This is a genomic window from Pseudanabaena sp. PCC 6802 (assembly GCF_000332175.1).
Classification (GTDB): Bacteria; Cyanobacteriota; Cyanobacteriia; order Pseudanabaenales; family Pseudanabaenaceae; genus PCC-6802.
The window spans coordinates 1,162,378-1,393,063 of the sequence record NZ_KB235914.1; the positions used below are offsets into that span (position 1 = coordinate 1,162,378).

207 protein-coding genes, 3 tRNA genes and 5 pseudogenes (2 of these 215 running past the window's edge) are annotated in these 230,686 nt (G+C 47.9%); 97 read left to right on the plus strand and 118 right to left on the minus strand.

Going from position 1 to position 230,686, the window contains the following annotated elements; translation table 11 throughout:
* A protein-coding gene (locus PSE6802_RS0110680; RefSeq protein ID WP_019500058.1) for a cysteine desulfurase family protein crosses the window boundary here: on the minus strand, window positions 1–934 show its 5' portion. Its footprint begins 227 nt before the window's first position; 934 of the gene's 1,161 nt are visible here — the first part of the coding sequence; the start codon lies at window positions 932–934; its stop codon lies beyond the left edge, outside the window.
* Between the two features lie 283 nt (window positions 935–1,217).
* Here PSE6802_RS0110680 and PSE6802_RS0110690 point away from each other — a divergent pair, with 283 nt between their 5' ends.
* From PSE6802_RS0110690 to menB, 3 genes are all read left to right on the plus strand, one after another.
* Entirely contained in the window at window positions 1,218–1,541 is a 324-nt protein-coding gene (locus PSE6802_RS0110690; protein ID WP_019500060.1) for a DUF2605 domain-containing protein, read from the plus strand.
* Between the two features lie 130 nt (window positions 1,542–1,671).
* The gene (locus tag PSE6802_RS0110695; protein WP_019500061.1) at window positions 1,672–1,965 is read left to right on the plus strand and encodes a DUF2973 domain-containing protein; all 294 of its coding nucleotides are present in this window, start codon (window positions 1,672–1,674) and stop codon (window positions 1,963–1,965) included.
* A gap of 102 nt (window positions 1,966–2,067) precedes the next feature.
* On the plus strand, window positions 2,068–2,898 hold the full coding sequence (menB, locus tag PSE6802_RS0110700) for a 1,4-dihydroxy-2-naphthoyl-CoA synthase (protein ID WP_019500062.1): 831 nt from the start codon (window positions 2,068–2,070) through the stop codon (window positions 2,896–2,898).
* A 221-nt stretch (window positions 2,899–3,119) separates the two neighbouring features.
* Here the strand turns inward: menB and PSE6802_RS28545 are convergent, their stop codons facing one another.
* The 9 genes from PSE6802_RS28545 to PSE6802_RS0110750 form a co-directional block, all read right to left on the minus strand.
* Window positions 3,120–3,758, minus strand: a complete 639-nt coding sequence (locus PSE6802_RS28545; RefSeq protein ID WP_019500063.1) for a calcium-binding protein — start codon at window positions 3,756–3,758, stop codon at window positions 3,120–3,122.
* A 216-nt stretch (window positions 3,759–3,974) separates the two neighbouring features.
* Window positions 3,975–5,018 (minus strand): methyltransferase, encoded by a 1,044-nt coding sequence (locus tag PSE6802_RS0110710; protein ID WP_202950699.1) that lies wholly within the window; start codon window positions 5,016–5,018, stop codon window positions 3,975–3,977.
* Window positions 5,019–5,344: 326 nt separating this feature from the next.
* A complete protein-coding gene (locus PSE6802_RS0110720) occupies window positions 5,345–5,599 on the minus strand; it encodes a hypothetical protein (protein ID WP_019500065.1) in 255 nt (84 codons plus the stop codon).
* Window positions 5,596–6,366, minus strand: coding sequence for a methyltransferase domain-containing protein (locus tag PSE6802_RS0110725; RefSeq protein ID WP_019500066.1), 771 nt, complete (start codon window positions 6,364–6,366; stop codon window positions 5,596–5,598). Before PSE6802_RS0110725 ends, PSE6802_RS0110720 begins: the two co-directional genes overlap by 4 nt.
* Window positions 6,367–6,461: 95 nt before the next feature.
* On the minus strand, window positions 6,462–7,373 hold the full coding sequence (locus PSE6802_RS0110730; RefSeq protein ID WP_019500067.1) for an AraC family transcriptional regulator: 912 nt from the start codon (window positions 7,371–7,373) through the stop codon (window positions 6,462–6,464).
* Window positions 7,374–7,540: 167 nt separating this feature from the next.
* On the minus strand, window positions 7,541–8,245 hold the full coding sequence (locus tag PSE6802_RS0110735; RefSeq protein ID WP_156815487.1) for a hypothetical protein: 705 nt from the start codon (window positions 8,243–8,245) through the stop codon (window positions 7,541–7,543).
* A gap of 154 nt (window positions 8,246–8,399) precedes the next feature.
* Window positions 8,400–10,136, minus strand: a complete 1,737-nt coding sequence (locus PSE6802_RS0110740; protein ID WP_019500069.1) for a putative bifunctional diguanylate cyclase/phosphodiesterase — start codon at window positions 10,134–10,136, stop codon at window positions 8,400–8,402.
* A 21-nt stretch (window positions 10,137–10,157) separates the two neighbouring features.
* Complete coding sequence (locus tag PSE6802_RS28550; protein ID WP_019500070.1) at window positions 10,158–12,965, minus strand: sensor histidine kinase; 2,808 nt, start codon at window positions 12,963–12,965, stop codon at window positions 10,158–10,160.
* A 24-nt stretch (window positions 12,966–12,989) separates the two neighbouring features.
* Entirely contained in the window at window positions 12,990–14,315 is a 1,326-nt protein-coding gene (locus PSE6802_RS0110750; protein WP_019500071.1) for a TldD/PmbA family protein, read from the minus strand.
* Between the two features lie 169 nt (window positions 14,316–14,484).
* Between PSE6802_RS0110750 and chlP the strand changes: the two genes are divergently transcribed.
* Both chlP and PSE6802_RS0110760 read left to right on the plus strand, forming a co-directional pair.
* Complete coding sequence (gene chlP, locus PSE6802_RS0110755) at window positions 14,485–15,705, plus strand: geranylgeranyl reductase (RefSeq protein ID WP_019500072.1); 1,221 nt, start codon at window positions 14,485–14,487, stop codon at window positions 15,703–15,705.
* Window positions 15,706–15,884: 179 nt separating this feature from the next.
* A complete protein-coding gene (locus PSE6802_RS0110760) occupies window positions 15,885–16,724 on the plus strand; it encodes an IS5 family transposase (RefSeq protein WP_019498088.1) in 840 nt (279 codons plus the stop codon).
* Between the two features lie 16 nt (window positions 16,725–16,740).
* Here PSE6802_RS0110760 and PSE6802_RS0110765 read toward each other — a convergent pair whose 3' ends face one another.
* The 3 genes from PSE6802_RS0110765 to PSE6802_RS0110775 all read right to left on the minus strand — a co-directional run bounded on the left by PSE6802_RS0110765 (window position 16,741) and on the right by PSE6802_RS0110775 (window position 18,863).
* Window positions 16,741–17,529, minus strand: coding sequence for a Uma2 family endonuclease (locus tag PSE6802_RS0110765; protein WP_019500073.1), 789 nt, complete (start codon window positions 17,527–17,529; stop codon window positions 16,741–16,743).
* A 147-nt stretch (window positions 17,530–17,676) separates the two neighbouring features.
* On the minus strand, window positions 17,677–17,793 hold the full coding sequence (gene psbM / locus PSE6802_RS0110770) for a photosystem II reaction center protein PsbM (RefSeq protein WP_019500074.1): 117 nt from the start codon (window positions 17,791–17,793) through the stop codon (window positions 17,677–17,679).
* Between the two features lie 80 nt (window positions 17,794–17,873).
* Window positions 17,874–18,863 (minus strand): recombinase family protein, encoded by a 990-nt coding sequence (locus tag PSE6802_RS0110775; RefSeq protein WP_019500075.1) that lies wholly within the window; start codon window positions 18,861–18,863, stop codon window positions 17,874–17,876.
* Between PSE6802_RS0110775 and PSE6802_RS35310 the strand changes: the two genes are divergently transcribed.
* On the plus strand, window positions 18,856–18,978 hold the full coding sequence (locus PSE6802_RS35310; RefSeq protein WP_263970340.1) for a hypothetical protein: 123 nt from the start codon (window positions 18,856–18,858) through the stop codon (window positions 18,976–18,978). The genes PSE6802_RS0110775 and PSE6802_RS35310 overlap by 8 nt on opposite strands.
* On the opposite strand, the gene petD is transcribed toward PSE6802_RS35310, so the two are convergent.
* The 3 genes from petD to PSE6802_RS0110790 all read right to left on the minus strand — a co-directional run bounded on the left by petD (window position 18,967) and on the right by PSE6802_RS0110790 (window position 21,101).
* The gene (gene petD / locus PSE6802_RS0110780; RefSeq protein ID WP_019500076.1) at window positions 18,967–19,449 is read right to left on the minus strand and encodes a cytochrome b6-f complex subunit IV; all 483 of its coding nucleotides are present in this window, start codon (window positions 19,447–19,449) and stop codon (window positions 18,967–18,969) included. The two genes, PSE6802_RS35310 and petD, sit on opposite strands and share 12 nt — an antisense overlap.
* A 175-nt stretch (window positions 19,450–19,624) precedes the next feature.
* Complete coding sequence (petB, locus tag PSE6802_RS0110785; protein ID WP_019500077.1) at window positions 19,625–20,272, minus strand: cytochrome b6; 648 nt, start codon at window positions 20,270–20,272, stop codon at window positions 19,625–19,627.
* A gap of 265 nt (window positions 20,273–20,537) precedes the next feature.
* Complete coding sequence (locus PSE6802_RS0110790) at window positions 20,538–21,101, minus strand: hypothetical protein (protein ID WP_156815488.1); 564 nt, start codon at window positions 21,099–21,101, stop codon at window positions 20,538–20,540.
* Between the two features lie 29 nt (window positions 21,102–21,130).
* Here PSE6802_RS0110790 and PSE6802_RS0110795 point away from each other — a divergent pair, with 29 nt between their 5' ends.
* Window positions 21,131–23,830, plus strand: coding sequence for a DEAD/DEAH box helicase (locus PSE6802_RS0110795; protein ID WP_019500079.1), 2,700 nt, complete (start codon window positions 21,131–21,133; stop codon window positions 23,828–23,830).
* 53 nt (window positions 23,831–23,883) lie between these two features.
* Complete coding sequence (locus PSE6802_RS0110800) at window positions 23,884–26,505, plus strand: family 10 glycosylhydrolase (RefSeq protein WP_019500080.1); 2,622 nt, start codon at window positions 23,884–23,886, stop codon at window positions 26,503–26,505.
* Here PSE6802_RS0110800 and PSE6802_RS0110805 read toward each other — a convergent pair.
* The 3 genes from PSE6802_RS0110805 to PSE6802_RS0110815 are packed head-to-tail and all read right to left on the minus strand — an operon-like array spanning window position 26,502 to window position 29,070.
* Window positions 26,502–27,101 (minus strand): CPBP family intramembrane glutamic endopeptidase, encoded by a 600-nt coding sequence (locus PSE6802_RS0110805; RefSeq protein ID WP_019500081.1) that lies wholly within the window; start codon window positions 27,099–27,101, stop codon window positions 26,502–26,504. The two genes, PSE6802_RS0110800 and PSE6802_RS0110805, sit on opposite strands and share 4 nt — an antisense overlap.
* 26 nt (window positions 27,102–27,127) lie before the next feature.
* A complete protein-coding gene (locus tag PSE6802_RS0110810; RefSeq protein WP_019500082.1) occupies window positions 27,128–28,282 on the minus strand; it encodes an aminotransferase class V-fold PLP-dependent enzyme in 1,155 nt (384 codons plus the stop codon).
* Window positions 28,283–28,296: 14 nt separating this feature from the next.
* Window positions 28,297–29,070 carry an ABC transporter permease gene (locus tag PSE6802_RS0110815; protein WP_019500083.1) on the minus strand — a complete coding sequence of 258 codons (774 nt, stop codon included), beginning with the start codon at window positions 29,068–29,070 and terminating at the stop codon, window positions 28,297–28,299.
* Window positions 29,071–29,386: 316 nt separating this feature from the next.
* On the opposite strand from PSE6802_RS0110815, the gene PSE6802_RS0110820 reads away from it, so the two are divergent.
* Together PSE6802_RS0110820 and PSE6802_RS0110825 are read left to right on the plus strand one after the other, a co-directional pair.
* Window positions 29,387–32,923 carry a chemotaxis protein CheB gene (locus PSE6802_RS0110820; RefSeq protein WP_083901687.1) on the plus strand — a complete coding sequence of 1,179 codons (3,537 nt, stop codon included), beginning with the start codon at window positions 29,387–29,389 and terminating at the stop codon, window positions 32,921–32,923.
* Window positions 32,924–33,049: 126 nt separating this feature from the next.
* On the plus strand, window positions 33,050–33,577 hold the full coding sequence (locus PSE6802_RS0110825; RefSeq protein WP_019500085.1) for a class I SAM-dependent methyltransferase: 528 nt from the start codon (window positions 33,050–33,052) through the stop codon (window positions 33,575–33,577).
* Between the two features lie 145 nt (window positions 33,578–33,722).
* Here the strand turns inward: PSE6802_RS0110825 and lepA are convergent, their stop codons facing one another.
* A complete protein-coding gene (gene lepA, locus PSE6802_RS0110830; protein WP_019500086.1) occupies window positions 33,723–35,537 on the minus strand; it encodes a translation elongation factor 4 in 1,815 nt (604 codons plus the stop codon).
* Between the two features lie 320 nt (window positions 35,538–35,857).
* Here lepA and infB point away from each other — a divergent pair, with 320 nt between their 5' ends.
* The 10 genes from infB (at window position 35,858) to groL (ending at window position 49,641) form a co-directional block, all read left to right on the plus strand.
* Window positions 35,858–39,160: a translation initiation factor IF-2 gene (infB, locus tag PSE6802_RS0110835; RefSeq protein ID WP_019500087.1), complete on the plus strand. Its 3,303-nt coding sequence runs from the start codon at window positions 35,858–35,860 to the stop codon at window positions 39,158–39,160.
* 92 nt (window positions 39,161–39,252) lie between these two features.
* Window positions 39,253–39,444 carry a hypothetical protein gene (locus PSE6802_RS0110840; RefSeq protein ID WP_019500088.1) on the plus strand — a complete coding sequence of 64 codons (192 nt, stop codon included), beginning with the start codon at window positions 39,253–39,255 and terminating at the stop codon, window positions 39,442–39,444.
* 212 nt (window positions 39,445–39,656) lie between these two features.
* A complete protein-coding gene (locus PSE6802_RS28555; protein WP_019500089.1) occupies window positions 39,657–41,162 on the plus strand; it encodes a tetratricopeptide repeat protein in 1,506 nt (501 codons plus the stop codon).
* A gap of 138 nt (window positions 41,163–41,300) precedes the next feature.
* A complete protein-coding gene (locus PSE6802_RS0110850) occupies window positions 41,301–42,212 on the plus strand; it encodes a methylenetetrahydrofolate reductase (protein WP_019500090.1) in 912 nt (303 codons plus the stop codon).
* 230 nt (window positions 42,213–42,442) lie between these two features.
* Window positions 42,443–42,880, plus strand: a complete 438-nt coding sequence (locus PSE6802_RS0110855; protein ID WP_019500091.1) for an Hsp20/alpha crystallin family protein — start codon at window positions 42,443–42,445, stop codon at window positions 42,878–42,880.
* A 121-nt stretch (window positions 42,881–43,001) separates the two neighbouring features.
* Entirely contained in the window at window positions 43,002–43,628 is a 627-nt protein-coding gene (locus tag PSE6802_RS0110860; RefSeq protein WP_019500092.1) for a 7-carboxy-7-deazaguanine synthase QueE, read from the plus strand.
* Window positions 43,625–44,047 (plus strand): 6-carboxytetrahydropterin synthase QueD, encoded by a 423-nt coding sequence (gene queD / locus PSE6802_RS0110865; protein ID WP_019500093.1) that lies wholly within the window; start codon window positions 43,625–43,627, stop codon window positions 44,045–44,047. Before PSE6802_RS0110860 ends, queD begins: the two co-directional genes overlap by 4 nt.
* Before the next feature lie 236 nt (window positions 44,048–44,283).
* Window positions 44,284–47,025, plus strand: coding sequence for a phycobilisome rod-core linker polypeptide (locus tag PSE6802_RS0110870; protein WP_019500094.1), 2,742 nt, complete (start codon window positions 44,284–44,286; stop codon window positions 47,023–47,025).
* Between the two features lie 445 nt (window positions 47,026–47,470).
* Window positions 47,471–47,782, plus strand: a complete 312-nt coding sequence (gene groES, locus PSE6802_RS0110875; protein WP_026103227.1) for a co-chaperone GroES — start codon at window positions 47,471–47,473, stop codon at window positions 47,780–47,782.
* 197 nt (window positions 47,783–47,979) lie between these two features.
* Complete coding sequence (gene groL, locus PSE6802_RS0110880) at window positions 47,980–49,641, plus strand: chaperonin GroEL (RefSeq protein ID WP_019500096.1); 1,662 nt, start codon at window positions 47,980–47,982, stop codon at window positions 49,639–49,641.
* Window positions 49,642–49,776: 135 nt separating this feature from the next.
* On the opposite strand, the gene PSE6802_RS0110885 is transcribed toward groL, so the two are convergent.
* Window positions 49,777–50,454 carry a polysaccharide deacetylase family protein gene (locus PSE6802_RS0110885; RefSeq protein ID WP_019500097.1) on the minus strand — a complete coding sequence of 226 codons (678 nt, stop codon included), beginning with the start codon at window positions 50,452–50,454 and terminating at the stop codon, window positions 49,777–49,779.
* A gap of 116 nt (window positions 50,455–50,570) precedes the next feature.
* Here PSE6802_RS0110885 and PSE6802_RS0110890 point away from each other — a divergent pair, with 116 nt between their 5' ends.
* Complete coding sequence (locus PSE6802_RS0110890; RefSeq protein ID WP_019500098.1) at window positions 50,571–51,125, plus strand: hypothetical protein; 555 nt, start codon at window positions 50,571–50,573, stop codon at window positions 51,123–51,125.
* Between the two features lie 91 nt (window positions 51,126–51,216).
* Here the strand turns inward: PSE6802_RS0110890 and PSE6802_RS28560 are convergent, their stop codons facing one another.
* Complete coding sequence (locus PSE6802_RS28560; protein ID WP_036945617.1) at window positions 51,217–51,801, minus strand: L,D-transpeptidase; 585 nt, start codon at window positions 51,799–51,801, stop codon at window positions 51,217–51,219.
* A gap of 234 nt (window positions 51,802–52,035) precedes the next feature.
* Between PSE6802_RS28560 and PSE6802_RS0110905 the strand changes: the two genes are divergently transcribed.
* The gene (locus PSE6802_RS0110905) at window positions 52,036–52,986 is read left to right on the plus strand and encodes a tetratricopeptide repeat protein (protein ID WP_019500101.1); all 951 of its coding nucleotides are present in this window, start codon (window positions 52,036–52,038) and stop codon (window positions 52,984–52,986) included.
* 244 nt (window positions 52,987–53,230) lie between these two features.
* Window positions 53,231–54,322: a calcium/proton exchanger gene (cax, locus tag PSE6802_RS0110910; RefSeq protein ID WP_019500102.1), complete on the plus strand. Its 1,092-nt coding sequence runs from the start codon at window positions 53,231–53,233 to the stop codon at window positions 54,320–54,322.
* A 21-nt stretch (window positions 54,323–54,343) separates the two neighbouring features.
* On the opposite strand, the gene PSE6802_RS0110915 is transcribed toward cax, so the two are convergent.
* Window positions 54,344–55,087, minus strand: coding sequence for a GvpL/GvpF family gas vesicle protein (locus PSE6802_RS0110915; protein ID WP_019500103.1), 744 nt, complete (start codon window positions 55,085–55,087; stop codon window positions 54,344–54,346).
* Between the two features lie 201 nt (window positions 55,088–55,288).
* Between PSE6802_RS0110915 and PSE6802_RS0110920 the strand changes: the two genes are divergently transcribed.
* Complete coding sequence (locus PSE6802_RS0110920) at window positions 55,289–56,227, plus strand: DMT family transporter (protein ID WP_019500104.1); 939 nt, start codon at window positions 55,289–55,291, stop codon at window positions 56,225–56,227.
* A 129-nt stretch (window positions 56,228–56,356) separates the two neighbouring features.
* Window positions 56,357–56,428 (plus strand) — tRNA-Asn (locus PSE6802_RS0110925).
* A 12-nt stretch (window positions 56,429–56,440) separates the two neighbouring features.
* Here PSE6802_RS0110925 and PSE6802_RS0110930 read toward each other — a convergent pair.
* Window positions 56,441–59,236: an NACHT domain-containing protein gene (locus tag PSE6802_RS0110930; protein WP_019500105.1), complete on the minus strand. Its 2,796-nt coding sequence runs from the start codon at window positions 59,234–59,236 to the stop codon at window positions 56,441–56,443.
* Window positions 59,237–59,315: 79 nt separating this feature from the next.
* Here PSE6802_RS0110930 and PSE6802_RS0110935 point away from each other — a divergent pair, with 79 nt between their 5' ends.
* Together PSE6802_RS0110935 and petJ are read left to right on the plus strand one after the other, a co-directional pair.
* Window positions 59,316–59,522, plus strand: coding sequence for a hypothetical protein (locus PSE6802_RS0110935; RefSeq protein WP_019500106.1), 207 nt, complete (start codon window positions 59,316–59,318; stop codon window positions 59,520–59,522).
* Window positions 59,519–59,869, plus strand: a complete 351-nt coding sequence (petJ, locus tag PSE6802_RS0110940; protein WP_019500107.1) for a cytochrome c6 PetJ — start codon at window positions 59,519–59,521, stop codon at window positions 59,867–59,869. Before PSE6802_RS0110935 ends, petJ begins: the two co-directional genes overlap by 4 nt.
* 68 nt (window positions 59,870–59,937) lie before the next feature.
* On the opposite strand, the gene PSE6802_RS0110945 is transcribed toward petJ, so the two are convergent.
* From PSE6802_RS0110945 to PSE6802_RS0110970, 6 genes are all read right to left on the minus strand, one after another.
* Window positions 59,938–60,663 (minus strand): hypothetical protein, encoded by a 726-nt coding sequence (locus tag PSE6802_RS0110945; protein ID WP_019500108.1) that lies wholly within the window; start codon window positions 60,661–60,663, stop codon window positions 59,938–59,940.
* A complete protein-coding gene (locus PSE6802_RS34025) occupies window positions 60,641–60,778 on the minus strand; it encodes a hypothetical protein (RefSeq protein ID WP_019500109.1) in 138 nt (45 codons plus the stop codon). Before PSE6802_RS34025 ends, PSE6802_RS0110945 begins: the two co-directional genes overlap by 23 nt.
* Before the next feature lie 226 nt (window positions 60,779–61,004).
* Window positions 61,005–63,083 carry a CHAT domain-containing protein gene (locus tag PSE6802_RS28565; RefSeq protein WP_156815489.1) on the minus strand — a complete coding sequence of 693 codons (2,079 nt, stop codon included), beginning with the start codon at window positions 63,081–63,083 and terminating at the stop codon, window positions 61,005–61,007.
* A gap of 86 nt (window positions 63,084–63,169) precedes the next feature.
* A complete protein-coding gene (locus tag PSE6802_RS0110960) occupies window positions 63,170–64,471 on the minus strand; it encodes an NF041680 family putative transposase (protein ID WP_019498766.1) in 1,302 nt (433 codons plus the stop codon).
* A gap of 48 nt (window positions 64,472–64,519) precedes the next feature.
* Entirely contained in the window at window positions 64,520–65,683 is a 1,164-nt protein-coding gene (locus tag PSE6802_RS0110965) for a two-partner secretion domain-containing protein (RefSeq protein WP_019500111.1), read from the minus strand.
* A 145-nt stretch (window positions 65,684–65,828) separates the two neighbouring features.
* Window positions 65,829–66,620, minus strand: coding sequence for a DUF928 domain-containing protein (locus PSE6802_RS0110970; protein WP_019500112.1), 792 nt, complete (start codon window positions 66,618–66,620; stop codon window positions 65,829–65,831).
* 535 nt (window positions 66,621–67,155) lie between these two features.
* On the opposite strand from PSE6802_RS0110970, the gene cobQ reads away from it, so the two are divergent.
* The 3 genes from cobQ to PSE6802_RS0110985 all read left to right on the plus strand — a co-directional run bounded on the left by cobQ (window position 67,156) and on the right by PSE6802_RS0110985 (window position 70,705).
* Window positions 67,156–68,622 carry a cobyric acid synthase CobQ gene (gene cobQ, locus PSE6802_RS0110975; protein ID WP_019500113.1) on the plus strand — a complete coding sequence of 489 codons (1,467 nt, stop codon included), beginning with the start codon at window positions 67,156–67,158 and terminating at the stop codon, window positions 68,620–68,622.
* Between the two features lie 103 nt (window positions 68,623–68,725).
* The gene (locus PSE6802_RS0110980) at window positions 68,726–70,000 is read left to right on the plus strand and encodes an AAA family ATPase (RefSeq protein ID WP_019500114.1); all 1,275 of its coding nucleotides are present in this window, start codon (window positions 68,726–68,728) and stop codon (window positions 69,998–70,000) included.
* A 9-nt stretch (window positions 70,001–70,009) separates the two neighbouring features.
* Window positions 70,010–70,705 (plus strand): HNH endonuclease, encoded by a 696-nt coding sequence (locus PSE6802_RS0110985; RefSeq protein ID WP_019500115.1) that lies wholly within the window; start codon window positions 70,010–70,012, stop codon window positions 70,703–70,705.
* 180 nt (window positions 70,706–70,885) lie between these two features.
* On the opposite strand, the gene PSE6802_RS34260 is transcribed toward PSE6802_RS0110985, so the two are convergent.
* The 6 genes from PSE6802_RS34260 to ffh form a co-directional block, all read right to left on the minus strand.
* Window positions 70,886–71,026 carry a hypothetical protein gene (locus PSE6802_RS34260; protein ID WP_193372405.1) on the minus strand — a complete coding sequence of 47 codons (141 nt, stop codon included), beginning with the start codon at window positions 71,024–71,026 and terminating at the stop codon, window positions 70,886–70,888.
* A 35-nt stretch (window positions 71,027–71,061) separates the two neighbouring features.
* A complete protein-coding gene (locus tag PSE6802_RS0110990) occupies window positions 71,062–72,321 on the minus strand; it encodes a competence/damage-inducible protein A (RefSeq protein ID WP_019500116.1) in 1,260 nt (419 codons plus the stop codon).
* Between the two features lie 5 nt (window positions 72,322–72,326).
* Entirely contained in the window at window positions 72,327–72,509 is a 183-nt protein-coding gene (gene rpsU / locus PSE6802_RS31900; protein ID WP_071592280.1) for a 30S ribosomal protein S21, read from the minus strand.
* Complete coding sequence (locus PSE6802_RS0110995; RefSeq protein ID WP_019500117.1) at window positions 72,472–72,798, minus strand: KH domain-containing protein; 327 nt, start codon at window positions 72,796–72,798, stop codon at window positions 72,472–72,474. Before PSE6802_RS0110995 ends, rpsU begins: the two co-directional genes overlap by 38 nt.
* Window positions 72,791–73,039 carry a 30S ribosomal protein S16 gene (gene rpsP, locus PSE6802_RS0111000; RefSeq protein WP_019500118.1) on the minus strand — a complete coding sequence of 83 codons (249 nt, stop codon included), beginning with the start codon at window positions 73,037–73,039 and terminating at the stop codon, window positions 72,791–72,793. The genes PSE6802_RS0110995 and rpsP overlap by 8 nt, the downstream gene beginning before the upstream one ends.
* An 86-nt stretch (window positions 73,040–73,125) precedes the next feature.
* On the minus strand, window positions 73,126–74,550 hold the full coding sequence (gene ffh / locus PSE6802_RS0111005; RefSeq protein WP_019500119.1) for a signal recognition particle protein: 1,425 nt from the start codon (window positions 74,548–74,550) through the stop codon (window positions 73,126–73,128).
* Between the two features lie 101 nt (window positions 74,551–74,651).
* On the opposite strand from ffh, the gene PSE6802_RS0111010 reads away from it, so the two are divergent.
* Entirely contained in the window at window positions 74,652–76,742 is a 2,091-nt protein-coding gene (locus PSE6802_RS0111010) for a tetratricopeptide repeat protein (RefSeq protein WP_019500120.1), read from the plus strand.
* A 22-nt stretch (window positions 76,743–76,764) separates the two neighbouring features.
* Window positions 76,765–78,762, plus strand: a complete 1,998-nt coding sequence (locus PSE6802_RS0111015; protein WP_019500121.1) for a tetratricopeptide repeat protein — start codon at window positions 76,765–76,767, stop codon at window positions 78,760–78,762.
* Window positions 78,763–78,816: 54 nt separating this feature from the next.
* On the opposite strand, the gene PSE6802_RS0111020 is transcribed toward PSE6802_RS0111015, so the two are convergent.
* The 3 genes from PSE6802_RS0111020 to PSE6802_RS0111030 all read right to left on the minus strand — a co-directional run bounded on the left by PSE6802_RS0111020 (window position 78,817) and on the right by PSE6802_RS0111030 (window position 84,198).
* Window positions 78,817–79,428 carry a Uma2 family endonuclease gene (locus PSE6802_RS0111020; protein ID WP_019500122.1) on the minus strand — a complete coding sequence of 204 codons (612 nt, stop codon included), beginning with the start codon at window positions 79,426–79,428 and terminating at the stop codon, window positions 78,817–78,819.
* A gap of 257 nt (window positions 79,429–79,685) precedes the next feature.
* On the minus strand, window positions 79,686–82,844 hold the full coding sequence (locus PSE6802_RS32575) for a tetratricopeptide repeat protein (RefSeq protein ID WP_162139220.1): 3,159 nt from the start codon (window positions 82,842–82,844) through the stop codon (window positions 79,686–79,688).
* Between the two features lie 13 nt (window positions 82,845–82,857).
* On the minus strand, window positions 82,858–84,198 hold the full coding sequence (locus PSE6802_RS0111030; protein WP_019500124.1) for an ATP-binding protein: 1,341 nt from the start codon (window positions 84,196–84,198) through the stop codon (window positions 82,858–82,860).
* 194 nt (window positions 84,199–84,392) lie between these two features.
* Here PSE6802_RS0111030 and bchD point away from each other — a divergent pair, with 194 nt between their 5' ends.
* The 5 genes from bchD to PSE6802_RS28575 all read left to right on the plus strand — a co-directional run bounded on the left by bchD (window position 84,393) and on the right by PSE6802_RS28575 (window position 89,772).
* Entirely contained in the window at window positions 84,393–86,423 is a 2,031-nt protein-coding gene (gene bchD / locus PSE6802_RS0111035; RefSeq protein ID WP_019500125.1) for a magnesium chelatase ATPase subunit D, read from the plus strand.
* 82 nt (window positions 86,424–86,505) lie between these two features.
* Complete coding sequence (locus PSE6802_RS0111040) at window positions 86,506–86,847, plus strand: hypothetical protein (RefSeq protein WP_026103230.1); 342 nt, start codon at window positions 86,506–86,508, stop codon at window positions 86,845–86,847.
* Window positions 86,847–87,038 carry a hypothetical protein gene (locus PSE6802_RS0111045; protein ID WP_019500127.1) on the plus strand — a complete coding sequence of 64 codons (192 nt, stop codon included), beginning with the start codon at window positions 86,847–86,849 and terminating at the stop codon, window positions 87,036–87,038. The genes PSE6802_RS0111040 and PSE6802_RS0111045 overlap by 1 nt, the downstream gene beginning before the upstream one ends.
* A 54-nt stretch (window positions 87,039–87,092) precedes the next feature.
* On the plus strand, window positions 87,093–88,619 hold the full coding sequence (locus PSE6802_RS0111050; RefSeq protein WP_156815490.1) for an SMEK domain-containing protein: 1,527 nt from the start codon (window positions 87,093–87,095) through the stop codon (window positions 88,617–88,619).
* Window positions 88,600–89,772 (plus strand): argonaute/piwi family protein, encoded by a 1,173-nt coding sequence (locus PSE6802_RS28575; protein WP_051050569.1) that lies wholly within the window; start codon window positions 88,600–88,602, stop codon window positions 89,770–89,772. The genes PSE6802_RS0111050 and PSE6802_RS28575 overlap by 20 nt, the downstream gene beginning before the upstream one ends.
* Here the strand turns inward: PSE6802_RS28575 and PSE6802_RS34755 are convergent.
* The gene (locus PSE6802_RS34755) at window positions 89,769–90,161 is read right to left on the minus strand and encodes an IS5/IS1182 family transposase (protein WP_019500129.1); all 393 of its coding nucleotides are present in this window, start codon (window positions 90,159–90,161) and stop codon (window positions 89,769–89,771) included. The genes PSE6802_RS28575 and PSE6802_RS34755 overlap by 4 nt on opposite strands.
* Window positions 90,140–90,559: an IS5 family transposase gene (locus PSE6802_RS34760; protein ID WP_083901689.1), complete on the minus strand. Its 420-nt coding sequence runs from the start codon at window positions 90,557–90,559 to the stop codon at window positions 90,140–90,142. Before PSE6802_RS34760 ends, PSE6802_RS34755 begins: the two co-directional genes overlap by 22 nt.
* Window positions 90,560–90,634: 75 nt before the next feature.
* Between PSE6802_RS34760 and PSE6802_RS35795 the strand changes: the two are divergent.
* A pseudogene (locus PSE6802_RS35795) lies at window positions 90,635–90,901 on the plus strand (hypothetical protein); the annotation flags it as partial.
* A 118-nt stretch (window positions 90,902–91,019) separates the two neighbouring features.
* Here the strand turns inward: PSE6802_RS35795 and PSE6802_RS0111065 are convergent.
* Window positions 91,020–92,319, minus strand: a pseudogene (locus PSE6802_RS0111065) (NF041680 family putative transposase).
* 297 nt (window positions 92,320–92,616) lie between these two features.
* On the opposite strand from PSE6802_RS0111065, the gene PSE6802_RS0111070 reads away from it, so the two are divergent.
* Both PSE6802_RS0111070 and PSE6802_RS30995 read left to right on the plus strand, forming a co-directional pair.
* The gene (locus tag PSE6802_RS0111070) at window positions 92,617–93,219 is read left to right on the plus strand and encodes a Uma2 family endonuclease (RefSeq protein ID WP_019500130.1); all 603 of its coding nucleotides are present in this window, start codon (window positions 92,617–92,619) and stop codon (window positions 93,217–93,219) included.
* Between the two features lie 46 nt (window positions 93,220–93,265).
* Window positions 93,266–95,581 (plus strand): pentapeptide repeat-containing protein, encoded by a 2,316-nt coding sequence (locus PSE6802_RS30995; RefSeq protein ID WP_019500131.1) that lies wholly within the window; start codon window positions 93,266–93,268, stop codon window positions 95,579–95,581.
* 26 nt (window positions 95,582–95,607) lie between these two features.
* Here PSE6802_RS30995 and PSE6802_RS0111080 read toward each other — a convergent pair whose 3' ends face one another.
* From PSE6802_RS0111080 to PSE6802_RS0111090, 3 genes are all read right to left on the minus strand, one after another.
* On the minus strand, window positions 95,608–98,319 hold the full coding sequence (locus tag PSE6802_RS0111080) for a DUF3536 domain-containing protein (protein WP_019500132.1): 2,712 nt from the start codon (window positions 98,317–98,319) through the stop codon (window positions 95,608–95,610).
* 353 nt (window positions 98,320–98,672) lie between these two features.
* Window positions 98,673–98,966, minus strand: coding sequence for a TIGR03792 family protein (locus PSE6802_RS0111085; protein ID WP_019500133.1), 294 nt, complete (start codon window positions 98,964–98,966; stop codon window positions 98,673–98,675).
* Window positions 98,967–99,246: 280 nt separating this feature from the next.
* A complete protein-coding gene (locus tag PSE6802_RS0111090; RefSeq protein ID WP_019500134.1) occupies window positions 99,247–99,546 on the minus strand; it encodes a 30S ribosomal protein PSRP-3 in 300 nt (99 codons plus the stop codon).
* A 54-nt stretch (window positions 99,547–99,600) separates the two neighbouring features.
* Between PSE6802_RS0111090 and PSE6802_RS0111095 the strand changes: the two genes are divergently transcribed.
* Both PSE6802_RS0111095 and PSE6802_RS0111100 read left to right on the plus strand, forming a co-directional pair.
* On the plus strand, window positions 99,601–100,392 hold the full coding sequence (locus PSE6802_RS0111095; RefSeq protein WP_019500135.1) for a TIGR01548 family HAD-type hydrolase: 792 nt from the start codon (window positions 99,601–99,603) through the stop codon (window positions 100,390–100,392).
* The gene (locus PSE6802_RS0111100) at window positions 100,373–100,969 is read left to right on the plus strand and encodes a hypothetical protein (protein WP_019500136.1); all 597 of its coding nucleotides are present in this window, start codon (window positions 100,373–100,375) and stop codon (window positions 100,967–100,969) included. Before PSE6802_RS0111095 ends, PSE6802_RS0111100 begins: the two co-directional genes overlap by 20 nt.
* Window positions 100,970–100,988: 19 nt before the next feature.
* On the opposite strand, the gene PSE6802_RS0111105 is transcribed toward PSE6802_RS0111100, so the two are convergent.
* The 3 genes from PSE6802_RS0111105 to PSE6802_RS31000 form a co-directional block, all read right to left on the minus strand.
* The gene (locus PSE6802_RS0111105; protein ID WP_156815491.1) at window positions 100,989–101,717 is read right to left on the minus strand and encodes a M15 family metallopeptidase; all 729 of its coding nucleotides are present in this window, start codon (window positions 101,715–101,717) and stop codon (window positions 100,989–100,991) included.
* 12 nt (window positions 101,718–101,729) lie between these two features.
* The gene (locus PSE6802_RS0111110) at window positions 101,730–102,458 is read right to left on the minus strand and encodes a Uma2 family endonuclease (protein WP_019500138.1); all 729 of its coding nucleotides are present in this window, start codon (window positions 102,456–102,458) and stop codon (window positions 101,730–101,732) included.
* Between the two features lie 66 nt (window positions 102,459–102,524).
* Window positions 102,525–104,258: a protein kinase domain-containing protein gene (locus PSE6802_RS31000; RefSeq protein WP_019500139.1), complete on the minus strand. Its 1,734-nt coding sequence runs from the start codon at window positions 104,256–104,258 to the stop codon at window positions 102,525–102,527.
* A 76-nt stretch (window positions 104,259–104,334) separates the two neighbouring features.
* On the opposite strand from PSE6802_RS31000, the gene PSE6802_RS0111120 reads away from it, so the two are divergent.
* From PSE6802_RS0111120 to menH, 3 genes are read left to right on the plus strand one after another with little or no spacing between them, the layout of a single operon-like run.
* The gene (locus PSE6802_RS0111120; protein WP_019500140.1) at window positions 104,335–104,895 is read left to right on the plus strand and encodes a restriction endonuclease; all 561 of its coding nucleotides are present in this window, start codon (window positions 104,335–104,337) and stop codon (window positions 104,893–104,895) included.
* Complete coding sequence (locus PSE6802_RS0111125; protein WP_019500141.1) at window positions 104,892–105,434, plus strand: hypothetical protein; 543 nt, start codon at window positions 104,892–104,894, stop codon at window positions 105,432–105,434. The genes PSE6802_RS0111120 and PSE6802_RS0111125 overlap by 4 nt, the downstream gene beginning before the upstream one ends.
* A gap of 10 nt (window positions 105,435–105,444) precedes the next feature.
* Window positions 105,445–106,245 (plus strand): 2-succinyl-6-hydroxy-2,4-cyclohexadiene-1-carboxylate synthase, encoded by an 801-nt coding sequence (gene menH / locus PSE6802_RS0111130; protein ID WP_019500142.1) that lies wholly within the window; start codon window positions 105,445–105,447, stop codon window positions 106,243–106,245.
* A 137-nt stretch (window positions 106,246–106,382) separates the two neighbouring features.
* On the opposite strand, the gene PSE6802_RS0111135 is transcribed toward menH, so the two are convergent.
* The gene (locus PSE6802_RS0111135; protein WP_019500143.1) at window positions 106,383–107,321 is read right to left on the minus strand and encodes an AAA family ATPase; all 939 of its coding nucleotides are present in this window, start codon (window positions 107,319–107,321) and stop codon (window positions 106,383–106,385) included.
* A 100-nt stretch (window positions 107,322–107,421) separates the two neighbouring features.
* Window positions 107,422–107,895 carry a MarR family winged helix-turn-helix transcriptional regulator gene (locus tag PSE6802_RS0111140; protein WP_036945622.1) on the minus strand — a complete coding sequence of 158 codons (474 nt, stop codon included), beginning with the start codon at window positions 107,893–107,895 and terminating at the stop codon, window positions 107,422–107,424.
* Between the two features lie 106 nt (window positions 107,896–108,001).
* Between PSE6802_RS0111140 and PSE6802_RS0111145 the strand changes: the two genes are divergently transcribed.
* Both PSE6802_RS0111145 and PSE6802_RS0111150 read left to right on the plus strand, forming a co-directional pair.
* Window positions 108,002–108,655 (plus strand): class I SAM-dependent methyltransferase, encoded by a 654-nt coding sequence (locus PSE6802_RS0111145; RefSeq protein ID WP_019500145.1) that lies wholly within the window; start codon window positions 108,002–108,004, stop codon window positions 108,653–108,655.
* A 156-nt stretch (window positions 108,656–108,811) separates the two neighbouring features.
* Entirely contained in the window at window positions 108,812–109,246 is a 435-nt protein-coding gene (locus PSE6802_RS0111150; RefSeq protein WP_019500146.1) for a DUF3531 family protein, read from the plus strand.
* A 15-nt stretch (window positions 109,247–109,261) separates the two neighbouring features.
* Here the strand turns inward: PSE6802_RS0111150 and PSE6802_RS0111155 are convergent, their stop codons facing one another.
* Window positions 109,262–110,236: an MBL fold metallo-hydrolase gene (locus tag PSE6802_RS0111155; RefSeq protein WP_019500147.1), complete on the minus strand. Its 975-nt coding sequence runs from the start codon at window positions 110,234–110,236 to the stop codon at window positions 109,262–109,264.
* Window positions 110,237–110,390: 154 nt separating this feature from the next.
* On the opposite strand from PSE6802_RS0111155, the gene PSE6802_RS0111160 reads away from it, so the two are divergent.
* Window positions 110,391–112,343 carry a bifunctional serine/threonine-protein kinase/formylglycine-generating enzyme family protein gene (locus PSE6802_RS0111160; RefSeq protein ID WP_019500148.1) on the plus strand — a complete coding sequence of 651 codons (1,953 nt, stop codon included), beginning with the start codon at window positions 110,391–110,393 and terminating at the stop codon, window positions 112,341–112,343.
* Between the two features lie 102 nt (window positions 112,344–112,445).
* Here the strand turns inward: PSE6802_RS0111160 and PSE6802_RS0111165 are convergent, their stop codons facing one another.
* Window positions 112,446–114,212, minus strand: coding sequence for an ABC transporter ATP-binding protein (locus PSE6802_RS0111165; protein WP_019500149.1), 1,767 nt, complete (start codon window positions 114,210–114,212; stop codon window positions 112,446–112,448).
* Between the two features lie 170 nt (window positions 114,213–114,382).
* On the opposite strand from PSE6802_RS0111165, the gene PSE6802_RS35800 reads away from it, so the two are divergent.
* Together PSE6802_RS35800 and PSE6802_RS0111170 are read left to right on the plus strand one after the other, a co-directional pair.
* Complete coding sequence (locus PSE6802_RS35800) at window positions 114,383–114,760, plus strand: GNAT family N-acetyltransferase (RefSeq protein WP_412973433.1); 378 nt, start codon at window positions 114,383–114,385, stop codon at window positions 114,758–114,760.
* 265 nt (window positions 114,761–115,025) lie between these two features.
* Entirely contained in the window at window positions 115,026–115,244 is a 219-nt protein-coding gene (locus PSE6802_RS0111170) for a hypothetical protein (RefSeq protein ID WP_019500150.1), read from the plus strand.
* 37 nt (window positions 115,245–115,281) lie between these two features.
* Here PSE6802_RS0111170 and PSE6802_RS0111175 read toward each other — a convergent pair.
* Both PSE6802_RS0111175 and PSE6802_RS28595 read right to left on the minus strand, forming a co-directional pair.
* Window positions 115,282–115,353: transfer RNA gene (locus tag PSE6802_RS0111175), tRNA-Thr, on the minus strand.
* Between the two features lie 61 nt (window positions 115,354–115,414).
* Window positions 115,415–116,023, minus strand: a pseudogene (locus PSE6802_RS28595) (pseudouridine synthase).
* 122 nt (window positions 116,024–116,145) lie between these two features.
* Here PSE6802_RS28595 and ccsB point away from each other — a divergent pair.
* Both ccsB and PSE6802_RS0111190 read left to right on the plus strand, forming a co-directional pair.
* Window positions 116,146–117,201, plus strand: a complete 1,056-nt coding sequence (gene ccsB / locus PSE6802_RS0111185; protein WP_019500152.1) for a c-type cytochrome biogenesis protein CcsB — start codon at window positions 116,146–116,148, stop codon at window positions 117,199–117,201.
* A gap of 6 nt (window positions 117,202–117,207) precedes the next feature.
* Window positions 117,208–118,839 carry a dipeptide ABC transporter ATP-binding protein gene (locus PSE6802_RS0111190; RefSeq protein WP_019500153.1) on the plus strand — a complete coding sequence of 544 codons (1,632 nt, stop codon included), beginning with the start codon at window positions 117,208–117,210 and terminating at the stop codon, window positions 118,837–118,839.
* Here the strand turns inward: PSE6802_RS0111190 and PSE6802_RS0111195 are convergent, their stop codons facing one another.
* Window positions 118,840–119,316, minus strand: coding sequence for a universal stress protein (locus PSE6802_RS0111195; protein ID WP_019500154.1), 477 nt, complete (start codon window positions 119,314–119,316; stop codon window positions 118,840–118,842). It lies immediately after the preceding gene.
* Between the two features lie 326 nt (window positions 119,317–119,642).
* A complete protein-coding gene (locus PSE6802_RS0111200; RefSeq protein ID WP_019500155.1) occupies window positions 119,643–120,044 on the minus strand; it encodes a hypothetical protein in 402 nt (133 codons plus the stop codon).
* A gap of 289 nt (window positions 120,045–120,333) precedes the next feature.
* Here PSE6802_RS0111200 and PSE6802_RS0111205 point away from each other — a divergent pair, with 289 nt between their 5' ends.
* The 4 genes from PSE6802_RS0111205 to PSE6802_RS0111220 all read left to right on the plus strand — a co-directional run bounded on the left by PSE6802_RS0111205 (window position 120,334) and on the right by PSE6802_RS0111220 (window position 123,215).
* Window positions 120,334–120,714 carry a response regulator gene (locus PSE6802_RS0111205; protein WP_019500156.1) on the plus strand — a complete coding sequence of 127 codons (381 nt, stop codon included), beginning with the start codon at window positions 120,334–120,336 and terminating at the stop codon, window positions 120,712–120,714.
* 205 nt (window positions 120,715–120,919) lie between these two features.
* Window positions 120,920–121,603 carry a class I SAM-dependent methyltransferase gene (locus PSE6802_RS0111210; RefSeq protein ID WP_019500157.1) on the plus strand — a complete coding sequence of 228 codons (684 nt, stop codon included), beginning with the start codon at window positions 120,920–120,922 and terminating at the stop codon, window positions 121,601–121,603.
* 183 nt (window positions 121,604–121,786) lie between these two features.
* Window positions 121,787–122,065, plus strand: coding sequence for a small RNA NsiR4-regulated ssr1528 family protein (locus PSE6802_RS0111215; RefSeq protein WP_019500158.1), 279 nt, complete (start codon window positions 121,787–121,789; stop codon window positions 122,063–122,065).
* A 79-nt stretch (window positions 122,066–122,144) separates the two neighbouring features.
* Window positions 122,145–123,215 carry a metallophosphoesterase family protein gene (locus PSE6802_RS0111220; protein ID WP_019500159.1) on the plus strand — a complete coding sequence of 357 codons (1,071 nt, stop codon included), beginning with the start codon at window positions 122,145–122,147 and terminating at the stop codon, window positions 123,213–123,215.
* Between the two features lie 388 nt (window positions 123,216–123,603).
* Here the strand turns inward: PSE6802_RS0111220 and PSE6802_RS0111225 are convergent, their stop codons facing one another.
* From PSE6802_RS0111225 to dpsA, 4 genes are all read right to left on the minus strand, one after another.
* Window positions 123,604–124,404, minus strand: a complete 801-nt coding sequence (locus PSE6802_RS0111225; protein WP_019500160.1) for a prohibitin family protein — start codon at window positions 124,402–124,404, stop codon at window positions 123,604–123,606.
* 3 nt (window positions 124,405–124,407) lie between these two features.
* Complete coding sequence (locus tag PSE6802_RS0111230) at window positions 124,408–125,424, minus strand: sulfate/molybdate ABC transporter ATP-binding protein (protein ID WP_019500161.1); 1,017 nt, start codon at window positions 125,422–125,424, stop codon at window positions 124,408–124,410.
* A 161-nt stretch (window positions 125,425–125,585) separates the two neighbouring features.
* Entirely contained in the window at window positions 125,586–126,851 is a 1,266-nt protein-coding gene (gene cbiE, locus PSE6802_RS0111235; RefSeq protein ID WP_019500162.1) for a precorrin-6y C5,15-methyltransferase (decarboxylating) subunit CbiE, read from the minus strand.
* Between the two features lie 25 nt (window positions 126,852–126,876).
* On the minus strand, window positions 126,877–127,422 hold the full coding sequence (gene dpsA / locus PSE6802_RS0111240; RefSeq protein WP_019500163.1) for a DNA starvation/stress protection protein DpsA: 546 nt from the start codon (window positions 127,420–127,422) through the stop codon (window positions 126,877–126,879).
* Window positions 127,423–128,183: 761 nt separating this feature from the next.
* Here dpsA and PSE6802_RS0111245 point away from each other — a divergent pair.
* Both PSE6802_RS0111245 and PSE6802_RS0111250 read left to right on the plus strand, forming a co-directional pair.
* On the plus strand, window positions 128,184–128,411 hold the full coding sequence (locus PSE6802_RS0111245; protein WP_019500164.1) for an Asr1405/Asl0597 family protein: 228 nt from the start codon (window positions 128,184–128,186) through the stop codon (window positions 128,409–128,411).
* A 123-nt stretch (window positions 128,412–128,534) separates the two neighbouring features.
* Window positions 128,535–129,191: a (2Fe-2S) ferredoxin domain-containing protein gene (locus PSE6802_RS0111250; RefSeq protein WP_019500165.1), complete on the plus strand. Its 657-nt coding sequence runs from the start codon at window positions 128,535–128,537 to the stop codon at window positions 129,189–129,191.
* A gap of 128 nt (window positions 129,192–129,319) precedes the next feature.
* On the opposite strand, the gene PSE6802_RS31925 is transcribed toward PSE6802_RS0111250, so the two are convergent.
* Both PSE6802_RS31925 and PSE6802_RS0111255 read right to left on the minus strand, forming a co-directional pair.
* Window positions 129,320–129,613 carry a hypothetical protein gene (locus PSE6802_RS31925; protein WP_071592282.1) on the minus strand — a complete coding sequence of 98 codons (294 nt, stop codon included), beginning with the start codon at window positions 129,611–129,613 and terminating at the stop codon, window positions 129,320–129,322.
* Window positions 129,614–129,622: 9 nt separating this feature from the next.
* The gene (locus tag PSE6802_RS0111255; protein ID WP_019500166.1) at window positions 129,623–130,990 is read right to left on the minus strand and encodes a DUF3084 domain-containing protein; all 1,368 of its coding nucleotides are present in this window, start codon (window positions 130,988–130,990) and stop codon (window positions 129,623–129,625) included.
* Window positions 130,991–131,245: 255 nt separating this feature from the next.
* Between PSE6802_RS0111255 and gatB the strand changes: the two genes are divergently transcribed.
* On the plus strand, window positions 131,246–132,718 hold the full coding sequence (gene gatB, locus PSE6802_RS0111260) for an Asp-tRNA(Asn)/Glu-tRNA(Gln) amidotransferase subunit GatB (protein ID WP_026103235.1): 1,473 nt from the start codon (window positions 131,246–131,248) through the stop codon (window positions 132,716–132,718).
* Window positions 132,711–133,622 carry a TIGR04168 family protein gene (locus PSE6802_RS0111265; RefSeq protein ID WP_019500168.1) on the plus strand — a complete coding sequence of 304 codons (912 nt, stop codon included), beginning with the start codon at window positions 132,711–132,713 and terminating at the stop codon, window positions 133,620–133,622. The genes gatB and PSE6802_RS0111265 overlap by 8 nt, the downstream gene beginning before the upstream one ends.
* Here PSE6802_RS0111265 and PSE6802_RS33350 read toward each other — a convergent pair.
* From PSE6802_RS33350 to PSE6802_RS0111275, 3 genes are all read right to left on the minus strand, one after another.
* Window positions 133,596–133,766: a hypothetical protein gene (locus tag PSE6802_RS33350; protein ID WP_019500169.1), complete on the minus strand. Its 171-nt coding sequence runs from the start codon at window positions 133,764–133,766 to the stop codon at window positions 133,596–133,598. The genes PSE6802_RS0111265 and PSE6802_RS33350 overlap by 27 nt on opposite strands.
* Before the next feature lie 71 nt (window positions 133,767–133,837).
* Window positions 133,838–134,503: a hypothetical protein gene (locus tag PSE6802_RS0111270; protein WP_019500170.1), complete on the minus strand. Its 666-nt coding sequence runs from the start codon at window positions 134,501–134,503 to the stop codon at window positions 133,838–133,840.
* Between the two features lie 80 nt (window positions 134,504–134,583).
* On the minus strand, window positions 134,584–136,932 hold the full coding sequence (locus PSE6802_RS0111275; RefSeq protein WP_026103236.1) for a glycosyltransferase: 2,349 nt from the start codon (window positions 136,930–136,932) through the stop codon (window positions 134,584–134,586).
* A gap of 552 nt (window positions 136,933–137,484) precedes the next feature.
* On the opposite strand from PSE6802_RS0111275, the gene PSE6802_RS0111280 reads away from it, so the two are divergent.
* A complete protein-coding gene (locus tag PSE6802_RS0111280; protein WP_019500172.1) occupies window positions 137,485–139,005 on the plus strand; it encodes a calcium-binding protein in 1,521 nt (506 codons plus the stop codon).
* Between the two features lie 73 nt (window positions 139,006–139,078).
* Here PSE6802_RS0111280 and PSE6802_RS0111285 read toward each other — a convergent pair whose 3' ends face one another.
* Together PSE6802_RS0111285 and PSE6802_RS0111290 are read right to left on the minus strand one after the other, a co-directional pair.
* Window positions 139,079–139,492 (minus strand): ArsI/CadI family heavy metal resistance metalloenzyme, encoded by a 414-nt coding sequence (locus PSE6802_RS0111285; protein ID WP_019500173.1) that lies wholly within the window; start codon window positions 139,490–139,492, stop codon window positions 139,079–139,081.
* Window positions 139,493–139,760: 268 nt separating this feature from the next.
* On the minus strand, window positions 139,761–141,062 hold the full coding sequence (locus PSE6802_RS0111290; protein WP_019498766.1) for an NF041680 family putative transposase: 1,302 nt from the start codon (window positions 141,060–141,062) through the stop codon (window positions 139,761–139,763).
* Window positions 141,063–141,306: 244 nt separating this feature from the next.
* On the opposite strand from PSE6802_RS0111290, the gene PSE6802_RS0111295 reads away from it, so the two are divergent.
* Window positions 141,307–141,939 (plus strand): hypothetical protein, encoded by a 633-nt coding sequence (locus PSE6802_RS0111295; protein WP_019500174.1) that lies wholly within the window; start codon window positions 141,307–141,309, stop codon window positions 141,937–141,939.
* 240 nt (window positions 141,940–142,179) lie between these two features.
* Here PSE6802_RS0111295 and PSE6802_RS0111300 read toward each other — a convergent pair.
* The 4 genes and pseudogenes from PSE6802_RS0111300 to PSE6802_RS0111315 form a co-directional block, all read right to left on the minus strand.
* Window positions 142,180–142,572: pseudogene (locus PSE6802_RS0111300) on the minus strand (PIN domain-containing protein); the annotation flags it as partial.
* Window positions 142,573–142,697: 125 nt separating this feature from the next.
* Entirely contained in the window at window positions 142,698–142,898 is a 201-nt protein-coding gene (locus tag PSE6802_RS0111305; RefSeq protein WP_019500176.1) for a type II toxin-antitoxin system VapB family antitoxin, read from the minus strand.
* 120 nt (window positions 142,899–143,018) lie between these two features.
* Complete coding sequence (locus tag PSE6802_RS0111310) at window positions 143,019–143,204, minus strand: hypothetical protein (RefSeq protein WP_019500177.1); 186 nt, start codon at window positions 143,202–143,204, stop codon at window positions 143,019–143,021.
* Window positions 143,197–143,772, minus strand: a complete 576-nt coding sequence (locus tag PSE6802_RS0111315) for a zeta toxin family protein (protein WP_019500178.1) — start codon at window positions 143,770–143,772, stop codon at window positions 143,197–143,199. Before PSE6802_RS0111315 ends, PSE6802_RS0111310 begins: the two co-directional genes overlap by 8 nt.
* Before the next feature lie 21 nt (window positions 143,773–143,793).
* On the opposite strand from PSE6802_RS0111315, the gene PSE6802_RS33355 reads away from it, so the two are divergent.
* Complete coding sequence (locus PSE6802_RS33355) at window positions 143,794–143,964, plus strand: hypothetical protein (protein ID WP_156815493.1); 171 nt, start codon at window positions 143,794–143,796, stop codon at window positions 143,962–143,964.
* A 30-nt stretch (window positions 143,965–143,994) separates the two neighbouring features.
* On the opposite strand, the gene PSE6802_RS35315 is transcribed toward PSE6802_RS33355, so the two are convergent.
* The gene (locus tag PSE6802_RS35315) at window positions 143,995–144,123 is read right to left on the minus strand and encodes a hypothetical protein (protein ID WP_263970341.1); all 129 of its coding nucleotides are present in this window, start codon (window positions 144,121–144,123) and stop codon (window positions 143,995–143,997) included.
* 179 nt (window positions 144,124–144,302) lie between these two features.
* Window positions 144,303–144,425 (minus strand): annotated as a pseudogene (locus tag PSE6802_RS35805) (type II toxin-antitoxin system VapC family toxin); the annotation flags it as partial.
* Window positions 144,426–144,484: 59 nt separating this feature from the next.
* Between PSE6802_RS35805 and PSE6802_RS0111320 the strand changes: the two are divergent.
* Window positions 144,485–145,738 (plus strand): IS256 family transposase, encoded by a 1,254-nt coding sequence (locus PSE6802_RS0111320; RefSeq protein ID WP_019498360.1) that lies wholly within the window; start codon window positions 144,485–144,487, stop codon window positions 145,736–145,738.
* On the opposite strand, the gene PSE6802_RS28600 is transcribed toward PSE6802_RS0111320, so the two are convergent.
* Both PSE6802_RS28600 and PSE6802_RS0111330 read right to left on the minus strand, forming a co-directional pair.
* Window positions 145,727–146,062 (minus strand): type II toxin-antitoxin system VapC family toxin, encoded by a 336-nt coding sequence (locus tag PSE6802_RS28600; protein WP_019500179.1) that lies wholly within the window; start codon window positions 146,060–146,062, stop codon window positions 145,727–145,729. The two genes, PSE6802_RS0111320 and PSE6802_RS28600, sit on opposite strands and share 12 nt — an antisense overlap.
* Complete coding sequence (locus PSE6802_RS0111330; protein ID WP_019500180.1) at window positions 146,050–146,271, minus strand: hypothetical protein; 222 nt, start codon at window positions 146,269–146,271, stop codon at window positions 146,050–146,052. Before PSE6802_RS0111330 ends, PSE6802_RS28600 begins: the two co-directional genes overlap by 13 nt.
* A 112-nt stretch (window positions 146,272–146,383) precedes the next feature.
* Between PSE6802_RS0111330 and PSE6802_RS33360 the strand changes: the two genes are divergently transcribed.
* Genes PSE6802_RS33360 through PSE6802_RS35320 form a run of 4 tightly spaced genes read left to right on the plus strand, consistent with a single transcriptional unit; the run spans window position 146,384 to window position 147,154 of the window.
* Window positions 146,384–146,539 carry a hypothetical protein gene (locus PSE6802_RS33360; protein ID WP_156815494.1) on the plus strand — a complete coding sequence of 52 codons (156 nt, stop codon included), beginning with the start codon at window positions 146,384–146,386 and terminating at the stop codon, window positions 146,537–146,539.
* A 54-nt stretch (window positions 146,540–146,593) separates the two neighbouring features.
* Window positions 146,594–146,803: a type II toxin-antitoxin system HicA family toxin gene (locus PSE6802_RS0111335; protein ID WP_019500181.1), complete on the plus strand. Its 210-nt coding sequence runs from the start codon at window positions 146,594–146,596 to the stop codon at window positions 146,801–146,803.
* The gene (locus PSE6802_RS0111340; protein ID WP_019500182.1) at window positions 146,800–147,021 is read left to right on the plus strand and encodes a type II toxin-antitoxin system HicB family antitoxin; all 222 of its coding nucleotides are present in this window, start codon (window positions 146,800–146,802) and stop codon (window positions 147,019–147,021) included. Before PSE6802_RS0111335 ends, PSE6802_RS0111340 begins: the two co-directional genes overlap by 4 nt.
* A gap of 4 nt (window positions 147,022–147,025) precedes the next feature.
* Window positions 147,026–147,154, plus strand: coding sequence for a hypothetical protein (locus PSE6802_RS35320; RefSeq protein ID WP_263970342.1), 129 nt, complete (start codon window positions 147,026–147,028; stop codon window positions 147,152–147,154).
* Window positions 147,155–147,199: 45 nt separating this feature from the next.
* Here PSE6802_RS35320 and PSE6802_RS0111345 read toward each other — a convergent pair whose 3' ends face one another.
* The 8 genes from PSE6802_RS0111345 to PSE6802_RS28605 form a co-directional block, all read right to left on the minus strand.
* Window positions 147,200–147,385, minus strand: a complete 186-nt coding sequence (locus PSE6802_RS0111345) for a hypothetical protein (RefSeq protein ID WP_019500177.1) — start codon at window positions 147,383–147,385, stop codon at window positions 147,200–147,202.
* Window positions 147,378–147,959 (minus strand): zeta toxin family protein, encoded by a 582-nt coding sequence (locus tag PSE6802_RS0111350; protein WP_019500183.1) that lies wholly within the window; start codon window positions 147,957–147,959, stop codon window positions 147,378–147,380. The genes PSE6802_RS0111345 and PSE6802_RS0111350 overlap by 8 nt, the downstream gene beginning before the upstream one ends.
* Window positions 147,956–148,387, minus strand: coding sequence for a type II toxin-antitoxin system VapC family toxin (locus PSE6802_RS0111355; protein WP_019500184.1), 432 nt, complete (start codon window positions 148,385–148,387; stop codon window positions 147,956–147,958). Before PSE6802_RS0111355 ends, PSE6802_RS0111350 begins: the two co-directional genes overlap by 4 nt.
* Entirely contained in the window at window positions 148,365–148,637 is a 273-nt protein-coding gene (locus PSE6802_RS0111360) for a hypothetical protein (RefSeq protein ID WP_019500185.1), read from the minus strand. Before PSE6802_RS0111360 ends, PSE6802_RS0111355 begins: the two co-directional genes overlap by 23 nt.
* A 545-nt stretch (window positions 148,638–149,182) precedes the next feature.
* A complete protein-coding gene (locus PSE6802_RS0111365; RefSeq protein WP_019500186.1) occupies window positions 149,183–150,487 on the minus strand; it encodes an alpha-amylase C-terminal beta-sheet domain-containing protein in 1,305 nt (434 codons plus the stop codon).
* Window positions 150,488–150,524: 37 nt separating this feature from the next.
* Window positions 150,525–151,154, minus strand: coding sequence for a hypothetical protein (locus PSE6802_RS0111370; protein ID WP_019500187.1), 630 nt, complete (start codon window positions 151,152–151,154; stop codon window positions 150,525–150,527).
* 238 nt (window positions 151,155–151,392) lie between these two features.
* Window positions 151,393–152,094: a hypothetical protein gene (locus PSE6802_RS0111375; RefSeq protein WP_156815495.1), complete on the minus strand. Its 702-nt coding sequence runs from the start codon at window positions 152,092–152,094 to the stop codon at window positions 151,393–151,395.
* A 147-nt stretch (window positions 152,095–152,241) separates the two neighbouring features.
* Window positions 152,242–152,637, minus strand: a complete 396-nt coding sequence (locus PSE6802_RS28605; RefSeq protein ID WP_019500189.1) for a hypothetical protein — start codon at window positions 152,635–152,637, stop codon at window positions 152,242–152,244.
* A gap of 362 nt (window positions 152,638–152,999) precedes the next feature.
* Between PSE6802_RS28605 and PSE6802_RS0111385 the strand changes: the two genes are divergently transcribed.
* Together PSE6802_RS0111385 and PSE6802_RS0111390 are read left to right on the plus strand one after the other, a co-directional pair.
* Window positions 153,000–154,928, plus strand: coding sequence for a CHASE2 domain-containing protein (locus tag PSE6802_RS0111385; protein WP_019500190.1), 1,929 nt, complete (start codon window positions 153,000–153,002; stop codon window positions 154,926–154,928).
* Window positions 154,929–155,041: 113 nt separating this feature from the next.
* Window positions 155,042–155,704, plus strand: coding sequence for a helix-turn-helix domain-containing protein (locus tag PSE6802_RS0111390; RefSeq protein WP_019500191.1), 663 nt, complete (start codon window positions 155,042–155,044; stop codon window positions 155,702–155,704).
* Here PSE6802_RS0111390 and PSE6802_RS33365 read toward each other — a convergent pair.
* Window positions 155,690–155,863 (minus strand): hypothetical protein, encoded by a 174-nt coding sequence (locus PSE6802_RS33365; protein WP_019500192.1) that lies wholly within the window; start codon window positions 155,861–155,863, stop codon window positions 155,690–155,692. The two genes, PSE6802_RS0111390 and PSE6802_RS33365, sit on opposite strands and share 15 nt — an antisense overlap.
* 70 nt (window positions 155,864–155,933) lie before the next feature.
* Between PSE6802_RS33365 and PSE6802_RS0111400 the strand changes: the two genes are divergently transcribed.
* Entirely contained in the window at window positions 155,934–156,863 is a 930-nt protein-coding gene (locus tag PSE6802_RS0111400; protein ID WP_019500193.1) for a class I SAM-dependent methyltransferase, read from the plus strand.
* 175 nt (window positions 156,864–157,038) lie between these two features.
* Window positions 157,039–157,995, plus strand: coding sequence for a M48 family metallopeptidase (locus PSE6802_RS0111405; protein ID WP_019500194.1), 957 nt, complete (start codon window positions 157,039–157,041; stop codon window positions 157,993–157,995).
* Between the two features lie 143 nt (window positions 157,996–158,138).
* Here PSE6802_RS0111405 and PSE6802_RS33370 read toward each other — a convergent pair whose 3' ends face one another.
* Together PSE6802_RS33370 and PSE6802_RS0111410 are read right to left on the minus strand one after the other, a co-directional pair.
* Complete coding sequence (locus PSE6802_RS33370) at window positions 158,139–158,303, minus strand: hypothetical protein (RefSeq protein WP_156815496.1); 165 nt, start codon at window positions 158,301–158,303, stop codon at window positions 158,139–158,141.
* A gap of 188 nt (window positions 158,304–158,491) precedes the next feature.
* Entirely contained in the window at window positions 158,492–159,634 is a 1,143-nt protein-coding gene (locus tag PSE6802_RS0111410; RefSeq protein ID WP_019500195.1) for a cob(I)yrinic acid a,c-diamide adenosyltransferase, read from the minus strand.
* 327 nt (window positions 159,635–159,961) lie between these two features.
* Between PSE6802_RS0111410 and PSE6802_RS0111415 the strand changes: the two genes are divergently transcribed.
* The 5 genes from PSE6802_RS0111415 (at window position 159,962) to PSE6802_RS0111435 (ending at window position 164,306) form a co-directional block, all read left to right on the plus strand.
* Complete coding sequence (locus PSE6802_RS0111415) at window positions 159,962–160,870, plus strand: Rpn family recombination-promoting nuclease/putative transposase (RefSeq protein ID WP_019500196.1); 909 nt, start codon at window positions 159,962–159,964, stop codon at window positions 160,868–160,870.
* A 75-nt stretch (window positions 160,871–160,945) separates the two neighbouring features.
* On the plus strand, window positions 160,946–161,233 hold the full coding sequence (locus PSE6802_RS0111420; RefSeq protein WP_019500197.1) for a YlxR family protein: 288 nt from the start codon (window positions 160,946–160,948) through the stop codon (window positions 161,231–161,233).
* Window positions 161,234–161,339: 106 nt separating this feature from the next.
* Window positions 161,340–161,411 (plus strand) — tRNA-Cys (locus PSE6802_RS0111425).
* A 285-nt stretch (window positions 161,412–161,696) separates the two neighbouring features.
* Entirely contained in the window at window positions 161,697–163,580 is a 1,884-nt protein-coding gene (gene ftsH, locus PSE6802_RS0111430) for an ATP-dependent zinc metalloprotease FtsH (RefSeq protein ID WP_019500198.1), read from the plus strand.
* Between the two features lie 48 nt (window positions 163,581–163,628).
* On the plus strand, window positions 163,629–164,306 hold the full coding sequence (locus PSE6802_RS0111435) for a hypothetical protein (protein ID WP_019500199.1): 678 nt from the start codon (window positions 163,629–163,631) through the stop codon (window positions 164,304–164,306).
* A gap of 67 nt (window positions 164,307–164,373) precedes the next feature.
* Here the strand turns inward: PSE6802_RS0111435 and PSE6802_RS0111440 are convergent, their stop codons facing one another.
* Window positions 164,374–164,688, minus strand: a complete 315-nt coding sequence (locus PSE6802_RS0111440; RefSeq protein WP_019500200.1) for a DUF3082 domain-containing protein — start codon at window positions 164,686–164,688, stop codon at window positions 164,374–164,376.
* 798 nt (window positions 164,689–165,486) lie between these two features.
* Here PSE6802_RS0111440 and PSE6802_RS0111450 point away from each other — a divergent pair.
* The 4 genes from PSE6802_RS0111450 to PSE6802_RS0111465 all read left to right on the plus strand — a co-directional run bounded on the left by PSE6802_RS0111450 (window position 165,487) and on the right by PSE6802_RS0111465 (window position 167,663).
* Window positions 165,487–165,888, plus strand: coding sequence for an AbrB family transcriptional regulator (locus PSE6802_RS0111450; protein ID WP_026103239.1), 402 nt, complete (start codon window positions 165,487–165,489; stop codon window positions 165,886–165,888).
* A 96-nt stretch (window positions 165,889–165,984) separates the two neighbouring features.
* Window positions 165,985–166,332: a photosystem II reaction center protein Psb28 gene (gene psb28 / locus PSE6802_RS0111455; protein WP_019500202.1), complete on the plus strand. Its 348-nt coding sequence runs from the start codon at window positions 165,985–165,987 to the stop codon at window positions 166,330–166,332.
* A complete protein-coding gene (locus tag PSE6802_RS0111460; RefSeq protein WP_019500203.1) occupies window positions 166,329–166,841 on the plus strand; it encodes a MogA/MoaB family molybdenum cofactor biosynthesis protein in 513 nt (170 codons plus the stop codon). The genes psb28 and PSE6802_RS0111460 overlap by 4 nt, the downstream gene beginning before the upstream one ends.
* 33 nt (window positions 166,842–166,874) lie before the next feature.
* Window positions 166,875–167,663: a WecB/TagA/CpsF family glycosyltransferase gene (locus tag PSE6802_RS0111465; protein ID WP_019500204.1), complete on the plus strand. Its 789-nt coding sequence runs from the start codon at window positions 166,875–166,877 to the stop codon at window positions 167,661–167,663.
* Window positions 167,664–167,829: 166 nt separating this feature from the next.
* Here PSE6802_RS0111465 and PSE6802_RS0111470 read toward each other — a convergent pair whose 3' ends face one another.
* The 6 genes from PSE6802_RS0111470 to PSE6802_RS0111495 all read right to left on the minus strand — a co-directional run bounded on the left by PSE6802_RS0111470 (window position 167,830) and on the right by PSE6802_RS0111495 (window position 174,569).
* Entirely contained in the window at window positions 167,830–168,753 is a 924-nt protein-coding gene (locus tag PSE6802_RS0111470; RefSeq protein WP_019500205.1) for a S1 family peptidase, read from the minus strand.
* Window positions 168,754–168,771: 18 nt separating this feature from the next.
* Window positions 168,772–169,620 carry a S1 family peptidase gene (locus PSE6802_RS28610; RefSeq protein ID WP_019500206.1) on the minus strand — a complete coding sequence of 283 codons (849 nt, stop codon included), beginning with the start codon at window positions 169,618–169,620 and terminating at the stop codon, window positions 168,772–168,774.
* Between the two features lie 119 nt (window positions 169,621–169,739).
* Complete coding sequence (locus tag PSE6802_RS28615; RefSeq protein WP_019500207.1) at window positions 169,740–170,387, minus strand: COP23 domain-containing protein; 648 nt, start codon at window positions 170,385–170,387, stop codon at window positions 169,740–169,742.
* A 233-nt stretch (window positions 170,388–170,620) separates the two neighbouring features.
* On the minus strand, window positions 170,621–171,703 hold the full coding sequence (gene gcvT, locus PSE6802_RS0111485; RefSeq protein WP_026103240.1) for a glycine cleavage system aminomethyltransferase GcvT: 1,083 nt from the start codon (window positions 171,701–171,703) through the stop codon (window positions 170,621–170,623).
* Window positions 171,704–171,963: 260 nt separating this feature from the next.
* On the minus strand, window positions 171,964–173,265 hold the full coding sequence (locus tag PSE6802_RS0111490; RefSeq protein WP_019498766.1) for an NF041680 family putative transposase: 1,302 nt from the start codon (window positions 173,263–173,265) through the stop codon (window positions 171,964–171,966).
* Between the two features lie 263 nt (window positions 173,266–173,528).
* Window positions 173,529–174,569 (minus strand): IS630 family transposase, encoded by a 1,041-nt coding sequence (locus PSE6802_RS0111495; protein ID WP_019499944.1) that lies wholly within the window; start codon window positions 174,567–174,569, stop codon window positions 173,529–173,531.
* A gap of 63 nt (window positions 174,570–174,632) precedes the next feature.
* Between PSE6802_RS0111495 and PSE6802_RS0111500 the strand changes: the two genes are divergently transcribed.
* A complete protein-coding gene (locus PSE6802_RS0111500) occupies window positions 174,633–176,702 on the plus strand; it encodes an FAD-dependent oxidoreductase (protein ID WP_019500209.1) in 2,070 nt (689 codons plus the stop codon).
* 170 nt (window positions 176,703–176,872) lie between these two features.
* Window positions 176,873–177,661 (plus strand): acetolactate decarboxylase, encoded by a 789-nt coding sequence (budA, locus tag PSE6802_RS0111505; protein ID WP_019500210.1) that lies wholly within the window; start codon window positions 176,873–176,875, stop codon window positions 177,659–177,661.
* 14 nt (window positions 177,662–177,675) lie between these two features.
* Here budA and PSE6802_RS0111510 read toward each other — a convergent pair whose 3' ends face one another.
* Window positions 177,676–179,130: a tetratricopeptide repeat protein gene (locus tag PSE6802_RS0111510; RefSeq protein ID WP_019500211.1), complete on the minus strand. Its 1,455-nt coding sequence runs from the start codon at window positions 179,128–179,130 to the stop codon at window positions 177,676–177,678.
* A 235-nt stretch (window positions 179,131–179,365) separates the two neighbouring features.
* Here PSE6802_RS0111510 and PSE6802_RS28620 point away from each other — a divergent pair, with 235 nt between their 5' ends.
* The 6 genes from PSE6802_RS28620 to PSE6802_RS0111540 all read left to right on the plus strand — a co-directional run bounded on the left by PSE6802_RS28620 (window position 179,366) and on the right by PSE6802_RS0111540 (window position 183,259).
* The gene (locus PSE6802_RS28620; RefSeq protein ID WP_019500212.1) at window positions 179,366–179,515 is read left to right on the plus strand and encodes a chlorophyll a/b-binding protein; all 150 of its coding nucleotides are present in this window, start codon (window positions 179,366–179,368) and stop codon (window positions 179,513–179,515) included.
* A 662-nt stretch (window positions 179,516–180,177) separates the two neighbouring features.
* Window positions 180,178–180,606 (plus strand): hypothetical protein, encoded by a 429-nt coding sequence (locus PSE6802_RS0111520; RefSeq protein WP_019500213.1) that lies wholly within the window; start codon window positions 180,178–180,180, stop codon window positions 180,604–180,606.
* Between the two features lie 175 nt (window positions 180,607–180,781).
* Window positions 180,782–181,420 (plus strand): hypothetical protein, encoded by a 639-nt coding sequence (locus PSE6802_RS0111525; protein WP_019500214.1) that lies wholly within the window; start codon window positions 180,782–180,784, stop codon window positions 181,418–181,420.
* 351 nt (window positions 181,421–181,771) lie between these two features.
* Entirely contained in the window at window positions 181,772–182,161 is a 390-nt protein-coding gene (locus PSE6802_RS0111530; protein ID WP_019500215.1) for a hypothetical protein, read from the plus strand.
* 327 nt (window positions 182,162–182,488) lie between these two features.
* Complete coding sequence (locus PSE6802_RS0111535) at window positions 182,489–182,809, plus strand: hypothetical protein (protein WP_019500216.1); 321 nt, start codon at window positions 182,489–182,491, stop codon at window positions 182,807–182,809.
* A gap of 36 nt (window positions 182,810–182,845) precedes the next feature.
* Window positions 182,846–183,259 (plus strand): hypothetical protein, encoded by a 414-nt coding sequence (locus tag PSE6802_RS0111540; protein WP_019500217.1) that lies wholly within the window; start codon window positions 182,846–182,848, stop codon window positions 183,257–183,259.
* A 379-nt stretch (window positions 183,260–183,638) separates the two neighbouring features.
* Here PSE6802_RS0111540 and PSE6802_RS0111545 read toward each other — a convergent pair whose 3' ends face one another.
* From PSE6802_RS0111545 to PSE6802_RS0111560, 4 genes are all read right to left on the minus strand, one after another.
* On the minus strand, window positions 183,639–183,824 hold the full coding sequence (locus tag PSE6802_RS0111545) for a hypothetical protein (RefSeq protein WP_019500218.1): 186 nt from the start codon (window positions 183,822–183,824) through the stop codon (window positions 183,639–183,641).
* Window positions 183,825–184,273: 449 nt separating this feature from the next.
* Entirely contained in the window at window positions 184,274–185,008 is a 735-nt protein-coding gene (locus tag PSE6802_RS0111550) for a calcium-binding protein (RefSeq protein ID WP_019500219.1), read from the minus strand.
* 22 nt (window positions 185,009–185,030) lie between these two features.
* Complete coding sequence (locus tag PSE6802_RS0111555; protein WP_019500220.1) at window positions 185,031–185,696, minus strand: DUF4214 domain-containing protein; 666 nt, start codon at window positions 185,694–185,696, stop codon at window positions 185,031–185,033.
* Between the two features lie 143 nt (window positions 185,697–185,839).
* On the minus strand, window positions 185,840–186,337 hold the full coding sequence (locus PSE6802_RS0111560) for a hypothetical protein (RefSeq protein WP_026103241.1): 498 nt from the start codon (window positions 186,335–186,337) through the stop codon (window positions 185,840–185,842).
* A gap of 71 nt (window positions 186,338–186,408) precedes the next feature.
* On the opposite strand from PSE6802_RS0111560, the gene PSE6802_RS0111565 reads away from it, so the two are divergent.
* Window positions 186,409–189,141: a valine--tRNA ligase gene (locus PSE6802_RS0111565; RefSeq protein WP_019500222.1), complete on the plus strand. Its 2,733-nt coding sequence runs from the start codon at window positions 186,409–186,411 to the stop codon at window positions 189,139–189,141.
* Window positions 189,142–189,450: 309 nt separating this feature from the next.
* Here PSE6802_RS0111565 and PSE6802_RS35635 read toward each other — a convergent pair whose 3' ends face one another.
* Complete coding sequence (locus PSE6802_RS35635; protein WP_019500223.1) at window positions 189,451–190,077, minus strand: calcium-binding protein; 627 nt, start codon at window positions 190,075–190,077, stop codon at window positions 189,451–189,453.
* Window positions 190,078–190,292: 215 nt separating this feature from the next.
* Entirely contained in the window at window positions 190,293–190,586 is a 294-nt protein-coding gene (locus PSE6802_RS0111575; RefSeq protein ID WP_019500224.1) for a hypothetical protein, read from the minus strand.
* A 48-nt stretch (window positions 190,587–190,634) separates the two neighbouring features.
* Between PSE6802_RS0111575 and PSE6802_RS0111580 the strand changes: the two genes are divergently transcribed.
* Complete coding sequence (locus tag PSE6802_RS0111580; RefSeq protein ID WP_019500225.1) at window positions 190,635–191,870, plus strand: acyltransferase family protein; 1,236 nt, start codon at window positions 190,635–190,637, stop codon at window positions 191,868–191,870.
* A gap of 110 nt (window positions 191,871–191,980) precedes the next feature.
* Window positions 191,981–193,264, plus strand: a complete 1,284-nt coding sequence (locus PSE6802_RS0111585) for a thioredoxin domain-containing protein (RefSeq protein WP_019500226.1) — start codon at window positions 191,981–191,983, stop codon at window positions 193,262–193,264.
* Between the two features lie 5 nt (window positions 193,265–193,269).
* Here PSE6802_RS0111585 and PSE6802_RS0111590 read toward each other — a convergent pair whose 3' ends face one another.
* The 4 genes from PSE6802_RS0111590 to PSE6802_RS0111605 form a co-directional block, all read right to left on the minus strand.
* Window positions 193,270–193,959: an ABC transporter ATP-binding protein gene (locus PSE6802_RS0111590; RefSeq protein ID WP_019500227.1), complete on the minus strand. Its 690-nt coding sequence runs from the start codon at window positions 193,957–193,959 to the stop codon at window positions 193,270–193,272.
* Window positions 193,960–194,159: 200 nt separating this feature from the next.
* Window positions 194,160–195,005, minus strand: coding sequence for a DNA adenine methylase (locus PSE6802_RS0111595; RefSeq protein WP_019500228.1), 846 nt, complete (start codon window positions 195,003–195,005; stop codon window positions 194,160–194,162).
* 40 nt (window positions 195,006–195,045) lie between these two features.
* A protein-coding gene (locus PSE6802_RS28630; protein WP_156815411.1) for an IS5 family transposase occupies window positions 195,046–195,884 on the minus strand; the annotation gives its coding sequence in 2 pieces (ribosomal slippage) (window positions 195,046–195,536 and window positions 195,536–195,884; 840 coding nt in all).
* Window positions 195,885–196,347: 463 nt separating this feature from the next.
* A complete protein-coding gene (locus PSE6802_RS0111605) occupies window positions 196,348–197,172 on the minus strand; it encodes a Uma2 family endonuclease (RefSeq protein ID WP_019500229.1) in 825 nt (274 codons plus the stop codon).
* Between the two features lie 497 nt (window positions 197,173–197,669).
* On the opposite strand from PSE6802_RS0111605, the gene PSE6802_RS28635 reads away from it, so the two are divergent.
* The 4 genes from PSE6802_RS28635 to dnaK all read left to right on the plus strand — a co-directional run bounded on the left by PSE6802_RS28635 (window position 197,670) and on the right by dnaK (window position 204,186).
* The gene (locus tag PSE6802_RS28635; protein ID WP_036945624.1) at window positions 197,670–198,698 is read left to right on the plus strand and encodes a TIGR00341 family protein; all 1,029 of its coding nucleotides are present in this window, start codon (window positions 197,670–197,672) and stop codon (window positions 198,696–198,698) included.
* Window positions 198,699–198,873: 175 nt separating this feature from the next.
* Entirely contained in the window at window positions 198,874–199,842 is a 969-nt protein-coding gene (nadA, locus tag PSE6802_RS0111615) for a quinolinate synthase NadA (protein ID WP_019500231.1), read from the plus strand.
* Window positions 199,843–200,007: 165 nt separating this feature from the next.
* Window positions 200,008–202,104, plus strand: coding sequence for a protein kinase domain-containing protein (locus tag PSE6802_RS31010; RefSeq protein WP_019500232.1), 2,097 nt, complete (start codon window positions 200,008–200,010; stop codon window positions 202,102–202,104).
* 168 nt (window positions 202,105–202,272) lie between these two features.
* Window positions 202,273–204,186: a molecular chaperone DnaK gene (gene dnaK, locus PSE6802_RS0111625; protein WP_019500233.1), complete on the plus strand. Its 1,914-nt coding sequence runs from the start codon at window positions 202,273–202,275 to the stop codon at window positions 204,184–204,186.
* A 358-nt stretch (window positions 204,187–204,544) separates the two neighbouring features.
* Here dnaK and PSE6802_RS28645 read toward each other — a convergent pair whose 3' ends face one another.
* The gene (locus PSE6802_RS28645) at window positions 204,545–205,030 is read right to left on the minus strand and encodes a DUF4214 domain-containing protein (RefSeq protein WP_051050570.1); all 486 of its coding nucleotides are present in this window, start codon (window positions 205,028–205,030) and stop codon (window positions 204,545–204,547) included.
* A 328-nt stretch (window positions 205,031–205,358) separates the two neighbouring features.
* Between PSE6802_RS28645 and PSE6802_RS0111635 the strand changes: the two genes are divergently transcribed.
* Window positions 205,359–205,634: a hypothetical protein gene (locus PSE6802_RS0111635; protein ID WP_019500234.1), complete on the plus strand. Its 276-nt coding sequence runs from the start codon at window positions 205,359–205,361 to the stop codon at window positions 205,632–205,634.
* Between the two features lie 60 nt (window positions 205,635–205,694).
* Here the strand turns inward: PSE6802_RS0111635 and PSE6802_RS0111640 are convergent, their stop codons facing one another.
* From PSE6802_RS0111640 to PSE6802_RS28660, 13 genes are all read right to left on the minus strand, one after another.
* Complete coding sequence (locus tag PSE6802_RS0111640; protein ID WP_019500235.1) at window positions 205,695–208,166, minus strand: acyl-CoA dehydrogenase; 2,472 nt, start codon at window positions 208,164–208,166, stop codon at window positions 205,695–205,697.
* 137 nt (window positions 208,167–208,303) lie between these two features.
* Window positions 208,304–209,485: a thiolase family protein gene (locus PSE6802_RS0111645; RefSeq protein ID WP_019500236.1), complete on the minus strand. Its 1,182-nt coding sequence runs from the start codon at window positions 209,483–209,485 to the stop codon at window positions 208,304–208,306.
* 80 nt (window positions 209,486–209,565) lie between these two features.
* Entirely contained in the window at window positions 209,566–211,923 is a 2,358-nt protein-coding gene (locus PSE6802_RS0111650; RefSeq protein WP_019500237.1) for a 3-hydroxyacyl-CoA dehydrogenase/enoyl-CoA hydratase family protein, read from the minus strand.
* Window positions 211,916–214,174, minus strand: coding sequence for an AMP-dependent synthetase/ligase (locus tag PSE6802_RS0111655; RefSeq protein ID WP_019500238.1), 2,259 nt, complete (start codon window positions 214,172–214,174; stop codon window positions 211,916–211,918). Before PSE6802_RS0111655 ends, PSE6802_RS0111650 begins: the two co-directional genes overlap by 8 nt.
* Before the next feature lie 706 nt (window positions 214,175–214,880).
* Window positions 214,881–215,777, minus strand: a complete 897-nt coding sequence (locus PSE6802_RS0111660) for an alpha/beta hydrolase (protein ID WP_019500239.1) — start codon at window positions 215,775–215,777, stop codon at window positions 214,881–214,883.
* Between the two features lie 92 nt (window positions 215,778–215,869).
* The gene (locus tag PSE6802_RS0111665) at window positions 215,870–216,715 is read right to left on the minus strand and encodes an Rpn family recombination-promoting nuclease/putative transposase (protein ID WP_019500240.1); all 846 of its coding nucleotides are present in this window, start codon (window positions 216,713–216,715) and stop codon (window positions 215,870–215,872) included.
* 11 nt (window positions 216,716–216,726) lie between these two features.
* Entirely contained in the window at window positions 216,727–219,459 is a 2,733-nt protein-coding gene (locus tag PSE6802_RS28650) for a CHAT domain-containing protein (RefSeq protein WP_051050571.1), read from the minus strand.
* Window positions 219,460–219,539: 80 nt separating this feature from the next.
* Window positions 219,540–220,274 (minus strand): Rpn family recombination-promoting nuclease/putative transposase, encoded by a 735-nt coding sequence (locus PSE6802_RS0111675; protein WP_019500242.1) that lies wholly within the window; start codon window positions 220,272–220,274, stop codon window positions 219,540–219,542.
* Window positions 220,258–220,506: a hypothetical protein gene (locus PSE6802_RS0111680; protein ID WP_036945625.1), complete on the minus strand. Its 249-nt coding sequence runs from the start codon at window positions 220,504–220,506 to the stop codon at window positions 220,258–220,260. Before PSE6802_RS0111680 ends, PSE6802_RS0111675 begins: the two co-directional genes overlap by 17 nt.
* Before the next feature lie 63 nt (window positions 220,507–220,569).
* Window positions 220,570–222,405 (minus strand): N-acetylmuramoyl-L-alanine amidase, encoded by a 1,836-nt coding sequence (locus PSE6802_RS0111685; RefSeq protein WP_026103244.1) that lies wholly within the window; start codon window positions 222,403–222,405, stop codon window positions 220,570–220,572.
* Window positions 222,406–222,595: 190 nt separating this feature from the next.
* On the minus strand, window positions 222,596–222,739 hold the full coding sequence (locus PSE6802_RS33375; protein WP_156815499.1) for a hypothetical protein: 144 nt from the start codon (window positions 222,737–222,739) through the stop codon (window positions 222,596–222,598).
* A 120-nt stretch (window positions 222,740–222,859) separates the two neighbouring features.
* Window positions 222,860–227,230 (minus strand): PAS domain S-box protein, encoded by a 4,371-nt coding sequence (locus PSE6802_RS31015; RefSeq protein ID WP_071592283.1) that lies wholly within the window; start codon window positions 227,228–227,230, stop codon window positions 222,860–222,862.
* An 80-nt stretch (window positions 227,231–227,310) separates the two neighbouring features.
* Window positions 227,311–230,686 carry the 3' portion of a PAS domain S-box protein gene (locus tag PSE6802_RS28660; RefSeq protein WP_019500246.1) on the minus strand. It continues 3,479 nt past the right edge of the window, so only the last 3,376 of its 6,855 coding nucleotides appear in the window; its start codon lies beyond the right edge, outside the window; its stop codon occupies window positions 227,311–227,313.

Consider the following 230,686-nt stretch of genomic DNA (forward strand, 5'->3'; position numbering starts at 1 on the left):
TCATAGCTCTGACTATCTGCCGCCCGTTTATACCGCTATGACAAAAGCTGGCATGGTGCGGCAATCTATCGCTCTGTTTGGAGCCAGTTGGGATTAGATCGGGAATATCTGACAGTTGCTCGAACAGGCGATCGCGCAACCCTGCCAATCGCAACGATTCCGTCGCTAATTCCTGTTGAGCTAATTGTGCGGCTACACCAAATCCGGCGATCGCTGCCACGGGTTGGGTGCCGGAGCGCAAGCCCCCTTCTTGGCCGCCACCGCTCAATAACGGTCGCAAACGCACCTCGGGACGCACGTAGAGAGCCCCCACTCCCTGCGGGCCGTAAATTTTGTGGCTGGAAATTGACAGTAAATCAACTGGTAAAGTCTGGACATTGATGGGCATATGCCCCGCTGCTTGCACCGCGTCAGTGTGAAACCATACGGCAGCATCGCGACAAATCTGCGCCAACTTTTCAATGGGCTGAATCGCACCCACTTCGTTTTGACCGTAGATTACCGATACCAAAACCGTATTGGGCTGCAAAGCCGCAACTAGCGATCGCGGGTCAACTCTACCAGTATTATCGACAGGTAGTCTGGTAACCTGCCAGCCGATTTGTTCGAGCCACTCCGCAGGGCGGGCGATCGCTGAGTGTTCTACCGACGAGATAATCAGGTGCTGCGGTTGGCAATATTGCCTGGCAATCCCGAATAAAGCCAGGTTATCCGCTTCCGTACCGCCGGAGGTAAAGATAATATGCTCGGCCTCAGCATTAATTAAATCGGCAACCATCTGGCGCGCTCTTTCCATTACCATAGCGGCACGCTCTCCCCAGGCATGGAGGCTGGATGGGTTACCCCACTGTGCTGACATCACCTCCTGCATTTTAGCGATCGCCTCTGGCCTGGTTGGTGTAGTCGCACCGTGGTCGAGATATATCTGCTGCATAGGTTTCACTAAGGCTACAACAGGATTTTAGCAATGCAAGCGTATTATGTTCCTTAAGGTCAGCTTAACCAGCAGCGTCGTTAGTGCGGATTTTGCTTTGCCAAATCTAAAATTTTTGTTAAATATTAAGAAAGGTAACAAAGCCCTGTCATTTTTGGATACACTGTTTACAGAGCAAAGTTCTACTTATATTTAGGTTCCCACGCTTTGCTTGCAGATCTTTATCGATACGATTTGCGTCAGATTAACTTTTACTTAATTTTTGACATTAGCCAAGTATTGAATGCGCATGAGCAACCCTCCATCTCCAGAGTCCGAGTTATTACAAGAACTTCTAGACCCATTGCTAGAAGACTTTCGTTACTGGTTTGGGCGATCGCGTGATCTGTTGGAGTTGCAAAAGTTAAGTTTTCTTTCCGATGCCGAACAGTCTAGCTTACTTTCTAGAGTAAAAGACGCATTAAAAGAAGTAGAAACAGCTACTGTCCTTTTCAACGCAACTGGCAAGCAGGTAGGCATAGACATAGCTGCAATGAAACCCTGGCACGGTCTTTTGATGGAATGCCAATCAGTCGGAATACGTTACCATCAAAGTAAAACAACCTAGAAGTAGAGCTTATTTTAACGATTAATTTTTTATTTCACGAGCCATAAGATAATTGTTTTAAGCTAGAGATTTAAATTCAAATATTTCAACTATTTCCACAAAACTTGTAAGGTAAAGCAAAATATAAGCCATGTTGGAGATTCTATATATCGTTGCATTCACTGCCCTTTCGCTATTTGCCGTAGTCAACCTGATTCGGAGCATGATCTCCTTGGCTCAAAATGAGGGCAGAAGCCAGTACCGCTATTCCAATGGCCGCAAATTAAATAAAACCAGGGGCGATCGCCTGATTCACCCGGAGATGCTAGACAACAATGGCAACTTGATCGACGAGCCGTTGCTAGTAATTCGAGCGATGGGAGTCGAAGATGCCCGTTCCCGTCTTGATGAACTGTACGAATCCTCGCCAGGTTTTGATAACTAGTCGGTGTAGCGTTAGCAGTCAGCAGTTAGCAGTCAGATTTTAGCTAGAAAATCTTACGATCGGGAATAATATAACAACAAATAATTAACTATTGGCTGAAAAATGACTGATTGGCAGCTAGTTGCCGGGTTTGAGGATATTCTCTATCACAAGGCCGATGGCATGGCTAAGGTGACGATTAATCGTCCCCATGTGCGCAACGCCTTTCGCCCACAAACAATCTCAGAAATGATTCGGGCTTTTACAGATGCCCGCGAGGATACCGACATTGGTGTGGTTTTACTCACTGGAGCCGGGCCTGCCTCTGACGGTAAGTATGCTTTTTGCGCTGGTGGCGATCAGAAAGTGCGAGGAGAAAGTGGCTACATCTCGGAAAATGGCGTACCGCGCCTCAACGTTTTAGATTTGCAAAGACTAATTCGGACGATGCCCCAGCCCGTGATTGCTTTAGTGGCTGGCTACGCGATTGGTGGGGGGCACGTTCTTCATGTAGTATGCGATTTAACGATCGCTGCCGATAATGCTATTTTTGGGCAAACTGGCCCGATGGTGGGCAGCTTCGATGGCGGGTTCGGTGCTTCCTATCTTGCCCGCATTGTAGGGCAGAAAAAGGCGCGGGAAATTTGGTATTTGTGCCGTCAATATAATGCCCAAGAGGCCTTAGAAATGGGCTTAGTCAATAAAGTCGTACCCGTCGAGCAGCTTGAAACCGAAGGAATTGCTTGGGCACAGGAAATATTAGAGAAAAGCCCCCTTGCCATTCGCTGCCTCAAGGCTGCTATGAATGCTGACTGCGACGGTCAGGCAGGCATTCAAGAATTGGCAGGCAATGCCACGTTACTTTTTTACATGACTGCTGAAGCCCAGGAGGGCAAGCAAGCTTTCCTAGAGAAGCGCAAGCCCAATTTCCGCCAATACCCGAATTTGCCTTAACCTGAATAATTCGGTAATGTATGTCTCAGCTTTGTGGCCAGACATGACGAAATTAATGAAGGCAGAGCTTGCAAAACAACAGTAACCACAGATTCAGTGTACTACCACAGTGTTGGAGATTCACTTGCCCTGATGCGATCGCTTTAGAATGGGACAGGGCAGGCTTTGGAATCTGCCCATTATGCGGGATAAATTACTTTAACAAGAGTGATTTATTACTGTTACGCGCTGATAAAATGTCCCGCAATTTTCTCTGGAGATACGCCATCAACTACACCCAGATATTCTCCCGAGACACCTAATCTGATTAGAGTATTGTCTCCGTCAGCCACTAATGACAAATCTCCTTCACTTACACCACCAGTAAGTCCGATCTCGTCAGTGTCTGGGTTAAAGTCAAAGATCTCAGCGGCGGATGATGGGTCGGCAAAAGTATTATTGCCTCTTAGAATAAATACATCGTTGCCGTGACTGGCCCCACCTATTAATAAATCGCGAACTCCCAAACCACCGTCAAGAGTGTCGTTACCACCTCCACCATCAACATTATCCGTTCCTCTACCACCATGAAGAATATCGTCTCCAGTACCGCCAAAGAGAAAATCGTTGCCCGACCCGCCAAAAAGAGTGATGCTATCGTTAAGGCTTGTCAAAGTGTCATCGCCAGCACCACCGCTGAGCGTATCCATACCTCCACCGCCAATAATGTCGTCGTTGCCGTCATTACCTTGAATATTCTCTGCATCCTCCGAGCCAAAGATGGTGTCATTACCGGCGAGACCGCGCACGACCGCCCCATTCGCTTGGCCTGGCTCGAGAACGAAAGAGTCATTGCCATTAGTTAAATCTAAGAAATTCATGGTATTAATCTCCAATCCTTGAGTGAATTAGTTGAATGAGATATAGCGGTTTTCAGATCGGAAAGAGTAGGGGGTTTGGGGGCGTTGCCCCCAAGAAGGGGAGGCAGGGCGGTCTTGGGGGTTCCCCGCTAGAGCCACTGCCGTGTGGAACCCCTTCACCCCAAAAATAAAACCCGTTCTCAAGTGAAAACTGCTATAGATTTGCACTCGCGATTATTAATGCGGCTTAGTCGCTAATATCAGTGGCGAAGGTCCCGGAATTTCTACAGTTCGGATGTCGATAAATCCTTTGTCGCTCAACCAACCGCTAATCTCTTCTGTAGAGAAGGTATCGCCCCGATCGGTATGGACGAGCATATTCACGGCGAAAATCAGGGCATTTAACGGCCCCGTGCGATCGCTATTCGTCAGCCATTCGGAGATCGCGATCGTACCGCTTGGCGCAAGTGCGGCAAAAACCTTCTCCAGCAAAAGGCGGCTTCGCACTTCCCCTTCGCTATGCAGGATTTGTCCCAAGATAACAACCTGGTAGCCGAAGCCGAAGTCCACTTCCAATAGATCGCCTGCAAGATATTGAAAGCGATCGCCGACCCCATGCTGCTCGGCAATTCTCTGCGTGACAGGAATCACGTCTGCCCAGTCAACTGCTGTCACTCTCACTTGAGGAGAGGCTTGTGCCAGAGCAATACCCCAAACACCAGAGCCTGCCGCTAAATCTAATACTGATATCGGCTGTTCGACATGACCCAAGCCCAACGTGTTTGCCAGCACTTTCGCAGACGGATATGCTGCGGGGAAAAGTGCGGGGACGAATGCTTCAAAGTAAGGCGCGCCGATTGTCTCTCGATTCACAGCAATAGTAGGTTTACCCGTCTGCACGACTTCGGATAACTGCATCCATTGGGGCAAAAGTCCCCTAACTGTGTGATGCAGTAGCCCGCCGAGAAAGCTGGGTTGTGTACTGACGAGAAAAGCGCTGCTCTCTGGGGTCAGGCTGTAGCGTTGCTCCTCATCTTTAGATAGCAGAGCCAGTCCGACCAGGGCATTCATGATAGCACGCAGTCCGCGCGCGGATGCTCCGGTTTCTTCACTTACCAGTTCGATAGTCTTAGAAGTATTATTTAGCACGTCAAAGACACGATGATGGAGGGCAACTTCGAGAATGAGGGAAGGCGCATAGCCAAAAACAAACTGCATAATGTGCTCGGGAGTAACTTGAGTTTGCAGGTTGGATTCCATTGTTTTACCTTGTATAGGCATAGTATTTCTCCTTTAGATTATCGATTTAAAATATTGGAATTGGAACTTCCAGATAGCGAATCAATGCCTGACTGCTGGCAACTTCGATCGAGTTGGTAGTACGGCAAGCGAATCTGTTGAAATGATTCGTTTGGGTTGAGCCTGCCTTTGGTCTGAAGACCTCAAATGTTGCCCACACGCTGAAAAAACTCCTGCATGTTTGTATTGAAAACCGAGGTCTCGGGTTGTATAGCTATAGCCAATAGGCTTAGGACGGGGTGCAGGGGTGGAACCCCTGCGTGGGGGCGCAGCCCCCACACCCCCTGTCCTAACAGATCTGTCTACGGCTATATCTCCTCTCGATAGCGAGTGCGGGTGTAAAAGAAGATGCGCAGGGTTGTCATTTTCACCTCCTTCCCTGAGTTACTATCAGCATAGGAGAGCGTGTAGTATTCATCTTTCCGATTCTCGCAATTTTTTATCGATTCTTGCTCTGTTCGCGAATCATTTTGGGTGTAACGCCGAGCAACCGTTTGATATAAACGTTCAAATGCACCCGATTGGCAAAACTTACCTTCTGAGCTATTTTTGCGATCGCTCAACGGTAAGCAATAACGAACAACCTGCGAAAGGGGAATAAAATGCGTCCGTCTTTCTGGCATGGATATGCTTTTGTATATCCTTCCAGGATAAGTTGCTCGAAACGCAGCTTTTCCGCTTCGCTCTCTAACGCTGCTAAAAAAGGACGCAAGCCACTGCCGCGACACCAATTGACGATAGCTTTCGGGCTGTCCATAACGTGATAGTACTCCGTCTCCCAAATATCGATCCGCGACGCGATCGGTTGCAGCACGTCGTAATAAAATGAGGGCTTTTCTCTCGTCTGCGCTTGTCGCGCTTTATCCATCCTCCGATCCCACTGCGGATCGCTTGCCACTTCCAATATCACTTGACGCAAGGGAGACAGATCTCTGGCGGGGATTTGAACCGCAAACGCCCCATCGGGCGCAACTTGTGCGAGTAAATGCGGAAACAACCACGCGTGGTCTGGCAACCAATGCAACGTTGCATTGGAGAATGCAATGTCAAATGGGGTATCCGCAGTCCAGGTGGAAATATCTGCCAGGAGCCAACGTGCAGATGGATAAGTTTTGGACGCAGCAGCGATCATTTCTGCAGAGCGATCGAGACCAATCGCTTCCGCATTCGGCCAACGCTGCCGCAGAATGGCAGTACTGTTACCCGGCCCACACCCCAAGTCAACGATCCGAGTTGGGTTCGCCACTTGAATGCGTCCGACCAAATCGATTGATGGTTGCGTTCTTTCGGTGGCAAATTGTAGGTAAAGATCGGGGTTCCAGGTTGACATGGGCTTGAAGCTCAACTGTAGAAAATCGAAAACATTTTGGAATAAAATGACTAGAGGTATAGCCTCGGCCTGAATCTTTTAAGTTATCGCACCTTTTACCAATTCTTACCTTGCGAGCGGATCGTTTTGGGTGTTACGCCGAGCAAACGCTTGACATGAACGCTAAGATGTGCTTGATTGGCAAATCCCACTTGTTGGGCAATATCGGCAATCGTATCTTTTCCATTTAATAGCAAGGTTTTCGCCCGTTCTATTCGACAGCGCAATACGAACTGATGTGGGGTTAATCCCATCGATCGCTTGAACAATCGCGCGAAGTAGTGGGGACTCAGGTGTGCGATCGCTGCCAGTTCTGCTAAACCCAAGTCGCGATCGAGATTCGCTTGGATATAGTCAGCCACTTGACGCAAAGCGAATTGAGGTAATCCATCTGTATAGTCTTTGAATTCTGGCTTTCGTCGTCCGTAGTATTGAAGTAAATGCACTGCCAGCATTGTCGCAGTTGTTTCTGCATATAATCGACTGCCAATCGGGGTTTGTTCGAAAACAGTTTTAAGTGATAAACCAACTTGATATGTTAAAGGATCTGGCGTTGCAAACTGAGGCACTAGTTCTGTTGCAGTACTAACTGTTGCATCATCAAGCAAATGGGCAAATAGAGAAGGCTCTAGTCCGATTGCAATTATTTCCAAATTATCTTTCCAACAACGTCTATGAGATAGATTCGCAGGAATAATGGCGATGTTTCCAGGAGCGACTGATTCCTTCATAGTGATGCCATCTATAGTGCGCTCTGCTGAATGAGGATTCGTATAGATAAGAATGTTATGTATCGTAGTGCAAACTTCCGGCATTTCATATGCCGGCTGACGCATATAAGCCATTTTAATGTTTTGCCAGGGCGTTGAGTAGCTCGTTAAAAGCGGTGAATGTGGAAATAGATCCACCAACTCTTGAGGCGTGTAAACCCTTGGAGATTTGTCAGACTGCATTGTCACTTTTACCATTCATGTCTATTCCAATTATAGACTGCCTGCTATAGCGGTTTTCAGATGAAAACGAGAAGGGGGTGAAGGGGCAACACCCCCAAGAAGGGGTTCTACCCCTTCACCCCATAAACTAACCCCTTTCTCAATTGCAAAACGCTATAGAACGAGTAACTCTCATCACCTACTTAATTATGATGCCCGAGAATTCTCCCAAAAGCGATGGGAGTTTTTTCTTCACGCTTAGATTCGCCTCCCCTCCAGTGGTAAGCAATAGGCTCGCCCTTGCTGTTAACGATCAATCCGATTACACCTGAACCCAAACCAGTTTGACCCTTACGGCGGCTGTCCCGTGCATGAGGAGAAGTGGTGGAATCTATTACCGATACGAGGAATTCATCTGACTGTTTGGGATTGACGATTGGCTGAGCTTTCACTACCATCACGTGACCGGTATTGGTACTATCGCTCTCAGGTGGGCGCAACCACGCCACAATATCACCCGCCTGGATGAGATCTACTTTGCGAACGCGCTCCCAATTGGTAGACCTTTTAGCAAAGCGCGCGAACATTGCATGAAAATCCTGAGCAAGTGGGCGCTTAGAACTTCTTTTAGAAATGGGTAACTCGGCATAGGCTGCTGGCAATACTCTCTGTAGCGTGTAATCTAAGAAGCCGGAACAATCGTAGTTAAATCGCCCAGTTGTATCATCTATATCAGTGCGATGTTGATAGTGCGAAGTACGCATCAATGACAGTTGTCGCTCTGCTTCCTGTAACAGTAGAGGAGAGCCTGGAGCATTAGGCTTTGGTTGTGCGATAACGGTAGGTGCGATCGCGATCGCTAAAGCGATTAATGCAATCGAAATTAGACTGAAGACTCTCTTTTTCATGACATAAAATTTCAAAGGTGAGATACTACCCAATTTTTTTGTAGTATAGGAAGCTTTGCTTAATATATCTTTTAGATTACTGCTACTTTTTATCGATTCTTGCGCTGTTCGAGAATCTTCTGGACACAATACCTAGCGATCGCAACCAAACCACCTAAACCCCTTCGAAGAAACATTTATCCTCTAGTAGCATCCGCTCCAGTTGTTCGGCAGGGACAGCATGACTAAATAGAACTCCCTGAATTCGATCGCACTGATTTTGCTTGAGGAAATCAAGTTGACCTTGAGTTTCTACACCTTCTGCGACCGTGGTAAGCGAGAGAGTGTGGGCTAAATCGATAATCGCCATCGCGATCGCGGCATCATGTTTATCTGTGGTAATGTCTCGTACAAAGCAGCGATCGATTTTGATTGTATCTACGGGAAAATTTCTGAGATAGCTGAGCGATGAGAAGCCCGTGCCAAAGTCATCGATCGCGATGCGCAAACCCATGTGTCTCAATTCTGAAAGCACTGGCAGCGTCACATCTGCATCTTTAGTGATTACCCGCTCTGTAATCTCTAATTCCAAGCTTTGAGGCTGAAAGTTGTACTTGCCGAGCATTTCTTTCAACAGATCGATGAGATTTCCCTGGCGGTAATGCTGGCCTGAAATATTGATGGCAAGGCGGTTGAGCTTTACCCCAGATGCCTCCCATGCCGCATACTGAGCGCAAGCAGTATGCACTACCCATTCGCTCAGCCGCAGAATTAAGCCCGAGTTTTCAGCTAAATGGATAAACTTACTAGGTGCGATTATGCCTAATTCTGGGTGTTGCCAGCGCAATAATGCCTCGGCACCAACTATCTTACCTGTAGCTAGAGAGAACTGGGGTTGATAAAATAGACGAAATTCTTGGCGATCGAGTGCGCGGCGCAAACTATTTTCCAGAGCCATCACCTCGGCTGTCTTGGCGTTCAACTCTGACGTGTAGAACTTGTAGCTATTTCTGCCCGCCTCCTTAGCATAGTACATCGCCGTATCAGCATTTTTAATCAGGCCATCTACTTCCAAGCTATCGTTGGGATATACAGTAAGACCTAAGCTAGCAGTAGTAAATATTTCGTGGCCGTAGATTTTATAGGGAAGTGACACAAAATCAAGGATATTCTGTGCCATATTTTTAAGTTCCGCTTCTTCAGGATTAACTAAGTTAACCAAGATGATGGCAAACACGTCACCCCTCAAGCGTGCCACTAGATGAGGAGGAGGCAGCTTGTCTTGCAAGCGCCGAGCTAGGGCTTGCAGCAGCAGATCGCCAATATCGTGACCCAAGGTGTTGTTAATGATATGGAACTGATCGATATCCAGGAACCCCAACACAAGGTTCTGCCTTTGTGTCGCAGCCTGGGCAACTGCCTGTTGCAGCAGGTCGTGGAACAGCAAGCGATTTGGCAGGTTAGTGAGGTCATCATGTTGAGCCAGATATGTCATCCTGGACTCAGTTTGTTTGAGCTCCCGCTCGACTCGTTCTTGTAGGGTTGCCTGTTTCTTTAAGCGAGCCGCGATCGCGCTCAGCAGTTCCTCGATCGTGAATGGTTTGGTTAAATAATCATCTGCCCCCAATTCCATCCCTTGTCTCATATCCGCTTTATCAGCTTTAGCAGTAAGGAAAATAAATGGGATAGTAGCTGTTGAGGGTTCTCGGCGGAGAGTGGCGAGCGTCTCGTAGCCATCTAGCTCTGGCATCATCACGTCGCAGACAATCAAATTAGGTAGATGCTCTAGCGCTAATCTCACCCCCACAACTCCATTTTCCGCCCCAATGACATCAAAACCTTCATAGGAGAGTGCCTCGATCATCTCCTCGCGGAGCGATTCCATATCTTCAATAACTAGAATCTTAGTCATATCGATTGTGTAATGATGGCGCTAGGAAATCTGCATATTAGCTATTTTATTCGGGATCCTGACTGTAAAAGTAGTGCCGACATTAACTTCACTTTCAACAGTTAGACTGCCACCGTGTAGCTCTACGGAGGCTTTGGCAATGGTTAGCCCCAGACCCGTTCCCGAAATATTACCAACGTTTCCCGATCTATAAAAAGAATCAAAGATTTGGTTAATGTCTTCTGGAGGTATGCCGATCCCGCGATCGCTAATTTTAATAATAGTTTGCTCGGGCCGACAAACCAGATGCAAACCGACCTCACCTCCCTGGGGCGAATATTTAATCGCATTAGAAATTAAGTTATCAATAATCTGGCGGAGCAATTTAGCATCCACCACGGCGTTATAACATTCCCCTTCACTAGAGAAATCGATCTGGTGCTTGGTGCCGAGCGAATGATAGGCATCGTCGATAATATTGTGGCAAAATTCCCTCAAATCGACGGATGTGGGATGTAGCTCTAGCTTCCCAGCCTCGGCCTTACCAATAATTAAGACCTCCTCTAACAAAGATGTCATATTCTTCACTTCTGCCTGAATTTTATCAAGTCGCTCTATGCGCTTTTGTTCTGTCATTTTATGACTGTAATGTTTGAGCAAGTCGCTAGCCGCTTGAATTGTAGCTAACGGCGTGCGAAACTCATGGGAGGCGATCGAGACAAAGCGCGATTTTAACTCGCCCAATTCCTTTTCTTTCTCTAAAGATTGTCGTAGTTCTTGTTGCTGCATTTCCAATTGTGCCGTTCGTTCCGCCACCTGCCTTTCTAAATCCGCATTGAGTACCTGTAGCTCCGTATTGAGAACTTGTCTTTCTTGATAGAGTTCTGCCTGTTGAATGGCGATCGCAACGTGGTTGGCAATTTGCTTGAGCAACTCCACCTCAAACTTCTGCCACGATCGCGGCTCGTGGCATTGGTGCGCTACTAATAATCCCCATAGCCTTTCACCAAAAACAATCGGAACTACGAGATTAGCTCTGATTTTAAATTGCTCTAACATTTGGCGATAGCAATCGCTGATATTGGCAGTCAGAGCGTCGTCTATGGTGCTGGTGCGTCCCTGTCGATAGTTTTCGATGTATTCCTGATTGAAAACGGGTTCGCTAATGGAGACACCTAAGATGGAATCGGCAATGGAGAGCACTGATTCTACCACCACCCCACCACCCCAATCCGGTCGAAATTGATAGATCACCACCCGATCTGAATGCAGTAGTTTTCGTACTTCCGCCACTGTAGTCGTGAGAATTTTTTCCAGGTTTAACTCGCGCCGAATTTCCAGGGTAATGGCGTTAAGCAAATGTTCGCGCTCTCTTTGGTGACGGAGTTTCTCTTCGTTGCGCTTGCGCTCGGTAATATCGTGATACGCGCTCAAAAACATCTTCTGACCTTTGTAGGATACGACTGAAGTGGAAACTAAGACGTTTTTGCGCTCGCCGCTCTTGGTGCAAATAGTGGTTTCCACTTCACTGGTAGCACCTGGGCGATCGAAGAGGGCAAGGCGTTCCAGGGCTACATGGCGATCGTGGGGGTCGGGATATAGCAGGCTGGTAAAATCACCGCAGGTATTGGCTTCTTGCATGGTGTAGCCGGTGATGTTTTCCATCTCAGGATTGAACACCTCAAAATGTCCCCATTCATTGCTAAAGGTGATCCCTTCTTTGACCGTTGTCAGAATCGTGCTGAGGCGAGCCGCGCTCTCGTATAGCTCCAACTCCGTTTTTACTCTCTCGGTAATATCATTTTGCACGCCAACATAGTTAGTCAATTCCCCGTACTCGTTGAATACAGGTGATATGTACAGATCGTTCCAGAATTGCGAGCCATCCTTGCGATAGTTGGAAAGAACTACATGACATTCCCGTTGCTCGCGAATGCAATTGCGCAGTTCCGTTAAGCCCAGTTGGTTGTGTTCCTGTCCTTGCAAAAATCGACAATTGCGACCGAGTACTTCAGCCGCACTATAACCAGTAATGCGCTCGAAACCAGGGTTAGCATAGATAATTGGGTTGTCGCTCTGTCTGGTATCGGTGATGATAATGCCGTTACTACTGGCAGCGATCGCCCTTTCGCGTAATTTGAGCGACTCTTCAGCTTGTTTGCGTTCGGTAATATCTCGCAATGAAGCAACGATATAGGCAATTTCCCCCTCCCCCTTTGTCTCGACTACTCGCATTTCCGCTGCGGCTGGCTCCCCTCCCTTACGAATAATGTCAACATCGGTGCGTTCGCCAGAAATCACGGGGAGACCAAATATTTCGCCGACCAATTCGGAGACGGGACGGTTAAAGAGGGTTTCCGCCGCCTGATTGACATACTGCACCTTACCTTCGCGATCCACCACAATAACCGCGTCGCTGGTTTTCTCGATCAGGTGGGCAAACCGCTCTGCCTGGATCTGTCTGTGCCAGTCCTGCACGTCTTGTTTATTTACATGCTGATGTAAATCCTGACAAATGCCGATGATTTGATAGACGTGCCCCTCGGCATCAAGTACGGGTGAAAGCGTTGTGGCGATTGTATAAAATGTGCCGTCCCGTTCCAAGAATTCTGTATAGCTAACTGGTTGGTTGCGCGATTGACATTGTTGGGTATGGGTAAGCAGCGATCGCCCAAATTCCGATTGCTCCAATTGCGGTGGTAGTTTATCTAGATCTCGTCCCTCTAGATCCTGCGACGGCATGGCAAGCATCTGACTGAAGGCGGAATTAACTTTCAGCAAGTTGAGTTTCTCTCCCTCTACGGCGATTTGAATAATGCCACAGGCAATACGATCTAAAATCTGCTCCATGGGGAGTTTCTCACCTCCTAAAACCTAACCCCTAGCTGCTACACCAAGTCGAGCGAAGAGAATGGCTGGCATGAGGGCGCTACCACCTACCCACTCGGTCTCGCTACTGAGATCCACCATATTTTGGAAAGCCTCGAAAATACTGCCAGCTACCATAGTATTTTTGACGCGCCCGACAATTTCACCTTTTTCGACTTTAAACCCTAAGTCGAGATTAACAGAAAATTCCCCTGCCAATTGATTTGATTGTCCGGCACCCAAAACCTGATCGACAATTATGCCCTCCTCTATACCAGCAATCAGATCGGCATAGCTGGTCTGACCGGGGGCAAAGCACAGGTTAATTGTATTGGGAGATGGGCGCGATATGCCTCCTCTAAAGCCGTTGCCAGTGGATTGTCGCCCAGATCGCGCCGCCCAGCGCCGATCCCAGTAGAATCCTTCCACTCGACCGCGATCGATAAACGTTTTAGTTTGCGTCGGCGTACCCTCATCATCAAAACTGCAAGCCGAAACGCCTATGGTTGGATCTTCTAGAATGCTCAGACGCGGATCGAATAGGGTTTCACCGACGCGGTCTGCAAGGGGAGAGGCTTTCTGGGTTACTGCTTGACCGGACAGGACAGTGTCAAACAGACCGCCGATGGTGCTGGTGACGGCGCGGGGCGTAAATAAAACTGGTAAGTTACCGCTGCTAATCTCTGCCGATCGCTCCGCATGGCGATATTTCTGTAATACCTGCGCCAAGATGCGATCGTAATCTGGTTCGCCACCGGAGACGACATCGTAGCTATAGGCCTGGAGAAAGTCCTCGCCCTTAACTAAATTACCGCCCAGGGTGGCGCTGCTCGTTTGCTTGCGACTGGTTGCCAGCACCCCGCTACTGGTGGCGATCGCGATCCGACGCGATCGCAAGTGAAACTCTACGCTCACGAGAATATCGGAATTATAGGCCAGTACCTGGGAAATTAAGCGATTCCCCACATCGACAAGGCGATCCGTACTCGGCATGTTTTTGGCAGTATCGCCTTCCTGCACTCGCAGATCCGAGGCAAATTCAAAATCGGCAACTTCGCCAATTGCAGCAGTTTGCACCGCTGCGGCAACTAACTCGTCCAGGCGCGATAGATCGGTGGAGCTAGCAAAACCAATTTTGCCGTTGGCGATTACGCGCAAAGCGACACCTTGCTGCGATTTAGCCTGTACGCTTTTGAGGCGATTGTTTTCAAACTCAATTGGCGTATCGTCGCTACTGATGTAATAGGCTTCGGCAGACTCAGTATGCGATTTAGTTTTAGCTAATACTTCTTCTAATACTTGCTCGGGGGCAACCTTAACCGCTAATGTCACAGTTTTTCTATCGCTCTAAACTCTATCCCTAATATAACTTAGCTACTATTAGCTGCTTGTGGGGCAGTTTGTTAACATTCATCACTAGATCGTGAGTCCTGCGCATGGGCAGTGATAACATTTCTAAAACAACTTTAACGATACTTAATTAGGTTTAGGAGCAAATCTTTTGACATTACGTGTTGCTGTTGTAGGTGGTGGACCTGCTGGTTCTTGTGCGGCTGAAACCTTAGTTAAGGCTGGTATTGAAACTTACTTATTCGAGCGCAAGTTAGATAATGCCAAGCCCTGCGGTGGAGCTATTCCTTTATGCATGGTAGATGAGTTCCAATTACCTGCTGAAATTATCGATCGCCGCGTCCGTAGGATGAAAATGATATCGCCTAGCAATGTAGAGGTAGATATTGCCATTGAGAACCCGAATGAATATATCGGCATGTGTCGCCGCGAAATTTTAGATAGCTTTCTACGCAATCGCGCAGCAGCTCTGGGCGCAAAGCTAATCAACGGTCGCGTGCTGGATATCAAAATTAACAATAATGGCAACCAACCCTATGTAATTACCTACGCCGATATGTCCGGAGGTGGGCCAGAAGGTGTCATGCGATCGCAAGAAGTAGATCTGATCGTTGGTGCCGATGGGTTTAACTCGGTCGTAGCCAAAGCGATCGACGCAGGCGACTATAACTATGCGATCGCCTTCCAGGAACGCATCAGGATCCCGCCTGACAAGATGAAATATTACGAGGATCTGGCTGAGATGTACGTCGGTAACGACGTTTCCACTGACTTCTATGCCTGGGTATTTCCCAAATACGATCACGTTGCCGTTGGCACTGGCACCATGAAGGTGCATCAGCGCGATATTAAGAAACTGCAAGAAGGTATTCGCAACCGCGCCCACAACCGCATTGAGGGTGGTGAAGTGATCAAAATTGAAGCGCATCCAATCCCCGAGCATCCCAGACCTCGGCGGGTTGTGGGTAGAGTTGCCCTCGTTGGCGATGCGGCGGGCTACGTCACCAAGTCCAGCGGTGAAGGCATTTACTTTGCTGCGAAGTCGGGTCGCATGTGTGCCGAAGCGATCGTGGAGTTTTCACAAAACAACACGCGCATTCCCACCGAGGCAGATCTCAAGGTATATCTCAAGCGCTGGGACAAGAAATATGGCATGACCTACAAGGTCCTGGATATTCTGCAAAAGGTTTTCTATAGCTCTGACGCGACGCGGGAAGCCTTTGTGGAGATGTGTGCCGATAAAGATGTACAGAAGATGACCTTTGACAGCTATCTCTATAAGACAGTTGTACCGGCGAATCCTTTTGTGCAGTTGAAGATTACCGCTAAAACGATCGGTAGTCTACTCCGTGGTAATGCTCTCGCACCTTAGGGCTGCTGAAGCAATACCAAAATTTGTTACGTGAAGATTGTTAGCCTCGGTCATCGCCTTAAAACGATGACCGATTTTTTACATTAGACCTCTTGCAGATTAGGTTGAGGTTGAGTTGCCAAAGAACCCCAAGATAGGAAAATATCAGGACATAGCAATAACGAAAAAGCGTCCTGATGATGAACTATATAATAGCGCAAACCCTACCTGCTGCACACTTTAAGCGTCGATTTGGTATCGAGACTAATACGTTCAAAGCAATTGTGAAAGTGCTTAAACCAGAGTGGCGAGCAACGCCAACACCTGGAGCCAAGCCTAAACTCGGACTAGAAGACCGCATATTGGTTGCCTTCGAGTATTGGCGGGAATATCGCACCTACTTTCACATCGCCACTAGTTGGGGCATCAGCGAGTCTACAGTTTGTCGAATAGTGCATTGGGTAGAGGAGACTTTAATCCGCTCACGTCGCTTTCGACTACCTGGGAAGCGCCAGTTGGTGCGGGGCTTTGGGATACCTACAGTCGCGATCGTTGATGTGACTGAAACTCGCATTGAGCGTCCTAAGCGGCACCAACGTGCCTTTTATAGCGGCAAACAGAAAGGGCACACGCTCAAATGTCAACTCATAATTGACGCTCTTACTGGGCAGATTATCTGTACGTTTTTCGGCAAGGGGCGACGGCATGATTTCAAGCTGTTCAAAGCTTCTGGCATCCATTTCCATCCTCAAACCGAGAGTTTGCAGGACAAGGGTTATCAAGGCATCCAGAAACTGCATCTCTACTGCCGCTTACCCCACAAGAAACCGAAAGGTGGTCAGCTTACGCCTGAGCAGAAAGCGTTCAACCGCCAACTTGCGCGCCAACGGGTTGGCATTGAGCATGTTAATCGCCGCTTGAAGATCTTCCGCATCTTATCTGGACGCTATCGCAATCGTCGTCACCGCTTTGGTTTGCGTTGCAATCTAATTGCTGGTCTCTACAATTTTGAACGCTCTCAAGGCTCCTCAGTTGGCTAATTTGCAAGAGGTCTATTCACTCGATGCCAGCCTCGCGCAAGCGCTGGCGAAGTTCTGCTACCTCGGCTTCAGCTTGTTCGGCGCGTTGGCGCTCTTGCTCGGCACGTTGGTATTCCCTTTCGGCGCGTTGGTATTCCTGTTCGGCACGTTGGCGCTCCTCTTCGACCAACTCCGATCGCCACAGCAACAGGTTGCTTTCTTCGTCCCACCAGCGCAACCAGTAACCCGTGCGGCTATCTCGCGTTCCTTGCCAAACTCCCAGAAACAGTTTTAGAGATTCGATCTGGAATCGTCCGTTTTCAGCAGCGGTTTGCAGGCGGTAGCGACCTGACTCGTCCAGGCGATACACCTCTAATATTCCATTGCTGGGATTGAAAATGACATAGTAGGGAACTTGCAAGATCTCTTCGTAGAAAAACCACTTACCAGGGGGGTAGGTGGGTTTGGTGGAATACTCGCTGCCATCTGCATCTGACAGAAATTCCATCACAATGGCTGGCATATCGCCTTGTAAATTAGGCGTATAACTGCGATCTATTTCCTGCCGCGAGACGCGAATTTCTGGGATAAACGCCCAGTCAGGTGCTTTGGCAACATACTGACCGTCCAGTGTGGCACAGATGGCGTAGTTGGTTGGTGTTAGGGTCGTTTCAGATAGCCTGCCAGCTATAGCTAAGCTGTCGGTGAGAGCGCTGGCCAAGAGCGGTTGGTTAATGTTATCCACGGGGTTGTCGGGCAAGACAAAATCGTCGGGAAGTTTTTCCCAGGCGATCTTAGGACTGGCAGCTAGGTCGATCGCGAGCATAGGAGGTAAATGCTGAGGATTACTGGTTATTGTAGCCCGAGCGCAGCGATCGCATGAGAGTTACAGAGCATCGTTTTACAAACAGAGAAGTTCCCTTGAGCTATGCTTAGGGAACTTCTCGATCGCGGAATGAATTTCTATTTCTAATTACTTGCCACCAGCTTCTTGACGGCTTGCGGTTTGAATATAAAGAATGAGTAAAAATACGGTGGGTACAAATACTGCTAGTGCGGTAGCAATCAGCCCTAATGAATTAACTTCCATAAATATTTGGCTCTCCTAAAACTTCTGTCAAAAATAGCTTTTAAAAATCATTATAGAGATTATTAGGTTCCAGACTTCCTTCAAAATACAAAAACTAAGTGCAGGTTCCAATCTGGGCTTTTAGGATCGAGGGCGATCGCCCGAATGAATTCGCGAAAATAAAAACGCCGCTCTGACTCCGAGAGATCCCACCAGAACTGCGGGATAGAAATTGTTTGCGCGATCGCTGCTAGGTTTGTGGGCGGTAGTTGTGCCAGTCGATCTTCGATCGTCGCGATTTCCGTGCGTAAATTATATATACGCAGATCGGCGGTTTCTCGATCGAGAATGCCAGAAAGCACGAGCGCGGGGATCTGGTCGATTACGCTGGTCTTTTTGGCGATCGCTGCTTCGAGTTGCTCTTTAAGCGTACCCAACCCTGACATCCCCACGCCGCTAACGGCGCTAGGTAAATCCTGGCAAATTTTGTCAATCGCTCGTTCTAAGACCCGTTCGTAGTCGAGTGCTTTGCATTTTGGTACTTCAGGACAGTCGTGACAGCGCAAATAAAGATATGACTTTTGTTTAGCTTTGCTCTTGCCCAAAGCCCGCGAGGTCGTGGAAGTAACTGTCATTTTGCCATTACAGCGATCGCAGATCGCTAAACCAGCTAGCGATCGCTTCGCACTGGCAGTACGGCTTGGCAACGACCGATTTCGCCTCAGTAAGCGATCTATTTGTGCGGCCTCGTCTCGCGAGAGTAAAGACTTATGCGTATTGCGGATGACCTGGGGCGGATCGACTGCCTGGTAGGCCAGGTCACCGCGATAGACCGGATTGGTGAGCCAGGCTTTGCCGGTGGAAACGGCAATTACTTTATTAAACCTTTGAGCGATATGCCTAACCGCACCGCGCAGGGAACCATACAACAGGAAATGTTCGAAGAAATCGCGCACGATTGGGGCATTGGTGCGATCGATGACATACCGATCCTTGCCGCGTTTGTAACCAAACGGCGCGTTACCCGGTGGTGGTAGTGCCCGTATCCGATTTTGGGCGTGTCCCTGGCGGATGCGATCGCTTATGTTCATTCTAAAAGTCACGATCCTGTCGATCGATCCCAATCATACGCCCAAACTTAAAGCCATCGGCATAGCCGATGGCTTTAAAGAAAAAATTGAAATGTCTACTCAATTACAGACCTAAGGTTAAGGATTTGGCGATGGGTAATGTTGCGCCAATACCTAGGTAGATGGTGAAGAAGGTACCGAATAGGAAAATTGCAGTTGCCACCGGACGGCGGAAAGGATTCTGGAACTTATTCACATTCTCAATGAACGGTACGAGAATGACACCTAAAGGCACGGAAGCCATCAGCACAACGCCCAACAGTTTATTGGGGACGACACGCAAAATCTGGAATACTGGATACAAATACCACTCAGGCAAAATTTCTAGCGGCGTAGCAAACGGGTTAGCAGGCTCGCCAATCATGGCGGGATCGAGTACCGCAAGACCTACACATAAAGCGATCGAACCCAAGATTACTACGGGAAAAATGTATAGTAAGTCATTTGGCCAAGCTGGCTCGCCGTAGTAGTTGTGACCCATATTTTTCTCTAGCTTGGCGCGGAGAACTGGATCGTTAAGATCTGGTAACTTTTCAATTTTGGACATATGGGGTAGCGATCTCCTTCTCTTAAAGTTGCTAGTTTAAATGGCTAGTTATCGAGCTATTTATCGTACTAAGAATTGCCAGTGTAGAACCAGCAACTCCAAAATTCTAACAGCCTGCCAAAACTCTAACAGTTTGACAGCGCGCGAATCTGCGGCGCGGACTCACAGCTAGAACTTACAAGGGGCCAGAAATACCTTGCTTGCGAATCATTAGGAAGTGAGCCAACATGAATACGGCAATTAACCAGGGCAATACAAAGGTATGCAGGCTGTAATAACGAGTGAGCGTACCTTGACCGACGCTAACGCCCCCGCGTAGTAATTCAGTGATCGTACCGCCAACAATGGGGATTGCTTCTGGTACGCCGGATACAATTTTTACCGCCCAATAGCCAACTTGATCCCAAGGTAGAGAGTAGCCAGTCACGCCAAAGGAAACAGTAATGACGGCTAGAATTACGCCTGTGACCCAGGTTAGTTCGCGAGGCTTCTTGAATCCACCCGTAAGGTAAACGCGAAATACGTGCAGGATCATCATCAGTACCATCATGCTGGCCGACCAGCGGTGAATCGAACGAATCAGCCAACCAAAGTTAACTTCGGTCATGAGGTAGCGGATAGAATCAAATGCCTCAGCTACAGTGGGTTTGTAGTAGAAAGTCATGGCAAATCCAGTAGCAAACTGGATTAAAAAGCAGGTGAGGGTGATCCCGCCCAAGCAATAAAAGATGTTGACGTGGGGAGGTACGTATTTGCTGGTTACATCCTCTGCGATCGCACCGATCTCCAGGCGCTCATCAAACCATTCGTAAACTTTGCTCATGAATTTTGGAACCTAAAAATTGCTCAACGGGAAAAAATTTTGTCGTTAACGTATTGTAATACTTCCTAGGGATTACATAAAAGAGTTTTTGGGTGATGGGGTTTGGGTAATGGGTAATGGGGGTTGGGCGATGCCGCAGGGGTTTAGCATTTGTCATGAATTCTTTGGTTTGATGCAAAGATTATCGAACAAATGCCAAACCCGTACCGAGGGGTGATGGTTGGGTGTTGGGGGTTGGGCGATGCCGCAGGGGTTTGGGGGGCGATCAATGTCGATCGCAATAGTCGCGCAACCAGGTGCGGACGGCATTGGCGATCGCGCCATCGCTCACATCTTGGGGCGGGGCATTGCCAATGCGCGTAAATACCATAGCCAGACTCCAGCCTCGCCGCGTATTCGTCAAAAACAACCAGTAGGCTTTTTTAGTAGTTTCTAATTTGCCAGCGGGTCGTTCTAGTAGCGATATAAACATTTGCTTCGGATCGGCCTCTGTGGCAGCAGGATCGTTTGCGCTTTTGCTTGAGGCGCTCGGGCGATCGCTCTCGACTGTTGGCAATGGCTCGATTTCAGGCAAACCTACTGCCACTACCTGTGACTTAAACCCAAGCCGCGTATAGGTGCGGGTCAGGTAGCCTTGCAAATCTTTGGCGATCGCGGTCGATAGCTCGGGAAATGTAGCTGGGCAAACCCGCTTATTTATATAGGTTGGTTGGCGTTCCGATGTTTCGGCTCTGGCTACAGGCATCAATACCCCACTCAGTTGGAGGCATAGACCGAGACACAAACTGGAAAAAAGACCGAAAGGCAAGCCAGTACCGATATGCAGCACTATAAAAATGTCGATCCGCTGAGCTTTTCATGCTTAAGGTTATCATAGATAAGCCGAAACCTTCATTGCGACGCATTCACGTGAATTCTTTACCCCTCAACCAGCTATTCCCTTTCCCGTTAGATCCATTTCAAGAAGATGCGATCGCAGCACTGGAAGCGGGTAAGTCTGTAGTGGTCTGCGCTCCTACTGGTTCTGGTAAAACTCTGGTGGGGGAATATGCCATCTATCGTGCTTTAGCTCGCAATCGTCGCGTATTTTATACCACGCCGCTCAAAGCTCTCTCCAACCAAAAATTTCGAGATTTTCGCGATCGCTTTGGCACTCAACAAGTCGGACTCCTGACGGGTGATATCTCGATCGATCGCGATGCCCCAATTTTGGTGATGACAACGGAGATCTTTCGCAACATGCTCTACGGCACGCTGATTGGTGAAGTAGGCACATCCTTGCAAGGCGTAGAAACAGTGGTTTTAGACGAATGCCACTATATGAACGACTACCAGCGGGGCACGGTATGGGAGGAGTCAATTATCTACTGTCCTCCAGAGATTCAACTAGTGGCACTATCTGCCACGGTCGAAAATAGCGCTCAGCTCACTGACTGGATCGAGCGCGTCCATGGTGCGACGCAGTTGATCTACTCCGATTTTCGTCCCGTACCCCTACAGTTCTACTTCTGCAATCCTAAAGGACTGTTTCCCCTACTAGATGAAACTCAAAAAAAGCTGCACCCCAAGCTAAGGCAGCAAAATCTGCGTTTCAAGAAAATGGCGAATACTCAGACAGATGGTAAGCGCAGATCCATGCGGCAGGAAGCGCCTGGCTTGCTCTTCGTGCTCTCGCAACTCCAACAAAGAGATATGCTGCCTGCTATTTACTTTATTTTTAGTCGGCGCGGGTGCGATCGCGCCGTTGCCGATTTAGGCGATCTCTCTTTAGTAAACGAGCAGGAAGCGCGCCAGCTCAAACAACAGATCGATGCTTTTTTAGAGGCAAATCCAGAAGCAGGGCGCACTGGTCAAGTGGAAGCACTTTACCGAGGAGTTGCCGCCCACCATGCTGGTATTTTGCCAGCTTGGAAAGGTTTGGTAGAAGAATTGTTTCAACAGGGGTTAATTAAGGTTGTATTTGCAACGGAAACCCTGGCGGCTGGGATTAATATGCCAGCTCGCACCACCGCGATCGCCAGTCTCTCCAAGCGTACCGATCGCGGGCATCGCCTGCTTACCGCCTCGGAATTTCTGCAAATGGCCGGACGTGCCGGTCGGCGCGGCATGGATGAAATTGGTTATGTGGTGACGATGCAAACCCCATTTGAGGGAGCAAAAGAAGCTGCCTATCTCTCCACTGCCACCCCCGATCCGCTCGTGAGTCAATTTACTCCCAGCTATGGCATGGTGCTGAACTTGCTGCAAACCCATACCATCGAACAGGCGAGGGAATTAATCGAGCGCAGCTTTGGGCAATACCTTGCCGATATCGTATTGCTGCCGCAACAGCAAAACCTGGATGCTGTGAGACTGGAAATAGAGCGGTTAGAACAGGAACTAGCTGGTATAGAGATCGGCCTCTTGGATGACTATGAAAAACTGCGCGAACACCTGCGAGAAGAGCGACGATTGCTCAAAACCCTTGCTCATCAAGCAGAAGAGGTAAGGCTCCACGAACTAGCAACGCACGTACCGTTTATGCTTACGGGCACCACTGTAACAATCAGGTCTCCCAAGGGTACTCTAGTTCCAGCAGTCTTAGCTGCCAAGTTGCCCGGTTCGGGTAAATTTCCCTGGCTGGTTTGCCTCGGGCAAGATAATCGCTGGTATGCGATTACTTACAAAGAAGTCGTCCTTATAGGAGGTGCATGGCTCGACACGGAAATTACGTTCCCGCCTGACCTGGTCGTCAAACCCGGTCAAGTTAGCAGTGGGGACGAATTCAGCGCCGAAATTGCCGCACGCATGCCTGCGCTGGAGATGCCGCCGGACGCACCCGAGGTGCAGCGCCAGAGCGATCGAGTACTGGTTCTAGAAACAAGGCTAGCGAGCCATCCTGTAGAAACATGGGAAAATCGCAGCCATACGATCAAAAAGATCCGCAGGCTAGAGCAACTCAAGCGCGAGATCGAGTTCAAACGTAACGTGCTCGATCAGAGGCGACAAAAGTACTGGCAGGAGTTTATGAGCTTGGTGCAGGTGTTGCAGAGCTTTGGCTACCTGAATGGTGTGGAACCTACTGAGTCCGGTAAGGTTGCCGCATCGCTCAGAGGGGATAACGAACTATGGCTGGCTCTATCTTTGTTATCCGGCGAACTAGATGAATTAGCCCCGCATCATTTGGCAACGGTTTGCGCTGCGATCGTGACGGAAAACAGCCGCCCCGATACCTGGACAAACTTGGGCATCTCGCCTGTAGTTGAAGAAGTTTTGGGAAATCTGCACGATATTAAGCGACAGTTAATTCAAAGACAACGCCGCCACTCCTTACTGATTCCCGTGTGGTTGGAATACGAACTGGTTGGAGTTGTCGAGCAGTGGGCGCTGGGGATGGAGTGGGTAGATCTATGCAGTCGTACTAATCTAGATGAGGGCGATCTCGTGAGAATATTGCGACGGACATTGGATATACTCTGTCAAATTCCCTATGTTCCGCATTTGTCAAATCAACTGATTCAAAATGCCAAACGCGCCATTCAGTTGATCGATCGCTTCCCTGTTAATGAGATAATTTAGCGAGTCTAGTTTATACCCCCAACCCCCATAATCCAATCAAAGCGAGGTCTTCAATGCGACAAAGTTTTTTTTGCCAACTTGCATTTCTAAGTACGGTACTGGCATCCGGTATGTATTCCCTACCTGCAACTGCTGAGATTCAACCAACAGAAATTAACGATCGGCAAATAGAAGTCGCATCCCCGCAACTAGAAGTAGCCCAAACATCTCTTCCTGCAATTAATCCAATTACCAAGCCGCTTACCAATTCAACTACCAATTTCACTAGGCGATCGCCACTCCCAGTCCAGTCTCAAATTGTGACCGTAGTGCGAGATAGTACGGTGGAGTGGACTAATATCGCTACAACCCTACAGGGAACTAATTACAAAGTCCTATCTCTAGAGAATCTCAACAAGCAAGCACTTAGCGATGTGGGATTTCTACTGCTACCCAACCTGGAAACTATTTCCAGCGCTCAAGTGGAGGTCTTAAAAGAATGGGTTGCCAGTGGCGGCAAGTTAATCGTTACTGGCTCGCTCGGACGTAAATCTACACCTGACGTTCAGGCTAAACTGCGCAGTCTCTTGGGGGGATATTGGAGCAGCCATTTGGGCGAACCGACGAATCTGGTGGTGCGATCGCAAGCAGACAACAGATGGGCGCTCTCAATCCCCAAGGTCAGTACGACCATTGTTGATAGTGGGGGCACGCTGGTGGCAACAGACCGCAATAGCGTAGCTGTTGCTTCCTGGAGCGGTAATTCAGCGGCAGTTTTAGCTAATCAGAACATCTTATTTCTCGGGTGGCAGTGGGGCACGGCAAAGGAACGCCAGGTTTACGATCGCAGTTGGTTAGCTGCTGCCGTTAACCGTTTCACCGCAGTTAACTCTACTCAGTCCAATCCCGATATACCTGCGATCGCGACGCCAGAACCTCGCATTAGTACAAACGAAGCAACCTACATGCGTCAGGATTTACAGGAGGCGATCGGTCGGATTGAAAGTGGAATTGCCAGCGCCCAAATCGCAAATCTCAATTCGCAGAGTAGATCTACGGTTGCATCCTTCAGTAAGCCTGGTTCGCTGCCATCGATCGTCGCTGCCAAACAGTTTATTAATGATATGCCAGACTCGATCCGCGATGGTAAATATGGCGAAGTTAGAATGCAGTGGCAACAAATCAGACAAAACCTTGCCAAAGATTATCCGATGAATCCGCTAACCGCCTTACCAGAGGTGAGAGCCATCTGGCTAGATCGCGGTACGATTGTGTCAGCGCGATCGGAGCGTCAACTGGCATTAGTGTTCGATCGCATGGCAGCGGCTGGCGTTAATACGGTTTTTCTGGAAACTGTCAATGCTGGCTATCCCATTTATCCCAGTAGTGTCGCTCCCCAACAAAACCCCCTTATACGCGGCTGGGATCCTCTTGCCACTGCTGTAAAGTTAGCCCACGAGCGCAAGATGGAACTACATGCTTGGGTATGGGTATTTAGCGCTGGCAATCGCCGTCATAACCTGTTGATTGGCAAACCATCCGACTATATTGGCCCAGTTTTAGAAGTTCATCCCGACTGGGCAAATCGCAGTCAAAATGGTGAGATATTTACACCGGAAGGGAAACCATTCCTCGATCCGGCGAATCCCCAGGTGCAAGACTATTTATTGAGACTCTATCGAGAGATTGTCACTCGCTATAAAGTCGATGGTATCCATCTTGACTATATTCGCTATCCCCGTCAAGAGTTCGGAGCGGATTTTGGGTTTAGCGTTGCCAGTCGCAGCCAGTTTCAAGCTTTGACTGGTGTCGATCCAGTCAGCATTACCGTAAATCATCCCTCATTGTGGCGGATGTGGACGGAGTTCCGCGCCCAACAAGTCAATCAATTTGTAGCGCGCGTATCGAAAGAGATGAAACAACTCAAACCCGATCTGACGATCTCCGCAGCCGTATTTCCCTGGCGCAATGCGGAAAGAATGAATACAATCCAGCAAGATTGGGAAGTATGGATAGCGAAAGGGGATGTGGATCTGATCGTGCCGATGACCTATGCATCCGATACCAGCAGTTTCCTCCGCCAGCAGGTGCAACCTACTCTAGCTAGCATTACTCAGTCACCCGTGCTCTTTTTGCCAGGAGTACTGCTAAGAGATATCCAGGACACCGAGTTGTTAGATCGAATCCAGGCAGTGCGAGATCTCCCATCGGGCGGCTATTCTCTGTTTGCTGCCGAGCATTTGCACCCCAGTTTTGAGCGTTTGTTTAAATACACTAAGACGGGGCAAGATTCGCAGATTCTGCCACACCGGAAGCCATTCGCTGCTGCCATGTCGCGCTATGCCATGCTCAAACAGGAGTGGGATGCTTTAGTCAAAATGGATAGCATCCTGGTAAAAGGAGAGAATCTACAAATATGGCAAGCCCAGTCCGAGACTTTATCGCAGGCACTGTCAACCTTGAACCAACAACCCAGTCAAGCGAATCTCAAAACGGCAATGTCGGCGCTGACAAAAATGTCTTCTGGTTTACCTACCTGGATGCGGGATGAGAAAACCGAGCGCCCCTATCGCATTGCTGCCTGGTCAAATCGTCTCTCTGCGATCGCTGCTTTACTGCGTTACGGCGATCGCCGCTCTATGTTTCAAAGCACCCCTACCGCCGCCATAACTCGCACTTCCAATGCATCCAACTAATCAACTTTGATATTTCCCTTTTTCAGTTTTAATTTCCAAATCAAGCCAGACACGGAATTAGTCAGGACATGGGCAACAATTGCGGGGAAAAGACTCCCAGTAAGTAAAGTCATAGTACCCAGACAAACTCCGATCGCCATTGCCCAGAGCGCATAACGCCATTGTTGCAGGTTAAACATGTGCAGGCTGCCGAAGACAATACTGCTAATCGCCACGGCGATCGCATTCATACCCAGACCTGGCAGAGCAACACCTCGAAATAATAATTCCTCGCTAATCCCAGGTAACAAGCCCAACCAGATCAGATCGGGCATCTCTAAAGGTTTGAGTACCATTTCTAGATAGACATCTGCTGACTTGCGATATTCCGCCCAGAATTCATAAATCAAACTGCTCGTGAGCGTAATCGCAGCACCTATTCCAACTCCTAATAGCAAATTTGGGAACGAAAGGTTCAGAGGCACAATTGATACAGATAGCGCGTACATCCAAATTTTGGCAATTATCAAAAGGACGATTGCCGTTACCGCCATAGCAAATAGAATTTGCGATCGCGTCATTGTTGGTGTTTCTGGTGAGTTATCCATGTTGTCCATGTCCGGCTGTGCCTTTAACTGAATATTTAAAGCTCATTTTTTAGCACTGATACTAACCGATCTATGTCATCTTCGGTAGTGAGATAGTGAACTGAGGCTCTCAGACATTCTGGATCTGGTATGGAACGAATCAGAATTCGTTGCTCGAATTCCAATTTGTGCATAACCCGTGCAGGAGAGCGATCCTCAACTGTGAATGCTACCAGGCCTGCTACTGGAGGTGTATCTCGCAAACACCTGACTTGCGGAATAGCCATCAACTCTTGCCATAGCAAGCGGCTGAGTTGGCAGATGCGCGCATAACGTTCGCTGCGATCGCCCCAGGCGTTGGCATGGGCGATTGCTACCCTTAAAGCCCCGTACAGGGGATAGGCCGAACTCGCCACCTCAAATTTCTGCCCGTCAGGCTGCCATTGCACGTTTGGCGTGCCGCTGACCGTGCTGCGCCAGCCAATGAATGTTGGTAGAGACTGCTGGAATACTTCTGGACGCACGTACAAACCGCCTACGCCCAAGGGGCCGCACCACCACTTATGTCCCGTGAATGCATAAAAATCCGCTTCTAGATCTGCTAGGTCTAGAGGTAAAACCCCAACGGACTGAGCGGCATCGACAGCGACTAAAATTCCATGAGTATGACAGGCTTGACAGATTTGTTTGAGCGGGACGACCTGACCCGTATTCCAGCAAATATGACTTACTACCACCATGCGGGTGCGCGGGTGGAGATGTTGTACGAGTGCTTCTACAGCATCGGCATCGCTGCGGTTCAGGGTTTGTCGCAGTGGGAAGTAGCTCAACTCGATGCCAAATCTCGATCTTAATTGCGTGGCGATCGCGATGATGCCGGGATGTTCGCAATCGGATAGCAATAGGCGATCGCCCTCCTGCCAATCTACGCTCCAAAGAGCGATGTTACAGCCGACAGTGGTATCTTCGGTCAGCGAGATGGTTTTGGCATCAACTTGCAACTCAGCGGCGATCGCCTCCCGCAGTAACTTTGCCTCCTCCATATCCCAGTTATTAGCAGCGATGGAAAATGCGCCCAGAGTTTCAATCTTCTGATAATTTTGGGCAATTCGCTCGATCGCCGCTTGGCACATCGGCCCCTGTCCGCCGTAGTTGAAGTAGGTACGATTTTGGAGAGCAGGATAGTGAGATCGGTGCGTCAGGATATTCATTGCGCCTCAGGAGCTTAAAACTGCCGATTGGAGAACACCAGAATGGCGATCGCCAGTACCAGCAAAGCATAGCTCAAAGTGTAAATGCCATTGTTAAACAAGTCACCAACGGCTGGCAAAATACCATAGACAGCTTCATTTTTCAGATTGGAGCGCGACAGATCCGGTAGCACTAAATACATAGCGCGGGTAAACGCTTGGAAACCCTCGCTTTTGGAAATTTCGCCCAGCGCTAATAGATCTCGGCTGAAATTGCCCACCAAATAGGTGGCGAGCGTCATCATCGATGCTAGCAAAGAGCTGGTGAACGTGCCAAATAAAATGGCAAAGGCGCTCAATAGCATCAGTTGCCAAAAGGCGAAAAAGCTGGACACGGCGATCGCATGGGGTGCAACTGGAATATTTCTAATCGCGGTAAACCCTAGAAAAATGGCTGACATGATCGCTACTAATACAGCGATCACCGCTGATATGCCCAGATGTTTGCCCAAGATAAACTCAGAACGCCTGATCGGCTTCGCTACCAGGATAAAAACCGTGCGTTTATCGATTTCGCGATTAACTAAATTGCTACCCACAAATGCTGCGACGATTAGCCCAAATAGCTCGATCGCCGCCATGCCAAAATCAGCCGTGAATTTGTCTTCACCTCCCGCTGCTAAATGCGGTAGCAGAGTAACTGCTGCCACTAAGACAATCGTAAACAGCACGACTAGATAAAGTACCTGTTCGCGCACGGTTTCGCGAAACACGTTACTGGCAATGGCGATAACCCGACCGAAATTCATATGTCTTTGCTATCCTACTAAGCTGCGGCAATTGGTTAGGCAGCGATCGACCTCAACCTACGTTAAGCATATAGCCTCTCGATCGCACTGGTCGAATTAAGCATACTTATGTATCATCTTACGTTTATGTATCTCAGACTTTAGCCAATAGCCAATGCGAAGTTATCTAAGAAAATAGTTATTTGAAGAAATCTTGAATCTTGCAGCAATTAGTATGGCTATTGGTAGCATAAAGATGGAATCAGCAGTAATATAGCTGCTTACCAGCGTCAGAGCATAGCTCGCTTCCCGTTTTGAATAGTTCGAGGCTCCTGTGATGGCTACTTCAATGCCTACAGAAGATGATGTTGCGCTAGTTGTTGGGATTGGTGCGTCTGCGGGTGGGCTAGATGCCTTTTCGGAACTGCTCAGCCATCTGCCAACGGATACAGGCATGGTGTTTGTCCTGGTGCAGCATCTCTCGCCCGGACAGGAAAGCCTGTTAAGCGAGTTATTGGGGCGTACGACTCGAATGCCAGTTGCAACCGCAGAACAGGGCATGGTGGTACAGCCCAATCACGTATATGTGATTCCCCCCAATGTCCAGATGACGATCGCCCAGGGGCAGTTACAGTTGGCGGTTTGCGACCAGGCTCAGGGGCGGGTCAAGACCATCGATCTGTTTTTCCAGTCGTTAGCGGCGGATCGAAAAAATAAAGCGATCGCGATCGTCCTATCGGGTAGCAATAACGACGGAGCCTTGGGAATTCAGGCGATCCGGGAAGAGGGAGGCATTGTCTTTGCCCAGGATCTTAGCAGCGATCCCCCCTTTTCCGATATTGACCTGCTGAGTTGCCGCAATGTCTTAATTTACTTTAAGCAGTCGCTGCAAAAGCGAGTTCTATCGTTCTTCCACTACAGTCTCAAACCCACAGGTTTTTTAATTTTGGGCAATTCCGAGAGTCTGGGAGACACGATCGATATGTTTGATGTGTTTGATGCGCCAGCGAAGATCTATACTCGCCGTGCGGTGCCCTCTCATCTCAACTTCGATTTCATCGCCAGCTACTATCCCAGAGAAACAGATATGGAAGCGCGGCAGGGCTTTTCCGCCACCCGGAATCGCACCAATCTCCAGCAATGGGCCGACCAGATCGTCCTCAGCCGCTTCGGTCCGGCGGGTGCGATCGTGAACGAGCAGCTAGAAATTCTGCAATTTCGCGGCGACACCAGCCCCTATCTCAGAATCCCGGCAGGCGAACCCAGCTATAACCTGTTGAAGATGCTGCGTCCCAGTTTATCGATCGACGTGCGGATGGCCATTGAAGAAGCCAAGCAGCAGGGAACGGCGACCCGACGGCGGGGGTTAAAGCTCCAGGACTTAACCGAAACCGATCTGTCTGTGGAGGTAATTCCCTTCCACACCTCGACCGCCCCCGATCGCTGTTATCTGATCGTGTTCGAGCGCGAGTCGCCCGAACCCACTGCAATCGTCTCCGACCTGGCAGCAGAAACGGAAGCGGAACTGTTTGAGACCAACCCTGAGATCCTGCGACTGCGCCAGGAACTGGCTGCCAGCCGTCAGGAGTTGCTCGATGCCCAAACGCTGTTGCATCTCACCATTGAAGAGAAAGAAGCCACCAATCAACAACTGCTCGCAGCCAATGAAGAAATCCTGTCCAGCAACGAAGAACTGAAAAGCACCAACGAAGAACTGCAAACTGCGAAGGAAGAAATTCAATCTGCCAACGAAGAACTGAAAACCACCAATGAGGAACTGCAAAATCGCAACATCGAAGCCCGTCGGGCGAACGATGACTTAATGAACCTGATCGATAATGTCAATATCCCTATCTTGATGTTGTCGGACGATCTTCGCATCCGCCGCTTTACTCCATCCGCCCAGGCCATATTTAACCTGATTCCAACGGATGTCGGACGACCAATCGGCGATCTGCGGTTTGATATTATCGCCCCCGACTTGGAAGTGCTAGTGTCCAATACGATCGCCATTCTGAATCCGATCGAACGCGAGGTGCAGGATCGGCAAGGACATTGGTACGTGTTGCGGATTCGCCCTTACCGCACCGTTGAGAATCAAATTCTGGGGGCGATTGTTGCCCTGGTGGACATTGACAATCTCAAGCAAACGGAACAAAGCCTGCGCCTGACTCAGGCACAATTGGAAACCGAACTCGATGCCATCAATCAGGTGCAGGAGCTGAGTTTGCAATTATTCTCTTCCCTGGATCTCGATCTCATCCTGAATCAAGTCCTGGATGCCGCCATGGGCTTGCTCCATGCTGATATGGGCAATATCCAACTCCTCGACCGCCAGCGGGGCGTACTGGAGATTGTCTCCCATCAAGGCTTTGGTTCTGAGTTTCTCGACTATTTCCGCGAAGTGGGGGCTGATGATGGCACGGCTTGCAGTCGAGCATTGAAGTCCGGTCAACGGGCGATTGTTGAGGACGTACAGACTGACACTGAGTATGCGCCCCACCTTCAGATTGCAGCGGCGGCTGGCTATCGAGCCGTACAGTCAACGCCGCTAATCGGTCGCCAGGGGGAATTACTGGGGGTGCTTTCGACCCATTTCCGGCAGCCCCACCGTCCCGCAGAGCGGGAGTTGCGGATGCTGGATCTTTACGGGCGGATGGTCGCGACCGCGATCTCCCTGATTCAGATCGAGCAAGAGAAACAAGCCCTGGTGGAGCGAGAGCAAAGATCCTTGAGCGAACAAGTCCAGGTCGCTCAGGCGGCGAATGCCAGTAAGGATGAGTTTCTCGCCATGCTTTCCCACGAGCTACGCACCCCCTTAACCAGCATCATGAGTTGGGTTCAGATGATGGCGCGGGGGCTATTGAACGCAGACCAGCAGCAGCAGGCGATCGCTGCGATTCGCGACAGTGCCTTGACCCAAACCAACCTGATCGAAGACCTGCTGGATGTTTCCCGCATTGTGCAGCAGCGCTTTCAGATTACCCCCCAACCCTGCGACCTGATGCAACTCTTGCAGCAGGCGATCGCCCAGGTACAGCCCCAGATAGAGGAAAAGGGATTACACCTGGAGGTTGACCTCCAGCCTTGTCCAGAACGGCTGAATCTCGATCCAAGCCGCATCAGTCAGGCTTTCTCGAATTTACTGTCAAACGCCATTAAATTTACGCCTAGTGGCGGCAGCATCGCCGTGCGGTCGATCGACGCGATCGCTCAGGTGCAGGTGCGGGTAAGCGACACCGGACGGGGCATTGCTCCCGATCTGTTACCCCACATTTTTGAGCGGTTTCGTCAAGCGGATTCCTCTAACACTCGGCGGGAAGGCGGCTTGGGGCTGGGACTTTTCCTGGCGCGATCGTTTATCGAAGCCCACGGGGGAACGATTGTCGCCAACAGTTCCGGGGAAGGACAGGGTGCAACCTTCACCCTTAACCTACCCAAGGCGATCGCTCAAGCGGTACCATCCTCTCCGCCACCGCCAGCAACGGAGATCGACCTGAATGGCATCAGCATTTTGCTGATCGATGACGATGAAATGACCTCGATCGCAATTTCCTTTACCCTGGAACGATTTGGCGCAACCGTGACCGCCGCACGTTCTGCTCCAGAGGCATTGGAAAGGCTCACCCAAATACTACCGGACTTGATCGTCAGTGACATTGGCTTACCCGATGTCAATGGTTATGACCTGATGCGACAAATCAGAGCCTTGCCACCCGAGCAAGGCGGACAACTGCCAGCGATCGCCCTCTCAGGCTATGCCGATCGGCAAACTGCGATCGCGGCGCTGGAGGCAGGCTTTCAAACTCACCTGAGCAAGCCAGTCGATATAGACGAACTGATAGCCTGTGTATCAAATCTTGTCCGACGCTAACATTTGCAATGCAAGCTGACACACTAGTTCTATACTCAGAAGTGATGCCCCAAAAGAAAAAGATTTATTGGGCGATCGCCCAGAAGAATAAATAGACTTCTCGCCAACCAGGATTAGAGGGAGCAAATGGCACCATTAAAGCTGCATATTGGCGGTAAGCGATCGCACCCGGAATGGAAAATCCTCGATATCGAAGCACGTCCAGAGGTTGACTATGTCTGCGATGCCTCAAACCTGAGTTTATTTGCGGATGAATCCGTAGATTCAATTTATGCCAGCCACATACTCGAACATTTTCACTACGGGTTGAATGATGAACTGGTAAAAACCCTACAGGAATGGCATCGCGTGCTTCAACCCGGCGGTAAGCTGATGATTAGCGTTCCCGATCTTGAGGTTTTATGCAAGCTCTTTCTTTACCCAGCCGTCGATCCCAGTACGCGATTTTATTTAATGAGAATCATGTTTGGCGGTCAGAGCAATCCACATGATATCCATAGGGTGGGATTTGACTTCACAATTCTAACAAGTTACCTAACTCAAGTTGGATTTCGAGATTGTCAGCGCGTAGAGGAATTCAATTTGTTTCAGGACTGTAGCAGTATGCGCGTATTGGGAAATCTCATCAGCCTTAATGCGATCGCTACTAAGTAATACCGCTACCTTCCAAATCCCTCTTGGGAGATTTCTCAAAGAAACCATAGCCATGCTGTAGGGGCAGATTTTACCGTCAATCTACAACCAGAACCATTGGATTTTGACAAAACCTTACGGGGATTTTACGTGCACATAACCGGACTTAACTGTTCTGGTTGAGTTGCAAAATAGCCATAAAGGCTTCCTGTGGCACATCAACGGTGCCGATCGCTTTCATGCGTTTTTTCCCTTCCTTTTGTTTCTCCAAAAGCTTGCGTTTGCGCGAAATGTCGCCGCCATAGCATTTGCTCAGCACGTTCTTGCGCATAGCGGGAATGTTCTCCCTCGATAAAATTTTAGAGCCGATTGCTGCTTGGATCGGAATTTGGAACTGATGTCGGGGGATCAGTTCTTTCAGCTTAGACACCAAAGCCCGACCGACATTGTAGGCTTTATCTCGATGGACTATGCAGGCCAGCGAATCTACCGGATCGTCATTGACGAGAATATCTAACTTCACCAGATCGTTAACACGATAGCCAATGAGATGGTATTCCATGCTGGCGTAGCCTTTGGTGCGAGATTTCATCTGATCGAAGAAATCGGTCACGATTTCCGCCAGCGGTACTTCATAAATTAGAGTGGTGCGCTCCTTGGTGATATATTTCATGTCCTTGTAAATGCCGCGTCGCGCCTCGCACAGCTCCATCAACGTCCCAATATAGGTTTGGGGTGTCATGATCTCTAGCTTGATGTACGGCTCCTCGATCTGCTCCCGTTCTTGTGGAGGGGGCAGTTCGCCAGGGTTATCTATATAAACCACCTCACCCTTGACTTTGGTAACTCGGTAGATCACGGAAGGGGCAGTAATAATTAAATCCAGGTTATATTCCCGCTCCAGCCGTTCCTGCACGATTTCCATGTGCAGCAACCCCAAAAAACCGCATCGAAAGCCAAAACCCATCGCGTTAGAAGTCTCTGGTTCGTAGCTCAGCGCTGCATCGTTTAACTTGAGCTTGACTAATGCTTCCCGCAAGTCCTCAAACTGGTCGGCATCGGTGGGAAACAATCCGCAAAATACCATTGGCTTTGCTTCCTCATAGCCGGGTAGAGGGGCGGCGGCAGGGGTCAGCGCCAGTGTAATCGTATCGCCGACGCGGGCATGTTCGACCGTCTTGATCGCAGCGGCCAGGTAGCCCACTTCACCAGCATGCAGTTCGTTTACCTGTACCTGATTGGGTGCCAGTACCCCCAACTCGTCGATCTCATACTCCTGGCCTGATGCCATAAATTTAATGCGATCGCCTTTACGGACATTGCCATCCATGACGCGAAAATAAACAATTACCCCCCTGTAAGCATCGTAATAGCTGTCAAAAATTAGAGCGCGTAAGGGATCGCTCGTCGTGTCGCATGGCGGTGGCACGAGCTGCACCACCGACTCTAAAATCTCAGGAATACCGATGCCTTCTTTCGCAGAGGCTCTCACTGCTGCCGAGCAATCTAGCCCGATGAGCTGCTCGATCTCGGTGGCGATTCTCTCTGGCTCTGCCCCAGGTAGATCGATTTTATTTAATACCGGAATAATTTCCAGGTTATTTTCCAGCGCTAAATAAACATTAGCCAGGGTTTGCGCCTCAACGCCCTGCGAAGCGTCCACCACCAGCAGCGCCCCTTCGCAGGCAGCTAGCGATCGCGATACCTCATAGGAAAAATCCACATGTCCCGGCGTGTCAATTAAATTGAGGACGTAATTTTGCCCGTCTTGCGCTTGGTAATTCATCCGCGCTGCTTGCAGCTTGATCGTGATCCCCCGCTCGCGCTCCAACTCCATATTGTCGAGAAACTGTTCTTTCATTTCTCGATCGGCCACAGTGCCCGTAAACTGCAATAGTCTATCTGCTAAGGTAGACTTGCCATGATCGATATGTGCGATGATGGAGAAGTTGCGGATTCTAGAGACGGGTACGTCAGTCATAAACTACAAAAATATTTGTTTAGATCCTAACCCACCTAATGTAACTATATGTAAATAACTCACAGTTTATATGTAATTTAAGGGTTAGCAATTAAGCAGTTAGGAACTAAGTGTAAGGATAATGTAAGGGCGATCGACACAGATCCCTTATTATTTTGATGGTTTCATAGGTCATAATGGTTAACAGTTATAGGATTGTCCATCTAGCCTACATAACTTTAATCTATCTAATCGGTAATACCGCTCCTTAAACGTTAAATCTAGCAATACAGGCAGCAGTTTTTATGTAAATCAATCGTTAAACAGGGCAGAAGAGTTAAATGAGCATCGGCGGTAAAGTCAGAGTTTACGAGTTAACACGGGAACTAAATTTGGAGACAAAAGATATTTTGGCAATTTGCGAACAGTTAAATATTGCCGTTAAAAGCCACAGCAGTACGATAACAGAGTCTGAAGCAAATCTCATTCGCGCCGCCGCTCCCGAACGGAGATCGGTTGCCTCCACCCCTGCGCCCAAACATCGGGAAGCAGCCAGGGAGACTGCAAAAGAACCAGTAGATAAAGATCTTCGCCCTGCCAAACAGCAAATCGTAACTGTAAGCAAGCCTGCTGCCAATCTTGCTGCCCCTCCTGTTGCGATGCCGGTACGTCCCCATAAGCCATCAGCACCAATCGAGCTGCAAGTAACCGCAGAAGAGCAGCCCGAGTTTGTCTCAGTGCCTGCTGATAAAACCACCGATCTCGAAGATGCTGCTACTCTACAGATCGCACAGCCACCAGCTCGACATGCTGGCGCTGCCAACGTCAGTTCGCCTGAGGATGTTAAAGCTGGGGTCGAATTAGTTTCCGAAACAGCCGCCGGAGCTTCTGAAAACACTGATGTAGTGGTAGAAGATGTAGTTGCAAAGGTCGATGCTCCCCCTAAAACTCCTTTGGTACAGAAACCTGCGCCTGCACGAGAGGCCGCCTTGCCACCAGAACCACTTAAGCCAATTGCTTCTAGCGACTCTAAGCGCGCCCCTAAGTCTCCGCAGGCAAGTGCAAGCGCCAGCAAGCCCATGCTTACTAAGGCTCCCACAAGACAGCACAAACCCCAAGAGATACTTGCCGAAGCAGCATCCACCAGGTCTGAGGTCAAGTCCGAGGCCAACTCTGAAGCTAGGTTTGAGGAAAAATCCTCAGATAAACCACCTGCTAAAGGTGTAGCTAAGCCGATATCGGAAAGACCAAAGCCAGTTGTGCGCAGCCATGGCGCTCCTCCCAAAGACATACAGACACCCAGACGACCTCAGGTTAACCGTCCAACCCCGGTGAAGGATGCAGTACTGATCGAACGTGGCATAACCGCACCCAACGATCCCCCCAGGCAGCTCCGAGCCCCGATCGCCCCACAGCGCCCCGAGCGCCCCGAGCGTCCGGAAAAGTCAGACCGCCCGGAAAGGCCAACCCTTGTTTCTCCCGTGCGTGGGGATAAACCCGGCATCGGTGCTCCAGCGCTCGCGATCGGCGAGCCCGGTAGCGATCGCGGGCTCAGTCGTCCTGGTAAGCGTAACAAGTCTAAAAAAGACGATGACGATCAAGAAATGCTGGAGCTTAGAGAAAAGGCAGCTCGCCTGAATAAGCCCAAGCGCTATCTGCAAGCGATCGAGGACGACGATATTATTGAGGAACTCGAAGAAGACGTGCCTCAGATTAGCCTGTCGCTAGCCAGACCAACAGCGCGTCCTAAGCAAAGGATGGCAAAGCCAGCCGCAGCTACAAGTATTGCCAAGCCTGGAGCCGACAAGTCAACTCGCAAGTCGCGCGATCGTCGCTCCCTACAAGAAGTTGTGGTAGAGAAACCAACTAAGTTAATCCTGCAAAGCAGCATTACCGTCCAGGAGTTAGCTAACCAGCTCATGCTGCCCGAGACTGATATTATTCGCACGCTCTTTATAAAGGGAGTGATGGTAAATATCAACCAAACCCTCGACATTCCCACTGCGAGTATGGTAGCGATCGAGTTAGGTTTTGAAGTCGAAGAATCCGAGGCCGATGCCCCAGCGCGTAAGGTAACTGAGATGATTGAGGTGCAGGATCTAGAAAGCCTGCAAAAACGTCCGCCCGTCGTCACGATTATGGGACATGTCGATCACGGCAAGACCACGTTGCTGGATTCCATTCGCAAGAGTAAAGTGGCTCAAGGTGAAGCGGGCGGTATTACCCAACACATCGGTGCCTATCATGTTGATGTAGAGCATAATGGCACTAAAGAGCAAATAGTCTTTCTCGATACACCAGGTCACGAGGCATTTACCGCTATGCGGGCGCGCGGCGCGCGGGTTACTGATGTAGCGGTACTTGTAGTGGCGGCGGACGATGGCGTACAGCCGCAAACCATTGAAGCAATCAGTCACGCCCGTGCGGCCAAGGTGCCAATCATCGTTGCCATCAACAAAGTTGATAAACTAGAAGCTCAGCCCGATCGCATTCGTCAAGAGCTAACCGAACATGGCCTGGTAGATGAAGAATGGGGCGGCGAGACCATTATGGTACCAGTGAGCGCGATCAAGGGTGAAAACCTCGATACTTTGCTGGAAATGATTTTATTGGTAGCAGAAGTTGAGGATCTGCGAGCTAATCCCAACCGCACGGCTCGCGGTACGGTAATCGAAGCTAATTTGGATAAAGCGCGCGGACCAGTGGCAACGCTACTAGTCCAGAACGGTACGCTGCGAATTGGCGACGTGCTGCTGGCAGGGGCATCCTTTGGCAAGGTGCGCGCCATGATCGACGACCAGGGTAAGCGCGTTGAAGAGGCATCGCCATCATTTGCCGTTGAGGTACTTGGTCTAAGCGATGTCCCTGCGGCTGGAGATGAGTTTGAGGTATTTACCGACGAGAAGCTGGCAAGGGCAACCGCTAGCGATCGCGCCTCACAGCAGCGTCAGTCTCGCTTGCAACAGTCGATGGCATCGCGGCGGGTAACCCTGGGCACCGTTTCCGCTCAAGCCCAGGAAGGGGAGCTGAAGGAATTAAACCTCATCCTCAAAGCCGACGTTCAAGGTTCGGTGGAGGCTATTCTCAACGCGCTCGAACAATTACCCCAACAGGAAGTACAGCTTCGCGTGCTACTCGCGGGTGCGGGTGAGATCACCGAAAATGATGTGGACTTAGCAGCAGCTAGTTCTGCCGTGATTATTGGATTTAATACAACCATGGCAACTGGCGCGCGACAAGCAGCCGATGAATTAGGCGTTGATGTCCGCGACTACAACATTATCTACAAGCTCTTGGAAGATATTCAGGGAGCGATGGAAGGTTTGTTAGAGCCGGAGTTGGTTGAAGAGCACCTCGGTATAGCCGAAGTCCGCGCCATTTTCCCAATTGGCAAAGGTGTGGTGGCTGGTTGCTACGTCCAGTCCGGCAAGCTCATTCGCAACTGTAAGGTCAGGGTGAACCGCAACGGTAACCCGATCCACGAGGCACCACTTGACTCGCTCAAACGCATGAAAGATGATGTTAAGGAAGTAGCAGCCGGGTTTGAGTGCGGTGTTTCCTTGCCAAAGTTCAACGATTGGCAAGAGGGCGATCGGATCGAAGCTTTCCGTCTTGTTACCAAGCGTCGTACGCTTTCTACTTAGGGAATTGCGTGAAAATAAGATCCCCACGATGTGTTACGGCTAACGTCTAACACATCGTGCGGTTGGCACATTTGTTTACACTAATTGGAGCCATGACACCTACATCTATCAAAGACAAAGTTGCAGCGATCGCATCAAAGCGTAGCTCTTTAGTACAACTCTCCCTACGCAGCGATCTTGGCAACCTACGCATAGACGTAACTCAAGCCCTTGAAGAAATTGACGATCTGCTGCAAGAATTTAAAAACACTTTTCCCGATTGTCCGATTGACGATCTGGTATAGCTATATAGCGCTTTGCAATTGAGAACGGGTTTTATTTTTGGGGTGAAGGGGTGGAACCCCTTCTTGGGGGCAACGCCCCCAAACCCCCTACCTCTTACGATCTGAAAACCGCTATAGCTAACAGGCTCGGTACGGGGGGTGGGGGTAGAGCTATTTACGAGAAACCTTCCTAAAAGCCTGTTATATTTGCTGCGCGCGTACCAAATACATTTATGTCTTCCGACGATCCAGACTTGCTAATTGCCCGTTGCAATCGGGCGATCGAAGTCGATGCCGAAGCCTATGAAGCTTGGTATACGCGCGGCACGGCATTATTTGAATTAGGCCGTTATGATGAGGCGATCGCCAGTTGGTGTAAGACTCTAGCAATTCAGCCCGCGCATTATCAAGCTTGGTATCGTTATGGCACGACCCTCGATCGCTTAGGTCAATACGAGAGTGCCATTACCAACTTGGAGCGGGCAATTGCTCTGGAGCCAGGTTTTGCGCCAGCTTATAACGCGAAGGGAATGGCTCTCGATCGTTTGGAAAAATATCACGAGTCCGTTACTTGTTACGCTAAAGCGATCGCTCTCAATCCCAAATTCTACGAAGCCCATAACAATCTGGGACTGGCTTTATGCGGCTTGGGGCAGTTAGAAAAAGCGATTGTGAATTTCGATCGGGCGATCGCCCTCAAGCCCGACTATCACGAAGCTTTTAATAACCGAGGTGTTGCCTATTTCGATTTAGGTCAAATTTCCGCTGCCATCTCGGACTACGATACCGCCCTGAAGATTTTGCCTGCCTATGCGGTTGCATTCCAGAATAAAGGCTTGGCAATTATGGAAACGGGCAAATATGGGGAAGCGATCGCCATATTTGAGCAAGTCTTGACGCTAGATCCAGATTTTTACGAGGCATGGCACTATCGCGGCGTAGCACTTTCATCTCTGGGTTACTACAACAAGGCAGTGGATAGCTATGCCAAAGCAGTGGCAATGGAACCGATGTTTCACGATGCCTGGTACAGCATGGGCTGCACTTTAGGCAATATGGGCAAATATGCAGAAGCCTTAGCTAGCTTCGATCGCGCCGTGACGACAAAGTTAGATGATAGCAAATCCTGGTGCGCTCGCGGCAAAACCCTGGCCAGTTTGGGGAAATACGAGGAGGCGATCGCCAATTACAAACGCGGGTTACAGTGCAACCCCAACGATGCTGAAGCTTTGTACCATCAAGGGAGTGCGTGCGCGCATCTCGGACGATATCCCGAAGCGATCGCCGCCTACGATCTGGCCTCGATCGCGAATCCCAGCCTATACGAAGCTCACTATAATCGCGGTACCGTCCTGGCACGCTTAGGTAAACATGCAGAAGCAATCGCAGCTTATGACCTGGCAATTGCACTGAACGATAGCGATCCGGAAATCTGGAACAATCGCGGCATCGCTTTATATAGCACCGAGCAATTTGAAGAAGCGATCGCTGCCTACGACCGCGCCTTAGAGTTGCAGCCAGATCTTTACCAAGCCTGGAATAATCGCGGACATGCCCTGGATACGCTGGGACGAGATCGCGAAGCCATCGTTAGTTACAACAAAGCCTTAGCGATCGCCCCGAACTACAAAACTGCTAGAGACAATCGCAGTTACTTGTATTGGCAGTTGCGACGGCAGAGGTTCGATCGCTTTTGTCGCGAGATTGGGCGGAGATTGGGATTTGGGGCTGGGGTTTAGCATTTGTGAAGGATGCTTGTATTTGATGCGAAGATTATCGAACAAATGCTAAACCCTTACCGAGGGATGGGTGATGGGTGATGGATGATGGGTGATGGGGCAGTTACTTGCCCGCACATAATAGGGCAAAATAAACGAATGCCTCAATCTGATTTTGCTATGTTTAGCCACGCGATCGCTCGCCATGAATTCTTGCTGACTGCGGAAATTTCGCCACCTAAGGGTGCGGACGTGCAGAATATGGTAGAGAAGGCACAGTTACTTAAGGGTCGCGTCCATGCGATTAATATCACGGATTCTAGTCGGGCAGTTCTGGGCATGAGTCCGTTGGCAGCGACGGTAATTTTGCAGCAACGGGTGGGAGTAGAGACGATTTGTCAGATGGCTTGTCGCGATCGCAATCGTATTGCCATACAGGGAGATTTGTTGGGGGCGGAGGCGCTGGGGATTAGAAATATTCTGGCTCTGACGGGCGATCCGGTCAAAGCGGGAGATCATCCCAATGCCAGGGCGGTATTCGATCTAGAGGCTGTGCGTTTATTGCAATCGATCGCTAAACTCAACCAGGGTTTGGACGCTAACGATAAGCCCCTGCCACAGGGGGGGACGAATTTATTTGCTGGAGCCGCTGTCGATCCGCAATCGCCAAGCTGGTCGGGCTTGCAGCGGCGGTTTGAACGCAAACTGGCGGCGGGGGCGCAGTTCTTTCAGAGTCAACTGATTACGGATTTCGATCGCCTGGCTAAATTTATGGACTCGATCGGGAATCAGGGGAATAAACCGATCTTGGCAGGTGTTTTCCTGCTGAAATCTGCGAAAAATGCCATGTTTATTAATAAATACGTGCCTGGTGTCAATATCCCCGACTCCATCATCGATCGCCTTGCCAAAGCCAAAGTACCTTTACAAGAAGGAATTGCGATCGCTGCCGAGCAGGTAAAGGCAGCCAAAGAAATATGCCAGGGCGTGCATCTGATGGCGGTGAAGGCAGAACATTTAATTCCGCAAATTCTCGATCTAGCGGGCATACCGCCAATTACGAACATATAGCCATAGACAGATCTGTTAGGAAAGGGGGTGTGGGGGTGCAGCCCCCACGCGCACCCCATCCTAAGCCTGTTGGCAGCTATAAGTGGCGATTCCTAGTTGGAAGTGCGGTAACCCCAAAAGCCAAGGTACACAGAACCGAACCAAGTACATGAGATATCTGTGATAGCTTACAAATGAAGAGAAATCTTCAAGTTAAGTAAACCAAATCTTCCTTAATCAGGAGGTCAAGTATGTCGCTCATTCGTTGGGAACCGTTTAGGGAAATTGATAGCCTTCAGAGGGAAATGAACCGCTTGTTCGATACCATGCTTCCGACTACAGGTAGAGAACTGGGAACTTTTATCCCGCCGGTGGAATTAAAAGAAACTCCTGAAGCTTTCCAACTCAAGCTAGAGGTACCTGGCATCGAAGCCAAGGATCTAGACATTGAGGTAACAGCGGATAGCATATCCATTAGCGGCGAACGCAAATCCGAAACAGAAACAGAAGAAAAAGGATACAAGCGTACTGAGTTTCGCTACGGTCAATTCCGTCGGGTCATTCCTCTGACCGCACACGTTCAGAACGATAAGGTAGAAGCAGAATACAAAGATGGTATTCTCAACCTCAGCTTACCAAAAGCTGAACCGGAAAAGACAAAAGTCGTGAAGGTCAATGTAGCTAGCTAACCTGGATAGGGGCGGGATGTATAGGGTTGAGTATTTAGCACGGTAAGTGAAAAAATTTAATTGTGCTAGGATCTAGCCCCAGGAGGTCGATCGCTCTTATCCCGTCCCGCACCAATCGGCTATGCCATTTGCAGAATTAGAATTTCCCATCCACGAAACCTTTCAAAGTACCGTTCAAGGTGAAGGTTTCTGGGTGGGCTCGTTAGTTGATTTCATTCGTCTAGCTGGCTGTCCGGTTGGCTGCCCCTGGTGCGACACCGGGTACAGTGATGGTGGCAAACATACACCGAGAGAAATGCGATCGCTCTCGGAATTACTCAAAGAGATCGAATCCCCCCGAGTTGTAATTAGCGGCGGCGAACCATTTATCCACAGGCATCTGCCGGATCTGGTAAGGGCAATCTTAGATCTGGGCAAGCAAGTTAGCATCGAAACCTCTGGTGCATTTTGGCAAGACGTGGCACCGGAAACCTGGATTACACTTTCACCCAAACAACATGTCAATGCCAATTTCCCCGTGCAGGTAGCATTTTGGGAGCGAGCCAATGAAATCAAGTTGGTGATTAGTACGGGCAAGGAATTAGACTATTACCAGGATTACTTAAATATTGCGTCCGATCGCCCCATCTTTCTCCAACCGGAATGGCACGAGCGCGATCGCACCATTCCTATAATCGCGAACATGCTGCGCCAAAAACACTCCTACCGACTTTCACTTCAGACCCATAAGTATATAGGTGTGGCATGAGCGATCGCTGGATAATTGGTAAAGAATTTCGATTTGAAGCCGCCCACGAACTGCCCCACCATGACGGCAAATGCGCCCGCTTGCACGGGCATAGCTGGCGCGGCGTAGTTTATGTCAGCGGTACCATTCTTAATGATGGCGCAAAATCCGGCATGGTAATGGACTACGGCGACATTAAGCAATTCCTGCAACCACTGCTAGACGAATATTTAGACCATCATTTCCTTAATAAGACCACTGGACTCGAAAGTCCAACCAGCGAGGAAATAGCACGATGGATTTTCGAGCAACTAGAACAACGGGGCTTGCCTGGACTCGTAGCGGTCAAGATTGATGAAACTTGCACCTCAACCTGCTTGTACGCTCGTTCGGATCGCTTGCTATGGCAAATTCTGAGAGAAGACGCAGTAGTCTTTTAATTGTTCATAGACTACACTTTACAAAACTTATCTTCATAATTAAGTTTTTCTTGGCTGAAAAGGGTCGATTTTCTGGTCTGATAGATTAAGCAGCCTTTTATACTTGTGCGATATAGGTTGAATTATTGACGGCTTGCCCAGCAACTTGTCTGGTTGTTTGTGAAATTGTCATAATTCAAGCGAATGCCGCGCCTCATAAATTCATGTTTTTTATATATAAACGAAAAGGTAAATAAATGAGTGTTACAGCATCAAGCGGAGCCGTAAACGCCCGTCCTAAGTTATATCAAACAGCCGTAACGTCCGCAATCTCGCAGGTAGAGCAACAGGATCGGTTCCCTGGGCGTTCTGAGCTGGAAGACCTGAATGCCTACTTCCAGTCCGGCATAAAGCGTCTTGAGATTGCTGCGATCCTGACACAAAACTCTGACACTATTGTTTCTCGCGCTGCTGGCAGGATCTTTACAGGCGGCTCGGCCATGTCTTTCCTAGAAAAGCCCAAGCAGGCCGAACCCGTGCAATTAGGTCAAGATGGCCTGCCAGTCGATACCAAGCGCGGTATGTCGCTCGGCACGGTAACCTATGCGGAAGCAGGCGGAGGCTTCTTGGGTTCGATCAAGTCTTTCTTCAGTACTGTGGCTTCGGTCGATACTCCCCCCAATTTCCGCCCCATCAATATTGCTCGCTACGGACCGGAGCGCATGAAGAAGTCCATGCGGGACATAAGCTGGTTCTTACGCTATACCACCTACGCAATTGTGGCAGGCGATCCCAACATCCTCGCCATGAATACCAGGGGTTTGCGCGAAGTGATCGAAGCAGCTTGTTCTGCTGATGCCGTTGTAGTAGCGCTGCAGGAAATGAAGCAGGTCGCGATCGGCTACGTCAGGAACGATGCAGAAGCAGTAGCGATCGTTTCGCAGTACCTGGATGTGGCGATCGCTGAATTCAAAGCAGCCACCCCATCACCCAAAGTACGTCAGCGCAGTTCCACCGATTTGCAAGGTATGTCACTGCCTCAAATCTATTTCAATACCGCCGAGCGCCGCCAGAAATTTGTGATGAAGCCCGGTCTATCAGCCCTTGAGAAGAATGAGGCAGTCAAGGCGGCTTACCGCCAAATCTTCGAGCGCGATATTACCCGTGCTTACAGCCTTGGCATCTCTGAGCTAGAGTCCAAGGTGAAAAATAACGAAATCTCCATGCGCGAGTTCGTGCGGCGCTTGGGTAACTCGCCCCTGTATCGCGATCAGTTCTTCCTGCCGTTTGTCAACTCCCGCGCTTTAGAGCTGGCGTTTAAGCATTTTCTCGGGCGATCGCCAGAAAGCCGCGAAGAAGTGCGAAAATACTTTGCGATCGTTTCTGAGGGTGGCTTATCAGCTTTAGTTGATGCTCTGGTTAACTCCACCGAGTACAGCGACTACTTTGGCGAAGAAACCGTCCCCTATCAGCGCGGCTTGGGTCAAGAAGCGCAAACTTGCCGTAACTGGGGCGCGCAGTTCGATCTCTATAGATATTCTGCCCCATTCCGCAAAACACCTCAATTCATTACCCTATTTGCTTCCTACGAACACCCATTGCCGGATCAACACGTCTATGGTTCGGGCAACGATCCGTTGGAAATTCAATTTGGTGCCATTTTCCCCAAAGAAACTAGAAACCCCACTGCCACCCCCGCTCCATTTGGCAAGGATACACACCGTATTTTGATTCGCAATGGTCCTGGCATTCAAAATGAACTGGGCAATCCGAAGGCATCTGGCGAGGCTCCTGGTACGTTAGGTCCCAAGGTATTCAAGCTCGATCAATTACCAGCCTTTAAAGGCAGAAAATATGACAAGAATGTCAGTATCAAGTTTGCGGAAACCTCTACTCAAGCTGTAATTAAGGCAATTTATCTCCAGGCGATCGGGTTCGTTCCCTATGCCGGACAGCGGCTAACTGTGGAAGAGATCAGGCTGGAAAACGGCGATATCACCGTACGCGAATTCGTGCGTCGGTTGGCGAAGTCGAGTACGTTCCGCGATCGCTACTGGACGAAACTATACGTCTGTAAGGCAATCGAGTACATTCACCGCCGCCTCCTGGGTCGCCCCACCTACGGTCGCGATGAAATGAATGCCTACTTTGACATCTCTGCCAAGAAGGGCTTCTACGCTCTGGTTGATGCCATTCTCGATACCAAAGAATACGAACAAGCCTTTGGTGAAGATACAGTGCCCTACGAACGCTATCTCACTCCATCTGGGGTAGCGCTGCGCACCCGTGCGGCTTCGATCGCTTATAAGGGCAAGGGTTCCTCCAGTCAACCAGCTAAAGGCACACCTCGGTTTATTGAGTTGGGTCAAGTGTCAGAAATACGCTCTGAAGTTGCTATCCAAAGCCGGATCAAGCAAGGTGTCAGTGACAAGCGGGTACAAACCAAGGTCTTCAAGCTAACCAATCTCGATCCTGTAACAGTGCAGAATTTGGCACGTGCCGCCTATCGTCAGGTATTCGAGCGCGACATGGATGCCTACGTTGCAGACGACCAGTTTAGTGTCTTTGTGACTAAGCTGGCTAATGGTGATATTTCCGTCAAGGAATTTATCCTGGCTTTAGGTACCTCCGATCTGTACATCAAGGAGTTCTATACGCCATTCCCCAACACTAAGGTGATCGAGCTTGGCACCAAGCACTTCCTCGGACGTGCTCCCCTAGATCAAGCCGAGATTCGCAAATACAACATAACCTTGGCAAACAAAGGTGTTAAAGCCTTTGTCTCCGAGCTGGTCAATAGTCGCGAATACCTTGATGCTTTTGGTGAGGATGTGGTGCCGTACAACCGCTATGAAGCCTTCCCGGCAGCCAACTACCCCAATACCATGGAACTGTACAACCGCCTTACCAAGCAAGACAAGTCGCTCGTCGTGCCTAGCTTTAAACCAGTAAGATCTAAAGCGGTGGGCACCTATATTGGTAGCATCAGCGTTGATTAGAACAGCACGGTTCCTAAGTCCTAAAGTGATTTAGCATCGCTATAGCGGTTTTCAGATGAAAACGAGAAGGGGGTTTGGGGGCGTTGCCCCCAAGAAGGGGTGGAACCCCTTCACCCCATAAACTAACCCCTTTCTCAATTGCAAAGCGCTATAGCGCTACGAAGTCCTGTTAGGGAGAGGTGAAGCGGTTCCCACGCTCTTGCGCAGCTCTCACACCTTCCTCTAAAACCAGGTGGCTTGGGGCTGTATGTTTAGAGGGCACATCGTAAGATGTGCCCTCTTTTTAGTTTTTCCTCGATCGCAGGTACGGGAACCCGAATCGCTTGGGTGCAAAATTTGCAGTATATTAGCACTCGATACAGGTAGAGTGCTAAGTCGCGTAACGCAGTAGTTGCACGCGCGCAAAGCCATTACAAAGTCTCAAAATTTCAGGGAGGTCTATACTGTGGCATCGTTAACGCTGCAAGGAAGTAAGCTGCAACCATTGGGCGATCGCCTGCTGGTTAAAGTAGTTGCCAAAGAAGAGAAAACTGCTGGTGGCATTTTCTTGCCAGATACTGCAAAGGAAAAATCACAGGTGGGTGAGGTTGCGGCTGTTGGCCCCGGAGCGCTCAGCGATAAGGGCGATCGCGTGGCCTTGGAAGTAAAAGTAGGCGATCGGGTGATGTACTCCAAGTATGCGGGTACCGAACTCAAGGTTGACAATGTCGATTACCTGCTCCTCAGTGAAAAAGATATCCTGGCGATTGTGGAATAGAGACTCGTTTAGTTAGCTACTCCTAGTTATAGCCGACAGATCTGTTATGACAGGGGGTGTGGGGGCGCAGCCCCCACGCAGGGGTGAAACTCCTGCACCCCGTCCTAAGCCTACTGGCTATAGCTATAACTAACCTCAGGAGCTAGCAATCAATGACAGCAAACTAAAGAACTAATAACCAAATTCAAAGAAATATCATGGCTAAAAAAGTTGTATTTGATGAAGAGTCCAGACGCGCCCTCGAACGAGGCGTTAACTCCCTGGCTGATGCTGTGCGAGTCACGCTCGGGCCTAAGGGTCGTAATGTCGTGCTTGAGAAAAAGTACGGCGCTCCCCAAATTGTCAACGACGGCGTCACGATCGCCAAGGAAATTGAGTTAGAAGATCCTCTGGAAAATACTGGCGCTCAACTAATCCGCGAAGTAGCCGCCAAGACCAACGATGTTGCAGGTGACGGTACTACAAGCGCTACAGTTTTAGCCCAGGCAATAATTCGCGAAGGTTTGCGCAACGTTGCGGCTGGTACTAACCCTATAAATATTCGCCGTGGCATGGAGAAAGTGGTAGCTAGCTTGGTAGAGAAAATTGCCAGCCATGCTAAACCCGTTGAAGGTGATGCGATCGCTCAAGTAGCAACCATCTCTGCTGGTAACGACACTGAAGTGGGGGACATGGTTGCCCATGCCATGGATAAGGTGAGCAAAGATGGCGTGATCACGGTTGAAGAGTCTAAATCCCTAGCTACAGAACTTGAAGTTGTAGAAGGCATGCAATTCGATCGCGGCTACATTTCGCCCTACTTCGTCACCGATTCAGAGCGCATGGTGACCGAGTTCGAAAATGCCAAATTGCTGATCACTGACAAGAAAATTAACGTGATCCAGGAACTCATTCCTGTTTTGGAAAAGGTAGCGCGCAGCGGTTCGCCCCTGGTTGTAATTGCCGAGGATGTCGAAGGGGAAGCCCTGGCAACCCTGGTAGTCAATAAGCTCAGAGGTTCGCTGAACATTGCTGCAATTAAGGCTCCTGGATTTGGCGATCGCCGCAAAGCCATGCTACAGGATATTGCCGTCCTCACTGGCGGCCAAATGATCTCCGAGGAAATGGGGCTGAATCTAGAAACTGCGACTCTGGATATGTTAGGGACAGCGCGTAAGGTCACGATTACTAAAGACAAGACCACAATTGTGGCTGACTCTGGTAACAAGAGCGATATTGACAAGCGCATCGCTCAGATTCGTCGCGAACTAGAGGAAACCGATTCTGAGTACGACACCGAAAAACTGCAAGAGCGTTTAGCTCGCCTAGCCGGTGGCGTAGCCGTGATTAAAGTTGGTGCCGCGACCGAAACCGAACTCAAAGATCGCAAGCTCCGCATTGAAGACGCGCTCAATGCTACCCGTGCAGCGGTTGAAGAAGGCATCGTACCCGGTGGTGGGGCTACCCTGGTTCATTTAGTTAAATACGTCCGGGAGCTAAAAGCCAGTCTTACTGATGAGGAAGCAGTGGGGGCAGACATTATTGCATCGGCTTTAGAAGCTCCCCTGCGTCAGATTGCTGACAACGCCGGTTTAGAAGGCACCGTCATTGTAGAGAATGTTAAGGAAAGAGACTTTAACATCGGCTTTGACGCGCTCAAGTCTGAATACGTTGATATGATTGCCAGCGGCATCATCGACCCTGCTAAGGTCGTCCGCTCGGCCATTCAAAACGCTGCTTCTGTAGCAGGTATGGTGCTGACTACCGAAGCTTTGGTAGTTGATAAGCCTGAGAAGAAGTCTGCCGCTGGCGATCCTGGCATGGGCGGCATGGGTGGCATGGGCGGTATGGGTGGCATGGGCGGCATGGGCATGATGTAATACCAAATCCGCACGAATTGTCCCTCTATATTGCCTGGCGACTAGAAGTCGCGGCTATACAAATAAAGTCTGCGTAGGCAGACTGCGAGCAAAGGGGTAACAGATCGAGGTTTAGTATCGCCTAAATTATTGACACTATGGGGATGCATGACATCCCCATAGTGTTTTTATAGTGACAAATTTGTAATCGCGTTCCAGCAATCGCGGCACGAGTTGTGCAGTGGTCTCTGCCACATCCTGACCGCCATGCATGCCATCGTGTAAAACAATAATCGAGCCATTTTGCACCTGCCGCATGACTCGTTGCACCACAGTCCTGACCCCTGGTCTCGTCCAGTCCTCGGGTACTACGCTCCACATTACGGGGCGATATTGCCACTGATGTAATAGTTTCAGCGTTTTTGGTGTAAATACACCGTTGGGGGGTCTGACATCTCGTATTTGTGTGGAGTCAAGATCGCAGGCTCTGGCGATCGCTATCCGAGTTTTTGTTAAGTTTTGTTGCAATATTTCGGGTTGTAATAGCGGGAAATTGCTGTGATCGTATCCGTGCAATCCCAGCCAATGCCCTTGCTGGGAAACGGATCTAGCTACTTCTGGGGCGCGATCGACGCATGCACCTAACCAAAAAAAGTTACCCACTATACCATATTTTTCTAATACCTGAAGCAAAGCAGGCGTATGACTGGGATGTGGGCCATCGTCGAAGGTCAGAGCGATCGCCTTACTATTGCGATCGCCCGACCAAAGGCAATTAGGAAATAACGGCTGTAAAACGCGGTATATCAAGGGGTAGAGCGGCGCAAACTGCATTAATATTGCCCAATTGCTGCTAATTATCGCTTCGGAGCGGGATTATGGTAATCTTTATAGTAAGTGCTTAAATACCAACACAACTGGTGTAAGTAGATATTGAGGAGTTAAGCAAGATGATTAAAAGATTTACACTATCAATTTTAGCTAGCATCGCTGCTCTAGCAGCCGCGCCAGCTTTCGCTGCCCCCGAACCCGAGTATATCGACAGCAGCTCAATGCAGGTAATCGAAAAAATTGACGGTAACATTGTTACCTTCAAAGATAGCCAGGGGACATCCAGAGATTATTATGTACCCACCTGGATGTTTAGTAAATACGATCTTAAAGTTGGTACCTCTGCCACTCTTTACAACAAAAATGTCATCCAAGGTATCTATAGCGGGGGCGCTGTTGAGGTGACTAAACCTGGCGTACCCGAAACACCAGATGTTTTTGCCGTTCACGATACCCGCAAGTGGTGCACGTCCATAGAAAGCCCTGCCAGCGTCGGCCTTAAGTCCGGTTCGCGGGTTTGGTACAAGCCCGAGTGCTGCCTGTCTACGATTCCTGTAGTCGGTGCGATGTCCTTCTATGTGAAGAAGGAAATTGTAGTTGAGAAATCGGAGCCACCTGTCATTCCTCCCGCACCCGCCGCGCCCGCGCCCGCACCCGTACCTCGTACCTGGTAATTGCAGGCTGCGTTTGGCTAATCGCATTAATTCAATCTCTAAAGATATCCCCAGGGAAGCTAGTTAAAAGTTTCCTTGGGGATATTTGCAATCAATGCTCGACCAGTACCTCAGTACCTTCTGCGACCATGTCGTACATGGCGCGGATATCGGCATTGCGCATCCTGATGCAGCCGTGAGACACAGCTTGCCCGATTACCGACTCATTGGGCGTACCGTGAAATGCGGCGTAGTTGCGCCCATCGGTATAAAAGTCGATCGCCCGTTCCCCCATCGGATTATTACGACCTGGTGGAATCACATCCCCCGTCCAAGGATTTTTCCAGGCAGGATTTTTTTCCATGCGCAGGATTTTAAACTTGCCCCTGGGGGTTTCCCAACCTGCTCTACCCACCGCTACTGGATAGCTTACCTTCACCTCATCACCTTGGTAGACGTAGACCCGTCGCTCGCCCAAGCGGACTACCAACCGAGTATCCGCTGCTGCTAGCATGGCGCTAGCATCGAGTGGGGGCAATTCTGGTTTAAAAGTAGATGGCTCTGGTAATAAAGCGACGCTACTCGACGGTGTTTTTGCCCCTGTGTTAGCGCTACTGGGAAGTTGTGTGGAACAGAGTGCTGCAGATACAGCTAGGCAAATCAAAGTAGATCGCCTCAGCGAAGATTTCCCTGTCATTGCTAGAATATTCCATTAAATTTTTAACCTTGCAGATCTAGGGTAGCATTAAGAATTCTAGGAAAATGCATATCGCCAGACCCAAATTTGGTTGTTTGTCTAATTTCATTAAGCTATTATTTGGGGCACGCTATCCTAATATTAGGGGTCGGTAACGATCGCTCCCAAAAAGCACTATCCTTGGCTACTTGCTTTAGACTGTATTTGATTCTGGACTATTGCCCAAGCAGGACTATGATTTTAGATAAATTAACCAAAGTTGTGGGGATTAATATTGTGCGACATCGCTCTTACTTCGCTGCTATTTTAGTTGCCCTAGGCTGTGGCGTGGCACCTGTGGGTGTTGCGGCAGTCAATGCCCAAGCTCTAGTACCCCATGCCATAAAATTGAATTTTGGCAATTTAGAGGAACAGGGTATAGCTCTGGCTAGAGATGCCGCGCAACTGGCGCAATTCGAGCAATACGATCTCGCACTCCCCCGCGCTCGCTTGGCCGTACAACTAGCGCCCCAAGCCTATCAAACCCAAGCTGTCCTGGGCAGTCTGTATCTGCGTAAAGAGGACTATGCCAAAGCGATCGCTTCTCTAAGTACGGCGCATAACCTCAAGAAAGATAACCCCGCAATTTTGTTTAGCCTCGGCTCTGCCCATCTCCGCAAGGGTGACTATCCTAAGGCTATTGAAAAGATCAAGCAAGGTTTGGTAATTGCCCCCAAAGAACCAACTGCAATCTTCGATCTAGGAAATGCCTATTACATGTCTAAACGCTACGATGAAGCAGTGGTCGAGTTTGCGCGCGTTTACGAAATAGAGAAAAAATTCTGGGCAGCCACCAACAATATTGGTCTGGTGGAATACGAACGCGGCAATCCCGATAAAGCTGTTAAACAATGGGAAAAGGCGATCGAACAGGCTGCTGTTGCTGAAGATAAAGCCGCCGAACCCAAACTCGCTCTTGCGGTCGCTTTTTACACCAAAGGCGATCGCGACAAAGGTATAAAAGCAGCCATAGAGGCACTCAAGATCGATCCTCGCTATGGCAAAGAAGATTTTCTCAAGGAAAATCTCTGGCAAGATAAACTGATGGCCGATACCCGAAGCATGTTTCAGAATCCAGCCCTCAAGGATTCTTTGAACCAGAGCGAGCTTTCGACAAAGCGCGCGCCAACCAGGCAATCGCCGTAGGTATGTTTTTTTAGCGTTCAGCTTTCAGTTGTTTGAAAATCAGAACTTATGCAACTCAGATCCTCCCTCCCCCTTTAAAGGGGGCTTTATTTAGAATTCCCGCCTTTTGAAGGGGGCTAAGGGGGATCGATCTTACTCTCAGCACGCAAATGTGAAGTCCTGCAAAACATACTGATGCCCGCTGTATGGCTGGTGTTTTATTGCGAAGAATAGCTGTCAGATCGAGGCATCAATTTTAGAGTTTATGAATATCAAAAATCTTATTTCCTACGGTTTGCTTGTTTTCGTCCCCATCTCGATCGCCGCTCACTTCCTGGGCTGGGGTTCTTTAATAGTATTCATGACTTCGGCATTGGCAATTGTGCCCTTAGCGAGTTGGCTCAGCACGGCAACGGAGGAAATAGCTGTAGTACTGGGGCCGTCCTGGGGCGGTTTGCTGAACGCCACGTTTGGTAATGCCACAGAACTAATTATTGCTATAGTCGCGCTAAATGCCGGACTGGTCAGCGTGGTGAAAGCCAGCATTACGGGGTCGATTATTGGCAACTTGCTGCTGGTGATGGGGTTGTCGATGTTCCTGGGCGGTCTGTACTATAAGGAGCAAGAATTTCAACCGCTATTTGCCAGAGTGAACGCCTCGATTATGAACCTGGCAGTGGTGTCGATTTTGCTGCCGACGGCTGTGAATTTTACGTCAAGCGGGATTCCTGAATCGACTTTGCAAAGCTTGTCTGTAGCCGTTGCAGTCGTGTTAATTCTGGTATATGTCTCGACTTTGTTCTTTTCTATGAAGACGCACAGCTATCTCTATGACGTGGGCGTAGCGGAAATTTCTGAGGCTGAAGGCACGTGCGAACATCCCGAACAGAAGGTCAATCTATGGTTATGGGTAGGGGTGCTCCTGGTGGTGACGGTTCTGGTGGCGATCGAGTCCGAACTATTAGTAGATACGCTTGAGGAAGCAACTTCGCGCTTGGGGCTAACCGCGTTATTTACGGGCGTAATTCTCTTGCCGATTATCGGTAATGCTGCCGAACATACCACTGCTGTGACCGTAGCGATGAAAAACAAGATGGAGTTATCCGTATCCGTCGCCGTCGGCTCCAGCATGCAAATCGCTCTATTTGTGGGGCCAGTCTTAGTCTTAGCGGGATGGCTGATGGGACAGCCGATGGATCTGAATTTCAATCCATTTGAACTGGTGGCGGTGGCAGTGGCGGTATTGATTGCCAACTCGATTAGTTCTGATGGGCGATCGAACTGGCTGGAGGGTATGTTACTGCTCGCCACCTACGTTATTTTGGGTTTAGCTTTTTACTTCCATCCAGTTGCATGAGCAACAACTAAAGTTCAAGAGCTACTCATCCATCTTGACGAAATTAAATGGGGCGGTAAAGTTGTTGTAACGGATGCGCAGGCGGTTGTCGAACTTGGCATCGAGAGCGTCGATCGCTTTGGCAAATTCCGGTTCGCGCTCCCAGTCTATTAGGAAGGCGGCATTGTAGAGCATGTTGGCGGTTAGTAGCTCTCCCTCTACGTATTCGTGGCTGAGGGGTTGCAGGACGCTGAGAAAGGAGTCGATCGTTTCTTGCTTATGGTCTTCCAGGGCTTCTTCTAGTTCTCTACCAATGGAGATCGCCTCGTCCATACTGAGCATCTTTCCTGCCATTGCTTCGCGCTTTTCCTTGAGATCGGCATTGGCTTCCAAAACGAGATTTAATTCCTTAAGTTCGTCCCAGAATAATTTGATGCCGACTTCGCGCTTGCCAATTAGCTTCTGGAGCAAAGCTTGCAACTTATCTTGATGTCCGGCAATTAGATCGCGATCGACCTGTTCCCAGTCTTCTACTACCAGGCCAAACTGTAAGGGCAGGGGGACGGCTTTCTTGACACCTACGGCTTCCATCACTGCTTCGATCGCTTTTTCATGGGCGAGCAGGTTAGCGCGGCTGGCGAGGTAGCGTTCCTGTTGGGCTTCGCTGTAGAACACGACAAAAGGTGATAGCACTTTAGACTCTATGGGCTGACTATCTATCCCCTTTGTGGCGATCGCTGGAGGTAGATCCTTTTCATGCAGGATGGCATAGAGATATAAGCCCATTAAACTCACCCAAATTAGTTTCAGTACAAGATTAGATTAGCATTGGTATTTGTTTAATGTGCTGGTAGGACGTTAACCTTATATTTGCGATCGCGGCTTATCGTAAATTTTATCTGGCGGCTGGAAGTCGCGGCTCAACAAACAAAGTCTGCTTGCGCGGACTTTGGGAAAAGGCAAATTCAACTATGAGGGAAAGTTATAATGCCATTGCATCGTAGTTCTGGACGATGGCAGCTTGGTTTGGTGCTGGCACTTTTAACCGTTGTTCTCTGGGGAGTGCTGGCTGTTGCCCTCAAAATAATCCTGGGTGTCCTGGATGCCTATACGCTTACCTGGTTTCGCTTTCTGGTTTCTTTTATCCTTCTGGGAGCGTATTTGACCGCTACGCGGCAATTGCCTAACCTCAAGCAATTAAAGGCGGCATTGGGTTTGCTGGCGATCGCTACGCTCGGTCTGGCAAGCAACTACATCTTATTTGTCTCGGGGTTGAACTTGACCACGCCGAATAATTCGCAGGTGTTGATCCAACTGGCGGGACTGATGTTTGGCGTGGGATCGCTGGTGGTGTTTAGGGAGCGCTACACCAAACTGCAATGGGTGGGGGTGGGCGTGATGGTGACGGGTTTGTCGATGTTTTTTAACGAGCAGTTGAAAATTTTACTGACGGCTGCTTCGGCTACCTATTTAATGGGGAGTGCGTTGCTGGTGGTGGCGGCGATTACCTGGGCAATCTATGCGATCGCCCAGAAGCAGCTTTTGCAACACCTGTCTTCTGCGGCAATTATGCTGTGCATTTATGGCAGTTCGGTATTGTTGTTTAGCCCGATGGCAACCCCCGCTAAAATTCTGGCGGTAGCGGTCAATCCTTGGCAAATGGGGCTACTGGCATTTTGTGCGCTCAACACGTTGCTTGCCTACGGCGCGTTTGCGGAGTCTCTGGAGCATTGGGAAGCTTCGCGGGTGAGTGCGGTGTTGAGCCTGACACCTTTGGTAACTTTATGCTCGACCTCAATTTTGCCGCTACTCTGGCACAATTCTCCGCTTGTCGATCCGCTCACCCCCCTGGGTTGGCTCGGTGCGGTATTTGTCGTGACGGGTTCCCTAACGGTTTCGCTGGGTGGCAGGCATAAGAGTCGGTAGGATCGCGATGGAGTTTGGGGGAGGCACGAGGCGCTGCCCCTACAAGCTGGCAATTCCCATCGCATTGCCAAAAAATATTTTGTAATAATTACCGCCCATTGGTGTATCATCAGAAAAGTCTGAAATTAATCCTCAGTAGCTCAGTGGTAGAGCGATCGACTGTTAATCGATTGGTCGCAAGTTCGAATCTTGCCTGGGGAGTTGCTTCTAGCCTTATATTCCTAACTGCCTCTTTAGCTCTTCAGGCACATTTTTGGCTGTCTCAAGTCCCCGCGCATCTTCCCAATTTGTCTCTCTTTCCGAAATATCATCATTACCCCAACTAATATTTTCTAGGTCTGCGCCACTGAGGTCTGCGCCACGGAGGTCTGCGCCACGGAGGTCTGCGCCACGGAGGTCTGCGCCACGGAGGTCTGCGCCACTGAGGTCTGCGCCAATGAGGTCTGCGCCAATGAGGTCTGCGCCAATGAGGTCTGCGCCACTGAGGTCTGCGCCACTGAGGAATTTACCGACTGTCTCACCAAATGCTTTCCTCCCAATGCAATAGCTGTAGCCGATAATTTTTAACAAGCGATCTGCCTCAAACCCCTCTTTACTGTTCTCTCCACAGGGATAAAAAGCAATTTTATCTTTCAGTTCGTCTTTATCTTTGGCATAGCGATTCAACTCCAAAAGTAAGATCGTGACATTCAAGCCTGTAAAAATATCTACCTGTCGCAAGCCCAACGATCCATCTCGATCTTTAAGTTGTTCCTTCAATAACCGCATTTTCTTTTGCGGTAGATTCTCATCGGGTGGTGCGTCTATAAATTCTCCATTGCACCAGCGCAGATAAAATCCCTCTAGTCGCTTGAAAAGGCTAACAGGAGCAAAATCATCACTTTTTATTAATAATGCCATCAGATATTCCACGATCTCTGGAGTCAAATCACCATAACCCAATAGATCGTAAATCTGCGAATCCATATCCTTCGTATCCAGGTTAAATTCTTTGCCCTTTCTACCTGGAACTGTCCATTCTTCAATACTCTCTTTTAATCGTTCCGCGCATAAAAACTCACCAAAGCTCTTGTGAACGAATTCTACCGAGCCTTCTTTACCACTCGCGGGTTGCAAATAAAATGTTGCCAAAGCATTCTTGATGGCATCATCTCCTTGCTTTTTGCGAGCATCTTCAAGTTTCGTTCCTGCCTCTGTATCTTTCAGTCGCTCTGCAATTGTAGCTATTGGTGCAGATTCACCACCTGCCTGCACCACGCACAACCCTGCCTCCATCAAAATTCGTCTGAGGGTTGCAGTCTCCATATCAGTGATTTCTTTGTTGACATCTTGCCCAGATGGATCGCAGCGTTGTTTGGTTAATATCCAATCAATAGCTTTTTCGTAGATGAGGACTTTGGCATTAACTGCGCTGATCCCTGCAAATGTCTCGGTTGCGATCTCGCCATCTCGATGCATACCTGCAAGCAGGTATATTAATAGCGGTTCTCTAGCTAATTCTTTGACTCGTTCGGGACAATTATCACTTTCTAAGAAAGACTGAAATGCAGATGCCGTGCGTTCTCCCTCCAGCACTGCCCACTTACCTAACCAACGATGTTGAAGGTCTGCATCCATTGGTTGTATCTCTACTCGCTCGAAGTTTTGGGGTAGCAAGCGCTCAATACCGTGTAAAGCTAGTTGTCTCCCGGTAACCAGGAAGCGATGCTGCATGTCCTTGCTCTGAGCGCACTCACGCTGAAACGCTCCTGCCTGCTTGAGAAATTGCTCTAAGCCACCACTGGTTCTACCCTCCATCAATAGTTCATCAAAGCCATCCAGCAAAAATAAGAAGCGCGTATTGCGATCGGTCAGCCAGCCATCATCATTCTTCGCAAAATCTGCTGACACAGCTTCTCGTAACGTGTTTTCAAAGCTCTGTTGCAGGTTCGGGATATCTCGCAGGCGAATCAAAATAGGAGTCCAGAGGGGATGCAAATTTTCTCGCACCCAATTGGCAAATATTTTGCAAAACGCACTTTTCCCTCGCCCTGGCCCTCCCTGAATAAACATCACTCGATCCGATCTCTGTACGTCCAAAAGTAACTCTTCAGCCCAATTCGCTAGATCGAAGGGGCTTTGCTCGATTTCGTTGCCACTATTATCTTCAACACTTCTGACCAGATTGCCATTCTTATCTACCTTCAATGCCTTCATCGGCACGTAGATATCCTGGAGCGCAAATTTACCATCAATGACCTTCCACCTGTTCTGAAGTATGGCGGTAGTAGGATGGGGCGATATATATTCGGTCAGATAATCCTCAAGGCTCTGCTGGTTTTCCAGCATTTCCTTACCGCCATTGCGATATAGCTCGGCCAGCGGTTTAATGGCATCGCCTTTACTTACCTCTGCCAAAACCTGATTGACATACCAATGCGCATTCCATGCCACTCTTTCTGCCAGACTTTTTGCCCTATCGACATAAATGCCTGCTTTCTGAATATTTTCCGTCAGGTACTCGTTAAATTTGGTTGCCAGTTTTGATTCATGAAAGCAGGTGATTGCTTTTTGAGCTTCCCCCTCACTAAGCTCGATCGCCTCCAATTGCTTACCAACTTTCACCTGGCTCAGCCTTTCGTATAATTCTTTCTGCTCAGGAGCTTTTATGATGGTGGCATAGCTTTTCCAGTAAGCTATCATGCTGACGATTACAACACTATCAGCGAGCGTTGGTTCTTCTTTTGTTTTTTCGGCATAGAATTTCGTCAGAGCGATCGCTATATTCGCAAATGGCACCAATCCACCTAGCAATTTAGCTTCCGGCGAAGTCAATATTTCCAGCAGGGAAGCCGTATTTTCTTGCTCTAGGAAAGGTTTCAACCACTCTACCTTTTTACCTTCTTCATCTACAGTCCCCGCAAGCTCAATTAGCTCTTTCCCAGTGTCTAAGCCCTTTTCTGTTACTTCTGCTGGCTTTACAAGTTCCCGTATGTCAGTTGTCAAAAACTGCCAAAGTTTTGTTACCATCCCAGTTCGATCCTAATTCCCAGTTATTTTTAGCTACACTAGCAATACGATCAGCCTACAGAATTAATCCTATCGCTTTATGCCTGAAGTTATTGAGATCCCCATCGAACTAACCCAGTTCCAGCTACCCCAAGCAGTTCAAGCACGACTTCAATCCTTGCTAGATTACCAAGATGCGGGCAATGTCCTGTCCTCAGCAGAACGTCAGGAAGCAGAAGGACTGGTCGAGTTATCAGAATTCCTGTCCTTACTGCATCTGCGCGCTCAACGAGTTACCAATCCATGATAAAGACGATCGCCAGACTACTTTCTATCCTATTCCTCACCATAGCCGCGCTAAATCTAACCTGCACTTCGCCCGCGATCGCGGCAGATTTGGCTCGTGGTGCTGAGATATTCAACGCCAATTGCGCTGGCTGTCACGCCAACGGTGGCAATATCGTGCGGCGCAATAAGACACTCAAACTTAAAGCGCTCTCAAAATTTGGAATGGATTCTGTCGCCGCGATCGCCGAAATCGTTGCCAAGGGCAAAAACAACATGTCAGCCTACAAAGAACGCCTGAGCGATCGGGAGATCGAAGACGTGGCTACCTATGTCCTGACCCAAGCCGAATCTGGCTGGCGAAATTAATTGGGTTACTAGAGAGAGGTGAGAGTCAGGAGGGCGATCGCTTTGGACTTATCCTATCAGTGTTGCAATTACTTCATCGAAGCGAGCGACAGCGTGTAGACACCCATCTGATTGGGCACTCTATCCCAGCGATCTTCAATCTTGCCCTTAGATAAACTCTTGGTCACGCGATCCTTGGCGATTTTCAGTTGATTCCCTGACAAGGAACCGTATAGTGTATCGACCACGCTGTCAGCGCTCACGGGTTTGCCCTTATTAGACTCCAGGACTGAGCCGATCGCATCGAGCATGGTGAGACTGCCATAGGGAGCTTTCATAGTGAGTTTGCCGTTTCTACCACCTTTCCCCTTTGGCACTGCTGCCACAGCTTTTGCTGCTACCTTGGTTGCTTTTCCCTTCGGAGGAGCGACAGAAATAATCTCAGCCCGTTTTGACTTAGCTGGTGCTTTGGTAATCGCTGCTGCTGCCGCCTTAGGAGCTTTAGTTAAGGCTTGAGGAGCAGCTTTTGCTGGTTTCGGAGCTTTTGCAGGCTTAGCTGGCGCTGGTTCCACCGATTCCGGCACCTTGACTGCTGTTGCTTTTGGCTGTGCGGGCACGCTAACCGTCTCCAAAGCGAAGCTTTTTGGAGTTACGGGAACGCTTTGGAGCAGGGCATCGATATGCTTCAGTTGCGAACGCGCATTGGAGGCCAAGCTTTCGTATTCTGCTGCCAGATTATTATAGTGAACGCGCAATGTATCCAGCGCAAAACTTGCAGCTTTGGAGGAGAGACTAGGTAAAGTTCCAGATTTCATAGACATAATCCATAGAAGTAACAACAAAAATTTTGCGAGCTAGCACGTGGAATAATCCCTGTTGACCTGTAAGCATCTTCATACCTAAGTGTCGCAGAGACAAAGCGCCAAACATAGTTCTGTCTCCTTCTGCTTGAAGGAGAGATGCTTACTGCTCAGAAAAAAGGGGATCGAAGGCTTCCACGTAACATGAGTTGATCCGAAGAGTTTGAGAAAAATCCAGTTTTTTGTACTTTACTCCGATCGGTATAGCAGAGATTCTATCACGAAGAAACTCTAAATCAATAGATTTTCAGTTTTTGTGAGAAGGAAAGATCGCAAAGAGGCGAATCCCCTAAACATCAGAGTCCATTCCCAATCATAATGAATGGTGCCCAGTAGTAAGGATGATCTAAATATTCAGTCACGGTCACTGGCAATCGGTCGGCTATATTTTTAGCAATCCGCTCGCCTTCAGTGCCAAGCACGCCATAGTTACCTGTAATTAGAGCGATTTGGGCTTGACGCAACGCTTCTGCTTTTGTCATATTCGGTCGCTTCAGTATTGTATAAAAAATATCCATTAATGCTTGGGTGCCGCCATCATCCACTGCCCATAGAGAAGCGATCGCTGCTCTTGCTCCTCCTTGCTGCATCAGATAGCCAAAGCCCAAAATTTCTTCTCCGTTGCCTAAGGTTTCGCCCTGGGCGGTATCGCAGGCACTAAGAACGACCAGATCGACATTCTTGAGCGACCAGTTGCGCACATCGGCAAGGGTGAGGCGCTCGCCATTGCCAAACAAAATGAACGAATCCTCGGGTTTACCTGGCATAAATACGGCGTGGGTTGCCATGTGAACCAGTGAGTGATTGCGCAATTGCCGTTGTGTAGATTCTGGACTGAAATCCGCATCCAGTAGCTGCACGCTATCAGGAATGATTTGGGTTAGAGCCTCTACTTCACGCCGTGCGAAGGGCAGTCCAGAGAAACTAAAGGGGCGATCGCCTATCTTGAAACTCAAGCGTTGCGTCGCCGCACCCGCCAGGATGCTACGGCTTGTGGGAGTCTGTAAACTAAAGTCTTGCAGGCTCGCTGCCGTAATATTATTGATGCGATATTTTTGAACCAGCCATTCCCTGCCATTATGGAGTGCTGCTAGTGGCACATAACGCAGTTGACCATAGGGGGCATATAAGATGGTCTTGGCGTTGACTCTGTCCAGCTCGTCAGCGATCGGCTGGATTAACCAGTTGTAGAGTTTTTGCCCCGATCTTTTAGCATCGATTGAGGGATCGTAAACAGTCTCTAAGGCATTGCGGAATTCCTTAATCGCTTGACTCAGTTCTGCCCGGCTCACCCTGGCGGTGCGCCGAATTGGTTCGGCATCGGACGTAACTAAAATCAACTCCAGGCGATCGTCCTGAATGAGGGGGTACAATAGCACGGCATTGCGATCCTGAGCGCGCAGGTCAGATTGCAGCTTTTTGAGGGATGCTTCGCTTACAGCTTTAGCTAAACTCGCTACGTTGGGACTGTTAATGAACTGCTTGAATTCCTTGCTATCTTCTATCTGTTGCGCTTGCAGTTTATTAATTCGCTCTACCTGCTCGGCACTGCGTTGACTTTCTGGTGTGCGACGCAGTGCATTCAACTCAGTCTGAATTTGCGCCGATCGCTCTTCCATCTGGTTGTACTTAACGTAAAGCTGCTGCTGTTCTGCCGTCAAACTGGCGATTGTTTCCGTTCCCACCTTTGGTGCCGTGACATTACCCAAATATCCGTCCAGTTCTTTGACAATTGCCAAGTCCAGAGTTTGTCTGGCCTCCAGGATCCTGCCTTCACGTAAAAGCAGATCGACCGCACTACTAAGTGAAGCCGTCCCCGTCAGCGAGTTGGGGTTGGAAACGCTAGACAAACTGGAAAGGTTACTCAGTCCCGCCTGAATTGCTACTTCTGAAGCTGTTTTGAGATCGACACCGGGATTGGGCGACGCTGCTGCTGTGGTGGTACTGTTTTGAGGTTGGCTGGGGTTCTGAGGATTGCCACCGTTTTGATGTGAGGTTTCACTCCCATTACCAGTAGGGGACGGATTCAGAGACACGCCGCTATCATTTCCGCTTTTAACATCTGTTTTAACAACATCAGCCGCACGACTGTCCACTGCGAGGATATTGCGGTGGTCTCTAATGTTGGCTTGAATGCTTTCCAGTGATGGGTTCGGATCGAATCTTACTGCTTGCCTGGGATCTACTCGAAAGGCGATCGCGCTGAAGAAATTACTGGCTCTGTCGTTGAGGTTCAGAGCAAATAGCTGGCTATTATCAAAAAAGGCATCCGCCAGGATATTACCATCACTTCTGAGAATGGTAGCGCCGCCGCTTTGAATTGGTTGTTGGGGGTTGTTGAGTGCCAGGATATCTATTCCCTGCGCCCCTTCCAACAACTGGAGTTTAGACTAAAAGGCAACAAGAAGCATCTCGCTAGATAGAAACTAGCGAGAGAGAGGATAAAAGGGAAGAAGTTGAGCTAAGCAGTTGCAGCGGAAGCTTTTTTGAGGGGCTTGGCATAGCGTTTTTTGACAGTAGGATAACGAATCCGTTGGGTTCGTTTTTTCCCAAGAGGCCAACCTGGAGACTTACCGCGAGGTTTAGGGTCAGGGGAAGGAGAGCCAATCCTGACCAAAACTAAAGCAAAAGCATTTGCAACTCGACCAGGAGACAATTTAGTCATCGGTTTCTGCCAAGGCAGAGGAGAGTCTTGGACAAGTTCACGAGCGAGCCACAATTGCCAAGTAAGTAAAGGCATCAAGTCCGACCAAGTCTCCATCTGAGCAGGGGTAGAAAGCTGAGGGATTGTCCAATGGAGACGTTGACGCACCAAGCGATACCAATGCTCAATGGCAAATCTGCGCAGATATTTTTGCCATACCTCACTCAAGATTGGCTCGTCTTTAGCGACCCAAATCAACCACAGGGGTTTCGATTCAGGCATATCAAGACGTTCGACCAGAATGAGTGTAAAGGGATGGTCTGCGGCTTGCTTTAAGTGCAGGTTTGGCCATCGACGAATTTGCAATCGTCCCAGTTTAGGCTCTGCAATTGTGATGTCTGCTTGGGGAATAGACCAAGTGTCAGAGTCTTTGAGGCTAAATTTCTCTCCATGCTTATGGGGTCGCCCATGCCCCTCGTAATCCTTTGGGGCATGATACAGAACCCGGTTGGGGCGTAGCCTGAGCAGCTTGATACACGGGATGTCTGCTGTTTGCTGCAAAAATGGTGCGCACCCATACTCGCCATCCCCCAGGAAAAGCACAGTCCCAGGAATTTCCGCACAAACCAAGCGTAACTGACTAGCGGCTTTCTGAATCGGGTTCTCGAAACTGGTGATCCGCTCATGCCGCAACGGTAAGGCAAAACTCCCTTCTGACTCTGGAATCCAGGCAATTGTGCTGTATCCTTGCCCCACCGTAACAGGTTTGCTTCCTACTCCCGGTTGAGGTTGATGTTCGTAGGTGCGTTCTTGTAATGTCACCGCATAGGGACGCGACCAGGCTGTATGGTCGCCCGCCAATATCGTCACCTCTGCTGCCGGCATTTGCTGTATGTATTGCTTCATCAAGTCTTCACGTGGAGGATGACTATCTTGCAGTGCTTCATAGATACTCGACCACTCCCTCCGAAATAATGGGCTTAACGAAAGTTCCACAAACGATGAAACACTCCGACTCGTCAGTACCGCATCCATCAAGTCGAACAGCGCATCTCTCCCGTTCCCTATAATTTCGTACGTGTACTTGCGAAATTGCTCAAGTTTATCCAAACTAATCATGATGAAGCTGTTGATTTTATAGTCTTTTCAGCTTCCATCATCAAGCGGTCAGTCTGCAATGGCTGGCTGCTTTTTACCACTTTTTAGTCTAAACTCCAGCAACAAGAGAGTGCCGCCCGCTCTAACTACAGCAGGTGCATTCAAGCTATCTCTTACATTTACGTTTTGTCCTGCCTTCAGAGTTAAATTATTCTGCACTTGTACGTTTGGCACGAGCAAATTGATATTACCCTGCGCGATCGCCTGGGCATTCCCTGTTGTCAAAGATTTAATCGCGACATCACCGGGGTTAACTCTGACCCTACCTGTAGTTTCAAATTGCCCCGTGGGAGAAAGAATCGTCGCCAGCCCCGTACTGGCAGAATTAGGTATTAACTGCAGCGAACCATTGGGATTCAATACCACCTGTCCCGCCTCCGACACGTTCGAGTTGCCTGTCAGCAGGCTAGCTAACTGCGGCAGTTCTGTAATATTGCCCGTCCATTGTCGTCCCAATGTCCCAGAGCCTATAGTGAAACCCGTCACCAAACCCGGCGATCGCAAAACTACGGTATTATTCCCAGCGATCGCCCCCAGATCGACGGAGCCATTGGGAGCAGTCAAACTGCCAGTGCTAACTACGCTACCAGCCATGAGGCTGATATTTTCTCCCGATCTCACAGACAAGTTGCCCTGGTTGATAATTGCAGCCGGTCGCTCGACCGCAAACTGCATGTTAATCGGGTCTGTATTTGGGAATGTAGAATTGCGAGGATCGCTGGAAAAGATTTCTCCGCCAGAAAAACCAATATTTGGTGCGGTGGTCGCATAAAACGATTTACCCACATCGAGACTGGCATTAGGACCAAACACGATGCCGTTGGGATTGATCAAGAAGAAATTAGCATTGGGGAAATCGCGACTGCTTTGAATTCTACCAAGGATTGCGGAAGGACTGTCCCCTGAAACCCGATTAATAATATTGCGAATGCTCAACCCATCAACGCGGGAATTTCCCACACCAAACGTCACGCCTGATTCCGGAACGTTGAATCTTTCAAAACTATGAAAGAGATTATTGCCCCTAACCGTACCTCTCCCATTGGGGACAACCAGTCTCCCATCGATCGCCAACGAGCTAGTACTACCATCGGTCTTGATGTTCTGAGCTTGAGCGGCGGACTCAATCCCTAAAACTATCGAGCATAAAACTAGCAACCAACAGAAACGCATATTAATTCCACCCGTAAATTTTTTTCAGATCTCTACCCAATATCTAGCAAAAAGCTCCTCAAACCTAAGATCTGTAATAGGGAGGAGCAGTAAATGTGAAATAATTTTAATTTCGGCAAAGTCTTATTTCAGAATCGAGCGAGGCTTAGCGAGGCAAGACGTTAGACTTGGTTTTACTAGCGACAATTTGCTCTAGCGAATAGCTAATACTTGCTTCTTTGGGTAACTCTCTAGGCTCTTTGGCTTTTTCGACCTTAGCTAAACCAGAAATGAGGTCTAACATGGCAGGTTTCAAGCTGGGGCTGCGATCGTAGTTGAGGGCAATATCCAGCGCGTCGTACCACAATCCTGCCTCAGCATAGAGATTAATTTTCTGAGATGGAGCATTAACATTCGCAAGTTTTTGCTGCAAGCTAGCAGACAGCTCGGTTAGCTGAATTGGATTGCGAATCCAGCGATTTTTAGAATTACTCTGCAGGTCGCATGTCAGAACCACCTGCCAAGCATAGGTTTTGCCCTTGACCAACCCCGCTTTATCTTTAGGCAATTTAAACGAATTAATTCCTCCAGAATTAACTAATTTCTCCTGCACTAGCGGTTCGGCCTTAAAGCTATTTTGCTGCGGATCGTACTCGTATAGTGAAAACTGCACGGGTACGGGCGTTGCATCGTAGGCGTACCAGGCGAACGTTGGATGGCTAGATGCGGTTTTGCCCATATAGCTGACAGGTGCGAGAGCAATCATCCCTGTATAATCGCGCGTGGCATTAGCACTGAGAGTGCTGCAAGGTGCCCTGCGACCAGCCGTACTTCCCCTAGTGCGTGGGGGAACCTGATCGGAAGGGGGGATATAGGCAGCTAGAGCAACCGCAGGCATCATCAGGGCAAGACAGGATGCCATTCCGGCTGCGATTCGATTGCTGAGGTACTTAAACATATTAAACATCCTCAAATCTTAGGCATCTAACGGGCATCTAACGGGTATCTATCTCTAGGATATCTAATATACCCATATACCTGCCACTATCATACAGGCTTATTCAAGAAATATAAAAAAGAAGCCCAACGATGCTGAGCCTCTGGAAGAAGACCATATAGGGTGGCAAGGTCTTTAATACTTATATTCTCTCAGGCTGAAAAGCAAATCGCATTCACTATTTGCGCTAATTTCCATACCAATGTAAGAAGAATTTCATGCGGCAAGTTGTTGTTTTATATTCAGAAAACTGCACGTACTCCTTAAGGCCGATCCGCATAGTAACTTATGTTACGTGGAACTGTTACGTGGAACTATAATCTCTCCTGACCCGCGTGTAACCCTATAATAAGGGGTCGCAGGGGCGCAGCCCCCGTTCTGGTTCTGTTCCCCCTCTCCCTGAGGGAGAAGGGCTAGGGGTGAGGGTTTCATTATCTTCTACGTAAGGCCATTAGTAATTAGAAGCGAACAATCTAAATTTAGTATCGCAATATTTATGCCAGCAATTATGGTAGTGGGAACTGCATCCAATGCCGGTAAGTCATTGATTTGTGCAGCACTCTGTCGCATCTTCGCTCAGCGTGGGTTGCGAGTTAGTCCTTTCAAGGGACAAAACATGGCGCTTAACTCCTATGTCACCCACGATGGTGGCGAAATTGGTTATGCCCAAGCAGTACAAGCTTGGGCTGCACGGGTGGAACCATCTGTAGAAATGAACCCCATTTTGTTGAAACCACAGGGTGACATGACTTCTCAAGTCATTTTCCTAGGGCAAGCAGTTGGAGCGACCAGAGCAGATGAATATTATCAAAATTACTTCGATCCAGGCTGGCAATGTATTACGAGATCGTTACAAAAACTAGAAACAAGTTTCGATCTGATCGTTTGCGAAGGGGCGGGCAGTCCCGCTGAGGTGAATCTGAAGCATCGCGATTTGACTAATATGCGCGTAGCGCAGCATCTCAACGCTACGACACTGCTAGTTGTAAATATCGATCTTGGTGGTGCCTTTGCCCATGTCGTCGGAACGTTGCAGCTACTCACTGCTGATGAGCGATCGCTAATTAAAGGCATTATTATCAACAAGTTTCGGGGACAGCGATCGCTGCTGCAATCTGGTATTGATTGGCTGGAGGAGTATACGGGCATTCCCGTAATTGGCGTAATTCCCTATCTGGATATTGCTTTTCCAGCGGAAGATTCCGTCAGTTTATTCGAGCGTCGCAGTCGTTTAGTTCCCGCTGAGATTGAGATTGCGGTTTTGCGATTGCCACGCATTTCTAATTTCACCGATTTCGATCCGCTGATCGCCGAACCAACTGTGGATGTGCGATATGTGATGCCACCGGAGAGTCTAGGGCAACCCGATGCCGTAATTCTACCAGGTTCAAAAACGACGATCGCCGATCTATTAGTTTTACAGGAAACCGGAACGATCGATCGCTTGCGCGATTACGTGCGCTCGGGAGGTACCATTATGGGAATTTGCGGCGGGATGCAAATGTTAGGGGAAGCGATCGCCGATCCCGATGGGAAAGAAGGGCAATCGGGAATCTATGCTGGTTTGGGAATGCTACCAATTAATACAACTATTTCTGCACGCAAAATTCTGAGGCAGCGCCAAGCGCGATCGCTTTATCCGTGCGAAGCGATCGTATCTGGTTACGAGATTCATCAGGGGATATCGGATTTTAGCAGTGACTCCCTCACGACTTCGCCTCTATTCGACGATCCGGATTTGGGAATGGTGTCAGCTAATCAAAAGGTTTTGGGAACATATCTACACGGTATATTCGACAACGGCAAATGGCGTCGCAGTTGGCTCAATCTCCTGCGCGATCGCAAAGGCTTAGCACCATTACCCATAGAAATTAGCGATTACCACATCCAGAGAGATCTGATCTTTGAACGATTGGCCGAAGCGATCGCTCCCCATCTCAACTTAGAGATATTAAAGCTCTAGAGACAGCCGATCCCCGATCGAAATATGGTGTTACTGCGCAGTGAAGTAAATTGAAGCGTTAAGATCTTGAAGAGGAAGCTTTTCTAGATTCAGCAAGGTAGCTATGAAAATCCACCAGCTAGAAGTTAAAAATTTCCGAGGTTTTGAGCGCGAAACGTTTCGTTTCTCCGATCGGTTTAATTTGCTAATTGGCGATAATGGCTCAGGTAAAACTGCTGTATTAGATGCATTAGCGATCGCAGCAGGCACTTTTTCTGAAAGATTTGTTGGACTCCGACATAATATTTATGATGATAAGTCCAGAATCCGGGATACTGACATTCGTCAAGTAAACCTTAAAAACGGACAAAATTTGAGTAGGGAGTACCAGTATCCAGTTGAAGTTTCTTGCCAAGCCGTAATTAATGATCGGGAAATTAGTTGGACAAAATCAGTTGTCTATAACGTTCGTTCCATTACACACGAAATTTCAATAGCCTTGCAACAAATTCAAGCAAAGGTTCAAGCTGGCGAGCACATTACCTTGCCATTAATTGTCTACTATGGAACAGGTCGTCTTTGGCAGAAGAAAAAGCGCAATGAAATAGAATTACCCAATTCGATTCCCCGTACATTTGTATACGAAGATTGCCTCGATCCCAGATCTAACCTAATTTTAGACTGGTTTAAAGTAGTTGATATTCCTTTCCTTCAGGAGCAAAATGCTTTTGTTTTACTAAATGTCGTAGAAGAAGCACTATCAATCTGTGACGTTGAAGGTTGGCAAAGTTTTACCTACAATAAACGAGAAGATAATCTTATTGCTACTGCTAAAGATAGCCGCACCTTTCCTTTTGACATGCTAAGTGATGGCATCCGAAATATGCTAGGGATGGTAGCTGATATCGCTTTTCGTGCAGCAGTTTTAAATCCTCACTTAGGATCGGAAGCAGCAAGGAAAACCCCAGGTATTGTACTAATCGATGAAATCGATCTGCATTTACACCCAAAATGGCAGCGACGAGTTGTCGAGGATTTAAAGCGAACTTTTCCTGAAATTCAATTTTTTGCTACTACTCATTCGCCATTTATGATTCAATCTCTTCGTCTTGGGGAACTCATTAATCTAGATCGAAGACCTGGAGAGTATTACAACAAAAGCATTGAGGACATTGCCGAAGATGTCATGGGCGTAGAGCTACCCCAGCATAGTGAGCGATGGCAAGATATGATGAAAGCGGCTGAGGAATATTATCGCGTACTGCAAGCATCTCAGGAAGCTAGTCCAGAGGAAGTTGAGAGACTAAAGGTAAAACTTGATGAATTGTCAATGCCCTACAGCGACGATCCTGCTTATCATGCTTTCCTGAAAATGGAAAGAACTGCTGCGGGTCTGTGATCGAGAATTATGAGACCAATTGAGCGTGGTAATACTCCAACAGATAACGCGGGCAGCCCAAGACGATTTCAAGAATACCAGAATGCGCGGGGAGACTTAATTGATAGGCTGGGAGAATATTGCTCCTACTGTGAAATGCACCTTGATGCCTCTTTAGCAGTCGAGCACGTACAACCAAAATCCTTAAATGTTGACCTAGAATTAGAGTGGAATAATTTTCTGTTAGGATGCTCCAATTGCAACTCCACGAAAAAGGATAAGTCGATTAACTTGGATGATTACTACTGGCCCGATCGCGATAATACCTATCGTGCATTTGAGTACAGCAAGGGTGGATTTGTAAGTGTAAGTTCGAGTTTGACAGAACCTGAAAGACAACGCGCTCGGGCAACAATTGAGTTAACAGGCTTGGACAAAATATCCCTAAATAATTTGCACAGGAGCGATCGCAGGCAAATTAACCGACGTGAGGCATGGGATATTGCTGAAAGGTCTCTCAAAAATTTAAATCAACGCGATAGTCTGGAAATGCGGGAGCAAATTGTGGAGACAGCCATAGCAAAAGGATTTTGGTCTATTTGGATGACCGTTTTTCGGGACGATCCAGATATGCTCGATCGATTTATTAATGCTTTCCCTGGCACATGCAAAAATTGTTTCGATCTCCAGGGTAAGCCTACATCCCGACCCGGAGGAATGCTTTAATTCATATTGCTTTAGTATCCAGCGTGCGATCGTAGCCTGAAATGAAACGCGGTGTCGCAGGGATGTTATTAACGCAGCGCAATAATTGAAAAGGTCAGCACTACATCAATCTGTAAGCTCGCATTAACAAAGAGCTAGCTGGTTTAGCTAGCCAAACTGGAATCTTTTTCCCTTGAGGGTTTAGTATCTGCTGCGGCGATCGCCACTTCTAACAGGGATAGGAACCAGTTCTGGCTCAGGCTGTCTTTGTCCCACTAAGGTTTCGAGTACGCGCTTGAATACTTCACCCAAATTTCTCAAAACTCTTTTGATAGATTTCACTATTAGTAGTCCCCTATCATATCTGGCTAATTTTATTAACCTATCATAACAAAACTTTTTCTTAAATGGTTAAGTGCGGAGTAAACGCTCATCCTTCTGACCCAATTTCTACCTCTAGACGGACTAAACTGATGCTTAATTGCCCGTACTTCACCATCAGGATTGGCAATGCCAATATAAACCAAGCCAACTGGCTTGGTTTCAGAGCCACCATCTGGCCCTGCAATTCCTGTAATGCTTATGCCCCAATCACTCTGCAATTTTTGCTTTACACCCCGAGCCATCTGGATCGCGACGGTCTCGCTTACAGCTCCTTGCTCGGCTAAGTCTGCGGCTGATACCCCTAATTGCTCGATTTTGACAGAATTACTGTAGCTGATGATGCCGCCCAGGAAGTAATCGGAACTACCTGGTATTTCCGTAAGCATCTCTCCTAGCCAACCGCCAGTGCATGACTCAGCTACAGCCAGGGTTTGGTTGTGCTGCCTTAGATATTGCCCTGCCACGCTCGCCAGCGTGTCGTCATCTTTGCCAAAGCAATGCTCGCCAGTCAGTTGCAAAATTTCAGCTTCAATGGGGGCGATTAACTCTAGCGCCTCTGCGATCGTGCTGGCGCGGGCAGTTATCCGCAAGCGTGCTTGTCCGTAACTAGCATAGGGGGCAACCGTCGGGTTAGACAGATTAAACAGGTGGTTGACGCGTTCTGAGAGGGCAGATTCGCTAATTCCAAAATATAATAGCTCTCGGGAATGAAAAATTGCTTCCAGCCAGCCTCGCGATCGCAATAGATCGGGCACTGTTGCTTCCCACATGGCATGTAGCTCGAACGGTACGCCGGGGAAAGTCAGGATTAATAATGTCGGTCTGGGCTGCCAAATCATGCCAGGGGCAGAACCAACCGGATTTGGTAATGTGTCGGCTCCCTCCGGTAAGAGTGCCTGCTTGCGATTGTTCTCGGTAATTTTTTGACCAGTATAGGCAAATTTTCGCTGAATATCTGCCCATAACTCCGGACGTTCCACTAAGGGTGTAGCAAAAAAGTCGGCGATCGCTGCTGTGGTCAGATCGTCTGGTGTGGGGCCAAGCCCACCCGTAGTGATAATCAGGTTACTGCGTCCGGCAGCGATCGCCAGTACTTTTTGCAAGCGTTCGGAGTTATCCCCGACCACGGTTTGATAGAAATGAGGTATGCCAAGCTGCGCTAGCTGTTGCGCTAGGTATTGCGCATTGCTATTCAGGATTTCTCCCAGCAATAACTCCGTACCGACGCAAATAATTTCAGCGCTGATATTCATGACAGTTATATGTAAGTGCGGCGACGTTTCCGTGCAGCTTCTTCCTTACGTTTGCGGCTGAGACTGGGCTTTTCATAGCGCTCCCGCCGTCTTACCTCAGCTAAGATGCCAGCTTTCAGGATCTTTTTTTTGAACCGTCTTAGTGCAGATTCAATTGACTCGTTTTCGCCTAGGCGAACTTCGGCCATGACTGTGCTTCACCTCCTTATCTGCATGTTTATCTCCAGGATTAGGATCGTATACATCAAGGTGCACGACCTGATTGGCAGATTGTGCTGCGGTATTCACCACCGTGCGAATAGCTTGGAGAGTGCGCCCGTTACGCCCCACAACCCTGCCTCTGTCAGCAGGATCGAAAGCGACTCGCACTCGCAGGCGATCGCCTTTAGAATTTGTTTCACAGTCGAGCCTGAGAGCATCTTGGCTATCTAGCAAAGGCTCGATCAGAAACTTAACCAGGGCAAGATAATCAGGCACGCACTAAATCAAAAACTTTGGCCTTATCTAAAATGCGACGAACAGTATCGGTTGGCTGGGCCCCTTGCTGCAGTCTCGTGACGATCGCGGGAACGTCCAGGCGCGTTTCGTGGGTACGCGGATTGTAGACACCCAGTTCTTCTAGGGGACGGGCATCGCGCCGCGTGGTGCTTTGAATAGCAACGATGCGATAGCTTGGCTCGCGCTTTTTGCCGAAGCGCTTTAATCTCAACTTGACCATGTATTTAGAGTTTGTTTGAATTAGTCCGCAATGTTAGATTAAGTTGCGATCTCTTAGTCTAGCAGATTAATTTTGAATTCTTAAGCCTACAGTTCGCCAAAGCCTTTCTTTTTCTTTTTTTTCTTGCCGTAGTTGATCCCAGGTGGACTGTTGGGGGTTGGCATTCCGGGACCCGGCATACCAGGGAAACTGGGCATGCCAGGCAAATTGGGCATTTTGCCTTGTCCCATTTGTTGCATCATGGCACGCATGCGCTGAAAGTCAGCCACCAGCTTAGTAACATCTTGAGTCTTGTAGCCCGAACCTTTGGCAATCCGTTGCTTGCGACTGGGGCTTTTGGCAATTAGGTCTGGATCTTGACGCTCCTCTTTGGTCATGGAGCCGATCATGGCTTCGCAGCGCTTGAGTTGCTTTTCCGCTTCCTGAAGCTGGCTATCATTCACCTTCATGCCAGGGATCATTTTGATCAAGCTACCAAACGAACCCATGCTTTTCATCATGCGGGTATTTTTGAGGAAGTCGTTAAAGTCAAACCTCGCAGCCAGAATTTTTTCCTGTAACTTAGCGGCATCGGCAAGATCGATTTCTTCCGTTGCTTTTTCAACTAGAGTAACAACATCGCCCATACCTAAAATGCGCGATGCCATCCGCTCGGGGTAGAACGGCTGCAACGCTTCCACCTTTTCACCCACACCAACAAATTTAATCGGCTGCCCGGAAATCTCCCGTACCGACAGAGCCGCACCACCACGGGTGTCGCCATCGAGCTTCGTGAGAATCGCGCCCGTAATACCTATTTGCTCGTGAAAAGTGCGGGTGAGGTTAGCGGCTTCCTGGCCAGTCATGGCATCCACCACCAGCAGTACTTCATGGGGATTAATGGCCTGCTTAATTCTGGATAGTTCTGCCATCATATCCCGGTCGATTTGCAGGCGACCGGCGGTATCGACGATGACGGTATCTATACCTTGTTCTTTAGCTTTAGCAACACCTTGCTTGGCAATTTCAACCGGATCGGAGTCCGTTCCCATTTCAAACACTGGGACATTAATTTGTTTACCCAAGGTTATTAATTGATCGATCGCCGCCGGTCGGTACACGTCCGTCGCCACCAGCATAGTACTGCGATCTTGCTTGCGCAGGTGCAGCGCCAGTTTAGCAGTTGCCGTAGTTTTCCCCGTACCCTGCAAGCCTGCCATTAAAACAACCGTGGGCGGCGTATTCGCTTCAGCGAGGGGATGGTTGGACTCACCCATAAGTTGTACCAGCTCATCGTAGACGATCTTGATAAACTGCTGCGCTGGGCTAACTCCCGCCACTACTTCGGCACCTAGAGCTTCCTCGCTGATGCGCTCGACCACCGCCTTGACCACGCTGAGATTCACATCAGCTTCTAATAAAGCCCGACGCACCTCCCGAATTGCACTTTGAATATTAGCCTCGCTAATTTTGTCTTGACCGCGCAGCTTGCGCCAGGCAGCCTCAAACTTTTCGGTGATTTCATCGAACATATATTTTTATTCTTTGCCCTAGGATTGACTGGTGGGTTGAGATCTCTTACAAATATGCCTTAAATAGCCTTTACTTTGATTCTAGATGTTTTGCGATCGCCATGAATAAACAAGCCCTAGAAAACGCCAAATTAGCCAGCAACTATCACCAACAGGGGCAACTACAAGCGGCGATCGCCCACTATCAAAAAGCGATCGCGTTTCAGCATGACTTTGTGGCGGCGCACTGGAATTTAGGTAGCATTTTGCAGGAACAGGGCGATCCCGAAGCGGGTTTGAGCCACCAACTGCAAGCTTTAGAAATAAAGCCGGACTTACTCAATCCTCAGCAACATTACCAAATGGGCAGAGGGTTTATGCAAAGTGGCAAACTGGATGCCGCGATCGCCTGCTACCAGAGGGCATTACGGCAGAAACCGGATTACATTGAAGTACTTGCCGCTCTCGGCACTATATATGGCAGGCAGGGGAATTTAGATTTATCGGTGCAATATTGGCAACAACTGATCGCCATAAATCCGGCGCTCGCCGAAGCGCACTATAACCTGGGCATTACATTTTGCCGTCAAGAACGCTTTGAAGCCGCGATCGCTGCTTTTCAGAGAGCGATTCATCTGCAACCTGACCTGGATGCCGCCCACTTTAGTTTGGGCGATGTTTTTTTGCAAATTGGTAATCTCGACGTAGCGATCGCTCACTTGGAAACCACAATCGATTTGCAACCCAACTGCGCTCAGGCATATAACAGCTTGGGATTGGCACTTAGTAGAAAATTGCAGGTAGAGCAGGCGGTGGCGATGTACGAACGCGCGATCGCGATCGCGCCCGATCTAGCGCAAGCGCATTGCAATCTTGCGGATGTTTTGCTCCAGCAGGAAAAACTGGATGAAGCGATCGCGGCTTGCCGTCAAGCGATTGCCCTGAAGCCAGATCTGGCAGCAGCATATTCCAATCTTGGCGTTGCTCTGATGCGTCAGGGGCAGTTAGAGGAGGCGATCGCTGCTTGCTCCGAAGCAATTAAGCTGCAGCCTAATTTGGCAGCCGCTCATAGCAATCTCGGTGAGGTTTTATTTAAACAGGACAGGTTAGATGAGGCGATTGCTGCCTACGAAAAAGCAATTGCACTCGACCCCAACTTAGGCGATGCCCATTGCAATTTGGGTGTAGCGCTGTGCGAACTAAATCGCATTGACGCAGCCCTGAAGCATTTACACAAAGCAGTGAGCTTGCAGCCCGATGATGCCATTTCCCATGTCAATCTGGGCATGACCCAAATCCTGATCGGTGATTTCGCCAATGGTTTAGTTGAGTACGAATGGCGCTGGCAACAAAAGGATGTGCCATCCCCCAAGTTTACGCAGCCACTATGGGATGGTTCGGAATTAGCGGGAAAAACTATCTTACTTTGGGCAGAACAGGGATTGGGCGACACTTTGCAATTCATTCGTTATGCGCCATCGATCGCCCAAAAGGGAGGTAGGGTAATCGCGAGTTGTCCAGTGACTTTGGTACGCTTAGTAGCGAGCGTGCCAGGTGTAGAGATGGCGATCGCGGAAGGCGAACCGCTACCAGCATTTGACGTTCACGCCCAAATGCTGAGCTTGCCCAGGCTGCTCGATACAACCGTCTCGAACATTCCTAGTATTCCAGTTCCCTATATTCCAGCCGATCTATGGCAGCATAAAGATATCTCTAGGGAATCCCTCTGCGATCGCGCCCTCAACGTAGGCATTGTTTGGGCGAGCGGCTATCGCCAAAGAGAGGACTCTCTGCGGTTCTATCACAAAAAATCCTGTCCGTTATCGCTAATGATACAATTGCTAGAATTACCCCACGTACATCTTTATAGTTTGCAAGTAGGGCGTAATGCTAACGATCTCGATGGGCTAGGAGAATTTAGCGATCGCTTGCACAATTGGAGTCCCTTAATCCGAGATTTTGCAGATACAGCCGCGCTCGCGAATCAATTAGATTTAGTGATTTCTGTAGATACGGCGATCGTGCATCTAGTAGGCGCTATGGGCAAGCCCGTCTGGACGCTTTTACCTTTCGCTCCCGATTGGCGCTGGTTTTTAGATCGCGAAGATACGCCCTGGTATCCCACGATGCGATTATTTCGCCAAACAGAACGAGGGGATTGGGATGGGGTAATGCGGCGAGTTTATGATGCCTTGAAAACTTTTCAGCTATGAGTAAATCGACAGGAGTAAACCGATGACTAATTTGTCTGAAGCTGAGATTTACTTCGAGGAAGGCAATCGACTGAATCGCCAGAATCAGTTGGAGGCGGCGGTGAAAAACTATCAACAGTCGATCGCGCTGCAACCAGATATGGCAAAAGCGTACGGCAACCTGGGCTTAACTTTGAGCCGACTGGGGCAGTTAGCAGCAGCGACCAGCAGTTACAAACAGGCGATCGCATTAGAACCAAATAATATTGACATCCGCTACAATCTGGGCGCGATCCTGCTAAAGCAGAATCTCCTCACTGAAGCCGAGCAAACCTTTAGGGCAATCTTGCAGATTATCCCAAATCATAGTAATGCCTTAGTTAGCCTGGGCAATATCTTCATGCAGCAAAATCGACTAGATGAAGCAACTAACATCTATCACCAGCTTGTAGAACTTCATCCCACACTTGCGGATCTGCGCTACAATCTTGCCGTTTTGATGTACCAACAAGGTAGGCTGGACGAGGCAACTTCCCATTTGCGATCGATCTTACTCATCGATCCCAACCATATAGGCTGCTATTTCAGTCTGGGTAATATTTTAGTCGAACAAAATCGATATGACGAAGCGATCGCCAATTATCACCAGGCTTTGCAGCTTAAACCCAATGACTCACTCATTCACTTCAAGTTAGGTAATGCCTTAGCCCAACAAGAGAAATTCCCAGAAGCAATTAGTAATTATCAGAGTGCCATTCAGCATCAACCCCATTATGTCGATGCCTACCAAAACCTCGGGATCGTTCTGCGCAAACTGGAAAGATTCGAGGAAGCGATCGCTGCCTATCAGAGCGTTTTGCAGATCGCTCCCAACCACCACGAGGTTTTCTATAATTTAGGGAATACATACCTCGACTTAGATCGATGCGATCGGGCGATCGCCTGCTATCAACGCGCAATTCAAATCTCTCCCAACTTCGCCCAGGCTCTCAATAGTTTGGGTACCGCCTACCGCCAGCAAGGTAGATTGAACGAAGCGATCGCCTGCATCGAAAGAGCGATCGCTATCCACAGCGATTATACCGAAGCGCACTTTAATCTGGCTAGCACTTTGTTATTGGCTGGCGATCTGCAACGAGGGTTTGCGGAATTTGAGTATCGTCTCAAGAGTCAGAATTTTGCCGATGTATATCAATCTTTTCAACAACCGCAATGGGATGGTTCGCCATTAGAAGGGAAGACTATTCTGCTCTATAGCGATGCGGCTTTGGGCGATACCATACAGGCAGTACGGTATATCCCGCAGGTTGTGGAGCGCGGTGGACGGGTGATTTTGCGCAGCAAAGAGAGTTTTCGGCGGTTATTGCAAAATAGCGCAGATGTAGATCGCTTTATTGCCGAAGAAGACGATCTGCCAGATTTCGAGGTATTTGCCCCATTACTCAGCCTCCCTCACATACTCGACACGACTCTAGAGACAATTCCCAATGGAGTTCCCTATATCTTTCCCCTGAGCTGCGCATGCGATCTGCCCTGCCCTATCCCAGATGCTATGAAAGTTGGTATTGTCTGGTCTAGCGGTTATCGCAGTGCATCCTACGAGTTGAAAAAATTCTATCGCCATAAATCCTGCGATCTTTCACTGTTCGAGCCAATTCTCTCTATGTCAAATATTTGTTTCTATAGTTTGCAAGTCGGGCAGAATGTTGAGGCAATTAGAGAGTTTAGCGATCGCCCCCACATTATTGACCTAAGCGATAAAATCCATGATTTTGCAGACACTGCGAATATTATCTCTCAGTTGGATCTGGTAATTACGGTCGATACTGCCGTGGCGCACTTGGCGGGTGCGATGGCAAAACCTGTATGGGTGTTGATTCCTTTTGTGCCGGACTGGCGCTGGATGTTAGGACGCGATGATAGTCCCTGGTATCCAACCATGCGACTGTTTCGACAAAAACAGATTGGCGACTGGCAGGAAGTTTTCGGCAGAGTACATGATGCCTTAAGTCAATATAAAATACCAGTATCGAATTTTTGAGTAACAGTAATGAGGGAATGAAAGCTGCCCTGTAACTGGACATCTTCAGAGAGTTTATATTCCTTCTTCTAAAATTTCTCGGACAGTTAATTGCAATTCTGGGAAGGCTTTAGAGATAATTACTTCGGAATCTCTAAAGACCGTGCGTTGATATTTACCTGTTTCGTCAAGATTGTGAACGAATACTGTGGGTTGTTTGGGCTTGCCCAAAAACTCAATTCCGCCTATGCCAAGGTAGTCAACAATCCAATACTCTGGAATGCCAAGTCTTTCGTACTCATCCAGTTTATCGATGTAGTCATCTTGCCAATTGGAAGACACGATTTCTACTGCCAATTGAATCGGCTCGGTTAGGGCAGAATATGCTTTGCGATTGGATTTCCAAAGTGTCCGATCGACTACGCTGACATCGGGATTGCGGCCTCGTTCCTCTCCATCCTTAGTCAATACTGCCAGCAGAACTCTACCTGTAACTAAATAGTTTAAGTTGAGGCGCTTGGACTCTTCTTTAAATCGATCGGCAATAAATTCTGCGAGCAGATCGTGTTCCCTTGTGGCTCTCATCTCAACGATTTCTCCATCCACAAGTTCGTAGATACCTTGTCCATCCGGGTACTGTTCGAGAAATTCATCAAAGGCGAGCTTGCGCGATTTTGTCTGCGTCATGGCGCTTTTCCTTAGCTAAGGAGAACCACTATTCACTAGCTATATTAGCAGGATTTGCACAAAAGGGGGTGTAGTTATAGCGTTTTTCAATTGAGAACAGGTTTTATCGACGGGGTGAAGGGGTGGAACCCCTTCTTGGGGGCAACGCCCCCAAACCCCCTTCTCGTTTTCATCTGAAAACCGCTATATACCAAATTTGAACAGTAAAAACGACAGATTATTGCAAGCGATCGCTCAAATCAGAAAGGTTAGTATCATCAAGACCTGCTCAGTTCATCTAATAACGCCTGAAATCGTGGATCGGAGCGAATACGATCGAAATCTGAATCCGTTCTTGCCAAGTTTTGATACTCTTCAGGATTGAGTTGAATTGCTTTCTGTAAATTCTCAATTGCTGGCTCGATTTCACCCTGCAAAGCGTAAGCACAAGCTTTATTATAAAGAGTTTTTGGATTGTCAGGTTTAATTTGCAAGGCTTTGTCATAAGTAGCGATCGCCTCTTCATAACGGCCCAGTTTAGCTAATCCTATGCCTTTGTTATTCAAAATTTCATGGTCTGGTTTGATTGCCAAGGCTCGATCATAGGCAGCGATCGCTTCTTCATCTCTACCTAAATTAGCTAAAGCAATACCTCGATTAGACCATACATAATAGTAGTCGGACTTGAGTTCTATTGCTTTGTCATAGGATGCGATCGCTTCTTCATGTCTGCCTAAATTAGCTAGAGCAGCACCTCGATTAGACCAAGCATCACTGTAGTCAGGTTTGAGTTCTACCGCTTTGTCATAGGAAGCGATCGCTTCCTCATATCTATCTAAACTAGCGAAAGAGACACCTTGACCGTACCATGATAGATGGCAATTAGACTGATGAGTAATAGCATTATGGTAAGAAGAAAGAGCTTCATCATGTCTGACTAACTTCCTAAGAACATCACCTCGCTCACACCATGAACTGTGATGACTTGGATCGATTTGAAGGGCTTGGTCAAAAGAGGCAAGTGCTTCCTCATGTCGATTCAACATGTATAAAGCATAACTTCGCTTATACCATGCATAGTGATAATTGGGTTGAATTTCAAGTGCTCGATCGCAGCTATCAATTGTTTCTTCGTAACGATTTAAGTTACATAAAGCCCATGCACGATTCCCTAATGCTTTGTAGTAGTCAGGCTTAATTTCTAATGCTTTATCAAAAGCAGCGAGTGCTTCCTTATTGTTGCCTAGTTTAGCTAGAGCTTTGCCTCGACCATGCCACGCATAATGGTAGTCAGGTTTGATTTCTACCGCTTTGTCATAGGATGCCAGTGCTTCCTCATATTTCTCTAAGTTGACTAGAGCAGCACCACGGTTGTTCCATGCAGTATGGTCATCAGATTTGAATTCTATAGCTTTGCTATAGGAGATAATAGCTTCTTCATATCTACCTAAATTAGCTAAAACAAAACCTTTAACACGCCATACATTAGGGTCATTAGGTTTGAGTTGTAAAGCCTTGTCACAGGAGTCAATTGCCTCTTCATGCCTACCTAAGTTGGTAAGAGCATTGCCGCGATTAAGCCAAGCGTAATAATCTGGTTTAAGTGCTATAACTTTGTCATAAGAAGCGATCGCTTCTTCATGTCTGCCTAAATTGGCTAGAGCAATACCTCGGTTGTGCCAGGCAGTGTGGTCGTCAGATTTGAGTTCTACAGCCCTGTCATAGGAGGTAAGTGCTTCTTCATGTCTGCCTAAATTAGCTAGAGCAATACCTCGGTTATGCCAGGCATTTTGGTAATCAGGTTTGAGTTCTATAGCCTTAGCATAGGAGATAATCGCTTCTTCATGCCTACCTAAACTGGTTAGAGCATCGCCGCGACTAGACCAACTATAAAAATAATCTGGTTTAAGTGCTATAGCTTTGGCATAAGAAGTGATCGCTTCTTCATATCTGCCTAAATTAGCTAGAGCAATACCTCGGTTATGCCAGGCATTTTGGTAATCAGGTTTGAATTTTATAGCCTTGTCATAGGAGGCGATCGCTTCTTCATGACGACCCAGGTTAGCTAGAGAAATACCTTGATTAAGCCACGCACTATCTTTGTTAGGTGTTATAGCTAGAATGAAACTATAGCATTCAAGCGCCTCCTCATACCTCCTTAATTGACTTAGAGCTTTAGCTTTGTTAGACCATGCTGCAGAGCAATCATATTTCGACTCTATGGCTTTATCACAAGCAGAGATAGCCTCTTCATACCTTCCTAAGTTCATAAGATCCCAGCATTGGTTGCACCATATCCAATGATAGCTAGGGGCACTCGGCAACACCGTGTCAATGTAGGGGGAAAACGGCTGCTCAAAGCCAATTAGCCCCTTTATGGAATGACCTTGGTCCAGCCATGCATTTTGAACTGGCAATAACTTGTCATAAGGGGCAATTACCTGCTCGTGACGAGTTAGATTACTAGAAGCAATGTCTCGATTAATCTGTGCATCACGGAAGTCAGGTTTGATTTTTAGGGTCTCGTCATAGGAGGCGATCGCTTCTATATACTTGCCCAAGTTTGATAAGGCATTGCCTCGCTTGTAGAACGCGAGGTAATGGTTTGGTTCAATGTCTACTACCTTGTTATAAGAGGCGATCGCTTGTTCATATCTGTCTAAGTTACCTAAGGCAATGCCTCGATTGAACCAAGCTTGGTAATGATCTGGTTTGATTTTTAAGACTTTGTCATAGGATGCAATTGCTTCTTCATCTTCACTGCTTAGGGCAAAAATATAACCTTGCTCAAATAAAAGCTTTACTCGGCGATCCAAGGTTTGATTTGGTTCGTTCAGTAGTTTTCCAATTTCTATGATTCGGTTATTGCATTGCCGGGAATTCCAGTTTGAGTATTCTTTGAAATCTCCTTCTAAGACAATTTGGGGAAATTCTCGATCTACGAATTCTTTGGTATGAAATTCAGTTACACTTGAATTCCAGTCAAAGAAATCTGGGGCACGATGGATAAAATATTTGATCGCAAATCGAGGCAAGAGAAAAACAAAACAGATGTTGGGAAAATGGTCGCGAAAATTTTCGCGCTGCCAATTTAAATGTGCAAGAACTGGAGGAACAGTATCTAGCTTATAGTAATCACCTTGACCGCCATAGCCTGGGCGAATGTATGCATCTAGAGATTTTTCTAGCCCAGATATAAATAGAATATCAATTTTATCGTGGTTGGGAAGATCTACTACACGATTGTAGAGATTGTCTATTGGCTGGTCTAATGGCAAGACTTCAATAATTTTATGGGAAACATCTTGCCTTATTCTTTTAATTAATTTCTCTCCTTCTACTAAGGTTACACAACGAACAAAGTATAAGCCAAATCCTTTGCGACGGCGCAGCGATCTCATCAGAGCTTTATATTCTTCCTCTGGATTTGTTTGCATATGCTTATCCCAATCAATTGTTGCTGTCCCCATGATTTTCCAGTTCTTCTAATGCAATCTTGAAGCCATCAAGCGCCCTAATCAAAGGGTGTATGTCATACCAGCTTTTTAATTCATCATCAGCATCTAAATAACGGTACTCATAGATACAACGCTTACCCAAAAGCAGTCGATGAATGTCGTCATTCAGAATCTTTTTAGTTTTAAATACTTTTGCTAAAGATTTCCACTCGCTATCATTAATAGCTTCAGCGTAAGTATTTCGAGCTTCAGATATCGCCCTTTGCACAGCTCTTTGGGAAATTGGCAACTTATCTGTCCAGTCGATAGCCGTTTGAATCATTTGCATCAAGTTCCGCACGTGACCGCCGCTCATGATGCAGAGGCGTTCGAGTATTTCCGAGCCTTCAAATACCTCTTTATCCAAAGATGTAGCTAGTTTTGGATCTACGATTTTTATCCTTTTGGCAATTGTCTCTCGGAACTTTTGCATGCCTTCTACATTGACACTATCATCTAGATTGCGTACCATCACCATTGGCAGCACATCAGGCTTGCTCTCATAATTATCATCAAACTTGGTCGCACGGCTAGACAGTACCATCGAAATTGGAACGGTATAAATGACGTGGCATTCCAGACCCTTTAGTTGTTCGCTACGATTCAAAAAAATTTCATCGTGGTTGTTCTGTCCGTCCGTTATCTTTTCTACAGTGCGATCTAGACTGTCAGCAATTACCACTAAACCTGCGTATTTTTCCTTTTCTAGTTCTTTTTTTGCTACTTTAATAAATTCATTTAATGCTTTTACTAGCGAGACTGTATTGTCATTTACCTGCTGCCGTACCTTGGCTCTAATATCGGGAACTGCCCTGAGGTTAGCGGAAATTTTGGCAAATTGAGAAATTTGCTGCTCTAGGGTCAATGTGTCAAATTCAACCTCAGTTAAGGCTAGCTCTTTTAGTGATTGCCACCGATCTTTCATCCATTGCAGCAGTGGATTATATCCTACTTCAAGCTTGTAACTACTGACCAAACGGCGCGTGCAGGCAAGCAAAATATCAGCATATTCGGTATCTTGCGGTTCGATGTCCTCCTCCGCTGCAAAATACACGACAAAATACTGCTTTTTTTCTAAATGCTTTTTTAGTTGCAATAACTCTGTGGACTTGCCCACACCTCGGTGTCCCGTATAGAGTTGGCAAGTAGGTTGTTTAGAGCGCACGATCCGATTGCCTAACTCTCTATGAGCGCTCCAGCCTCCTCGTACGCTTTCGTAGTCCACATACGCACTTGGTTCAGGTGGTTCTGAAGGCTCAAAGGCGCTATAGATCTCGGTAAGTATATCTGCCATCGGTGTTGAGTATAGAATCGGATTTGTAAGGTTCCTAACTCCCAAATTCTAACCCGATTTGTCAAGTGAGGTATATGTCAAGCTGTTTTTTAAACGTGGAACCCTATACAGAGCCGAGGTTGCTGCCCTAACTCAGAATAGCCCCACCGCGATCGGGTCAATTTCTGCGGTGATGAGACGATCGCAGTTAAGTTATGCTGTTAAGACTGAACGATCTGTGTGGTATGGTAGCGACTTTAACATCTCCTCTGGTATTTCCTCTGGCTGCTGTCGTAGGACAGGAGGCAATTAAAACGGCTTTGTTACTGGCGGCGGTAGATCCGGGACTGGGGGGCGTGGCGATCGCGGGACGTAGGGGTACGGCTAAGTCGGTGCTGGCACGGGGACTGCACGCACTCCTGCCGCCAATTGAAGTCGTAGTTGGCTCGTTCAGTAACTGCGATCCGACCAAACCGGAAACTTGGGAAGATAATTTGAGCGATCGCCTGGGCGATCGTGACATGGAAACCAAGGTTATTCCCGCGCCATTCGTGCAAATTCCGCTGGGAGTGACCGAAGATCGCCTGCTGGGTTCTGTGGATGTGAGCAAGTCGGTGCAGCAGGGAGAGACGGTATTTCAGCCTGGACTATTGGCGGAGGCAAATCGGGGCGTATTGTACGTGGACGAAATTAATCTGCTGGATACGCAGATTTCCAACCTGTTATTGTCAACCCTGAGTACGGGCTATAACCAGATCGAGCGTGAAGGTATTAGCTTTCAACATCCCTGCCAGCCATTGCTAATTGCCACCTACAATCCCGAAGAAGGCGATATCGGCGCGCATTTACTAGATCGGATTGCGATTACGCTATCGGCGGATGGCGTGTTGGGGCTGGACGAGCGCGTGGAAGCGGTGGATATGGCGATCGCCTATGCCAACAATCCAGAGGGCTTCCTGTCTCAGTTTGATGAGGATATTGAGAATCTGCGCACGCAAATTATCCTGGCGCGGGAATGGTTGAAGGACGTGTCTGCCACCGCCGACCAGGTGAAATACCTCGTGAACGAGGCAATCCGTGGTGGCGTGCAGGGACATCGAGCCGAACTATTTGCCCTGCGCGTGGCGAAAGCCCATGCTGCTATAGATGGTAGAACTAATCTCAATGCCGACGATCTGCGTAAGGCGGTGGAATTGGTAATCGTGCCGCGTGCCACAATTTTGCAGGAACAGCCGCCAGAGCAACAACCGCAGTCTCCACCACCGCCACCGCCCGAAAATTCCGAGCAGCCCGACGAGCCGCAGGATGAGGATGAGGACGAACCGCAAGAAGAGGTAGAACCGCCCAGCCTGCCAGAGGAATTTGTCTTCGATCCCGAGGGCGTAATTCTCGATCCGGAGGTGATGTATTTCGCCCAGTCGCTCAAGCGTCAGGGTAAGTCCGGCTCGCGCAGCATGGTATTCTCGCAGGAACGGGGTCGATATATCAAGCCAGTGATGCCGCAGGGTAAGAGCGATCGCATTGCTGTTGATGCCACGTTGCGTGCCTGTGCGCCTTACCAAAAGGCGCGGCGCAGTCGCCATCCCGATCGCAAAGTGATTGTCGAAAATGTGGATATGCGAGCGAAACGCTTGGCTCGTAAAGCGGGGGCGCTGGTAGTATTCGTAGTGGATGCCTCTGGCTCGATGGCGTTGAATCGGATGCAGTCCGCCAAGGGTGCAGTGCTGCGCCTTTTGACGGAAGCATATCAAAACCGCGACCAGATTGCTTTGATTCCCTTCCGAGGCGAACGGGCAGAGGTCTTGCTGCCACCCACGCGCTCGATTGAAGCGGCGAGGAGGAGATTGGATTTGTTACCCTGTGGAGGTGGTTCGCCCTTGGCACACGGTCTGACGCAGGCGGTTAGAGTGGGACTCAACGCGCAGCAGTCCGGCGACGTGGGGCAGGTGATGCTGGTAGCAATCACCGACGGGCGCGGTAATATTCCGCTCTCGCGATCGCTAGGCGAACCAGCCGATCCAAATATCAAACCCGATATCAAAGCAGAGTTGTTGGATATTGCCAAAAAGATTCGGGTGCTAGGCTTATCTCTGTTAGTGATAGATACGGAAAACAAGTTTGTTTCAACTGGCTTTGCGAAAGAGTTAGCCCAGAATGCTGGCGGCAAATATTATCATCTACCGAAAGCAACTGATGCGGCGATCGCGGCTATGACCCGCAACGCGATTAACGACATGCGCAGTTGATGATGAGTAGCAGTGACTAGCTTTTCAGCTTGAGACACTGCTAAAATGCTAAACTTGAATGCGATTAGTGTTTCATAATTCTGTGGCTGAAATCTCCAAAGAGGCTATTGGCAAAATTTTAGAATTGATGGGTAGGCTATCAATGTTAATAGATGCAGCTTCATCTATAGAGTTATCTATTTTTAATAATTATGGTGAAACTGAGGAAATAGTCTACGTGTTAGAGCAACTACAAAACACTAAGGAGAGGGGAATTTCCGCTTATTCAAGGCTTTCTACTCTTCTGTTAAAAGTGTCTGAGGTTCAACCATCTGCGCCTATGGTTATGATGGAGATGTTAGCCAAAGCCATGGAGCAAGCCCAGGCTACTGTTGACGCTGGAGAAGCAACTGTTAGAGAAGCAAGAAATGATTGGAGTATGTAATGACTACACCTGTTATACCAGATCCTCAAAAAGTTCAGAAAACTGTAGTTAAGTTGCAGGAAGTTTGCCAGCAATTTGACGCGCTGAACTTTACACTTGATGAATTAATTGCACAAGTTGATGCAGAAATACAAAATAGCCCCTTGACGATTTACCATCTTAGGAAAAATCGCGAACCGCAAAGCGCATAGCGCTCGCATGCAATGAAATGGGGGTTTACGCTATGGATTATGGAGTAAAGATTGTTGCCGTTCGGTGATGCAAACCGTTCGCTTTATTTCTTGGCGGGTACTGTACTTTACACTTCTATGAACCTTTTGGAAGCACGTAATAAAATTAACTCTCTAATGTCAGTATTTGTTACGCAAGTGAAAGGTGCAACAGTAATGGGACAAACGGACATCAATCGAGTTGCGGAAATGATGCTTATTCCATTGTTTGCGGAGGTGTACGGCTTTAAGGCACTTAAAAACTTGAACACTGATAAGGATAATCACCCAGCAATTGATTTGGGTGATGAAACTGCTAAGGTGTGCGTTCAAGTCACGTCAACATCTGACATAGAAAAAGTGAAATCTTCTTTACGAAAATTTGTGGAATACAAGTTTTATGAAAAGTACGATCGATTGATCGTTTACATCCTAACAGAAAAGCAAAAATCATACTCAAGTAAAGCTTTTACGAATATTATTCAAGGGAAATTCAAGTTTGACTCAAAGAAAGATATTCAGGATTCCTCTAACTTATTAAAAGTAGTAGCTCATTTCTCGATCGATAAAGTAGAAAAAGTAAAAGAAATCCTTGAGGCAAATATTGAAGGCAAAACTAGACTGCTTCCCAGCCCAGAAGAACATAAGACTGAGACCACATATCTTAATCTAGTCAAAATATCCTTTCCTAAAACTCTCTACACAGCGGATTTAGCTATTCAACCACAATTTTCCTCTGCCGATAGAGGTAAATCATCAGGAAGAAGAAATAGCGCTCCGCGAGAGATAGTTCAAGAAGCACTTGCAAAACAAGGGCTGAAGTTTGGAGTTGATTGGGAGTATTTTAAGAGAAGAATTATTACATTCCACGATCTTAACAATAGTGATTTACCTCTAGCAAAAATTGTGAATAGAGAAACAATAACTGAAATCAACACTCAGGAATTCTTTGATAAAGGTGAGGAGCACGAAAAAACATTCAAATCCTTGTTGAGAAGATGCTTACAACAAAAACTATATCAACAGCAAGTTTTGTGGCAATATAAAGAGCAATTATTTATATTCGGTCAAATCGAAGAAGAATCAGAGCGTAAAGAACATTGGTTCGGAGAACGTGCTGCCGATAGAGTAGTTTATGAGCGATTTATGAAGAAAGAAAAGCCGCTTGAAACTTCTTACTGCAAGCATCTTGCTTTCAAAATACAATTTAAGAGATTTGGGGGGGATTGGTATATCCTAATTAAGCCAGAATGGTTCTTTAGCTATGATGGCTACAAAAAATCTTCCTTTAATAAAGATAGAGCTGATTGGTTAAAGAAAAGAGAGAACAATAATCAGGTTTTTAACCATCTTCGTTTCATCACATATTTTCTGGGCAATAGCGAACCTCTTCAAATTACTAAACGCACCTATCCATTTCTTTCCTTTGGACAACTTCTATCCTTTGATTCCTCTCCTTTGTTAAATGACTATGAATGGAATCCTCCAAAGAAAGAAGAAGAAGAGGATTTCAATGATATTCAAGATCTACCATTATTTAAGTATGAAACTGCACCTAATTGACGAGCCTCTCCTTGAATTTGCCCAGGGAAATCATGTTTGCCCAAGAAAGGGAATTACGGACTTCAATGTTTATGATACAAAAATGAGTGCAAGACGAGAGCGCATTTTTGTAGGTGCAGTTGGCACGAGTGACAATTTAGCCAAATTATCTGCCTGGCTAGAAAGATGCTCAAACTTCATTCCAGCTAACTCTAATAGCAAGCACCCTACGTTATTTCCTGCGTTCTGTGGATTTAATCAAAGCTCTGGATTTAAGGCAAATCTGCTGTTTGAAGAGGGAATTACACGAAACATAAACAATTCTGATGTTAGGAAGATTCTTGCAATTACAAGTTGGAACGAACGTGTTGATGCTGCTATTGAACTGTATTATAAGTACGTTAAGTTCCTAGCTCAAAATAGAACCGTTGATGTAATTGTATGCATTATCCCTACCCAATTGTATGACAAGATTGTTCAAGAAGACCATGAGTCTTTTGAAGATTCTGATAGAGATGAAGAACCTCAAGACAATCTAGAAACTAACTTTAGGAGAGCTTTAAAGGCAAAAACCATGCATCTTGGTAGACCATTACAACTTGTAAGAGAATCATCTTTAGAATCAAATGCCAGAGGTCAACAGGATGATGCAACAAAAGCATGGAATTTTTGTACTGCACTTTATTACAAAGCAAATCAAACTGTCTGTTGGAAACTAATTGCAAATCCACATAGACCATCTATCTGCTTTGTTGGCGTTAGTTTCTACAAAAGTAGAGATAGAAAGATTTTGCATACTAGCTTGGCACAGATATTTGATGAACTTGGTAATGGGGTCATATTGAGAGGTACTCCAGTTGACTTGAATAAAGAAGACCGACAGCCACATTTAATGGAAAAACAGGCTTATGAGTTACTACAATCGGCTCTATCAGAGTACCGGGTAGCTATGAATAATTCTCCTGGCAGGTTGGTCATGCATAAATCTTCAAATTACTTTACGGATGAGCTAAAAGGGTTTCGTCAAGCAGCATTAGAGTCTCAGGTAAATACGGTTGATTTTGTGACTATCCTTCGCACAGATATTAGATTGTTTCGAGGTGGTATATATCCTCCATTTAGAGGCACACATATCGAGATGGATTGGAATACCCACCTCTTAGAACCCATTTAGGAAGTCGCAGTTGCCAGATTTCTTAGCATTTTGCGGATTAAAGCCAAGTAAATAAACGATTCAGACATTTGCTCATAAAATTCATAATCCTTGCTTAGTCTACGACAATTACCTAACCAAGCAAAGGTTCGCTCTACCACCCAACGCTTTGACTCCACTACAAAACCTTTCTGATTGTCTGCCCGTTTGCTAACTTCCCAAAGCCATCCGAAGTTGTCGTTGACCCATTGTGTGATTTCATCACCAGAGAATCCAGCATCAACCAGAATTTTCTCTAATCGTGGTAATGGAGATGTGAGATTCTGTAACAACTGCTTAGCTCCTGCTCTTTCACCGATGTTAGCTGCACACACCAACACCTTTACAACTAAGCCCAAGGTGTCAACCATAGCGAAGCGTTTCTGCCCTTGATTTGCTTACCGCCATCAAAACCTCGACTGCCCGCACTTTCTGTTGTCTTCACACTCTGGCTATCGATACTCACCAAGCTTGGGGTCGCCTCTTTACTAACCTTTTCCCTAAATTGTTGGCTCAATTTGCGATTAATCTCCTCCAGTAGCCCAGTTCTTTCCCACCTTTGCCAGTAGAAATAGACCGTTGAGTAAGGCGGAAAGTCATGGGGTAGATTCTGCCATGTACAACCATTTTTGAGTATATAGAAAATGGCATTCAGTAACTCTCGCATATTTGTTTTGGGTGGCCTACCCCATTTTGATGGTTTGGGTAGCATGGGTGCGATAATTTCCCATTCTTGGTTGGATAAATCGGTATTATAGGATCGGCGCATCTCTTCAGGTTTATACTAGACTTCATCAGTATTTATACCTGCTTTTGGTGCGCCTTTTACTTCCTAAATGGCTTCTTATATACAAGGGGTGCAGTGGAATACTATAAAACCTATCCCGGACTTTACATTCCTCAACCATTAGAGATTAGGATTATAGAGTCAGATGAGTCTCCTGGGGTTATCTGCCGAGAAATTCTCGGACTAACTAAAATGAATTGGAATAACACCCAATTTGATGGGAAATATCCAATCACTATTCAATGTGCACGAAAGGTGGGCGAAATCATGAAGTATTTAGGAGAAAATGACCAGCCACAAATTCGTTACAGTTTTTACATGTAGAGTCAAAATTGCTCCTTACCTGAGTATGCTTGCTACTGGAGTTTAGACTAAAAGGCAACAAGAAGCATCTCGCTAGATAGAAACTAGCGAGAGAGAGGATAAAAGGGAAGAAGTTGAGCTAAGCAGTTGCAGCGGAAGCTTTTTGAGGGGCTTGGCATAGCGTTTTTTGACAGTAGGATAACGAATCCGTTGGGTTCGTTTTTCCCAAGAGGCCAACCTGGAGACTTACCGCGAGGTTTAGGGTCAGGGGAAGGAGAGCCAATCCTGACCAAAACTAAAGCAAAAGCATTTGCAACTCGACCAGGAGACAATTTAGTCATCGGTTTCTGCCAAGGCAGAGGAGAGTCTTGGACAAGTTCACGAGCGAGCCACAATTGCCAAGTAAGTAAAGGCATCAAGTCCGACCAAGTCTCCATCTGAGCAGGGGTAGAAAGCTGAGGGATTGTCCAATGGAGACGTTGACGCACCAAGCGATACCAATGCTCAATGGCAAATCTGCGCAGATATTTTTGCCATACCTCACTCAAGATTGGCTCGTCTTTAGCGACCCAAATCAACCACAGGGGTTTCGATTCAGGCATATCAAGACGTTCGACCAGAATGAGTGTAAAGGGATGGTCTGCGGCTTGCTTTAAGTGCAGGTTTGGCCATCGACGAATTTGCAATCGTCCCAGTTTAGGCTCTGCAATTGTGATGTCTGCTTGGGGAATAGACCAAGTGTCAGAGTCTTTGAGGCTAAATTTCTCTCCATGCTTATGGGGTCGCCCATGCCCCTCGTAATCCTTTGGGGCATGATACAGAACCCGGTTGGGGCGTAGCCTGAGCAGCTTGATACACGGGATGTCTGCTGTTTGCTGCAAAAATGGTGCGCACCCATACTCGCCATCCCCCAGGAAAAGCACAGTCCCAGGAATTTCCGCACAAACCAAGCGTAACTGACTAGCGGCTTTCTGAATCGGGTTCTCGAAACTGGTGATCCGCTCATGCCGCAACGGTAAGGCAAAACTCCCTTCTGACTCTGGAATCCAGGCAATTGTGCTGTATCCTTGCCCCACCGTAACAGGTTTGCTTCCTACTCCCGGTTGAGGTTGATGTTCGTAGGTGCGTTCTTGTAATGTCACCGCATAGGGACGCGACCAGGCTGTATGGTCGCCCGCCAATATCGTCACCTCTGCTGCCGGCATTTGCTGTATGTATTGCTTCATCAAGTCTTCACGTGGAGGATGACTATCTTGCAGTGCTTCATAGATACTCGACCACTCCCTCCGAAATAATGGGCTTAACGAAAGTTCCACAAACGATGAAACACTCCGACTCGTCAGTACCGCATCCATCAAGTCGAACAGCGCATCTCTCCCGTTCCCTATAATTTCGTACGTGTACTTGCGAAATTGCTCAAGTTTATCCAAACTAATCATGATGAAGCTGTTGATTTTATAGTCTTTTCAGCTTCCATCATCAAGCGGTCAGTCTGCAATGGCTGGCTGCTTTTTACCACTTTTTAGTCTAAACTCCAGTTGCTAGCTTCTCCGAACCACCTTCGTCCGCTGAATCAACAACCTAAAACGGCGATCGCGGCTATGACCCACAACGACTTTCCTCACACCGAGGCTATAATCTCCCAAGAACTGTGTGCGCAACTCTATGCGCGGGGTTCCTGCAACTGGTGATAAAGGCCAAGAAAAAGTTGTTTGTGCTAGAATTGCATGTAGTCAATGAGTCCTGCCAGTGAAATGACGACGACTACACAACATCTCACCCTAGCTGAGTATCTAAACTACAGTGACAGCAAAGATAGATGCTACGAACTCGTGAATGGGGAACTCGTAGAGATGTCGCCTGAATGGGATTTTAATAGCCAGATTGCTTCCAATTTATTCGCAGAGCTTTTGCAGATTGTTTCAAGCCGCTTAATCCGATGCAAAGGCACCGAGATTGTAGTAGCTGGTGTGCGAGCCACTACCCGCGTTCCAGATCTGATGGTACTGAGCGAAGAACTACTTTTAGCTTTGCGACAGTCGAGTCGCGGCACGATTACCTTGGATATGCCACCGCCCGTGCTGGTGGTGGAGGTAGTATCGCCGGGTAAAGAGAATGAAGATCGAGACTATCGTTACAAGCGATCGGAGTATGCTGCCCGAGGCATTGCTGAGTATTGGATTGTTGACCCAGAACGCGCTCAGGTGACTGTTCTAGTTCTCGTACATGGTTTATATGAGGAAGTAGTTTTTCGAGGGAGCGATCGCCTAATCTCTCAAGTCTTCCCAACGTTACAAATAACCGCCGAGCAGGTATTACGGGCAGGGGAATTGCTATAGTTGGATCGACAATAATTCCTAAGGAACTACGCGATCGGAGATGAGGATGTCACAGGACTATGCGGGGCAATCTCTTAGAGGAAGATCTTTTAAGGGACAGGACTTAACGGGCGCAAACTTTAGTCGCGCCGATATTCGCAGTGCTGATTTCAGCGGTGCTAACCTTACAGGCGCAAATTTCAGCTATGCCAAGGCTGGCCTGAGCGATGTTTGGCAAGCAGGGCTACTCTCTGGTTTGGTTGCTCTGGCGCTACTTTCTGGCGGACTTTCACTGGTGCTGAGCATTCTCGTCACCCATGAAGCTTTTGCCCTGTCATCGGTTTCTCATAGCGCGATCGCTACACCATCTGTAGCTATCCTCTTAACTATCCTGGCTTTTGCCGCGCTCTTTGCTATCCGCGAGGGCTTTGATCGCTTAGATGCCCTGTTGTTAAAAAGCATGGTGTTAGCGACAGTAGTTGCTACGACTATCCTGGGAGCGCAGCCCACCCTGGCGGTAGCGATCGCCGTTGCTACCCTGACTGCAATCGCAGCAATTTTCCTGACAGAATTGGTAGCCATACTCGTTGCCAGTGCGGAAACGATCGCGGGAACGCTTGCAGGTGCCTTAACGGGAGCGATCGCTCTGGTTGCCGCTGCTTCCAGTGCGAGTTTTGCTAATTCTCCCATCTGGTTGCCTTTAGCATCGGTGGGATTGGGAATATTTACAGCTTGGCGCTCTCTCTCCAATTACGCAGGGGATACCTGGATTCACAATCTTGCCCTGACGCTCGTTAACCTTGGGGGCAGCAGCTTTCGCGACAGCAATCTCACCGATGCAGATTTCTCCCACGCGCGCCTTAATAGCACCGACCTGCGTCAGAGTATTCTCACTCGTACGCGCTTCCATCAATCCGAAAAATTAGATGTGGCAAGGGTGGATGGTACGACTTTGAACCAGCCTGCAATCTGTTCTCTATTAGTGACGGGAAATGGACGCAAAAAGAATTTTGAAGGAGCGAGCCTGCAAGGGGCTAATTTAACTGCTGCGGATCTCAGCGGCGCTAATCTGAGAGGGGCAGATTTGCGTCACGCCACTTTGCGCGGTGCGAATTTGGAGCGAGCGAATCTCACGCTCGTAAATGCCATAGGAACGGATTTTGAGAATGCTTTGATGACAGGTGCGTGTCTGGATCGATGGGCAATTGATGCTACTACGAACCTGAATCGAGTTGATTGTCGTTATATCTACACACAATCCCACTCAGAAACCGGATTCGAGCGAAGTGATTTCGTTCCGAATGCCTCAGTTCGGCAACCGGAGCAGGGCGATTGGGCACAGGGAGAATTTACCCGCTTGTTTGCGGTAACAGAGAAGCAAACGGCAAGTATTTTTGATGCCAAGGTATCTGCAACACTGATGTCTTCAGCAATTAATCGCGAAGAGATTCTCGCCAGCTTGATGATATTGACCCAGATGGCGATCGCTGACAACCGACTTGAGGCTGAGGAAAAGGCGATGCTAGCGGAGGCAATTCAAGCCTTAGATTTACCAGCAGAAATTACCGTGGAGCGCTTGCTAGATGAGCGCATTAGCATTAACGAGCTACTTGGGAAAATTCACAGTCCTTTGATTAAAGAACAACTGTATCAATCCGCTTACGTGATGGCACGAGTCGATCGCGATGTGAGCGATCGCGAACTCGATCTTTTAAGTACAATCCAAACTAAGTTGGAATTATCAGAGCCTACGGTCAAGAAACTAGTAACGCTGGTGGAAGAAGCGCAGAAATTCTCAATTGCCGAGCAAATAGAGCATATCATCGATCCCGAGCGGCGCGAGGATGCGGTAAATACCAACGTGCGCCTGATGTCGGTGATGCACGCGATCGGCGGCGCAATGCCTACGCCTGGATTTGCTACCGTAACGCATTTGATGATTTACAAAGATCAGGTCGAATTGATTCAAAAAATCGGCAAGATTTGGGGTTATCCGGCAGGTCATGACACGCCAGAGTTTAAAAAGGCAGTATTTGGTAGTGTCGGCGCAACCGCCGCTCGCATTGCTCTTTCCAATGTCGTCCTCCTCATTCCCGTGGCAGGCAGCATCATTAGCGGCTCTACGGCATTTAGCATGACCTGGGCGATCGGCAATCTCGCCAATCAATACTTTGCCGAGGGCTGCGAGATGGACGATGTCAAATTGCAGGAACTATTCGCCGATGCCAAAGCTGAAGGCAAGCGCACCTTCGAGGATCTAAAAGAAGCGATCGCCGACAAACAAAAAGAGATTGCACCCGCGATCGCCGCCCTTCAGGAAAAATTCAAGCTAGGCAAAGTTAGCGAACAGGAGTATTTATCAGAAGTAAAAGCGATCTCATAGATCGCCCCCCTCATGTAAAGTCAGAGCTATGCGTGATGGGTAAGAATCAGAGATTTGCGTTCCCGAACGTAGCGTTGCTGCCATCCAGATACATCGATCGCCATGCGATCGCCCAGAGCTAACAGTATTTCTAACTCCTCAGAAGACATGGAATCCGATGGTAAGATGGCTACTAGCTCGTGGGATATCAGCGACGTAGAGCGATCGGATAGCCAGCAGCGAGGTGCAATCTGACCTGACAGGAAACTGATGTAGAGTTCTTGAGATTTGTCCAAATTAAGGTTCAGATATAACTTTTCTGCCACATCTAACGCTAAATCGATCTGAAGTAGGTGTTCCATTACCTCCTCATCGCTGTAAACTAGCTGCCATATATGTCCCAAAATTAAGCGTTCCAAAATAGCTGCTGCCTCAGTGCGATTCAGGTCGCAGCTTAATTGCTCTGCTTCCGCTGCCACCGCGTCTAATTCCAATAAGGGCAGGCGATCGCCATTTTCCAGGCGCTTTAATTCCGCCAGCATTCTCTGATTGAGCGTAATCTCAGCGGCTACTTGCAGTTCTGGCGGTACTTCCAGCCCATCGCGGCGGAAGGATGCCAAAATACCGTAGTTATCGCGATACACCTGCGCGTAGAGTTGATCGAGTCTGGTTAGAGTTTCGCGCGACAGTAAATGTAAAAGTTTGTGGCGGTCTTCTGCAAACAAATGTTGCAGGCTGAAATACGTTTCACCAAAAATCTCAGCCATGCTCAGCACTACTTTGGCAGCACTGGTACTTTGTAAAGCTGCAAATATGCGGGTTTTAATTTCTTCGTAGACTTCTATATTGGCTGAATTCTGAATGCAGCAATGGAAATCATAGCCGCCTAAATGCAGAACGGCAAAGGTATATGCCCGCGATTCCTGCGTAATGCCAGAAGTAAGCTGAATCTGCCCGATCGCCACTGTCATGGCACCCATGCGCTGGAGTTGATAGTCGTGCTGCTCGATCGCGTAGCAATAAAGTTGCTGCGATCGCAAGTAGCTGGTAAACAGGGAGCCAATCGCATAGTGAGCGGCAACCTGTTCCAAACTTATCCGAGATGGAATCACGAGTTGACGATAGACCTCGGCTCCATTCCCAAATTGCTCGACATTGCTGGGACAATGAGCCAAACGATTGATGAATTCCAGTTCGAGTACAACTCCGGAAACCGCCTCCGCTAGCTCGATCGCTCGGGCAGCATAACGCAGAATCTGCACGCCTTCGGGACGTGAAATTTCCTCAAAGAACCAACCGCAACTGGTGAACATCAGTAAGGAGTGGCGCTGCATCTCTAGCAGCCGCAAGGCATCAATTTGCCACTGTAAGGATGGAGATGAGGATCGATCTGAAGATGGACTGGAATCTTTACGTCCATAGCGCAGGAAAAACTCATCTAGGCTTGCCTGACTATCAATCGTACTGTGGCGCAATGAGTCTTTCAGAACCTGGATATAGGCATCCCTTGCTACCCAAGGGTCGTTAAAGTAGTGGGTCGCTTTTTCTGCATAAATGTCAATCAGGCGATCGCGCAACCAGTTTAAGCTATCTCTCAAAGGTCTCCGCCAGTTTTGATGCCATACGCCACCCTCACCAGCACAGCCGCAATTATCCTCCCAACGTCCTACGCCATGGGCGCAACTCCAGGCCGTGACGGGCTTCAGCTCGACTTCCCACATCGGTGGATTCAAACTGAGATAGTGGGCAAAGTTAGTGACTATCCAATCGCGATGCGGGAATTCCTCAGTAAAGGCATAGGCTAATGCTTTTTCTGTAAAGTGCTTGTGATGTCCGAACGTTTCGCCATCGGTTGCCACGGAAATTAACTGGGCAGAGCGACCGTCCCCTTTTACAGCCTGCTTCAGGCGGCTAGCAAAATTATAGGAACTGCTGAGCAGATCGCCAAACCCCATATCGCGGGAGATCGGTCCATCGTAGAAGAAAATATCGACGTAGGGCGTTTCCAGGATAGAATGGGAGCCCGATTCTCCTAAATGGCGCATACCGTGCAGGTAGCAGCGATAGGGGCGCGTGGGATCGATCTGGCTGCCGCCAACTTCAGTCCAGTGGCGATCGTGCCCGTTATGCGACGGATCTACCATCGGACGGCACCGCTGCGCCTGCGATGGTGCCAGCACGATAAACTTAATTCCTTCCAGTACCAGTGCTTCTAGAGTTTCGTAATCGACCGCCGTTTCCGCCAACCACATACCTTCAGGATCGCGACCAAATCTTGCCTTAAAGTCTGCTTTGCCCCAACGAATCTGGGTGAGTTTATCCCGCCAATTTGCGAGCGGCATGATGATGTGGTTGTAGACCTGGGCGATCGCATTGCCATGCCCGTTGAGACGAGCGGCACTGAGGCGATCGGCTTCGATAATGCGCTGATATACTTCGGGATCGTACTGCTCCAACCATGAGAGCAAGGTCGAACCGATATTAAAGCTCAGATATTCATAGTTGTTGACAATCTTGATGAGTTTGCCCTCCTCGCTAACAATGCGGGCAAAAGCATTCGGACGATAGCATTCGGAATGTATGCGCTGATTCCAGTCATGAAAGGGGGCAGCGCTATCTTGACGCTCGATCGCGTTGAGATAAGGATTTTCGCGGGGAGGCTGATAAAAATGCCCGTGAATTGCAATGTAAATACCGGAGTGAGTTGATGAAAACTCCGATCGCTCGTTAGAAGTTGCAGAAGATGAAGTTAAACTCACAGTATTCTTATACCTTTAACTAAAATTCTGGAATTACGCGGCAAGAGTTACGATGCCATTAACCATAACTCACCACAATGGCATAACTCACCACAATGGTATTGGGCGATGGTGAAGCCAGCCTGTTGCCACAGAAGCATACGGCAAACTTTAAATATTTAAACTTGCCAGATTTTCAGGATACAGGGTTTATTTCAGGAACCAGGGTTTTCTTAATGAATAGTTTCAATGTTAGCTTTACCTGACTATATAGCTACACCTGCGTAGAAGATCCTGAAACCCTTATTCCTTGGGCAACTAACGGGTACAGCCCTCACACCTCTTGTCCCGATAGATCTATCTGCGGCTATACTTCAGTGTGAAAATTTGCGTACTTGAAGGGCGCGGCTTTCTTGAACGGGGAATGCTAGCTCTCCCATGAGGTTGTCTAGTCTGTCTATTTCAGCTTGAGGCACTGACTGCCACGCCTCTATACTTTCCCACCGAATTACCAAAATCACATCTGAACTACTGGGATCGATCCATACCTCTTTACCCAGGTATCCCCGCCATTGTTGTTTAGAAGCAGTCCAAACCTCGGCATCCCTTTTGATAAATGCCTCTCGCAATGCGATCGGTACTTGAAATCTCAAATATTCGATTACCATGCTAATCTTCAGAGCCTGCCAGTACTCTCAAATTTTACTCAAGAGGAACTGGCTAAAGCCCTCTTGGACTTTGAACGCTCTACTCTTTTGCCCCCCTGATGGCGTGACATCCAAAAGCGAATTTCACCAGTCCCCTTATAGGGCATAACTTCTAATCCCATCATTTTGATTTAGAGAGGGGTAGCGATCGCGATATAAGCATAACTGACTATGAAACCTCCTTGCTTGAGGGGGTTGCAGCAAATTTTCGTTACTGCTCGATCGCTACCCAAATGTAAATCTAGGTGCTACCAGTGAAAATGACATCGGGAAACTTAGCTTGAGCTTCGACCATTGGGCGCTTGCGACCTTCTTCTTGCCAATAGTTAATTACCTCGGTAGCTTTATTAAGCAATTCAATGCGATCTGGCGACTCAATCCAGGGTTTGGATTCCATTTCAGCCTTAAGTTGTTCCCAAGCATCATCGCGAGGCCAGAAAAAGTACTTGGTCAAGGGACTGTGCCCTTTCCCAACTACTTGATCGACAGCAAGAGCAACATTTTCCTCTAACCAGAGGATTTTTAGAATAAACTGGGTCAATCTTAACCTCCGTAAAAAAACACAATACATCCAGTAGCGATCGTATACTCTATCATGGTAGACCTGTCAAAAATTGCATTAGTCCTAGATATTGATGGTGTAATCAGAGATGTTGCTGGCTCCTATCGCCGTGCCCTTGCCGATACCGTCGAGTATTTCACGGCTGGAACCTACCGTCCTACGCCTGAAGACATAGATTTACTCAAAGCTGAAGGCATCTGGAACAACGACTGGGAAGCATCGCAGGAACTAATAAACCGTTATTTTAGCAAAACTGGGCATAGCCCTGGCAATTCTGGTGAAGATCTCAGCTATGACAAGATCGTGCAGTTTTTTCAAAGTCGGTACCGTGGCAGCGACCCCAACAATCCGCAACACTGGAATGGCTATATTGCCCGCGAACCCCTAATTGCTACGCCTGAGTATTTTCAAAACCTCACAATTGCCCAAATTGCCTGGGGTTTTTTTAGCGGCGCGACGCGCGGATCGGCTACCTACGTGTTGCAACGCTTGCAGATTTACTCTGCTGTCTTGATCGCGATGGAAGATGCGCCCGGCAAACCCGATCCGAAGGGCTTACTAGATGCGATCTCCCTGTTAGGCGATCGGCCCATCGGAATTTACGTTGGCGATACGGTTGCGGATATGCACACCGCGATCGCGGCTAGGGGCGTAGATCCAGATCGCCGCTGGATCGCCGTGGGCGCAATCCCGCCCCACATTCAAGCCGAGCGTGCGGTGGAATATACAAAATTGCTGCGATCTCATGGGGCTGACCTCGTGGTAAGTAGCATTTTGGAACTCACGCCGGAAGCGATCGATTGTTATGTCGCTCAATACAGCTAATACCAATTTGAACAGTAAACACGACAGATCGAACGGGGTGAAGGGGTTCCACCCCTTCGTGGGGGCAACGCCCCCACCCCCCATCCGTAACCACAACAATTTAAATAGGTATAAACTTGTAGCGATCGTTTTGAACCTGCATTTGCTAGTTGCAGGCTGCGGTGGATTTGGGGTTAAGTTTGGTGACAACTACAACTACCAAAGCGATCGGCAAATGGGCAAGCAAGTGCCGCTTGAAGCGATCGCTAAGTGGCTAGGCAAGCCACTACCCGCAAGTTATTCTGACTTGCGATACGAGATTATCGCTGATACGCCCGATCCTCAAGCAAAGATTAGCGTTAAGGTACCGGAATTTTATTACAAGAGTATCGTGCAGAATGTGGTTGACTATGACATTGTCAAAAGCCAACTGCAAAACTTCGATCTTGTAAAACCGAGGGAAATGGCTAACGATCCAGGTGGCATTATCCAAAAGCCGCTACCAAGCACCAGAATTTGGGTGAGTAAAACGGGAACCTATCGCCGCTATATCTGGTACCAAGGGTCTGTACTGTATCTAGTTTATGCATCGCAATAGCTGCTATTCTAGCGCCATCCTATATTGACTGTAGCGGTACGTCCATAACTGGGAAATGTTGCCATCCGACGGCATCAAAATGCCACCACTCCGTCGGTAATGGGATAAAACCATGTTTAACCATGACGGTTGCTAATAATTGACTGTGCTGCCGCGCTAAAGGACTCGCAGTTAGATCGTCCCGATGCGCCTTTGTGGTGAAGTCATCGAATTCAGTGGGCATCTCTAGTTCTTTCCCATTGCGATCTACAAGTGTCAGATCTACTGCCGAAGCGCGATTGTGGCGCGAGCCTTTGGCAGGATTGGCAACATAATGCTCGTCGGGAACCACCTGCCACATCTGTCGTTGTACGGATAGGGGGCGATAGCAGTCGTAGACTTTAAGCCCTAACCCTTGCGATTCCAACTCTAACTGAACTTTAGCTAGCTGTTTTGCTACTGCTGAACGCAAAATGCAACGACTAACAGGATATAGTTTTCGCTTCATAAAGTTGTTAGTCGTGGCATAGCGCATGTCAAGCTCGATCGCAGGACTTACTGTTTGGATATCAACCAGGGCATCGTCTGGGAGTTGTGGATTATCTTGGGGCGGATTAGATCTGGATTTTACCTGGGGTAGAGCAGTAATTGTAGGAGATGGGGCAACTACTGGTTGAGACTGAGGCGATCGCGCTGGCTGGCAGGCGATCGCTACCCAGAGCGATACCGCCAGTGCGATCGATTTCAACCAGCTTAACTTCCTACTCATCATCTTAAGCATCTAAAAGTCAGGGAGTCGATCTGGATCGATGCCTTGCGATCGCAAGTAGTCCTCTAGGCGCTCCTTGGCCAACCGCTCTTGTTCTTTTGCCAAGCGTTCTTGCTCGGCTTGCTGTTGTGCTTGCTCTTTCGCCAGTCGTTCTTGCTCCTCGGGTAGTGGAATAAGTTCTCTTTCAGCGCTAAACCACCGCAACTGTCGCTCGTGAATGCCCAGGTATAGCCCTAACTGCTCGCTCCATAGCCATCCTGCCTCTGTGGGCGCGATCTCCTGGTACTGACCGTTGACGAGGTGAAATCCCTGAAATTCCATTGTCTCTGGATGGAACCAGAAGTAGTTCGGCACTCGCCATACATCTTGATATAGTAGCTTCTTATCACCGCGATCGACCTTTGCAGTTTTGCTAGAAAGCAGCTCGATGACCACATTGGGATATCTGCCTCCTTCTTCCCAAACTGCCCAACTGCGGCGGCTCTTTTTTTCCGTGCCCAGCACTACGAAAATATCGGGACCGCGAAACTTCCGTTTTTTAATCTGCTGTTCGTCGTAATAGACAGTCAGATTACCCGAAATATAAAAATCTGGGCGATCGCGCCACCAATGTTTCAGTAGCCGAATTAACAGCTCGATCTGTTCGCGGTGAAAATCAGTTTCCAAGGGTGGCTCATCACTATATAAGTTAGTTGGAGGCAGATTAATTTCGTTGGCAACATCCTCTACTTCCCCGCTCATGAGTGGTGGATTAACATCAAGACGAACCATAGCACGACTCTCTGATAAAGCTAGCTTTAGTATAGCCTAACCAGGACAGCCAGTGCGGCTTTTGGCTACCCATCCCTGAATGGGAGAGCTAATTTGCAGCCACCCATCTCGTTCTCCAACCACCTGCAAGATCGTGCCATATTCCAGCTTGCCAGCGATCGCAAATTGAGTTCCCGCTCCACTTCGCACGTTCAGAACGGAGATCGGGTCGCGGTTTGCGCGAACTGAAGCCGTATAGCAGGGATTTTGCGCCTGGTGCTGTGCTAGATTCTTTTGATAGTCAGCTATAAACTGAACATTCTGTTTTTCAATTTCACCGAGCAGATAATCGGGGAATCGATCTGGGTCGTAGATGGGACGATACCAGACCTGGTTATTGAAATAAGCTTGTAGTTCGGCATCTTTAAAACGGCGACCGTGGCGAGCAAAAACTTCGTTGCGGATTACGTCCAACTCGATCTCGCTGAGTCCGTCTAGATCGGCAGCGCTAAGTGGCTGGCTGGAGATGGTTTCGTAGTTTGGTAGAGATGGGGATTGGGGATTGGGGATTGGTGGAGATGTGGGTTGGGGATCGGTAGAGATGGGAGTTGGGGTTTGAGAGGATTGGGGTGTAGGGGTTGGAGTAGGGCTATTAGGGATTGGGGGTTGGGAGTTGGGGGTTGAGGCGGGAAGATTGGATTGATTGAATTGAGTTGTAGGGCGGTTAAGGAGAATGGTTGGGATGGCGATCGCGATCGCTAAAACACTTGCTACTCCTAACCCCACTTTCCAGGGAAATTGTGCTTGAGCGCGATTTTGGGCAAAATTTGCGATATTGTTTGATGCTCGATCCGATCCGACGGCAACGGTTGGGGTGACTTCTGTCGCTTGTCCAAAGCCATCGGTGCGACCCGAATTGGGATGGGGATAGGTCAAAAGATGAGGAGGTGTTGATACTGCTGTGGAAGCAATTGGTTGGTTCAGATGCTTCAGTGCTGCTATTACCTCTGTTGATGTCTGATAACGAGTTCGGAAGTCATAGCGCACCATGAGATCGATAATCGCTGCCAGGGCTGAACTGACTGGGGCTAATCCGTGCCAGACAATTTCTCCGGTAGCAGGATCTTCGGGTAACTGCGCAGGCAGTTTGCCTGTAAGTGCTTGAATGGCGATTATCCCCAATGCATAGATGTCACTGCATGGGCGGGGTTTGCCACTAGACTGCTCGCTGGGCATGTAGCCTGGTGTCCCGATCGCGACTGTGACGTTAGTTGGGTTGACCGTGCTAGTTAGTTGATTGGGAATTTGCTTAACTGCGCCAAAGTCGATCAGGACGAGCTTGCCATCTGAGTTACGGCGGATGAGGTTGGCGGGTTTGAGGTCGCGATGGATCGCGTTTTGCTGATGCACGAACTCCAGAACTGACAATATATCCATTAGCAGCGCAATTACCTGCGGCTCGGGCATGGGCTGGTTTAGCTCGGCATCGAGGCTATGTCCCTCAATTAACTCCTGGACGAGGTAAAATTCCTGGTTTTCTTCAAAATGGGCAAGTAATTGGGGGATCTGGGGATGTTTGCCAAGTCTATGCAGGACGATCGCCTCAGTTTCAAACAGGCGGCGAGCGGTTTGCAAGACGAATGGATCGTTAGTTTGGGGTTTCAGGCGCTTAACCGCGCATTGCATGCGATCGGGCAATTGCAGGTCTTCAGCGACAAATGTTTCTCCAAACCCGCCACCACCAAGCGTGCGAATAATCTTATAGCGACCGCCAATTGTTGTGCCTAACATTTTTTATTGTTTCGATCCCACACTATTAAACACTATTAAATACTAAACCTTTGCCCAACCCCTGTAAGATCTAGTCATGGCAGGTGCAGAAGAATATAAAATAAGAATCAAAGGATATCAGTGGAGCGATCTTCTGGAGCTATGGCATCAGATTCTGTCACGCAAAACGCCTGACTGGGATACAGGCAAAGCATTAGAGTATTTTATACTAAGGGCATTTGAGTTAGAAGGAGCAGAAGTAGTATATCCCTACAGCATTTATCAAGGTGGCGAGCAGATCGAGCAAATAGATGGTGTAATCTATATTAGCGGACTTGCGTGTATAGTTGAATGTAAGGACTACGCTCCAAGCGCTCCAATAAGTATTGAGCCAATTGCAAAGCTCCGCAACCAGATCCTACGCAGACCAACAGGAGTAATGGGCAGTATATTTAGTACAAGTGGATTTACCGATTCAGCTATTACCCTTGCCCAGTTCATGCTGCCACAAGCTATTTTGTTATGGGAAGGAGACGATATCAACTATGCTGTTCAGAGCAAATTGCTGTGTCAGTCCTTTCTCCAGAAATATCGCTATTGTATAGAGTATGGGGTTCCTTATTATGGCATTTCTAGAGGAGGTATAGATCTCAAATGAATGCATATATAGTTACTGAAGGGCAATCGGATGTTGATATACTGCGAAAGCTCCTACCTGAGGAAATCGCACAGCAGGTTAGTATCATTGGAAGAAATGGCAGGTCAAGTGCGATTTCAACCGCAGCAGGCATTATGATAGACAAACGCAAACCAGTAGCTTTGGTTCTTGATTCAGATACAGAGGATCAGAGAAATATCAACGCTCAGCTCAGTACTTTAAACTATCTACTCCGTCAAGCTTTAGCAGGTAATACATTCAAAGTAATTCTTGCAATTCCTGAAATAGAGACTATCTTCGCCCAAGATCGCTCCCTGCTGTCAAAGATTGTAGGTAAGCAAGTAGAAGAAATGGAATGGGAATATGCTAAAAGTCAGCCCAAGAAGTATTTCAAGAAGCTGTTAAGCGACTCTCCACAATGGTTGTATGAGATTTTAAATAAGCTTACCGAGGAGGATATACAAATTCTCCAGCAACATGAACTTCTCGTCAGTCTTTCTCAATTTTTAACAGAATCTTGTATGGCTGCAACTATTTGATTTGAGATTAGTGATAGGCGAATCCGGTCAACATTTCAGCTACTATACAACGGGAGATTCTCACAATCCCCCCATCCTGTTTTTGCATGGCTTTATGGGCGATCGCACTGAATTCCACGCAGTCATGCTGTCTCTCGCTAGTCAATATTACTGCATCTCTATCGATTTACCCGGTCATGGCGATCTGTTAACTGATCGCGATCTCAGCAACTACACGATTATCGATACAGCACGCGCGCTAATTGAATTCCTAAATGCATTCCAAATCGAGAAATGTCATTTAGTCGGCTATTCTATGGGTGGACGACTGGCTTTATATCTGGCGCTCCATTTCCCAGAATATTTTCTTAAAATTGTACTGGAATCAGCTTCGCCTGGATTAAAAACAGCATCGGAACGGAGCGATCGCTGGCAAAGCGATCTTAAATTAGCAGAAAGACTGGAAACTGGGGATTTGGAATTATTTTTGCGTCAATGGTACGAACAACCTATATTTGCTGCGTTGAGAGAACATCCAGATTTTGAGAAATTGTTGGAGCAGCGATCGCAGAACGATCCTGTCGCTTTGGCGCGATCGCTGCGCCATCTCAGCGTAGGATGTCAGCCTTCTTTATGGGAAAAGCTAAGTGAGAATACAATTCCTCTCCTTCTATTAGTGGGGGAATTAGATCTAAAATTTGTAAATATCAATACTGAAATGGCAAACCTATGCCAATTGGCGAAACTAGAAATCATCCCTCATTGTGGGCATAACATCCATTTTGAAAACACAAATCTATTTATTGAGAAAATCAAACATTTTCTGTTATGACAGATCCATTGGTAGGGGCAGGTTTCGTCTAATTTCTACTGGTAAAAGTCAAAAACTTCTTACTAAAACTGCCCCTACACTGAGGACATCAATAGAAAGTTTACAAGTGAAAATATTTTCCAAGTTGATGGATAGGGTTAAGGAACTGCAATTGTATGGAGTAGGCGATCGATTACGGCTTTGCTGGATTTCCTTCCTGCCACAATCAATCTATGCCCCAGCACGTAAGGAGCCAGAAACTTGACATCATCGGGCATGACATAGTCCGATTGCCGATTTGGATCGAGCATTATGCGGAGGAAAGCTAAACTTTGGACAGCCCGCTGGAGCGCTGCGGTTCCCCTAGGGCTAACTCCTAGCGTCACCTCGCTATCATCGCGAGTAGCACGAACTAAATCGACAATATACTGACTAATAGTGGCATTTACAGGTACGTTGGCACAACGACGACGCAGTTCCAGCACTTCCTCTGGCGTAACGCATGGCTCTAACTGACTGGCTCCCACTTCACCCGTCTGCATCCGTTGCAACATCTGCAATTCTTCATCCTTGCTGGGATACCCCAAACTAAACGAGAGGGCAAAGCGATCGAGTTGAGCTTCGGGCAACGGAAAAGTGCCCTGGTATTCAATGGGGTTTTGGGTGGCGATCGCAAAGAAAGGTATAGGAACTTTATGGGAAACGCCATCAACAGTCACCTGGGTTTCTTCCATCACTTCCAATAGAGCAGCCTGAGTGCGCGGTGTGGCGCGGTTGATTTCGTCGGCCAGGAGGATATTGGCAAAAACGGGGCCGGGTAAAAACTCGAAAATACCATCGCGGGGACTCCAAATATTCGTACCCGTAATATCAGTTGGCAGTAGATCGGGCGTGCATTGTACCCGTTGAAATTTTCCTGCGATCGAAGCAGCTAGAGACTTGGCTAATAAGGTTTTGCCTACTCCAGGTACATCCTCTAATAGTGCGTGTCCCCCCGAAAGCAAAGCCACCAGTACGAGCTGAATTGCCTCATCTTTGCCCACGATCGCTTTAGTCAGGTTTTCGACCAGTTGCTTTACTTTTTGTCGATCGTCCATGATTTTTAATATGCTGTACAGCCATTGAATAACGCCAATTATGACATTACTGTTGGCTATTAGCAGCCAGCATTTTTGTAAACCCTAGCCCACAAAAGATTTAGCGCAACATTTGCTTTAACTGCTTGCTTAACCGTCTTAGTACTTTAATTGAGATTTGCAACTCGTCAATATCCATATCTTGGGCAAGACTTTCAGCTTCTTGAGCTATGCGTTCTGAGATCTCTTGAAAAACAAGTTCTCCTTTAGCCGTGATCTGTAAAAGTTTTGATTTCTGGTGGGCGGGGTTGGAGATCGACTCAATTACACCCTCAGCAATCATCTCGTTGGCTAATTTTTGGACGTGCTGACGAGAGACGGGGCGCGATCGCGCAATTTGCGGCACTGTTTGCGCTCCCTCCACTTTTAAGCTGCGCAGTATCCCCCAATAGCCACCATCTGTAGCAGTAACTGCTCCAATCCGTTTACCCACGGCCCTCAATAAAAAAAATACAGAAATGGTTTCGAGCATAAGCTCCTGCATCGCTTCACCGTTAGCCGTCTCATGCGTTCTATTTACTTTGTTGAGTGACATTAATCTGGACAGTTTTACATTGAGTTGCCAAGGTTGACAACTTAGTTGTCAAATTGGTAACTTAGTTGTCATAATCCCATTATGCTCAACTTGGGGGTACAACACAATGAGTTTGAGTTCATCTTCTCTAGAACCCTGTCCTGCTGCTTGCAAACCATCAGGTATTTTCAAACAATTTAGTAACCCAACTGGTTGGCTGGGCTGGTGCATCGGTCAGCTAATGGCAATAAAGAATCGCGAACGCAGTGAATGGGTAATTGAACTGCTGCAAGTTCGACCCAACGATCTAATCCTGGAGGTTGGTTTTGGTTCTGGTGCAGACATTGGTAGAGTGAGTGCCCTGGCAACGCAAGGATTCGTGGCTGGGATCGATCGCTCGGATGTCATGGTAAAACAGGCCGGAAGGCGCAATACAGCCGCTATTCAAGCTAAACGTGTCGAATTGCAGTGCGCTACAAGCTCGTCGATTCCTTATGATAATGCTATGTTTGATAAGATTTTTGCGATCAATGTAGCCCACTTTTGGACGGAACCATTGGAAGTACTGATGGAGTTAAAACGGGTCTTGAAACCAGGTGGTCTACTTGCACTTGCAATTCAACCTAGAATTCCTAATGCCACTGAATCAACTTCCCAAGAGACTGGTAAATATCTAGTTAATCTCCTCGCAGTTGCTGGATTCGAGCAAATTAGATGCGAAACTAAATACGTCAAACCAGTTTCAGTAGTTTGCGTTTTAGGCACTACAAACCTAGCATAATCGCTTATGGAGGCAGCAATCGCGGTTATATAGCGCTTTTCAATTGAGAACGGGCTTTATCAGGGTAGGCCCCCTTCTTGGGGGCATTGCCCCCCAACCTCCTATCTCTTCCGATCTGAAAACCGCTATACTCATAAAGGAATTGGAAATTTAAACATGCATGTAAGTTTTCGCGAATGCGATTGGTTCGATCTGTGGATTTGGGTTGAGTTTCAGAATTTTCCCTCGGAGCCAGAAAAGCAAATGGTGGATGAGTTGTTTAACTCGTGGTTTTTGTTAGGGAAGCTGGGAGGATTCAACGCAGTTAATCTACAAGTGCAGGAGATGGGGCTGGATATTAGCTATCTCGACTACGATAATGCTACCGCCGAAGACGAGATGATGTCGGTCATGCACAATATGGGCGAAGTTGAATACGAACGCAACTGGGCTAGATGCTGGTTAGATTTGGGGACTGCTGATGCGATCGCGCTCGACGTGCTGGTTAATGCCCTGCGTCAGTTCAGTCAGGAATACGTGGCGATCGAGCAAGTCATTATTGGCGGTCAAAACGATGATTGGCCGATAAATCGGGAAGATTTAGACAACTAAGCTGACTGCCATGTCTTAAAGATCGACGCAAGTACCATCGCCAGCAAACGACCACTTCACAGGATGGAGCCTGATTTTGGAGTTAGTTGCCATCTGCAAGGCTTTATCGTAATAGCCCCGAGCTTCCTCATCTGCTAAGGCAATTTTTCTATCGGTGGCGGCTGGATCGTGGTGGACGAATAGTACCTGCTCGATACCCTCGCGCATGGCAATATCGAGGGCAACTGAGGCGGAAGCATGTCCCCAGTTAACTTTCTCCATTGCCTCTAGCAGCGTGTACTGTGCGTCCATCACCGCCAAATTTATACCCTGGTACAGTGGTAGATCGTTACCTAAATCTTCCCGCGTGACGCGCTTCATCTCATTATCAACGCAGTGAGAGAAAACTTTCCCATCTGCTTCAATTCGGTAGCCCCAGCAAGGATCGGGATGATCGAGTTGATAGGGAGTGATTGTAAAATCTGCTAGCTTAAAAGGCTGGCGCGGCTTTAGAATGTGAAATTCCAATTTGGCATCTACTTGCTCTAAAGTGAGAGGGAAGTAAGGCTTTTGGAACACCGTGCGAAAAACATCTGGCAGTTCTGGTTGAACGGCATAAACATGAATTCTATTCCCAGGCACAAATAGAGGTACAAAAAATGGCAGCCCCGCCAAATGATCCCAGTGGAAATGGGTATAAAAAAGATGCAATTCCCCCCTGCCCCGACTGCATTCGTCCTTCATTAGTTGGTACCCCAGCCGTCGGATGCCGCTACCGCTATCAATTATTAGTCGTTCCTGGTTGCTGGTAACCTCAACGCACAGAGTCTCTCCCCCAAATCCTCCAAATTGACAGGGTGTCAATGTGCTTAGATACGGTTCAACATCTTCGAACTGTTTGCCCCCAGACTTCAAAAAACCGTACAGCACATCTCTGATACGTTCCTCAATCCTGGCAGGTGATTTAGGCGTTGTTAGGGAACCCCTCGTTCCCCAAAGCGTAACTCGCATTGGTGCTACCTTTTTAACTTAAGATCCGTTTGCAATTGGGTATACATAAATTATCCAGTATCTACTCGCAATTCTTCCCAATTAAGCAATATTTTTTGATATGGGTATATATGGCTATAATTAAATAAATTCTGATCTGGATCGATCGCCCCCTATGCTAGTTGGTACAACCCTACGCAATCGTTACAAGATCGTCAAGCTACTAGGAAAAGGGGGAATCGGCGAAACTTATTTAGCTGAAGATCTGGATATACCCGTTACACCTAAGCCCACATGCGTTGTTAAGCGGCTGCGCTCACAGGCAATAAATCCAGAAATTACCAGATTGTTTCAGCAGGAAGGGGAAATTCTCTATAAATTGGGGCAAAAATGCCATCGGATCCCCAAACTATTTGCCTATTTTCAAGAAGCAGACGAGTTTTTCCTCATACAAGAGTTTATTGACGGTTACGATCTCAGCGAAGAGATCGTTCCAGGGTATAAGTGGTCAGAAAGTGAGGTCATCGTCCTGTTGCAAGAGATCCTGGAAGTTCTGGAGTTAGTCCACCAGGAAAATATCATTCATCGCGATATCAAACCGGAAAATCTAATGCGCCGCAACTCTGATGGGAAGATCGTGTTGATTGACTTTGGTGCTGTCAAGCAATTTAGCGGGATGCAAGTCAACGCACAAGGACAAACCACCCCAACCGTTTCGATCGGGACGCTGGGCTATATGCCTGCCGAACAATCAATTGGCAAGCCCAGACTTTGCAGCGATATCTATGCGGTGGGCGCGATCGGCATACAGGCTCTAACTGGTCTGTTGCCAAGACAATTTCCAGAAGATCTCAAGACCGGAGAGATTGTCTGGCGAAATCTCACTCAGGTCAGCGATCGCTTCGCCAATGTCATAGACACGATGGTGAAGCTGCAGTTTAGCCAGCGCTACCAATCGGCAACAGAAGCACTACAAGCCCTGAGAGCCTTGCCAACCGCCCGATCGTCAACCCCATCTTCGTTGCAGGCAACTACGATCTCCTCAAAGACATCGCCAGCAGTAGCTGCCATACTCAACGTTCTCCAGCCACCAAGCAGTTTACCCACTACTCCTATATCTCATTCTTATCCAAGTAGGCGCAGATTTATTATCATTAGTTCTTTGGTAGGAGTGGGAGTTCTCAGCGCGATCGTTTGGGAGAATTTTCGACCTAAGTCAGATCGAACTCCAACTATACCGAATAATAACAATCGACCGTCACCGCTTCCCGCATCACAGACGGCGAAATTGCCTCTCAAGAAGGCAACATTTGACGTAGTCACGCTAGATAGTCGGGGTCAAGAAACGCTCTCCCGCCAATCTGGACAGTTCCTAACTGAAGACCTGGGTAAGGGCATAGGATTGGTGATGGTAGAAATTTCAGGCGGTCAGTTTCTCATGGGATCGCCAGATACAGAACTAAGTCGCAGGAGCAGTGAAAGCCCCCAACATTCTGTCGCGATCGCTCGTTTTTTTATGAGTAAGTACGCGATCGACCAGACAAAATGGCAGGCGATCGCGTCTCTTCCTAAAGTCGAACGCGATTTGCCTGCTAATCCGTCTGGATTTAAAGGGGCAGAGTTACCCGTAGAGAATATTTCCTGGTTGGAAGCGATCGAGTTTTGCGCTCGATTATCAAAATACTCTGGGCGCACCTACAGGCTGCCAACCGAAGCAGAATGGGAATATGCCTGTCGCGCTGGAACCTCCACTCCATTCCATTTTGGAGAGACAATCTCTACAAATCTCGCCAATTACTATGGCGACTATACCTACGGCGCGGGTCGCAAAGGTGAATTCCGCAGGACAACCGTAGATGTAGATAAGTTCAAAGCCAACGCCTTTGGTCTTTATCAGATGCACGGCAATGTCTGGGAATGGTGTGCTGACTATTGGCACCCCAATTATCAGGAAGCTTCTACTGATGGCAGTGCGTGGCTGGGAGACGGTCAAAACGCCCAGAGAATTCTGCGGGGCGGGTCGTGGGGCAACAGTCCGGGCGAATGCCGATCGGCATCTCGTTTTAAAGCCGTATTAGATTATCGGGGGCACGATGTTGGTTTTCGAGTATGTTTCTCAGCGACATAAGTTATACCAATTCTCTAAAGTAAAATTACAGATTGCTGGAGGGGCGAACGGCCGTTCGCCCGTACTTAGATTGATATGTAGTTTGATTTTGAAGAATTGGTATTACGAACCCTGGTGTACGAGATTCATTGTGGGAATTGAGCCGATCAGTTTCTGCGTATAAGCAGTTTGAGGCTGGCTGTAAATTTGTTCTGCCGTATCGATCTCCTCAATCTTGCCACGGTTCATCACCATAATGCGATCGCTCATAAATTTCACGACGCTCAAATCGTGGGAAATAAAAATGTAAGTTAACCCAAATTCTACTTGTAGCTCCTTAAGCAAATTTAACACCTGTGCCTGTACCGATACATCCAGAGCCGAGACCGATTCGTCCGCCACAATTAATTTAGGATTAAGTGCTAATGCTCTAGCAATGCAAATACGCTGGCGTTGTCCGCCGGAAAACTCGTGGGGATAGCGGGTCAGATCGCTGGCGCTTAAGCCTACCCGCTCCAGCAGATAAGCTACCCGCTCTTGCCGCTTTTGCTTATTCTTGAATACGATCGCATGTTCGCTATGGATTACCAAAGGTTCCGCGATCGCCTCACCAATACTCATGCGCGGATTCAAAGAACCAAAGGGATCTTGAAATACTATTTGCATCTCGCGGCGTAACTTTTGCAGTTGGCGCGCCTGCATCCGGGTTACATCCTGCCCGTCAAACCAGACCTTGCTGTTAGCCATTGGTTTCACTAATTGCAGAATTGCCCTGGCTAGCGTAGTTTTACCGCAGCCCGATTCTCCCACCAGACCGAGCGTCTCGCCTGGATATACTTCAAAGCTGACATCATTAACCGCAGTGACGTAGCGACGGGTCATGCCCCAGACTCCGCGCTCGGGGAACTGCACCCACAGGTTCTCTACTCGCAGAAGTGGTGCTTGCGCCTGTAGTGCTTGCAATCTCTCTTCAGCTTCTGTGACGGTAACAGTTTGCTGGAAACGGCTTTCATCCGGGTGTTTGTCAATAATTTTGCCGTCTACCTCTTCCATATAATCGCTGACGGTGGGCAGATATTTGCGACGCAGCTCCGGCTGTGGGCGACAAGTAACCAGACCTTTAGTGTAGGGATGCTCGGGTTGTCTGAATACATTAAGCGTATCCCCATACTCCACAATTTTGCCTTTGTACATAACAGCAACGCGCTCGGCAATTCTAGCAATCACGCCCAGATCGTGGGTAATAAAAATCATCGACATCTGACGATCGCGCTGAATCTGCTTCAGCAAATCTAGAATCGTCGCCTGGACGGTAACGTCCAAAGCAGTAGTTGGTTCGTCGGCAATCAGGATAGCAGGGTTGCAGGAAATCGCCATCGCGATTGTAACCCGCTGTAACTGCCCGCCGGACAGTTCGTGAGGATACCTCTTAATCATTTGTTCCGGTGATGGCAGTTGCACTTCCGTAAATAATTGAATCGCCTGCGCTTCTGCCTGCGCTTTCGTCACTTTTTGATGCAGTTGAATTGCTTCGACAACCTGGAAACCACAGGTAAACAAGGGGTTGAGCGAGGTCATCGGCTCTTGAAAGATCGTGGCGATGCGATCGCCGCGATATTGACGCATCCGATTGGGGTGGAGGGTTGTGAGGTTGACCTGCTCCGTCTCGGTATGAAATAAAACTTCACCTTTAACCCGTCCAGTTTGACCGAGCAGACCCATAATCGCCAGAGCGGTGACGGACTTACCCGAACCCGACTCTCCCACAATCCCGAGAGTTTCGCCCTGGTGCAACTGAAAAGACACATCCCGCACGGCATTAACTACACCTTCATCGCTTTTAAAATCTACCTGAAGCTGGTTTACGGTTAGGATTGTGTCTGTCTGCATAGTCTAGAACGCCCGGATAAATTTTCCTAGAGGTTCCTTGATTATAGACATGTTGGTGCGATTGGCAATTAGGTGTTAATTGACGGCTTCTTAAAGGCTTACGTATCCAGCACTTTGGCTTGGGTTGCGGAGTTGCATGTATTTTCGCCTACAAGCCTTCAGTTGCTGGCGTGTACGTCCATCCAAATTTTATACGTCGAGGTATAGGCTCGCAACTGCTTGAAGCATTAGAGAAAATAGCGATGGACAGAGGAGATGAGACTATTAATGTACTTTCATCGTTGGCAACAGAAAACTTCTATCGAGCGAATGGCTATCAATTAATTCGCAAATCAGGTTTCTATTCGGAGTACACAACCTGGATACCATGCGTAAATTTTAAAAAGGAGCTTATTCGTACTCGAGGAGCTAAAAGATTGTACAAGCATGTACGCTCCTTTTTACCTATACTGAACCGAGTATTTTTGTCTATTCTGCTTGTACTTGTAGTAGTTTCAGCAATTATTCTCTTACCACTGTTAATTAGCTGGATAATGAGTCTATTTTGATAAACTAGTGCAGCGCCACATCTTAATTTTAGGGTTGCTGTCTTTTGAAAGCCTCATTAGGTAAAGCCTTCAGAGATTGTCAACACGACTTGGAAGGTTAGCACTCAGTTACAGGGCTGAAACCCAGTATCCTCGTTGAAAAGGCTAAAGTGCTCATCCTCTGAGACCCTTATTTGGTAAGGTTTTCAAAATAACCTTCCAAGTCGTGACTTAACGGGAAAAGTCAGATTCAGAAGCTATCGATACCAATCGAGGAGAAGTGTAAATGATTTGGCAATCTACTACTGATGCAGCAAAAGCACTCAAGAAGCATCCAGAAACACTCAGGCGCAGAATACATTCTCACGAGTTTACCTACGGAATCCATTACCGTAAAATTACTTCAGCTACGGCTAGTCGTCCTGAGTATGAGTTTAACGTTGACGCTATCAATACTCTTTGGGCAACGCCGCCAGAAAAACGCAAGCCTGCAAAAATAAGGTAAATCTTAAGGCAAACTTTTTATACTTTTCTGAAACCCAAGCTGGTGACGGGATTTGAACCTGCGACCGGCGGTTTACAAAACCGCTGCTCTACCGCTGAGCTACACCAGCAATCAAACAGTTTTTAATTTTAACAGATCTCAGATTGCAGATCTATGCCTTTGTCTTGTAATTATCTGGATAAGCCCGTTAGTTTTAGTAAAGGTGTTAGTTCGGCATCTGTGAGGTTGCGCCATTGTCCTGGTGCGAGGGTGCCTATTCGTAAGTGGGCGATCGCTACCCTAACCAACCTTAGGGTGGGGAAGCCGACGGCAGCAGTCATGCGGCGCACCTGGCGATTTTTGCCTTCGGTGAGGGTCATTTCTAGCCATGCGGTGGGGATGGTGGCACGATCGCGAATGGGGGGGTGGCGCGGTGGTAGATCGGGTGGCTCTGGGAGCAGGCGCACTTTGGCCGGTTTAGTTTTGTAGCCGCCTTTAATTACGACACCTGTTTGTAATTTCGCGATCGCAGCCGCATCGGGAATATGCTCTACTTGTACCCAGTAAGTACGGCTATGCTGGAAGCGCGGATCGCTGAGTTTATGTTGTAGTTGTCCATTATTAGTTAGTAGTAACAGCCCTTCGCTATCTAGATCGAGGCGACCCACTGGATAAACGGATGCGACGGGAATTTAGTCTTTGAGTGTAGGTCTTGAGTCATTGGCGTGGGAGTTGTCATTATCGGTAAATTGGGTTAAAACTCCGTAGGGTTTATTAAAAATTAAGTAGCGGTAGGACATGGTGTTTTGCTGTTGCCAAAACCTCAAATATTTTAGACTTGGATAGTTCCAGTCCCAAGGCAGCAGTTTAAAGCACTATTTCGATAAAATTGATCTAACTAGACCGGAGAACACGCAACGAAATGCAACTTGTCGCACTGCAAAGCCTTTTAGACAATATTTCATTTGCCATTCTATTCACGACCATGCTGGTGTATTGGGTAAGCATAGCTTTTCCTGGCATCGGCTATTTAGGCTCCATTGGTACGGCTGGGATGGTAATCGCTAATCTCAGTATTGCCACGTTGCTGGGAGCGCGTTGGTTAGATGCTGGCTACTTTCCCTTGAGCAACCTCTACGAATCGCTTTTCTTTCTGGCTTGGGGCATAACTGCCATGCACCTGGTGGCGGGAAGCATCGGTAAGAAAAATGCCAACAGTAAAAACCTGATTGGTGCTTTTACCGCCCCGATCGCGATGGGAATTACGGCGTTTGCTGCCCTCGTGCTGCCCAACGATATGCAATTATCTGCACCTTTAGTTCCTGCCTTGAAGTCAAATTGGCTGATGATGCACGTGACGGTGATGCTATTAAGCTATGCGGCGTTGATGGTCGGGAGTTTACTGGCGATCGCTTTTCTGGTAGTTACGCGCGGCGAAGAAGTCGTGTTGCAAGGTAGCTCGTTTGGCAACGATAGCAAGCGTCATAGCTCTCCCATCAATCGCGTAGTTGCATACAAGGATGTTGCCACCCTGAGCACGGAGGAATTTGTGGTTGCCAATTCTGCGGCATCGGTTAATGGTAATGGTCGCGCTACATCGACTACTTTACTGATGGACAAACCAGTAACGCAGCGTCAACCCCTGTCGCTCCAGCGCTTGACTTTGGGCGAGACCTTAGACAATCTCAGCTACCGCACGATTGGGCTGGGCTTCCCTTTGCTGACAATTGGTATTATCGCTGGCGCGGTGTGGGCTAACGAGGCATGGGGTTCCTATTGGAGTTGGGACCCAAAGGAAACCTGGTCGCTGATTACCTGGTTGGTGTTTGCTGCTTATTTACATGCGCGCATCACTAAGGGCTGGCAGGGACGCAAGCCTGCTTTGCTTGCCAGTGCTGGTTTACTAATTATTTGGACGTGCTATCTTGGGGTCAATCTTTTAGGGAAAGGACTGCATAGCTATGGTTGGTTCTTGTAAGCACCGATGCTGCTAGAAATTAAGGATTTAACGGTTAGCTACGGTGCGGCTTTGCCAGCGGTAGAGCGGGTGAGCTTGCAGCTACAAGCAGGTGAAAGTTTAGGTTTGGTGGGCGAGAGTGGTTGCGGGAAGTCAACGCTGGGGCGATCGCTGATTCAGCTATTACCAAGTCATGCCCAAGTATCAGGTCAGATTTCGGTTGCCGATACGTCAGTCCTGGAATTGTCGGCGGGTCAGCTCAGGCATCTGCGCGGTGAAAAGGTGGCGCTAATTTTCCAAGACCCGATGACGCGGCTCAATCCGCTGATGACGATTGAGGCACATGGTTTGGAAGTACTGCGATCGCACTGCCCCAATCTCTCTAAGCTGCAAGCAAAACAGCGGGTTCATCAAGCACTCCATGCTGTCCGCATCGATCCGAAACGGGCGCGCCAGTATCCCCACGAGTTTAGCGGCGGGATGCGCCAGCGCGTCACGATCGCCCTAGCGTTACTATTAAATCCGGCCTTACTAATTGCAGACGAACCAACTACCAGTCTGGACGTGACGGTGGCGGCGGAAATTTTGCAAGAACTGACGCAACTCCGACGCGAGAAGAATATGGGATTGCTGCTGATTACCCACGACCTGGGGTTGGTAGCAAGGTATTGCGATCGCATTGCGGTGATGTACGATGGCGCGATCGTGGAGACTGGCGATGCACTGCAAGTGTTTCGTCATCCCCAGCACCCCTATACGCAAAAACTACTGCGATCGGTAATTCACTTTAAAGATCCTGCGAATCGAGAGACTGAGTCCAATCGCTCTGGCCAAAATCGATCGGATCGACCGTTACTGAAAGTTAGCAATCTCGTCAAGCACTATGCCACTGGCAGTAACCTGTTGGCGCGCTGGTTCGATCGCGCGGACAGCTTAGTGCGAGCGATTGATGGGGTTAGCTTCAATATTTATCCCGGCGATATTTTTGGTGTAATTGGTGAAAGTGGTTCCGGTAAAAGTACGACTGGGAGAGCGATCTTACAGTTGGTAAAACCGGATCGAGGTTCGGTGGAATTCGATGGTGTGGAATTGACCGCTCTCAAGGGCGAAAAGCTGCGCCGCCTCAGACCGCAGATGCAGACGATCTTTCAAGATCCGCGTGCCTGTCTCAATCCCCGCATGACGGTTTTAGAAAGCGTCGCCGATCCGCTATTAATTCATAAGCTAGTGCCTAATCTAGCGACCGCGCAGGAGAAGGTGCTGTCAATCCTAGAAAGGGTTGGTTTACCGCGCCAGTTCGCCTCGCGGTTACCTCAGGATCTCTCTGGCGGGCAGTTGCAGAGGGTGGCGATCGCCCGCGCTCTAATTACAAATCCGCGATTTCTGATCTGCGACGAGCCGGTCAGCATGTTGGATGCCACGATTCAAAGCCAGATTCTGCATCTGATGTTGGAGATCAAGCAAGAATTCAACCTCACCTTCATGTTCATCACTCACGATCTAGGCGTAGCGCAAAGCTTTTGCAATCGCCTTGCCGTCATGCGGCAGGGCAAGATTGTCGAGCAAGGCACGACTGAAAGCCTCTTGGGTAATCCCCAACATGCCTACACCATGGCTTTGCTCAATTCTATTCCTCGTCTGCCCGCGCTAGAGATTTAATCATGCCGCTTGCACCACCAGCACCGAACAGGGAGCGTGGTGCAGGACGTAACTACTGCTGCTACCAACAAACAACTCTTCCAGTCCCGATATGCCGCGTCGCCCTAAGACAATCAGGTCAGCCTCCCAGGTTTTGGCAATCGTGCAGATGGTTTTGCCAGGGCTGCCCAGGTTTTGAGAAAACTCAGTGGCAATACCAGCCGCAGTAGCTTCTTCCGTTAGCGATCGCAAAAGGTCTATCCCTTCTTCTTCCCTGGTCTTCCAACGCTCCTGGTATTTGCTCATAATTTGTGAATTTAGCTCTGGGAAGTAACCCAGGCTGGCAGGGTAGGCGCTAGTTGACGGATCGTCTTCGGCATCCAGGGAAAGTACGTGGAGGAGCATAAGAGATGCTCCATGAGCTTTAGCTAGATCGAGAGCTTGCTCGAACACGTGGCGATCGTGAATGTTAATTGCTGCCAGGATTTTCTTAAACATGACAAATCTGAAAATAGTTCAATATTATAGCCATAGACAGATCTGTTAGGACAGGGGGTGTGGGGGCTGCGCCCCCACGCAGGGGAGGCAGGGCAGTCTTGGGGGTTCCCCGCTAGAGCCACTGCCGTGTGGAACCCCTGCGCCCCGTCCTAAGCCTGTTGGCTATAGCTATAAGAGCATTCAGTAATTAACGCACAACTAAATTAACCATAGTTTAAGAGCTAGTACACCAAAACAAAAGTTTTAGAGGAGGTAGAGGGGGTGAAGCCCCCTTCTGATGGCTTTGCCTCCATTCCCCCATGTTGCCAAATTTATGATTTGCAGCACTAGCTATGAAATAGCTCAAATATACTGCGGCAGAAATGCTTGAGGCGGCTGGCAAATTCATCAGTGGGTAAGTAAGGGCCAATAAATTGCCAATCATCGACCGTAGATATCGTCCATTGTTTACCCTGGTGCCCAAATCCCGATGCTTCAATGCCAATGAGATATCCATCATGAAAGCGGATCTGTACCAGAACGCATCGGCTTCTCACCAATTTGCTAATGCCAGGAAAACTAAAACTGATATCGATCGAGTCAGGATCGACTAGCTGTCGCGTATCCGGGTCGTTTGTCCAGGGACTGAGATCGGCTTTGGCATCTGGGAACTGCTGCTTAAACAAGCTGACCGCAGATGCAATCTTAGTGGCTACCTCAATACTTCTTGCCTGCTCCGCTGCGTTCATCTTGGCTTGCTCGACTTGAGGACGGGGTATTGCAAAACACCTTATATCAACCTCGATCGATTTGTAAACTGCTGTGTAGAACTGATTTATAGAGACTTAAGGTGGTTTAGAATAATTAAAACAGGATTTCCAAAGAATATACTCTTCGGGTTGCAACTCTAGTTTACGCAATAAGTAAATGTGCGTACTAGATTATATGACCTATGGTAGAAGATAGATCTAACGTAAAAAAGTATATTTCTTTACATAATAAATCTTTCTGGTAGCGACTTTATTTAGTTGAGTTACTATGACATCTTCAACAACATCTGCATTGCGTGTCCTGGTTGTAGATGACCACGAGTTGACCCGCTGTACTTTGAAATTATCCTTAGAGTTTCAGGCGCATATACAGCTTGTTGGTCTTGCTAGTAACGGTAAAGAAGCATTAGAACTTGTTCGCAAACACCAACCCGATCTAGTTGTTTTGGATCTGCATATGCCAATCATGGATGGTTGGACAACTTCGCAAGAAATTAAGCGCAAATATCCACAAATCAAGATTGTTGCTTATTCTTCTGTTGATGGTGGCAAGGCGCAAGCTCAAGCTGACGGCGCAGCAATTGATGCCTTTTGTGAAAAAGGTGCATGTACTAAAAGTTTGTTGGAGATGATTAGGGCGATCGCCTAGTCATCGTTACGGGAATTACGCAGAGATACCATAGGTAGGGTGGCCACTGCGCACCTTAAAATTGTTATTTATAGCTGTAACACAGATCTGTTAGGACAGGGGGTGTGGGGGCTGCGCCCTCACGCAGGGGTCTCACCCCTGCACCCCATCCTAAGCCTGCTGACTATAAGCTATAGTTTATTAGCCTAAATGTTGAGCAAAGGATTTGACTTCTAATTCTGAGAGTTTTGCTAGTTTAGTTGAGTCTGTAGGTAAACGCTTCGAGCGGGAATACAAGCACGAACCTTTCAGCCTGCCGCCAGAGGTTGAAGCTATGCCTCTGTTTCGCGAGTGGGTTAGCGGTGCTTTAGCCAGCAGAACTAGTTCGCCTTTTTGGGAGTTGGCGCAAATACGCAAGCAGCACCGCTGTCTGGACGTTGGCTGCGGTGTCAGCTTTCTGATCTATCCCTGGCGAGAATGGGATGCTTTTTTCTACGGTCAGGAAATCAGCGTGGTGGCACGCGACGCGCTCAATTCACGCGGCTCGCAACTCAACTCCAAACTATTCAAGGGCGTGAAACTTGGCCCCGCCCACCATCTGCTGTATGAAGACGATGCGTTCGATCGCGCGATCGCTACTGGCTTTAGTTGCTACTATCCCTTAGATTATTGGGCAACTGTTTTGCAAGAAGTGAAGCGAGTCTTGAAACCGGGGGGGATATTTGTATTCGATTTTGTCAATCCTGACGCTGAGATAGCTGAAAATTGGTCGATCCTAGAGCTTTATTTGGGGGTGGAAGTATTTCTGCATCCCTTAAAAGATGTAGTCGATTTGGTAGGCGCGGCAGGCGGTAAAGTTACGGCAACAAAGCCTGGCGAGCTTTATCAGATGTATCGAGTCACCTTTTAGCCCGATTAATGTGGACAGTGATCGCTTCACTATTAGCAGCAACAATAGCTTTACTGCGGTCAAGTCAATTTTGATGTTCGTCAGTCATGTGATTTTTCAGGATAGGTGCTCTAGCTTAATGTTAAAATCCTGAGCTAATGCAATGCTTAATCATTTTTATTCTATATACCAACTGAGCCTGCTATGGAAACGACAACTGGTGCTGACGCGATTGATGTGGCGATCGCTAAAGGAATTGATTTTGACGGTTCTGCCATCGATCCTAAAAAGCTAGAACTTTACAAAACCGTAATGGCAATTGAGGCAAATCGCCAGCGCAGTGGGGTTGTGAATACGATGCGATCGCGCATTGTCCGCATTGGTGCCAAGCATATTCCCCAAGATGAGCTGAACCAGAAATTACTAGATGCGGGGTTTAATCCACTCAAAGAGAAAGAAATCGCCTTTTATTACACGAAATAGAAACTTTGCATATGTAAGGTGGGCAATGCCCACCCTTTTAGAAAGCTGACCGCTGAAAGCCGATCGCTGAAAGCTAACTATGGAATTGAAATTCAAATTTGCGATCGCATCAGATCTTCACATCGCTTTACCTGAAACGGTTTGGGATCATCCCAGCCGATTCCATCTGGTTGAGTTCAGCATTCCCGCCCTAGAAGTGGTGCTGTCTCATTTAGCCCAGCTTAATCTGGATTTTCTCCTGTTGCCCGGCGATCTGACCCAGCATGGCGAACCAGATAATCACATGTGGTTGACTGCAAGGTTAAGACAGCTTCCCTATCCCGTTTATGTCATTCCGGGTAACCATGATGTCCCAACGGTAGAAAGCATGGACTGCTTTGCCCCATATTACAGACAGTTTGGTTATAAAAATCCGTCGCGTCTCTACTACGACTGCGAAGTTCTACCTGGCGTTCATCTGATTGGGTTGAACTCCAATCAATTTGATGCGGATGATGGACAAATTGGCTGGATAGATCGAGTGCAGCTAGATTGGCTGGAGTCGGTTTTGAGTCGGGTTAGCAAAGATAAACTAGTCCTGGTTATGGTGCATCACAACATCTTAGAGCATATGCCAGGACAAGCTAGTAACCCCTTGAGCAAGCGCTATATGCTTGACAACGCCGATCGACTTTGCCAGCTACTGCATCAAGCCAACGTTAAGTTAGTCTTTACGGGACATTTGCACGTTCAGGATATTGCCTACAGCGATCGCTTCGATCTCTATGACATTACTACTGGTTCCCTCGTCAGTTATCCCCACCCCTACCGCGTACTCACCTACGAACGCGATCGCGATGCAGAGCGCTTGTCGATCGAGTCATATCGTGTAGAAGCAATACCAGAGCAACCCAACCTCCAGCACTTTTCGCGCGAATGGATGGGCGATCGCTCTCACCTATTTATGCTCAACCTGCTGACCAAGCCACCATTAAATCTGCCAAGCGCGATCGCTTCAAACCTGACACCTCACCTGCGTTATTTCTGGGCAAATATTGCCGATGGCGATGCCGAGTTTAGCTTCCCCAATTTTCCCACTAATGCCAAGAAGTACTTTGAGGCATTTAGCGATCGTCCTCCCGCTGATAACAACGCGATTCTGAGGCTCTAGCCTTCCGCGCCATGTCACTAATCTGTTGTTTGACCTCAGCTAAATGACCTCGGTAGGTGTAGTTCAGGATAAAGGTACACCGCTATAACTATTTATGTTGTAGGACTTTTTGGCTATTGTGCTAGCGACTCCAAATCCTCCCCCAATCCTCAATTCTGGGTGGCACAATTATCAAAGCCCTCCAGAATTGGGGGATTGAGATGGTATAGGACTATGCTTAGTTCTCAGCGATATAGCATTTTTTAATTGAGAACAGGTTTTATTGACGGGGTGAAGGGGTTTCACACGGCAGTGGCTCTAGCGGGGAACCCCCAAGACCGCCCTGCCTCCCCTTCTTGGGGGCAACGCCCCCAAACCCCCTTCTCGTTTTCATCTGAAAACCGCTATATTATTTCTTGCGTAATTTGAGCAGCTTATTTAAATCCAAAAATTTGGTACTATCCTCTCCTAAAATGAGAGGCAGGTTGCCATCCCACTTATCGATTATCAGTTTTTGCAATACGCTGGGAGTCACGACATCGTGTAGCAAGCGCAGCGATTCTGCCTCTCCTTTAGCCAGGTTCACTCTCGTCTCTGCCTCCTTAATTGCTTTTCGGGCAACGAATTCCGCGCGTTTTGCTTCCTGTTCCGCAATCTGTTTTGCTTCTACCGCATCGCTAAATCGTTTTGAGAAGTGCACGTGAACGAGAGAGATATCGTCAACTGCTACGTGATAGTTAGCCAGTCGCTTGGTGAGCAGGTTGTCTACGCCATCTTTGACTTCCCCGCGTTTGGTGATAATTTCCTCCGCAGTGTATTTCGCCATTACAGCTTTTAATACCTCCTCCACAGCAGGATTAATAATTCCATCGACAACATTATTCTCATCGCCAATACGTTGAAAAATCAAGTTAGCTTCCTCCGGTACGATATGCCAGTTGAGTGCAACATCAGCGAATACATCTTGCAGATCCTTAGAGGAAGCCTCAGCCGAGATTTCCTGTTTTTGCACGCGCACGCTCAAATTTTTCACAGTTTCAACAATAGGAATGACCAAGTGAATGCCTTCTCCCAGGATTTGCTCCTGCACCTTGCCAAATTGCATGACTACGCCCCGCTCGCCAGCACTGACGATCTTCAGTGGACTGAACAGGACAGCCACCAGTAACAGAGCGAAAATTATCTTACGTCCGATCGCACGGCTATCCATAGTTTATGGCAGCGACGAGGGAAAAACCTTTGCCTGACGGGGTTTAATGTAGACTTGCTGTTTTGGCACTAGTCGCAGTCGATCGAAGCGATCGCGATTGATTTTGATAGTTACCGACTGTCGATCCGGCAATGTTACCTCCGCCTGAATTTCTCGACCGAGATGCGCTACGTAGCTGACCTTAGCAGGTACGCTGCCATCAAGAAGTTCGTCTTGCTCGTCAAACACATCTATATCGTGCGGGCGCAGAAAAACGCGATCGTCGGGATCTACATTAATGTGATGGGCAATACCCCTCGCTGAAAGTACGTTCACCTCGCCGATAAAGCCCATGACAAAGGGCGAAGCAGGATTGTCATAAATTTCTGAAGGCGAGCCGCTCTGTTCGATGCGACCGTTGTTCATAACCACAATTTCGTCCGCGACTTCCATCGCTTCTTCCTGGTCGTGGGTAACAAATACTGTCGTGACGTTGACTTCATGATGGAGCTGCCGCAACCATATGCGTAACTCTTTGCGCACCTTGGCATCTAACGCTCCAAATGGTTCGTCAAGTAACAGAATTTGGGGTGCGACTGCTAAAGCCCTGGCTAGCGCAATTCGCTGTCGCTGTCCTCCCGAGAGTTGAGATGGATAGCGATCGCCCAATCCTTTCATCTGTACCAATTCTAGAAGCTCCCCTACTTTTTGCTTGACGGTATGCCGGGGAACTTTACGTATGTCTAACCCAAATGCAATATTTTCAGACACCGTCATGTGTTTAAACAAGGCATAGTGCTGAAAGACAAAGCCAATGTTGCGGTTTGCTACTGGTTGGTAGGTGGCATCGTGGCTGGCAATCCATATTTGGCCGCGATCGGGTATTTCCAGTCCCGCAATCAGGCGTAACAGAGTTGATTTCCCAGACCCCGAAGGCCCGAGTAGAGCTACTAGCGAACCTGTATTAACCTTGAGACTAACGCGATCGATCGCCTGAAAATCACCAAACTGCTTCGAGACATCCTCAACCAAAATTCCCATTCTGTAAATTACCTCTATAGCTTTGTAGTAAAGGAAAACTAGTAGCGTAAGAGCCTGTTTGCGGGTTTAGTTGACAAGACCTTTAGCCTTATAGCTTCAGAGACTTGTTGCTTTTGCACTGCCGTACTAGTGTTGGTAATTCTACACCAAATCTACGGTATTCACATGTAAATACTGTATTTTTTACTGAAATGCGATCGCAATATAGTGACGGGATTGAGGGGTGAGAGGCGGCTGATACCGTCGCTGTTGCCAATAGGAACGGAACGGGCGAGATTCACCTGCAAAAGCTGTACCTCACAGTCGTGCTGCTTGAGCCACTGCATCGCCGTATATAAATGTTCCGGGCTGGCGAAATTTGCCACAAGTACGCCATCCGCTCGCAGGCGATCGCAGCATATTGCTAAAATCTCAATCAGTTTGCCACTACTGCCACCCATAAAAATCCGATCGGGTGGCGGCAAGTCCATCAATGCTTCGGGGGCACTGCCAGCAATTACCTGCACGTTCGATACACCAAAGCGATCGCAGTTCTGGCGAATTAAAGTTACACCTGCGGCATTCTTCTCGATCGCAAAAATCTGACTGCTCGGCGATAGTCTTGCCATCTCGATTGCCACGGAACCCGTACCTGCACCGATGTCCCAAATTACTTGCCCCGGCAAGAGCGAGAGTTCGCTAATACTGAGTACCCTTACTTCTTTTTTGGTGATCAGTCCTGGCAAATCGCTAAAGCAATGGAATTCTGCGTCTGGAATGCCGATGGTGGGGAGATGTGCGCTTACGGGCGCAATTTGCTCCTGCTTGACCAGAACTACAACATTTAAGGCGGCAAATTCCTGACGATCGCTATCTTCGCCATCTTCGCGTAATTCGCTAACGCACTCATCGCGACCGCCCAAATTTTCGCACACCCAGATGCGATATTTAGTTGGCAAATGCAAACTTTTGAGCAAGCTTGCGATCGCGATCGGACTATTGACAGCATCGGTGAGAATGGCAATGGGCGAAGCACCCTTATGTAAAAGCGATTCCAGACAATCTAGCGATCGTCCGTGGGCGCTTACTACCTGGGCATCCTGCCAGGGAATCTTGAGGCGATTGAACGCTAACTGTACGGAACTAATGTAGGGATGGAAAGTGAGAATTTCTGATGGGAAATTAGCTAAAAGCAGCCGTCCCAAGCCAAAAAAGAGCGGATCGCCGGAAGTAAGCACTACAACCATGCGCCCCGCTTGTATATGCGATTGGATGTGCTGAATTACTCGATCGATGTCTCCTAAAACCAGGCGATCGCCTGCATAGCTTGGGAAAAATTCCAGATGTCTCGGACTACCTACTAATACATCTGCTGTATCTACCAGTTTTGCCACGCGAGGCAGCAGCTCTGACTCCAAACCAATACCAACGACATGAATAGACGGCATGAAAATAAGAACGCTAATTAGCTAGCTAATTATGTCCGTTCAGTTGTACGAGCGTATCTGGTGCTAGGAAGTGAGCGATGTGATAGGCTCGCTCCTCGGTTTTGAGCAGGATTTTTTCATACATGTAGCGAGTGGCGCGATCGCCCAGGCTCTCTGCTTGCCCTGCCTGACGGCGAATGAGCGAGAGTATGCCCTGCTCGGCAGCTAGATCGTGCTCTAGCATTTGACGGCAAGCAAAGGTTCCATCGGGTTCGGGTGTAAAGCAGCACAGTTCCGCTAACTTTGCAAAACTAGCAACTGGCACTCCACCAAGACCGTTTAAGCGCTCGCCAATTTCGTGGACGTGCTCCTGCACGTCACCGTAGCTTTCCGCAAAAAACTGGTGCAATGAGTAAAACTCAGCCCCTTCCACCACAAAATGATGTTTCTGGTATTGCAGATAGAGGGCTTGGAAACTGGCTAAGGCAATATTCAGACCTTCGCAGACTGGCTCTGTTACAGAGGTCTCAAATAAAACTGGGTTATGCGAAACTCGACCAAATGGGTGCACTAAACCCTGAATAGCAGACATATAGAGCCTCCTGTATGCTTTAACTGGTATGCAACGATACAAAGCGATATGCAACAAGGAATTTGTAGTAACAAATTCTTTACAAGAAATATAGCACGACTAAATTCTCGTTCGGGTGTCTGCTAAATACAGAAGCCCTATAAACATATAAATTTTTATAGGACTGAAATACAACTAAACCATAGGCAATCTTCCACAATTCTTATTAGCCTATAATGGATGCTTTTGAGCTAAAACCATGACTTAGCAAGAGACTTGCTTAGACTTATATTTTTAAATTATTGCAAATATATTCAAATGTAATACTAATTACTATTAGAAAATAAATATAAATACACTTAATTACACTTAATTAATAGTTTTGCGAACTAATAGCTTGCATGAGTATAAATTTTACTTAAAAGTCTTTTTCCTTGTTGAGAATACTTGTAAGCTAAAGCTTAAGCTACAAAAGAACCGCGATCGGGCTGTACCTATGGAGATAGGCCAAATGAGATGCTTGTATGCCAGCACTCAGTCTGCATATTCCTAAAGATTTATACGCAAGCAGACAAATTATTTCTCCAGGTTATTGCATCTAATTTTCATTTAGGCTATGCTTTATACGAGCTTAAACACTGAATAGATGCTGTTGCAAAGCGAATGTCTGGGTAAAGTCATGTCTGGGGCTGTTTGATGCATTTCTAGACCAGAGTAGAGCTTTAGAGTGTTTTTCTTATTAATTAGATAGTACGCAGAGGGATAACGTGGTCTCAGATTCAATGGAAGCAAGTCAGATTGTAGAGATTCGGTGGAGCGATCGCTGGCAAGCCTACCGGAGACTACAGGAATTGGGAATTTCTTGCTCCTGCTCTAGCGGTCAGCCGCTCAAGGTCTTAGTTAGGAATACAAGCGAAGCAATTCAGCTTTGGAGTGTAGTTCGGCAGTTTAACGAACCCCGCTACCAACTGGCATTCTGGTTAAATGACTGCCTGCAAAAATCCAGCTAACTGGGGAATTATTTCTCTAACTGTAAGGCGAGCATCGTCACCCTACTAAAGATATCTCTAACGCCACACCATAGGAACACCATCCCAAACTTAGTTCAAGCACAATTCAAATCAATGCTACATATGGGTAAGTCGAGTAAGTGCGATCGCGATCGAGTTTCAGATTTTAGCTATGAAGGCCAATTTCTAGGCTTTACGGCACTTGATGGCTACAAACTGAAGTATCTCAAGCTGAGCGCTTCTAATCGCGACTACATCATTAAAATTCCCAAAGAACAGCGATTAGATCTATATAGGAGTTTGAAACCTGGAGATCTAATTCAGTGTACAGGCGAGCAAAAGTTGAATTTCAGCACGGGGGAATGCAAACTCAAAGCTTATACGATTAGCAAGATCGCAAACCATCAAACGAACTCAGAAGTTATTCATCTACATAGCAACGTGCGCGATCTAAATAGCGATCGCCCCTCAAGCAAGCAGCACGCAAAGTCAGATAGCAAGCCTTTAGTTAATGTTTTAGTTTGCCAAAAATCAGATTGCGCTAAGCGAGGGAGCGGTCAGATTTGTAGCGCTTTGATGAATGCTCTGGAGCAACAAGACCTGGCGGAATATGTCAAGGTGAAAGGTACGGGTTGCATGAAACACTGCAAGAGCGGCCCGCATGTAGTGGTGATGCCAGATAAGTCTCGTTTCAGCCATGTCAAGGTCGGACAGATCCAGGAGATTGTTGCAGAGATCGGCAGCCAGGTATCCGCGCAAACCATGCCGAAAGCTGTTTAGTTGCGCGATCGCTAATATTAGAAGATATGCCCTTAGTGCAGGGGCAGGTTTAGCCCAAATCTAATGATCTTAGCCATAGATTAACTACAAAACCTGCCCTTACCAGGATGTTATTTACTAGCAACTTCCTAATCTAAAGTTTCTTCCCAACCGCACTCTTCGCAATACCAGTTTGCAGGTGGCAGCTTGAATCGGGAAAACGGATAGTGGCATGCGGGGCACCTGCCCGTAAATAAGGGGTGCCACATCAGACCTCTCAAATTAAGTCCCCTGTAGTTTTTCGGATCTTCTAGCTCCCATAGCTCGGCAGTCTCGAAATCCCGGCAGTAATTCCCTGTGGGGCCAGCAGGATGTACCGCACAGACAATGTACTTTGTATGTGAGAACAGCTTACAGCGATCGCAGTCAGGTATTTTCGGCATGTTGCAATTCTAGCTAAATCGCTTAATCTCGACTCCGTTACTCACAACCACGAGTTCTAAAGACAAAGGCCCAGAAACGAAAATTGATTCTTTAGCAACCGCACGCACCTCAAAGCCAGTTTTATACTGCCCGATTGTTTGTAAAAGATCTGAGATGGCATCCGTGGGAAAACTTCCGACATTGCCAGTGATCGGATCGGCTAGTATCTCTTTGCTGTTAGCACGGAACCTCACAAGGGAAAACAGACGGCTGACTCTCTCTGCCATTTCCTGCGGTTGCAGGTTGGGCTTAAATTGCAATGAGGCAATTACTTCGCCTTTATTAAATATCTTGCGATTCGGGATGACATCGACAGCGATCGAGACCTTATTCTCGCGACGCAGGTAGTTACGAGTGGAAAGAATGCGCATGACGTAGCTGCCGCCACCTTTAATGCTTTCAATCATGCTATCTATATCGGATTGCTTCACCTCGATGACAGCATCTCCCATATCTCCTTTGGTTGGCAGGTATAGCAGATTGCGGGCTTGCAACTCAGCCCGCTGTAACAGCGCATAGACGGCTTCCTTTGACTCCTGCGGCGATAGCCCTGGTCTAATCACCGTTGATGCCAGAACCTGCTCGGAGTTGATTGCCACATTGCCCAGACGGAAAGCTTCGATGTTTTTGGATAGAACTTCTTTACTGGCTTCTAGCTCCTTAATTTCGCTACCCAGCTTTGTCACGTTCTTCTCTAGTTTGATGCGTTGCTCTCCCAATGTAGCAATCTGTACTTGGGATTCTGCTGCTTGTTTGCTCAAAGCATCTCGTTCCGTTGTCAGGCGATCGCGCTCTTGCTTTAATTTATTCCCCTCTGCAATCAGGTTATCTCTTTCCGAGCTAAGACCTTGTACGCGATCGCGCAGTTGCTGTTCCTGTAGCTGTACTTTTGCCAACTCGCTATTTGCCTGCTGGAACTTTGCCTGCACTGCTTGCAGCCTGGCTTGTGTTTCCGCCTGCCTGTTCACCGCAGTAGATAAAAACTTATTAATTAGATCGAGGCGATCTTGCGCTTCTTTTCTTTTGGTATTTGCATTACGCAATTCCTCCTCGACCTTTTGCTTCTCCGCCTTTGCATTTTGAAGTTCGGCCTGGATGCGCTCGTATTCAAATATACCTTTACGCAACTCGCTATTAGTGGCAAGTAAAATTCCAAAGGTGGAGGCAGCGATCGAAGCCCCAGTCAAAATCGTCACTAAGGTAGCTGTATTGCGAGGTCTGAGATTAAAAATACTGAGCCGCGATTTACCAACTTTTGTGCCAATGCGATCGCCCAGAGTGGCAACTATGCCACCCAAGATTAAAATCGCTAGAACTAGCATATAGCCGCCAGCCATGCCTGCTCCTTACACCTGATGCTGCAATATTAGCACTTGCGTCGCCCCTCACCTGAACAATGGTTCTTAGCTTCTAGATATAGTGGTTAACTTCCAGCAAACAGCTTTTCCAAAAGCTTGTGCTGCAAACACTTCAGTACGTAGCATCTATACTAACTGACTTCCAGACTGCCGCACATCAATATTTCAGAATTCCAGCCACCTTTCCTGAAATGCTATCATCTACCAGTCAGGATCGAGATCTTAACTGTAGATATGACCACTACTACCCCGGTAAAAACTAAGTACGAAGCTGTGATCGGCTTGGAAACGCATTGTCAACTGAGTACCGCCACTAAGATATTTTGCGGTTGCTCGACCCAGTTTGGTTCTGCGCCAAATAGCAATGTCTGCCCTATTTGTTTAGGGATGCCTGGTGTATTACCCGTCCTGAACGAAAAAGTTTTGGAATATGCGGTCAAAGCCTCTCTGGCACTTAACTGCCAGATTACGCCCCATAGCAAGTTCGATCGCAAGCAATACTTTTACCCTGACTTACCCAAAAATTATCAGATCTCTCAGTACGATCTCCCGATCGCTACCAATGGCTGGCTGGAGATTGCCCAAGAAGATGGCACCACCAAGCGAATCGGGATTACGCGCCTGCACATGGAAGAGGATGCGGGTAAGCTCGTCCACGCTGGCTCCGATCGCCTCTCTGGTTCCAGTCATTCTCTAGTGGACTACAACCGCGCTGGCGTGCCGTTGTGTGAAATTGTCTCCGAGCCGGATATTCGTTCTGGGGTAGAAGCGGCTGCCTACGCCCAGGAAATGCGCCGCATTCTGCGATATTTAGGCGTATGCGACGGCAATATGCAGGAAGGTTCCTTGCGCTGCGACGTAAATATATCGGTGCGCCCGGAAGGATCGGAAAAGTTTGGCACTAAGGTCGAGATCAAGAATATGAACTCCTTTAATGCCATTCAACGGGCGATCGACTACGAAATCGAGCGCCAAATTGAAATTTTAGAGTCGGGAAAAGGCAAAATCGTACAGGAGACCCGCCTGTGGGAAGAAAATACGCAGCGCACGATTAGCATGCGTTCTAAAGAAGGTTCCAGCGACTATCGTTACTTCCCCGAGCCGGATTTAGTCGCGATCGAAGTTCCCGCAGCAACGCAAGCACATTACCGGGACGAGTTACCGGAACTACCAGCCTCGAAGCGCGATCGCTACCAAAAGCAACTGGGTTTGAGTGCCTACGACGCGAACCTGCTGGCAGACGATCGCGGTGTAGCGGAATATTTTGAGGCAGTACTGACAACTGGTGCCGATCCCAAACAAGCCTTTAACTGGATTATGGGAGATATTACAGCTTATCTAAACGAGCATAAACTCAAAATTACAGATATTCCTCTGACTCCCTCGATTTTAGGCGAACTAATCGCTCTGATCGGTGACGGAACGATCAGCAGCAAAATCGCCAAAGATATCCTACCGGAGCTATTAGAGAATGGCGGCTCTGTCAAATCTCTGATTCAGAAGAAAAACCTGACAGTACTCTCGGGTGCCGAACTAGAGAAAGTAATCGATGAGATCCTGGCTGGCAATCCCAAGGAAGTAGAGCAATATCGAGGTGGCAAAACCAAACTACTGGGCTTTTTTGTGGGGCAGGTGATGAAAAAAACCCAAGGACGCGCTGCTCCGCAAGTTACGAATGAGATGTTAACCGTCAAGCTGAATGGATAGTGGTTTGAGCGATCGCGAGATTAAAATCGCTGTGGTGGGAGATATCCACGAGCAATGGGAGCCTGAAGATGGCATTGCTTTACAGCGCTTAGGCGTAGATTTAGTTCTGTTTGTCGGCGATTTCGGTAATGAATCGGTGGAGGTCGTGCGTGCCATTGCCACCCTCGATCTCCCCAAAGCCGTCATCCTCGGTAACCATGACGCTTGGTATACCGCCTCGGAATGGGGTAGGCGCAAATGCCCCTACGATCGCAAACAAGAAGATCGCCTGCAGCAGCAAATCGATCTGCTCGGCCATACCCACGTTGGCTATAGCTACCTCGATTTCCCCAATTTGAACTTGTCGGTCGTGGGCAGTCGCCCTTTTAGTTGGGGTTCCTCGGAATGGAAAAATGCCGAGTTTTATCGCGATCGCTACGGCATCGAAAATTTCGAGCAATCCACGGCACGGATAGCTCAGTCCGTTGCTGCTGCCGCTGGTGAAGTAATTATCTTTTTAGGACATAATGGCCCCTTTGGACTCGGCGATCGCCCTACCGATCCCTGTGGCAAAGATTGGCATCCGGCGGGCGGCGACTACGGCGATCCAGATTTTACCGAAGCGATCGCGAAATCCCGTCTGCTATGCAAGCAAATTCCCCTTGTCGCATTCGGCCACATGCACCATCGCCTGCATCACACCACCGAACTGCGCCGCCCCATCGCGATCGACCCAGAAGGTACGATTTACCTCAATGCCGCCGCCGTACCCCGCATAGTTAAGACATTACAGCAGCGCGATCGGAACTTCTCATTGGTATCTATGCAAGGGGGCAAGGTCGCACGGGTATCTCTTGTGTGGGTAGATCGGAACTATAGCATCACATTGGAAGAGATTCTATATGAATCCCAAGTAAGGGTTTAGCATTTGCGCGATCGTTCGCAACGCGATCGCCACCGATGCGATCTCTCCTCTGCATCGTCTTTCTTCTTCGCCCTGCTCCTCTGGTGGAAACCACGGTAAGGGTTTAGCATTTGTTTCGATAGTCTTCGCATCAAACACAAGCATTATTCACAAATGCTAAACCCCTGCGTCCGCTGCGTCCGCACCCCTGCGTCTGCTCTGCGTCCGCGCTCTATCTATCCCCCCACCTGAACCTCTGCGGTATCTGGCTCCAAAATGGGAGGACGGATACATAGGTAGACTAACGGCCCAAATAGAGGGATGGTAGAGGCTAGAACGAATAGCTGAGAATCTTCTAGGCCGCGCCTTGACATATCATCGCCCAAGATCCAGCCAAACATTAACGATAGAAGGCAAAAATCTAATCCCATTACGTGAATAAATCGACTGGTACGCCATTGCTGAGCAAAATCCACTAGATTGCCAAATCGAAAACCATAGAATATGAGAGCGATCGCGGCAGATGTCAACAAAATACCCAACCAGCGAGAATCTAATAACTTAATTAATCGATCTTTCTCGCCCATAAAACTGGGATTGCTCTCTCTCAGTGCAAAATAGGGTAATAAGCCAAATGCCCCAATACCAAAGGATAGTAGTGCAAACGGCCATGCTCTCACTTTTTGTCCTCTGCCATCGGCAAACAGGACGCAGGCATAGATAAAAGGCCAAATGCCCATTAGATTAAATAGCGTAACTACCCAAGCGTTAATGCCATCCCACTGTCCCAAGGCAAGCTTTTGAATTAATGCCAAAGTGTCGGGGTGATCGGGGGGAGCTAATAAAAAGGCATAGGCAATAAATCCTAACCATAGCAAGCCAAATCCAAGCTTTTTTTCCATAATTAAATAAGATTACCTGTGTTCTGTTGTCTTAATGAGTGTCGAGTCCCATATGTTTTTCAGTTTTTGAAGCGATCGCTCTAGGTCTGAGTAACTGCGATCGCGCTGATTCCATTTCTCTTGCCAAATAATGCTCGAGGTCGCACCAAACTCCTAAACAACAGCCACAAGGATAGTAATTCACCAGGCGAATTTTGGCGCTTCCATTGACCGGGGCGGCAGAATAGCATCGCTACTAACTGCCGGTGTTGTGCTAAGGTTACCTGTTCAAACCTCACAGTTATGCATGGGAATTCGCCATCAAAAGTTGATTGGGTAATTATCCCTTTTAGCTTGATTCCCTCTTCCATGATTTCGAGGACGATGGGTATAGCTTCACCCCTGCGGAACTGAGGTATACCTGACTGGGTAAGCAAAATTTGCGCTCCTACTTCCGAAATCGCTGCTGTAGTACCCCAGAAAGTATTGATAGGAGCATTACTGCCATTTGTCGGGAATTCTAATTCAGTTTGGGTATGAGAATCGCGAGTCGATAATTCTGGATTGTAGCTGATGCGCACAACCCTTTGCAGCGTGAACCATTCATACAAATCTGGTTTAGGTAAGTCCAACATCACGAGCAAAGCAATCCCAATCAACACCAGATTATAGCTACTCCAGATCCACCCTAGAGATAATCCTTTATAGTTAATGTCATACCCAGCGGGGGAAATACGCATCATGCAATTGCCCATATTGCGCCATAGACTGACTGCCGTGAGGACGAACAGAGCAATCAACGGCCATGCCAGCGACCAATTGAACATCAGGCGATCGCGCTGACTGCCCTTGGGCGTAACCTTAAAGCCTTTCCCAAACGGCTTGAACATCGTCTGAATTACCGTAGCAGCTAGAGGGAAACACAGCACCACATCATAGATATCCGATAGGAAAGAAGAACGGCTGCGGTAGCTGAGCCATGAGAATACAGTGAGATGTACTAGATACTGCGGTAAGAAGTAGAAAATAATCTGTTCAGTCGTAGCGCGGATAGGGATAATACCAACGAACGAATAGGCAAGGGGCATTAACAAAAATCCCACCCGCGACAAACTGGTGAACCAATGCAAAATCCCCGTGAAGTGCGAGAGGCGCTGTAATGGCCGCAAACCAGGAATGGTAAGGGGATTTTCATCAATGAAAAAGGCTTGCAACGTCCCCTGCGCCCAACGCAGTCTTTGCGTTGCTTGCGCTCCCATATCTTCGGGGGCGGTGCCCGCGCTTAGTTTCTCATCTAAGTAAATGAGGCGATAACCTTTTCCTGATAAACGTACCGCAGTGAAATAATCCTCTGAGAGAGAACTCGTCACAAATTCGCCACCAGTACTGAGCAGGGCACTACGCCTCATCACAAAAGAAGTCCCAGCGCACACCACGCTATCGGTGCCGTCGCGGACGGGTTGAATTTGGCGGTAGAACACCTCTTGCTCTGGCACCAGGATATTCTCTAAGCCCAGGTTGCGGGCGATTGGATCGGAGTTGTAATAGCTTTGCGGTGTCTGAACCAGTGCCACCTTGTCGTCTTGAAAGAATCCTACGGTGCGCTTAAGGAAATTGCGTGTGGGGACGAAATCCGCATCGAAGCACGCGATCAGATCGCCATGAGTATGCATTAATGCATTATTCAGGTTCCCTGCTTTGGCATGTTTGTTGTCCTGGCGACAAACATATTCGCAGCCTAATTCCTCTGCCAAGGCTCTAATCTCCTCCCGCCGCGTGTCGTCGAGGACGTAGATGTTTTTGCGGGGATAGTCCATTGCCTGACAGCCAATAATGGTGCGACGCAGGATAAATGCCGGCTCGTTATAAGTGGGAATCATTACATCTACCGATGGCAAAAATTCCCCCTTTTCCACCGCCATCGCCATTGTGTCGGCATCGGCGCGTCTATCCCTAGCTTGTACCAGCAGAAATAGCTGGAGGACACCGTTGACAATCATCAACAGTTCCAGAATAAATAGACCTACACTGAATACACCTTGCAGAGGGGTTCCTAGATTTAGCGTCCAGAGCGATCGCCAGATCACGTAGCGAATTGTCAAAATCAGTAAAATTGCCACGACGACAAAGCGCGACCATACTCGGGGCTGGGGCGAAATTTTAGTAATCGCAAACGTGATGACTGTCAGGGCGATCGCTGGCGCAATCAGGAACTCACCCGTCGCCATCGGCACCTGCAGCCAGATGGGGGGATTTTTTTGAAACCATTGATACTGGTCGATCAACTTTTCAATCGTACCTTCACCAGCGAACCAGCCCACCACAACTAGAGCGCAGGCCAGCACTATGCCTAACATGACTAAAGTAGCCGTTTGGGGGCGAAAGACTCTCCTGATGTCAGAGTTCGTCCAACCAGGATGATGTAACTTGGAAACACTCGCGTCTTCCATCTTTAAACTTTTACTCCTGAGCGATCTAATGTGCGATCGAAGCGATCTTGCTTACATAAAGATTAGTACGCGAACATAACTAATTTAGATTACCTAATTGGTATTTTTTGTTTCGTAGGACGTACTAACTAAACAAACATACCCAAATTGCATATTGACTTTATACCAATTCTCTAAATTCCAGCTACGGACAGTGCATCCAAAATATATGCTCTTCTCGTGTATAGATGCGATGATATAGCGCTTTTCAATTGAGAAAGGGTTTGTTTATGGGGTGCCCTTCTTGGGGGCAAAGCCCCCAAACCCCCTTCTCGTTTTCATCTGAAAACCGCTATAGCGCCGATTCGGAGGTGAAACCCCTACACCCCCTCCTAAGTCTAGTCGCGACAGCTATAAATTCAGTAAATTTTCGCTTCTATGACAATCTGCTAATTTTGTCAAGTTCTACAGATACTGCGTAGTTTGAGATAAGTTGGGTAAACTACAATGTTGGCAGCCGTAGAAAAAGGTATGCCTTTACACACAGATATTCTGAGGAGTGGAAAACTTAAAATGGCAGTGTTTACCGGTACTGATGCCAACGACAATTATTTAGCTACGACTGAAGGTGATAATGCTCGGGGACTTAGAGGCGATGACACTCTGATCGGCAACGTCGGCAAAGATACGCTCAATGGTAATGCTGACAACGACCTTCTATTTGCTGATAGCTTAACCCAAACCGCAGGCGGCAACGACAGTCTCTTTGGCGGTCAAGGTGCTGACACCCTGGTAGGCGCTCGTTTTGGTTTTAGCGCCGATAGCTTGGGTGGCAACAGAGATGGAGATTTGTTGATTGCTTCTACCAATGGAGGTAACACTCTGTTTGGCGGTCAAGGGAACGACACGATCTACGGTAGCGTCGCTAATGCCAACACTATGAACGGCGACATCGGTGACGACGTTGTTATTGCTGGTAACGGTAACGATCGCATGTTAGGTGCGGATGGTAACGATACCCTCATCGGCGGCAGGGGCAACAACGACATGTTCGGCGAAGCTGGTAACGACCAGTTCCAATTCTTCACCGCAGTACCACAAGATTTAGTAGCATTCACGGATGCCGAGCAGGTAGTCAGAAGCAGAGGTGGTTTTGGTGGCTCTGACACGATTTTCGACTTTGCTACAGGCGACACGATTTCAATTTCACAGCTAGACCGCAATGCCACAGTCACGGTCGAGACGAACTCCGCAGGCGCAGCGGTCATTACCATTACGGGTACGGCTAGCGATGGTACTCCAGCGAATCAAACCATTACGGTTGTGGGTGTAACAAAAGATCAGCTATTGGCACCAGGCGCACAGTTGCTCGCAGTAAACGGTAACTTCATCACCACTAACGATACTGTAAATACTGGTGATGGCAGCAAGTCTATCTTCACGGTAGGCGATGGTCAGCCTGGAGCCAATATTGGGGGCAAAAATTTGGTAGGTAGCCCTACTGCCGATACCTTTACCGATGACCCAACTGCTGCAACCACTGCTGACGGTATTCAGTTAGTTACTACCGTTAACGACGACACCCTAACTGGTAATGCCGGGGATGATTTTATGAGTGGTAGTGCTGGCAATGACATTATTCGCGGCAACAGTGGCAGAGATACCTTAGTCGGCAATACGGGTTCCGACACGCTCACGGGTGGCTCTGGGACTGATTTCTTCAGGTTTGTTAACTTCAACCCCGGTGAAATCGATGTCATCACCGACTATAGAGGCTCGGTTGAAGGTACTCCCGAAGACTTTATCCAGGTTAGTGCCGCAGCATTTCGCGGTTCGCTAGTAGCCGGACAGAAGGCTGGCGCTGCAGCCCCAGCCAATTTCTTTTTTGCGTCCGGTGCTGGTGGAGTAGAAGGAATCAACTCCGCTGCTCCCATTGGTACTTCCGCTTTCTTTTACGACACTGTGGGTGGCGGTGTTTACTTTGACCAAGATGGTGGGGGTACTGGAACCAGGTACGTCCAGTTTATTCAGCTATCACCAGTTCCTGCACCAGGGTTTCGGGTTGGTCCAGCTTGCATTCAAATTATTGCTTAGAGCCGCGACGAATTGGATTGCGGGTCTTATGGTGGGGTAAGTAGTAGCAACTTACCCCGTTTTTCTATGGAGTCTAAGCGCAACAAACTGGTTCGGCAGTTTGCGGAAACTCGCCAAACGTATTGGAATCTGCCAAGACTGTATAGACTTCCCAATCCGCACCATCTGGATCTTTCGTCCAGATCTTGTCTTGCAGGGCGTAACAGCAAGTAGTTTGCGTTTCGGGTTTAATCGCTAGATCGTTCTGCTGGAGGCGATCGCTAGCTAGTGCAACCATCTCCGATGACTCTACCTCAATCCCCAAATGATTTAACTTTTCAGTAGCACCTGGGTTTTCCATCAGGACGAGTTTTAAAGGGGGTTCGGCGATCGCGAAATTAGCGTAACCTGGATGGCGCTTGGCTGGCTCAGTACCAAAGAGCTTGCTGTAAAAGTCTACAGCGGAATCGAGATTGCTGACATTGAGCGCTAATTGAATGCGGGACATAAAAATTAATCCTCCATATATTGATTAATATCTATATTTGGATATGTCAATATTACGGCAAACTATATTGATGTGTGTCAATATATAAAGCATGAAGTTATCTAAACCACGTGAGTTCGGGTTAATCCGAAGGCAGCAAATTCTGGTCAATGGCAATCAGCAATCGCAGGTTTCTTGGGTTGGTACTGGAGTTTAGACTAAAAGGCAACAAGAAGCATCTCGCTAGATAGAAACTAGCGAGAGAGAGGATAAAAGGGAAGAAGTTGAGCTAAGCAGTTGCAGCGGAAGCTTTTTTGAGGGGCTTGGCATAGCGTTTTTTGACAGTAGGATAACGAATCCGTTGGGTTCGTTTTTTCCCAAGAGGCCAACCTGGAGACTTACCGCGAGGTTTAGGGTCAGGGGAAGGAGAGCCAATCCTGACCAAAACTAAAGCAAAAGCATTTGCAACTCGACCAGGAGACAATTTAGTCATCGGTTTCTGCCAAGGCAGAGGAGAGTCTTGGACAAGTTCACGAGCGAGCCACAATTGCCAAGTAAGTAAAGGCATCAAGTCCGACCAAGTCTCCATCTGAGCAGGGGTAGAAAGCTGAGGGATTGTCCAATGGAGACGTTGACGCACCAAGCGATACCAATGCTCAATGGCAAATCTGCGCAGATATTTTTGCCATACCTCACTCAAGATTGGCTCGTCTTTAGCGACCCAAATCAACCACAGGGGTTTCGATTCAGGCATATCAAGACGTTCGACCAGAATGAGTGTAAAGGGATGGTCTGCGGCTTGCTTTAAGTGCAGGTTTGGCCATCGACGAATTTGCAATCGTCCCAGTTTAGGCTCTGCAATTGTGATGTCTGCTTGGGGAATAGACCAAGTGTCAGAGTCTTTGAGGCTAAATTTCTCTCCATGCTTATGGGGTCGCCCATGCCCCTCGTAATCCTTTGGGGCATGATACAGAACCCGGTTGGGGCGTAGCCTGAGCAGCTTGATACACGGGATGTCTGCTGTTTGCTGCAAAAATGGTGCGCACCCATACTCGCCATCCCCCAGGAAAAGCACAGTCCCAGGAATTTCCGCACAAACCAAGCGTAACTGACTAGCGGCTTTCTGAATCGGGTTCTCGAAACTGGTGATCCGCTCATGCCGCAACGGTAAGGCAAAACTCCCTTCTGACTCTGGAATCCAGGCAATTGTGCTGTATCCTTGCCCCACCGTAACAGGTTTGCTTCCTACTCCCGGTTGAGGTTGATGTTCGTAGGTGCGTTCTTGTAATGTCACCGCATAGGGACGCGACCAGGCTGTATGGTCGCCCGCCAATATCGTCACCTCTGCTGCCGGCATTTGCTGTATGTATTGCTTCATCAAGTCTTCACGTGGAGGATGACTATCTTGCAGTGCTTCATAGATACTCGACCACTCCCTCCGAAATAATGGGCTTAACGAAAGTTCCACAAACGATGAAACACTCCGACTCGTCAGTACCGCATCCATCAAGTCGAACAGCGCATCTCTCCCGTTCCCTATAATTTCGTACGTGTACTTGCGAAATTGCTCAAGTTTATCCAAACTAATCATGATGAAGCTGTTGATTTTATAGTCTTTTCAGCTTCCATCATCAAGCGGTCAGTCTGCAATGGCTGGCTGCTTTTTACCACTTTTTAGTCTAAACTCCAGTTGGTAACAGTAGGCAATCAAGCCGCAAACGATACTGCTAGGGCCACTATCGTGGTCAAGTTCTGCTTACTTCAGAATTTGCGATAACCTGCATAAAGTGATGGATTGCCATTTACAATAAAGTGAAATCATTGAGAGCAATTGTGTGGCTCAAGTACTGGCAGTTACGGACTATACGGACTATATTGATAGCTTGGCTGAAGCAGAAGCTCAGTTTGGGTTATCTCAAAATGACGATCCGCTATTTTTCACTGAGTGGGTGAGAGATTTACCAGAACTAAGTGCTGTGGAACGACAAAGGCTAGACTTGATTAAACAGCGTTATCTATATCATCGCCAATACGGACATTTATTAGAAGGGGCAGTCAATTTCATTGTAATTGCACCGTTGTTGGAAATGGCAGGCTTTTACGATCCACTGTTTCATCTACGTTCTGAAGCATCAATCCAATTAGAACTTGAAGATGAGAATGACAAGGTTTACCAAGGGAGGATTGATAGCTTGATTTTGCAGGAAGGACTCTGGATTGTTTTAGTGGAGTCTGAAAGGACTTCGTTCAGTGTAGAAGTTGCACTTCCTCAAGCGATCGCTTATATGGCTGCTAATCCTCAGCCTGAGAGAGCAACTTTTGGACTGGTGAGTAATGGAGCATACTCAATTTTCGTGAAGTTGCATCAATCCCAATATGGATTTTCTCAAGATTTTTCGCTAAATCGCCGTCAGAACGAATTGTACGATGTTCTGCAAGTGCTAAATCGGCTAAAATCGTTGTTATAGGTGCCTCGACTCTGGAGCTTGCGATCGCTCTCTCAAAGTGTCATCAGAAAAAGCGATCGCATTCGCAAAAACTAAATCATTAATTTCTTATAGCTGTAGCAACCAGGCTTAGGACGGGGTGCAGGGGTAGAACCCCTGCGTGGAGGCTGTGCTCCCACACCCCCTGTCCTAACAGATCTGTCTATGGCTATATCAAAAGGATTGAGATACTCAAGTGGAATGCCCTGCGTTGGGTGTTGTCTAACTTTCAACGATTGATAGAAGAACGGGAATATATGCTTGGAAAACCTGAAAGTCGTTGTCGGTTGTCAGAATACTGTAGCCTCGACGATGGGCGACGGCACAAATTAGAAAATCAGTGTTTGAGCCTTGGACGCCATTGCTACGGCAGGTGTTGAAAAACTCTGCAGCAAGTTCGTAGTCTTCAGATATGAGTTCCAAATCCGGAAAGGCGCGAAGGTGATTTCGCAGGCGGGTAAACTGCTCTAAACTGCGAACTCCAGACAGGATCTCCTGACGGATTGCCCCTAGCAAGGCCACTCGGTTATCGGCGACTAAATTCCGCAACAGTGTGACGGCAGGGGGAGAATTGGGTGGCATTCTCCGACGCAGAGCTAGCGACCAAACAGAGGTATAGCGGTTTTCAGATGAAAACGAGAAGGGGGTTTGGGGGCGTTGCCCCCAAGAAGGGGTTCCACCCCTTCACCCCATCAATAAAACCCGTTCTCAATTGAAAAGTGCTATATCAACAATAACGCTCATGTCTGCTGGCGTTGCTGCTTGTAGTCGTAGTCTTCATCATAATCAATGGTGCCAAAGAGATCTAACACTTTGAGGCGCTTGCGACGTTGAATATATTCGCGTAGTGCTGTTTCGACCAGAGCATCAATATTTGTCTGTTCGTTGAGTGCCAGTGCTTCTTGCAGTAGGGCTTCGTCTATGTTAAGTTGTTTTGCCACGATTCAGTTCTGATTTGACGACTCGACTAAATCAATGTTATCGCACTTTCTCTTTCTTGCTTTTGCCAAGCATCAAAAGCGATCGCATTCCCAAAGTGTCACCAGAAAAAGCGATCGCAGTTAATTCACTTGAGAATTTGCCTCTGTCATTGTTTGAGGAATTCGATCGGCAGGTATGACAGTGACCTGGCCTTCCTGCCAGACTGCGATCGCTTCGCCTAGTTTGCGATGGCGTTCGAGGGCTTGAGCGATTGCAGCTTTCACCCCTTCATTAATTTTGCTGGATAGTAAACGATCTTCAGTCATTGAGCCCTCTCAAGATTTGATGCCAAGCTTCAGAATCATAAATAATTGGTTGCCGATCGCTGCTACGCTCAGCAATTAGTTTGAAGACTATTTCAGAATTATTGTAGACGATCCAACTGTCACAAAGGGGCAAGTATAAATCAAGCAGATTTTGACAACTTCGTTGATAGCGGCGGCGAATGTCTGCTTCTGGAATAGAATGTCCACCGCTTGCAACTCGTCGTGCCACTCGCTCAACCGCTAGATCGGGACTTTGAAGCCAAAAGTAAATTAGGTTGATTGTGTAACCTTGAGATTTACAGCGTTTTAAGAACGGGACGAATGTACGAGCAGCCAGGGTGGTTTCAAAGGCAAAATCTGTACTGGATGCTGCAAGTTGTTTGATTCTTGCTAACATCAGCCGTCCTGCTTGTATAGCCATAGATTTTGGGTTAAGGGGCGACAGTCCTGCGGCGATCGCATCGGCATTCACATACTCAAATATGCCCAGAAGATTGGGGAGTAAGCTTAGTGCAACAGTTGTTTTGCCTGCTCCATTAGGGCCGCCTATGATGTAAAGGCTTGGCATAAATCCCGTGGCTCATTTGTTGTGTTGTTTGATATACTCTTCACCTTACCAGGCAAATATCTAGGAGCGATCGCATTTTTAGAACCACAAGAAAACAAGCTCGCGATCGCTCTCCCAAAGTATCACGGAGAAAAGCGATCGCATTCGCGCAAACTAAACCATTACGGGGCGATCGCTAAGAAATACGAATGACAAAGCGATCACCCTAAATCTTTCCCATTGTTAGCAAAAGCGCGATCGCAGTTTTAGGACTACAGCAAGATAAATTCGCGATCGCTCTCTAAAATTGTCACGGAGAAAAGCGATCGCATTCTCAAAAACTAAACCATCGCTAAGAAATACGAATGACAAAGCGATCTCCCAAACTCCTCTTCATTGTTGGCAAAAGTGCGATCGCAGTTTTAAGCCCACAGAAAGACAAGTTCGCGATCGCCATCCTAAAGTATTGCTAGAGTATGCGTCTCATTCCCTGAACTAAACCATCAATCTCAAATCACTTATCCTTGACGCTTTCCGCTTTAGAGATTGGCCTATTTCATCAGGTGAAGATCGAGTTCCACATATTGAGAGAATAAGCTATCAATACTAGCTAACTTTGCCTTATATTCTAGTGTTGTAGCAATAATCAGGCGGTCAAACGGATCTTTATGAAGAGACTGATCAGAATTTTGTGTAAGCGGTCTAGAATCACAAAAACCAAGGAGACCGCAACATGTTAAGAGGCAAACAAGCAACTAATCGTACAGATGAACTACTAGACGAGTTGGTGTCAGAGTGCCATAGCCCCGAGGACATTCTAGGAGAATCGGGCTTACTGAAGCAACTGAGTCAACGACTAATCGAGCGAGCGCTCACGGGAGAGCTGAGCCATCACCTCAAATCAAGCACGCCTAAGGGAGAGGAAGCGGTAGAAGACGAAGTTGTGCGACGCAACAGCCGCAATGGCTACTCGCAGAAGACGGTGCAGTCGCAACAGGGCGAAATGGAGTTGTCGATACCGCGAGACCGTAACGGCGAGTTTGACCCCGTGCTGGTACCGAAACACCAAAGGCGAATAGCAGGACTCGATGAGAAAATCCTGGCTATGTATGCACGGGGATTAAGCACCCGAGACATTAGTGCTCAACTCGAAGAACTCTATGGTGCCAAGATCTCCGCCGCACTCATCAGTGAGGTCACTGATGCAGTTAGCGACGAGGTCAAGGCTTGGCAGTGCCGTCCCCTGGAACCTGTATATCCCATCATTTACCTCGATGCCCTCTACGTGAATATCAAGGTGTCGGGTCGGGTGAGCAAGCGAGCGGTCTATGTCGTCTTGGGTATTACGGTTGAGGGCAACAAAGAATTGCTTGGGCTGTGGATTGGGGAGGTGGAATCCGAAGGCGCTAAGTTCTGGCTCAAGGTGCTGACTGACCTCAAAAACCGTGGGGTCAAGGACATTCTGATTGCCTGTTGCGATGGCTTAGTGGGATTCCCCCAGGCGATTGAGGCTGTTTTCCCGCAAACCCAGGTGCAACTATGTATTGTGCATCTGATCCGCAACTGTTTGCGTCATGTGCCCTGGAAAGACGCTAAAGCTGTTGTGGCTGACCTCAAGCCCATTTATCATGCTGCCACTTTGGCAGAAGCCGAAGCTGCGCTTGAGGCTTTTGCCGCCAAGTGGGATCGCCTATACCCCGCGATTAGCCAAATCTGGCTGCGCCATTGGCAGAACATTATCCCCATCTTTGACTATCCCATGGACATCCGCAAAGTCATCTACACTACCAATGCCATTGAATCCCTCAATCGCTCCCTGCGCAAGGTGATTAAAACCAAGGCTGTCTTCCCCGATGAGGAATCTGTCTTCAAGCTCATGTTCTTGGCCATGCATAACATTGCCAAGCGTTGGACTCGCCCCCTTAAAGATTGGAAGGCAGCGTTGTCATATTTTGCTATCCTATTCCCAGGACGTTTAAATTACTGACCTTATTTCTCGCTTACACAAAAATCTGAGCACTCTCTTATGAATTGGAGATAATTCTACGGCACGGCAGATAATTTCAGGAGTTAACGGAAATAATGTAATGCCTGTTGGTTCTAATGCCTCTTGAAACCATTGATTTGCTGCACAAGGTAACTCCAATCTTCCTCGTTGCTGTGCTAATGCAATTTCGTAACAGGAAATTACCGAAATACCTACCTGTTCAGTCGTTTTAATGGTTTCTCGCCAGTGAGTTGGAAACCGTTCAAACTCTTGAGTGATAAACCAGAACCAAATATGGGTATCGAGGACAATTACTTCAGGCATTCCCATTCCTCTTCATCAACAATAGGACTAATAATGTCTCCTAGTGTTTTACCTTTACCAGAGATAGAAGTAGGAGGTGTGCGACGTTTTGGGGAGGGAATAGTCTCTTCTAGGATAGTTACAATTACACGAGCAACCTTGACATGAGGCTGTTCGGCTAACCAAGTTACTTGACCGTTCTCATAAATTGCTTCGTAACTTTTCAGCATAGCGTTCTCCTTGCGTTTTAAATCTTTCTGAAGGTATTCTAACTCTTTGCGATCGCACCGTTAACTCTAGAGATCGCACCCTTAACTCATACTAATCGTCGGCATTAGAACTTTGTGTGATTTTTTGGCGATCGCACTGTCTAATTTCTGCCTAATGCAAGAGGAACGCGCGATCGCAGTTTTAGTGCCACAGGAAGACAAGTTCGCGATCGCACTCCCAAAGTATCACCAGAAAAAGCGATCGCATTCCCTAAAACTACACTATTGAAAGTATTGTCACTTGTTTAAGCTTGTTTTAAGCCTTTGAGTCTATAATAAGCCTATGCCTAGGAAAATTAGGGAATTAAGATCTGTTCTCTTAAAAGCAGGGTTTCAGGTCATCAGAACCAAGGGGAGCCATCAAAGATGGGTTCACCCTCTTTTGCCAGAGTTTCCTCTCACGATCGCTGGAAAAGATGGAGATGATGCGAAGGCATATCTTAAGAAACTGGTTGAGGCAGCGTTAAACGCCTTAAAGGATAGAGAATCATGAAACACAAGTACCGCATTAATATTGTTTGGTCTGACGAGGACGAATGCTATTTGGCCGAGCTACCTGAGTTTGCCCACAAGTTGCAACGATACTTTACCCATGGAGAGACCTACGAGGAGGCGATCGCCAATGCTCAAGAGGTTTTGGAACTCCTGATTGAGGACTATGAAGCAACAGGCAAACCCTTGCCCTCCCCCCAAACCTTGCAGACAGCATAACGTAATGCTGAATTGGCTTGTTCTAGGGAAAAGCGATCGCTCTCCCAAAGTGTCACCAGAAATAGCGATCGCCCAAAATTCTCTCAATTGTTGGCAAAAGCACGATCGCAGTTTTAGAACCACAGGAAGATAAATTGCGATCGCTCTCCTAAAATGTTGCTAGTAAAAGCGATCGCAGTTAATTCACTTGAGAATTTGCCTCTGTCATTGTTTGAGGAATTCGATCGGCAGGTATGACAGTGACCTGGCCTTCCTGCCAGACTGCGATCGCCTCACCTAGTTTGCGATGGCGTTCGAGAGCTTGAGCGATTGCAGCTTTCACCCCTTCATTAATTTTGCTGGATAGTAAACGATCTTCAGTCATTGAGTCCTCTCAAGATTTGATGCCAAGCTTCAGAATCATAAATAATTGGTTGCCGATCGCTGCTACGCTCAGCAATTAGTCTGAAGACTATTTCAGAGTTATTATAGACGATCCAACTGTCACAAAGGGGCAAGTATAAATCAAGCAGATTTTGACAGCTTCGTTGATAACGGCGGCGAATGTCTGCTTCTGGAATAGAATGTCCACCGCTTGCAACTCGTCGCGCCACTCGCTCAACCGCTAGATCGGAACTTTGAAGCCAAAAGTAAATGAGGTTGATTGAGTAACCTAGAGATTTACAGTGTCTTAAGAACGGGACGAATGTACGAGCAGCCAGGGTGGTTTCAAAGGCAAAATCTGTACCCGATGCTGCAAGTTGTTTGATTCTTGCTAACATCAGCCGTCCTGCTTGTATAGCCATAGAGTTTTGGTTAAGGGGCGACAGTCCTGCGGCGATCGCATCGGCATTCACATACTCAAATATGCCCAGAAGATTGGGGAGTAAGCTCAGTGCAACAGTTGTTTTGCCTGCTCCATTGGGGCCGCCTATGATGTAAAGGCTTGGACTACTCAATTTTGCTCTAGCAGTAAGTTTTCAAATGGGTTAGTGTTGTTCCATCGGTAAATACTAAAATCTCGGCGATCGCAGGTTAGAATCCTTCCGTGTCCTAGATGTTCCGCTAAAACTACCAGAGAGGCATCGGCAAAATCCATGGGTAAGTCAGCGTAGCGTCTCATGAGTTCGACCATGCGAGTAATGTGATGTTTTTGGAGATCGAAAACGGGAAATGTCCCATTGGCAACTTCTGTTAAAAAAGCAAATTGTGCTGCTAGTCCAGCATCTCTTGCCAAGAGATAGCTAGTTTCTGTAATTACAGGATAAGTGGTAAGCAGGGGGGCGTTCAGGGTGGATATAGTTTGTATAGCAATGGAATGATCGAGATCGCTCCTGTTACCCAAGGCAATGAAAAATCCTGTATCAGCGAGGATCGTATTTTTCATTCATGATTGCTTTAAAATTAGCTTCTGAATTAGCGGCTAGATTGGGATCGCCGCTAAAGCAACCAATAAACTTACTTTGTCGCAGTTGTGTTAGACGATCTAGGTTAGATGCTTGAATTTGTTGGTAATAAGCATCGATCGCTTCGGTAAGCGTACGATTTAGCAATGTCGCTGCGTCTTGGTTGGTTTGCTGCTGGATGTACTCTAGTTTGTGAACTTGTTCGTCTTCTAGGTGAATGGTGATATCCATAGGGTCTGTGCTTATAGCGGTCTGAATTTAGTGTAGCGTACCCTATGGTTAATCGCGATCGCATTCCCTATTATTCGATTTCAGGACGATCGCATTTTTAGAACCACAAGAAAACAAGCTCGCGATCGTCATCCTAAAGTATTGCTAGAGTATGCGATCGCCTTCGCAAAAACTAAACCATTACGGGGCAATCGCTAAGAAATACGAATGACAAAGCGATCGCCCTAAATTCTCCCCATCTTCGGTTAAAGGACGATCGCAGTTTTAGTACCACAGGAAGACAAGTTCGCGATCGCTCTCTTAAAGTGTCATCAGAAAAAGCGATCACACTCGCAAAAATACCCATTTGGGAGAGTCTATTAAGAAATACAACTAGAGAATCGCCCAAAGTCTTTTCCTTTAAGGGTTAAAGTGCAATCGCTAGATTCCTGTCTTACTCTTACAAGATTTGCGATTGCACTTATTTTAAAATTATTTTAGAAGTAACTCTAGCTATCTACTATTTATTAGAAAAGCGGTAAGGGAAAGGAAAATTGATTACTTTCTCAACTTTTTGTCCACACGGCATAATCTGGACCATCTAGAGCAACTTTCCAACCATCACCAGGAGACCATGAAGCTGATCCGATCTTTATCGCAACCTTTCCATCTACGATCGCTGCATATTTACCATCAGTGTTGGGTTCGATGAAAACGCTACTTTTGCTTGTGATGCCAGCATTTTTGCGAATTTCGATTAGTTTAACAATCTGAGCTTTCTGGGAGTCGCCCCCATCGAAGAAATGACGCCAGAACACAGTTGGAATACCTGGATGAGTAAGTATGTAAACATATCCCTGCATCACTTTGTCGTCGGGGAATCGCTTTTGACCTCCATTGCGAACTGCTTCAGTATCATGATTTTCAATGAACGTAACACTCATTTCAGGCCACATGCCGATTACGCCAGGCGACTTGCCTGAAATAGTTTTCAGACGACTATAATTCTGGTTTAAAGTAGCATCGACGAGGGCTGCTCTTGTTGGGAAGTCAAATGCCATTGACTTGCCTCTTGTCTCATCAACCCAATCTACAACTGCTTGGGAATTATCGTCCCAGAATTCGCCAACGGACAGTACTGGTTTGGAAGCATCATTGTACAGACCCACGTAGTAACCGTTATAGCCGCGCACTTGATCGTATCGCCAACCAGCGAATCCAATCTCAGTTTTTAGTTTGTCTAAAAATTCTTTGACTTTTGCCTGAACTAATGGGTTGGTATGGTCTAGATCGCGCCCAGCATCGTTGCTCTCGGAAATACTGCCATTATGATGCCTTTCTTCTGGCTTGCCAGTACCACAGTTACAGTCATCACCAGTTACTACAGCGCTTCTATTTTGTTCACTGTTGCCAAATGCTGGATTTGTGAAATCTGCTCCTCCCGTTGCAGTTCCGCAGCGATGATTGATGACGATATCAGCTAGAGCTAATGTTGGTTTTAGTGCGGTTACTGCTTCTTTGAGTTCGTTCTCAGTACCGTATCCGTTCTCTAAGGTGTACCATTCAGTGGGTAAGTAGCTGTTATCGCTTGCAGCACTGCGAGAGGGTGGTGGAAACCAAACATAGTCGAAGCCAGCACGATTGATGTTTTGGGCATTCTCTTTAACAATCTGATACCAGTGCTTATTTCCATTGTTTTCAGGTTTGTAGGATGTCCAGTGAAAACCTTGGAGAATTACTTCTTTGCCTGTGCCGTTGTAGTCAGCGGCCAGAGCCCCTGGTGCTGTAATCAAGACAACAAGTAGGAGAAACGCAAATAGGAAGCCAAGAAAACGAACAATCCAACGATTTCGGGTCAAAGATAACTTCATAATACCTCTCCTAAGAAGGCTCGTAAAATAATACAGACTATTTGTGCCAAGGCTCAAAAATGACGGAATCTTCAAATAACTCTTGAGGGTTAATGGTTTCGTCAGGGTTACTCAAAATACCTTTATCTTTATAGTCTGGCTGCCGATCTAAAGAGTAGGCGACTAGTTCACTACAGATCCAACGATCTGGATGATTGAATTTTGAAGCTAAAAAATCCTCCAGTCGATTGCCTGATAGTCGATTGAAGATATTACCTAGCACAGTTCCCACAGCCAAGTGGGCTTTAATCAAATCAAAGTCATACGCTTCACCAACTTTCTCGCTGGCAGTTTGAATAATTCCTTCAACGTTATTTTCTAGTTTGATGGGTTTACGGAAAAAGATAAGGCAGTGAGGATTATCAAAATATTTCTTTAGATCTGAGCGACGTACTCCTCCTTCAGCATGAGCTTCGATACATTCATTCTCACCAGAGACAATCAGGGTATGAGAGGTTTTTATATCACTTATCCTGTCCCAACTTGTAAAATAAGCAATTCCCTCAGAGACTATATTCTCAGAATCGTAGGTAAACCCGATATACCCTCGATTGTAAGTAACACCATATTCCGGCTTTAAAGATTGAATCTCGATAGTTCTATTCGCAAGTATTACTCGATCAGTCATAAAAACCTCCTCCTATAAATATTAATTGTGATGGCTCAGGATGGGTTAGCAAAAGCACAACCCACTGAATTAATCACAGAGTCCGTCAACGAAGTAAAACGAACCTTATAAGATCATTGATTGCACTCTTAACTATTATCTTTGTCCCTAAAACTTCTTAGGAATATTTGTCAGAGCCTTCAAAGATTTGAAGAGCGTGAACTAGAGGTGTCGTATCTCCTATTTTAATTGGAAATTACTAATTCCCCACCCGTATTATAAATAATTGAATTGGAATAGGTGTCTTCTCTTCCTTGATAATAGTATTATTGAATAGCTTCTGCCCGTTGAGAACAGGCCACCAATTTCCCCGCAAAACAGTTGAGCCTTGAGTACTTATAAGAATATACTCAGTTGGATGCATAAACTTAGCATCGGGACTGAGATCAACCCAAATTAGAGTGGCTTCACCTGGGATTTTGATTGTTGTTCCATTTGGTCCATCTGTGAGTATGTCCTTAGGGGTAAGCTTTTTTGGATAGAAATAAACTTCAGTCTCTACTTTATTAACTGGGACGGTTTGAACTGTACCATCTTCAAATTGTAGAGAGACCTGAGTGTATTGCTTCACGCGATCATCTTTTATCTCATATGAAAAGTCCCGAAAAATTCCCTTCATTGGACTAGACCCCTCACTAATCGTAAGGTTGAGAATCAAAATAGTTGGATTTAATCCTTGCGGTACGGCCTCTGTAACGGATATTCGATCATCGTTGTGATAGACAAGTACCGAGCCATATACATATAATCTTGGGGGAGATTCCTTCAAATTAGCATTTGCACCGAGAGTAAAATTGCCAGGTTGCATAATTAGTATTCCTCCTTTGAGATCATTATTTTGGGATAACATGACTTTTCCGGTTTTACCTAAGAGACTGTTTGATAAAGTATAAATATCCACTGTTCTTTTGATTCTAAGGTTAAGCTATGGAACTAGAAACCCTCATTCTTTCGTACCCAAATTTTGCTAAATGAGGATTTTCTTAAATTTTAAAACAGGCTCTAAGACATGTTCATTATAAAGTATTTTTACAGCATCTTTGGAAGATTAAAACCCTGGTCGATGCCATACAAGACTATACGTTTCATCGGACGAAGGTATCATGGAAGAAAGTTCCTCCAACATCTTAACCTTAGGTTCACCTGTCGATCCATATACCCTTACTCCTTTAACACCATCTGGTAAATTCTCCCAAATAAATGTAGTAATTACAGGAGTGATAACTTGAATTGTGCTCCCAGTTGGAGAATCAGCTACAAAATCAAAATTATAAATTCCATCTTCTGGAGCTGTAAAATAGTAATATGGGATAAGTATAGGGTTGCTCCAACCACCTGAAGTAACTACGCCAGAAGCAATGATAAAAAGTGCTTCTTTAGGAGATTTTCCACTTCTTAATATTTTTATACCTACATCAACTACTTGCCAGATTTTTATTTGCATTGTAATTGCCCTCTAATCTTATAGTTCTAGCGATTTACTGAATCTCGATCGCGAACTTATTGTGAGATTAACTCGAACATCCCCTGCAATAACATAACCATTTACGGAAATAAAATTGCGTTAAACCGCAAATAAAATAACTGTCATCCGCATCGAGAAATATAAGGAATTCAGGTAGAATTTGCTAAGGATTCATCCTTTTGAGTATTAAGATTTGTGTCCAACATGCTTCTCTCTCAAAGTCTACTAAGTTCGCAATCTTTCTCCATCAGTAGAAACTAGAGCAGGCATTCCAAATCAGCCCTCACCAAAAGCAACGCGATCGCTTAATCTTTTATTTAGTTTCACCCAATGCAAGAGATATGATTCTCCGCAAAGCATGGCAACGCACTGCCCTCTGGCTTGGTATAGGCTGGAGCCTTTTGTGGAGCGTCGTTCTCTCCGATCTTCCCCTCATTCAGCAACTCGATCTCGGCCTTCAGGATCGCCAGGTCGCGATGGGGCATCCCAGCACGCCACCCCCAGAGATATTGCTGGTCACGATCGGCGAGGCGGACTTAAAAGCCTGGCCATCCGATCGCGAACCAACGATCTATGCCGATTTAGTCCAGCGTCTCCTCGACTCAGGCGCATCGGTAGTCGCGCTCAACTTGCTGCCCAACTGGGTGCAAACCTCCGACCATGCCAATAACCCCATCAAAGCCTTAGTCAAACAGCACGCCTCGCAGATCGTCATCGTCCTTCCCACCTCCAGTGCGGGCAACCCCAGTCCCAGCGAATGGAGAAATTACGAATACTTTCTCCCTTTAAACGCTAAAGGAGAGTCGCTGTTTCCGCCCAGGTCGATTCTGGGCTTTTCCGAATACGAACCAGAGGCAAAGCATCCGCTTAGTTCCAACAGTACTGCCCGTCAAGCCTATTTATCGGGACAATTTACCCTCGCCCGCCATCTCGATCGCACCGAAACGCTTGACTCCGTTGCCCTCCTCAGTCTCAAGAAATTTCAACAACAGGACACTCCGACAGACTATCTACCCTCCCCAAGCGATCCGATCCGAATTCATTTTTGGGGTACCACGGGGACTTTCCCATCCTTGCGGGCGGGATCGGTTTTGCGCAGTAATGCGCCGTTGCCGCAGGTTCGCCATAAAATCGTCCTGGTGGGATTCTCAGACACCAGCAACCCTGAGGCTTTTGCGATTCGCGCTCCCCTTGGCGATACCATGCCTGCGATCGAAGTGCAAGCCAATTTGCTGGGCAGTTTGCTGACGCGCTCTTTCTATCGAACAGCACCATTGTGGCTGCAAGGGATATTCGTCGTCCTGGGCGGCATTGTCATTAGCAAATGGATCGTCTGGGGAAACCTCAACCCTCGCGCTAGCCGCAACTACCAGTACTGGCTGTTCCCCCTTGTCCTGCTTGGGAGTTTTGCCCTTCTGGGTACAGGCATGTTTTGGACGCGACTCCTCATCCCCTTCGTCCTGCCATTAACGATCTGGATTGCCACAGGACTATCCGTCCTCGTTTCCTTACAATTAGGCATCCAGAAAGACCTGATCGACGAGCAACAATGCGAAATCGAGCGACTTCATAGAGTAGAACAGGCAGCAGTAATTTCCCAAACGCAAAAACTGCTGCACCGCATTGCCGCGAATATCCACGAAGGCCCGCTGCAAGAACTGAAACTGGTGATGGATCGGCTGGAAATTTTGCAGATGAATTTCCCGCAGGTGTCCGTCGATCCGATTCTGGAGGGTCTGGAAAGCCTGGGGCACCACCTGCGCCAGCAACTCAACCAAACCAAGGCGATCGCCCTGGAAATTACGCCAGAACTCAGGGAGGGCTTAGACGCTGGCATCAAAAACAGGGTACAGCAACTCGTCCAATCCGGCGAACTGACCTTACAAGTTATCCAAGAAATTCAGCCCCTAGAGGAACCTACCTTAAACAGCCAGTGGCTAGAAGCTCGCGAGGATATATACAGTTTCTTTGGCGAGGCCGTCAAAAATGTCGTGCGCCACGCCCAGCCACCCCACGGCACCGCCACTCAAGTAAAAGTAAGCCTGAGCCAGCAAGGTACGCGCTGCACTTTGACTGTCGAAAACGACGGTGCCAAACTAGACGATTCGGTCTTTGCGCGATCTGAAGGTCTGGGCAGACGGGGCGGTTATGGCATGAAACTCATGAGTGCGATCGCCGCAGATCTGCCCGAAGGAGCCATTGAGCGCGTTGCTTTGCCAGAGGGAGGTATGAGGGTAGCCCTTTCCTGGACATTACAGCTCGATCGCTAGCGATCCTGACTGTTTTGCGATCGCGCTAAAAATATAGATAAAAATTGCAGTTTTTTCAGATATCTTTTAGGATTAGGCTAAATAGCTTAGTCCCAAATTACGCCTGGGGGGGTATGGAGTCTAAATCACCTCTATTTCTAATCCTCGAAGATCACCCCGAAGTTGCTGAAAATAACGGTCTGTTTTTGCAAAAATTCAAGCCGTCGGCAATTTGCGAGATCGTCCACAATCCCGCCCAAGCTTTAGAAAGCCTCAAATTAGAGACTCCCGATTTGATTGTTATCGATCTCCTATTTGGAACGCCGACAGGACAACAGTCGCCTCAAGCCAGTCTAGAATTGCTGCAAACAATCTTTCAGAATTATCCCTTGCTGAATGTTCTGATCTACACCAGCGAGTACGGGTATTTAAAACCGCTGACCAAACTCATCGGTCGCCATCAGGGGGGCTTTGTCGTCGTCAGCAAACTCGAACGCCGCAAAGCTTACCTCGATGGCGTCCAACACGCTCTGGATGGCAAATTCGATATCCCCAAAGAATTGCGCCGCGATGTTGACTTAGACGAGCGCGAGTTACAGGTTTTGAGCTTGTTGTGTCGGGAAGCTCTTACAGATAAAGCGATCGCCCAGCGCATGAACGTCTCCTTGAAAACTGCCCAAAATTCCGTACAGCGCCTGAAAGCAAAGCTGGGTATCGACTACCTCGATGAGAACAATACCAGCACCCGCGTTGCCCTCTGCATGGAAGCCATTCGGCGCAAATTAATCGTGCTGTAAAACCCATTCAAACCACTTAATCAGAAAGACGACCAATTCAGCCAGACAACTACGAACGAGAGCATGTAACAGTTCGCGACAAGCGGTGATTCTAGCACCACGAGCATTGTGTCCCAATCGTTCGACGATTTCATAGCCGTAGGGGGGAAAGTCTGTCATAGCTCGTACAATGCCAGGTATACTTAGTACTTTAAACCTAAGCTTTAAATCCTGATATCAAATCCTACGTATGGCTGCTACAAATACCGCCCCTAGATTAGCTTCTCGCTTGGTAAACGGCATCCTGGCGATCGCGCCGCTAGCTAATTTTGCCAAACATAAAGCCCGTCAAATGATGATCGACCGGGCAGAGGGCATGGGAGTCCCCTGGCGCAAAATTGTAGCAGAATGGCGATCGCGCGATCTGGAATCCGAGCTAGCGCAGGTGCAAAACCCCGATACGCAATATCCCGACTACTATCTCACATCCTTTCATGCCTACGAAAAAGGCAATATGAGTTGGGAAGCCGCCACCGAAGTGGAAGTTGCAGCCTACGCCGTCCACTCAAAGATTTGGAACAATAATAGTCCCGAAGGCGATGCCATGCTGCGGCGCAGCTATCACGATGTCATGACTAACCAGATTCAATCCCCGCCCCAGGATATTCTGGATATAGGTTGCAGTGTTGGCATGAGTACGTTCGCACTCCAGGCGGTTTATCCACAGGCAAACTTGACCGGACTGGACTTGTCACCCTATTTCCTTGCGATCGCTAACTACAACCACCGCGAGCGTCAAACTACTGCGCCTACCAAAAATATCAAGTGGGTTCATGCCGCAGCAGAATCGACTGGATTACCCACTGCCTCCTTCGATCTCGTATCGATCTTTTTGGTGTGCCACGAACTGCCCCAAACTGCGACCGGAGACATCCTGCGCGAAGCTCGTCGCCTCCTGCGTTCTGGCGGTCATATTGCCATTATGGATATGAATCCTCAGTCGGAAATCTATGCCAAGATGCCGCCCTACATCCTCACTTTGCTCAAAAGTACCGAGCCATATCTGGACGAATATTTTGCACTCGACATTGCCCAGGCGATCGCCGATGCCGGATTTACTCGTCCTAGCATTACCAGCAACAGTCCTCGACATCGAACTATAATCGCGCAGGCTATCTAGTACACCAAAACAAAAGTTTTGGAGGGGGTTCACCCCCCTTCTAGGGGCTTTGCTCCCATTCCCCCATGTTGCAAAATTTATGATTTGCAACACTAGGCATTGCTCCAGGTTGTCAGAAGAGGGATGCATTTATACTAAGTGAAACGATCTTCACTGCGAATTCGCACTAAAGGCAATGAATAATAAACGTTTCATTGGGCTTAGTCCTGAACTCTATCAACATCCGTCCGATCGCAAGGCTTTAGCATCCCTCGAAAAAATGCCCGGATTATCCTTACTCTTGAAGAAGGTAAACGAGTACGGCATCGATCGCCTCCTCAGGATGCAAACCCTGGGAAGCGAGTTCAAAGTGACCTCTCGCAACTTCCCCAAGCTCTACGATGCCTTTATGGAGACGTGCAATATTTTATGCGTTAATCCATTGCCAGAATTATATCTCTTTCAAGGGACGGGACACATTCATACCTATGCCATTGGCGTAGAGAAGCCCATTGTCGGGGTGAACTTAGAGACAATGGAATGGTTAACGCCAGAGGAGTTGTGCTTTGCACTCGGTCACGAACTGATTCGGGTTAAAGGTGGATATATCAACTACCAACAAATTGGGCAAGTCATGCCCCTTGTGAAGGGACTGATTAGCAGTACGACTTTGGGTTTAGGCGGTATTGCCGCGAATGGGATAGAAGTTGCCCTACAGAACTGGATTGTGATGTCCAAATTTACAGCCGATCGCGCTGGTTTGTTTGCTTGTCAGGATATTGAGGTAGCAATCTCAGCTCTCATGAAATTAGGCGGACTGCCCGCAGAATATTTAACTGCGGATACAATCGACGACTTTGAAGCCCAGGCTCGCAGCTTTATGACGACCGATCTGGACAATTTAGATCGCTTTACCCAGGTTTTCAGCTTCATGAAACTTCGTCACCCCTGGACAGTAATGCGTATGGCCGAGCTATTTAAGTGGATCGATGCTGGCGAGTACAAATCGTTGCTGGAAACTGGCAAGCTGCCACAACCAGCTAAAGAGCCTGCTCAAACTTCCGCTTCATCCAATTCCCCCACTTCATCCAATTCGTCCAGTTCATCCAATTCATCCAATTCATCAGATTGGGATTTCCTGGCGAATCTATAAAGGGATTAGATCTGGATTCTACCCAGCCTGATCTTGCTTCCCAGGACATTATAGCGTTTTTCAATTGAGAACAGGTTTTATTGACGGGGTGAAGGGGTTCCACCCCTTCTTGGGGGCAACGCCCCCAAACCCCCTTCTCGTTTTCATCTGAAAACTGCTATAGTAGTTCGCGGCTGTAGTATTAGATACCATCCCCCCACAGTCAGGTGTGCTTGGTGCGTCCATTGCGATCGCGGTAGTTTCCCGGACTCAAACCCACCAATCAAGTCCATAACTTTGTCAAGATTACTGTATGTATGGCAATCCATTCCATAATCTCCATCAACAAGCTGACCGCTAAGGAAAGTTGTTACAGTAGAATCCCTTGTTAGGGGTAGTTTTTGTCCAAATGCTACCGCTCGAAATCAACAACTTTATTACCTCTATACCACTATCAAATAGTAAGGTGGGCATTGCCCACCTTAACCTGTGCTATCTCTGCGAAAGTCCGAAAATACTAAAAATCAACGCCGCGTTTGAGATCTACACCCTTTTCGGCGTAATGCTTGTGACAGACCATTTCGCTATGCACGCTGGCTAGATCGAAATAAGCAGGCTGGTTGAGACATCGCCCCGTAATGATTACTTCCGTATCCTTGGGCTTACGTAGCAAGGCTTGGCAAATTGGATCGACTGGCAACAGGTCTAGATCGACCGTGGGATTTAATTCATCTAAAATGACTGTCTTATAGAGGCCAGAGGCGATCGCCGCTTCGGCAATTTCCCAACACCGTTGTGCCTCGATAAAGTCGATTTCCTGCTGCTGACCGCGCCAAACGATCGCATCGCGCCCGCAGCGTTGGTGATCGACGACATGTGGATAACTGCGGCTGAGTGCAGCGATCGCCGCATCCTCGGTATAGCCGGAGCCGCCTTTGAGCCACTGCACGATTAACACGCGATGCGATTGATCGCGGCTGATACCCGTACCAATTGCTTTGAGCGATCGACCCAATGCCGCAGTACTTTTACCTTTCCCAGCGCCCGTATAAATCTCGATACCAGATATACCGTAAGCTTCGACATTGGGATGCTCGTGGGGGCGCATCTCGGAGTGAAGATCGGCGATATCTAGCAATGCTTGTGGCGCACCCCGACCTGTGGCAATTACCTCCAGATGTTCCGGTTTGCGCTTGAGGTCTTTGACGACGCGCTCTACGGACAGCAAACCCAGATCCAAAACGGGATTAATTTCATCTAAAACGATCACGGAATACAGCCCCGAGGCGATCGCGCCTTTCGCCACATCCCATCCCCGTTCCGCTTCGGCGCGATCGAATGCGGTAATCTGCTCGGCATCAAAGTATTCGGCTCTACCCGTGCGTACTTGATCGATCAGATGCGGAAAGCCCTGTTGCAACGCGGCGATCGCCGCGTCTTCAGCATATTCGCGTCCTGGCCCCTTGAGAAAGCGCAGTAGCAAGATCCGGGTCTCAGTAGGGTTGGAGGTTTCCGTCGCTGCCATACCCAAACCGAGCGATCGCAACACTACTCCCAACGCCGCCTGAGACTTACCTTTTCCCAAGCCATCATAGACCTGAATTTGCCCTATCGCCCGCTCTGGGCGCACCTGAGCAGTCATGATGCCTACAGCTGCCATAAGCTTACTCAAACCTCGCCAATTTTTTGTACTACCGCACAGTTACCTGAAAGCTACAAGTCTAGCTAGCAATTATTATAGGGTTTACACAAAATGAACTTTTTACACTACATCTACTGTAAGGTGGGAAGTGCCCACTCTACCCATGGTGTCTCTGCGTAAGCCCTGAATTAATCAAAACCTGTGCAACGCCAGCTATTATTACACTACATTTAGTGCTTTTACAACGATCTTATCAATTTTAAACACTACCTGTGAAACCAGCGATCTGGCTGCTGACTGCTTCACCCACGATATAATCAAGGTAAGCACTTTCCACTGTCAGCTATGCCTGCCGTCTTTATCAACCCCAAAACTGACTTTGCATTCAAAAAGATCTTTGGCTCCAAAGAAAGCAAAGATATTCTGATTAGCTTTCTCGACGCTATTCTCTACAACGAGCAAGATGCCATTCAAGATCTGGTGATTCTCGACCCTTATCAGGCACCCCGGATTAAGGGGATTAAAGACTCCTATCTCGATGTTAAAGCCACTCTGCAAGATGGCAAAACTGTAATTATTGAAATGCAGGTATTAAACGTTTTGGGGTTTGAAAAACGAGTGTTGTATAACGCCGCCAAAGCCTTCTCCATTCAGCTTGGCGTGGGAGAAGACTACACTCTGCTCAACCCCGTAATTGCGTTGACGATTACTGACTTCGAAATGTTTGTCGGTAACGAGAGAATTATCTCCCGCTATCGGCTAAAGGAGAAAGATGACTTAACTGACTACAGTGATGATATTGAGTTGGTTTTTGTGGAGCTACCAAAGTTTGAGAAAAGCTTGAACGAATTGGAGACTCTAATTGATAAGTGGCTGTATTTTCTTAAATGCGCTAATGAGCTGCGATCGGTGCCGCCTACAATGAAAGCGGTACCAGCACTTAACCACGCTTTTACTGTAGCGCAACAGAGCAAACTAAGCCGCAAGGAGCTGGAGATTTTGGAAAAGCGACAAATGTTTTTGCACGACAATCGCAATGCTATTCTCAAAGCTAAACAAGATGCGCTCCAGCAGGGAATTCAGCAGGGAATTCAGCAGGGAATTCAGCAGGGAATTCAGCAGGGAATTCAGCAGGGAGCATATCAAGAGAGGGTAGCGATCGCCCAGCAGTTACTGGACGTACTCGATCCAGAGACGATTAGCCAGAAGACAGGACTGACTTTAGCAGAAATTCAGGCGCTGCGATCGCCGTAGTACCGAGCGCGATCTTGTCGGCACAGCCCCAGGTTTATACAATCTCGACCGCTACTCAGAATAACCGGACAAAATATGGCTCCCAAATTATATCGTCGCTGTATATGCTGCCAACGCCTGGCACCAAGAGAAGAGTTCTGGCGAGTCGTGCGCCTGCACGGTGACAATAATGCTACCAATATTCAACTCGATCGCGGGATGGGGCGATCGGCTTATATCTGCCCCACAGCAGCATGTCTGCAACAAGCTCAGAAGAAAAATCGCTTGGGGCGATCGCTACGCGCACCTATACCCGCTGAAATCTGGTCTCAGTTAGAATCTCGACTAGAAGCAGGAACGAAAAAATACATTTCGATTACTTAAAATCAGATGCTATTATATAAAACCATCCAAATATTTTTTCCAAATATTTTGTGGTGCCTCAGTGCTAGCTCCAGGCTAGTAGCGGTCTGATATACTAATGCATGATGGCGGTGTAGCCAAGTGGTAAGGCAGAAGCCTGCAAAGCTTTTATCCGCTGGTTCGAATCCAGTCACCGCCTTTAAAGCAAATAAATCTGGTAGCGATACGCGATGTGCAACTAACGTACTCCCTCATCCCCCAGCCCCTTCTCCCAAGGCAGGTGAAGGGGAGCCAGAATCGGTCAAAGTCCCTCTCTCGTTCTGGGAGAGGGATTTAGGGTGAGGTCAATGGGGAAATTTGCACATCGCGTGACTCTTGTAAACCTTAAGCGGTACGGGAAACTATACCAAGAGAAGCTAGGAGCATTGCGATCGTCTCCCTATAATTATGTGTAGAAATATAACGAAAACAGATTGTAGGGCGTATGGCTATCAAGAACCAAGATCCCAAGCAGGCTCGCTCCCGTCTAATCGGTAATATCTTGTTACTGATTGGTTCTGGTCTGCTGATTTTCAACTTCCTCTCACCTTTCCTATTCGGCCCGCAAATTCCCAGCGTTCCCTATAGCCTGTTCATTCACGATGTGAAAGCCAATCACGTCGAACGGGTTTCGATCGCTCAAGAGCGCATCACCTACCAACTGCGTGGTGAGGGCGAGCAACAAAACGGTGAAATTCTCTCTACTACACCTATATTCGATCTGGAGTTACCCAAACTCCTGGAACAAAATGGTGTAGAGTTTGCCGCCGCACCAATTCAAAAGAATAATTGGTTTGGTACTTTACTAGGTTGGATAATTCCTCCCTTGATTTTTGTGGGCATATTCCAGCTATTCAGTCGCGGTGCCGGTGGTACTGGGGCTGGGGGCTTGCAGATCGGTAAGAGTAAAGCCAAGGTCTATGTGGAAGGCGACGCTCCCAAGGTGCTCTTCTCTGATGTCGCTGGCGTTGATGAAGCTAAGGTAGAGCTAGAGGAAATTGTGAAATTTCTCAAAACTCCCGAACAGTACACTCGCCTCGGTGCCAAGATTCCTAAGGGGGTGTTGCTGGTTGGGCCTCCTGGTACTGGTAAGACCATGTTGGCAAAAGCCGTAGCTGGGGAAGCTGGCGTACCTTTCTTCAGTATTTCTGGTAGCGAATTTGTCGAACTGTTTGTAGGTGTTGGTTCTTCGCGCGTGCGCGACCTATTTGAACAAGCCAAAAAGCAATCGCCTTGCATTGTATTTATCGACGAACTCGACGCGATCGGCAAATCTCGTGCCAGCAGTGGTTTCTATGGCGGTAACGACGAACGCGAGCAAACCCTCAACCAGTTGCTGACCGAGATGGATGGATTTTCTGCCGATGGTTCGACCGTAATCGTCCTGGCTGCCACTAACCGCCCCGAGACTCTCGATCCGGCGTTGCTACGCCCCGGTCGTTTCGATCGCCAGGTTCTCGTAGACCGCCCCGATAAAATCGGTCGAGAAGCGATTCTCACAATTCACGCCCGTAAGGTAACTCTGGCTCCAGATACAGATCTCAAGACAATTGCCGCCCGTACCTCTGGGTTTGCCGGTGCCGATCTGGCCAACTTGGTAAATGAAGCTGCGTTGCTAGCTGCTCGCGCCGATCGCAATTCCGTAACAATGGCTGACTTTAGCGAAGCGATCGAGCGCGTTGTTGCTGGTCTGGAGAAAAAGAGCCGCGTCTTGAATGATAAAGAGAAGCGCATTGTGGCCTACCATGAAGTGGGACACGCCCTCGTTGGTGCTTTGACTCCTGGCAGCGGCAAAGTTGAAAAGATTTCGATTGTACCGCGTGGCATGGCAGCTTTGGGTTACACCCTGCAACTACCCACCGAAGATCGCTTTTTGATGAGTAAAGAGGAACTGCAAGCCCAGATCTCCACATTGTTAGGCGGTAGATCGGCTGAGGAGATAATTTTTGGTAGCATTACCACTGGTGCTGCCAACGATCTGCAACGCGCGACGGAATTGGCGGAGCAGATGGTTACCAGCTACGGCATGAGTGAAATTTTAGGCCCACTAGCTTACCAAAAGCGTCAAAATGATTTCCTCGGCGGTATGAACAGCGGTCGCAGTCTTAGCCCCCATACGGCAGAGATGATTGACAAAGAAATCAAAGATATAGTAGAGTCCGCTCACCAAAATGCGCTAAGCATCCTGAAGGAAAACCAAGGGCTATTGGAGTCTATCTCGGAGAAGCTATTGGATGCAGAGGTAATTGAAGGTGAAACCCTACACGATCTATTGGCGCAGGTCAAGCTGCCAGCCAACGCTCATAGGGAACCAAGCCTAGCTGCCTAGCGTCTTTGAGGGTAAAAGGAAACATCTCTAGCCTGGTAGGGCAAACATATGAAATCGCGTCACATTTCAGTATTATCTGTTGGTTCGCTTTTGAGTGTTGCGATCGCGACACTGGGGGTTGCCCCAACCTATGCTTCGCGGTTCAGCAAGGATTGGAGTTATACCCGCTCGCCTTACACCAGTCAGCGCGTGGCGCAGGTCTTTAGAACTACGATTACGTTGCCGGTGGGACAACCGATTGTCACTACATTAGTTAACCAGGAGACCCTCTATGTCAATAACGGTCAAAGTCTCCCGGCCCAATTAAGAGTGGCAAAGGATGTAATTGGGAATAATGGCGTAGTCCTGATTCCAGTGGGAGCGACGATTGATGGTGAATTCGTACCCGCTAATGGAGGTTCTAAGTTTGTCGCGCGCACGCTCACCAGTAGAGGTGCAACGATAGCGATGAGTGCAGAATCTGATGTCATACGCGATACGAAAGATCCCCGCGAAACCAATGTCGGTTCGATCGCCACCGATGCGGCAATTGGTGCTGCTGGTGCATCTATCCTTGCGGCGGTAACTGGCGATCGTGCGATCGCCACCGAAGAAGTTCTAGCAGGTGCGGCAGCGGGTGTCATTATAGGCAACACCACCGCACCGCAGACAACCGTAATCGAGCCGAAATCTGAAATTAACCTTACGACAAGCCGCACTCTCACCTTCAGACGCGGTGGAGATTAGAGAGATTGAGACAGGCATAACAGGTTAAGTATCAAATCAACACGATTCCTGGGGTAAGTTGTACGACTTACCCCTTTATGTTTTCAGATGGTCGATTGAATATTAACTGCCATACTTGCTGAAGTGTCAGCAGAACCAGACCGAGCGCGACTATGGCAAAGATCGCGGTCGCCCCTGTACCTACAGCTAGCAGGAACGCACGGACGATCGCGCCTATTTTGGCGGCTAGCGTGTCCGCATTACTGAGAGGACTCTCGGCCAGTTTCCGCGCTACGTGAGCGGTAATCAGGTACAGACCCGACGATAGGAGTGCGGCGATCGCGGCACCAACTAGATTTTTTAACGGTGTGGGTGGGGCTGGCGGATTTACTTCTTCAGTCATAGAAATCTTACAATTTAGGTTTAGCTAAAGTCGATTTTACACTCTAGAACCCTTCCAAAAATCTCAGATAATTTTCCTCGCCAGCTTCCTGAACGGACTCAATTGATATGCTATAGCGGTTTTCAGATCGGAATAGAGTAGGGGGTTTGGGGGCGTTGCCCCCAAGAAGGGGAGGCAGGGCGGTCTTGGGGGTTCCCCGCTAGAGCCACTGCCGTGTTCCACCCCTTCACCCCAAAAATAAAACCCGTTCTCAAGTGAAACCCGCTGTAGTTCCAGATACTTTCTGAAGTATGCTTTCAATACGTTTTCTAAAAATACCAACAAAAAAAGAGGACGTTACCAACATTGGCATACAAGCCTATCAGCCGTGCGTTGTCTGGAAAACGTTCTAATAGTTGGCTTGCCAATCAATGCTATCGAGTTCATTCGTTAATTGTTCGACCAACTCAAAGATTTCGGACGGAATCGTCATTTGACAGCTAACTCATAGGAGTCATTTTGATTGCTATATTACAGTTTAGATCGCGATCGCCAAATAAAATTATTATGATTTATTTAGGCACTACCGTAATGGATTATGATACAACCAAATTAGTTATTTTAAAAGCCTTTCAGACATTGAAATTAAGAATTAATATAGTAATGAATCATGAATTATGTCAGTCGCCAAATCAAAATAAAATCAAATATAAAAATTGACATAAATTTTGCAAGAATTTGTGTAGTTAATTATTGATTTAGATATACTTTAGTATATTATTTAAACCTAAATCTCGTTCAACATTATCTATAAAGTTAATGGCTAAAACTAAGCAATCGGTCATGCTCACTGGCCAAGCTCTGCTGGAAAAAGTCAAGGAATTGGAGCATTTATCTAAAGCAGAAAAAGCTAAAGCCTGCGGTTATGCAACTGTCACTAAAAATGGTCAAGACCGCATCAATTTGATGAAGTTCTTGAACGCCTGGATGGAGGCTGCCGATATAAATTTAGATCCCAAAGGCAGCGGTAAAGGGGGGCGCAGTGCCAGTTATCGCGTCAGCGTTCAAAGTAATGGCAATCTCTTGATCGGTTCCGCGTATACACAGTTAATGGGGCTAAAACCGGGCGACAAACTCGAAATTAAACTGGGGCGCAAGCACATTCACCTCAGGCAAATTGAGGACGATGAGGACGATGAGGACGATGCAACTGAAGAATAATCTACCTATGGTATCAATAGGTTGTCCTGGGTAAACGATTATACTAGTGGGAATATGCGAGAGCAAAATATAAGCACAATTTAGGAAACCAGTATAATGACCGCCAGGATTCAATTAGCCGCAAATATTGATGAAGAAGCTACAGATGTAAAAATTACCCGCTCTAAGGATGGATCTACCAGCACGGCTACTTTCTATTTTGCCGAGCCTAAGTGCATGAGTTCTGAAAACCCCGAGCAAAGCAATAACATTCTTGGCATGTTCATGATTGACGAAGAAGGGGAAATCGTTACCCGCAATGTCAACGCTAAGTTTATTAATGGTAAACCCGCTGGCATTGAAGCTATATATAGAATGGAAGGAGAGTTTGCATGGGAGCGGTTCTTGCGCTTTATGAATCGCTATGCGGAAGCAAATGGTATGAGCCTTAATAAGAAATCATGACGATCGCTAACCCTTGCCCCGATCCACCAGCCTATCGGGTTAATTGCGCTGTAATTACGGTGAGCGATACGCGCAACGAGGAAACTGATAAAAGCGGCAAATATATTAGGCAATCGCTCGTCAATGCCGGACATCAAGTCAGCAGTTATTTCATCGTCAAAGATGAACCAGATCTAATTCGCGATCGCTTGCAATCGTTAGCTGATATCCCAGATCTGGAAGTAGTTATTTGCAATGGCGGTACGGGTATTGCACCTAGAGACACAACCTACGATGCGATCGCTGCCTTGCTAGAAAAAACGCTGCCCGGATTTGGTGAAATGTTTCGCTATCTCAGTTGGCAGGAAGTGGGTTCGAGGGCGATCGCTTCCCGTGCCGTGTCGGGTATTTATAAAGGTAAGTTGATCTTCTCTTTACCTGGATCCAGTAATGCAGTGAAATTAGCGATCGAGCAGCTTATATTGCCTGAGATGATTCATCTAGTCAGACAGATGAAGGGGTTGCACTAGCTGTAAGCTTTTAGCAGTTAGCTTTTTTAGCTTATGCGCTCTTGTCTGCCAATTATTTCTACCTGCGTGCATACAACTAGCTATGCCGATGCCTGCGATCGCATTCAATCCTGGATCGCGGCACGACAGTCTTGCTACATCGTAGCTGCTAACGTGCATGTGGTGATGACTGCCTACTGGGATCGCGCGTACCAAAGTATATTAGATCGCGCCGCTTTAGTAACTCCGGATGGGATGCCATTAGTATGGGGTTTGCGCCTATTAGGACAATCTCAACAGCAAAGGGTATACGGCCCCGATTTGATGCTGGCCTGGTGCGATCGCGCTGCCGATCTAGGTTTACCGATTTATCTCTACGGGGGCAGCGATCGCGCTCTAGCTCTGCTGGAAACAAAGCTAAAACAGCAATTTCCTAAAATCGCGATCGCGGGGAGTTATGCCCCTCCCTACATAGATCTGCGGGATTTGGATATGACAAGTCCCGATCTACCCACCTGGTTAGAATCCGACATCAATTGCATTCGAGATTCTGGTGCTGCGGTAGTATTTGTAGGCTTAGGCTGTCCCAAGCAGGAATACTGGATGGCAAAAGTACAAAGTCATCTAAATTCAGTTGCGATCGGCGTGGGAGCAGCATTCGACTTCCATAGCGGTCAAGTTTCTCAAGCTCCTCGCTGGATGATGAAGATCGGTTTGGAGTGGCTATATCGCTTTAGCCAAGAGCCTGGCAGATTGTGGAGGCGATATCTCATCAACAATCCAGTTTTTATCATTCTATTTATCTTTCAGTTGCTGAAGAGAATTATAACAAAGAATCAATAAAGGTTATAGCGGTTTTCACTTGAGAACGGGTTTTAATTTTTGGGTTGAAGGGGTGGAACCCCTTCTTAGGGGCAGCGCTCCCAAACCCCCTACTCCTTCCGATCTGAAAACCGCTATATCTTAGGGATAATTAATGTGGGTTTGGGATGAACTGGTTTAGAAATCGCTAGAATGGCAAAATTCTCTGTATCCCTCTTTCGAGCGTGTTTTCTAAGACGCGCTGAAACAGGTTGTCCACATTGACGCGATCGCGTTCGTCAGTTTGGGTAGTTGTGGTAGTTGTGGTGCTGGTGGGCTGGGCTGGCGGTGAATTCTCAACCTGTAGCCCCAAATACAGACCGGACTGCGGAGCCAAACTCAGGAAGGTATTAATTGGTACCGCCATATTAAAACCAGGTTTGCCAGCAATTTGCGTGAACTTAGCGGCTTCTGCTTCAGAAGCCAGTCCCAACCTGGATTTAATTGCGTTGGCATCTTCACCTTCTGCCAGTCCGTGAATTGCTACCACACGACCGGCTGTGTCAAATACAGGGCCACCGCTCATACCACGGCGGGTGACATTGGTATAAACCATCTGATAGCCGCCGCCTACGGGTTTATCCAATCGCTCGGAGACATTTCCCGTCGTGAACTGGCGTACGACTTCTTTGATTGCTTGTCCGGGGGCGGGCCATCCCGATACAAAGACTGTCGCCCCTTGTTTTGTGGTATCTGAATTGGCTAGCTTGGCAAGCTTATAGGTTTTGTCGCTCTGGAATTGCACCACCGCCAGATCGACATTAGGCAGGCGTTTTACTTTGCTGTAATCCATTTCATGGGCTTGCTTGTCAGACGTGACAATGCGGTACTTATCTGAGTCGCTGACTACGTGATAGGCAGTGAGTGCATAGTAGGTATTGCCGTCTTTAGCGATTAGTACGCCGGAGCCGTGACCGGATTTTTCGCCTCTAATCAATACTGTGACATCGCGAGCAATGTCATTAATTTCTTCACCAGAAAGGGCATGTGCTGCGCGTGGCTGTACGATTACCATTGCACTAACGATCGCTGTTCCGGCGATCGCGGCACTCAATCCATTATAAAATCTCATAAAAATTCCTCAAAATTCTTAAATAAGCCCGAATACAAGATGTTTATTTGGGGGTAAAGGGGTTCCACTCCTTCTTGGAGGCGCAGCCCCCAAACCCACCGAGCGTTCCGATTTGAAAACCGCTATAAATGTCTCGATGGGAATTGCCCAACTCAAACGCATCATGATTTCATGCTGCGATCGCTCTGGGCGAGAACCATCTGTAAACACAAACGGATCGCCCCAAATGGGGTAGGCATGCATGCCATTGATCCCGATTACCTGACCCTGACGGTTTAATAATGGCCCACCGCTCATACCCTTGCGAATATCATTGGTGTATCCAATTTGATAGCCGCCTGCTATTACCTTAGGAGTCAGGAGGGAGATCCGTCCAGGCACAAAATTGAATCCCGCAAGATTGCTAGTCTGTCCCCTAGTCGGAATATTCTCAATGCGATCTGTATGCTCTGTTTCACTTGGGAATCCTGCCGCAAACACTTCATCCCCAACTTTTACATTATACGTTTGCCCTAGAGGTGCGATCGTATAATTAGATTTCGCTTGGAACTCTAATAATGCCAGGTCGCTATCCCCAAACTCTATCCTGCGAGCTTTAGCAGGGTAGATCCGACCATCCATCGTTTGGATGCTAAGGCGATCGCTATAGGCGACCACATGCTGATTTGTGACTGCAAAGTAGGTTGCTCCGCGCTTGCGCACCAGGATACCCGAACCCCAAGCCCGATCGACTTTCACCTTGACGGTGATCGAGCGGGCTAAAGATTTTAGCTGGGCTTCTGACAGATGGCGATCGTCTGGCTTCACCTGGGAGATCGGTGTAGATGTGGGTAGGGAAATCGCTGGAGGAGCGATCGCGAACCCCACAATTCCTCCCAATAGGAGCGCTCTGCTGTACCCTAGCTTCGATCGGGTGCAGCAGTTTCTGAAAGGGCAAAGCCAACTAAACATGGGTTGTACGACCAAGGTAATAGTCAAAATAACCGTTACCAGGCTCTACCGCTGTCGGGCGTTTTAGCTGGGGTGGCAGCAGGTGCAGTGTTAGCGGGACTGACAACTGATGGCTTTCCTGGAGTGGGCTTAGAGGTAGCCGTTTCCACGGGTGCGTTCTCCAGAAATTCTTTGACATTGATGGAAGAAACATTGGCGTTCTGGTTGCTGGGTTTAGAGCTTTCATAAAGGACGGTGCCGGCACCCGCTCTGCTCTCATACAAGCGTTGCAGTACCACTGCGGTATTTTGACCGGGCTTGAGCGTGTATAAAACCGTGCTGCTAGTGCAGGCACCACCATACTCGCCAGTGGCGCAAATTACCGGCAATCCCCTCACAACTCCAGCGGTAATAAAATTCAAGGCACCTGAGTTATAGAAAGATTGGAACTTGTTAGAAACGATATTGCAACGCGTTTGAGAATCATAGCCCGAATCGCTGAAGTATTCCGAACTCCAACGAATAATTGCCACTGTACCGCGCGGGGTATCAGCTAGTGTTGCAGGGTACCCACCGCTCCAACCACAATAAAAAGAAGTGCCGCCTGCATAACTGGGTTGAGTGGCAGTTAGTGCGATGGGCAAGGCACTTGCTAATGCGATCGCCCCTGCACCTAGAGTATTGGATAATAACTTCAGTTTCATAGTTTTTTACGCATTTAGCGTTGTGGATTTATAGCAATTATAGGCAATTCTACCAAGATAGTCTGCGATCGCAATTATTAACTTACGGCGATCGCGATCGCATCGCCAGATACCAAAATCTCATATGGAGTTTAGGGAGACACGGTTAAATAATGTTCCCATCGTAGGATGTGTTAGGCGATAGCCGTAACGCATCGTGGGAATCTTATTTTTATGCGAGTCCCTTAAAGTGTTTATGGAGTTGGTTTGTAAAAAGGACGTTTGACAATGTGGGCAGGATAGTCGCGATCGCGAATCTGAACTTGTAAAGCCTGGCCGACATCAGCCAGGTGGGATAGCACGTAGCCGAGCGCGATCGCTTTACCCAAAGTAGGCGACATGGTTCCACTCGTAATCACACCTATAGTTTCTCCATTCCAGCGAATGGGATAGTCGTGGCGAGCGATATTGCGCCCTTCCATCTCCAAGGCTACGAGGCGACGGGGTAAGCCTTCTGCTTTTTGTGCTTCTAAGCGCGATCGCCCGATAAAGTCCCCTTTTTCTTTTAAGTGTACCAGCCAACCTAGATCGGCTTCTAGAGGTGTGGTGTTATCGTCCATATCCTGACCGTACAGGTGCATCCCAGCTTCGAGTCGCAGCGTATCCCGACAGCCTAAGCCGCAGGGAGTCACGCCAGCATCACCTAGTTTTTGCCATAACTCTCTGCCAGGTTCGATATCGATTGCGACTTCGCAACCATCTTCGCCAGTATAGCCAGTACGGGCCACGAAACTGGTTGTACCTAACACTTCTGTTTCGATATGACTGAATCGCGCCATCTCTTGCAGATTAGCCTTCACAAAAGGTTGCAGCGCCTGTAGTGCTGCTTTTCCCTGTACGGCAATCAGTAACTTCTCTGTCGAACGATCGATGAGTTGGTCGTTAAGGTGTTGTTCCAGCCAGGTTTTATCCTTATCCGTAGTCGAGGCATTGACAATTACCGACCAGCGATCGCCGCCATGAAAGTAAAAAATTACATCATCGATGATGCCTCCCTGCTGGTTCAGGAGCACGGTGTACTGCGCCTGTCCTGGTTTCAATCTTGCGAGATTAGAAGGAACTAATTTTTGGAGCGATGCCAATATATCTTTGCCTTGCAATGAGAATTTTCCCATGTGCGATACATCAAACATGCCAACACGCGATCGCACCGCTTGATGCTCTGCCACAATACCCTGATATTGCAAGGGCATCTCCCAACCACCAAATTCAACAATTCTAGCTCCCATTGACAGATGCAGATCGTATAAGGGCGTGCGTTTTAGTGAGTTAGTCATAATAATTCGATGAATTCGGTGAAATTGAGATATTAAGTCCAGAATTTACGCAGAGACACCCCAGGTAGGGTGGGCATTGCCCACCTTACAGTGAATGTAGAGTCAAAAGTTCATTTTACGTAAGTCCTAGAGATATTATAGTTGGCTGGCAAGGTGCGTTCTAATTGACTCTAGTAACTGGAGTTTAGACTAAAAGGCAACAAGAAGCATCTCGCTAGATAGAAACTAGCGAGAGAGAGGATAAAAGGGAAGAAGTTGAGCTAAGCAGTTGCAGCGGAAGCTTTTTTGAGGGGCTTGGCATAGCGTTTTTTGACAGTAGGATAACGAATCCGTTGGGTTCGTTTTTTCCCAAGAGGCCAACCTGGAGACTTACCGCGAGGTTTAGGGTCAGGGGAAGGAGAGCCAATCCTGACCAAAACTAAAGCAAAAGCATTTGCAACTCGACCAGGAGACAATTTAGTCATCGGTTTCTGCCAAGGCAGAGGAGAGTCTTGGACAAGTTCACGAGCGAGCCACAATTGCCAAGTAAGTAAAGGCATCAAGTCCGACCAAGTCTCCATCTGAGCAGGGGTAGAAAGCTGAGGGATTGTCCAATGGAGACGTTGACGCACCAAGCGATACCAATGCTCAATGGCAAATCTGCGCAGATATTTTTGCCATACCTCACTCAAGATTGGCTCGTCTTTAGCGACCCAAATCAACCACAGGGGTTTCGATTCAGGCATATCAAGACGTTCGACCAGAATGAGTGTAAAGGGATGGTCTGCGGCTTGCTTTAAGTGCAGGTTTGGCCATCGACGAATTTGCAATCGTCCCAGTTTAGGCTCTGCAATTGTGATGTCTGCTTGGGGAATAGACCAAGTGTCAGAGTCTTTGAGGCTAAATTTCTCTCCATGCTTATGGGGTCGCCCATGCCCCTCGTAATCCTTTGGGGCATGATACAGAACCCGGTTGGGGCGTAGCCTGAGCAGCTTGATACACGGGATGTCTGCTGTTTGCTGCAAAAATGGTGCGCACCCATACTCGCCATCCCCCAGGAAAAGCACAGTCCCAGGAATTTCCGCACAAACCAAGCGTAACTGACTAGCGGCTTTCTGAATCGGGTTCTCGAAACTGGTGATCCGCTCATGCCGCAACGGTAAGGCAAAACTCCCTTCTGACTCTGGAATCCAGGCAATTGTGCTGTATCCTTGCCCCACCGTAACAGGTTTGCTTCCTACTCCCGGTTGAGGTTGATGTTCGTAGGTGCGTTCTTGTAATGTCACCGCATAGGGACGCGACCAGGCTGTATGGTCGCCCGCCAATATCGTCACCTCTGCTGCCGGCATTTGCTGTATGTATTGCTTCATCAAGTCTTCACGTGGAGGATGACTATCTTGCAGTGCTTCATAGATACTCGACCACTCCCTCCGAAATAATGGGCTTAACGAAAGTTCCACAAACGATGAAACACTCCGACTCGTCAGTACCGCATCCATCAAGTCGAACAGCGCATCTCTCCCGTTCCCTATAATTTCGTACGTGTACTTGCGAAATTGCTCAAGTTTATCCAAACTAATCATGATGAAGCTGTTGATTTTATAGTCTTTTCAGCTTCCATCATCAAGCGGTCAGTCTGCAATGGCTGGCTGCTTTTTACCACTTTTTAGTCTAAACTCCAGTAGTAAGGATGCCTCGTTCAATTCCGGACGGAAAATTCAGGCTAAACTACTGGTTGCTTGGCTCGGTCAATGCTATTCTGTAGCAAATTTGTTCAACAATGCTCATTAGTTTTAGTGGTGCCAAGAGGAAGAGTTATTGCCTTGGCAATAAAATAGAATGCAATCTATAGAGCAGCATAAATAATAGATGGATGCTTAAAGTAACTCCTAATGTGGGCAGGCAATCTCTGCAATTTCTGCAGTTGAGATAGCAATCTATGTTTTAATTGACCCAGGTTTCGCGTCAGAGGTTTGGCGTGAACTCCCTGTTTCACATCACCATTGAAATACTCTACTGGATTCAACTGCGGCGCATAGGAAGGCAAATAAAATAACTCGATCTCCTGGGAGTGCTGTTCTAACCATTGCTGCACGGGGCGCTCTCGATGGACGGGATGGCGATCCACGATCCAAAACAGTTTGCTTGAACGCTTGTCAATCAACCGTTGCAGAAATTCAATAAATACTGGGGCTGTCAAGGTACAGGTGTAAAGCATAAATTGAATCGTGCCTTGATTACTGATGCTAGCAATGAAATTCAACCGTGTCCGCTCGCGTTTACTAGGACGAATTTCAGGGGGATGTCCCTTGGGTGCATAACCTCGCCCTCCATACTCATCAGAACTGAGTCCCGATTCATCTCCCCACTCGATTTCGGCACCTTCTGCTTGTGCCCGTTGCTCAATCGCGGGATATTCTTCCTGTAACCAGTGTTTCACGGCAGCGGGGTCTTGCTCATAGGCACGTTCGATCGGCTTCTGGGGGCTGTAGCCCCATCGTTTGAGATATTCCCCCACTGTGCGTATCGGCATCTCCACTCCTAATTCTTGCTCGATTAGTATTTGCACGGCTTGTCTAGTCCACAAGGCGCTCTCGATCTGGTAATCCTCCGGGCTGTGTCCCCGCAGCATTGCTTCAATCGTTGTTTCCTCTGAGGCACTTAAACTGCGCCCTTCCCCTACCTCTCGTCCTCGTCGCTGCTGAAACAGGGCTGCTTCTCCGTAATCTTGATACGCCCACCACCACTCCGTAATCGTGTTACGATGAATCCCCAGGTACTCACTAATATCACATACTCGTTTCCCTTGTTCTCGCAACCGGATCGCTTGCTGTCGAAGGTAATTTTGCGTTTCTATCGATAGGTGTCGGCCATCTGGTTTATCCATGTCAAACCTCCTTGTGCCTTTACTTCTATTATCCTATGCTTTCTTTTTCATTGCCGGAGCAATATGTTGCGATCGCTTGCTAAGCAAATACACCTGTCAGTCCTGGGTGTTATTTTGCCTGTAGTAACGGTAACAAGCTATATTACACCCATATCAGATCGTCTATCTGCTCGGGCGCAACCTGCGCGATCGCCTCGAATCGATCGACAGGTGGAGTGCGATATCTTAGTAGCAGGTGGTGGTTTGGCTGGCAGTGCCACTGCCTACGAAGCCCTGCTCGCTGGGCGCACGGTCTGTCTTACCGAGCTAACGGACTGGGTGGGCGGACAAATTTCCTCGCAAGGTACCTCTGCCCTTGACGAGCGCGCTACACAAAGGCAGCTACTGTTTTACGATCGCGGCTATAAAGAGCTGCGCGAAAGGATCGAACAGCGTTATGGCGCTCTCAATCCAGGCGGTTGTTGGGTAAGCGTTGCCTGTTTCATGCCCAAGGATGGACATGAGATTCTAACTGCAATGCTGCAAGAGGCTGCCCGCAAAGGGAATGGCAAACTGGAGTGGTTTCCCAATACGGTAATTAAAGATTTAGAGATATCCGGTTCGCAAATTACGGGGGCGATCGCGATTTCTCATCAGCCAGCGGCAGGCGCACCACCGTTGAATACCCTGCCCCTCTCGCAAACTATTATTGATTCTTACACCTACGATAATTCCAAGCTGTTTACCAAGACCATCACTAAATTTGTGGCGAAGCGATCGCCTGACAAACAGGCTTCAGCGCCAAACTGGTATGTAGTCGATGCCACCGAAACCGGAGAGTTGGTGGGTCTGGCCGACGTGCCTTATCGCTTGGGAATCGATCCGCTCTCTTATTTAGAACCATCTTCATCCAGTCCTAAACCCGATCCCTACTGCACGCAAGGGTTTACCTACACCTTTACGATGGAGGCAACTGCAGAACCGCAAAAGCATGAGGTGCCAGACTTTTACACACGTTACGCCCCCTATTACAGCTACGAATTAAAGAATTTAGCTAGCTTCCCATTCGTGTTTACCTATCGCCGCATCTTTACACCTCAGCCCGATAAATTCAAAGATATTGATATCGGCTTCTACAAAAAGGATGAAGCAGTACTGGTGGGTGATATCTCTATGCAAAACTGGACTTGGGGGAACGACTACCGACCTGGCACGAATAAAGATAACTTAATTTACAGCCGCGACCAGCTTAAGGAAAACGGACAACTTCAGCCCGGTGGTTGGTTGGGAGGTCTACGTGCCGAAACCCTGAACCAGGGTGAGTTACTGGCTAAAGGTTATTTCTACTGGCTAACTACCGGGACAACCGACTCGCAGTTAGGTGAAGGTTTCAAAAAGCCCTATCCCAATCATCGCTACCTTTCCGGGCTAGATTCTCCGATGGGAACCGTACACGGTCTATCTAAACATCCTTACATGCGCGAAGGTCGTCGGATTATTGGTAGACCCAATCGTATCTACCCCGATGGCTTTACCATATCCGAAATCGATATCTCGCGCCGTGACTATAACGACGAGTACTATCGCACTACGCTTGCTCCAGAAGTATATAGAAGGCTAAAAGCTGCGATCGCGGGGCTGGAAGGCTACTCCGTACTTTTAAATCCGAATGCCGCAGATAAGGTAAAGCGGCGATCGCGCTCTACCATTTATCCTGACTCGGTGGGAATAGGGCATTATGCCATTGACTTTCATCCCTGCATGACGCAAACACCTGTGGAAACTCCCGGTAATACCGAGCGTGCTGGCGAGCGGCGCGGTGGCGGACAGGCATATCCATTCCAAATTCCATTGCGAGCCATGATTCCACAAAAGCTAGATAACATGTTGGTAGTAGGAAAGAGCATTGCCACCAGTCATATTGCTGCTGCTGCCTATCGCGTCCATTCCTTTGAGTGGTCGTCTGGAGTTGCCGCCGGGACAGTGGCTGATTTTGCCCTAACGAATGGCATTGCGCCCTATCAGTTGGTGGACGATCTACCGCGATCGGAACCTCAGTTAGAGCAGCTAAGGAAGCGTTTAGAGCGAGACGGTAACCCCACCGCCTTCCCCGACACGTCAATTTTTAACAACACCTGGGATACTTGGAAGTAGCTATCAAAGAGCCAAAGCTCTAGAGTGTAATATAGCAATCCGAAATCATTTATAGACGGGGTGCAGGGGTAGAACCCCTGCGTGGGGGCTGCGCCCCCACCCCCCCTTTTTCACAAATCATTTGTGATTGCTGTAGATTGAAGGTGTTTGATGCGTACATGAGTCACAATATGAAGTCTAAGCAGATATTTTCGATCGCAGCAAAACTAAAAAGCTACTTATGGTTTGCAATATTGTTTATTGCGATCGCACTTGGGGCTTTACCCATCTATTCTCAACAAATTCTGCAACTCCACCCAGGATTTCAGGTTTCCACTTTGGGCGCTTTAAATGTTGGTGTGTATGAAGGAACTGCAACATTAGCTGCACTCAAACAGCATGGAGACTTTGGCTTAGGCACGTTTGATGGGTTAGAAGGAGAGATGATTGTCCTTAATGGCACAGTTTACCAAGTCAAAGTGGATGGAGTTGCTTATCACGTCTCGGATGGGCTAAAAACCCCATTTTCGACGGTTACGTTTTTCCGCCGCGATCGCTCGCTTCGTTTAACCGGAAAAATGAACTATCAGGAACTGCAACAGCAGATCGACAAACAGTTGCCTACACAGAACTTACCCTATGCCGTGCGCATTCAAGGTGCATTCCCTTACTTGAAGGTGAGAAGCGTCCCCAAACAAGCACTTCCCTACCCACCATTAAATGATGTGGTCAAGAAGCAGCAGCGCATTTTTGAGCTGCGAAACGTGCGCGGTACTTTAGTGGGGTTTCGACTCCCACAATATCTTAAAAGCGTAAATGTCGCAGGCTATCACTTTCACTTTATTACCAGCGATCGCAAAGCCGGCGGTCATCTGATTGATGGAGAGTTTTCTAACCCTGTAGCTGATGTGGAAACTCTGCGTGACTGGGCGATGCTGCTGCCCGATCATTCTGCCTTTGCCCAAGCATCGCTAGATTGAAGCAAGAAATATCCTTAGTCGATCTTTGCCGATCCAGCGCATTCCAGCAAGTTTACCAGTTGGGAGCGTCCAAATTGCCGATCGAGGGCGTTGGCAATTTGCATGGCTTGTTTGTTCTGCCCCATCGCCGCATAGATCAAAGCGACGTTGGTGAGCTGACTTGCCTTATCCCTCAACTGAGACTGCGGATCGATCATGATGTCTTGAAGCTTGGCCAAGGTACTATTGGCGGCATTGCGATCGCCCACTTCAACATATCGATTGGCAAGATCGAGCAGTACGAGTACTTTATCATCGTCGTTATTTGCGCCATCGATTGCCTGCAAGCCTTGATTTAGAACTTTGATAGCATTGCGATTTTTGTCGAGTTTGGCATAAACATCTGCGATCTCCACCAGACTACTGGCTTTACCCACAGGATCGCTAACGCTTTTGCTGGCATTTAAGGCTTGCCCTAAAACCCTGGCAGCTTTGGGATTTTGGTTAGCCTCAGCATACTTAATTGCGATTTGAGTAAACGCGATTGTCTGTTCGTAAGGATTCGTAACCCGTTTAGCCAGATCGAGTGCTGGTGTATAGAAACCAGCATTGACATATTCATTAACCACATAGGCTAAGCCTCTGGAATTAAAGCTTTCGAGCGATACTCCCAGCATACCGCTACCAGCAACTTCTGAAGCTGCCGCCGCCGCCGCCAAGGTAGCATCGACCTTTTCCACCTGGTTAGTTGTTGCATAGGTTTTGGCAACTTCAAACAAGGCTCGTGCTTTCATCGCTGGATTGTCCAGTGCTTGAATTAACTGTAAACTCTGCTCTAAATTACTTGCTGAGCGATCGCGGTTTTGAGCATTGGCGTATTCTGTAGCGATCTCCAGTGTTGCCCGCGCTTTGGCATAGGGATCCTCGATCGGATCGCTAGCAGCTACTGCCTTCTCTAGCAACGAATTGGCTTTGTCCAACGCGCCTAATTTAGCGTACTGTGAGGCTGCTTTAGCCAGGGCAAAGGTTCGATCCTTGACATCCTTAATTGCCTCGATTTGCGGAATAGCTGGTGCTAGAACTGACTTTGCTTGTTCCAATTGCCCAACCTCGGTGTATTCTGCCGCCAGTTTGACTCTGGCAAAAGCATTCGCCGAATCGTCATCCCAGCCTTTTAAATATGTAGAGCTAGAGTCAAGTACTTTGGCAGCCTTATCCTTTTGTCCTGCTTTGGTGTATCTCTCAGCCACTTCGAGTAGAGCAAAGGTCTGCGCCTGGGCATTGTTTTCCAACTTGGCACTGGATGCATAGCAGGCAAGGGGGATGCCCAAGAATTTGGGTTCGTCCTTATCAATTACTACTACTGCGCGATCGCCTTCATCTGGATCTACTGCATCTATTTCTGCTGCCGATACACCACTCAGGTTAGAGACAAATAGCGATAGGACGGCAAAACAGACAACTAAGACATGGCACCACAATTTTTTCACGATAAATCCCGCCCGAGGTTGAATTTTATAAAGCTTATGCTGAGGATTACACAGTTACGCCAATAATACCCAATTGTTCCGATCGTTTACAGAAATGCAGAAGTACTTTGTATCCCCTAATACATCGACTCTATCTCAGGAAGGAAAATGTTTAGAAATGTTGCGAATCCCTAAGCGATTTGTTACATTTCTAAACACAGGGTAATTCAAATTATTTAAGTAGGGGCTAAACATCATGGAATCTAACCGTAACTCCTGGTCTTTTGGTTTTTCTAATGGCGCTGAAAACTGGAACGGTCGCCTTGCTATGCTGGGGTTTATCGCAGCGATCGCAACCGAACTGATTACTGGTCAAGGCGTACTGCACTTCTGGGGCATTCTCTAGTCAGCTAGAAAATTCTAAATAAATAGTTTTGATTTCTTTTTTATCCCTCTAAGGTCTAGGCTTAGGGGGATTTTGCTAGCGTACGCGCCCACAATCGAGAACGTACTTTCCAGGATGCGATTCATAACTTATACCAATTCTGCAAAATCGCACTATAGCGTTTTTCAATTGAGAACAGGTTTTATTGACGGGGTGAAGGGGTGGAACACGGCAGTGGCTCTAGCGGGGAACCCCCAAGACCGCCCTGCCTCCCCTTCTTGGGGGCGTTGCCCCCAAACCCCCTACTCTTTCCGATCTAAAAACCGCTATACGCATCAATCCATGTACGGGCGAACAGCCGTTCGCCCCTCCAGCAATCTGTAATTTTACTTTAGGGAATTGGTATTACTTAAAATCTTTCCAAACATTTTGGGTATAACGGGAACAAATTATTTTACTCGCACATCATGATACCCACGCTTAGCGAACTATAGCGCTATAGAGTTTGCTAGGTTTATTTGGTTTAGACGATCGAGGCAATCTTGAGATGTGAGATTGCTATTTTAGGATTTACAAGCTTTTTGCCATTTGAGTTTACTCTTTGGGTGAGATGAGTTTTCTTGCCCAAGATGGAGTTGGCTGCTAATAGGATTAATGACTAGGAGAAAAAGAGGTTTCAATAAATGATTAGAAGGGCATATGCGATCGGGCTACTGTCTTTTGCTGCGCTTGGGTTTGCGTCTCTACCTGCTAAAGCGCAAAATGCTGCAACCACGAGCGGTCAAACTGCGAATCAAGCTGTAGTAATCAATGGAGATGGGAACAGGGTTAAGTTGCGCATCATTCAAGTGAATACTACAAGTGGACAATATCCCACAGATAATTCCAGCAAACAAAACGCCAATCAGGCAGCGATAATTAATGGCGATGGCAACCGTGTCGATATGCGCGTACGTCAAGTAAACGCCTACCAAGGACACAATGGTAACAATGGTAATAAGTTCGATCGCGGCAACCATAGCGATAATGACTGGCGCAAACGCGATCGTTATAATTATGGCAACTACAACGGTCACAATAACAGAGATCGCGATCGTCGCGAGCGAGGCTAAAGATTCCTTAGCTTCTAGTGGATAGAAGGTCTTAACCTGTTATTAACCCTATCAATTGTCTCCACTGAGAAAGAGATAACGGCATCGATTTGATGTCAATGCTCGTAGTCTCGTCGTGGTGGACTAGATTTCTTACAAGTTTAGAATACATCTAGAATAAATCTTCGGAAAGGAAATGGCTCATTCAGACACATCTTCGGACACGGTCGTTATGGTTACAGGCGACGATCGGGTTGTGAACCAAGGCAACGATAATACCTTCTCAGTGGAGGATGAAGATGATGGTAACGATGATTCTATTACCGGCAGCAGTAACGACGGTTCTGCTGGTATCGTCATCTCTAATACGCTCGACACGGGAAATGGCAAGGATTCCATCACTGGTGATGGGGGCACCCAGGGTATCGGCATCCTAAACGATGGCACGATATTTACAGGGAATGGCAAGGATTTCATCACTGGCAGCGGCTTTATTGGAATCTCAAATAATGGCATCATCTTTACCGGTCGGGGCAATGACATCGTCGATGCTTTTGATGGCGGATTTGACGGCGATGGCGGCGTGTTTTTAGGAAGGGGAGACGATACGCTCCTTGGGTTTGGGACAGGTTGGTTTTATGGAGGCAAGGGTGAAGATACGCTTGTTTTGCCTTCAGACAGCTACTCTGTTGGTTTCGCAGCCATTGATGACAAAGTATTTGTGACCTTCACTCTCGGCGATTTCACCATGAACGTCATAGGATTTGAATCCTTAATAATTGGGAACAACACGTATGACTTTGCCGATTTGACTGAAGGCACGATAAGCGGGTAAATCCAGTAAATTTCTCAAAGCGCTAAAAATCTCTTTGTGGCTCGCTGCATGCAGACGAGGCGTTAAGGTGATTTTCCCAAGGGAATTTGTCCATTGGGATTTATTTCTGCGAGCCACGATCGCGGAAATAAATCCTACAGATATAGATATCCTGACGGAATCGCAACTAACTCCAAATTCAAAAAAATTTTGATATATTTGGGAACAAGCAATTGTTCCATCCGTCAACTTAGTTCAAGAAGCGAGTTGTTTCACAAGCAAAAGCTTGCTAATTCGTTTCCGTTCAGTCGAACTACAAAATTCGACTGAGAGCGAGTTCATGACTAGAAGTAAAAATGAGGTATTATTCTAATGTTTAAAAGAGCTTATGCGATTGGGCTGTTAACCTTTGCAAGTTTTGGTTTTGCTTCTCTACCTGCCCTGGCACAGAGCGAAGACTCTGGCTCGTCCCCTACTATTGTCAATACCAGCAAGCAAACTGTCAATCAAGCTGCTGTAATCACTGGCGATCGCAATAATGTCAGATTGCGCAGCAATCAAGTGAATATTACGAACATCCACAACAGAACTACTGGTAGTGCACCCACCGACACCATAGACAACCTGAGCAAGCAGCGCATCAATCAAGCCGCTGTCGTTGAAGGTAATCGCAATCGCGTCAACATGAATGCCGATCAGATGAATGTCTACAACCAACGCAGTAAAAGAGGCAACCACTACGGTCAATATAGAGATCGTTAATGCTGCCAACAAAGTAGAAGATGCTTTTTTGTAGAGGAAAACTTCGCACTTTGTCTTAAAACAGTAGATACCCTTTGAATGTTGAGGCTAGTATCAATTCTTTCAGGTAATGCAATATAGCCGTATGCAGATCTGTTAGGACAGGGGGGGTGGGGTCTGCGCCCCCAGAGGTGATTCCACCCCTGCCCCCCTCCTAATCCTGTTGGCTATAACTATAGATTGTAGGAAGGACAAGCAACTGTTTGTCCTTCCTACAATACATTTGCAGTCCGATATACCATTGCTACATGTTCTTTCTATTAGCGGAGCCACGTGCTTCCTACGCTTATGTTAAATAAGAAGTCAATTTTGCTCCTTACTGCTTCCGCTCTTCTTTTGCTACCGAGCATAGCTAGAGCGGAAATTGACGTTCAAACTGGGAATAGCAGAACAATCGTTGATGACGAAGGCCGCATCTTTATTAAGTCTGGTCATCCAGATAGTGAAGATTGGGATGCAGACGACTATACCTACGATCGCGATCGCTATCGTCAAAGGAACTATCGTTCCAGATGTTATACGGATAGTCGTACCTATAAAAGCGATCGCGCTGGAATTTCCGGTAATAGCGTAGTTCATACGCAAACTTCTACGACAGTGTGTCAGTAGATCTTTCCCAATACTTCACTTGCTCAGGAGGTTTTAATGAAGCTCAAGCTGATTCCACTCAGTCTTTTACCTTTTTCTGCGGTAATTCTGACCGAATTGTCTGGTGGTATTTCTATGGCATTCGCACAGTGCGTTATGACCGATGTCGCCGTGCAAACTGCTATTCGCGGTTCGCGCCGTCCGGCAACCCAAACCAATAACGTGCAAATGAGGGCTGATAAGTCCTGCTTTGGCAATACCAGTACGAGCACTAGTTCGCAGACGTATGTCGGTAGCGACGATCGCGTTATCCAGCAGAGATCGAGCGTTCACGATCTCAGTGGTAGCGGGAATAGACGTGGTATTAAAGGCTCCAATATTGCCGTTCCCGTCTACGTAAACGTAGATGTCTACAGTCCAGCCCACGACCCTAGATTTATGAATAACATAAATAAAATGCGATCGCGTTAGAAATTTTGCGATTTGGTTGTAAGCAAAACGAGATTTTGAGCCTTATATCTCGATTTCTAGGGAGGTAGTTCGCTACTTCCCTTTTTCATTTATCGGTAGAAATTAGTACCCCCATTCGGTATAGCGAAAGATTGATTCCACTTCTAGTTGCTTAGATGGTGAGAGTGTCCCCTTCTTCTCACAGATTAAGATATCTGAAGCTTTCAATATCACATCGGTTCAAGCGAATCTTAAGATTTTGTTATAAGCCTTAATTCTATAGAGTTTTTGACTGAGATAGTCAAACAACTGAGATGGAAAGATGTGAAGCATAATGGAAATAATCTCAATGTAAGGTTCTAATCGAGAATATTCCAGAAGATCGATCTATATTTGATTGCTACTTATTAGCACTTTTGACTACAGTGTCAGGACTGCCAGAAACTGTTGCAGGGGTAATTAACGGTACTAAGAGTGTAAATGTGAGAATAGTGAGCAGTCCACCTACGAATACTTGAGCAAACCATTTGTTGTCAAAAGCTTCGAAGCTACTGAGGTCTACTTGTCGATTAGTTTTACGTGACATGGCTTTTCTCCTTTAAGTGAGACCATGAATATTATTGCTTCAGAGAACATACCCTTGTAGCGATCGAAAGCCCTCATGTCTTGTGATGAATTTTTTGTAACACTGCGATCGCGATCGCTGACAGTTAATTCAATAAGACAGCTTGCTATTTAAGGGCAGCGCTTAGTGAGGATCTGTATGGGCTTGGGTGTTGTAGCGGAGCCTTGGATATTTCCCTGTAGTTTATACATTAGCTCGAGATCGTGAAAAACCCGTGAAAAAATTGTGAAAAACTGCTGAGAATTTTGTGGTTGGAGGTTGGACGCAGGACGCAGGGGTTTAGCATTTGTCAATAACGCTTGCGTTTGATGCGAAGATTTTCGGACAAATGCTAAACCCTTACTGAGGATGGGGGCAGGCACGGGGGCGCTGCCCCTACGATGACGACGGTACCTCGATCTTGTGGGAATTTATCCTTGGGCTAAAACCTGATCGGAAATAATGTCGATTCTGTTGACAACGTCACCAACCGATCGATCGAGGATGACACCCAGGATTAAGCCCGAGCCAGCAATACTGATAACAGTGTCATTCTGTCCGCCGCCACCGAAAATATTGGAGTAGTCGGCGCTGTCATCGAGAATAATCTCAGAGGTGCTGATGCGACTGTCCAGGCCAATGCGATCGCCTTCAAATGTATTAAAGTCGAGGGCAACGTCGGCATTTACGACACCCTGGGCAGCGGTATCGGTCCTAAAGATGAAAGTATCTAAACCGGAGCCACCCGTAAGGTCGTCGGCACCAAAGTCTCCTACAAGCAGGTCGTTACCATTGTTGCCGAACAAGGAGTCATTTCCCTGTCCGCCTCTGACAAGATCGCTTCCGTCTCCACCCTGAACGAAGTCTTCCCCGTTGTTGCCATTAACCGTGTCATCGCCCGATTGCCCGTCGAGAAAATCTTCATTGGTGCCGCCGCGCAGGAAATCGTTACTGCCGCCACCAAAAATGTTATCGTTGCCGGAGTTGCCATTAATCGTATCGAAGTCGTCAGAGCCTTGCACGGTGTCGTTGCCAGAAAGCGCGCGCACGCCAAAGGGGCGACCGAATAATTCGCCTGGAGCAATAAATTCATTATCGTCGCCAAAGCTCAGGTCGAGAAATCTGGAATCGAAAACGGGATTTTGATTGTCGGGTAATCGTGCCATATTTAATGTCTCCTCATAAAATTTATCTTCTTCTGGCGTTACGGGCTTCGGCGCTGTTAGCAAGTTCCGCACGGACTTGCTTCAACGTCCAGCCATTACGCAAAGCCTTAGTATAGCTATCTAAGCCACCAGAGTCTGCATTACGCCCCAAAACTTGGACGTAAACGCGATTAACTGCATCCCGCGCTTCGCTGCTCGCAGCTAATTGTTCGCGTATCCATGCCAGGGACTTACCATTGTCGATCTCATTGGCATAGCTGCGCAGTCCGTTGTCATCGGCATTGCGCCCCAGAACATCGCGGTAGAGCTGGTTAATCTGACCGTAAACCCCATTGCGATCGCCATAACGGTTGTCGTAACGATTATCGTAGCGATCTACATAGCGATCGCCGGAAAGATAGTCGTCAAGGTAAAGATCGTCATCATAACGACTGTCGTAGGGGACATAGGATGAGTTTCTGTTGTCGTAGCGATTGTCGTAATTATTGTCGTAATTATTTCCGTAACGGCTGTCATAGCGATTTTGCTGGCGAGGTTCGTACCTTTGCTCTGGGCGATCGCCATTGAGATCTTGACAGATCGTGACCTTGTTTTCCCACCGACACTTGGTTTGGGCATTTGCGGGCGGAATCGCTGCCGCCCCTAAGCCAACCAACAGGACAGCGACTGAAAGAAAGCTGTATCTCATGTTTTTACATTGCTCAGAAATATATGTACTGAAGCATTTGTGCCATTGCCAGCGTTATGGGGGTAATAGCACTAGCTCTAGTCTTCCTCCCCTCCGTACCACCCTCGGTAGAAGAATCCAGACAGTTGCTTTGCTTGACACACCTACCTGACGGAAATACTGCCAAATAAGTGCCGCAAAATTGCCCTTCGATATGCGAACACTGGCAGTTGGTAATATTCTGCTACAAATGCCACAACAAAATACAGGTGACAAAGGCAGGTCAGCACCGTCCACACGGTTGGTACCCAACCCAAGGGGCTATCGTCTGATGGCGCAAACGTATACCCCGCAAGGCCAACTAGCGCGGTCGGCAATACCACCAGGATCGCTCCGATCGTGTATGTAAATAAACCCAGTTCTTCGCCCTGCCGCTTAGCGCTTTGCCAAGTATTGCCATGCCACTGCCAACTCAGAGGGGTAGCATGGTCAGCCATCGCAAGTGTTTGGCGATCTCGATCGATCTCGAATACATGACTGCAAAAGTTACAGGCCAGTACTTCCATCATCGGCATGGCTGCAATCTGCCCTCGGCGACAGATGGGGCAGGGATACGTTCCGTTGAGGCTGAGATTCTCATTTTGCCGATCTAGAGTAGACATAGGAGCGCGGAGCTATTACGTTAGGAGCGTTTGGACTATAATTTGTAATCTATTAGATCTTAATATTTTCTATGAATACTGACAATTTACCGAAGCAATACGCTCCCCACGAAACTGAAGCAAAATGGCAAAAACGCTGGGAAGAGCAGGGTATTTTTGTCGCCGAGTCAAAGAGCGATCGCGCCTCCTTTAGCATCATGATTCCACCCCCCAATGTCACGGGCAGCCTCCACATGGGTCATGCGTTTGAGGAAGCTTTGATCGACGCTCTAGTGCGCTACCATCGCATGAAAGGGTTTAATACCCTGTGGCTGCCCGGTACGGATCACGCCAGTATTGCAGTTTCGACCATACTGGACAATCAACTCAAAGCAGAAGGGAAGAAACGTAAAGACTTAGATCGTCAGGAATATTTAGATCGAGCTTGGCAGTGGAAAGCCGAATCGGGCAGCACGATTGTCAACCAATTACGACGGCTGGGACTGTCAACAGACTGGACGCGAGAACGCTTCACGATGGATGAGGGCTTGTCTCATGCTGTAGTAGAAGCATTTGTGAGGTTATACGAAGATGGTTTAATTTATCGCGGTGAATATTTAGTCAACTGGTGTCCGGCTTCGCAGTCGGCGGTATCCGATCTAGAAGTAGATAAAAAGGAAATACAGGGACATCTATGGCATTTTCGCTATCCACTGGCGGACGGCAGCGGTCACTTAGTAGTGGCAACGACTCGCCCCGAAACCATGCTGGGCGATACAGCCGTTGCCGTGAATCCCAACGACGATCGCTACCAGCACATCATCGGCAAAACCGTAATGTTGCCACTGATGAATCGCGAGATTCCCATCGTAGGCGATCCGTATGTCGATAGCGAGTTCGGCACGGGTTGCGTTAAAGTAACGCCTGCCCACGACCCCAATGACTTTGAGATCGGTCAACGCCATCACCTACCTTCGATTAATATCCTCAATAAAGATGGATCGATTAACGAAAATGGTGGCGAATTCCAGGGGCAGGATCGCTTTGTCGCCCGCAAGAATGTGGTGGCAAAGTTGGAATCTTTAGAATTGCTGGAGAAAGTGGAAGACTACGTCCATACCGTGCCCTACTCCGAGCGCGGCAAAGTACCAGTGGAACCGTTCCTCTCGACGCAGTGGTTTGTCAAGATTCGTCCGCTGGCTGATTTCGCTTTGCAGGAATTAGATGAGAGAAACTCGCCGCAGTTCGTGCCCGAACACTGGAGTAAAGTCTATCGCGATTGGCTGGTGAAACTGAAGGACTGGTGTATCTCTCGCCAACTCTGGTGGGGGCATCAAATTCCTGCCTGGTATACACCTGACGGAGAGGTTTTCGTCGCTAGAACTGAAGCGGAAGCATTGGCAAAGGCTAAAGCCAAACTGGGTCGGGATGATATTCAATTGGAACAGGATTTCGATGTCCTGGATACCTGGTTCTCTTCCGGTCTATGGCCGTTTTCCACCTTGGGATGGCCAGCGCAAACCGACGACTTAGCTACATTCTATCCTACGAGCACTCTAGTCACTGGATTTGACATTATCTTCTTCTGGGTGGCACGGATGACGATGATGGCAGGTTACTTTACGCAGCAAATGCCGTTCCGTACTGTTTACATTCACGGCTTAATTCGGGATGAGAACAACCAGAAAATGTCAAAGTCGAAGAATAACGGCATCGATCCGCTCATCCTGATCGACAAATATGGCACGGATGCTCTGCGCTATGCTCTCGTGCGGGAAGTGATTGGCGCAGGACAGGATATTCGCCTCGACTACAATCGCAAGACAGACGAGTCCTCTAATGTGGAAACCGCCAGGAATTTTGCCAATAAGTTGTGGAATGCCTCGCGATTTGTCCTGATGAGTATTGGCGATCGCCCATCGGTAGGCAGCAACCGATCGGGAGAAATTACCGATCTCCCGTTAGAACTAAGCGATCGCTGGATTCTCTCGCGCTTTAATCGTACCGCGATTGAAGTGAATCGCCTATTTGGTATTTATGGATTGGGCGAAGCAGCTAGAGCTTTGTATGAATTTATTTGGGGCGATCTATGCGATTACTACATCGAACTGGTGAAGTCGCGCTTGCAAGGTGGAGATGGCGAGTCTAAGCAAACCGCGCAGCAGGTTCTGGTGGCAGTTTTAGATGGCACTTTGAGATTACTGCATCCGTTTATGCCGCATATCACCGAAGAGATCTGGCAGGCGATTAATGATGATGGGAATAATGGAGATGGTAGCGATCGCAACCAATATTATTTAGCAATTCAATCTTATCCTGAAGGGGATGCGAATTTAGTTGACTCGGACTTAGAAACGCAATTCTCGCTTATATTCGAGACAATTCGCACGATCCGCAATCTCAGATCTGAGGCGGAAATCAAACCTGGATTGCAGATTAAGGTTGTCCTGCAGAGCGATAACAAAGGGGAACGTCAAACTTTGCAATTGGGTAGCACCTATATTCAAAATCTCGCCAAAGTTAACGATCTGGTAATTACCGACAAAGAACCAGAGGGCATAGGGCAAACCGTCGCTGGTGTTGTCGATACCGTACAGGTTTTGATTCCCCTCACCGGAGTGGTGGATCTGGCACAGCTCAAACAAAAGCTAGAGAAAAATCTGGCTAAACTCGAAGCTGCGATCGCATCCATTCAAACTCGTCTCGGTAATGAGGGCTATGTCAAAAAAGCGCCCCCAGAAGTAGTAGCGACGGCAAAAGCTGAATTAGAATCATCCCTACAACAGGCAGCGATCCTGCGATCGCGCCTGGCACAATTTGGATAGCTGTTAGTTCTCATGCTAAAGCGGATTGGATTTCCAATCCGCTTCAGGAATTGATGACCGATCCTAAATCCGTTTGTCAACCATTTTTTCCGTAGTCTGCGCAGGCAGACTTTGTTTGTATATAGCGGTTTTCAGATGAAAACGAGAAGTGGGTTTGGGGGCAACACCCCCAAGAAGGGGAGGCAGGGCGGTCTTGGGGGTTCCCCGCTAGAGCCACTGCCGTGTTCCACCCCTTCACCCCATCAATAAAACCTGTTCTCAATTGAAAAACGCTATAGCTGCGACTTCTAGTCGCCAGACACCATCAGTCTAGGCAACGATTTCGATCGTGCCAGCTACTGGTCTGTTGCCAAGGGTAGGGGCGGGAGAAAGCATGGCGAATAGTTCGTAAGTAAATCCCGTACCGCCACCATCGCGATCGAAGTAGAGTCCTCCACCAGTGTTATCGTAGTAGATGCTGGAAACACCAATAGTTGTAGCCGCATTGATACCTGTGGCTCCACCTGCGCCTTCAGCAAAGTGGAAGTTTTGCCCAAAAATTGGTACCCCAGTAGTTCCAGTCTGACCAGCGATCAGCGATCCGCCAAAGCCACTAGCGCTAATTTGCAGTCTATCGCCACTGGTGAGAGTTACGCCTGGGTTGTTGTAATCAGTCAGAATATCTACCTCACCGGAGCCGGAGGTGAAATTAGCGAATTTGAAAGCATCATTGCCAGCGCCACCTGTCAGGACATCATTACCAGTGTTACCGATTAAAGTATCGACCCCTTCTCCACCTCTGAGGGTATCGAATCCAGCACCACCATCAATATAGTCGTCGCCGCCCAGACCAGAAACAACGTCATCATTTACTGTAGTCTTGCGACCGGGGCCTGCTTCAGGATAGAAAGCATCTGCAACTGGGCTGCCTGTTAAACTTACACCAAAAATAGCCATTGTAGTTTTCCTCAGATTCTCTTAGTTTTCAAGTTCTAGTTCGGGGGGTACTCCTTGCCTTTTACTCTTTGACTGGAGAGATGTAAGGTCGGGCTGTATTTCCTCGATGAACCTAATGTACGGCTTTCTAAGAGTTGAGGTTGCGATCGCGCCCTCACATAGTTAGTGACATTACCGCGTTAAACCTATGATCTAGATCGCTAAGCTTGGAATGACTACCTAGGCAGCGCAGATTTGGCGCGATCGACTACAGCAGTAAAAACCTCAGCCACTACTCTGCGCAGAAACTTGCTGAAGAGAATGCCCTGCACGTTGTCGGTACCTAAATCCTTTAGCCCAACGCTTGGAACTTGAATAGTAGCCGCACTATAGGTACACCTAGATTCTGCGCTGGCAATTTGCTCGATGCCTGACCTGAGCATATAACCCAGACCAAACCAAACTACAAGCAGAGCGATCGCCAACCCCAGCAAAATACCGATTAAGATTTGTTTGACTCGATACCGCATGATTGTATTCTAACTAATTACTGTTGAGCTAGTCGGAAAGCACTGCCAATGAGACTCCAACTCAAGCAACAACCTCTACTCGCACAGCTAGATGTAGTTCGAGGGTTTGCTATCCTGGCCGTTTTTATCTTTCATATCTATGGTGCTGCGTTTGGGATGGATAAGCTGCCCTTCTTAGGAAACTTTAGAGACTATAGCAAGGCTCCCGATCTAGCCTTTCTAATCTTTTGGCCTTACCAATACGGTATGCTAGGAGTCACGCTATTCTTTGTGCTCTCAGGTTTTTGCATACATTTATCGTTTCTCAAATACGTTAACTTCCTAGAGGATCGGGACTTAGATTTTCAATTTAAAACCTACATCAAAGATTTTTTCGTAAGGCGAATATTTAGGATTGTCCCCGCGTATTTGCTAGCTCTATTAATTCTTAGTTTTATTTACAACCCTACTAAAATTGATATCGAGACAAGTGAAGGTAGTTTTCAGTTTTTCAGCCATCTATTTTTAGTTCACAACTTCAGTAAGGATTCATTTTTTGGCATCAATCCAGTGTTTTGGAGTATTGCGGTTGAAATGCAACTTTACTGCATTTATCCATTGCTATTAATTATTCGCAAACATCTAGGCATTGCCAAAACCGTACTGGCAATTTTCATATTTCAGTATTTTTACGGTCAATTGGGATGGGACTTAGATCTACAAATAAATGAACTGGGAAAGAGTTGGCAAAATCCATTTATGGAAAGCTTGCAAATATTTAGACAAATGCCCTTTAACTTTTGGTTTACCTGGGCTACCGGAGCCTATTTAGCCGAGCATATTTATGTAAAAAACAAGAAGATATTAAATCTTAATCTGCAATATAAGATATTATTTCTGAGCTTATACTTGTTAGGGTCTCTCTACAAACCACTATCTGCGCTGGGTCACTATTCCACTATTGTATTATTTATTTCTTTTGTTGAAGATTATATTTTTGATCGCCAAAACCTGACTTCCCTAGAGTGCGCGATCGCCAATGTTGGTCTGTGTTCGTATTCGATGTATTTATTCCATCAACCTATAGTTGTATGGTTGGTGGGTCTTTTGAGTAAGCCATTCAATTCTTACTTTATCTGTACGGTTGGTGCCATCTTGGTGTTTATTCCGGTGTTTGGAATTAGCTGGTTAATTTACAAATATGTAGAAATTCCCACGCATCGAGCTGGCAAAAGTATTGCCCAGCAAATTTCTTCAAGTGATTTGAAAATATATGGTGATAACAAGTATGGCAATCCGAAATGATTCATGAGATATTTTGAGCTACTGGCTAATAGCTATTAGCCATAATTCAAATCAGATCGCTATAATAGATTGTCTGCGTCAAATCCTGTACGACCATGCATTTTAGAAATATGTCAAGCTGTAGCAAGCCCATCGTTGGGGCGTTAGTTGGTGGTTTCACCCTAGTGCTTACTACTAGTATTAACAGCATTGCGATCGCCGAAACCTTACCGACTCTATTGCGTCAAGCTGCTTCTTCCAATTCCAGAGAATCGCAGGCAGCGATCGCGGCGTTGCGACAATTCAAAGATGAAGGCGTGCAGGCATTTTGGCAAACCTATCAAACTCAATTACCTACCGACGAACGTTTGCGCAAGGTTCTAGACCAAATTTGCCAACAAAAAGATTGCGATATGTCTCGTCTGTACTGGTACACGGATTTAGAACAGGCTAAAGCTGCCGCCAAAACTAGCAATAAGCCCATTCTTTCTCTGAGATTGCTCGGTTACTTAGATGAAGACCTCAGTTGTGCCAACAGTCGCTTTTTCCGTACAGTTCTCTATCCCAATGCTGAGATATCCCAATATCTACGCGATCGCTTTATTCTCCACTGGCAATCGGTTCGTCCCGTGCCTAAGGTAACTATCGATTTTGGTGACGGACGCAAGCTGCAACGCACTCTCACAGGTAATAGCATTCACTATATTCTCGACAGCGAAGGCAGAACTGTAGATGCCTTGCCGGGGTTGTACGCGCCCAAAGCGTTCTATCACAATCTAGCGATCGCAGAGCAAGCTGCGCTCCAATCATCTAAGCTGGCAGGCAACGATAGAACTCAGTGGTTGCGTTCCTATCATAGCGATCGCCTCAATGTCCTCCAAACCAATTGGCGCAGCGATCTAGTACGACTGGGAATAGCCTACCAACCTTTGCTGGCTAGTTCTCAAGTAGAATCCAATCTCACCAGTACACCGGATGCCGAAATTGCTGGGAGAAGGGCGATCGCTAAATCTGCACCAGAAATACCTTTACTGCGCCGAACCAGAAGTAGTTCTGTTCTCGCGAGTAATAATGACAAGCTCACCGATACTCAATGGCAGCGCATGGCAGCATTAAATGCCCGCGAAGTCAAATTAGATGATAACAGTCAGGCACTGATGCGGCGGAAATTATCGTCCCAGTCGTCTTTCCCTCAAGTCCTGGCAAACTTTGAACGTGCGATCGCGCAGGATACCGTCCGCAACGAATATCTTTTCCATGCCCGCCTCCACCAATGGTTAGCAGAGGGAACGGCAGAAAATAATCTCAATGCGCTAAACGAACGAGTTTATAGCGAGCTATTCCTGACCCCCAGCAGCGATCGCTGGCTAGGTCTCTCCGCAAGAGATGTGTATACTGGCATTGAAGCTCAATAGATAATTTAGCGAGATAGTGGGCTGCTATTAGCGATCTCTCCATCTCTGACGCGGATAATCCGTTTAGTGCGAGCGGCGATATCGGGTTCGTGGGTGACGATTACAATTGTAATTCCTTGCTCGTTTAACTCCGACAGTAAATTCATTACTTCCTGTGAGGTTTCCGTGTCTAAGGCTCCGGTCGGCTCGTCGGCCAGTACCAGAGCGGGACGATTAACCAGGGCGCGGGCGATCGCCACCCGCTGCTGCTGCCCACCAGACAGTTGGCTGGGACGGTTATGCATCCGATCTGAGAGGCCGACTCTCGCTAAAGCTTGCGCGGCATACTGTCGGCGTTCTGACTTAGGGATATTGGCATAGATCATAGGCAGCATGACATTCTCTAAAGCAGTAGAGCGCGGGAGCAAATTGAACTGTTGAAACACAAAACCAATCCGCTGATTGCGAATATAGGCTAGCTCATCATCATCCAAGCTGGTTAAATTCCTACCTTCGAGGAAGTAACGCCCTTTAGTAGGGCGATCTAGGCAACCAATAATATTCATCAATGTGGATTTGCCAGAGCCAGATACGCCCATAATGGCGACATACTCTCCTTCCTGGATCGACAGATCGATTTGCTTCAAGACGGAAACTGTCATTTCGCCTAAGCGATAGTCTTTTGTGATGCCTTGCAAGTGAATTATGGTACCCATCTAGACTTAGTCCCTCGATTTTCTACTGGTGTTGCAAATTGTAAATCTTGTATGGAGGACTGGGGATTGCCCCCTCGGAAGGGGTTTCATCCCCTCTTCAAAGCTTTTGCGTTCGTATACTGACAGAATACTACTGTGATTTTAACCTTTACCAACATAGAAAATTTGTTATACGGCAAGAATTCACATTGGCATCCTTTTTATAGCCATGTTAGATCTTTCCCAATTATTAATTCTGTCTTCCTCGCATGATGGGTGTTCTTCATTGCAATGAGTTTTGTCTCGAACTTACAACGGCTTGCCAGTGCCTGCGCTTCAGTGACATTGTCATAAGTCATCAGAAAGTCACCTTGTAATCTATTTGCTAAATCAAATAAGGCTTTGTGATCGATATCTGAGTAACGATAGAGTCGCTGCCCAGACTTTATATAAGGCGGATCAATGAAATAAACAACATTATTTCTGCAAGCATTTTTCTCACATACCTCGAACGCATCCCCTTGGATAAAGTGGATTTTGTGCTTAATTTGATCGATTGTAAGAATACGCTTTTTAAGCGTCGCAGGATACCATCTTGAGGTTATTCCTTTACCATTTTCTCCATTCTTAATAAAGCTAGCTCCATCCGCGAGAATACCCCCTCGATTCACACGATTTTTGATAATCGTTGCAAAAGCAAGTGACTCTAAAGATTCATCGGCTCGATCAATGGCTCTTTTTGCCGTTTCTGGAGTTAGTTGAAAACGCATGATGGCATCAGCCAGCCACACAGCTCCACCATTCAGGATAATTTGCCAGACCGCAGCAACACCTTCATCCTTTTCAACCATCGTTGCTCGATCGACAAGATTTTCACAAACGGCAGTCAAACTCACGATACCACTACCTGCAAAGGGTTCTATCATTTCCTTATCAGTCCCCCCTTGATGACGCAACCATTGCCGGATCTTTGGGATGAGCCAAGTTTTCCCGCCAGCATATCGAAAAGGGCTGCGTTGTGGAACACGGGTCTGATCGGAATTTTGTGTATCGAGCTTCTGAAACAACGTAAATACGTACCTTGGAACTCAATAGACCTCTTGCAAATTAGCCAACTGAGGAGCCTTGAGAGCGTTCAAAATTGTAGAGACCAGCAATTAGATTGCAACGCAAACCAAAGCGGTGACGACGATTGCGATAGCGTCCAGATAAGATGCGGAAGATCTTCAAGCGGCGATTAACATGCTCAATGCCAACCCGTTGGCGCGCAAGTTGGCGGTTGAACGCTTTCTGCTCAGGCGTAAGCTGACCACCTTTCGGTTTCTTGTGGGGTAAGCGGCAGTAGAGATGCAGTTTCTGGATGCCTTGATAACCCTTGTCCTGCAAACTCTCGGTTTGAGGATGGAAATGGATGCCAGAAGCTTTGAACAGCTTGAAATCATGCCGTCGCCCCTTGCCGAAAAACGTACAGATAATCTGCCCAGTAAGAGCGTCAATTATGAGTTGACATTTGAGCGTGTGCCCTTTCTGTTTGCCGCTATAAAAGGCACGTTGGTGCCGCTTAGGACGCTCAATGCGAGTTTCAGTCACATCAACGTCGCGACTGTAGGTATCCCAAAGCCCCGCACCAACTGGCGCTTCCCAGGTAGTCGAAAGCGACGTGAGCGGATTAAAGTCTCCTCTACCCAATGCACTATTCGACAAACTGTAGACTCGCTGATGCCCCAACTAGTGGCGATGTGAAAGTAGGTGCGATATTCCCGCCAATACTCGAAGGCAACCAATATGCGGTCTTCTAGTCCGAGTTTAGGCTTGGCTCCAGGTGTTGGCGTTGCTCGCCACTCTGGTTTAAGCACTTTCACAATTGCTTTGAACGTATTAGTCTCGATACCAAATCGACGCTTAAAGTGTGCAGCAGGTAGGGTTTGCGCTATTATATAGTTCATCATCAGGACGCTTTTTCGTTATTGCTATGTCCTGATATTTTCCTATCTTGGGGTTCTTTGGCAACTCAACCTCAACCTAATCTGCAAGAGGTCTAATTTACACAAAATTCTGAGCACTCTCGGGAATAGCGATCGCCTTACCATTTAGTCAGGGAGTTCGCCAAAGCGATCGCATTTTAGTTTTGATATAGTCAGCGATCGCCTTACCATTTATTCGGGGAGTTCGCCAAAGCGATCGCGATATTTTTTCAAGATCTCTTCTGCATGTTCTTTCGCTAAACGTTCCTGTAATTTTTCTTGGCGTTCTTGGTTGGCGATCGCTTCAGCTTGTTGTTTAGCTAAATTTGCTTGGTTAGCGATCGCTTCGGCCTCTTGTTTAGCTAATTCCGCTTGCTCTTTAGCTAATTTTTCTTGCAGGGCGATCGCTTTTACGACGATCTGAGCAGAGCGATCGTCTTAACATTTATTCTGGGAGTTCGCCAAAGCGATCGCGATACTTTTTCAGCAACTCTTCTACTTGTTCTTTAGCAAGTTTCTCCTGAGCTGCGATCGCTTCGGCTTGCTGTTTAGCTAAACGTTCTTGTAATTTTTCTTGACGTTCTTGGTTGGCGATCGCTTCTGCTTGTTCTTTAGCTAATTTTTCTTGTAGGGCGATCGCTTCAGCTTGCAGCCTATCCTGCTCCGCCTCAGCATACGAACGCAAGATCTGCTTTGATTTGGGGTCAAAGAAGCGAAACCGTCGATCTTCATATAAATACAGGTCTAAACCCAGTACCTCACTATGCAATGACAACACCCCATCCGGCAAAATAGACGCAGCGATCGCCTGATATTTGCCTTGCTCCAGACGCACTCCCTGTAAAGGCAGCGGTTTTAAATAGTCCCCAGATGGATCGAACTGAAAATATTCCTTGACTCCCAGAGTCCGGTAAATTAGCGGATTCTCATCGCGATCTTTGCGCACCGTGCCCTTAGAGGTAATCTCTAAGACAAAATCAGGAACTTTGCCGCCTTCTTCCCACAGCTTATAGCTGAGGCGATCGGCACTATTCATGCCAAACACGACAAATGTATCTGGTGCGATCTTCTTATCGGGATTATTCTCTTCGTAGAAAATGAATAGATTCCCAGACACGTAAACGTCCTGCCGTGGCTCGAACCAAAGCCTGAGTGCCTCTGTCGTATAGCTCAGATTACGCCTCTGTTTATCACCTTCAGCCATCGGCTCAAAGTCCTCTTCCAAATATTCAATTGTGGGGGTTAGCTTGAGTTCGCCAGAAACAGTCATGGTACGGCACTCCAAGACATGTGAGATCCAAGCCTAGGTTAACATAATTGCTGAGCTAGATAAGTGCGATCGCCTGTACTCCGTTACTCAGAGATTTAATCACTAATCATTATTTGAGGTAGTAGTTTGTCTAGGTGTTGACCACTGTTTGAACAGTAAACACGACAGATCGAACGGGGTGAAGGGGTAGAACACGGCAGTGGCTCTAGCGGGGAACCCCCAAGACCGCTCTGCCTCCCCTTTGTGGGAGCAACGCCCCCACCCCCCATCCGTAACCACAACAATTTAAATTGGTATAGCGTTTTTCAATTGAGAACAGGTTTTATTGACGGGGTGAAGGGGTTCCACCCCTTCTTGGGGGCAACGCCCCCAAGCCCCCTTCTCGTTTTCATCTGAAAAACGCTATATAACACCTGTTCAGGGCAGGTTTGAACTTTGAGCCTGTACTTTTAGTCCAGAAGTAGTAAAATTCGAGCAGCGAGTATGGGTAAAAAACTTTGCTGGAAAGGCTACATAGTTTAGTTGGAGACTTCAGACGTACGAGAGTTGAGCCAGATAGACTACAGCAGTTGCAAGCTGAATTGGTGGCAGAATCTACGCTGGATGTACCGTATCTGGTTCTAATTGTTTCTTCCTGCGCGATCGCTACCTTCGGGCTGCTTTCTAATAGCGCGGCGGTTATCATCGGCGCTATGGTGATTGCACCCTTGATGTTACCCATTCGAGGGTTAGCTTTTGGCGCGTTGGTAGGGGATACGCAGCTTTTTCGTCGCGGTTTGGTTGCCGTGACAGCCGGAACGTTACTAGCTCTGGTAATCTCCTGGGGTATCGGCCTTCTCATCAGTCTCCCGAGCTACGGTAGCGAAATTCTGGCGCGCTCTAAGCCCAACTTACTGGATCTGGGAATTGCCGTTGTTGCGGGTGGTATCAGCGGTTATGCAATGGTGCAGCCCAAAATCTCTGCCAGTCTGGCGGGAACGGCGATCGCCGTCGCACTCATGCCCCCGGTTTGTACGATTGGTTTGGGATTGGCTCAAGCAAACTGGCCTCTCAGTTGGGGCGCAACGCTACTTTACCTGACGAACCTGTTGGGTATTTCCCTTGCTTGCATGGTGACTTTTTTAGTGACGGGATATACGCCCTTAAAACAGGCGCGCAAAGCACTTGTATGGACTCTCTTGCTTACAGGTGTCCTCGTCGTGCCGCTCGCGTTGAGCTTTTTCGAGTTGATCGGCCAGTCTCGCCTGGAAGCCAGCCTGCGGAAGGTTTTGCTAAACCGTACCCTTACCTTTCAACGCGTAGAATTGCTCAAGAGCGAAATTAACTGGCTGACCAGCCCCCCTCAGGTTTATCTGAGCGTTCGCGCCAAGGAAGCCATTACCCCCAAGCAGGTGAGGCTCTTGGAAGCTTTTTTAGAAAGAGAAATGCATCAGCCGTTCGCGCTAATTTTTACAGTCAGTCAGGTTGAAGAAGTCAGGGGAGACAGTTCGGTGCCTCCGCCAACGAACTCGAAGCCCAATCCTTAAGCAACAATCCGGCTTTCAAGGCGATCGCCCCCAAGATCGCACTTTATTTTTCTGCCAACTGCGATCGCTCTAAAAATATACCCTGAGTTATAGGTTTTATCCTGTTATTTTTAGTAGTTTCTACTATAATTAAGCAAGCTACAAAAAATTACTTGAACTATAACTGAGGCCATACGTGTTTGCCACTCTAGAAAGACAAAGTCAACAGCAGCCTGTTATTCCTCGCGATCTGTTTGGGGCGATCGCCGAGCTGAAGCAGGAGCTAAACGCCGTCATTTTAGCTCACTATTACCAGGATCCCGACCTGCAGGATGTGGCAGACTACATCGGCGACTCCCTCGGGTTAGCGCAGGCGGCGGCAAATACCGATGCTGATGTCATAGTCTTTTTGGGCGTACATTTCATGGCCGAGACTGCCAAAATCCTTAACCCCCATAAACAAGTACTTTTGCCGGATTTAGCAGCTGGCTGCTCGCTGGCGGATAGCTGCCCTCCCGATCGCTTTGCCGCTTTTAAAGCAGCCCACCCCAACCATATGGTAATTTCCTACATTAACTGCTCGGCAGCGATTAAAGCCATGAGCGATGTGATTTGTACTAGTGCCAACGCCGTGGCGATCGTCAAACAAGTGCCTGCCAATCGCCCCATTATTTTTGCCCCCGATCGCAATCTAGGCCGCTACGTCATGCAGCAGACAGGGCGGGAAATGTTGCTCTGGCAAGGAAGCTGCATGGTACATGAGATTTTTTCGGAGCGCAAACTAGTGGAGTTAAAGCAAAAATATCCCGACGCTCAGATCGTGGCGCACCCAGAGTGCGAACCGAACGTGCTGAGACACGCGGAATTTATTGGCTCCACCACCGCCTTGTTAAAGTACGTACAAACTAGTCCCTGCAAGTCTTTTATCGTGGTCACCGAGCCGGGCGTAATCCACCAAATGCAAAAGGCATCACCGGGCAAGCAATTAATTCCTGCCCCACCGGAACATGACTGCGCCTGCAACCAATGCCCGCACATGCGGTTGAATACTCTGGAAAAGCTGTACTTAGCCATGAAAAACCGCTCGCCGGAAATCGTGATGGACGAAGCAATCCGGCAAGCTGCGCTTGTACCGATTCAACGAATGCTGGATATGTCAAAATGATCTCAGGTGATTTCTAGTAAACAAGATCCGCGTAGGGGAAGGTTTTGTAGTTAATCTACGACTAGAACCATTGGATTCGGGCTAAACCTGCCCCTACAAGTAGGTGTGTATTTTTTCTCTTGGAAATCTCCTTAAATACGCCTTCATAGATACAAGGACTAGACCATGAGTTCTTCCCACCGCTCCGATACCTGGCTTGGTCGCCTCGTTGGCGATCGCGATCGCTATCGTTTAGAAGAGCATCTCGGCGGCGGTGGCATGGGGGATGTTTTCCTGGCAACAGATACGTTACTGGGCAAGCAGGTAGCTTTAAAGCTGCTCAAGGGGGCACTAGTTGACGTTGAGGGATTTGGCAAACGGTTTTCCCGCGAAGTTGCCCTTTGCGCTGCGCTAAAGAGCGATCATATCGTGCAGGTGAGCGACTATGGCATGACTGTCAATGGCGAGCCATTTTACGTCATGGAGTATCTAGAAGGAGAAACTCTAGGGCAGCGCTTAGCTCAACAGCAGCGCTTATCACCTCAAGAAGCTATAGGTATTATCATCCAGGTATGCCGAGGACTGCAAGTAGCGCATGAGGGTGTCAACGTATGGAAAAAACAGGTTGTCGCCAGTACAAAGAGCAGGATCGTCCATCGCGATTTAAAGCCTGAAAATATCTATCTCGTTCCCACAGTTCTGGGCGAGTTGGTCAAAATTATCGACTTTGGTATCGCTAAGATCTATAGCGAGCAACAGCAACAAGTACAGGAAACTAATCTGAGTTACTCCAATCAGTTTCTCGGCACCTTTCGCTATGCTTCGCCAGAGCAATGGGAAAATAGAAAGGAGTTGGATGGGCGATCGGATATCTACAGTCTGGGCATCATCTTTTACGAAATGCTGAGCGGTACCGATCCATTCCACAGTAAAACGACTCAGACCGATCTGGCTTCCATTGTCTTTTGGGCAACAGCGCATACTAAACAACCGCCCAAACCACTGCGATCGCAACCTGGATGTGCCTATATCTCACCAGAAATAGAAGCAGTAGTCATGCGGTGCCTGGAAAAATCCCCGGATCGGCGTTTTGCTACGGTAACGGAACTGAGTCGAGCAATCGTGCAAGCGGCTTCAGACAGCAACCTGCCACTGAATATTTCCATTCCCCCACCTGCACTGCAGGATGCCTCGATTCCCACTGAAGTCGGCGCTAATCTGGAAACAGAAATGGGCAGATTCGGTACGCCAGCGCTAGACTCCTCGTTCTCAGAGACGATCGCATCCGCACATATTCCTTTATCGGTTACTGAACCTACCCAAAATGCATTTCCCTCTGAGCCGCTCGCCTCTGAAACTACTCAAGGAGGTAAGCCAACTCCTGGCGGCAGAAATTCTCTACTCAAAGTAGTTGCGGGCACTGGCATTGTCGGTATACTTGCCAGCGTATCCTATGTATATTGGCAAGGGCTTGGGAACAGTAGCAATCGTGGTAGTAGCAATATCGCTATCCTGGAAGATATTAAGACGCTAAAATCTCAATCAAAATACGAGGAATGTATTGCTAAAGCTACTTCTGCAACATCATCGGCAGCAGATACAAGTATCAATCCCGACCTCCAATCTATTCTCAATCAATGTCAATTAGAGCGAGCTAAGCAATTCGCAATAGAACAAAAGTTCGATCTCGCTTTGGCAAGAATCGCGCAGATCCCGGCCCATAGTTCCAGCTATGCAGAATCGCAACAGCTAGTTAGACAGTGGTCGGTAAAAGCAATCGCTCTGGCTGCGCCCAGGTTTCAAAATGGCGACCTCAATGGCGCGATCGCTCTGCTGAATGCAATTCCCAAAACTAGTCCAGGCTACGCTAAAGCGCAAACTGCGATCGCCAACTGGAAAAAAGAATGGCAAACAGCAGAACTGAACTTTAAAGCAGCGCAATCGGCACTAAAAAATAACAACCCCCAAGCAGTGCTTGATGCCACTAACAAAATCCCCAAGATTGCGTTTTGGCAGAAAAAAGCTAAACCCATTGCTGACGATGCCAACGCCCGCCTTGCCAAAATTAACCAGCCTGCGATCGTCGAACCATCCAATCCGGCAACAGATCCTGCGCCAGTATACATTGCCCCTAGTCGTATTCCCGAAGCTCCTACCAGCGTCCAGCCCGAAGCTCCAGCAGTTCAGGCTCCCCCCGAACCCAATCCCGTTTATACAGTTCCACCCAACCAAAACTTGGGAGAAGAGCAACCAAGCTCGAATAAGAAGGACGAAGGCATTTAAGGAAAGCTGAGTAGGTGCCTTGCCAAGAATAGCGATCGCTCGCTTTAAGCAACAGGTACGGTAAACCCTACCTCATGGTGGGCAGAAAACCTGTTTTGAAATATTAAAAATATAGTTAATCTTAGTTGAAATCAATAAATAAATTCTGTTGCAGGAGTTGGAAGCCTTATGGCAAAAGTAGTCGGAATTGACTTAGGTACTACAAACTCGGTTGTTGCCGTTATGGAAGGCGGTAAGCCTACGGTTATTGCAAATGCTGAAGGCTTCCGTACCACTCCTTCGGTTGTAGCCTATGCTAAAAACGGCGATCGCTTAGTCGGTCAAATTGCTAAGCGCCAGGCCGTAATGAATACGGAAAATACGTTTTATTCGGTCAAGCGTTTTATCGGTAGACGCTACGAAGAAGTTAATAACGAGTCCAAGCAAGTCGCGTATAAAGTACTAAATGTCAATGGTAATGTAAAGCTAGATTCACCTTCTGCGGGCAAACAATTTGCGCCGGAGGAGATCTCGGCACAGGTACTGCGCAAGCTGATCGACGATGCCAGTAAGTATCTGGGCGAAACTGTAACTCAGGCAGTTGTTACGGTTCCAGCCTATTTCAACGACTCACAGCGCCAAGCCACCAAAGATGCTGGCAAGATTGCTGGGGTAGAAGTCCTGCGCATTATTAACGAACCCACCGCCGCTGCACTTGCCTACGGTCTGGAGAGCAAGAGCAATGAAACCATCCTGGTGTTTGACCTCGGTGGCGGTACATTTGACGTTTCTATCCTGGAAGTGGGCGATGGCGTATTCGAGGTGATGGCAACCAGTGGCGATACCCACCTGGGTGGCGATGACTTCGACAAAAAGATTGTAGATTGGCTGGCCAATCAGTTCCAGTCCTCAGAAGGTATCGATCTCCGCAAGGACAAGCAAGCCCTACAACGCCTGACCGAGGCTGCTGAAAAAGCCAAGATCGAGTTATCCAGCGTCACCCAAACGGAAATTAACCTGCCATTTATCACGGCAACTCAAGAAGGGCCAAAACATCTGGATATGACGTTGACCCGCGCCAAGTTTGAAGAACTGTGCTCCGATCTAATCGATCGCTGCCGCATCCCCGTCGAGCAAGCACTCAAAGATTCCAAGCTCGATAAGAGCAAGATCGATGAAGTAGTACTTGTAGGTGGTTCTACCCGTATTCCCGCCGTACAGGATCTAGTCAAAAAGATTCTAGAGAAAGATCCCAACCAGGGTGTTAACCCCGATGAAGTGGTAGCTGTGGGTGCTGCCATTCAGGCTGGCGTTCTGGCTGGCGAAGTGAAAGACATTCTGCTGCTCGACGTTACACCTCTATCTCTTGGTGTCGAAACCTTGGGTGGCGTGATGACCAAGATTATTCCACGCAACACCACTATCCCCACTAAAAAGTCGGAAGTCTTCTCTACAGCGGTTGATGGTCAAAGCAATGTGGAAATTCACGTTCTGCAAGGCGAGCGTGAAATGGCATCGGACAATAAGAGCCTCGGTAACTTCCGCTTGGATGGAATTCCGGCTGCTCCCCGAGGCGTACCTCAGATTGAAGTTACCTTTGACATTGATGCTAACGGTATCCTTGCCGTAAAAGCAAAGGATAAAGGTACGGGCAAAGAGCAATCTATTACGATCACTGGTGCGTCTACATTGCCCGACAGCGAAGTCGAACGCATGGTTAGAGAAGCTGAAGCTAATGCTTCTTCGGATAAGGAAAAACGCGAGCGGATCGAAGCTAAGAATCAGGCTGATTCCCTTGCCTACCAAGCCGAAAAGCAAATTAAGGATCTAGGCGATAAGGTGCCCGCAGCAGATAAGACTAAGATTGAGGGTTTGATTAAGGATCTGCGCGATGCGATCGCATCTGAGGATCACGACCGCATCAAATCTCTAAGCGAAGATCTCAAGCAAGCGCTGTATGCCTTGAGTACGTCTGTTTATCAGCAAAGCTCGGGTGATGGCGGCTCTTCCTCTGGTGGTAGTAGTGGAATGGATGATTCTACTAGAGATGCAGCAAGTGGCAGCGATGACGTGATCGATGCTGACTTCACTGAATCGAAATAGGTAGCGATTAGCGGTTAGCCAATCGCTAACCGTAATAGCTTTTTTGAAGGCAGAAGCTTTTGCTTCTGCCTTTTTATTTTGTGGGTATCATTTGCCGCATCTGTAGGAGCCGGAGCAACCAAAATAATTTTGTTATAGCTATAGCCAATAGGCTTAGGACGGGGTGCAGGGGTGCAACCCCTACGTGGGGGCACAGCCCCCACACCCCCTGTCCTAACAGATCTGTCTACGGCTATAGTAGTTGACCAGGCTGGCTAGCATATGAGTGCAAAAGTTGAGTTGCCAGAGGGGATTTACCTGGCTCCTCTACCTGCCTATTCTCCTTTGGATTGAGTTGCCCTACAATTGATGTGGGGGCTTAATATCTTCTTCTATTTCTAGCTTCGTCACTACTGGCAAGATTGCGACGTAGCTGATCTAGAGAACCGCCGTTAGCCAGAAAAGATCTTTGCGTTTCTAGACCGCCAGGATCGACATTGCGCCCCAGAACTTGCAGGTACACTCTGTTAATAGAGTTAGCAGACTCGCTGCTGTAAGCAAGATCGCGGCGTACCTGCGTCAAACTCCAACCGCTGTTCAGGTTGCGCGAGTAGTTATCTAGACCAGCGCGATCGGCATTGCGTCCTAGAATTTGCCGATAGAGGTCATTGATGTCGTTGTAGTAGTTATTATTGGGGCGGTTGTAGTTAGGATCGCCATAATTTCCTCCGTAGCGGAACCGACCGAATTCGCGGCAATCGATGTAGTCGCGATCGCGGTAGCAGGTTATGGGTTCGGCGGCGGCAATAGCTGGAATGCTGCTGACGAGGAGAAAAGCGGCACTAGCCAACATCTGGTGTTTCATATAATTACTCTTGCGTACACTATTAATTTTCTACAGGCAATAACTTAAACTTCCGATTAGTTAATCACATTAGATCGCGAAACTTAACCACCACCCCAAAAGCCACCCATTAATTTAAGCATCGACATAATCTAAAGGTTAAAGAAGTAGAATTGCCTCCTAAGTTCCTGGTTTTGGCAATGTTTTTAAAGATGATTCAACATAAAAAATTAAGGGTTCCGTACCATGGGATTAAGCCAAAGCGGCATAAAATCAGAAGAACGAGGTACTACCTGTAGATCTGTTTTATAGTCATCTTAGAATACAAGCAAATAAAATATAAAAACCTATGACAGTAAGGCAACCTCGCTATAGTAAAGAAGAATTCGCCCGTCGCGGTGATGGAATTTACGAGTCTCAAGTTCGCCCTCAAGTTGAGGATGGTAATCGCGGTAGGATCGTTGCGATTGATATTGAAACAGGTGCTTTTGAGCTTGCTAATGATACGATGACCGCTACTCGAAGATTGCAGGAACGGCTTCCAGATGCTCAACCATGGGTTATCCGAATCGGCTACCGCGCTGTTCATCGATTTGGTGCACGGAGCTTAACAGACGCTCTATGATGCAGGGATATGTCAACTAGAAGTAAGCACCAAGATCCAGTCGCGTCTTTGTACTTAACGCTAGGGCTGCCAAGCTAAGACTTCACCTCTACTTGGTTGTTCGATCTGTTGATATTCGATCGCGCTGAAGGCATCAACCTGAATTGCATCTTGACGAGCGAGTTCTGCTTCTCGAACGATCGCGGCTTCTTCTGGTGCGATCGCGCCATTAGTCAATGCCAGATCGATTAGAGTCTCCGGCCTGGCATTGGGCAACTTGCCAGATGCGATCGCGGCTTTAATCTTTTGCAAAACTAATTCGCTTTGGTAGGAAAGGTGGAAAGCACGCTCCAAACGTGCCAACGATTCGGTATTAATGGGAGAAAAGGCAGGGATGTAAATACCTTCCGTGAGGCGATCTCGCTGCGATCCTGGGGTTTGCATGCTACGCGCAATTTCGCTGCCCAGCCGATCGGATGGCATTGTGCCAATGGGATTTACTCGCCACCACCACGCGATCGCGCCTGATAATAATCCTCCCAACCCAGACAGAGATAGATTAGCGAGAATACCTTCAAAGGCTTGTTGCATCTGAAAGAATGCGTACTGCATCGACCAATCGACCAGTGGCAGATCTTCTGGCTGGTGTCCTTCGGCGGCAAACCGTCGCAGGGTTGCCGTACTCAAATACATCCAGGAGAGCAGATCGGCAAACCGTCCCGTTATCTTCTCGCGGCGCTTCAAGGTGCTGCCAAAGCCTATTAAGGCAAGGTCGGACAGAAGAGCAAAGGTAGCCGCCGCCCATGTCAGTTTGCGTTCGTAATGGGATATAGGTTTGATATCAGAGTAAGAAGCAGCCAGATGACCGCGCGTGAGATCGAGCAACATCGCGCGGAAGCCATTGTGAATTGTCCAACCCAGATGACTCCAAAGCGCTCGATCGAAAGCGATCTCATCGGAGCGTTCTAGGGCGGTAATTTCTTGATAAAGATATGGATGGCTGCGAACGATCCCCTGCCCAAAAATCATCATCGTGCGCGTGAGGATATTTGCCCCTTCCACTGTAATTGGAATGGGCATCGCCGTATAAATATTTGCCAGTAGATTTCTTGGCCCCCGGCAGATACCAGCCCCGCCCAGGATATCCATGCCATCGTTCGCAACTTTGCGAGCGAGTTCGGTCAGGTTATATTTCGCGATCGCTGAGATGACGGCTGGTTGTTCGCCCTTGTCTACAGCAGAGCAGGTATAGATGCGGGTAGCGTCGATCGGATAGGTGAGTCCGCCAATGCGAGTTAGTGGTTCTTCAATCCCTTCAAACCGACCGATCGCAAGACCGAACTGTTGCCTAACTCGTGCGTAGTCTCCTGTCACGCGGGAGACGAGTTTAGAGACTCCGGCACAAGTGGCAGGAAAGCTAATCCCTCGCCCTGCCGCCAGCGACTGCATCAGCATCTTCCAACCTTGTCCCGCTTGTTCCACGCCACCGATAATCTGGTCGATGGAGACAATTACATCGTGCCCTTCGGTGGGAGAGTTATAGAAAGGCACGCCCATAGGATCGTGTCGTCGATCGATCGCCACGCCTGTTGTATTTGTGGGAATGAGAGCGCAGGTAATGCCCACATCTACGCCCTTACCCAGGAGGCGATCGGGGTCTTTGAGTTGGAAAGCTAAGCCCAAGAGCGTGGCGATCGCCCCCAAAGTAATATAACGTTTCTGCCAATTCAGCCGCAGATAAAGCTTTCCGCCTTCTCCTTGAAATACTGTACCAGTAGAAGCGATACTGCCAGCATCCGATCCGGCATTTGGTTCTGTGAGCGCGAAGCAGGGAATCTCTTCTCCCCTTGCCAAGCGAGGTAAGTAGTAGTCTTTTTGAGCAACGGTACCGTAGCTTAGCAGTAATTTGGCAGGCCCTAATGAGTTAGTTACGCCCACAGTGGCGGTGTAGATAAAGGAGCGCGATGACAACTTCGCCATCACGTTACTATAGGCGAGATGGGAAAATCCCAAGCCGCCATATTCCCGTGGAATCATCATGCCAAAGAAGCGCTCCTGCTTGAGATAATCCCACACCTCTGGCGGCAGATCGTGGCGGCGGTAAATCTCCCAGTCAGTCGCCATCTGACATACTTTTTCAACCTGGTTATCGAGGAAGAGTTGAATTTCTGGAGCGTTTTTAACATAGGGTTCGGCATAGATGCGTTGGAAGTTGGGTTGACCTGAGAAAAACTCGCCATCAATCCAAACCGTTCCGGCATCGATCGCCGCCCGTTCTGTCTCGGAGATTTTGGGCAGGAGTTTGAGTTTGGAGATCGCTCGCATAATCGGTGCTGTGAATAGCACTCGCCGGATGAAAGGCAGGTTGAAACTCAATGCTAGAACGGCAAAGATACCCCAACCCCATAGAGGTATGGAGGTCGTCCAGAGAATTGCAGCAATATATAACGACCACACCCATAGGGAAACGCCCAGGTAGCCACAGAGCAGGAATAGAAAGGTGAAGATCGGCAGAGCGATCGCTGGTTGACTAAAGTAATTGAATACGAACATAATTGTACCTCATCCCAATTTCACCTGAATTCGCAACAACTAGAGATTTAAATTCCTGACAGAACCCTACATGTAGGGGCAGGTTTAGCTAAAATTTCTGAGTTATCCCATTAGCGCTTTTACAAAACCTGCCCTTACTAGATCGCTAGATTCTCAAATACGCCAGCCGCACCCATACCGCCGCCCACGCACATCGTCACCAGTCCATAGCGAACTCCACGACGCTGCATCTCGTGCAGTAACGTGGCGGTTAACTTCGCACCCGTGCAACCTAAAGGATGTCCCAGGGCGATCGCGCCGCCATTCACGTTTACGATCTCCTCGTTTAGTTCTAATTTGCGACTGACTGCAATTACCTGTGCGGCAAAGGCTTCGTTCAATTCGATTAGGCTGATATCTTCGAGACTTAATCCCACCTGTTGCAAAACTTTCGGTACTGCGATGACAGGGCCGATTCCCATAATCTCTGGCGGTACGCCCACCACCGTAAATCCCAGTAAGCGCCCCAAGGGTTGTACGCCAAGTTCCTCGACCGTCCGCTTGCTCATCACCACTGTGGCAGCGGCTCCATCAGAAGTCTGGGAGGTATTACCCGCAGTTACAGTGCCTCCGACGCGAAATACAGGCTGTAGCTTGGCAAGCGCTTCTAAATTTGTATCGGAGCGAGGCCCTTCGTCTACTTGGAATAGTTTCTCTATAGTTTGGGTCTTACCTTCGATATAAGATATCTCCTGCACGGTGACGGGAATAATTTCGTCATTAAATTTGCCTTGCTGGATGGCGGTTAAAGCCCTTTGATGCGATCGCAATGCCCAAGCATCCTGATCGGAGCGCGAAATTTGATACTGCTCTGCCACATTTTCGGCAGTATGCCCCATAGAAGCATAGACCTGCGGTTTATCCCTTAAAAGATCGGGGTTGGGTAGTATGCGCTCGCCACCCATCGGAATCAGACTCATGGATTCTGCTCCACCCGCGACAATTACATCCGCCTGTCCGGTCGCGATCGCTTGATGTGCCATCGCGATACTTTGCAAGCCAGAGGAACAAAATCGATTCACCGTACATCCGGCAACTGAATCTGGTAGTCCGGCTCGCTGTGCGATAATGCGCCCTAAATTAAATCCCTGTTCGGCTTCGGGAAAGGCACAGCCAAAGATGATATCGTCGATCCGGTGCGATTCTAACCCTTTGACTTTGGCGATCGCGCCTTTGACTGCAATCGCGCCGAGATCGTCTGGGCGCATGTGGCGCAAACTTCCGCGCGGTGATTTACCTACAGGGGTACGAACGCTACTTACAATATAGACATCTTGCATAGATTTCTCCTTCGATCGCGATTCTCATCTCTATTGGATGCAGTATGTTTTCTGAGGCGGGCATTGCCCACCCTACCTATTTAATTCCGTAATGGCTTCTTATGCTTGAGCAGGTAAGCAATCCGCTCTTGGGTTTTGGGTTGCCCCAGTAACGGCACGAATACCTCTCGCTCCAATCCCAACAGATAGTTTTCACGAACTGGAGTGGGAGCGGATAAATTACCGCCCGACATCACGTAAGCGAGGCGATTTGCGAGGTAGCGATCGTATTCCGAAATCGCGCCACCCTGGTGGACGGTGTAGGCTGTCAGTTCCATTTGGGCTAGAGCCGGACGACCCAACACCACGATCGCATGGCGTTCCGGTGGTGGTAGGTAGCCAGAGCGAGCTAGATTAATTACCTCCTGCTTGGCAACATACAGGCGGCGATCGCCATTCATGACAATCCTGGCTTTGGGTGGGAGAAATCCCAGCGCCTGCGCTTCGGAGGCACTGCTGGAAACCTTCGCCATTGCGATCGTTTCAAATGCTGTTTTTAAGAACGGTTGAATGTGGGCGGCAGTATCCGTAGCGGCGCGTTCGGCAGCGCGTGCCACCATGCGCATCACGCCACCTGCACCAGGAATGAGACCGACACTCAATTCCACCAGACCGATGTAAGTTTCCGCTGCCGCCACCACCTGCGGACAGGCCATCACCAACTCGCACCCACCGCCAAGGGCGCGTCCTTGCACTGCTGCCACAATGGGCTTGCTGGCGTAGTAGATGCTCTGAAATGTGGTTTGGAACTCCCCTAGCAATTTCCCAATTACCTCAAAGTCACCTGCCGCTGCCAGTGCTCCCATCTCAGCCAGATTAGCTCCACCCGAGAAATTGGCACTGTCGTTACCAATTACCAAACCTCGATAATCCTTCGTCTCCAGAACCTGCAAGGCAGCAGATAAACCTTCCATTACCTTGTAGCCCAATGTATTGCCTTTTGAGTGGAATTCGTATAGCAGAACGCCATCATCGAGATCGAGTAACGTGGCATCGGAGTTTTGCCAAAGGATGCGACCGGGATCGGCTTTTAGCGCAGCGATACTAATTTCATCCTCGGGTTGTTGCAGTGGCAGGTATTGCTTTTGTGCGGGATTATAGATCTGTGTTGTCGGGGGAGAAAATTGATAGAAGCCAGGCTCTGTTGTCTGCGCTATTATTTCTATCCAAGCAGGCACGGGTAGGCGGTCGGCCTTCATATCCGTCAATACGAGATGGAATCCCAGCCGATCCCACATTTCAAATGAGCCAATTTCCCATCCAAAGCCCCATCGCATTGCCCGATCGATCTCCGCCGGATTGTCGGTAATTTCTGGAACGCGACAGGCGCAGTAGCTGAGCAATTCCAAAGTCGATCGCCGGAAGAAAGCACCACCTCTACCAGAATCTCGATATAAGGCTCGCAGGCGATCGCCTAAATTCTCAATACTACTAATTGCTTCTAAATTGCCTAAATCCAATGGTTGAGGCAGCTCGTAGGTCAGGGTTTCCGGCTGCAAAGCCAGAATCTGCTGTTGCTCCTTTTTATAAAATCCCTGACCTGATTTTGCGCCCAGTCTGCCGCTACTTACTAGCTTTTGGAGCAGGTCGGGAACGCGAAAGCGATCGCGCCTCTCGTCATCTTCTACAGCAGTATAGAGGTGGTTGGCTACGTACATCAACGTATCTAGCCCCACCAGATCGGCAGTGCGGAATGTGGCAGACTTTGGTCTTCCAATTAAAGTACCAGTTAGGGTATCGATTTCAGCGATCGTGTAGTCCCGATCGGCGATCGCGTACAAACCCTGCATGGTTGCGAACATAGCAATGCGATTGGCAATGAAATTGGGAGTATCCTTAGCAACTACAATTCCCTTACCTAAATGGATTCTCCCAAACCACTGCAATCGTTCCAATACCTCAGGTGCGGTTTCTACCGTTGGGATTAATTCTAGCAATTTGAGATAGCGGGGAGGATTAAAGAAGTGCGTCCCCAAAAAACGCTGACGCAGATCCTCAGAACACCCTTGAATAATTTCGCGAATCGGTAAACCACTGGTGTTAGTAGAAACAATGGCATCATTGCGGATCGAACCATCGAGACGAGCCATTAACTGCTGTTTAACCTCCAATTTCTCGACCACTGCTTCAATAATCCAATCGACCTTTGCCACCCGATCGAAATTCTCGTCAAAGTTGCCCAAGATTATGCGCCGAGCTGCCTGTTCCGTAAATAATACGGGCGGCGACTGCTTTGAAGCCTTTTTGAAAGCGGTTTCAACAATCTCATTTTTGCGATCGCCCGGTGCCGCCAGATCCAGGAGATGTACTGTTAACCCCACATTGGCAAGGTGTGCGGCAATCTGAGTACCCATTACTCCCGCACCCAGAACTGCTACTGTACGAAATGGCTTAAACATGTTTGACTCCCTCCGTTGTAAGTTTTTTGTTCCTGAGCCACACCCAGGTTGCTACTAATGGATTGGCTGACTTTGATGGATTGGATGTACGAGATGAACGGGACAGATCGAGGCTGTCTTGTGTCTCAGTTGGATGTTTTGGTGCTTGTATGGTTTGATAAGTATTCGTTGGCTCGATCGCCCTGGTTATTTTTGGTGTTTCTGTCTCGCTCTCGCCATAGAGATCGTCTATTTCATTTGCAAAAGCCAGGTTTACGCGATCGCGATCGATTGCTAAGTTTGCCGTAAATATATCGCTTTTAGCAGCAAGGGTAGCATGGAGAAGTTTGAAGCGCTTCACGGTTGACCAGGGTGGTAATGACTGATTTGCGGCATCCACCAGGGTTTGATATAGAGCGACGATCTCAGGATGTTGAAGCAGTTGCTCGATGGATACCTCCAACCCAGATGGATCCGATCTGGATACCTCCAATCCCATTTTCCAGGCGCGATCGCGTAAATTTTTGAGATTGGGGAAAATTAACATCGCGCAAAACTTGCGTTGGGAACCGACCGCGATCGCCTGCTCTACCAGATCGGATTGTTTTAACTGCGCCTCCAATGGTACCGGCGTAACGTATTTACCCGTTGACAGTTTAAACAGGTGCTTTTTGCAGCCCGTAATTCGCAGCAGCCCCTCGGCGGTGAACTCGCCCAGATCGCCAGTGTGCAGCCAGCCGTCGCGATCGAGAATTTGCCGCGTGGCAGTGGGATTTTTGTAAAAACCCTGTGTAATGTAAGGGGCTTTTGCTAAGATTTCGCCATCGGGTGCGATCGCCATCTCCACGCCTGCAAGTGGAACTCCCACAGTGCCTGCCTGATTGAATTCGCAACGATTGACGCAAATCACCGAACCGCTCTCGGTTAAGCCATATCCCTGCAAAATTCTAATTCCCGCCGCTGCAAATTGGTTGACAGTCTCGGCTTTGAGCGCCGCACCACCACAGAGCAAGAACTTCAGCCTGCCGCCAAAAATAGCTCGCCAGTGCGGAAATAGAAGTTTATCGGCAATTCCCAGTTGCAGAGCGTACAGACCTTGCGGCTTTTGCCCCAACTGGTATCGCTTGGCAAGGCGCAGCGACCAGTTAAAGGCAGTCTTGACCAAGTCCGCCCATAGGTTTCGATTATGCCCGCGCTCTTTGCCCGTACCATGTTCGACCAGCTTGCTGTAAGCTTTCTCTAACAGCAGCGGCACAGTTGCCAGAATAGTGGGTCTAACTTCCTTTAGATGTTTGGCGACGCGGTTAGCAGTAGTGAAATAGATACTATGTCCGTAGTTAATATGGCCGTAGAGTAAAGATCTGGCAAAGACATGGTTGAGGGGCAGGAAAGAGAGCGCGATCTCGCGATCGCCAGATCCCAAATTCTCCATCCCCGTAAATGCAGCTAGAGCGTTGGCAGAGAGATTTTCATGGGTCAGCATTACACCGTGCAACTGCCCAGTAGCACTGGGAATGTAAATAATTGTAGCGAGCATCTGAGCGTGCAACGCTAAACGCATTTCCTCTTGCTTGTTTACTTGCGATCGCAGAGATTCTCCTCTAATCTGGATCTCCTCCATTGAAAGAGCCTGTACGCATTGAGGTAACTGGGGACAAACCCGATCTACTCGACCTTGACACAGCAGCATGGGAATGCAGAGACAAGCGGTAGCAGGAATATCTACCTGGCTATTCGATCCCGATCCATCATCATTTGGGGTTTGACAGGCAAGCAGTTGCGATCGCGTTTGTTGCCAGTCCGATGCGACCTCAGCTACGATAATATGCTTGAGGTTGGGAGTATCCCATAGATACGGTACTACCTGATAGAGCAGATCGAGATTGGAGACAATCAGTGCTTCTGCTTCGGAATGCTGCAAAATAAATGTTATATTTTCTAGCGTCTGAGTTAAGTCGATGGGGACATCTATTAAACCTGCTAGCAGGCAAGCCATGTCAGCGATGCAGAAGTTCGCATTACTATGCATCATTAAAGCAATGCGATCGCCTTGTTTTAATCCCAGATCGTGCAATCCTAAGGCAAGCTCTTCTACCTTAGCGCGAAAATCCTGATTGGATAGAGATTGCCAGGTTCCCCCCGTCCACTGGTTAAATGCCATGTCATTAGGATGGCGATCGCATGCCTCATCTAGCAGTGAGGGTAGCGTTCTTCCTAAGATTATCTCCCCTGAATTGGGAGGCGATCTGTAAATCTTATTGAGATTTAACATGTTTCATCGCAGCTTAAAGCTCTCCCTATGGTTTATGGTATGGCAGTTCTTAGATTGGAGCGATCGGGGGTAAGGGGTAGAACCCCTTCACCTCGCAAATAAATCTCTTTCTTAGTTGAAAGACGCTATAGCGCTCCAACTCTAATGAGTTGCAGATATCCTTCACCCCCCTTATTTCATCTCTTTGCTGGGATATGGAAAACCATAGCTGGAGCTATCGGTTTGGGCCGACGTTCCACGCACGCCCCCGCGATCCTTATGTGTAGGAGTAGAGGATTATATAAAAATGTCTCAGAACATCCCTAAACTAACGAAGCCCATTAGCTGACCTCATCAAAATGGGGGTAACCGTAAATATAAATCGAACCTTATCTCGGATAAAGGGAAGTTTATCGTACCCAACTTAAGTTGATAGTTACTTTTAGTAGAAACTTAGACTTGTAGCTACCCGTAGCTATTCGCTATCAACCCCTCCACACCTTTAACCTTTCTCGCTCTTAACTCTTAACCTTCTCATCCCAAACCCTGTTTATTTACCCCCTTTTACTCTAAGTCCGCCTTCGCGGACTTTGCTCGTGTAGCCGCGACCTTCAGTCGCCAGGCAACGTAGGGATAATTGATGCGAATTTGGTATCAGTTATCTTAGGTATACGGCTAATATAACATATTCATATCGAAGTGTGTTTTACAGCACATTTTGCGATCGCTAAATCTTCGTACAGACTTCCATCATGGTTGAAGCTGTCAGGCCGCATGAGTTAGGACTGCTGTCTAAATGTTGCCGCAGCCAATGCTCTAGATCGGCCAGCACTTTCTGATAATTCAGATCGTGATGGATGTCATGATATCCCCCTTCATATTCATACTTTACCTTATCGGCACAGACTACTTGCTTGAAGAAGACGCGACTTGCTTGCAGTGGCGATATGCGATCTTCGCTACCGTGCATTAGCAAGAGCGGTACTTGCAGGCAGCAAGCATGGGTTTGCAACCATTCCGCCATCGTCAAAAATTCCGTCGCCAGACGCGCGCTACCCCTGGTATGTCGCAGCCGATCGCTGTCCGCCGCCGCTACGACCTCCGGATCGCGGGAAATGGCCGTGCGATCGATGCCAGTATTCAGCGTGAAATGCGGCCATACCTGCGAGAGCAACTGCCCAATTGCCAGTTTGAGCGGCGGTACGCCCACCTTTCCCAATGGCAAAGCGGTCGCAACTACCCCCTGCAAGCCCTCAGGGTGGTGCAGGGCATAATCTAACGCGATCGCAGATCCTAAACTATGGCCTAGTAAAAAATGCGGCAGTAGAGGCTCCCGTTGCGTAACTAATTGCCAGAATATACCTAAGTCCGTACGAAACTCGCTCCACGCATTAATATGCCCCCGCTGTCCCTGCGATCTGCCATGCCCCCGCAAATCAAACCCGTACACCGCGTAACCAAGCGGTACGAGGTAATCGATCGCCGTCTCAAACGTACCGCTATGACTGCCCAAACCATGCACCAGTATCAGAGTTGCGAGCGGCTTTGCCTGGGGATACCAGGACTGATAGTAAAGCTCTGCTCCGCGATCGCCCGTAAAACTCCCTTCCCAATGTTGAATCATAGGAACCTGCCTCTGTTTAGTTTTCAGCCTGAAACAAGCGGCGATTAAGAGTTGGGATACAGAGCGGTAATTAATATAATGATAGCAAATCCCTAATTAGCTGCTTTCCGTACCATTTCAATATCCAGTTCCAATGCTTCGGCAATTTGCTCCACAGTCAAACCTAACTTTATCATTCGAGTTACCGCTTCTAGCTTGCCTTCTAGCTTGCCTTTCTCGCGTTCTTCGGCTGCAACTTCTTTTACAGCCTCTTTCACAGCTTCTTGCTTAATTTCTTGATATAGTCGTGTTTTTTTGACATCATCTAATGTAAACATAGCCTGTATCTCCTGAAGACTTTTATCGCCTAGTTTGTAAACAATGACTGCCTGGATTAATTTTAATATCTTCTCCTGAAAATTTGAACTGCCCGAATCCTCCTGCATCTGTTGCATGAGCTGCTTTGATTGCTCAACTGCTGCCTCGCGATCGGCCACAACCAACTCCGCCATTTTGACACCCAAGGATTGCCCTGGATCTATGGGCAACTCATCTAAATATACCTGTTGGACTTGCCCCGCCATGAGCAGAGCGCGATACTGCATCGGCACCCCAAGATCGATATTGCGGCTGGGATACACTACAACTGCTCGCCAATCGTGAGCGGGCTTGTATTGCTTCAGGTAAATAAAAATCTCGCCAAACAAGCGCCAGTAGAAGCCATCATCCTTTTGGAATTGCACCTCGACAAAATAAATTGGGTGACTTCGTATCGAATGCGTTCCGCCGCTCAATCCCTCTAACGGTATGAATACACCATCAATCCGAAACGATAACTCTTTGACTTCGACGGACTTAAATTCATAGTCTCTGGCTGCATCAGCAGATTCACCAATCAGTTCAAATAAGGGGCCAGGTAGTGTCTGCAATATTTGATAGAAGATGGTATCCGTTCTCATTTCTGTTTATATTACCTGCCATTCCCAATCAGCATAAATGCCGACCAATAGTAGGGCTGGCTGGTATCTGGCTGCCCGGCGGCAGGCTTGCCGTTAATTAGTTGTAGTTGGGCTTGGTACAGAGCTTCGACTGTAGGCATACCTTGCTTAAGCGCTGGATAGAATTTATCCATCAGGACTTGGGTGCCACCATCGTCAATTTCCCAGAGGGTGGCGATCGCTGATTTCGAGCCTGCTACTTGAAACTGGTAACCCAAGCCTAAAATCTCCACACCGCTACCCAGACCGCCCAGTCCGGTTTGACAAGCACTCAAGACTACTAAGTCTACGTGCTTCAGTTGCCATTCTTTCACTTCGCGCAGAGTTACCTTATCGCCATTGCCGAACAGGATAAACGAAGCATCGGGCGTACCATCGACAAATTGGGCATGGGTCGCTAGATGGAGAATATTATGCGTTTTCTGGTTATTTATCTTTGATTCCAGTGCCTTACGGTTGAAGTCAGCTTCGATTAGCGTGATGGTGTTGGGTAGGTTTACGGCAATGTTCTGGACTTCGGGTATTGTGGCAGGTAAGCCATTAAAGTTAAAGCGCGTTTCCTTCTCTTTCCCACCAAACGCACCAGCCACTACACTCATTTGAGGTTGCGGCTTGGCATCAAAGTCTGTGAGATTGTAGGAAACGATGTTATGGATGCGGTATTGCTGCACTAACCATTGCTTACCATCGTATAGAGCCGCGAGAGGAATGTAGCGTAACTTGCCGTCAGGCGCGTAGGTAATGGTTTGAGGCTTGATGCGATCGAGATCGGCTTTAATCGGTTCGATTATCCATTTGTAGAGCTTTTGGGCAGATGCTTTCACATCATCAGTATCTTCAACAGATACTGGTCGGCGAGACAACTCGGTTTTAAAGGTTACAATCGCTGCTTCTAACTCTTCCTTCTTAACCGCAACGGAACGATGAACGGGTGGCGAACCTGGTGAGAATAGAACTAACTCCAGGCGATCGCCCAGAATCACAGGATAGAGCAATACCGAATTTTTGGGAATGTTCTTTAAGCTCTCTGGCACGGGATTGAGTTCTGCTTGCGGAATCTGGCTCAGTTGCCTCACGAGAGTATTTACGGCAGGATTCTTGCTGAATTCTAAATCGGTAAATGTCTTGTGGGAGCTGAAAAAATGTTGTTCAGGTGGCAGCAACTTGACTCCCTGTGCGGTTTTCTCACTACCTTTCACATTTTTTAAATAATCCTCCAACTCCTGCACTTTGAGCAAATCCAATACCTGTAATGCTTCCATCACGCGATTTTGCTGTATGAGTAAATCCGCTAGTTTCCGATAACCCTTTGCTATGACATCGGTATATGTAGCTCGATCCTGTTTTCCTAAATTCTTTAAGTCTTGACGAATTGTCTCTGTGACATTGATAGATTGCTTCAAGTAGGCGATAGCTAATTCTGACTGCTTTTGTTTATCTAGGATGTTCCCAATATTACCAAGTACTATACTTTCTTCATCACGTTTGCCAAATTGTCTTGAAGCCATCAGTGCTTGCTGATAGAAATCTAACGCTTTAGCGTATTGGTTCAGATCTTCGTATACAGACCCAATATTGTTGAGTGTTGCGTCTGCAGGTCGATCTCCAACTTCTTTGCTGATTGCCAAGGATTTTTGTAAGAATTCCAGTGCCTTGGACGGTTGCTCAAGACTCTTGTAAGCAGTTCCAATATTGTTGAGAATTGTGTATTCGGTAGAGCGATCGCCGACCTGTTCGATCTTTACCCGTGCTAGCTGATAGAACTTTAGTGCTTCTGAGTGCCGCTTCTGATTACTGTAAACTTGCCCAATATTGTTGAGTACCTTGCCCACTCCAGCAAGATCGCTAATCTTTTCGTCAATTGCTAGACTTTGTTGGTAGAGATCTAATGCCTTAGAATATTGCCCTAGGATATTATAAAGTCCACCAAGATTGTTGATTACCGTGCTTTCGTCAGAGGGATAGTCTTTAGCGATCGCCAGAGCTTGCTGATAGGACTTCAGTGCTCTTGAATATTCTCCCTGACTCTTATAAACTTCTCCAATATGGTTGAGAATATTTCCTTCAGCACGGCGATTGCTGGTTTCCCTAGCTATCACCAACGCTTGTTGAGAGAACTCCAACGCTTTTGGATATTCTCTCCGACCTAAATAAACTGTACTAATATTACTGAGCGTGATTCCCTCACTATATCTATCTCGCAATGCTTGACGGATTTTTAATGCCCGATGCAAGAATTCTATAGCTTCAGAGCGCTGACCGAGACTGTTATAAACTTCACCAATATTGTTCAGGGAAATACCTTCCCCGGCACGATCTCCCAATGCCTGAAAAATTTGCAGTGCCTTTTGATAGGACTCAATCGCCTCCTTGTACTGGGCAAGATTTCTGTGAATTATTCCAATATTGACGAGTGCCATGCCTTCAAAAGAAGGATTTTTAATTTGTCTGGCAATATCTAAGAGTTTTCGGAATGTCTCAAGTGCTTTTCTAGGCTGACCTCTATCCCTGAGTTGAGTCCCCTTTTCAAATAGCTGTAATGCCTCGTTTAACCTATCATTATTAGTTTGAGCTGATAGTGGGAATAGGAAGTGGGGAACAGATGTTGGAGCAGAAAATAGAGAAAATAGGAGAGTTGCAGTTACAAAAACGCAGTGTGGTAGGCGAAATGACACGATCGCTATCCTCCAGGAAGGTGTTTCCACGATTATATGCTCGTATTGCTAGCCGCCAGCCAATTTAAACCTATTTTTAAGGATGAACGAGCAATCTTAATAGCTATTGTTTATTCAGCCCCCCGATTAGCAACTTTCCGCACGATCTCAACATCTAGCTCTAACACTTCTGCAACTTTCTCCACAGTCAACCCCAAATTTAGCAGTCGTGGTACTGCTTCAAGCTTACCCTCAAGCTTACCCTCAAGTTTGCCCTCAAGTTTGCCCTCAAGTTTACCCTCAAGTTTGCCCTCAAGTTTGCCCTTCTCCCGTTCTTCGGCAGAAACCTCTTGAAAGTAGCGCGTTTTCTTTAACTCTTCCAGACCAAACATAGCTTCTAGCTCCTGACGACTTTTATTTGGCAGCTTGTAAATAATTATCGTTTCAATTAATTCTAATACTTTTGCTTGAGTAGATGGATCGGCTAAATCCTGCTGCGCTTGCTGCATTAATTGCATGGCTTGCTCCAATGCCACTTCCTCCTTAGCCACCACTAACTCAGCAACTTTGATACCCAAAGACTGCCCTGGATCTAGGGATAACTCATTTAGATATACCTGCTGCAATTGTCCTGCAAGCACTAGCCCGCGATACTGCATCGGCACGTCTGAATCGATATTGCGACCTGGATACACCACAACTGCTCGCCAATCGTGAGCGGGCTTGTATTGCTTCAGATAAATGAAAATCTCGCCAAACAAGCGCCAGTAGAAGCCATCATCCTTTTGGAATTGCGCCTCCACAAAGTAAATCGGGCGATCTCGTAGTTGATATGCATTGGTTTTAGCTCTATCGACAATAATCAAAAACCTGATACTCCCGTTCTACCCTTTCACCGCGATCGTTAATTGGAATTTCCTGCACCCTTTTGCGAAAGACAGGCGTGCCTCCCTTCTCTTTACATGCCCTGATTTCTGCATTCTCGCGATCGCTACCAATTGCTAAGCCCACCATGCTAAGCCCTAAAATCAATACAAACACCACGATTGCCCGATTGCTTGGCGATCGCAGGAATGGATGCTTTGCTATCTTTTGCACTACTTTCCGGCATAATTGAGACAGTCGATACGCCATATTAATCCCTATTGAATCCGAGAGAAATTAGAGAGATGGCCTAAACCATTCCGCAATAGCGTTAGCAAGCGTATCAGCCAGTAGCTTTTGTTGTTGTGGGTCGATAATCCACTCAAACTCCTCTGGATGGATCGTAAAACCTAATTCTAGCAAAACTGCTGGTGCCACAGTCGGACGCACCAGCGCCAGATTCCCCCAATATACGCCATAGGAATTGCGATTAAGGTTTTTGACCAGATAATCGTGTAGAAACTGCGCTAGATCGTGACTCTGGGGATGATACCAAAACGTACCGATTCCCTTCGTATTCTCCGCATCACCATCGTCGGGCAGAGCGTTATAGTGGATGCTCAAGGCGATCGCGGGTTCTATTTTCTCAATCGCCGCCACTCGTCCCTCCGGCAGAATGTCATCATCGCCCTCGCGAGTCAGATAAACCTTCGCTCCCATTTGTACCAGGCGATCGCGCAGTAATTTAGAAGTAATCAGCGTGACATCCTTCTCGGGATAGCCCGTCGGCCCGCGTGCGCCGTAATCTTCTTTGCTGCCATGTCCTGGATCGAGGAGAATAGTCACGCCCGTCAATGGTTTGGGCGGCGGAACGCGTTCGGTACGAAATCGCTCTTGCGAATTCGAGAGAGATTTCCGATCGACTAAAAATTGAGGTGGATGTTTTAACGATAGGACTAAAGATGTGCCCTGATATCTCACTTTATATCCCCACTGCCGATCGCTTTTTAGCCCGATCTCGTACTCCACCGTATCGGGATCGAGTTGATGCCAGTCTAAACGGGAAATAATGGGGTCATTATCGACCAAGATAGTGTCCGTTTGCGCCGTCACGTTGTGCAACTTCAGTTTAAAGATGCGATCGCTTTGCTCGATCGCGATCGGGACTGGTACTTGTAAAGGAATTACAATATCCGTCCAATCCTTCCTAGTTCTGCTACTCAAACTACGTACGATCGAACGCGGTGACTCGTTTGCATCCCTAATCTTTGTGGATTTGCCATTAATCCACACGCTTCGATCTGCTCCATAACTCAGACGCAGCCATTCTCCTTCTCTTGCGTTAATTAATGCCCGAGTTCCTTTTGGCAAGGGAGTGAGGCGGGAAAAGTCCGAACTCGGGCCGGTGCGAGTCACGCCCGACTCGACATTTACCTCCGCCACTTGCAGGCGATCGCTGGAGAGAATTTCTAAGCTACCTTTAGCTTTTTGCTTGACGGAGTTACCATTCAAGCTAATTTCATATTCCGGTTGACCTAACTGGGCGGAGGTTGCAAATGCACTACATCCCTCATAGCGTCCGGCAACTGGTTCCTCAAGCGGTTGATTTGATTTTGTCAGCACCGCCGAGTTAGCTGGCAGTTGCACGTTTGCTGCTTTGGGTGCGAGCGCTATAGTTCTATCTCCCAGCCTGAGCGAAAGAGTTGCTCCTGGTGTAGCGATCGCTTGGAAACAGATGCGTTCGTTTGGCATTCTCGCAATATCCACTGTTGGGTAAAGCGAATCAGAGATAAATCCCAATTCCTTTGGTGGTTGGATTTGGCGCGGCGATCGCGTCACTTTGACAGTAATAGTGCGATCTTTATATCTAAGTAAAAATGAATTTTCACCTATTTGGAGTGGGAGGCTAGGGGCAAAATGTCCGAATATGCTGCGCCGGATCGGGCGATCGTTAATCAGCACATCGCCATCCTTAGGGGCAGTACCGATAAAAAAGATTTTGCTACTGGTGGTTTGATGCTGCGCGGGCGGATAGGTAAGGTGGAGCGACTCGGGTCTATCCTGCGCTCCTACCGATCGCATGACACATACTGTTACTGCGAATAATAGCAGAAAAACTAAAACACGTCTCATCACAGTCACTTAGTCCAACTTCAGCCAGCAGTTTAGCAGACTCGATCGCAATATGTTATAGCGGTTCTCAGATCGGAAAGAGTAGGGGGTTTGGGGGCGTTGCCCCCAAGAAGGGGTGGAACCCCTTCACCCCAAAAATAAAACCCGTTCTCAAGTGAAAACCGCTATAGCTGCGATCGCCCCAATAAAATTACGAGTTTTTGTAACTTTTGAGCTTCATGGCAATCAGAATCACCACTGCCAATATTGCCAGTATCGCGCAACGCGAAAAGTCGTGGCGAAAACTCACAATTAACCCAAAAATACCAATCAGGAGTAATTTAAGTGCGTTCATTTGGTATTACGTAGAAGCGAAACGAATGGGATTAAGGGTTTGCAATTCCATTGGTCGGAGATTTTGGCAGTGAAGCACGCTGCTTCAGGGATCTGTGATATTCCTCGCAAATATAAACAGTTAATCGATCGCGGGTTTTGTGAGATTCACGATAGTCTCCAGGTTAAAGTTATCAATCAATACTTTCAGCAAATCAGCCACTTGGGAGTAGTTGGAAGGCACTTGCTCCAGCAACTCTACCAACGCTTCCTCATCCGCTATGCGTGCCGCTCGATGCAACTGATGCAACCACACACCTGGCATCACTGCTAAATCTTCCCTGCTGAGGGTCTGCCGCTTTTCTGTCCCTGCGGCCACACCATTCAGCGTTACTTCCTCGGCATAGAGATACTGCACGCCTAAATATTTGACTAACTTCTCCAGAATCACCTCCTCTGATGCCGGCTTGATCGCGAGGTCGTCGCAGCCCGTCGCCAGGATGCGCGCTCGTTCCTCCTCAAACGCACTGGCAGTGAGCGCAATAATTACGGTCTTTTTCGCAGTGCTCTGGTTTTGCTGCTGTTGGACGATCGATTGGGTGGCCTCATAGCCATCCATGACTGGCATGTGGATGTCCATCCAGATCAGGTCTGGTTGCCACTGCTCCCATCGCTCGATCGCTTGCTGGCCGTTCTCCACCGTTTCTACGGCAAATCCCAATGGCTCCAACATCTGCACCATCAGTTGTCGATTTGCCACATTATCCTCTGCAATCAGAATCCGAAAAGTCGGTTGATTGGGAGCTAGATGCAAAACCCGATGTCTGGTAACTTGGGCTGGCATGTCTTCTGCCATTACCACCTCGATGGGAATGTCAAATTCAAAACTACTACCTATCTGTGGCAGGCTGCTAACTCGAAGCTCTCCCCCCATTAGTTCTACGAATTGGTAGCTGATGGCTAAACCCAAACCCGTTCCGGTTTTGGCTGCCTTGCCAGACCGAGTTTGCACGAAGGGTTTGAATAGATAGGCGAGTTCGTTGGCATCAATGCCAACTCCCGTATCCTTGACCTTAAAGTGCAGGCGTGTTCGCTGAGATTCTAAGGCATCGGAAATGACATCGATCTCTAGACTCACGCTGCCACTATCGGTAAACTTAACCGCATTGCTCAGTAGATTAATCAGAACCTGGCGGAGTTTGTTCTCATCGGCGCGGACGAAGCGCGGTACTGTATCCTGTCGCTCGATTTGCAACGCTAACCCTTTTGATTTGGCTTTGAGTGCAAACATTTCTTGTAAATTTGCGATTGCAGTGTAAAGGTCGAAGTTAATGGGCAAGAGCGAGATCTGTCCTGCCTCAATTTTAGACATTTCCAAGATATCATTGATCAGGTGCAATAGGTGCTCGCCGCTACGGTTGATAATACCCAGTTGTTGCTGTTGCTCCGTGCGGAGCGCATCATCGCGCCCCAACAGTTGACTGAAGCCGAGAATGGCGTTGAGCGGGGTGCGCAACTCGTGGCTCATGTTGGCCAGGAAGGTACTCTTGGCCCGATTTGCTGCTTCGGCTACTTCTTTAGCTTCTCGCAACTCGGTTGTACGCTCCTCCACTCGCATTTCAAGCTCGGCATTGGCTTGGCGCAGGGCCTCCACTGCTTGCTTGCGATCGCTGATGTCTTGAATTACGCCGATAAAATACTCTGGTTCCCCAACCAGATTCCGCACTAATGAAACGCTCAGGTTAACCCATACGATTTTGCCATCCTTGCGGATGTAGCGCTTTTCCATCGCGAACGTGCGGTCATCCCCAGCTAGCAAACGACTAACGTGTTGCCTATCTCGTTCTAGATCGTCCGGGTGGGTAATTTCCCCAAATACTTTGGTCAAAAGCTCTGCTTCAGGATAACCGACAATATCGCAGAACTTCTGGTTGAGTTTGACGAATCTCCCTTTTAAGTTAGCCTGAACTATGCCGACGGCTGCTTGCTCGAAGGTGGCGCGGAACCGTTCTTCGCTTTGGCGCAGGGCTCCTTCTGCTTGCCTGCGATCGCTAATATCGAAAGTCGTCCCGATCAGGCGATAGATTCTGTCGTTGGTGTCTTTGAGTGGGTATATCGTCGTCAACCAAAAGGTTTCCCGACCCTGGAACATTAGGGATTCTTCATAGGTTATGGAGTTGCCCGTTTCTAGACATTGCCTTAGCCGTTGGCGTTCGTAACTACCCGCATCAGAACCATAAATTTCTTCCGGGATTTTACCGACAATATCTATAGCTTTCCATCCACTGGCTTTTTCTGCGGCTCTATTCCAGTCAGTATAGCGAAACTCGCCATCTGCGGTAACATCGATCACAAAAATGGGATTATCAACCCCCTCATAGATGCTGCGCAGAAACTGCTCTTTATCCTGTAAATCTGCTTCCGCAAGTTTGCGCTCCGTAATATCCTCAGCAATTCCAGCAATTCGATAAACTTGACCAGAGCGATCGGCAATTGGGAACGCCCGATCGCGAATCCAACGTATTTTACCATCTGATAGGAGGAGGCGATACTCTTCGTTATATTCCCCTAGGGCTTGTTTTGGGAAAGCCGCAACGACGCGATCTCGATCTTCAGGGTGAATGCGATCTACGAAGGAAAAGCTATTCTGTATTACACTATCGCATGATTGCCCCCACAATTCCTCATACTTGTGGCTAATGTAAATAATTTGTCGTTTTGATAGATCGGTCATCCAGAAGACAGCATCGATATTTTCGGCGAGTTGACGGAAGCGTTCTTCTTGATCCTGCAATATCTGTTGGGATTGGAGCAAATCTTGAGTACGCTCCTGAATTCGGGATTCCAGTTCTTCGTTCAGTTCCTGCAACGCTGCTTCTGTCCGTTTGCGCTCGGTAGTGTCGAAACGAATAGCGAGGTACTGAAATGGTTTACCGCGCTCGTCTAAAAAAGGAACGATAGTCGTATCTACCCAGTAAAGCGTGCCATCTTTGGCATGGTTGGCGATTTCCCCGTGCCAGACGTTGCCTGCTGAAATCGTATGCCAAAGATCTCGATAAAACTCAGGGGGGTGACATCCAGATTTGACAATGCGATGCGTTTTTCCGATCAACTCGCTGCGATCGTATTTTGAAATCTGACAGAACCGATCGTTGACATAGGTAATGATGCCCTGGCGATCGGTAATCGCTACGATTGCAGCTTCATCCAGCGCCCGTTTCTGAACCTCCAAAGATTGTAAGGTGCCGTGGAGTGCGATTTCCGTGTGCTTGCGATCGGTAATATCCAGCACTGTACCGTACAGCTTTACTACTTGACCCTTAGCATCCCGACTTATCTCTCCCCGCCCTTCATGGTAGCGAATCGAACCGTCTGGCAGGATTGCTCTGTAGTCAATGATGTAGGGCGTTCCGCTGACGATCGCCTGCTCCACGCACTGCTGCAATATAAGTCGGTCGTCGGCATGGATTTTTTGAAGATATTCAGAATAGGGAGGTACGGCTTGGGATGGATCTAGTCCGAACATGCGATAGGTTTCCGCCGACCAGGTAATTGCTTGGGTTTGCAAGTCAAATTCCCAACTGCCCAGATGGGTAACTTGCTGAGCCATGACCAGCAGGGCTTCCCTGTCCCTTAGAGCAATTTCCGATTGGATGCGATCGGTGATAACTTCGTTAAAGATAATGATGCCGCCAATGGTATTTTCTTCGTCATACCAGGGACGTATTTCCCACCGTATCCACTCCTGCCTTCCATCCAGACGGATGTAAAGATCTCGTTCGCTCTTCTCCACAGCTCCGCTTAAGCAGCGTTGATGAATCTCCCGCCAGTAATCGGAGACTCCAGGAAAAACATCGTAGTGCGATCGCCCGCAGATGGATTCATTACCCAGGTCATAGTCCTTTATCCAACGCTGGCTGGCAACCAGGTAATTCATCTGGAGATCGAACATCGCTACTGCTACAGGAGTATGTTCGACGAACAACCGCAGTTGCTGCTCGTTGCGACGCAGTTGTTGGGTGCGCTCCTGGATCTGTTGTTCTAGTCCGGCATTCAACACCGCTAGTTCGCGGTTAGCTTGCTCTAGCGCTGCTTGTTGTTGGGCTAGTTGTCGGTCTTGCTGGTAGCGTCGCAGTGCCTCGGTCACTGTCAAGTTTAGATCTGCCTCATTCCAGGGTTTAGCAATAAAGCGATAGAGGTTACCCCAGTTGACGGCATTACCCACTTCTTCTGCCTTGGCTTGTCCCGTGAGCATCACTTTCAGAATCTGGGGATGGCGCTTGTTTAGTTCGATTAGCAATTCATCGCCTTTCATCCCCGACATGATCTGGTCGGCAATCACCAGCGGAACTTCCGTTCCCTCGGCTACGAGATTGTCGACGAGTTCTAACGCCTCAATGCCACTCTCAGCAATTTCAACCGCATAACTGGGGAAATGCCGCATTAATTGATTCCTCAGCGTGAGTAAGACGTTACGCTCGTCGTCGACGCAAAGGATCGTGGGGTTACTCATAAGTCATCTCCAGGTCGGGATCGCAATGGGCAAATGTTCGATCGACGTTCGATCGCAGAACCACGAAATTTCTACATCGCTTACTCGCTTGTTGATAGTGGCAGGCAAACCGTGAAGGTCGTGCGACCCTGCTGGCTGCGAACCTGTACCTCTCCGTGATGCTTCTGTACGATTTGTCGGACAATATCCAGCCCCAGTCCACTACCTTCCCCCCTTGGCTTGCTTGTAAAAAATGGCTCAAAAATCCTTGGCTGCAAATCAACCGGGATACCGCTTCCAGAATCCGTCACCTCCACAACTACACGATCGGCTTGCTGAGCGATGTCGATTTCTAGTGTGCCTTCTTGACCCATTGCATAGATAGCATTGTCAATTAAGTTTACCCAAACTTGCGTTAGCTCGTCCTGGTTGCAGAAAGTTTCTGGCACCTTGGCATAGTGGCGGATCGTATTAATTCCATGTTTGAGACGATTTTGGTAGAGCGTTAAGGCAACTTCAATGCTATCGGTAATTGGGGCGAGAGTTTTCTCGGCATTCTCACTGCGATGGCTATAGGTTTTGAGCGCAAACACGATCTTGGCAGCGCGATCGACTTCCTGTTGAATGCTTTGTGAACTTTGGTGTTGCAGCACCAGGTGATAGGCTATCTCTAAAATATCCAGGCAGTTGGGAGCTTGCAGGATAGATGCGTAGAGATGGAGATCTGAAACCAGACGTAAAAGCACTAACTGAGATGCGATCTTCTCTGCATTGGCGATGCCCCGATCGGCTAGTTCGATGTTGAGTTGCCGACGCAGTTGTCGTTCTTCTTTGGAAGACAGAGAATGCTGTTGCTTCATCGCTGTATCGATCAGGGCGAAAAAATCTAGCTGCTGTTGGGGGGAGAGACTTTGCAAAAGTGCCGGCAACTGCTGAAGGGAAGCCCTAAAGTTGGCCATAATATTGCTCGTGGCGGCGCGAATTACACCGAGGGGAGTGTTGATTTCATGGGCAATGCTGGCGGTGAGCTGACCGAGGGCTGCCATTTTCTCGGATTGAATCAGTTCGTGTTGAGTCGTTTGCAAGTCAGTTAAGGTTCGTTCTAAGGTTTGGTTGATCTGCTCCAGAGCCGCTTCCGCTTGCTTGAGGTCGGTGATGTCGGTGATGCAGCCTACATAGCCAACAATATTGCCCTGAGTATCTTTTTCCGGTTGAGCTTGACAGTAGACCCACTTAATCGTTCCGTCAGACATCTGCAGACAGGATTCAATATAGTGATGCGCTCCTTCTTGAATGATGTACTCCCATTCATTCAGGAGGCGATCGCGCCAATCGGGATGCACGCATTTGAGCCAACCATTACCCATTCCTTCTGCTTTAGTTAGTCCAGTAATCTCATGCCAACGCTGATTGGCATAGATCATGCCACCACTTCCGTTATTCCTGAAAATTCCCACAGGTGAGGTTTCTGCTAGCGTGCGATAGCGCTCCTCACTGATTTGTAGGGTTTGGGTGCGCTCTGCGACTTGCTGCTCTAGAGTTTGGGAATACTCAGCTAACTGAAGATTTGCTCGTTCTAGTTGTTGAGCTTGATGTTGGAGTTGGGCTTCAGCAGCTTTGCGATCGCTGATATCGTCATAGCACCCCAGAATCCCAATTACATCTCCCTGGCTGTTGGTTAAGGGGATTTTGCTGCTACGTATCCATATCTGCTCGCCGTTTAAATTATTGGTTGGCTCCTCATAATTCAGTTTAGGTGTACGAGTATTTATGACCATTACATCATCAGCTCGATAGAGGTGCGCCCACTCTGCCCAAGGTAATTCCAGGTCGGTTTTGCCAACAATTTCCTCATCGGTTAGTTGATAGTCATTAGCAAATGCAGGATTGCAACCTAAAAACCTCGACTTGCGATCTTTCCAAAAAACTCGTTGAGGAATGGTGTCCAGCACGAGTTTCAACATATTGCGAGATTCTTGTAATTCCCGTTCAGCCCGTTTGCGTTCGCTGATATCTATTGCAACACCATCCCACACCAACAAACCATCTGGCTGCCGTTCGGGTTGGGAGGCAACTTGAAGCCATTTCACCTTACCCGATGGCGTAATAATACGAAATTCCTGATGAAAAGGGGTGAGATGCTCTGCCGATCGGCGAGTGGCTTGCATAATCATTGCGCGATCGTCCGGATGTTCGAAATCACGCAGGTTATATTGTCCTGAGATCGTCGCTTCGGCGGTTACTTCATAGAGTTCATAACACCCCGAACTGATGTAGGGCATGAAAGAAGATCCATCTTCGGGATTGATGCAAATTTGATAAATCACACCCGGAATATTATTTGAGACTTTTTGGAACTGGGCTTTACTGAATCGTAGCTCTTTTAGAGATTCTTCCAACTGGCGTACATAGAACTGCGATTGTTGATACAGGCGGGCATTTTCCAGGGAAATAGCAGCCTGAGCGCAGAGCAATTTGAGCAACTCTACGCGGTCATCCGTAAAGGCGTTAGAGGTGATGGAATTTTCCAGATACAAGATAGCCATCAACTGTCCTTGATTGAGAATCGGCGTACAGAGAAGGCTTTTTGGTTGGTATTGGAGAAAATAGGGATCGTTGATAGTACTGGGATGTTTTTTGCCGTCTGTAATCACCGTTTCTAAGGTGCGCTCGACGTAATGAAGCAGGGTAACTGGGACAAATTGACAATCATCTACTGACTTGCGTTCCATAGATTGAACGGCATTGTCAATGTACTTGATGCCCAATTGCAATGAGCCGTCATGGTTGAGGAATAGGGCGGCTTTATTTGCTCCAGCATTGGTGATAATTATCTGAATTAGGGCTGGCAGCAGGCGATCGAGTTGAATTTCGCTAGATAGGGTTTGATTGGCTTTGAGAATGGTGTTTAAATCCAGGATCGCTGAGAGATTGTCAGAGTTTTGGGATGAAGCAATCGTATCTCCAGGCAGTATTGGGTTTGGTATCTGCTTTGAGATCGATGACAGTAGTTGTGGGTAGCGTTGCGCTAAATCATCTGTTTTGGCTCTTGCTCCCCAACGGGCATAGCAGGAATATGCTTCTTGCATATAGCCCTGCGCCGCCTTTTCTTTACCCCAGCCCAGATAAAATTTAGCCGCTAATTCGTTAGCAAGGGCTTCTTCTTGAATGTAATTGGTTTCTTTAGCTCCAGCAATACTGCGATCGTACAGTTCTATTGCTTCTAAATATTGGCCCAGCACTCGATACCTTTCAGCCTCCACCAGATCGAATTTATGTTGATAATTCATGGGAGCATGCGCCGCCCATACCTTCATTTTTTGCTGGTTGGCGGCCACTTGTTGCAAACTATGCGATCGCTCCTGAATTGGCATCTCCAAATATTGTGCCAGCAACGACAGCGAACTATAAAAATTGTGGGCAGCCAGCATGAGCAGACCTAAAGCAGCTTCTTGATATTCCTCTGCCTTGGCAGCA

Excerpts from the sequence above, each read along its gene's own strand:
- PSE6802_RS0110690 (WP_019500060.1), top strand. The coding sequence starts at position 1,218 with ATGCGCATGAGCAACCCTCCATCTCCAGAGTCCGAGTTATTACAAGAA.
- PSE6802_RS0110695 (WP_019500061.1), top strand. The coding sequence starts at position 1,672 with ATGTTGGAGATTCTATATATCGTTGCATTCACTGCCCTTTCGCTATTT.
- menB (WP_019500062.1), top strand. The coding sequence starts at position 2,068 with ATGACTGATTGGCAGCTAGTTGCCGGGTTTGAGGATATTCTCTATCAC.
- PSE6802_RS28545 (WP_019500063.1), bottom strand. The coding sequence starts at position 3,758 with ATGAATTTCTTAGATTTAACTAATGGCAATGACTCTTTCGTTCTCGAG.
- PSE6802_RS0110710 (WP_202950699.1), bottom strand. The coding sequence starts at position 5,018 with ATGCCTATACAAGGTAAAACAATGGAATCCAACCTGCAAACTCAAGTT.
- PSE6802_RS0110725 (WP_019500066.1), bottom strand. The coding sequence starts at position 6,366 with ATGTCAACCTGGAACCCCGATCTTTACCTACAATTTGCCACCGAAAGA.
- PSE6802_RS0110730 (WP_019500067.1), bottom strand. The coding sequence starts at position 7,373 with ATGGTAAAAGTGACAATGCAGTCTGACAAATCTCCAAGGGTTTACACG.
- PSE6802_RS0110735 (WP_156815487.1), bottom strand. The coding sequence starts at position 8,245 with ATGAAAAAGAGAGTCTTCAGTCTAATTTCGATTGCATTAATCGCTTTA.
- PSE6802_RS0110740 (WP_019500069.1), bottom strand. The coding sequence starts at position 10,136 with ATGACTAAGATTCTAGTTATTGAAGATATGGAATCGCTCCGCGAGGAG.
- PSE6802_RS28550 (WP_019500070.1), bottom strand. The coding sequence starts at position 12,965 with ATGGAGCAGATTTTAGATCGTATTGCCTGTGGCATTATTCAAATCGCC.
- PSE6802_RS0110760 (WP_019498088.1), top strand. The coding sequence starts at position 15,885 with ATGAACTATATAATAGCGCAAACCCTACCTGCTGCACACTTTAAGCGT.
- PSE6802_RS0110765 (WP_019500073.1), bottom strand. The coding sequence starts at position 17,529 with ATGCTCGCGATCGACCTAGCTGCCAGTCCTAAGATCGCCTGGGAAAAA.
- psbM (WP_019500074.1), bottom strand. The coding sequence starts at position 17,793 with ATGGAAGTTAATTCATTAGGGCTGATTGCTACCGCACTAGCAGTATTT.
- PSE6802_RS35310 (WP_263970340.1), top strand. The coding sequence starts at position 18,856 with ATGTTCATTCTAAAAGTCACGATCCTGTCGATCGATCCCAATCATACG.
- PSE6802_RS0110775 (WP_019500075.1), bottom strand. The coding sequence starts at position 18,863 with ATGAACATAAGCGATCGCATCCGCCAGGGACACGCCCAAAATCGGATA.
- petD (WP_019500076.1), bottom strand. The coding sequence starts at position 19,449 with ATGTCCAAAATTGAAAAGTTACCAGATCTTAACGATCCAGTTCTCCGC.
- petB (WP_019500077.1), bottom strand. The coding sequence starts at position 20,272 with ATGAGCAAAGTTTACGAATGGTTTGATGAGCGCCTGGAGATCGGTGCG.
- PSE6802_RS0110795 (WP_019500079.1), top strand. The coding sequence starts at position 21,131 with ATGCTTAAGGTTATCATAGATAAGCCGAAACCTTCATTGCGACGCATT.
- PSE6802_RS0110800 (WP_019500080.1), top strand. The coding sequence starts at position 23,884 with ATGCGACAAAGTTTTTTTTGCCAACTTGCATTTCTAAGTACGGTACTG.
- PSE6802_RS0110805 (WP_019500081.1), bottom strand. The coding sequence starts at position 27,101 with ATGGACAACATGGATAACTCACCAGAAACACCAACAATGACGCGATCG.
- PSE6802_RS0110810 (WP_019500082.1), bottom strand. The coding sequence starts at position 28,282 with ATGAATATCCTGACGCACCGATCTCACTATCCTGCTCTCCAAAATCGT.
- PSE6802_RS0110815 (WP_019500083.1), bottom strand. The coding sequence starts at position 29,070 with ATGAATTTCGGTCGGGTTATCGCCATTGCCAGTAACGTGTTTCGCGAA.
- PSE6802_RS0110820 (WP_083901687.1), top strand. The coding sequence starts at position 29,387 with ATGGCTACTTCAATGCCTACAGAAGATGATGTTGCGCTAGTTGTTGGG.
- PSE6802_RS0110825 (WP_019500085.1), top strand. The coding sequence starts at position 33,050 with ATGGCACCATTAAAGCTGCATATTGGCGGTAAGCGATCGCACCCGGAA.
- lepA (WP_019500086.1), bottom strand. The coding sequence starts at position 35,537 with ATGACTGACGTACCCGTCTCTAGAATCCGCAACTTCTCCATCATCGCA.
- infB (WP_019500087.1), top strand. The coding sequence starts at position 35,858 with ATGAGCATCGGCGGTAAAGTCAGAGTTTACGAGTTAACACGGGAACTA.
- PSE6802_RS0110840 (WP_019500088.1), top strand. The coding sequence starts at position 39,253 with ATGACACCTACATCTATCAAAGACAAAGTTGCAGCGATCGCATCAAAG.
- PSE6802_RS28555 (WP_019500089.1), top strand. The coding sequence starts at position 39,657 with ATGTCTTCCGACGATCCAGACTTGCTAATTGCCCGTTGCAATCGGGCG.
- PSE6802_RS0110850 (WP_019500090.1), top strand. The coding sequence starts at position 41,301 with ATGCCTCAATCTGATTTTGCTATGTTTAGCCACGCGATCGCTCGCCAT.
- PSE6802_RS0110855 (WP_019500091.1), top strand. The coding sequence starts at position 42,443 with ATGTCGCTCATTCGTTGGGAACCGTTTAGGGAAATTGATAGCCTTCAG.
- PSE6802_RS0110860 (WP_019500092.1), top strand. The coding sequence starts at position 43,002 with ATGCCATTTGCAGAATTAGAATTTCCCATCCACGAAACCTTTCAAAGT.
- queD (WP_019500093.1), top strand. The coding sequence starts at position 43,625 with ATGAGCGATCGCTGGATAATTGGTAAAGAATTTCGATTTGAAGCCGCC.
- PSE6802_RS0110870 (WP_019500094.1), top strand. The coding sequence starts at position 44,284 with ATGAGTGTTACAGCATCAAGCGGAGCCGTAAACGCCCGTCCTAAGTTA.
- groL (WP_019500096.1), top strand. The coding sequence starts at position 47,980 with ATGGCTAAAAAAGTTGTATTTGATGAAGAGTCCAGACGCGCCCTCGAA.
- PSE6802_RS0110885 (WP_019500097.1), bottom strand. The coding sequence starts at position 50,454 with ATGCAGTTTGCGCCGCTCTACCCCTTGATATACCGCGTTTTACAGCCG.
- PSE6802_RS0110890 (WP_019500098.1), top strand. The coding sequence starts at position 50,571 with ATGATTAAAAGATTTACACTATCAATTTTAGCTAGCATCGCTGCTCTA.
- PSE6802_RS28560 (WP_036945617.1), bottom strand. The coding sequence starts at position 51,801 with ATGACAGGGAAATCTTCGCTGAGGCGATCTACTTTGATTTGCCTAGCT.
- PSE6802_RS0110905 (WP_019500101.1), top strand. The coding sequence starts at position 52,036 with ATGATTTTAGATAAATTAACCAAAGTTGTGGGGATTAATATTGTGCGA.
- cax (WP_019500102.1), top strand. The coding sequence starts at position 53,231 with ATGAATATCAAAAATCTTATTTCCTACGGTTTGCTTGTTTTCGTCCCC.
- PSE6802_RS0110915 (WP_019500103.1), bottom strand. The coding sequence starts at position 55,087 with ATGGGCTTATATCTCTATGCCATCCTGCATGAAAAGGATCTACCTCCA.
- PSE6802_RS0110920 (WP_019500104.1), top strand. The coding sequence starts at position 55,289 with ATGCCATTGCATCGTAGTTCTGGACGATGGCAGCTTGGTTTGGTGCTG.
- PSE6802_RS0110930 (WP_019500105.1), bottom strand. The coding sequence starts at position 59,236 with ATGGTAACAAAACTTTGGCAGTTTTTGACAACTGACATACGGGAACTT.
- PSE6802_RS0110935 (WP_019500106.1), top strand. The coding sequence starts at position 59,316 with ATGCCTGAAGTTATTGAGATCCCCATCGAACTAACCCAGTTCCAGCTA.
- petJ (WP_019500107.1), top strand. The coding sequence starts at position 59,519 with ATGATAAAGACGATCGCCAGACTACTTTCTATCCTATTCCTCACCATA.
- PSE6802_RS0110945 (WP_019500108.1), bottom strand. The coding sequence starts at position 60,663 with ATGAAATCTGGAACTTTACCTAGTCTCTCCTCCAAAGCTGCAAGTTTT.
- PSE6802_RS34025 (WP_019500109.1), bottom strand. The coding sequence starts at position 60,778 with ATGTTTGGCGCTTTGTCTCTGCGACACTTAGGTATGAAGATGCTTACA.
- PSE6802_RS0110960 (WP_019498766.1), bottom strand. The coding sequence starts at position 64,471 with ATGATTAGTTTGGATAAACTTGAGCAATTTCGCAAGTACACGTACGAA.
- PSE6802_RS0110965 (WP_019500111.1), bottom strand. The coding sequence starts at position 65,683 with ATGCGTTTCTGTTGGTTGCTAGTTTTATGCTCGATAGTTTTAGGGATT.
- PSE6802_RS0110970 (WP_019500112.1), bottom strand. The coding sequence starts at position 66,620 with ATGTTTAAGTACCTCAGCAATCGAATCGCAGCCGGAATGGCATCCTGT.
- cobQ (WP_019500113.1), top strand. The coding sequence starts at position 67,156 with ATGCCAGCAATTATGGTAGTGGGAACTGCATCCAATGCCGGTAAGTCA.
- PSE6802_RS0110980 (WP_019500114.1), top strand. The coding sequence starts at position 68,726 with ATGAAAATCCACCAGCTAGAAGTTAAAAATTTCCGAGGTTTTGAGCGC.
- PSE6802_RS0110985 (WP_019500115.1), top strand. The coding sequence starts at position 70,010 with ATGAGACCAATTGAGCGTGGTAATACTCCAACAGATAACGCGGGCAGC.
- PSE6802_RS0110990 (WP_019500116.1), bottom strand. The coding sequence starts at position 72,321 with ATGAATATCAGCGCTGAAATTATTTGCGTCGGTACGGAGTTATTGCTG.
- rpsU (WP_071592280.1), bottom strand. The coding sequence starts at position 72,509 with ATGGCCGAAGTTCGCCTAGGCGAAAACGAGTCAATTGAATCTGCACTA.
- rpsP (WP_019500118.1), bottom strand. The coding sequence starts at position 73,039 with ATGGTCAAGTTGAGATTAAAGCGCTTCGGCAAAAAGCGCGAGCCAAGC.
- ffh (WP_019500119.1), bottom strand. The coding sequence starts at position 74,550 with ATGTTCGATGAAATCACCGAAAAGTTTGAGGCTGCCTGGCGCAAGCTG.
- PSE6802_RS0111010 (WP_019500120.1), top strand. The coding sequence starts at position 74,652 with ATGAATAAACAAGCCCTAGAAAACGCCAAATTAGCCAGCAACTATCAC.
- PSE6802_RS0111015 (WP_019500121.1), top strand. The coding sequence starts at position 76,765 with ATGACTAATTTGTCTGAAGCTGAGATTTACTTCGAGGAAGGCAATCGA.
- PSE6802_RS0111020 (WP_019500122.1), bottom strand. The coding sequence starts at position 79,428 with ATGACGCAGACAAAATCGCGCAAGCTCGCCTTTGATGAATTTCTCGAA.
- PSE6802_RS32575 (WP_162139220.1), bottom strand. The coding sequence starts at position 82,844 with ATGCAAACAAATCCAGAGGAAGAATATAAAGCTCTGATGAGATCGCTG.
- PSE6802_RS0111030 (WP_019500124.1), bottom strand. The coding sequence starts at position 84,198 with ATGGCAGATATACTTACCGAGATCTATAGCGCCTTTGAGCCTTCAGAA.
- bchD (WP_019500125.1), top strand. The coding sequence starts at position 84,393 with ATGCTGTTAAGACTGAACGATCTGTGTGGTATGGTAGCGACTTTAACA.
- PSE6802_RS0111045 (WP_019500127.1), top strand. The coding sequence starts at position 86,847 with ATGACTACACCTGTTATACCAGATCCTCAAAAAGTTCAGAAAACTGTA.
- PSE6802_RS28575 (WP_051050569.1), top strand. The coding sequence starts at position 88,600 with ATGAAACTGCACCTAATTGACGAGCCTCTCCTTGAATTTGCCCAGGGA.
- PSE6802_RS34755 (WP_019500129.1), bottom strand. The coding sequence starts at position 90,161 with ATGGTTGACACCTTGGGCTTAGTTGTAAAGGTGTTGGTGTGTGCAGCT.
- PSE6802_RS34760 (WP_083901689.1), bottom strand. The coding sequence starts at position 90,559 with ATGCGCCGATCCTATAATACCGATTTATCCAACCAAGAATGGGAAATT.
- PSE6802_RS0111070 (WP_019500130.1), top strand. The coding sequence starts at position 92,617 with ATGAGTCCTGCCAGTGAAATGACGACGACTACACAACATCTCACCCTA.
- PSE6802_RS30995 (WP_019500131.1), top strand. The coding sequence starts at position 93,266 with ATGTCACAGGACTATGCGGGGCAATCTCTTAGAGGAAGATCTTTTAAG.
- PSE6802_RS0111085 (WP_019500133.1), bottom strand. The coding sequence starts at position 98,966 with ATGGTAATCGAATATTTGAGATTTCAAGTACCGATCGCATTGCGAGAG.
- PSE6802_RS0111095 (WP_019500135.1), top strand. The coding sequence starts at position 99,601 with ATGGTAGACCTGTCAAAAATTGCATTAGTCCTAGATATTGATGGTGTA.
- PSE6802_RS0111100 (WP_019500136.1), top strand. The coding sequence starts at position 100,373 with ATGTCGCTCAATACAGCTAATACCAATTTGAACAGTAAACACGACAGA.
- PSE6802_RS0111105 (WP_156815491.1), bottom strand. The coding sequence starts at position 101,717 with ATGAGTAGGAAGTTAAGCTGGTTGAAATCGATCGCACTGGCGGTATCG.
- PSE6802_RS0111110 (WP_019500138.1), bottom strand. The coding sequence starts at position 102,458 with ATGAGCGGGGAAGTAGAGGATGTTGCCAACGAAATTAATCTGCCTCCA.
- PSE6802_RS31000 (WP_019500139.1), bottom strand. The coding sequence starts at position 104,258 with ATGTTAGGCACAACAATTGGCGGTCGCTATAAGATTATTCGCACGCTT.
- PSE6802_RS0111120 (WP_019500140.1), top strand. The coding sequence starts at position 104,335 with ATGGCAGGTGCAGAAGAATATAAAATAAGAATCAAAGGATATCAGTGG.
- PSE6802_RS0111125 (WP_019500141.1), top strand. The coding sequence starts at position 104,892 with ATGAATGCATATATAGTTACTGAAGGGCAATCGGATGTTGATATACTG.
- PSE6802_RS0111135 (WP_019500143.1), bottom strand. The coding sequence starts at position 107,321 with ATGGACGATCGACAAAAAGTAAAGCAACTGGTCGAAAACCTGACTAAA.
- PSE6802_RS0111140 (WP_036945622.1), bottom strand. The coding sequence starts at position 107,895 with ATGTCACTCAACAAAGTAAATAGAACGCATGAGACGGCTAACGGTGAA.
- PSE6802_RS0111145 (WP_019500145.1), top strand. The coding sequence starts at position 108,002 with ATGAGTTTGAGTTCATCTTCTCTAGAACCCTGTCCTGCTGCTTGCAAA.
- PSE6802_RS0111150 (WP_019500146.1), top strand. The coding sequence starts at position 108,812 with ATGCATGTAAGTTTTCGCGAATGCGATTGGTTCGATCTGTGGATTTGG.
- PSE6802_RS0111155 (WP_019500147.1), bottom strand. The coding sequence starts at position 110,236 with ATGCGAGTTACGCTTTGGGGAACGAGGGGTTCCCTAACAACGCCTAAA.
- PSE6802_RS0111160 (WP_019500148.1), top strand. The coding sequence starts at position 110,391 with ATGCTAGTTGGTACAACCCTACGCAATCGTTACAAGATCGTCAAGCTA.
- PSE6802_RS0111165 (WP_019500149.1), bottom strand. The coding sequence starts at position 114,212 with ATGCAGACAGACACAATCCTAACCGTAAACCAGCTTCAGGTAGATTTT.
- PSE6802_RS0111170 (WP_019500150.1), top strand. The coding sequence starts at position 115,026 with ATGATTTGGCAATCTACTACTGATGCAGCAAAAGCACTCAAGAAGCAT.
- ccsB (WP_019500152.1), top strand. The coding sequence starts at position 116,146 with ATGCAACTTGTCGCACTGCAAAGCCTTTTAGACAATATTTCATTTGCC.
- PSE6802_RS0111190 (WP_019500153.1), top strand. The coding sequence starts at position 117,208 with ATGCTGCTAGAAATTAAGGATTTAACGGTTAGCTACGGTGCGGCTTTG.
- PSE6802_RS0111195 (WP_019500154.1), bottom strand. The coding sequence starts at position 119,316 with ATGTTTAAGAAAATCCTGGCAGCAATTAACATTCACGATCGCCACGTG.
- PSE6802_RS0111200 (WP_019500155.1), bottom strand. The coding sequence starts at position 120,044 with ATGAACGCAGCGGAGCAGGCAAGAAGTATTGAGGTAGCCACTAAGATT.
- PSE6802_RS0111205 (WP_019500156.1), top strand. The coding sequence starts at position 120,334 with ATGACATCTTCAACAACATCTGCATTGCGTGTCCTGGTTGTAGATGAC.
- PSE6802_RS0111215 (WP_019500158.1), top strand. The coding sequence starts at position 121,787 with ATGGAAACGACAACTGGTGCTGACGCGATTGATGTGGCGATCGCTAAA.
- PSE6802_RS0111220 (WP_019500159.1), top strand. The coding sequence starts at position 122,145 with ATGGAATTGAAATTCAAATTTGCGATCGCATCAGATCTTCACATCGCT.
- PSE6802_RS0111225 (WP_019500160.1), bottom strand. The coding sequence starts at position 124,404 with ATGGATAGCCGTGCGATCGGACGTAAGATAATTTTCGCTCTGTTACTG.
- PSE6802_RS0111230 (WP_019500161.1), bottom strand. The coding sequence starts at position 125,424 with ATGGGAATTTTGGTTGAGGATGTCTCGAAGCAGTTTGGTGATTTTCAG.
- cbiE (WP_019500162.1), bottom strand. The coding sequence starts at position 126,851 with ATGCCGTCTATTCATGTCGTTGGTATTGGTTTGGAGTCAGAGCTGCTG.
- dpsA (WP_019500163.1), bottom strand. The coding sequence starts at position 127,422 with ATGTCTGCTATTCAGGGTTTAGTGCACCCATTTGGTCGAGTTTCGCAT.
- PSE6802_RS0111245 (WP_019500164.1), top strand. The coding sequence starts at position 128,184 with ATGGAAGCAAGTCAGATTGTAGAGATTCGGTGGAGCGATCGCTGGCAA.
- PSE6802_RS0111250 (WP_019500165.1), top strand. The coding sequence starts at position 128,535 with ATGGGTAAGTCGAGTAAGTGCGATCGCGATCGAGTTTCAGATTTTAGC.
- PSE6802_RS31925 (WP_071592282.1), bottom strand. The coding sequence starts at position 129,613 with ATGCCGAAAATACCTGACTGCGATCGCTGTAAGCTGTTCTCACATACA.
- PSE6802_RS0111255 (WP_019500166.1), bottom strand. The coding sequence starts at position 130,990 with ATGGCTGGCGGCTATATGCTAGTTCTAGCGATTTTAATCTTGGGTGGC.
- gatB (WP_026103235.1), top strand. The coding sequence starts at position 131,246 with ATGACCACTACTACCCCGGTAAAAACTAAGTACGAAGCTGTGATCGGC.
- PSE6802_RS0111265 (WP_019500168.1), top strand. The coding sequence starts at position 132,711 with ATGGATAGTGGTTTGAGCGATCGCGAGATTAAAATCGCTGTGGTGGGA.
- PSE6802_RS33350 (WP_019500169.1), bottom strand. The coding sequence starts at position 133,766 with ATGCTTGTGTTTGATGCGAAGACTATCGAAACAAATGCTAAACCCTTA.
- PSE6802_RS0111270 (WP_019500170.1), bottom strand. The coding sequence starts at position 134,503 with ATGGAAAAAAAGCTTGGATTTGGCTTGCTATGGTTAGGATTTATTGCC.
- PSE6802_RS0111275 (WP_026103236.1), bottom strand. The coding sequence starts at position 136,932 with ATGGAAGACGCGAGTGTTTCCAAGTTACATCATCCTGGTTGGACGAAC.
- PSE6802_RS0111280 (WP_019500172.1), top strand. The coding sequence starts at position 137,485 with ATGGCAGTGTTTACCGGTACTGATGCCAACGACAATTATTTAGCTACG.
- PSE6802_RS0111285 (WP_019500173.1), bottom strand. The coding sequence starts at position 139,492 with ATGTCCCGCATTCAATTAGCGCTCAATGTCAGCAATCTCGATTCCGCT.
- PSE6802_RS0111290 (WP_019498766.1), bottom strand. The coding sequence starts at position 141,062 with ATGATTAGTTTGGATAAACTTGAGCAATTTCGCAAGTACACGTACGAA.
- PSE6802_RS0111310 (WP_019500177.1), bottom strand. The coding sequence starts at position 143,204 with ATGACTGAAGATCGTTTACTATCCAGCAAAATTAATGAAGGGGTGAAA.
- PSE6802_RS0111315 (WP_019500178.1), bottom strand. The coding sequence starts at position 143,772 with ATGCCAAGCCTTTACATCATAGGCGGCCCTAATGGAGCAGGCAAAACA.
- PSE6802_RS0111320 (WP_019498360.1), top strand. The coding sequence starts at position 144,485 with ATGTTAAGAGGCAAACAAGCAACTAATCGTACAGATGAACTACTAGAC.
- PSE6802_RS28600 (WP_019500179.1), bottom strand. The coding sequence starts at position 146,062 with ATGCCTGAAGTAATTGTCCTCGATACCCATATTTGGTTCTGGTTTATC.
- PSE6802_RS0111330 (WP_019500180.1), bottom strand. The coding sequence starts at position 146,271 with ATGCTGAAAAGTTACGAAGCAATTTATGAGAACGGTCAAGTAACTTGG.
- PSE6802_RS0111335 (WP_019500181.1), top strand. The coding sequence starts at position 146,594 with ATGCCTAGGAAAATTAGGGAATTAAGATCTGTTCTCTTAAAAGCAGGG.
- PSE6802_RS0111340 (WP_019500182.1), top strand. The coding sequence starts at position 146,800 with ATGAAACACAAGTACCGCATTAATATTGTTTGGTCTGACGAGGACGAA.
- PSE6802_RS35320 (WP_263970342.1), top strand. The coding sequence starts at position 147,026 with ATGCTGAATTGGCTTGTTCTAGGGAAAAGCGATCGCTCTCCCAAAGTG.
- PSE6802_RS0111345 (WP_019500177.1), bottom strand. The coding sequence starts at position 147,385 with ATGACTGAAGATCGTTTACTATCCAGCAAAATTAATGAAGGGGTGAAA.
- PSE6802_RS0111355 (WP_019500184.1), bottom strand. The coding sequence starts at position 148,387 with ATGAAAAATACGATCCTCGCTGATACAGGATTTTTCATTGCCTTGGGT.
- PSE6802_RS0111360 (WP_019500185.1), bottom strand. The coding sequence starts at position 148,637 with ATGGATATCACCATTCACCTAGAAGACGAACAAGTTCACAAACTAGAG.
- PSE6802_RS0111365 (WP_019500186.1), bottom strand. The coding sequence starts at position 150,487 with ATGAAGTTATCTTTGACCCGAAATCGTTGGATTGTTCGTTTTCTTGGC.
- PSE6802_RS0111370 (WP_019500187.1), bottom strand. The coding sequence starts at position 151,154 with ATGACTGATCGAGTAATACTTGCGAATAGAACTATCGAGATTCAATCT.
- PSE6802_RS28605 (WP_019500189.1), bottom strand. The coding sequence starts at position 152,637 with ATGCAAATAAAAATCTGGCAAGTAGTTGATGTAGGTATAAAAATATTA.
- PSE6802_RS0111385 (WP_019500190.1), top strand. The coding sequence starts at position 153,000 with ATGATTCTCCGCAAAGCATGGCAACGCACTGCCCTCTGGCTTGGTATA.
- PSE6802_RS0111390 (WP_019500191.1), top strand. The coding sequence starts at position 155,042 with ATGGAGTCTAAATCACCTCTATTTCTAATCCTCGAAGATCACCCCGAA.
- PSE6802_RS33365 (WP_019500192.1), bottom strand. The coding sequence starts at position 155,863 with ATGACAGACTTTCCCCCCTACGGCTATGAAATCGTCGAACGATTGGGA.
- PSE6802_RS0111400 (WP_019500193.1), top strand. The coding sequence starts at position 155,934 with ATGGCTGCTACAAATACCGCCCCTAGATTAGCTTCTCGCTTGGTAAAC.
- PSE6802_RS0111405 (WP_019500194.1), top strand. The coding sequence starts at position 157,039 with ATGAATAATAAACGTTTCATTGGGCTTAGTCCTGAACTCTATCAACAT.
- PSE6802_RS33370 (WP_156815496.1), bottom strand. The coding sequence starts at position 158,303 with ATGGATTGCCATACATACAGTAATCTTGACAAAGTTATGGACTTGATT.
- PSE6802_RS0111410 (WP_019500195.1), bottom strand. The coding sequence starts at position 159,634 with ATGGCAGCTGTAGGCATCATGACTGCTCAGGTGCGCCCAGAGCGGGCG.
- PSE6802_RS0111415 (WP_019500196.1), top strand. The coding sequence starts at position 159,962 with ATGCCTGCCGTCTTTATCAACCCCAAAACTGACTTTGCATTCAAAAAG.
- PSE6802_RS0111420 (WP_019500197.1), top strand. The coding sequence starts at position 160,946 with ATGGCTCCCAAATTATATCGTCGCTGTATATGCTGCCAACGCCTGGCA.
- ftsH (WP_019500198.1), top strand. The coding sequence starts at position 161,697 with ATGGCTATCAAGAACCAAGATCCCAAGCAGGCTCGCTCCCGTCTAATC.
- PSE6802_RS0111435 (WP_019500199.1), top strand. The coding sequence starts at position 163,629 with ATGAAATCGCGTCACATTTCAGTATTATCTGTTGGTTCGCTTTTGAGT.
- PSE6802_RS0111440 (WP_019500200.1), bottom strand. The coding sequence starts at position 164,688 with ATGACTGAAGAAGTAAATCCGCCAGCCCCACCCACACCGTTAAAAAAT.
- PSE6802_RS0111450 (WP_026103239.1), top strand. The coding sequence starts at position 165,487 with ATGGCTAAAACTAAGCAATCGGTCATGCTCACTGGCCAAGCTCTGCTG.
- psb28 (WP_019500202.1), top strand. The coding sequence starts at position 165,985 with ATGACCGCCAGGATTCAATTAGCCGCAAATATTGATGAAGAAGCTACA.
- PSE6802_RS0111460 (WP_019500203.1), top strand. The coding sequence starts at position 166,329 with ATGACGATCGCTAACCCTTGCCCCGATCCACCAGCCTATCGGGTTAAT.
- PSE6802_RS0111465 (WP_019500204.1), top strand. The coding sequence starts at position 166,875 with ATGCGCTCTTGTCTGCCAATTATTTCTACCTGCGTGCATACAACTAGC.
- PSE6802_RS0111470 (WP_019500205.1), bottom strand. The coding sequence starts at position 168,753 with ATGAGATTTTATAATGGATTGAGTGCCGCGATCGCCGGAACAGCGATC.
- PSE6802_RS28615 (WP_019500207.1), bottom strand. The coding sequence starts at position 170,387 with ATGAAACTGAAGTTATTATCCAATACTCTAGGTGCAGGGGCGATCGCA.
- gcvT (WP_026103240.1), bottom strand. The coding sequence starts at position 171,703 with ATGACTAACTCACTAAAACGCACGCCCTTATACGATCTGCATCTGTCA.
- PSE6802_RS0111490 (WP_019498766.1), bottom strand. The coding sequence starts at position 173,265 with ATGATTAGTTTGGATAAACTTGAGCAATTTCGCAAGTACACGTACGAA.
- PSE6802_RS0111495 (WP_019499944.1), bottom strand. The coding sequence starts at position 174,569 with ATGGATAAACCAGATGGCCGACACCTATCGATAGAAACGCAAAATTAC.
- PSE6802_RS0111500 (WP_019500209.1), top strand. The coding sequence starts at position 174,633 with ATGTTGCGATCGCTTGCTAAGCAAATACACCTGTCAGTCCTGGGTGTT.
- budA (WP_019500210.1), top strand. The coding sequence starts at position 176,873 with ATGAAGTCTAAGCAGATATTTTCGATCGCAGCAAAACTAAAAAGCTAC.
- PSE6802_RS28620 (WP_019500212.1), top strand. The coding sequence starts at position 179,366 with ATGGAATCTAACCGTAACTCCTGGTCTTTTGGTTTTTCTAATGGCGCT.
- PSE6802_RS0111520 (WP_019500213.1), top strand. The coding sequence starts at position 180,178 with ATGATTAGAAGGGCATATGCGATCGGGCTACTGTCTTTTGCTGCGCTT.
- PSE6802_RS0111525 (WP_019500214.1), top strand. The coding sequence starts at position 180,782 with ATGGCTCATTCAGACACATCTTCGGACACGGTCGTTATGGTTACAGGC.
- PSE6802_RS0111530 (WP_019500215.1), top strand. The coding sequence starts at position 181,772 with ATGTTTAAAAGAGCTTATGCGATTGGGCTGTTAACCTTTGCAAGTTTT.
- PSE6802_RS0111535 (WP_019500216.1), top strand. The coding sequence starts at position 182,489 with ATGTTAAATAAGAAGTCAATTTTGCTCCTTACTGCTTCCGCTCTTCTT.
- PSE6802_RS0111540 (WP_019500217.1), top strand. The coding sequence starts at position 182,846 with ATGAAGCTCAAGCTGATTCCACTCAGTCTTTTACCTTTTTCTGCGGTA.
- PSE6802_RS0111545 (WP_019500218.1), bottom strand. The coding sequence starts at position 183,824 with ATGTCACGTAAAACTAATCGACAAGTAGACCTCAGTAGCTTCGAAGCT.
- PSE6802_RS0111550 (WP_019500219.1), bottom strand. The coding sequence starts at position 185,008 with ATGGCACGATTACCCGACAATCAAAATCCCGTTTTCGATTCCAGATTT.
- PSE6802_RS0111555 (WP_019500220.1), bottom strand. The coding sequence starts at position 185,696 with ATGAGATACAGCTTTCTTTCAGTCGCTGTCCTGTTGGTTGGCTTAGGG.
- PSE6802_RS0111560 (WP_026103241.1), bottom strand. The coding sequence starts at position 186,337 with ATGTCTACTCTAGATCGGCAAAATGAGAATCTCAGCCTCAACGGAACG.
- PSE6802_RS0111565 (WP_019500222.1), top strand. The coding sequence starts at position 186,409 with ATGAATACTGACAATTTACCGAAGCAATACGCTCCCCACGAAACTGAA.
- PSE6802_RS35635 (WP_019500223.1), bottom strand. The coding sequence starts at position 190,077 with ATGGCTATTTTTGGTGTAAGTTTAACAGGCAGCCCAGTTGCAGATGCT.
- PSE6802_RS0111575 (WP_019500224.1), bottom strand. The coding sequence starts at position 190,586 with ATGCGGTATCGAGTCAAACAAATCTTAATCGGTATTTTGCTGGGGTTG.
- PSE6802_RS0111580 (WP_019500225.1), top strand. The coding sequence starts at position 190,635 with ATGAGACTCCAACTCAAGCAACAACCTCTACTCGCACAGCTAGATGTA.
- PSE6802_RS0111585 (WP_019500226.1), top strand. The coding sequence starts at position 191,981 with ATGTCAAGCTGTAGCAAGCCCATCGTTGGGGCGTTAGTTGGTGGTTTC.
- PSE6802_RS0111590 (WP_019500227.1), bottom strand. The coding sequence starts at position 193,959 with ATGGGTACCATAATTCACTTGCAAGGCATCACAAAAGACTATCGCTTA.
- PSE6802_RS0111605 (WP_019500229.1), bottom strand. The coding sequence starts at position 197,172 with ATGACTGTTTCTGGCGAACTCAAGCTAACCCCCACAATTGAATATTTG.
- PSE6802_RS31010 (WP_019500232.1), top strand. The coding sequence starts at position 200,008 with ATGAGTTCTTCCCACCGCTCCGATACCTGGCTTGGTCGCCTCGTTGGC.
- dnaK (WP_019500233.1), top strand. The coding sequence starts at position 202,273 with ATGGCAAAAGTAGTCGGAATTGACTTAGGTACTACAAACTCGGTTGTT.
- PSE6802_RS28645 (WP_051050570.1), bottom strand. The coding sequence starts at position 205,030 with ATGAAACACCAGATGTTGGCTAGTGCCGCTTTTCTCCTCGTCAGCAGC.
- PSE6802_RS0111635 (WP_019500234.1), top strand. The coding sequence starts at position 205,359 with ATGACAGTAAGGCAACCTCGCTATAGTAAAGAAGAATTCGCCCGTCGC.
- PSE6802_RS0111640 (WP_019500235.1), bottom strand. The coding sequence starts at position 208,166 with ATGTTCGTATTCAATTACTTTAGTCAACCAGCGATCGCTCTGCCGATC.
- PSE6802_RS0111645 (WP_019500236.1), bottom strand. The coding sequence starts at position 209,485 with ATGCAAGATGTCTATATTGTAAGTAGCGTTCGTACCCCTGTAGGTAAA.
- PSE6802_RS0111650 (WP_019500237.1), bottom strand. The coding sequence starts at position 211,923 with ATGTTTAAGCCATTTCGTACAGTAGCAGTTCTGGGTGCGGGAGTAATG.
- PSE6802_RS0111655 (WP_019500238.1), bottom strand. The coding sequence starts at position 214,174 with ATGTTAAATCTCAATAAGATTTACAGATCGCCTCCCAATTCAGGGGAG.
- PSE6802_RS0111660 (WP_019500239.1), bottom strand. The coding sequence starts at position 215,777 with ATGATTCAACATTGGGAAGGGAGTTTTACGGGCGATCGCGGAGCAGAG.
- PSE6802_RS0111665 (WP_019500240.1), bottom strand. The coding sequence starts at position 216,715 with ATGAGAACGGATACCATCTTCTATCAAATATTGCAGACACTACCTGGC.
- PSE6802_RS0111685 (WP_026103244.1), bottom strand. The coding sequence starts at position 222,405 with ATGAGACGTGTTTTAGTTTTTCTGCTATTATTCGCAGTAACAGTATGT.
- PSE6802_RS33375 (WP_156815499.1), bottom strand. The coding sequence starts at position 222,739 with ATGAACGCACTTAAATTACTCCTGATTGGTATTTTTGGGTTAATTGTG.
- PSE6802_RS31015 (WP_071592283.1), bottom strand. The coding sequence starts at position 227,230 with ATGAGTAACCCCACGATCCTTTGCGTCGACGACGAGCGTAACGTCTTA.